Raw genomic sequence first — 227907 nt, 5'->3', positions numbered from 1 at the left:
CGCGGATAGTCCGCATACTCGACGATTCGGTGGAACACCGCATCGTCGGGCCCGTAGTAGTCACCTGAGGCGACGAGCAGGGGCACCGGTCTCCACTTCTGAACCTGCTCGGGCACGTCAGCAATGATGGCTGACGCGACGACGCCGGCTGCACAGGCCACTGACACAGTTCTCAGGGCCCATGCTCCGACCGCGAGCAAGGCACACAGTGCTCCGATGGCGATGGGCGCTAACATCACCTCGGCCATGTGCACGTAGCGCGACGGGTAGTACTCAAGTGCTCCTGTGAAGCCACCGCGCGCTGCGAACAGTGGCGCGCCCCCAATCACCACACCGGCGAGGGTGGTGGCTAGCACTGTCGCCGCGAGGGCGGCGCGCTTCCATAGAAGGGCAATCGCGGCGAGGACGAGGATCGTGAAGATTGCGAACACCCACCACGACATCGGCGCAGGGAGATATGTGTCCACTGAGACGGCTGCTTGGCGCCGGCCCTGGTCGGCGCCAGCCAGACCAATCAACTGACTGCTGGAGAAGAGGACGACGTTCCACAGTGCGAATCCGCCGACAATCACCAGTCGGGGCGAGAGCAGGTGATCTCGAGTCAGAATCGACGTGCGGTACCGAATGGCGAGCGCAATGCCGATCGCCCCCGGAACCGCAGCGAAGGGCGTCCACATCAGCACGATAAGGGTCGCTCCGATGACCTGGAGTTGGAATGCGGCCCGTGGGTTGCGCGCGGCTGCCATAGCGATGGCGATACACGCGAAGAGCAGCGTCATCGTCAGGCTCCCGTTGATTTGGCCGCGGAACAGGAAGAACCCTGTCGCGGGCCCCGCAAGAATGGCCAAAGAACCAAGCGCGGCTGCGATCCATACCGCAGGAGATTCATCCCGCACCACGCCCCGAACGAGATGTGACGCAATCAGCCCCGCCAGCACAGTGCCGACAACGATCGCGATCGCCCAGTTCGATGCATGCGCGATGAGCAGATCGCTCAGCGACTCTCCGCTTCCGTCGACGATGGTCCTCGAAGGCACGAAGGCGGTCGTCAACACGTGCTCGAGTGGCCGTGGATTGTCGATGTTCAGGGTGTCGAGACCGTCGTCTCTGAGATTCCGCATCGTCGCCCATATATCGAGACTGCTGTCGTCATGGACGGCCCAGGACACGGCTGAACCCGACGGGTTCATTGCGGCGACGACAAGGCCCGCCAACCACGCGACCGCCCCGGCGAACGAGGCACCTAGCGCACGGAGCGGAACGCGAGATCGTGGGTCCTGGCGCGGCTGCGTAGGAATGCGCAGCAGCGCGAACGCTGATGCGCCGCCGACCACCGCCAAGTACGAAGGCCGGAAGGGGATCGAGAGGTACGGAGCGAGCACTGCCACCAGGAAGGTGAGAGTGGCCCAGATCAGGACGCTTGCCCCGATGCCGGCTGCCGCGCCCCACCACTGGGCGAGCGATACTGAGGAAAGGACCAGGAGAACCGCGATCGCTACCGCTGGCGTTCCCCCGAGGGCGCCGAACACACCCGCTGCGAGAACGACAGCCAGGCCCCACCACGTCCGGGCTGGAAGATGGGAGAGGGGGCTTCGCCAACGCATCGTCGCAGTATATGGGCGCGTTCAGCGGCCAAACGAGGGCGCGCCATTAGCCTGGGAACCATGACGACCGTCCTGATCGCCAACGGCCCTAACCTCTCCCGGCTCGGCACACGCGAGCCCGAGAAGTACGGCACCACCACTCACGACGAGCTGGCCGCGCTGTGCATGCAGTGGGGGAGCGACCTGGGCCTTGAGCCAGTGGTGCGCCAGAGCGACGACGAGGCCACGATGGTGGGCTGGATGCACGAGGCCGTCGATAACGGCTGGTCCGTGGTGCTCAACCCCGCTGCCTTCACTCACTACTCGTACGCACTGCGGGACGCGTGCGCGCTCGTGTCCTCGGCTGGGCTGGCGCTCGTCGAGGTGCACCTGACCAACCCGCACGCGCGCGAGGACTTCCGCCAGACCTCGGTGGTCTCTGGGGTCGCGACTGGCACCATTGCGGGATTTGGCACCGACTCGTACCGCCTGGGTCTCGAGGCCGTCGCCGCACGTGTGCACTAGAATCGACGACGGCCTCCGCGCTCGGCGCGGAAACGTACCCAGATGACGCACCGAACTTAAGGACACCCCGTGGCGACCTCGAACGACATCAAGAACGGCTCCGTGCTGAACCTCGACGGCAACCTCTGGACCATCATCGACTTCCAGCACGTCAAGCCAGGCAAGGGCGGCGCATTCGTCCGCACCAAGATGAAGAACGTGATGACCGGCAAGACCGTCGACAAGACCTTCAACGCCGGCACCAAGGTCGAGTTCGAGACCGTCGACCGCCGCGACATGCAGTACCTCTACAGCGACGGAACGGGTTACGTCTTCATGGACCCCAACACGTTCGACCAGGTCACGGTCAGCGAGGCCGTGATGGGCGACGCCACCGACTACCTGCTTGAGAGCGAGAAGGCCACCATCGGCTCGCACAACGGCAATCCGATCTTCCTCGAGCTGCCCGCCTCCGTAGTTCTCGAGGTGACCTACACCGAGCCCGGGCTGCAGGGCGACCGCTCGTCGGGCGGCACCAAGCCCGCGACGCTCGAGACCGGCAAGGAGATCCAGGTGCCGCTGTTCCTCGAGCAGGGCACCCGCGTCAAGGTCAACACCAGCTCGGGCGACTACCTCGGACGCGTGACCGACTAGTGTCAGCCCGCACCAAGGCCCGCAAGCGCGCTCTCGACGTCCTCTTCGAGGCCGAGCAGCGCGGCATGAACGTGGGCGATGCGCTCACGTCGAGGCTCATGGAGTCCGGGCGCGAGACCCCGCTGCCCGACTACTCCGTGGAGATCGTCCGCGGGGTGGTGTCGCAGTGGCGCGAGCTCGAATCGATCATCGCGGACGCGAGCCCCGACTGGCCCATGAAGCGCATGCCGTCCGTGGACCGCAACCTGCTGCGCATCGCCGCCTGGGAGATCCTGAGCAACGACGACGTCTCCGTGGCGGTGGCCATCGACGAGGCCGTCGAGCTGGCGCGCGACCTCAGCACCGACGATTCGCCGCGGTTCATCAACGGCGTGCTCGGTCGGATTGCTCGTGAGGCGCCCGCGCTCGGCACCAACAGTGCGGAGGGGATGGCGACAGAGTGACCGCCCCGCACGGCGCCGCACCAGACGAGCCCCATGACGAGCGGGCTGAGCAGAGCGAGCCCTCGGCGCACCCGGCCTTCGAGGAACCCGCCGGAGACCTGAGCATCCGCGTGGGCCGCTTGCAGATCGATGTCGAGAGCCGCTGGGAGGCGGCGTCGATTCTCAACGACATCATGACGGGGCTGTGGTTCCTCGTGGGGTCGATCATGAACGTGCTCGACACCGGTGGTGACTGGCCGCTCTATCTCTACCTGGCCGGGTCGACGCAGCTGCTGGCGCGCGCGTTCTTCCGTCTTGAGCGGCGCATCCACGCGGGTGGCGGCTACATGAAGTCACGCCCCCGCATCTACCGACCCGACATCGACAAGTAGGAGCCGCGAGGCCCCTCACGCTGAGGTAGGCTCATCACCACTGTCACCATCCTTTAATGACCGTCCAGAGAGGCGGGGAAGGAGGTCGCCAGATGACTGGGACCGTTCTAGGCGCCCCCGACATCGGCCGGGCCCTCACGCGCATCGCCCACGAGATCCTCGAACGCAACGAGGGCCACGAATCCTTGGTGCTGCTGGGCATCCCCACGCGCGGAGTGCCGCTCGCGCACCGGCTCGCCGAGCGCATCGGCCAGGTAGAGGCCGGATTCGACGCAGCCGCCCGCACGGGTGCTCTCGACATCACCATGTATCGCGACGACCTTCACCGCCAGCCCACTCGCCCCATCGGCGAGACCACGCTGCCGTCCGAGGGGATCGACGACCGCACCGTGGTGCTGGTCGACGACGTGTTCCACACCGGCCGCACCATCCGCGCTGCCCTCGACGCCGTCAAGGACCTGGGCCGCCCCCGCGCCGTCCAGCTCGCGGTGCTGGTGGACCGTGGCCACCGCGAGCTCCCCATCCGCGCCGACTTTGTGGGCAAGAACCTGCCGACGTCCAAGTCCGAGCGCGTGCACGTCCACCTGAGCGAGATCGACGACGTCGACGAGGTCCTGATCTCCGGACAGCGTCTTCAAGGACAGGGAGCGACCGCGTGAGGCATCTGCTCGGCACCGGCTCCATGTCCCGCGAGGAGGCCATCCAGATCCTCGACACCTCCGCCCAGATGGCCGCGACGCAGGAGCGCGAGATGCGCAAGCTCCCCACGCTGCGCGGCAAGACCGTGGTCAACCTGTTCTTCGAGGACTCCACGCGCACGCGCATCAGCTTCGAGGCCGCCGCCAAGCGGCTGAGCGCGGACGTCATCAACTTCTCCGCAAAGGGCTCGAGCCTGTCCAAGGGCGAGTCGCTCAAGGACACCGCGCTCACCCTCCAGGCCATGGGGGCCGATGCGGTGGTGATCCGGCATTGGGCGTCCGGCGCCGCGGAGCGGCTCGCGCACTCGGGCTGGATGCACGGCCCGGTGCTGAACGCGGGCGACGGCACCCACCAGCACCCCACCCAGGCGCTGCTCGACACCTTCACCATGCGCCGCCACCTCGTCGACGACCCGACGGGCAAGGCGCTCGACGGGCTCACGGTCGCGATCGTGGGGGACATCCTGCACTCGCGCGTGGCCGGCTCCAATATCCCGTTGCTGAAGACCCTCGGAGCGAACGTCGTGGTGGTCGCCCCGCCCACGCTGCTGCCCTACGGCATGACCGACCGGGACGACATCTCGGTGCACTACACGCTCGACGACGCGCTGGACCATCACGAGCTCGACGCGATCATGATGCTGCGCGTCCAGCGTGAGAGGATGACCGGCGGAGGATCGGGGTTCTTCCCGAGCCCCGAGGAGTACACCAGGCTCTTTGGTCTCGACGGGGACCGGCTGCGGCGCATGCCCGACCACGCGATCGTGCTGCACCCGGGGCCGATGAACCGCGGGCTGGAGATCTCCGCGGAGGCCGCGGACTCGCCTCGCTCCGTCATCGTCGAACAGGTCAGCAACGGCGTCGCCGTGCGCATGGCCGCCCTGTATCTGCTGCTTGCCGGAGAGGAGGCGCACCAGTGACATCCACGACCGCACGCGCGCACGTCATCGAGAACGTGTCGCTGTATGGGGACACCACCGCCGACCTCGTCCTGTCCGGCGGCGTCATCGCGTCATTGTCTGCGGCCGATGCACCCGCCGGGGCGGTGCGCATCGACGGTTCGGGCCTGGTCGCCCTTCCCGGCCTGGTCGACCTGCACACTCACCTGCGCGAGCCCGGCCGCGAGGACGCGGAGACCATCGCGACCGGATCGCGCTCGGCGGCGACCGGTGGCTTCACCGCGGTGCACGCCATGGCCAACACCACCCCGACGGCGGACACCGCCGGCGTGGTCGAGCAGGTGTGGAGCCGCGGCCGCGAGGTGGGACTGGTGGACGTCTATCCCGTGGGCGCCGTGACCGTGGGTTTGGGCGGCACGCAGCTGTCCGAGATGGCGGCGATGGCCGGCAGCCGCGCGAAGGTGCGCGTGTTCTCCGACGACGGCAAGTGCGTGCACGACCCGCTGCTCATGCGCCGCGCCCTGGAATACGTGAAGACCTTCGGGGGAGTGGTCGCGCAGCATGCGCAGGATCCGCGCCTGACCGAGGGCGCCCAGATGAACGAGGGCCTGGTCTCCGCGGAGCTGGGGCTCGCGGGCTGGCCGCCGGTCGCCGAGGAGTCGATCATCGCCCGCGACGTGCTGCTCGCGGGCCACGTGGGCTCGCGCGTGCACATCTGCCACCTGTCGACCGCCGGATCGGTCGAGATCGTCCGGTGGGCGAAGGCCCGGGGGATCGACGTCACTGCTGAGGTGATGCCGCACCACCTGCTGCTGACCGACGAGAACGCCCGCACCTACGACCCGCGATTCAAGGTCAACCCGCCGCTGCGCACGCAGGCGGACGTGGACGCGCTGCGCGCGGGACTCGCGGACGGCACCATTGACATCGTGGCCACGGATCACGCCCCTCACCCGGACGAGGACAAGGACTGCGAGTGGGGCGCCGCAGCGATGGGCATGATCGGACTCGAGACCGCCCTGGGAATCGTGCAGAAGACCATGGTCGACACCGGCGCGCTGTCCTGGCGCGATGTCGCCCGCGTGCTGAGCGAAAGCCCCGCGCGCATCGGCCGCGATGAGGATGCCCACGGACGCCCGCTCGCCGCAGGCGAGCCGGCCAACGTCACCCTCGTGAACCCCTCAGACGCGTGGACCGTGAACCCCACCGCGACCGCGAGCCGGTCCAACAACTCACCGTTCGGCGGGATCGAGCTTCCCGGGCGTGCCGTCGCCACGTTCTTGCGCGGCACCCCCACGCACCTCGATGCACGCCTGATCGCCACCAGTACCGAAGGAGCACCCGCGTGACCCGCATCCCTGCGATCCTCGTCCTCGAGGATGGCCGCACGTTCGAGGGCGCCGCGTATGGCGCTCTTGGCCAGACCCTGGGCGAGATCGTCTTCAACACCGGCATGACCGGCTACCAGGAGACGCTCACGGACCCGAGCTACCACCGCCAGATCGTGGTGATGACGGCCCCGCACATCGGCAACACCGGCGTCAACGACGAGGACAACGAGTCCCGTCAGATCTGGGTCGCCGGCTATGTGGTGCGCGATCCCTCCCGCATGTCCTCCAACTGGCGCGCCAAGCGCACTCTCGACGACGACCTCGAGGCCCAGGGAATCGTGGGGATCTCGGGGATCGACACCCGCCAGCTGACCAGGATTCTGCGCGAGGGCGTGATGCGCGCGGGCATCTTCTCGGGCGATGCCCTCGCGCCCGGTGGCGTACAGGTCGGCACCGAGGAGCTGGTGGCGCGCGTGCGCGCAGGTGCCGAGATGACCGGCGCTCACCTCGCGGACGAGGTCACCATCCCCGAGAGCTACGCGGTGGAGCCGCCCGAGGGTGTCGAGACCATTGCGAACGTGGTGGCCGTGGACCTCGGCATCAAGGCCATGACGCCGGAGATGATGGCGCAGCGCGGCATCCGCGTCACGGTGGTGCCGTCCACGTGGACCGCGGACCAGGTGCTCGCCACGCAGCCGGACGGCGTGTTCTTCTCCAACGGCCCCGGCGACCCGGCGGCCGCCGAGCGCGCCGTGGGCGTGCTGCGCACGGTCCTGGACGCGAAGGTGCCGTTCTTCGGCATCTGCTTCGGCAACCAGATCCTGGGCCGCGCGCTCGGGTACGGCACCTACAAGCTGCCGTTCGGCCACCGCGGGATCAACCAGCCCGTCATGGACCGCACCACCGGCCGCGTGGAGATCTCGGCCCACAACCACGGCTTCGCCGTCGACGCCCCGCTGGACGGCGAGTCAGTGTCGCCCGCGGGCTACGGCCACGTGAAGGTGTCGCACGTGTGCCTCAACGACGACGTGGTCGAGGGCCTCGAGTGCCTCGACATCCCCGCCTTCTCTGTCCAGTACCACCCGGAGGCCGCCGCGGGTCCGCACGACGCCGCGCACCTGTTCGACAGATTCATCTCCGTCATGAAGGGAGCGCGCTGAGAATGCCCAAGCGCGACGACATTAAGTCGGTGCTGGTCATCGGCTCGGGTCCGATCGTCATCGGTCAGGCCTGCGAGTTCGACTACTCCGGCACGCAGGCGTGCCGCGTCCTCAAGGCGGAGGGCGTGCGAGTGGTGCTGTTGAACTCGAACCCGGCCACCATCATGACCGACCCCGAGTTCGCGGACGCCACGTACGTGGAGCCCATCACCACCGACGTGATCGAGGCGATCATCGAGAAGGAGCGCCCGGACGCCCTGCTGCCCACCCTGGGCGGACAGACGGCGCTCAACGCGGCGATCGACGCCCACGCCGCGGGCGTGCTCGACAAGTACGGCGTCGAGCTCATCGGTGCCAACCTCGAGGCGATCAACCTGGGGGAGAACCGCGAGCTGTTCAAGGGAGTCGTGGAGCGCTGCGGCGCCGAGTCCGCGCGGTCGCGGATCTGCCACACGATGGACGAGTGCCTCGCCGCTGCCGAGGACCTGAGCTACCCCGTGGTGGTGCGCCCGTCCTTCACCATGGGCGGACTGGGCTCCGGCTTCGCGTACACCCCGGAGGACCTGCGCCGCATCGCGGGCGCCGGCCTGCACTATTCGCCCACCACCGAGGTGCTCCTCGAGGAGTCCATCCTCGGCTGGAAGGAGTTCGAGCTCGAGCTCATGCGCGACAAGCACGACAACGTCGTGGTGGTGTGCTCGATCGAGAACGTGGACCCCGTGGGCGTCCACACCGGCGACTCCGTCACGGTGGCGCCCGCGCTGACCCTCACGGACCGCGAGTATCAGCACATGCGCGACGTCGGCATCGCGATCATCCGCGAGGTGGGCGTCGACACCGGCGGCTGCAACGTGCAGTTCGCGGTCGAGCCCGAGACCGGCCGGCTGATCGTCATCGAGATGAACCCGCGCGTGTCGCGGTCCTCGGCGCTGGCGTCCAAGGCGACGGGCTTCCCGATCGCCAAGATCGCCGCGCGCCTCGCCATCGGCTACACGCTGGACGAGATTCCGAACGACATCACCGGCTCGACCCCCGCGAGCTTCGAGCCCACGCTGGACTATGTGGTCGTGAAGGTGCCGCGCTTCGCGTTCGAGAAGTTCCCGGCCGCGGACCCGGTCCTCACCACCACCATGAAGTCGGTGGGCGAGGCGATGAGCATCGGCCGCAGCTTCACGGAGGCGCTCGGCAAGGCGCTCAGGTCCATCGACAAGCAGAGCATGAACTTCCACTGGGACGGCGGCGTCCCGTCGGGGGAGGCCGTCGACGAGCTGCTCGAGGCGGTGCGCACTCCCACGGAGAAGCGGTTCATCCAGGTCCAGCAGCTGCTGCGCGCGGTGCGCGCCGGCCACTGCGACGTCGAGCAGGTCTACCAGGCCTGCCGGATCGACCGGTGGTTCCTGGACCAGATGCTGCTGATGAACGAGGTGGCCCACGACGTCGCTCACGCGCCGGAGCTCACCGCCGAGGTGCTGCGCGACGCCAAGCGTCACGGGCTCGCCGACACCCAGATTGCGGCGCTGCGCGGGCTGAGTGTCGAGGACGTGTTCTCCGCGCGCGCCGAGCTGGGCGTGCAGCCCGTGTTCAAGACCGTCGACACGTGCGCGGCCGAGTTCGAGGCCCGCACCCCTTACCACTACAGCTCGTACGACTCCGAGGACGAGGTGTCGCCGCGCGAGCGCGAGGCCGTCATCATCCTCGGCTCCGGGCCGAACCGGATCGGTCAGGGCATCGAGTTCGACTACTCGTGCGTGCACGCCGCGATGAGCCTCAAGGACGAGTACGAGACCGTGATGGTCAACTGCAACCCGGAGACGGTCTCGACCGACTACGACACCGCGAACCGGCTGTACTTCGAGCCGCTCACGTTCGAGGACGTCATGGCGGTGTACGAGGCGGAGAAGGCCGCCGGCCCCATCAAGGGCATGATCGTGCAGCTCGGCGGGCAGACCCCGCTCAGCCTGGCCCAGCGCCTGTCCGATGCGGGGGTGCCGATCCTCGGCACGTCGCCTGAGGCGATCGACAACGCGGAGGACCGCGCGGCCTTTGGCCGCGTGCTCGACGCGGCCGATCTCCCCGCGCCCGCGTACGGCACGGCCCACGGCATCGAGCAGGCCGTCGAGATCGCCGAGCGGATCGGCTACCCCGTGCTGGTGCGCCCGTCCTACGTGCTGGGCGGACGCGGCATGGAGATCGTGTTCGACCGGGCCCAGCTCGAGGACTACGGCACGCGCATGGCGGGCGTGGGCGACCACGTCACGACGGCGCCGCTGCTGATCGACAAGTTCCTGGACGATGCGATCGAGATCGACGTCGACGCGCTGTTCGACGGCGAGGAGCTGTACCTCGGCGGCGTGATGGAGCACATCGAGGAGGCCGGCATCCACTCGGGCGACTCCGCGTGCGTGCTGCCTCCCGTGACGCTGTCGCTCGACGAGCTCGAGAGGATCCGCCGCTCGACCGAGGGCCTGGCCCGAGGCATCGGCGTGCACGGACTCATGAACGTGCAGTTCGCGCTCGTCTCGGACGTGCTCTACGTGCTCGAGGCGAATCCGCGCGCAAGCCGCACCGTGCCCTTCGTGGCGAAGGCGACCGGGGTGCCCCTCGCATCGGCCGCATCGCTGATCATGACCGGTGCGACCATCGCCGAGCTGAAGGCGGACGGAGTGCTGCCCGAGCAGGACGCGGCGCACATCGACATGACGCAGCGCATCGCGGTCAAGGAGGCGGTGCTGCCGTTCAAGCGGTTCCGCACGGATCACGGTCTGGTGGTCGACTCGGTGCTGGGCCCGGAGATGCGATCGACGGGCGAGGTGATGGGCTTCGACGCCACGTTCCCGCTGGCATTCGCGAAGTCGCAGGCGGCGGCCTTCGGCGGACTGCCCACCGGCGGCAAGGCCTTCGTGTCGGTCGCCGACCGCGACAAGCGCTCGATCGTGTTCCCTGTGGCGCGGCTGCACCAGCTGGGCTTCGAGATCCTCGCGACGGCCGGCACCGCGCAGGTCCTGGGGCGCCACGGCATCCCCGCCACGGTGGTCCGCAAGTACTTCGAGGGCCGTGGTCCCAACGGCGAGCCGACCATCGTGGACCTGGTGAACGAGGGCCAGGTGCCGCTCGTGATCAACACCCCGTCGGGTCAGGGCGCGCGTGCGGACGGCTACGAGATCCGGGCCGCCGCGACGGCGGCCGATGCCGCCATCGTCACCACCACGCAGCAGCTGGCGGCGGCGGTGCTCGCGATCGAGGCGCTTCGCCTGGGGCCGTTCGACGTCCTGAGCCTGCAGGATGCCGCCGGCGACCGTGCGCGAAACGTCATCGCAGGTAGCATGGCCTAGAGGTGCAAAATCGCTCAGAGGCGCGAATCGTTCGGAAGGAGCACCACATGCGGTTCGGGTACAGGCTTGCCGATGCGATGGAGCGGCTTGGCCCGCTCTGCGTCGGCATCGACCCCCACCCCGAACTGCTCGAGGCGTGGGGCCTGGACGATACTCCCGAGGGCCTGGTGGCCTTCGGCGAGACCGTCGTGGCCGCCGCTCACGACACCGCGGCGGCCGTGAAGCCGAACATCGCGTTCTTCGAGCGCCATGGCGCGCGCGGCATTGCGGCCCTCGAGGACGTGATGAGCCGGGCGCGGGAGCAGGACCTGCTCACGATCCTGGATGCGAAGCGGGGCGACATCGGCTCGACCATGGCCGGCTATGCGGACGCGTTCCTGCGTGCCGGCGCGCCGCTCGAGTGCGACGCGCTGACGCTGTCGCCGTACCTGGGATTTGGGGCGCTCGAGCCCGCGCTGGCGCTCGCGCAGGAGCACGGCAAAGGCGTGTTCGTGCTGGCGCTCACCTCGAACCCTGAGGGTGCCTCCGTGCAGCATGCGCGATCGGCCGACGGCGAGTCCGTCGCGGGCGCCATGGTGCGCGAGGCCGCCCAGCGCAACGCGGGCGTGAAGCCCATGGGAGATGTGGGACTCGTCGTCGGGGCGACGGTGGGTTCGGCGATGTCGGAGCTCGGCATCGACCTCGACGGGCTGAACGGCCCGATCCTCGCGCCAGGAGTGGGCGCGCAGGGTGCCGAACCGACGGATGTCGCGACCACCTTCGGGAACGCGTCACCGCTGGTACTCGTCAATCAATCCAGAGGGGTCCTGTCGGCGGGGCCCTTCGCAGAGAAGCTGCGCGGCGCCATCCAGGCAGCCGCCGGAGCAGCCCATGACGCGCTCAGGGCGTGAGCCTTAAGCGCGAGGAAGGAGGGGTCGTGGCGACACCTGAACTATCAGAAGAGCAGCGTGCGGCGGCCCTCGTGAAGGCGACGGCGGTGCGCAGTGCACGACGTGTCTTCAAGGAGGAGCTGGCCCGCGGAGAGATGACGCTTCAGGAGGCGATCACCCGCGCCAAGAGTGACGAGGCCCTCGCCGGGATCAGGGTGCGGGACCTGCTCCAGTGCCTCCCCGGCATCGGGCCCAAGCGTGCGGAGACCGCGATGGAGGAGATCGGGATCTCACAGGCCCGCCGCATCCGGGGCCTCGGAACGCACCAGATCGAGTCCCTCGTCGAACGCGAGCATCGGTGACGCGACTCGTCGTGCTGGCGGGCCCCACTGCCGTCGGCAAGGGCACGCTGGTGCGGGCGTTGCGTGAGCGGAGTCCCGACATCTGGGTCTCGGTGTCCGCGACCACCCGTCCGGCGCGCCCGGGCGAGGTCGACGGCGAGCACTATCACTTCGTGTCCGAGACGGAGTTCTCGGGCATGATCGAGCGAGGCGACCTGCTGGAGTGGGCGACGGTGCACGGCAAGCATCGATACGGGACGCCGCGCGGACCCGTCGACGAGCACCTGACGGCCGGAGTGCCGTCGTTGCTGGAGATCGACCTGCAGGGTGCGCGCCAGGTGCGTGCGGCGATGCCTGAGGCGCTGTACGTGTTCATCGAGCCGCCGTCGATGGAGGAGTTGGTGCGCCGGCTCGTGGGGCGCGGCACTGAGGACGACCTGGAGCGCGAGCGGCGCCTGCTCACCGCCAAGATCGAGATGGCGGCGTCCAAGGAGTTCGACCGGATCATCGTCAACGACGATCTCGACACGGCCGTGAGCCAGCTCGAGGAGCTGGTGCTGGACGCGGCCTGAGCGGGCCCGGCCTTGTGGCGCGGGCGTGTCGAGCCGGCCCGCGCATCGGCCGTATGAGAACTACCGTGACGGGTATCCACAAGCGCGCGACATCCGAAATCCCACCCAGGGCGGGTATCGAACGGTGCAGGGGCCGGCTGCCGGGCGCGGCCTGAGCCCCGCCCTTGCGCATGCGCGGTAGACTCGTAGCCGGACTTTCCCGTTAATCAATTCTTTGGAGTGATCGTGGCCGGAACTGTGGCACAGCCCGAGGGCATCACCAACCCGCCCATCGACGAGCTGCTGGAGAAGGTGGACTCGAAGTACGCCCTCGTGATCTACAGCTCCAAGCGCGCTCGTCAGATCAACGCGTACTACGAGGCTCTGGGCGAGGGCCACTTCGAGAACGTCGGCCCGCTGGTCGAGGCCGATTCGACCGACAAGCCGCTGTCCGTCGCGCTGCGCGAGATCAACGCCGGCACGCTGCTGGACCTCGGCCGCGACTCCGAGTAGCAGCACACCCATGCGCGTCCTCCTGGGCGTGACCGGCGGGATCGCGGCCTACAAGGTCGCGCTCGTGCTGCGTCGCCTGGTCGAGGACGGCCACTCCGTGAGGGTGGCGCCCACCGCCGCGTCCCTCAACTTCGTGGGGCGCGCGACGTGGGAGGCGCTGTCCGGCCACCCAGCGCCCACCGAGACGTTCGAGGACGTTCCGTCGGTGGCGCATGTGCGCCTGGGGCAGAGCGCCGATGTGGTGCTGGTCGCACCGGCGACCGCCGACTTCCTGTCGCAGATGGCTTCTGGCGCGGCGCGCGATCTGCTGGGGAACGCTCTGCTCGCGACCGAGGCCCCTGTGGTGGTCGCGCCCGCGATGCACACCGAGATGTGGAACGACCCCGCGACGCGGGCGAATGTGGCCGCTCTGCGGGAGCGAGGCATTCACGTGATCGAGCCCGCGGTGGGGCGGCTGACCGGTCCCGATTCCGGGCCCGGGCGGCTGCCCGAGCCTGACGACCTCGTGTCGGCGCTGTATGGCGTGGCGCGCGGCGAGGGGCTGTCGCTGACGGATGCGTCCTTGCCGTGGGGAGACCTGGCCGGCCGCCGCGTGCTCGTGACCGCCGGTGGCACGCGCGAGCCCATCGACGCCGTGCGATACCTGGGCAATCACTCGACTGGCCTGCAGGGCTTCGCCATCGCCGAGGCCGCGCGCGAGCGGGGCGCCGAGGTGACTGTGGTGGCCGCAAACGTGACGCTCCCGCTCGGCGAGGGGATCTCGCGCGTCGACGTGTCCTCGGCTGAGGAGTTGGAGCGGGCGGTGGGCGAGCTCGCTCCTGCGGCCGATGCGGTGGTCATGGCGGCCGCGGTCGCGGACTTCCGCCCGGCGTCGGCTTCTGCGAGCAAGCTCAAGAAGGACGGCTCCGCTGGGATGACCCTCGAGCTGGTGCAGACGCCCGATGTGCTGGCCGGCCTGGTGGCGTCGCGGGCGCCTGGGCAGGTCGTGGTGGGCTTCGCGGCCGAGACCGGCGACGATGCCGGCTCGGTGCTCGAGCACGGCGCGGCCAAGGCCCGGCGCAAGGGCGCGGACCTGCTGGTGGTGAACCAAGTGGGGGACGGCCTGGGCTTCGGTGCCTCCGACAACTCGGTGACGATGCTCGACGCTGCTGGTGCGCCCGTGGCCGAGGCGGGCGGGTCCAAGCTCGCCGTCGCCGGAGCGGTGCTGGACGCGATCGTAAAGCGCCTTCCTGCCCCGTAGCGCTGTCATATCCTGCCTGGTAAATGGGCGCTGGCGGCGATGTCAGACCCTGATGTTTGACTGTTCCTATGGCTGATGAGGCGGCCGTCGTGGAGGCGGCGCAGGTGGAGCGGGTGAGTGCCCTGGTGGGTGAGCTCGCGTCTCGCGATGTCTCGGGTCTGTCCAAGGATGAGCTGCTGGGGCTGAACGGTGCGATCGCGACGTTGGAGCGTCTGGTGCAGGCGCTCAGTTCCCGATGCGCGGGTGAGATCGCGCGGCGGTCGTCCCCGGATCTGCCTGGCGGGGGTCTGGCCAGGCGTGAGGGTCATGGGAACGCGAAGACGTTGTTGTCGAAGGTCCGTGGGGGCACGCAGGCCGGTGCGCAGAAGTCGATGGAGGCGGGGGAGGCCTTCGTTCCAGTGACGCCGCCGACCGATGGGCCGGTGGGCTTGCTTGATGAGCCAGCGCCGGCGCCGGCTCCGCGACCCAAGTATCCGGCGGTGGCGGCGGCGTCGGTGGCGGGGGAGTTGTCGGTGGACGCTGCCAGCCTGATTGTCGGTGGGTTGAAGAAGTTGGCGGGACGGCTTGACGACGCAGCGTTGGCTCAGTTGGAGGAGCGTTTGGTGTCGCGCGCGGTGTCGATGTCCGCTCACGATGTGCGGAAGATGGTGGTCCGCGCGGTCGCGAACGCGGACCAGGAGGGCTTGAAGGCGCGTGAGCGGCAGCACCATGAGGATCGGTATCTGTGGTGGAAGGAGGACCACGAGGGCAAGGTCGTGATCCATGGAGAGATGGACGCGGTCACGGCGGCGCCGATCATCAATGTGTTGGCGCAGATGACCACCAGGGATGTGCGCCGCAAGGGTCGCAAGAAGAGCTCTGATACCCGAACTGTGGGCCAGATGCGGGCTGATGCGTTGTTCGAGCTCGCCCGGCATTGTTTGGGTTGCACGAAGACGGAGAAGTCCGGGGTGCGGACGAGTCTCGTCGTGCGGATGAGCCAGTCGGGTCTGATGAGTGGCCAGGGGGTGGGCAGTATCGATGGGATCGATCAGCCCGTGTCTGTCGGTGAGCTCAGGCGTTTGTCGGGGGATGCGGGGATCATTCCGCAGGTACTCGGTAGCGATAGCGAGGTGTTGGATCAGGGGGTTGAGGAGCGGCTGTTCACCGACGAGCAACGGATCGCGTTGCTTCATCGGGATGGGGGGTGTGCGAAGTGTCATGCACCACCGCAGCACTGCGAAGCTCATCACATTCAGTGGTGGATGCACGGTGGCGTGACGGATCTGGATAACGGGGTGATGTTGTGCACGAGGTGTCATCACGATATTCACAACCAAGGCTGGGAGATCGTGGCGACCAGGTCGTCGGTGTCGTTCATCCCACCGCCGAGCATTGATCCGGGGAGAACTCCGTGCCCAGGCGGATCGGCGGCGCTGGACGTTCAGGTCCCGCCACCACCCGAACTCGACTGGCCACCCATCACCGCCCAGGACGAAGCCATGGTCCGACGGTGGGAACACGAACATCGGGAGTGGCTCGAGAGAGAGGGAAGCTCGGCCGATGACACGTTCCGCGCGCCGTTAGGCTTGCTCGCGTGAAGAATCTGCGACTGTTCACCTCCGAATCCGTGACCGAGGGCCACCCCGACAAGATCTGCGATCAGGTCTCCGACGCGATCCTCGACGAGATGCTCCGCCAGGACCCGCTCTCGCGCGTCGCGGTCGAGACCATGGTCACCACGGGTCTCGTGCACGTGGCCGGCGAGGTCACCACGGAGGCATACGTGGACATCCCCGGCACGATCCGCGAGGTCGTGACCGGGATCGGCTACACATCGTCGTCCTCGGGCTTCGATGGCGACTCGTGCGGCGTCTCGGTGTCGATCGGCGAGCAGAGTCCCGACATCTGGCAGGGCGTCGGCCGCGCCACGGACTCGGCGGACGCTGAGCTGGGCGCGGGCGACCAGGGCCTCATGTTCGGCTACGCATGCCGCGACACCCCCGAGCTCATGCCGCTGCCCATCGCGATCGCCCATCGGCTCACGCAGCGGCTCGCCCAGGTGCGCCGCGAGAACATCGTCGAGGGCTTGCGCCCGGACGGCAAGGCCCAGGTGACCATCGGCTACGACGGGGACATCGCACGCACGGTGGACACCGTGGTGGTGTCGACCCAGCACGCCGAGGGCATGGACATGACCGACCTCCGCGCGGCCGTCGAGGCCGAGGTGATCGCCCCGGTGCTGTCCGGCTTCGAACTCGACGCCACCGGACACCGCTCGCTCATCAACCCGACCGGCAAGTTCGAGATCGGTGGGCCCAAGGGAGACGCCGGTCTGACGGGCCGCAAGGTGATCGTCGACACGTACGGCGGCATGGCCCGCCACGGCGGCGGAGCCTTCTCCGGCAAGGACCCCTCGAAGGTGGACCGGTCCGCGACCTACGCGATGCGATGGGTGGCCAAGAACGTGGTCGCCGCCGGTCTCGCCGACCGCTGCGAGGTGCAGGTGGCCTACGCGATCGGCACGGCGAGCCCCGTGGGCCTCTACGTCGAGACGTTCGGCACCGAGACGGTCGCGCCCGACCGGATCGTCCAGGCGATCCGCGAGGTCTTCGACCTCCGTCCCACGGCCATCATCGACGCTCTCGACCTGCGCCGCCCCATCTATCGCCAGACCGCCGCCTACGGCCACTTCGGGCGCGAGCTCGCGGACTTCACGTGGGAGCGCACGGACAGGGCCCAGGCTCTCGCCGACGCGTGTGCGTGACCGTGTGCGCGTGAAGAACCCCGCGGTCGCATCGGTGCGGCTGGACAGCCCGCTCCCGCACCTGGACCGCCCGTTCGACTACTCCGTACCCGAGTCGCTCGCTGATGTGATCGCGGTCGGCTCGCGCGTCCGGGTGCCCTTCGCGGGCCGGCTCGTGAGCGCGGTCGTGACCCGTCTCGCGCGCACCTCGTCCTTCGAAGGCGACCTGAGCGCGATCCGCAGCTCCAGCGCGATCGCCAGCTTCACGCCGGCCGCACTCGGCCTGGCCGAACGGATCGCGCGCCGCTACGGAGGGTCCCTATGGGACGTCCTGCGGCTCATGGCGCCCCCGCGCGCGGCGTCCGTCGAGAAGCGCGAATGGTCGGATCCGCCCGAGTCGCTCACCTACGCCTACCAGGCCGCCGCCAAGCGCACCACGGCCGAGCCGCTCGCCGCGCCAGGGGAGCGCGTGGTGTGGGAGGCGCTTCCCGACGATGAGCCACGCACCACGGTCGCCTCGGCCCGCCTGATCGCCACGGCCGTGGCCACCGCCGCCACGGGAGCCTCCAGCATCGTCGTGGCGCCCGACGCGCGCGCCGTCGGCGCCCTGCTCGCGGAATGCGAGCGACTGGGTCTCACCCGCTGGACCGCGCGGTCCGGCGGCACTGTCGCGGTCCTCGACCACGACGATGGTCCAGCCGTGAGGTTCGGCAGCTACATCGCCGCCATGCGGGGCCACGCCCGCATCGTCATCGGCACCCGGCCCGCCGCCATGCAGCCGGTGCCGAAACTCGGCGTGATCGCCGTCTGGGACGAGGCGAACGGCGGCCTTGAGGACCTGCACGCCCCGTACCCGCACGCCCGCACGATCGCCGCGATGCGTGCCGAGGACGGCGCCGGAATGGTGCTCGGCGGATACGCCCTGAGCGCGGATGCCGTCGCACTCGTGGAGCACGGCTGGGCCCGGCTCGAGGCGCCGTCGCGCGACGAGGTTCGCGCCCGCGTGCCCGCCGTCGACGTGCTGACGGCCGAGCGCAGAGACGCCGAGGGCGGCGCCGGCTGGCACTGGATGCCCGGCAGCGTGTGGCGGGCCGTGCGGAAGGCCGTGGCGGAGGGCCCAGTCGCGATCGTGGTGCCCCGCGCCGGCTACGTCCGCGCCGCAGCCTGCGCCCGGTGCGAGCAGTGGGCCGAGTGCCGCGAGTGCGGATCGCTCCTCGGCCTGCCGAGCCACGACGCCGCACCCGTGTGCCTCGATCACGGACACGCGCAGACCGACTGGCACTGTCCCGAATGCCAGGGCTCTCACCTCAAGCACGTGCGCCAGGGCGCCGACCGCATCGCCGAGCAGCTCGCGCGCATGCTCGGCGACGTGCCGCTCACCGTCTCGACCGCATCGGCCGGAGTGGTGGAGGACCACACGGTGACGGAGGGCGTGGTGCTCGCGACCCCCGGCGCGATTCCCGCCGTCGCGGGCGGGTACCGGCACCTCGTCGTCACCGATGCCGGCGTGCCCGCGGGTTCCGGGCTCGGCGGCGAGCTCAAGGCCATCCGCTGGTGGTTGGGCGCCGCCGCGCTGGTGCGGGGCCGGCACGAGGGGGGCGCCGTCACCATCGTCGGCGAGGTCCCACCCGCGGTGCGCCGGGCGCTGTCGACCTGGTCTCCCGCCGAAGCGGCCCTGGACGAGTACCGCGAACGCAGCGCCCTCGGGCTGCCGCCCCACCGGCGATACGTGATCCTGCAGGGCGAGCGCGACCTCGTGGACGAGGCGCTGCTGCGCGCCGGCGCCGTGGACGACTTCTCGGGAGCGACCACCGTCATCGACATGCCGGATGGAGCGGGAGTGCTCGTGCCCCGCTCGCGCGCCCAGGACGTGGTCGACGCCGTCCGCGAGGTGCAGCGGGAGGCCTCGAAGGCCAAGCGCGAGCTCCGCGTGCGCGTCGACGGTCCGCTCGAGCTGCCGCGCTGAGTCACTCCACTGGCTCGCACCGCTGATCCACACCGCTGATCCACACCACTGAGTCACGCCATGGGGCGGCCATTGGCGGCGCCTGACTCCCGATCTCGCCGCCCTACGATGGATGCCATGCGTCTGATCTTCGCCGGGACCCCCGACATCGCCGTGCCCAGCCTCCGGGCCCTTGCCGAGCGCCACGAGATCGTCGCGGTCGTCACCCAGCCCGACGCGCGCGGCAAGCGCGGCCGCGATCTGCACCCGTCCCCGGTCAAGGCATACGCCGAGGAACACGGCTGGCCGGTGCTGACTCCCGCGCGGGCCTCCGACCCCGACTTCGTGGCACAGATTGCCGAACTCGATGCGGACGCCGCCGCCGTCGTCGCCTACGGCCAGATCCTGCGACGGGACCTGCTCGACGCGACTCGACTCGGCTGGGTCAACCTGCATTTCTCGCTGCTGCCCGCCTGGCGCGGAGCGGCGCCGGTCCAGCGCGCCATCATGGCCGGCGACGAGATCACCGGGGCCAGCGCCTTCCTGCTCGACGAGGGCATGGACACCGGCCCCGTCATCGGCACCATGTCCGAGAGGATCCGGTTCAACGACACCACCGGCACGCTGCTCGAACGCCTCGCAGACGCGGGCGCCCCGTTGCTGGTCCAGGCGATCGAGGCGCTCGGCGCCGGCGACGCGGCCCCCATCCCGCAGGTCGAGGACGGCGTGAGTCACGCCGCGAAGCTGTCGAGAGAGGACGCGTATGTGCGCTGGGACCGGCCCGCCCACGTCGTCGACCGCCAGATCCGCGGCTGCACTCCTGCGCCCGGCGCATGGACCACGCTGCCCGACGGCTCCGCCATGAAGCTCGGGCCCGTGCGGGAGCGTGCGAACCTGCCGACCACCGTCCCCGGCCAGGTCGCGCTCCACGACGGGGTCGTGACGGTCGGCACCGGGGGCAACCCGGTGGCCCTCGGCTGGGTGCAGCCCGCGGGCAAGGGCCAGGTCGACGCCGCCGCATGGTGGCGCGGCGCCCGGCTGGGCGAGACCGCCGTGCTGGGTGACGCATGAGCGCCGCGCGCGACGTCGCCTACCGCTGCGTAATGGCGGTGACCGATGACGACGCCTACGCGAACCTGGTGATGCCCGGGCTCATCGACCAGGCGCGGCTGGACGGCCGCGACGCCGCCTTCGCGACCGAGCTCGCCTATGGCGCGCTGCGCATGCGGGGGCTGTACGACGCGATCATCGGCAAGGCCTCCAAGCGCGACCCCGAGTCGCTCGACCCCGAGGTTCGTGCCGCGCTGTGGATCGGCGCGCATCAGGTGCTGGCGATGCGCGTCCCCCCGCACGCCGCGGTGTCCGAGACCGTCGACACTGTGCGCCGCGAGCGCGGCCAGGGCGCAGCGAAGTTCGCCAATGCCATCATGCGTCGCGTCACCGAGAAGACGGCCGATGCGTGGCTCGCCGTCGTCGCCCCCGGCACCTCGCGGGCGTCCGCGGCGATCCGGTTCTCTCACCCCGAGTGGGTCGTCGCCGAGCTCGAGAAGTCACTCGCCGCGGACGGGCGCGCGGGCGAGATCGGTGCGCTGCTCGAGGCCGACAACACCGCCGCGCGCGTCACCCTCGCCGCACGGCCCGGCCTCGCCGACCGCGATGAACTGGCCCGCGAAACCGGGGGCGAGCCCGGGCGCTGGTCGCCGTGGGCCGTCGGCTTGGCCTCGGGCCGGCCCGGCGACCTCGCGTCCGTGGCCGAGGGCCGTGCCGCAGTCCAGGACGAGGGCAGCCAGGTCGCCGCCGGCGCCCTCGCGACGGCACGGGACGTCGTCGCGGGCGAGCGCTGGCTGGACATGTGCGCGGGCCCAGGCGGCAAGGCCGCGCTGCTCGGCGCCATCGCCGCCCAGAGCGGTACCCACCTCGACGCGCTCGAACTGCACCCGCATCGGGCGGGTCTGGTCAAGAACTCGGTGCGCGCCGTCCCCGAGGGCGCAGTCAGCGTCCACGTGGGCGACGCCCGCGGGTGGGGACAGGACGGCGCATACCAGCGCATCGTGCTGGATGCGCCGTGCTCAGGGATCGGCGCCCTGCGCCGTCGCCCCGAGTCGCGCTGGCGGCGCGGGCCCGAGGACCTCACCGAGCTGGTGACGCTGCAGCGCGAGCTGCTCGCGAGCGCCGAGCGCCTGCTCGCCCCGGGCGGCCTCCTCGCCTACATCACGTGCTCGCCCGTGGTCGCGGAGACCCGCGACGTCGTCGCCGGCTCCACGCTGCGCCAGATCGACGCCCGCGCAGCCGTCGCGACGCTCACCGGCACCGAACCCTCGGACTGGGGCACGGGCCCCCACGTTCAGATGTGGCCGCACGCCCACGGCACCGACGCGATGTTCGTCGCGCTGCTCGAGCGTCCCTCCTGAGCACACAGTCCGCTTCGGCCGCCGGATCAGACGGCCTGGACCGCGCTCATCACCGGCGAGCCTCGGGAGTCCCGCCACGGCGCTAGGCTCGACGCATGGGCATTCAGATCTCTCCGTCCATCCTGGCCGCCGACTTCGCGAACCTGGAGCGTGACATCGCCTCAGTCGCGAACGCCGACTGGCTGCACGTGGACGTCATGGACGCACACTTCGTCCCCAACCTGACACTCGGCCTGCCGGTGCTCGAGCGCATCGCGCAGGTGTCGCCCATGCCCGTCGACGCTCACCTGATGATCGAGGACCCCGATCACTGGGCGCCCAAGTACGCGGAGGCCGGCGCCACCTCGGTGACGTTCCACTACGAGGCCGCGAAGGACCCCGTGGCGATCGCGAAGGACCTGCGGGCACTGGGCGCGCGCGCATCGGTCGCGCTCAAGCCGGGCACCGACGTGGATGTGGTCTTGGATCACTTGCGCGAGTTCGACATGGTGCTGGTCATGACGGTCGAGCCCGGCTTCGGCGGGCAGTCCTTCATGCCCGAGATGTTGCCCAAGTTCACGGCGCTGCGCGCGGCCGCCGAGGCCGCCGGCCATGACCTGTGGTTGCAGTCGGACGGCGGCGTGTCCCGCGACACGATCGAGGACATCGCCGCGGCGGGCTGCGACGTGTTCGTGGCCGGCTCCGCGGTCTTCGGCGCGGACGACAGAGAAGCGGAGATCTCCGCGCTGCGCGATCTCGCCGCCCGCGCGCGGCCCGCATGAGCGACGCCGACGCTGCACTCACCATCGCGCAGGCGATGGACCGCGCTGTCGACCTTGCGGCGCTGGGACCCGCGCACGGACCCAACCCGCGCGTCGGCTGCGTGATCCTCAATGCCGACGGAGCCGTGCTTGGCGAGGGCTGGCACCGCGGTGCCGGCACCGCCCACGCGGAGGTCGCGGCCATCGCCGATGCTCGGGCCCGCGGGACGGACATCACCGGTGGCACGGCGGTGGTCACCTTGGAGCCCTGCTCGCACACCGGTCGCACCGGACCATGCGTGGATGCGCTCACCGAGGCGGGCGTGGCGGCCGTGACCTATGCGGTCGCCGACCCCGGCCAGGCATCCAGCGGGGGAGCGGACGTGCTCACGTCGCGCGGCATCCCGGCGATCCACGCTCCGCACGAGGGTGCCACGGCGCTCACTCATCGGTGGCTGACGGCGATGCGGGCCGGCCGGCCCTACGTCATCGCCAAGTGGGCCGCGACCCTCGACGGCCGAATGGCGGCCGCCGACGGCACCTCGTTCTGGATCACTGGGCCGCAGGCGCGCGAGCACGCTCACGCAGTGCGCGCCCAGGTGGACGCGATCGCTGTCGGCACCGGCACGGTGCTCGCCGACGACCCGCAGCTGTCTGCGCGGCCCGGCGGCGAGGAATCGGAACACCAGCCGCTGCGCGTGGTGATCGGCCGCACGGACACCGCCGGCAGGCGAGTGTGGCGCGATCTCCACGCCCTCGCGGTGGCGTCTCACGACCCGCGCGACACGCTCGCCGCGCTGTGGGAGCGCGAGGTGCGGACGGTGGTGGTCGAGGGCGGTCCCACCGTGCTGTCCGCGTTCCTGCGCGAAGGCCTCGTGGACGAGGTCAACGCGTACATCGCCCCGGCGCTGCTGGGCGCGGGACCGAGCGTGGTCGAGGGCCTGGGAATCGAGACGATGGCGGACGCGTTGAGGGGGCAGGACGTGAACTTTCAACTATTGGGTGCGGATATCCTTGTCACCGCCCATCTCTCGAGAGGATTCTGATGTTCACCGGAATTGTGGAGGCGGTCGGAACCGTGGTGGACGTCGTCGACGAAGGCACGCGCTCGCGCCTGACGATCGAGTCCGCCGGATTCGGCTCCGACCTTCAGCATGGCGAGTCCATCGCGGTCGACGGCGTGTGCCTGACCGTGGCGGAGCACGGCGACGGCACCGGTCGGACCGGCGCGTGGCTCGCGGACGTCATGCGCGTCACGCGCGACACGACCACCCTGGGAGACGTCGCCGCCGGGCGCCGCGTCAACCTCGAGCGCGCACTGCGCGCCGACGGCCGCCTGGGCGGGCACATCATGCAGGGCCACGTCGACGGCGCCGCCGAACTGGTCGCCCGCGATTCGCAGTCCGAATGGGACGACTTCACCTTCGCACTCCCCGCGGACCTGGTGCGCTACGTGGTTCCCAAGGGCTCGATCGCCCTCAACGGGGTGTCGCTGACCGTCGCGGCGCTCGACGGCGACCGCGCCACCGTGTCGCTCATCCCGACCACCCTTGCGGACACCACCCTTGGCGATCTGAGCGTCGGCGACAGCGTGAACGTCGAGGTCGACGTGATGGGCAAATACGTGGAGTCGATGCTGGCGGCCCGCTCATGAGCGAGGACGTCGTCGCGCTGGTGGACCGTGCCCTCGCGGACCTGCGGGCGGGTAAGCCGGTGCTGGTCGCGGATTCGCGCCACCGCGAGAATGAGGCCGACTTCATCATGTCCGCGCAGACCACCACGGTCGAGTGGGTCGCGTGGGGCATCCGCCACTCCAGCGGCTACCTGTGCGCGCCCATGCCAGGGCCGCGCGCCGACGCCCTGAATCTGCCGCTCATGGTCCCCAACAGCCAGGACCCGCGGCGCACGGCGTACACCGTGTCCGTGGACGCGGCGGTGGGGGTCACCACGGGAATCTCCGCCGCGGACCGGCACCGCACCCTGCAGGTGCTCGCGAATCCCGAGGCCTGCACCGACGACGTGATCCGCCCCGGCCACGTGCTGCCGCTGCGCGCGGTCGCCGGGGGAGTGCTGCACCGTCCCGGTCACACCGAGGCGGCCGTCGACCTGTGCCGCCTGGCGGGCCTCGAGCCGGTGGGCGTGATCGCGGAGCTGGTGAACGACGACGGCACCATGATGCGCACCGGGGACGCGACCGAGGTCGCCGAGCGCGAGGACCTCGTGTTCATGACCATCGCGGACCTGATCGAGTACCGGCGTCGCAAGGACGACCAGCCGCCGCCGATCGAGCCCGCACCCCACCGCGTCACGGCATCGGGCGATGCCCGGCTGCCCACCCGCCATGGCGTGGTCACGGTCAAGGCGTACCGCGATGCCCGCACCGGCGACGAGCACGTGGCGCTCACCGCGCCCGTGCCTCCCGGCACGCTGCCCTTCGTGCGTGTGCACTCCGAGTGCCTGACGGGGGACGCCTTCGGGTCCCAGCGCTGCGACTGCGGTCCTCAGCTCGACGCTGCGATCGAGCGCGTGGCGAACGAGGGCGGCGCGGTCGTCTACCTGCGCGGTCACGAGGGGCGCGGCATCGGCATCCTCGGCAAGATCCAGGCCTACGCGCTGCAGGATCAGGGCCGCGACACGGTCGATGCCAACACGGACCTCGGGTTCCCGGTGGACCGGCGCGAGTACGGCGCCGCCGCGGCGATCCTGCAGGATCTCGGGCTCGACGAGGTGCGGCTCATGACGAACAACCCGGCGAAGGTCGAGGCCATGCGCGCCTCCGGCATCAACGTCGCGGAGCGGATCCCGCACCACTTCGGCGAGCACCCCGAGAACGCGGAGTATCTGCGCACCAAGATCGAACGCATGGGCCACCTGTTGGGAGACAACTCATGAGCGGCGACGGCGCACCGAAGATCGACATCGACGGCACGGGTCTGACGGTCGAGATCGTCGCGAGCCAGTGGCACACGGACGTGATGGACGGACTCGTCGCGGGTGCCGTGCGCGCGGCGGAGAAGAGCGGCGCCTCGTATCGCGTCACCCGCGTGGCGGGAGCCTTCGAGCTCACCGTCGTGGCGGAGCATCTCGCACGCCAGGGGGCCGACGCGGTCGTGGCGCTCGGCGTCGTCGTGAAGGGCGAGACGCCGCACTTCGAGTACGTGTGCGAGTCCGTGACCATGGGGCTCACCGAGGTGGCGCGCGCTCATGCCGTGCCGATCGGCTTTGGGGTCCTGACGGTCGATGAGGTGCAGCACGCATTGGATCGCGCCGGCCTCGAGGGCTCGAAGGAGGACAAGGGGGCCGAGTCCGTCGAGGCTGCCCTGTCGACCGCACTGATCCTTCGCGACCTCGCCTGAGGCGAGCCCCCGCATCGGCCGGGGGCCGTGAGGCCGCCCGTCTGCCCTAGGCTGGTCACGTGAAGACGTTCGACGAACTCTATGAGGAACTGTCCGCGCGCGCCGAGGAGCGCCCCGAGGGCTCCGGCACCGTCGCTCTGCTCGACAAGGGCGTCCATGCGATCGGCAAGAAGCTCGTCGAGGAGGCCGCGGAGTCCTGGATGGCCGCGGAGTTCCAGTCCGACGAGGAGACCGCCGAGGAGATCTCTCAGCTGCTCTATCACGCGCAGGTGATGATGATCGCGAAGGGGCTCACCCCCGCCGACGTCTACCGCTACCTGTAACGACCACCACCACCCGAGGAGAGTCGTGCTCCGCATCGCCGTCCCCAACAAGGGATCCCTGTCCGAACCCGCCGCGCAGCTGCTGCGCGAGGCGGGCTACAAGCAGCGTCGCGACCCCCGCGAGCTCGTGCTCGTGGACGCGCGCAACGAGGTCGAGTTCTTCTTCCTGCGCCCGCGGGACGTCGCGGTGTACGTGGGTTCCGGCACCGTGCACGCGGGCATCACGGGCCGCGACCTGCTGCTCGACTCGGGCGCTCCCGCGACCGAGCACCTCGAGCTCGGCTTCGGCGGCTCGACCTTCCGCTACGCGGCTCCGGCCGATGCGGTCGCGAGCATCGAGGGCATCGCCGGCAAGCGCGTGGCGACCAGCTACCCGCGCCTCGTCAAGCACCACCTCAAGTCCTTCGGCGTCGAGGCGAACGTGGTCCGCCTGGACGGCGCCGTGGAGTCCTCGGTGCGCCTCGGCGTCGCCGACGTCGTGGCGGACGTGGTCTCCACGGGCACGACCTTGAAGGCCGCGGGGCTCGAGATCTTCGGCGAGCCGATCCTCAAGTCCGAGGCCATCCTCATCAAGGGACCCGACGTCTCCGACGACGAGCTCGCGGTGCTGACCGGCCGCCTGCGCGGCGTGCTGATGGCGCGCCAGTTCGTGCTGGTGGACTACGACGTGCCGAACGACCGCCTGGACGAGGCCGTCGACGTCACCCCGGGCTTCGAGGCCCCCACGGTGACGCCGCTGCACGGCAAGGACTGGCACGCGGTGCGGGTGATGGTGCCCCGCTCCGAGATGAACCAGATCATGGACCGGCTGTACGCCGCGGGCGCGCGGGCCATCCTGACCACCGAGCTGCTGGCGGTGCGGGTGTAGATGTCCGAGATCTCCGCCGAGCAGCGCCGGCTCAACCTCATGCTCGCCCTGAGCGCGACGCGCCGGCGGCTCACGCGCGAGGAGATCCGGGCCCGCGTGGACGGGTACGAGCCCGTCCCCAAGGGCGTGTCCGCAGAGGAGCGCGAGCGTGCCGACGTCTCGTTCCAGCGCATGTTCGAGCGCGACAAGGACGAGCTGCGCCGCATGGGGCTGCCGCTGCGCACCGTCACGGACTCGCTGCACCACGACGACCTCGGCTATCGCATCGATGGGGACGCCTCCCTGCCCGACCTCGACCTCACCGTTCGGGATGCCGCGATTCTGGCCCTCGCCGTGGAGTACTGGCAGGGCTCCTCCTTGGCGGAGGACGCCCGCATGGGCTACGCCAAGGTGGTCTCCGCGATCGAGCACGGCGACTCCGACGCGCTCCCGTACGGGGGCATGTCGACCTCCGCGGGACAGGACGCGACGGCCGCGCTGGCGGAGGCGATCGTGGACCGGCAGGCCGTGCGATTCGACTACGCCTCCGCGAGCTCCGAGACCGCCCGCCGCACGGTCCAGCCGTGGGGAATCGTGATGCGCTCCGGAGTCGAGTACCTGGTGGGCTGGGATCTCGACCGCAAGGCGCAGCGCACGTTCCGCGTGGGCCGCATCTCCGGCCGGGTCCGCACCGTGGGCGAGGTCGAGGCCTTCGACCGCCCCGACACCCTCCCGCTCGGCGACCTGGACGACCACTCGGCCACGCGCAGCGCGATCATCGCGCTGCGCCCCGAGACCGGCCACGCGCTGCGCCGGCGCGGCGAGCCGGTGAGCGCAGAATCCGGCCACTCGGGTTCCGGGTCCAGCGTGGCCGCGACGGGGTCCTCGGGCCCCCCATCGGCCGGCCACGTGTCGACCGACACCGCTTCGGCTGATGCCGCCGACGGCTGGGACCTGGTCCGGGTGCCGTACCGCCACGAGGACCTGCTGCGCTCCGAGGTGCTCGCGCTGCGCGGCGCGGCCCGGGTGATCGAGCCCGAGTCGCTCCGAGAGTCCGTGCTCGCGCACGCGAACGCCGCCCTGGAGGTGGCCCGTGGCTGACACCTCGCGCGACCGGCTGGTCCGGCTGCTGGGAATGATCGCCTACCTCGAGGCGCACGGTTCCACGGGGTTCCCGGTGCTTGCCGAGCACTTCGGCGTCAGCGTCGAGCGCATCGAGCGCGACCTGTGGGCCCTCACCACGAGCGGAATCCCGCCGTACCTTCCCGACGAGTGCATCGAGTTCGACTTCGACGACCTGGACGAGGGCGTCGCCACGCTCGTGGCCTCCCAGGGCGTCTCGCAGGTCAAGCTGTCCGGCCGCGAGGCCGTGGCGCTCATCGGCGCGCTCGCCACCCTGGTCGCGGCGGGCACGGCCCCCGCGGGAGCCGACGACGTCCTCGCCAGGCTGCGAGAGGCCTATGGCGGCGGCGAGCCGGTGCGCGTGCTCGACGGCGCTCCTGAGGCCGATGCGGGCGTCACCGCGATCCTCGAACGCGGCATCAGCGAGGGCCGGGCGGTGAGCCTCGACTACATCGACGCTCAGGATCGCCGCAGCGTGCGCGTCATCGAGCCGCACCGGCTGGTGGCGATCGACGGCGTGGGCTACGTCGAGTGCTTCTGCCTCAAGGCCGACGATCACCGCACGCTGCGGCTCGGACGTGTCGCCTCCGTAAGCCTCACCGACGTCATGGTGACCCACCCGCCCAGCGAGGAGCGGGGCTTCGCCCTCGCCCCGCAGTTCGACGCTTCGGTGGTGCTGCGCCGCGGCGCGCGGTGGGCCTTCGAGGACCTCGCGGGGGTGGAGATCGAGGATGATGGCGACACCGCGACCGCACGGTTCGGCGTCGCGGACGTCGACTGGGCGGCGGGACGGCTGCTCTCCGTCGCGCCCGACCTGGTGAGCGTCGAGCCGGCCGCGCTGCGCGAGGCCGTGGCGGCCCACGCCCATGCCGTGGCGGCCGCGCACTCCGTCTAGACTGAACCATCCGCACAACCGTGGTGTCCGCACCCGATACAGGAGGCATTCATGGGTCCCCGCGAGATCATCATCATTGCGCTGATCGTCGTGCTGCTGTTCGGCGCCCCCAAGCTCCCTGAACTGGCGCGCAGCCTCGGCAAGTCGATGCGAATTCTCAAGGACGAGACCCGCTCGCTGGCCGACGACGACAAGTCCGAGAAGTCCGAGAAGTCCGGGGAGGATCCCAAGGCCGACACAGCGCCTCAAACAGGCGCGGAGCAGGCGCAGCAGGCCGGTGACGCCCCCGTCCCCGACAGCACCGTCGACCTCCCCGACAACGACGGGCGTGGCACGCGCTAAAGCGCGCAGGCGGGATGCCCGTGCGCGCATGCCGCTCAGCGCGCACCTGAAGGAGTTCCGCACCCGCCTGATCCTGGCCACCCTCGGCGTGGCCGTCGGAGCAGTGGCCGGCTGGTTCTTCTACACTCCCGTCTTCGAGGCTCTGCAGGAGCCCGTCATCGCCGCCGCGGACCGCGACGGTGCGGCGGTGTCGGTGAACTTCGCGGGCATCGCCACCGCCCTCGACATGCAGATCAAGGTGTCGCTGGTGCTCGGCGTCGTGGTGTCCGCGCCGTGGTGGCTGTACCAACTGTGGGCATTCGTGGGCCCTGGATTGAAGGCGGGGGAGAAGCGCTACGCGTTCGGCTTCCTCGGCACCGCGGTACCGCTGTTCTTCGCCGGGGTGGCGCTGGCGTGGTGGGTCTACCCCCGAGCCGTCGACATCCTCATCGGCTTCACCCCCGAGCTGGCCTCGAACTTCCTGGACGCCCAGCTGTTCATCTCCTTCGCGATGCGGCTCGTGCTGGTGTTCGGCATCGCGTTCGTGTTCCCGGTCGTGATGGTCGCGCTCACGTGGGCGCGCGTGGTCAAGGCTCGTACGTGGCTGAAGGGCTGGCGATGGGCGGTGCTGCTGATCTTCGTCGCCTCCGCCGTGCTGACGCCCACCCCCGACGTCGTGACGATGATGTTCATGGCCGTCCCGCTGTGTCTGCTGTACTTCGGTGCCGTCGGCATCGGCCTGCTACGCGAGCGCACGGCCGCCAAGAAGGAGGCGCGCCTCGCCGGACAGACGGGGCGTGACATCGAGTCATGACCACCGTCGGCGTGATCTCCAATCCGACATCGGGGTCGGGCAGGGGAGCGAGATCCGCGGCCGAGACGCTGTCGCTGCTCGCCGCCCGCGGCCACCGCGTGCGCGATCTGTCGATGGGCTCGTGGTCCGCATCGCTCGATCATGCTCGCGAGCGTCACCGCGACCTGGACGCCCTGATCGTGGTGGGCGGCGACGGCATGGCGCACTTGGGGATCCAGGCCTGCGCCGAGACCCGGCTGCCGCTCGGCATCGTGGCCGCCGGATCGGGCAACGACGTCGCACTGTCGCTCGGGCTGCCCGTGTACGACATCCCCGCATCCGTGGCGGCGATCGAGCGCGGCCTCGAGGGAGATGTGGTGCGCGTGGACCTGGGCCGGGTCGACGGCGCTGGCGTCGCCGAGCGCAAGGGCCGGCGCTACTTCGGCGCCGTGCTGTCCGCCGGCATCGACGCCGCGATCGCCGCGTACGCCAATCAGCTGACCTTCCCGCGCGGCCCCCTCAAGTACAAGATCGCGACGCTGCGCGAGGTGCCGCGCTTCAAGCCGTACGGCGTGAGCCTCGAGGTCGACGGCGAGCGCTGGGATCAGCGCTGCACCCTGGTGGCCGTCGCGAACGGACCTGTGTTCGGCGGGGGACTGGTGATCTCGCCCGACTCGTCGCTCGTGGACGGGCTGCTCGAGCTCGTCGTCGCGGATCCGATGGGCCCGCTGGCCATCGCCACGCTCTTCCCCAAGCTCAACGACGGTTCGCACCTGGCGGACGCCCGGGTGCGCGTGGTGCAGGCCAGGCGCGTGCGCATCGGCGCTGTGTCCGCTCTGGCGAGCGCCGAAGGCGCGCCGTCCCAGGTGAACGGCGCGCCGCTGCCGCCCGCCTTCGCGGACGGGGAGCTGATCGGCCCCGCTCCTCTCGACGTGCGCGTGGTGGCAGGAGCGTTGCGCGTGCTCGGCGGGAAGGCAGATAGCCTGAAGGCATGAGCTCTCCTGCGGAGCGCTTCGCCGCCGCGAAGGCTCGGTCCCGCTATCGCGACCTGACCGACTTCGAGCAGAGCCTGGCCTTTCCGCTCGACGACTTCCAGCGCGAGGCCTGCCAGGCGGTGGCCGAGGGCCACTCGGTGCTGGTCGCCGCGCCTACGGGAGCGGGCAAGACCATCGTCGGCGAGTACGCCGTGCGGCACGCCTACGAGCGCGGCGAGAAGGCGTTCTACACCACGCCCATCAAGGCGCTCAGCAACCAGAAGTTCCTCGAGCTCAAGGCCGTGTACGGCGAGGCCAACGTGGGCCTGCTGACGGGCGACACCTCCATCAACTCCGAGGCGCAGGTGGTCGTCATGACCACCGAGGTGCTGAGGAACATGATCTACGCGGACTCGCGCACCCTCGACACCCTGGGCACTGTGGTGCTCGACGAGGTCCACTATCTCGCTGACCGCTACCGCGGCTCGGTGTGGGAAGAGGTCATCGTGCACCTCGCGGCGCGCACGGCGATCGTCTCGCTGTCCGCCACGGTCTCCAACGCCGAGGAGTTCGGCGCGTGGCTCACCGAGGTCCGCGGCGACACCCGGGTGATCGTGTCCGAGCGGCGGCCGGTGCCGCTGTGGCCCCACGTGCTGGTGCGCGAGGGCATCTTCGACCTCTATGCGCCGGGCGTGGACCCGCTCGCCCCGGGCCCCAACCCCCGGCTCAACCCCGAGCTCGAGGCGATCTCCAAGCGCCAGCGCCACGAGGAGCAGGGCTTCCGCGGCGGCCGCGGCCCGCGCCGACCCACCCGCGGCGGCAGGCGCCCCCAGGGCCGCCGTGCCCCGCCTCGATTCGCGGTGGTCGACGTCATGGACCGCAACGGCCTGCTGCCGGCGATCGTGTTCGTGTTCTCTCGCGCAGGCTGCGAGGACGCCGTCGACCAGGTGCGAGGCGCCGGCATCGCGCTGACGACCGACGAGGAGCGCGCCGAGATCGCCCGGATCGTCGAGGAGCGCTGCGAGGGGCTGCCCACGGAGGACTTGGGCGCGCTGGGCTACCTGCGGTGGCGGGACAACCTCGAGGCCGGCGTCGCGGCCCACCACGCCGGCATGATCCCGCTGTTCAAGGAGGTCGTCGAGACGTTGTTCGCGGCCGGCCTCATCAAGGTGGTCTACGCCACCGAGACCCTCGCTCTCGGCGTCAACATGCCCGCCCGCTCCGTGGTGCTCGAAAAGCTAGTCAAGTGGAACGGCGAGGGACATCAGGACCTCACGGCGGGTGAATACACGCAGCTCACCGGCCGGGCCGGCAGGCGCGGCATCGACATCGAGGGCCACGCCGTCGTGGTCGAGCACCCCGGCTTCGACGCCGCTCAGCTCGGCAGGCTCGCGTCCAAGCGCACCTACCCGCTCATCAGCTCGTTCCAGCCCAGCTACAACATGACCATCAACCTGGTGGGGCAGTCCGGAGTGCACCAGGCCAGGGAGCTGCTCGAGCTGTCGTTCGCGCAGTATCAGGCGGACCAGTCCGTGGTGGGCAAGGCCCGCAAGGCGCGCGAGCTGGACCAGGCCATCGAGGGCCTGCGCGAGGCCACCGCGTGCGACAAGGGCGACTTCATGGAGTACGCGGCCATGCGCGAGCGGCTGAACCGGCTCCAGAAGGGCGCCTCGAAGGCCGTGTCACGCAAGCGGCGCGAGGCCACCGCGTCCATGCTGGCGGGACTCGGCCGCGGCGACGTGGTGCGCATCGGCGGCGGCAAGCGCGCGGGACTCGCGGTGGTGGTGCGTCCCGACGACGACGAGGCCGCGCCGCGGCCCACCGTCGTGTCCTCGCTCGGCCGCTCGTTCCGGCTGGCGGTGGCGGACCTGCACCACGGTCTCGAGCAGGTGGGCCGCATCAAGGTGCCGGCCAAGCACGACGACCGCGATCCTCGCCAGCGCAAGGAGCTGGCCCAGGTCATCGACTCCGCGAAGAACACCTTCGAGATGCCGTCGAACCGTCGCGAGCGGGCCCCCTCGGGCGAGGAGGATCAGATAGCGCAGCTGCGCAGGGAGCTCCAGAGCCACCCGTGCCACGGCTGCCCGGACCGCGAGGAGCACGCGCGCTGGGCGGAGCGGCACTTCCGGGCCAAGCGCGACCGCGACCGGGTGGTGGGCGAGATCTCGCGCGCCACCGGCTCCATCGCCCGGGTGTTCGACAAGCGCTGCGACGTGCTGCGCGAGCTCGGCTATCTCGAGGGCAAGGGCGAGGACACCACCGTCACCCCGGCCGGCACGAGCCTGCGCACCCTGTACTCAGAGAACGACCTGGTGATGGCGGAGTGCCTGCGCTCCGGCGCGTGGGACCGGCTGCACCCGCCCGCCCTCGCCGCGACGGTGTCATCCCTGCTCTACCGCGGGAGGCGTGAGGACGACACTCGCACGCCCCGCGTCCCCGGCGGATCCCGCGGGGTGCTCGGCCACGTGCTCGCGGACACTCAGCGCATCTGGTCCGTCATCGACGACCTGCAGACCGAGCGAGGCCTGCCGGAGCTGCCGGCGCCCCACTGGGGGATCGTGGGCCCCATCCACGGCTGGGCGCAGGGCAAGGGGCTCGACCAGGTGCTCCAGGACACCGACATCGCTCCGGGCGACATGGTGCGCTGGTGCAAGCAGGTCATCGACGTGCTCGACCAGGTGGCGCAGTCCGCGCCGTCGAGCGAGCTGCGCGGCCGCGCCCGCACGGCCATCGACGCGATGCGTCGCGGCGTAGTCGCCTACTGAACCAGCGCTGCCAGATCCCGAGCGGCCCCACCCAGCACTGCCCCACCCAGCACTGCCCCACCCAGCGCTGCCTGAACCAGCGCGGCGTGAATCAGCGCTGCGCGAACGCGACCGGTGCGCCGATGTGCGGGCGGGCCTCCGCGCGAGCCTAGGCTGGGTGCGTGCACGGAAAAGCCCTTCGCCTCAGTCTCGCGGTGCTGGGTGGTCTCGCCCTGGCCGCCTCGTTCCCCGACCTCGGCTGGTGGCCGCTGGCCTACGTCGCCCTGGGCGTGCTGTGGCTGAGCCTCGCGCGAGCGAACGCGTGGGGCGGGTTCTTCTACGGATGGGCGTTCGGCACCGCGTTCATGCTCCCGCACGTGTGGTGGGCGCACGAGGCGGTGGGCCCGATCCCGTGGGTCGCGCTGTCCGTCGCCTCCGGCGCCTTCTACGGCCTCTTCGGGGCCGGCTGGGTTCACGTTCACCGCTCCGGCATCACACGCGCCAACCCGTGGATCGGCGTGCTGGCCTTCGCACTGCTGTGGACCGGCATGGAGGGCCTGAGGTCCATGGTGCCGTTCGGCGGCTTCCCCTGGGGCCGGGTCGCGTTCTCTCAACTCGACTCCACGGTCTCCAATCTCGCGTGGATCGGCGGCGCGCCACTCACGACCTTCGCGGCCGCGCTGGCGGGCGCGCTGCTGGGCGCCGCGGCCGAGTCGATGCTCAAGCGCCGGCTCCTCGTCGCGGTCGCGGCCCCGCTGGCCGCCGTCGTGGTGGTGGGCAGCGGGCTGTTCGTGCCGCTGGACGGCCAGGCGACCACCGGCACGCTGCGCGTGGGGGTGGTGCAGGGCAACGTGCCGAACGCGGGCCTCGACGCGTTCGCCCAGGCCCGGGAGGTGACGCGCAATCACCGGGACGGCACGCTGGCTCTGATGGAGGACGACCCGGGCACCCTTGACCTGCTGCTGTGGCCGGAGAACTCCTCGGACTACGACCCGCGCACCGACGAGGAGTCGAGTGCGCTCGTCACCGAGGCGGCGCAGGCCGCAGGGGCGCCACTGCTGCTGGGCACCAACGACTACTCGCCGCCCGAGGGCCGCTACAACTCGATGCTGCTGTGGTCGACGGAAGGCGCCGTGATGGATTCGTACAACAAGCAGCGGCCCGCGCCGTTCGCCGAGTACATCCCCATCCGCGACATCGCCCGCAAGTTCTCGCCTGAGGTCGACCGCGTGCGGCACGACGTGCTCGCGGGCGAGAACTCGGCGACGATCGACCTGCCCGTGACCGAGCTGGGGCGCACCGTGACGCTCGGCGCCGTGATCTGCTTCGAGGTGGCCTACGACCGGATCGTCGCGGACGCCGTCGCGGACGGCGCCGAGGTGCTCCTGGTGCCCACCAACAACGCCTCATTCGGCGAGACAGCCGAGTCCACTCAACAGCTCGCGATGTCGCGCCTGCGGGCGATCGAGACTGGGCGCGCCACCGTGCAGGCGTCCACCGTCGGCGTGAGCGCGATCATCGACCCCCGAGGACGCATCCTTGAGGAGACCGGCCTGTTCACCGCCGAGCAGATGCACGCGGAGCTGCCGCTGCGCGACGGCATCACCCCGGCCGTGCGGTTCCGGCTGATCTGGGCGTGGGCGCCGCTGCTGGGCGCGCTCGCCCTGGTCGGCACCGCGATCACGCGGAGGCTGGGTCAGAGGTACGAATGGTGACCACGCTCGTCATCATCCCCACCTTCAACGAGCGCGAGTCCCTGCCACTGCAGGTCGACGGCGTGCGCCGCGAACGGCCGGACGTGGACATCCTCGTGGTCGACGACGCCTCACCGGACGGCACGGGGGAGTGGGCGGCGTCCCGCGCACTTGAGGACCCCCAGATGCACGTGCTCCACCGGCCGGGCAAGCAGGGCCTGGGGGCCGCGTATCGCGCGGGCTTCGCCTGGGGCCTCGAGCGCGGCTACGACGTGCTCGTGGAGATGGACGCGGACGGCTCCCATCGGGCCGAGGACTTGGCCCGCGTGCTGGACGCGCCGGGGGAGTGGGACCTCGCCATCGGATCACGCTGGGTGCCCGGCGGAGCCGTCGAGAACTGGCCCGCGCATCGGCGCCTGCTGTCCACCGGTGCGAACACCTACGTTCGATGGATGCTCGCGATCCCCGTACGCGACGCGACGGCCGGATTCCGGGCGTACCGCGCATCGGCCCTGCGGGCGCTGGACCTGGAGGCCGTCGAGTCCCAGGGCTACTGCTTCCAGGTCGACATGGCGTGGCGCGTGATCCGGTCCGGGGGCGCCGTGGTCGAGGTGCCCATCGTGTTCGTCGAGCGGGAGCACGGAGCGTCGAAGATGTCGGGGGAGATCATTCGCGAGGCACTCGTGAAGGTGACCGTGTGGGGAATGAAAGAACGCGCGGCGCATGTGCGCCGCGCGTTCTCCAAGTAGAGGTCTCGGGGCTGGAATCAGCCGATGCGGCCCGCCCGCAGGAGTTCGAGGCGCTCGTCGAGCAGCTCTTCGAGCTCGGGGATCGAGCGGCGCTCGAGCAGCATGTCCCAGTGGCTGCGCGCCACCTTCTGGTCCTTGACCTCGGAGCGGTCTCCGTCGCGCAGGAGTGCGAGTGCGCCGCAGTGGCACTCCCACGACAGCGGCACATCCGCCTCAGTCGAGAAGGGGAATGTCAGAATATGCCCGTTCGGGCAGTCGTAGTGAACGTCTTTCCGGTCCGCGAGTTCCGCGTTCGCCGGAGTCTCCATGCTCTGGGTTCCCAGACGCATTCCACGCAATGCTCGATCAGCCATGTCAGCCTCCCTCTCGTCGCAGACTGGGGTGGTGCCTGCGAGGATGGAACGTCCCTGTCACCGACGATGTTCCCGCCTTTGCCTTACCAGTGGTGAGAAGGCCGGTCCTGGATGGTGGCGGTCCGTCAGCTGGACGTGGTCGAGGGTTCCCGACGGTTGAGCTCCGAGGCCGGGACGTGGAACCAGCGCCGCCCTAGCCACAGCGACACGTAGACCAGTCCCACGAGCACGGGGACCTCGATGAGGGGGCCCACCACTCCCGCGAGCGCCTCTCCGGAGGCCGCGCCGAAGGTGCCGATGGATACGGCGATGGCCAGCTCGAAGTTGTTGCCGGCAGCGGTGAACGCGAGGGTCGTCGACCGGGCGTAGCCAAGTCCGAGCCCGCGGCCAAGCGCTAGCCCTACGAACCACATGACGGCGAAGTACACCAGCAGCGGTAGTGCTATGCGGACCACATCGAACGGGTTCGAGGTGACGGCTTCGCCCTGCAGCGCGAACAGCAGCACGATCGTGAACAGCAAGCCGTACAGCGCCCATGGCCCCACGGCGGGAACGAAGTTCGTCTCGTACCAGTCGCGCCCGCGGGTGCGCTCGCCGATCATGCGGGATGCAAAGCCGGCCACCAGTGGCACGCCGAGGAAGATCAGCACATTGACGGCGATCTCACCCATCGACACGTCCAGGCCCTGGGTATCGAGGCCCAGCCACCCGGGCAGTACCGCGAGGTAGAACCATCCGAGCACCGAGAACGCAACGACCTGGAAGACCGAGTTGATGGCCACGAGCACGGCGGCTGCCTCGCGATCCCCACACGCGAGGTCGTTCCAGATGACTACCATCGCGATGCACCGGGCGAGCCCCACGATGATCAGGCCGGTGCGGAACTCCGGCAGGTCGGGCAGGAAGATCCATGCGAGCGCGAACATCAGCGCCGGCCCGGCGATCCAGTTCAGCACCAGCGAGGACGCCAGCAGGCGCTTGTCGCCCGTGACAGCAGCGACCTTGTCGTAACGAACCTTGGCCAGCACCGGGTACATCATCACCAGCAGACCCAACGCGATCGGCAGCGAGATGCCGCCGATCTCCATGCGCGCGAGCAACTCACCTACCGCAGGCACCATGCGACCGAGCAGCAGTCCCGCGACCATCGCCACGCCGATCCACAGCGGCAGCAATCGGTCGAGCGAGGACAGCCGTGCCGGCCTGACCTCGAGTGTGGTCATGCGCCCAACTCGGCGAGCAGCGCCTCGACGCGGCCGCGGATGTCATCACGGATCGGCCGCACGGCCTCCACTCCCTGGCCGGCCGGGTCCTCGAGCTTCCAGTCCTCGTACCTCTTGCCCGGGTAGTACGGGCATGCGTCGCCGCAGCCCATGGTGATGACCGCATCGGACGCCTCGACCGCCTCAGGGGTGAGGACCTTGGGCTGCTCGGCACGGATGTCGATGCCCTCCTCGAGCATGGCCTCGACGGCAGCGGGGTTGATCTGGTCCGCGGGCATCGAGCCGGCGGAGCGCACCTCGACGCGGCCCTGGCTGAGGTGGGTCATGTATCCGGCGGCCATCTGCGACCGGCCGGCGTTGTGGACGCACACGAAGATGACGGAGGGCTTGCTTTCGCTCATGGGTCCAGGCTGTCGCACCCATAGATGGAAGTCAATATCGACAGATGTCGATGAGGTGAACTATCGTCGGGACCATGACAGTAGGGGAGAACCTGCTCGCCGACGGGGTGTGCATGCCCGGCACCGAGCTGACCGTGCCGACGGAGGATCTGGGGCCGCTCGCCGCCAAGGTGAAGGTGCTGGGGGACCCCACCCGCATGCGGATCGTGCAGATCCTGGCGGCCAACGGGTCGGTGTGCGCGTGCGACCTCGAGGGGCCGTTGGGGCTCAGCCAACCCACCGTGTCGCATCACCTTCGCCAGCTGACGGACGCGGGCCTCACCGTCCGCGACAAGCGCGGCACCTGGGCCTTCTTCCGATTGGCCGATGCGGAGGTCGCGGGCCTCGCGGCCGCGATCGGGGGGCTCGCGGCGCGTCCCTAGGCGGGCACAGTGTCCCGAAGCCAGCGCAGCGCCTCGGGCAGCGCCTGAACCGCCGACACGTGGCCGTCGCCCCCTCGCTTCCACAACTGGGCGCCGATCCGCTCGGCGACCCATGTCCCGTGGCTCACGGGAGCGATTCGATCCTCCGTGCCGTGGATGACGAGGGTGGCTGCCCCGATGGCGTCAAGGTCCACGTCCCAGTCGCGCACATAGGACAGGTCGTCGTCGATCGCGCCGTCGAGGTCGTCAGCCGTGAATGCTCCCGCGATGTCGCCCAGCCAGCTCCAGGGGCCGTCGAGCGCCTCGAGGTCCCGTGCGTTGAACTCCGGGTCGTAGCCGTCGTGCTCGGCCAGGCGGCGCGCCTCTTCGCCGTGCTCGGCCGCGCTGAGCACGTGCCGGCCCGAGGCGATCATGTCGGCATACCAATCGAGGCCGTCGGCGCTTCGCGGCGCCAGTCCCGCGACGACGATCGCCCCGACCACGCGAGGGTCGGCCGCGGCGCAGGCCAGCGCGTGCGGACCGCCGCCCGAATAGCCCATGACGGCGTAGCGAGTGATGCCCAGAGCATCGGCGATGTCGGCCACGTCTGCTGCCGCGTGACCGATGAGGCGACCGGCGAGGCGGTCGGAGCCGCCGTAGCCCGGGCGGTCGTGGCCGATCAAGCGCAGTCCGAGCTGATCGGCGAGCGCGAGCAGCGGCTGCGGCGGCAGTCCCAGGCCCGGCGTGCCGTGATGCCAGAACAGCGTCAGCGGCGAGTCGGATCCGAAGCTGCCGGCGTCGCGCACGCACAGTCGCCGGCCGTCCGAGGCCGTCACGATGCGAGTGCCGTCGCCCATGATCGGAGCCTAGCCACCTTGAAGGGTGCGTGCCGGGGGAGCGGGGCGCGCGGCACGCCGGTGATAGCATAGTTGAATGTTCAAGTATGAGCGCTAGGCGTGCGGCGGTCACAGAGCCGCTGCGCAGACGTAGCCGCCGAAGGGACCCGAAGTGAACTCCGACGACAGACTCGCACGTGACACCGGCATGGGTGCGGTCACGCTCAAAGTCAACGACCTCGACGCGATGATCGCGTATTACCGTGACGGCGTGCTGCTGGACGTGATCGCGGAGTCGGACGGAGCGGCGATCCTGGGGCGTCACGGCGTGCCGGTGGTGATCCTGGAGCACGCGCCCGATCTGCCGTGGGCCAGGCCAGGCTCGGCAGGGCTCTTTCACACGGCGATCGTGTTCGACACCCGCGCGGAACTCGCACGATCGCTGTATTCGATCGCGCGTCGCTACCCGGGCACCTACACGGGCAGCGCGGACCATCTGGTCAGTCTGGCGTTCTACATGACTGATCCTGAAGGCAACGGCGTCGAGCTGTACTGGGATCGGGATCGCACCACGTGGTCGTGGACACACGGCCGCGTCGAGATGGCAGTACTGAGCCTGGACCCGCAAGAGTTCCTGAACGAGCATCTGGTGCCCGATACGGCCGATGCGCGCGACGGCTTGGCCAAGGCACACGTGGGCCACGTGCACCTGTCCGTGGGCGACGTGGAGTCGGCTCGCGCTTTCTATGTCAACCAACTGGGTTTCGACGCCACAGCGGAACTCTCCGGCTCGGCGTTGTTCGTGTCGGCTGGCGGATATCACCACCACATGGCCATGAATGTCTGGGGCTCGCGTGGCGCGGGCCTGCGGGCACCGGCGTTGGGTCTGGGCTTGGTGCGCATCGACGTGCCGACGGCCGATGCGCTTGACGAGGCTTCAGAGAGGCTGCGGCACTACGGAGTGGGGCTGGCCGACGACGGGCGCACCGTGTCGTTCGATGACCCGTGGGCCAACCGAATCGAGCTGTCGGTCAGCGGCTGATCCGGTTCCGGTGCCGACGTACTGCCTAACGCCGATAATGCACATTATGTCAGTTAGGTGTGGGGAGGGTTCCGCGCGGGGTCATCGTTCCGGGGCCGTGCCTGCCGATGCGGTCCCCTGCAACGAGGCCGGCAATCCTGCGCCTGCGGAGACCAGGGCGTCACGGTCCGAGCCGAACGCCACCGCAACCGTTGACTCAACCCAATCGAGGCGCAGCCACACGGCGGCACCCGAAGGAAACTCCCTGAGGAGGAGTTCGCCTGGATTCGAGCCGTCGAGGCTCGTTCCGACTATCGGAAGGTTCAGGCTCTCTTGATCCGGTCCAAGTCGCACGACCTCCAGTTCGCTCTCCCTCTGGTCGATCTCGAGCTCCGGACTGGCACCACTCGCGATCCACCCGTGTTCACCGGTACGAGGCTGATACAGACTGCGAGGAATTGCCGCAGAGGACTCCAGGCCTGGGTCGGACACCGTCCCCGGACCATTCGGTGCCGACCAAGACACCAGTGCGAATCCGAGACGGACAGTCTCATGGTCACTGCTGCTCCCCCATCATTGGCGTGGTCGAGACACTCCCCTGTCCTGGCTCTGAAGTCGACTGCTGTCTGCTCACGAGCGCGGCATGGTCGCAGGGCGGTAGGGCAAAGCCACCATTCACAGTGGTGCGGCGTCGCCTCAGCGGACACCCACGCGTTCACTCGCGAATGGCCGGAACTTCGTCGGTGCGCATTGACGGGTCCACAGCGCCCCCATGACGCACACATACCTGGACGAATGGGGGCGCAAACCGAAGTGCCACGACTTTTCACTGCCGTCACCGTGGGCGCGGCCGTTGCTGCGAGGCTGGTCGCGGGCGTGAGCATCGCTTCGCAATCACAGCGCATATGTTCTGAGGCACCGCTCCCCCGTCGTGAGCTCGTGCGCGTAGGGCTGGCATCGACCCAGGCCGCGACGTGTCGTGGCGCGGCGCTGTCGTGCGCAGCCTCGTTGGCACGGTCGCGTAGTACGCGGTCCTGTTTTTCCCAGTGCAGTGCGCGCGGCGCCACCGATCGCCGTGTCGCGCGACGGCTGCGAGCCTGAGTCCGGGGCCCGCGGCGGTCGCCATAGGCGGCCGTCGCCCCTGATAATCGCGGCAGGGTGGAGTCGACACGCACCGGCGCTGCCCGGAACCGTGTCCGATGCGCGAGCACCGAGTCGAGTGCCGCGTCGAGCGACGGGCCGCCACTTACGCGCATGAACGGCAGCAAACGACCGCGCCGTGCCTGACTTTTGATTGGGGATCATCGCAAGTATGGTTGAGTTCTCTCAAGGTGAGTCTTCGGCCAACAGACGTCCGAACACTCGCCACGGGACGACATGATGGCCACAGAGTTTTGAAGGACTTGCCACCACGTGGCAGAGACCAAACCGGGAGTGTAACGATGCACCAATCCGATGGCGGAGCCAGCGAATCTGGCATGCCTGACCCCACGGCAACCCCCACGCCGAACCCCCTCCGGAAGTCGACGGGTCGCGTGGGCCTGTGGATGGTGGGGGCTCGCGGATCGGTCGCCACCACAGCGACCCTCGGCCTCGCAGCGATCGCGGGCGGACACACGGCGCCCACGGGCTGCGTCACCGCCAGCGAACCGTTCACAGAGGCGGCGCTGCCCGGCTTCGACGAGATCGTCGTCGGAGGTCACGATGTCACCGACGTGTCGATGGTCGCACGTGCCGAGACGTTGGTCAGGGACGGGATGGTCGCGCCGCAGCTCATGGAGGCAGCGCGGGAGGCGATCTCCCGCGCCGACGCGCAGGTGCGTCCCGGCTACACGACGATGATGCCGGCGGGAATGCCGGCGGAATCGCAGCAGGCCGCGGCGGAACGGCTCGCGCACGACATCACGAGCTTCCGTGATGCCCACGAGTTGGACCACGTGGTGGTGGTGGACCTCACCTCCACCGAGGCGGTGCCCGAGGCCGCGCCCGAGTTCTTTGATGCCCCCGCCCTGCGCGAGGCGCTTGCGGATCCGTCGCGGGCAGTGCTGCCCCCCAGCTCGGTGACCGCCTACGCTGCGATCCTCGCCGGATCCCCGTACGCGTGCTTCACCCCCTCGGCGGGGATGAACCTGCCGGTGCTGATGGAATGGGCCACGGAGGCGGGCATCCCCGTCGCCGGTCAGGACGGCAAGACCGGTCAGACGTGGCTGCGCACCATCCTCGCCCCCGCCTTCGCGGCGCGTGGGTTGAAGGTCCTCTCATGGGCCGGCGCGAACCTGCTTGGCGGCGGCGACGGCGCGACGCTGGCCGACCCCGTGGCGGTGCAGAGCAAGCTGGCATCCAAGACTCGGGGCCTGCAGTCGCTGACCGGCAGCGAGGTCACGCCGCTGCACATCGACAACGTCCCGGACCTCGGCAACACCAAGGTGGCCTGGGATCACGTGCACGTGGAAGGGTTCCTCGGCTCGCGGCTGACGTTGCAGACCACCTGGTCCGCATACGACTCCATGCTCGCCGCTCCCCTGGTGCTCGACCTTGCCCGGCTGCTGTCCCTCGCCGGAGGCGCCGGCCACGCTGGTCCCGTCGCCGCCCTCGGGTTCTTCTTCAAGGACCCGTGGAGCAGCGACACTCACGACTTCGCCGGGCAGACACGCGAGCTCACTGAGTGGGTCGAGGAGGCCTCTCAGCTCGTGAATTCGAACGCCCACCACTCGTGAGCGGCGCAGACACCGCACTGCACGACCACCTGGAGCTCGTCCGCGCGCCTGCGGTGCTGTCAGTGCTCGGCGACACCCTCGTGGGTCGAGCCGCAAGTGGAAGGCCGGTGACGTGGCGCACCGCGATGATGCCCCTCGCGTCCGCGTGCCTGTACGCGGGCGGGATGGCGCTCAACGACTACGCCGACCGTGAGCTCGACGCGCGCGAACGGCCCGAACGACCCATTCCCTCCGGGCGCATCACGGCCCGTCACGCTCTGGCCGTCGCCACCGGCCTCACGGGAGCCGGCCTCGCCATTGCGGCCGCGGCCGGCGGCGCGCGTGCGCTCGCCGTGGCGGTGCCGCTCGCCGGTTGCATCTGGGCCTACGACACCGTGGCCAAGGAGCATCCCAGCGGACCCGTCGTGATGGCCGCATGCCGCGGCCTCGATGTGCTCATGGGCGCCGGCGTCGGTCATCTGCGATCCGCGCTGCCACCTGCAGCGGGCATCGCCGCGCACACCGCCGCCATCACCATGGTGTCCCGAGGCGAGGTGCACGGCACGACTGTCGCGACGGCGGCGACGGCGAGCACCGTGACCGCCGGTGGCGCCGTCGCTCTGCTCGCGGGCGCCGTGCGGCGCCCCGCGCGACAGGCGACGACGACCGCACTCGCCAGCGCCGCGTACGTGTGGACGTGCCTGCCAGACCAGGTAGCCGCCGCGCGCGAGCCCACCGGCCCCCGCGCCCGCACCGCAACACGCCAGGGCGTCCGTGCCATGGTGCCGTTGCAGGCCGCGTGGGCTGCGCGTGCCGGCAGCGTCGGCAGCGCCGTGTTCCTGGCGGGCGTCGAGATCGCGGGGCGCGTGCTGCGCAGCCGGTCCAAGCGGAAGGTCAGTGAGACGTGACCCCCCGACCCTTCGCCTTGGGCTACGGCACGAACGGCTTCACGGATCACCCCCTCGAGGATGCCCTGGACGTTCTGGAGAACGAGGGCTACGACGCGGTCGCGCTCACGCTTGGATTCCCCCACCTCGATCCATTCGGCCCCGACTGGGCAACGCACGCCGCGCAGCTTCGCCAGCGCTTGGAGGGCATGCGCGGCGGCACCGGCATGGCGGTGGTGATCGAGACCGGCACCCGATTCCTGCTGGATCCGTACCGCAAGCACCGGCCGACGCTGGTCGACGTCGACGCGCAGGCCCGCATGGCATACATGGAGCGAGCGATCGAGATCGCAGCCGTGCTGAAGGCACGGTGCGTGTCGTTCTTCTCCGGAGTGCTGCCCGAGGGCGTGAGCCCGGACCACGGCCGCGCACTGCTCCTGGAGCGGCTGCCGCTGCTCGTCGAGCATGCACGCGCGCACGACGTCGCGCTGAGTCTCGAGCCTGAGCCCGGAATGCTCGTGGAGACCGTGAGCGACGCGCTCGACGTCCTGTCCTCCCTCGGCACACCGCCCGAACTCGGCATCACCGTCGATGTCGGTCACTGCCTCGTCGTCGAGCCCGAAGGCGTGGTCGGCGCCCTGCGGGCCGCCGCCGACCACCTCATGAACGTCCAGCTCGACGACATGCCGCACACCCACCACGAGCATCGCCCGTTCGGCGAGGGCGAGATCGACCTGCCATTGGTGATGCGCACACTCGCCGAGATCGACTACCGGGCGGTGGCGGCCGTGGAACTGCCACGCCACTCGTACGACGCGCCTGGACTGGCGCGCCGCAGCATGGGCGCCCTGCGCCAGGCATGGGATGACAGAGAACCTCGGGAGGGCCAAGCATGAGCGACAACGCAAGCGGCGACCAGTGGCTGGCACAAGCACAGCAAGACGTCCGGAGCGACCCGACCACCGTGACCCGCGCGTTCGCCCTGGCAGGCAGGAAGGTCGGCCGCGGCCCCGTCCAGCCCGAATCTGATCCGCTGGGCGTGGTGCATGGCGGGATCGAGGACGCGGCTCGGGCGCGACTCGTTCTCGCCCTGGTCGAGACGTCCGGCGACCGGGCCGCGCCGGTGCTGGATGACCTCTACCGACTGGGCGACAGCGCCGAGCGCCGCGGAGTGCTGCGGGGACTGGACGCCGTCGTGGACCACGGCGCCGAGATGCCGAAGGACGTGGCGAAGGTCGGCGTGGACCTGGTGGCCGAAGCCCTGCGCGCCAACGAGGAGGCCCTCGTGGCGGCCGCCGTGGGGCCGTTCGCCGCCGCGCACCTCGACCAGCACACGTGGCGACATGCAGTGCTGAAGCTGGTGTTCATGGGCGTGAGCTTGGACGCCGTCGCCCAGCTCGACGAACGACGGGACTCCGAAGTGGCGAGAATGGCGCGGGACTTTGCCTCCGAACGCCGCGCCGCGGGAAGACCGGTACCCGAGGACGTATCCCGTCTCACCAGCGAAAGGAGCGCATGATGCGCATCTTTGACCCACACATCCACATGACCAGCCGCACCACGAACGACTATGAGGCCATGTACGCCGCCGGCGTGCGCGCGCTCGTGGAGCCCGCGTTCTGGCTCGGACAGCCCCGCACCAACGTCGGCTCGTTCCTCGACTACTTCGACAGCCTCGTGGGATGGGAGCGGTTCCGTGCCGCTCAGTTCGGCATTCGCCACCACGCGACGATCGCCCTGAACCCCAAGGAGGCGAACGATCCTCGCTGCCGAGAGGTTCTGAGTGAGATTCCTCGCTATCTTCTCAAGGACGGAGTGGTCGCGGTGGGCGAGGTCGGCTACGACTCGATGACCCCCGAAGAGGACGAGGTCTTCGCACAGCAGATGCAGATGGCGCTCGACGCCGAGCTGCCCGTGCTGGTCCACACCCCGCACCGAGACAAGCTGGCGGGCACCCGCCGCACCCTGGATGTGGTGCGAGAGTCCGGTGTCCCCGCGGAGATGGTGCTCGTCGACCACCTCAACGAGACCAACGTGGAGCTGGTGCTCGAATCTGGTGCCTGGGCAGGGTTCTCCATCTATCCCGACACCAAGATGGATCCCGACCGCATGGTGTCGATCCTGTCCGAGTACGGACTCGACCGCATGATCGTCAACTCCGCCGCCGACTGGGGCCGATCCGACCCCTTGAAGACCTTGGCGGCGGGCAAGGCGATGCTGGCCGCCGGGTTCAGTGAGGACGACGTCGATCGCGTGCTGTGGCGCAATCCGGTCGAGTTCTACGCCCAGTCGAACAATCTCATTCTCGACCCGGTCCCGGGCTTTCAGCCGGGCGAACCACCGGCGGCGGGCGTCGAGTTCGAGGGCTCATCAGTGCTCCGCGGCCCGCGAAAGTAGGCCTCGGTGCTGCTGTCCTACTGCACGAATGTCCACCCCGCCGAGGATCTGGATGGAGTGATCGACCAGCTCGTCACCTACGCTGCGCCGGTCCGCGAGGCCGCCGGCCTGGAGACACTCGGGGTGGGGCTGTGGATGCCGGCCGCACTGGCACACCAACTGGACGCCAGCGCAGAGGACCGCGCGAGACTGCGCGCGGTCCTCGCTGAGCAGCGTCTGCAGGTCCACACCCTCAATGCCTTCCCGTACGGCGGCTTCCACCGCGACGTGGTCAAGCTGGACGTCTACACGCCCACGTGGGCAGAGCCCGAGCGGCTCGCCTACACGCAGGCGAGTGCTCGCGTCCTGGCGGACCTGCTTCCCGAGGGCGTCGCGGGGTCCATCTCGACGCTGCCGCTGGGCTGGCGGACGTCCTGGACGGCCGAGGACGATGACGCCGCAGCCCGCGCGCTCGCCACCCTGAGCCAGGACCTCAAGTCCCTCGCCGAACGGACGGGGCGCGTGGTGAGGCTCGCGATCGAGCCGGAGCCCGGGTGCACGCTCGACGACGTCGAGGACGTGGTCGCATGGCTCGAGGCCCGCACCGGCGGCTCTGCCGATGACGGCACGCACCGAGTGGATCCGGACTTCATCGGAGTCTGTCTGGACACCTGCCACCTGGCGGTGTCCTTCGCGGATCAGCGAGCGGGCACCGCCGCGACGGTGCGCCGCATTACCGATGCCGGGCTGCGTGTGGTGAAGGTTCAGGCCTCGGCGGCGCTTCACGTCGAGGATCCCGGCACCGCCGAGGCGCGACGTGCCGTCGACGCCTTCGCCGAGACGCGCTACGTGCACCAGGTGCGCGAACTCGACGCAGCTGGAGAGGTGCTGAAGCGCGACGACCTTCCCCAGGCGCTGGGCGGCGCCGCCTCCCCCGCTGACGCTCGGCTCGACGCATCACCCTTGCCCGCGCGCGGCCCGTGGCGCGTCCACTTTCATGTGCCCCTGCACCACGAGCCCGTCGCCCCGCTCGCCGCCACCACGGATGTGCTGCGAGATGCGGTGGCGGCCGTGCGCGCCGCGCCTCACGGCGACGAGGCTCACCTCGACATCGAGACCTACACGTGGTCTGTCCTTCCGGACGCCACGGAGTCACTGGCCCAGGGAATCGCGGCCGAGCTGCGGTGGGCCCGCGCGAACCTGCTCAGCGACCAGAAGGAGACCACTCCATGAGACCCGTCCTGCTGCTCGACGTCGTCGGACTGACCGCCGATGCTCTCGCCCACATGCCCCGGTTGTCCCGAATGGCGGCGGGCGGCTGGAGCAGCGAACTCGCGACCGTGCTTCCGGCCGTCACCTGCAGCGTGCAATCCACGATGCTGACGGGGGCATCTCCTGCTCAGCACGGCATCGTCGGCAACGGTTGGTACTTCCGCGAGCTGGGCGATGTGTACCTGTGGCGCCAGCACAACAAGCTCGTCTCCGGAGAGAAGCTGTGGGAGAGCGCGCGCGCGGCGCAGCCCGGCTACACCGCAGCGAATGTGTGCTGGTGGTACGCGATGGGGATGACGACCGACGCGACGGTCACGCCTCGCCCGATCTACCACGCCGACGGCCGCAAGTCGCCGGATGCCTACGTGCGCCCGCCCGAGCTGCACGACGAGCTGATGACGAACCTGGGCGATTTTCCGCTGTTCACCTACTGGGGTCCCACGGCATCGATCGCCTCGTCGCGATGGATCGTCTCCGCCACGCAGCACATCATCCGTACGAAGGCGCCCGATCTGACCATGGCCTACGTGCCGCACCTGGACTACGACCTGCAGCGCTTCGGCCCCACGTCGGCCCAGGCGCACGCCGCTGCGGCGGAACTCGACCAGGCACTGGCTCCGCTGCTGGATGAGTGCGAGGAGCGCGGGATCACCGTGCTCGCGGTCTCCGAGTACGGGATCGCCGACGCCTCGCAGCCGGTGCACGTCAACCGGGCGCTTCGCGACGCGGGCCTGCTCGAGGTGTACGTCCAGGACGGTAAGGAGCAGTTGGATCCATGGACGTCGCGCGCTTTCGCGGTCGCCGACCACCAGGTGGCGCATGTCTACCTCGGCGACGCGCACGACGACGCGCTGCGCCGGCGGGTGAGTGCGCTGCTGCGCGATCTGCCGGGTGTGGACGAGGTGCTGGACCGGGAGGCCCAGGCGCGCTACGGCCTGGATCACGAGCGCGCCGGCGACCTCGTGGTGGTCGCAGAACCTGGCGCGTGGTTCACCTACTACTTCTGGCAGGACGATGACCGGGCTCCCGAGTACGCGCGCGGGGTGGATATCCACCGCAAGCCTGGATACGACCCGGCCGAGCTGTTCTTCAATCCCGATGACCGGTTGGCCAAGGCGAAGGCGGCCGCGAACCTGCTGAAGAAGAAGGCGGGCCTGCGGTACGCCATGAGCACCGTGCCGCTGGACGCCACGTGGGTGCGCGGCACACACGGGCGGTTGCCGACCTCCTCGGCTGACACTCCCCTGGTGCTGTGCTCAGACCCGGACGTGCCCGTGTCCGTGGCCGGACAGGTCTCTTCCGATCACGACCAGGTGCCCGCGTCCGCGATCAAGAGCCTCGTCTTGGATTTGCAAGGCATACGTCGGTAGAGGGGATGCTTGCCCGCGCATGGTGTGATTGCCGTAGCCCCGCGGCCACAGGCAACTGAGGCTGCGACTGTGGCTTGGCGCCAATGATGAGCGCGATCGCAGACGACCTCGAGGCCTCTGGCGGGGTGAGGGGCCGAATGAGCCTCCTGTCACCCACGCACAGGCGGTCACGCTGGAAGTGTCCAGGAAGGCCCGTAGGCGCGTTGGCGGCGATGCAGTCGCTTTCGCACGTGAGGTGAACGGCGCTGGGCCGATCCATCCGGGAACGACGAAGGACGGGTGTGCTGCCATGTGCGCATGACGGGACCTGTCACGAGGATCGCGTTGACTGCCCTGGCTGAGCGTCCGCCACAGGTCGGAGAACGATCCGAGCTGCGGCGAGCATTTAGGCCGACACTCTCGACGCTCCTATGCGCTCTCACGCGTGGCGATGCTCGAGCTGATGAGTCGCACTCCGGGTTCGACCGTGCCGCTCATCATCTCGAAGAGCAACCGCGCCGCTTCGCGTCCAACCCTCTCGAAGTTCAAGTCAACGCTCGTCAGTTGTGGGCGGGGACCGGTCGTCAGGACCTCCCAATTGTCGAAGCCCAGCAGTGCCACACGCGAGGGCACATCCCACCCGGCCCGTTGAAGGGCGTCCAGCGCGCCACGCGAGATTTGGTCGTTTCCGCAGACGATCCCGTCTAGGTCGGGGTATCGGGCTATCAGGCGCTCCGTGACGGAGCGGCCCCAGTGTTCTGACCAGCTGCCAAAGTGCACAGTGTCGTCTATCAGGCCGAGGCCGCGCTCTGCGAGAGCCTCCCGCACGCCCTGGGCGCGCTCCTGCGCGGCGGTGTATCCCACGTCGCCCGAGATGTGCGCGATGCGGGTGCGGCCCTGGTTGAGCAGGTAGCGCGTGGCATCGGCTCCGGCGCCGACGTCGTCGGGCACGACCGACACATCGCGGGGGTCCGCGGACGGTGCATACGCGTACACCACGGGCACGGGAAACTCCATCGCGATAGGTTCCCGGGCATTCGTGAGAGCACCCACCACGATGATGCCGTCGACGTTGCGGCGCAAGAGTGCATTGAGGTGGAACTGCTCTCGGATCGCGTCACCGCGCGCGTCGCAGAGGAACACCGATACCCGGCCGGTTCCGAACGCGTCCTCGGCCCCCATCAGGATGGGCAAGGAGAAGCGGCCCTCGAGGTCACCCGTAATGAGGCCGACAGTGCCGGTCTGGCCCGCGAAGAGCCCACGAGCAAGTTCATTGGGATGAAATCGCAGGTGTTCGGCAGCGTCGACCACGCGCTGGCGTGTCGAGGCGCGCACGTGCGCGCGATCATTCAGTGCCTTCGAAGCAGTTCCGATGGATACACCGGCGAGCTGGGCCACGTCCCTCAGGGTCACCCTCGCCTTCCCGGGGTCGTCCGATGTGTCGGATGCATCTGATCGCGAGGTGACTGACACGTCGTTTCCTCTTCCTGACATCGGGATTGCCGGACAAACTGCCTGCGGACAGCGCCATTATGCCCGGAGTTTCGGATGTTTCGCAATCACCTGCGCGGCGTGGCAGTTGACGAGCCCCCAACCGGGTGTTACGTTTCAGAAACCCGTTGCGGACTGTTTCCGCTCCGGGTCGGTTCGGTATCGCTGCCTGGCCGAAGCACTGCACATCAACGACGATTAGAGGCAGGAAGGCACATGAGACATCATCACTCCTCACGCCGGCGCGGCACGGCCCTGGCAGGCGCAGCCATCGCGACAGGCGCCCTCGTCCTCGCCGGATGCACGCCTGACGGTGGCACCACCGACGAGAACGATGGGGCCAGCGACGGTGGCCCTGTGGAAGAGCAGAACCTCACGGTCTGGCACTACTTCAGCGCCGACAACCAGGTCCAGCTCATGGACGAGTACAAAGAACTATTCGAGAGCAACAATGAGGGCGTCACAGTCGAGAACGTGTTCGTCCCCTACGACCAGATGAACTCCCAACTGATCACGAGCGCGAGCACCGAATCCGGTCCGGACGTTGTGGTCTTCAACGGCGCAGAGGCGAGCACTCTCGTGCTCGGCGACGCGCTGGCCCCGCTCGACGACTACTGGGCCGGGTTCGAGGACGCGTCCGAGTTCCCTGAGTCCGTGGTCCACAGCCTCGACGACTCTGCCTATGCCGTGCAGGGCTACGTGAACCTCTTGGGTCTTTGGTACAACGCCGACATCCTGGCCGAGGTCGGGGTGGAGCCGCCCGAGACCATGGACGAGCTCAACACCGCCCTCGACGCAGTGGTTGAGGCTGGCTACGGCGGCATCACCCTGTCGGGACTTCCCAACTCGCAAGGCGAGTGGCAGGCATACCCGTGGCTGACGTCCTACGGCTTCTCCTATGAGGACCCGCAGGCACAGCCGCTCGCGGACGCCTTCACGATGATCCAGGACTGGACCGCCTCGGGCGCTCTCACCGCAGAGGCCGTGACGTGGGACCAGACAGTGCCCTTCCAGACCTGGGCCGCGGGCGATGTGGCATTCGCCGAGAACGGCAACTGGCAGATCGGCACCGCCGAGACCACGGCTGAATTCGAGTACGGCGTGGTTCCGCTCCCCGTGGGCGACACCGGAAAGGTCTACCTCGGTGGCGAGGGGCAAGGTGTCGGCGCATTCTCCGAGAACCCCGACCTCGCTTGGCAGTACCTGCAGGAGACGTACTACAGCCAGGAGGGTCAGCTGTTGGCCGCCGAATTGGTGGGGAGCATTCCTGCTCGTGCCGACGCAGCACAGGACGAGGTCGTCACCGGTAATCCCCTCCTTGAGGGCTTCGCCGCCACGATCGAGAACAGTGGTGCGAACTACCCGGCGCCGGCGGTTCCGCCAGAGGCAGTCGCAGACCAGCAGCTCGAGGTCGGTCAGGTATGGAGCGCCGTCATCGGCGGACAGATCACACCCGAAGAAGCAGCACAGAGTGTGATCGACACGCTCAGCGGACTGCTGTAGACCACCCCCCTGCTCGAGTTGATCCGTAGCCAAAGGAGGCTATTCCCCATGGTCACCACTGCTCCGCAGTCAACTCGACCCACCCGGCGCGGCTCCGGCCGCGCCGGGCCGGGAGGGGGAATCTCCCGCTTCCGTAGATCCACGCGCCGCAAGCAACTCATGTTCGCGGCCCCGGCGGCGCTGTTCCTCGCCTTGTTCTCCCTGTTCCCCCTGGTGCAGTTGCTCCGCATGAGCGTGAGCGACGTGAGCGTGTCCACGCTCAATGAGTCGTGGGAGTTCACCGGCACGCAGAACCTCGAGACAAACCTCGCAGGTGATGCGTTCGGGGATGCCACGCTCAACACCGTCGTCTTCGTCTCGATCGTGACAGTCCTAGGGCTGGCGATCGGTCTCGCCGCGGCGATCCTGCTCGCCAAGAGTGGACGTTGGACAGGGTTCATCCTTGCGATGCTCGTCTTCATCTGGGCGCTCCCTCCAGTCGTCAACGGGTCGGTGTGGAAGTTCCTGCTGGGCAGCACAGGGCTTTTCAATTCAGTGGCGTTGGACACCGGTCTACGTGACCAGGTGATCCCGTTCCTGTTCGATGACTCGATCGCCCTCTACTCGGTCGCGTTGGTCAATGCCTGGGCGGTGGTGCCATTCAACGCACTCGTGTTCAGAGCCGCCATCATGGGCATTCCCTCGGAGGTTTTCGAAGCCGCACGCATGGACGGTGCGAGCAGATGGGGCGAGATCCGCCACATCGTGGTGCCCATGGTCAAGCCCACCACCCTGGTGCTGACGGTCCTCACCGTGGTCTATGGATTCCGCTCATTCGACTTCATCTACGTCATGACCTTTGGGGGCCCCGGCACGGCCACCACCACGCTCCCGTTCTTGGGGTACGTCCAGGCATTCGTCAGGTTCGACTTCGGGCTGGGCGCCTCCACTGCAGTGGTTGCGGTGCTCATGGTGGTCATCCTGGCGGTGCTCTATGCCCGCAGCGTGCGACGAGAGGAGGCCCACTCATGAGCCGCACACCCGCTTCGCCCGTAGCAAGGGGCCTGGGCACCGCCCCCTCTGGCAACCCCGCGACACACCAGGAGAGTGGCCTGCGCGCACGGCTGCGCCTCAAGGAGCCCGTCGCCTCTCCGCTGCGCGTGGTGCTGTTCCTCATGTACGGGATCCCCTTGTTCTGGATCCTGCTCACGTCGCTGAAGTCGCCAAGCCAGGTGATCTCCTCGCAGTCCTCGTTGCTGTTCAGCCCCACGCTCGACGCCTACACCAAGGCACTGGGTGACTCGGGCCTCTACACCGCACTCCAGCAGTCTTTCGTGATCGCGGCGGGCACGACGGTGCTGTCTCTCGCGATTGCGATCCCTGCCGGCTACGGCCTGGCGCGCGTGGACTCGCGGGTCACGACTATCGGCTTGGGGACGTTGATCGTGCTGCAGATGCTGCCGCAGACGTCCAACGTGATCCCGCTGTATCAGATCTTCGCGAGCTGGGGACTGTTGGACCGCAACATCGGTGTCATCATCGCCGACACGGCGTTGCTCGTCCCGTTCGCGGTGCTGTTGATGCGCCCGTTCTTCCGGGCGGTACCTCCCGCGCTTGAGGAGGCCGCGTCGCTCGATGGAGCCAACACCTTCCGCACCTTCTGGTCGGTCATGCTGCCGATCTCGCGAAACGGCATCGCCACGACCGGCACTCTCGTCTTCCTCCTGGCATGGGGCGAGTTCCTGTATGCCATCAACTTCTTCCAGACCCCCGGCAACTACCCCCTCAGCGCGTTGCTGGCGCAGCAGGTCTCCGCATTCGGCATCGACTGGCCAGGACTGATGGCGCTCGCCGTCATCACGTCGATCCCGATCATGCTGCTGTTCGTGTTCACGTACCGCCTGCTGCGCGAGGGGCTCACCCTCGGAGCGGTGAAGTGAGGATCGGGACGAGCGTCGTCGACGCAAGACTGCCCCACCTGACAACACCCCCCATCGCATCTTGACCCACCCACTAGGAGAGATTCACCGTGACGAACGAGGTCCACACCACCGCCCTTCCCGTGCAGCCGAGCCGTGGCGCCCTGCGTCCCATTGGGATGGCCGATGCAGTCATTGCAGACGGCTTCTGGGCTCAGCTGCAGTCACTCAACGCGTCTGCGATGATTCGTCACTGCGAAGACTGGATGGAACGCCTGGGGTGGATCGGCAACTTCGACGCCGCCGTCGAGGGGAGACTTCCCGAGGCCCGTCGGGGGCGTGAGTTCTCCGACTCCGATGTCTTCAAGCTGATGGAGGCGATGGCATGGGAGATCGGCCGCACCGGCGACGAGGATCTCGACGCCCGCTTCGAGGCGCTCGTGGATCGCATCCTGCCGGTGCAGGAGGAGGACGGCTACCTCAACACCAGATTCGGCCGTCCGGGACAGCAGCCGCGCTACTCCAACTTCGAGTGGGGGCACGAGCTGTACTGCTTCGGCCACCTGTTCCAGGCCGCGGTCGCGCGCGCACGCACCACGGGCCACGACCGGTTCGTGGCCATGGCCTGTCGCGCGGCTGATCACGTGTGCGACACCTTCGGTGAGGGCGGCCTTCAGGCTGTGGGCGGGCATGCGGAGATCGAGCCCGCGCTGGTCGAGCTCGGTCGACTCACCGGCGAGCAGCGCTACCTGGATCAGGCCCGACTGTTCGTGCATCGTCGTGGCCACGGCCTGCTGGAGGACATCGAATTCGGGCGCGCCTACTACCAGGACGACGAGCCCATCCACGAGTCCACCGTGCTGCGCGGACACGCGGTGCGGGCCACCTACTTGGCGGCCGGGGCGGTCGACGTCGCGATCGAGAGCGGGGACGACCTCCTGCTCGGTGCCGTCCAGCAGCAGATGGCGACCACGCTCGCGCGTCGCACGTACATCACCGGCGGCATGGGGGCTCACCACGAGGGAGAGTCGTTCGGCTCCGATTTCGAGCTGCCTTCTGACCGGGCCTACGCCGAGACCTGTGCGGGCATCGGATCGATCATGGCGAACTACCGACTGCTTCTCGCGACCGGAGACGTCCGCTATGCCGATGTGATCGAGCGCACTCTCTTCAACGTGCTCGCCACATCACCTGGAGAGGACGGTCGCAGCTTCTTCTACGCAAACACGCTTCACCAGCGCGAGCCCGGCGTGGTGCCTGAGCCAGACGCCGTCTCGCCGCGCGCCGCCGCCAGCATGCGAGCGCCGTGGTTCGCAGTGAGCTGCTGCCCCACCAATGTGGCGCGGACCGTGGCGTCACTGTCCAGCTACTTCGCGGCATCCACGGTCGATGCGCTGCACATCTACCAGTACGCGACCGGGTCGGTGCGCGCTGAGCTTGACGCAGGGCCTGTGGCCGTGGACGTCGAGACCGACTACCCCGATGGCGGTGAGGTGGCCTTCACCGTGACCGAGACGCTCGATACGCCGTGGACGCTCGCGATGCGGGTGCCGGCATGGGCCGAGGGCGCGACGTTGACCGTCGCGGGAGCCGCGGAGCGGGTGAATCCCGGCCTGGCGACAGTCACCGAGTCGTTCGAGGTTGGAGACACCGTGGTGCTCAGCCTGCCGATGCGCACGCGCATGACCCTGCCCGATGTGCGGATGGATGCGCTGCGCGGTCAGGTCGCCTTCGAGCGCGGGCCACTGGTGTTGTGCGTCGAATCGGTCGACGTCCCGTCGATCGACGTCGTCGACCAGCTACGCGTCGCAGGCGGGATCCGCGACGAAGGTGCCACCCAGGTCACGGTCGGGATGAGGACGATAGCGCTTCCGGACCGAGCGTGGCCTTTCGAATCGGGCAATGCGGCCTCCGCGAGTGCTGACACGGTGGATGTGCCGTTGCGGCCCTATCACCAGTGGGGCAACAGGGGCTCGTCGACGATGCGGGTATGGATCCCCTTGGACGCCGACGTCGCCACAGAGGCGCCATAGGGGAAGGTGGAGCGGTCGCGGTCTCGACATAATCGGCACCGCGCCCTCCCCTGTCATGTGACGGGGCAAGTGTCGCGGCCACGGCCGTGCCCGCCCTCAGACGGCGGCGACCATCCTCAACTTGGCTCCGACACGCTGCGCCCAGTCGCGGATCTCCTCGAAGTCGCGGAAGTCTCCCTTGGGCGGGTTGAGGGCACGGATGATGGCCCTCTCCCCCACGTTCAGGCGGTCCCACTGGAGGCAACCCGGGAAGCGCACGTGCTCGTTCGCGTTGACGTCGCGCGCCAGCGCCTCGGCCTCGTCGAGTGGCTGCCCGGGACGCACGATGGGCTCCATGCCCACCGAGAACATGTATACCTCGCGCTCGTGCAGGTCGATCACGTGGTCGCGGACCAGTTCCGCGGCGTCGCGACGCCACATCCCGCCGTACACGGCGCTGCCGACTACGACCGCGTCGTAGAAGTGCACGCCAAGCACGTCGCAGGCGTCCTGAAAGTCCACCTCGAAGCCGAGCTCGATGAGCTCATCCGCGATGGCACGGCCCACCTCGCGGGTGGACCCGTACTTGGAACCGGTAGTGACGAGAACCTTCATGACGACCTCCTGACTGGGTGATACCAGTCTGAGCCCGCGCATCGGCCCTTGCCAGGGACCTATGTCCCCAGGCCCGAGGGCCTATGTCACCCTCCTGGCCTCGTCCGCCCGCTACTCGACGACCAGGATCAGGTCCCCACCAGTGAGAGTCTCATTGCCGTCGAGGGCAATGCGCTTCACGGTGCCCGCCACCGGCGTGGTGATCGCGGACTCCATCTTCATGGCCTCGATCAGCGCGACGGTCTGTCCCGCCTGGACCTCGTCGCCCTCGTCGACCGTGACGGCGACGGCACCGGAGAATGGCGACCCGATCTGCCCGGGCTTGGTGCCATCGGCCTTCTCGCGCTGGACCACGTCGACCGACGCGGCCTCGTCACGCACCTGCACCGGACGAATCGAGCCGTTGTAGGTGAAGATCGCCGTGCGCTCGCCGTGGTCGTCCGGCTCGCCGAGCGCCTCGAGGGAGACGATCATCCGCACGCCCTTGTCGAGCTCGATGTTCACCTCTTCCCCGCTGCCCACCGTGAGGCCGTACAAGTAGTGGAACGTGTCGATGACGGAGATGTCTCCGTAGTTGTCGACCGCGACGTCGAAGTCGTCGGCCGGCCCGGGGAACAGCAGGTGGTTGAGCGCACGCCTGCGCACCTGTCCGGGCTGCGCGAGCTTCTCGCGGTCCTCGTCGGACAGCGGAGCGAGTTCGCGCGACGACGAGCGACCCTCGAGGGCCTTGGTGCGGAACGGCTCGGGCCAGCCGCCAGGGGGATCGCCCAGTTCGCCCTGCAGGAAGCCGATGACGGAGTCCGGCAGGTCGTACTTGTCCGGGTTCTGCTCGAAGTCCTCGGGGTCGGCGCCCTTGGCCACCAGGTGGAGGGCGAGATCGCCGACGACCTTGGACGTGGGCGTCACCTTCACCAGCCGGCCTAGGATGCGGTCGGCCGCGGCGTAGGTGTCCTCGATCTGCTCGAACCTGTCCGCGAGGCCCAGGGAGATCGCCTGCTGGCGCAGGTTGGACAGCTGTCCGCCCGGGATCTCGTGGCGGTAGACGCGGCCTGTCGGCCCCGGCAGCCCCGATTCGAACGGCGCGTAGAGCTTGCGCACGGCCTCCCAGTAGGGCTCGAGGTCCTGGGCGGCGGCGAGCGAAACGCCCGTGTCGCGGGAGGTGTGCTCGAGAGCGGCGACCAGCGCGCTCATGGGCGGCTGGGACGTGGTCCCCGCCATCGCCGCGCTGGCGACGTCCACGGCGTCCACTCCCGCCTCGGCGGCGGCCAGCAGCGTGCCGATCTGTCCGCCCGCGGTGTCGTGGGTGTGCAGGTGCACCGGCAGGTCGAAGCGCTCGCGGAGCGCCGACACCAGCGTGAACGCCGCGGCCGGGCGGAGCAGGCCCGCCATGTCCTTGAGGGCGAGCACGTGCGCGCCCGCCTCCACCAGCTGGTCCGCGAGCTTCAGGTAGTAGTCGAGGGTGTAGAGGTCCTCGTCCGGCGAGATCATGTTGCCCGTGTAGCACAGCGTGGCCTCGGCCACCGACTGGCCGGTCGCGCGCACGGCCTCGATCGCGGGGCGCATCTGGTCCACGTCGTTGAGGGCGTCGAAGATCCGGAAGATGTCGATGCCGGTCTCGGTGGCCTCCTCGACGAACGCCTGCGCGACCTCGTCGGGGTACGGCGTGTACCCCACGGTGTTGCGCCCGCGCAGCAGCATCTGGAGCGCGATGTTCGGGACCTCTTCGCGAAGGTTCGCGAGCCGCAGCCACGGGTCCTCGGAGAGGAACCGCATGGCGACGTCGTAGGTCGCCCCGCCCCAGCATTCGATCGACAGCAGCTCGGGCGTCATGCGCGACACGTGACCCGCGGCCTTCAGCAGGTCGTACGTGCGCACGCGAGTCGCGAGGAGCGACTGGTGCGCGTCGCGCATGGTGGTGTCGGTCAGCTTCAGCTGCTTGGCCGCGCGCAGTTCGCGCGCGAAGCCCTCGGGGCCGAGGTCGAGCAGCTGCTGGCGCGTGCCGGCAGGCGGCTCGACGTCGAGGTCGATCGAGGGCAGCTTCACGGCCGGGTGCAGCGCCGTGTCCGCGGGCTCGCCGTTGGGACGGTTCACGGTCTGGTAGCCCAGGAAGCTCAGCAGCTTGGTGGAGCGCTCCTGGCTCTCGGGCACCTCGAGCAGGTGCGGGCGCTGGTCGATGAACGACGTAGTCACGCCCCCGGCGCGGAAGTCCGGGTCGTCGATCACGGCGCGCAGGAACCGAATGTTCGAGGTCACTCCGCGAATGCGGAACTCGGCGAGCGCACGCGAGGCCCGGCGGGTGGCGGTCTCGAAGTCGTGTCCGCGGCACGTGAGCTTGACCAGCATCGAGTCGAAGTGACCCGTGACGGAGTTGCCCGCCATGCCGGTCGCGCCGTCGAGGCGCACCCCAGCGCCACCCGGCGACCGGTAGGCGACGATGCGGCCCGTGTCGGGCAGGAACCCGTTGGTGGGGTCCTCCGTGGTGATGCGCGTCTGAACCGCGAACCCGTTGGTGCGCACGTTCTCCTGGCGGATCCCGATCTGCTCGAGGGTCTCGCCCGACGCGATGCGCATCTGCGCGCTGACAATGTCGAGGTCGGTGACCTCCTCGGTTACCGTGTGCTCGACCTGGATGCGCGGGTTCATCTCGATGAACACGTGCTGTCCGGCGCGCTCGCCCTCGGTCTCGAGCAGGAACTCGACGGTGCCGGCGTTGACGTATCCGAGCGACTCGGCGAACCTCACCGCGTCGCGGCAGAGCGCTTCGCGGATCGCGGGGTCGAGGTTGGGCGCGGGTGCGATCTCCACCACCTTCTGGTGGCGGCGCTGCACCGAGCAGTCGCGCTCGTACAGGTGGACGATGTTGCCCTCGTTGTCCGCGAGGATCTGCACCTCGATGTGGCGCGGGCCCAGCACCGCCTGCTCCAGGAACACCGTGGAGTCGCCGAAGGCGTTGTCCGCCTCGCGCATCGCTGCCGCGAGCGCATCGGGCAGCGCCTCGCGCTTCTCCACGCGGCGCATGCCGCGCCCGCCGCCACCGGCGACGGCCTTGACGAAGATCGGGAAGCCGATCTCGTCCGCGGCGGCGATGAGCTCGTCCTTGTCCTTGGACGGCTCGGAGGAGTTCAGGACCGGCACATCGGCGGCCTTCGCGGCCTTGAGCGCGGCCACCTTGTCCCCCGCCTGCGCGAGCACCTCGGGCGGCGGTCCGATGAACGTGACGCCCTCCTGCTCGCAGCGACGGGCGAGCTCCACGTTCTCCGACAGGAAGCCGTAGCCCGGGTAGATCGCGTCGGAGCCCGAGTGCTTGGCGATCCGAATCATCTCGTCAATGTCGAGGTACGCCTTGACCGGGTGCCCCTCCTCGCCGATCTCATACGCCTCGTCCGCCTTGACCCGGTGCTCGGACATCCGGTCCTCGTGTGGGAATACGGCGACTGTCTTGGCACCCAGTTCGTAGGCGGCGCGGAAGGCGCGCACGGCGATCTCTGCCCGGTTGGCGACGAGGACCTTGGAAAACATTGACTTCCCTTCGACGGTGGCTTTATCTTGCCAGGTTTGCGGGTGCGCGTCAGCAAGGCCGCCGATGCGGCGCAGGGCGCGGTGGTTCAGCTCGCTGTCGAGCGCTTGGCGCGGCGGTCGGCGAGGTCATCGACCGCAGCGGCGGCCGATGCGGGGGAATCGCCCCGGTCGGCAGGCAGGGAGGACAGCGAACCCTCGAGTTCGCGCCACACCTTTCCGAGGGCGATGCCGAACACTCCTTGTCCACCCTGGACCAGGTCGATCACCTCGTCGTCCGACGTGCACTCGTACACCGAGGCACCATCGGACATGAGGGTGATGCGGGACAGATCATCGACGCCGCGCTCGCGCAGCGCCGAGACTGCCGAGCGGATCTGCTGCAGCGACACTCCGGAGTCGAGGAGGCGCTTGACCACGCGCAGCACGAGGATGTCGCGGAAGCCGTAGAGGCGCTGGGTGCCGGAACCTGTCGCTGCCTTGACGCTGGGCTCGACGAGACCGGTGCGCGCCCAGTAGTCCAGCTGACGGTAGGTGATTCCGGCCGCCTTGCACGCGGTGGGACCGCGGTAGCCAGTGTTCTCGTCGAGGTGCGCGAGCCCGTCATCGAACAGGATCCCCTGGTCGGACACTGAGGTCAGGCCGGGGCCTTCCTGCTCTGCCATCGCTACTCCTCGCGCTCGATCCCTCTCCACCAAGGTAGGGCGGTGGACCCCGCCGGTCAACGACATCGCCCCTCCCCCGGTGGCGTGTCGCCCGCTGACCGTCTATCGGTCGATCTGCTCGTGCACACAAGCGCTGAACACCGCGACGGCCGCGTCGGCGCGTGCGCTCGTGATCGCATCGGCCGCGGCATCGTCACCCCTGCGCCGGTCGGGAGCGGAGGCGCCTGCGATGAGTTCCGCTTCGCGGCCGGCCGCTCGCACCAGGGCCTTGAGGGAACGGGGGTCTCCCCCGGCTCCCAGGTATGCACCGCCCGCGACGACCAGCGGCACGCATTCACGTTCGAATCGCCCTGGGACGCGCTGGTGGACGACGCCCTCCTCCTCGAGGGTCGAGACCACCGAGTCCGTGACGCCCGCCGCCTGCGCCAACTCGGCGTGCGTCAAGTACGTACCGGTGTCCTCCACCGAATACGGGGTGACCGCGAGATGCATGCGACCCGAGTCGAGTGACTCGAGGGTCTCCGCGATCACGCTCAACGGGCGAAAGTGGTCGCGCTGCTCGCGCAGCACGAAGCGCAGGCGCTCGAGATCGGCCGGAGAGTACTGGCGGTATCCCGCGGCCGTGCGATCCGGGGACACCAGGCCGTTGTTGTCCAGATAGCGCAGCTTCGACGGCGTGAGGGCGGGGAACTCGTTTCCCAGCTGCTGCAGCACGTCACTCACGCGCAGCATCGGCTCGTGCGACAGCGCGTGCGGCCACAGTCCCGTGCCGGGATCCGCCTCCGGCGCCTCGATCGCGAGGTCGGTGGCCTCGTCGCCGCGGGACGCGGCATGCACGGCCCTGAGCGCAGTCATCGAGTCAGCGGGCCGATCCCGGATAGAAGCTCATCCGGTACTTGCCGATCTGCACCTCGTCGCCGTCGTGCAGCTCCACCTCGGTGACCGGCTCGCGGTTGACGTAGGTGCCGTTCAAGGAACCGGCATCCTTCACGTAGAAGGTCTTGCCGTCCCGGATGAACTGCACGTGCTCCCGGCTCACCGTCACGTCGTCGAGGAAGATGTCACCCGACACCGATCGACCCGCGGTCGTGACATCCACGTCCAGCAGGAACCTCGCGCCCTGGTTCGGACCGTGGTGCACGATCAGCAGCGCGCAGTCCTCGTCGAGGGCGTCCACGGCGGTCTGGTCCTGCGGTGACAGGCGGTGCGGCGAGTGGTCGTCCACCGGTACCTGCGCGTCGAGCGACATCGTGCGCTCGACTGGGCTCTCGTCATATGTCATGGCGCCCCCTTTCTCACGTTGGCCGTCTCCATCATCCTAGGCGGTGTGGCGGAGCATCGGCGGACGCGCCGTTGGCAGTGGACCGGGCACGAGCCGCGACGTCGCGAACGTAGGCGATCCCCGAGATCCAATACAGTCCCGCGGCGGCGCACGCGCCGACTATCGCAGCGACGTGAACACCGTCCCAGCGTTCGAAGGCAAGGAACGCCAGCGGCAGGAACACGTACAGCGCAGCGGTCGCCGCCTTGCCCGTGAAAGTGACCTGAGGAGACGACACGCGGTGCGAGTGGCCCACCATCACCACGATTGCCACCATCGCGTCCCTGGCCAGCAGGATCGCGACGAGCCACCACGGCACGGCGCCTCGCAACGCGAGGGCGATCACGACCACGATCGTCAGCAGCCTGTCCGCCGCGGGATCCAACAGCCGGCCGAGCGCCGTGACCTGGCTCCAGCGGCGGGCAAGGAAGCCGTCGAGGAAGTCGCTCACGCCAGCAGCGGCAAGCGCGGCCACCGCCCACAGGTCGTGGCCGGCGACCAGCAGCCAGCCGAACACACCGATCAGCGCAATGCGCACCATCGAGATGACGTTGGGAACGGTCCACACCGCGCTGCTGAATTGATCGGCGCGGGGATTTGCCGTCGCGTCAGGATGCTCCATGCTCTCGAGATCGCGCGGCTCCTCCACGCCCGGGAGTCTACTTGGACTCTTCCTCCGAGGCGATGACCTTGTCGACGGTCTCCGTCGCGATGCGCGTGGCCTCGTCGTCAGACGCGCCCCGTGCGAGTTCCCTCGTCCTGATCTGCTCGAACCGCTGGTGACGGCTCTCCGATGGCTTCTGATCCGACATGGTCATCTCCCTTCACATTCGGCTTCGGGACTGCACTATCAGCCTAGGGCTCGGCGCCCAGGAGCGCGCGGTCAGGCGCGCTGCCATCACTCCGAGACGGCCTTCTCGAGCTGGGCCTTCGACATCGTCGACCGGCCCTTCACGCCTTTGCGCTTGGCCTCCGCGTACAACTGGTCCTTGGTCCGCCCCTGTGACCCGGAGTGGGACCGGAGGCCTCCTCGACGACCGCTCGAGATGTCGTCCGTCGACGACTTCGATGACTGGTCGGCCTCACCGGACCTCGCGCGCGCCTTGTTCACGGTGCGCGCCGCGATCTCCTTCGCCTCGTCCTCGGAGGCGCCGGCATCGAGCTTCGACTCCTTGACCTCTTCGTACTGGCGTTCGCGCTTGTCGCTCCACTCGCTGGGGGTCATCGATGCTCCTCCTGATCGCAGGTCGCTGGCTTCACCTCTGTGGCGTCAACGGGAGCGTCGCCAGGGATGTTCCACGCCGCAGCTCGCCCGCGATGCGCTCCGTGGGGTCGAATGGCGTCCCGTAGCGATGGGTGGTGAGCGACACCGCCTGCTCACGAACGAAAGGCAGCAGCTCGAGCTGCGGCGCCGATGTCACCGGGCCGTCGAAGACGGCGATGTCCGCGTGGCCCCGCCACGCGTCCGCGACATCCCCCACGTACCTCACGCGCGACTGGCCGCTGGCGCGGACCGCAGCGATCGCATCGTCCTCGGACTCTCGCATGACTGGCACTCCTGCCGATTCGAGCGCGTCGGCGAGACCCTCGGGCGGGTCCACGGCTGCGCTGACGCGTCCCTTCGCACCGGCCCGCACCATCGCGGCGCACACCCGCACGAGGTCCTCCGCACGAGCCCCGTCCCAGCGGATCACTGCCGGGACGGGCACGTAGCGCAGCACATTCGCCTCGCACGTGAGCCCAGTCGGGTCGTGACCCACCGAGAAGCGCCGAGCCCACTCCCGCTGGTCGGCCTCAGCGGCGACACGCACCCATGCGGCGTCGGCGACGCCGACCGTGGCCTCGACGGCCGGATCGAGGACCGTGCGTTCGCCGCCATCCGAGGGCAGTGGGGCGCGGGACCAGCCTGTGAGCGTGGAGACGTAATGCGGGCCTCCAGCCTTGACGGTGGGGCCCACGACCGAGCGCTTCCATCCGCCGAAGGGCTGACGCTGCACAATCGCGCCGGTGGTGCCCTTGTTGACGTAGAGGTTGCCCGCCTCCACGGCATCGATCCAGGAGCGAATCTCCCCCTCGTCAAGCGTGTGGATGCCCGATGTCAGGCCGTAGTCCACCTCGTTCACCAGCGCGATCGCGTGATCGAGGTCCCGGGCACGCACGATGCCGAGCACAGGGCCAAAGCACTCGACTCGGTGCATGAAGGATCCGGGCTCGACCCATCCGCGCACGCCGGGGCTCCACAGCCCCTCGGCGACGCGCTGCGGCTCGACCCACCAGGTCTCGGCATCGTCGAGTTGGGTGAGGCCGCGGTGCAGCTTGCCCGAGGGCTCCGCGATCACCGGGCCCATCTGCGTGCCCGGGTCCGTCGCCTGGCCCACGCGCAGCGATCGCACCGCGTCCCGCAGCTGGCGGTGGAGGCGCGGCGAGTCCGCCACCGAGCCCACCAGCACCGCGAGCGACGCTGCGGAGCACTTCTGCCCTGCGTGGCCGAACGCGGACGCCACCAGGTCGCGCACCGCGAGGTCCAGGTCTGCGCTGGGCGTGATGATCATCGCGTTCTTGCCCGAGGTCTCAGCGTGCAGCCGCAGCTCGGGCCTGGCGTCGAGGAAGCCCTGAGCCGTCTCGAACGCGCCGGTCAGGATCACCTGATCCACGCGGGGGTCGCCGATGAGCGCGTGGCCCAAGCGCCGTGGATCGAGGTCGATCAATCGCACGAGATCCCGGTCGACCCCGGCCCCACGCAGCACGTCGACGAGCACTGCGCTGCATCGGCGCGCCTCCTCGGCGGGCTTGAGGATCACTGCCGAACCCGCGGCGAGCGCCGCCAGGGTGGACCCCGCGGGGATCGCCACCGGGAAGTTCCATGGCGGCGTCACGACCGTCAGCGCCCGCGGCTCGGCGGCGGCACCGGACACCTCATCCAGGCGTCGCGCGCTGTTCGCGTAGTAGCGCGCGAAGTCGATCGCCTCCGACACCTCGGGGTCGGACTGATCGAGGGTCTTGCCGGTCTCGGAGGCCATCACCTCCACCAGGTCGTGGCGGCGCCGCTCGAGTTCGTCGGCGACGCGATCCAACAGCTCGGCGCGTGCAGACGCGGGGGTGAGACCCCAACGCCGCCCCCCGGCGTGCACCTCGCCGATCGCACGGGACAGGGTGTCGGCATCGTCGATGCGCGCCTCCGTGACCGCCTGCGCACCCGCCTGCCGCGAGGCCGCACGTGCGAGCACCCGCGCACCGTCGGCCCTGGTCGAGCCGACCGCGGGGTCGCTGTCGCTCGCGTTGCGGAACGCCCCGTGGTCCCGTGGCACAGCAGGAGAGGCGCGATGAGAGCGCGCCGGCGCCGGCTTGGCCGCGAGGGCGCACGCCTCGCGGAACGCGCGCTCCTCCCGCTCGAAGTCGGCCTGGCTGTGAGCGAGCGTGGGAAGGCGCGACAGGAAGTTCTGAGGGTTCGCGACCTCCTCGAGGCGGCGCACCAGGTATGCGAGAGCGACGTCGAAGTCCGCGGGGTCCACCACCGGCGTGTAGAGCCTCAAGGTGCCGACGTCACGGGCGACCGCGCTCGCGACCGGCTCCCCCATTCCCAGCAGCATCTCGAACTGCACGTCATCGGCCACCCCACGACGGTTGGCGAGGTCCCACGCGAGAGCGACATCGAAGAGGTTGTGGCCGGCGATCCCCACCTTGAGGCCACGCGTGGACTCGGGGGTCAGTGCCGCGTCGAGCATGCGCTTGTAGTGCGCATCGGTCTGCGCCTTGGAGCCCCACGGGGCGAGCGACCACCCGCGCAGCTCCGACTCCACGCGCTCCATCGACAGGTTGGCGCCCTTCACGATCCGCACGCGCAGCGGCGCTCCCCCGGCGTCGATGCGTTCCGCCGCCAGTCGCTGCACCCGGTCCAGGGCCGCGCTGGACTCCGGCAGGTACGCCTGGATCACGATGCCGGCCGACAGCCCGCGCAGTCGCTCGTCCCGCATCAGGTGCTCGAAGACGGCGAGCGTCACCTCGAGGTCCCGGTACTCCTCCATGTCCAGGTTGACGAACGTGCCCCCGGCGTCCCGCGCCGCCTCATAAAGCGGCAGCAGCGTCGCGGTGATCTCCGCGACCGCTCCATCCACGTCCCACGGAGAGTGCGGCGCGGTGGCGGCGGACACCTTGATCGACACGTAGTCCACGTCGGGGTGCACGATCAGCGCCCGCGTGCGCTCCACGCGTCGCGCCGCCTCCTCGCGGCCCAGCACCGCCTCCCCCAGCAGGTTGACGTTCAACTGCGCCCCGTCGGCCCGCAGGCGCCGCAGGGATCGCGACAGTCGGCGCGGTCGCGCATCCACCACCAGGTGCCCCACGAGCGCCCGCACGAACCGTCGTGCGATCGCGACTGTCAGATGCGGCGCGATCCGGCACGCGACGGCGCCCGCCCGGGACACCCATGCGAGGGTTGCGGGGAGGTGGGCGTCCGCACCGGCCGATGCGCGGCGCAGGGCCGCGGCCGCGACCAGGGGGTCTTCGGGCCGCACCAGGCCGTCGACCACCTCCGTGAGGTATCTCAGCCCTCCCTCCGAGCGCAGCGCGTGGCCCATGATCCGCGCACCGAGGCGCGGGCGGGAGCCTTCCGAGTCGTCGAGCCAGCGGCGCACCTGCTGGACCGCGCGGTCGGGGTCGGTGGGGACTGAGGTCAGGGCGGGGACGGCCATGGCCTCAGTGTGCGGCGGGGAGATAGTTCAGGTCTATCCAGGCTTCTTGAAGTTTATTGTGAAGCTGTGCTGAACTGTTGGCATGCTCAGCATCCAGCGCCTGCGGACCCTGCGCGAGTTCGCGATACGGGGCACCGTGGCCGGTGCCGCCGACAGCCTCGGGTACACCGCATCGGCCGTGTCGCAGCAGCTCTCCGCCTTGGAGAGGGAGACCGGGGCGAGACTGCTGCGCAAGTCGGGGCGTCGCCTGGTGCTGACCACGGCCGGGGAGCGCCTCGTGGCCGCCGCGGATACCGTGCTGAACGCCGTGGAGTCCGCCGAGTCGGACCTGCGCGCCACCCGCGGCGAGCCGGCGGGGTCGGTGCGCGCCGCGATGTTCCAATCCGCGGCGCTGTCGCTCCTGCCCAGTGCTCTTGGTCATCTGCGCGAGGCCGCTCCCAAGGTGCGCCTGCAGGTGACTCAGAGCGAGCCCGCCCAGGCGCTCCAGGACACGTGGGCCCGCGACTACGACGTCGTGATCGCGGAGGAGTATCCGCACCACTCCGCGCCGCACTACCCCGGTCTGCGTCGCGAGACGCTCATCAGCGATGAGATCTCCTTGGCCGCGCGCGCACGATCACGGACAGAGGACGGCCCGGGGGCTCGCTCCCTCGCCGATCACCGGGACAGCGTGTGGGTCATGGAGCCTCGCGGCACGGCATCGCGCCACTTCGCGGAGCAGACCTGCCGGCTCGCGGGATTCGAGCCGGACGTGCGCTACGAGACCGCGGACCTGCAGGCGCACATCGCCCTGGTCGCCGCAGGCGAGGCCGTGTCGCTGCTGCCGGGGCTCATGTGGATGGCGACCCCCGCCGACATCGTGCGCTCGACCCTGCCCGGAACGCCCCGACGCACCGTGTTCGCCGCCATGAGGGCGACCACGTCCGTGGACCCCGCCGTGTCTGCCGTCCTCAGCGCTCTGCGTCTGGCGGCTGCGCCGTTGGGTCGGGTGTGACCCCCTCCTGATGGGCACGCGTGGCGAAGCCCGGATCGTTGACCAACAGGGCCGCTCCCGCCACCGCCGCGGGCATGAACAGCGCTGCGCCGAGCGGTATGAGGAACAGCACGAACACTGCGGCCCCGAACCCCACCACCTTGGCGCGGTTCCGTCGCAGCACCGCGCGCCGCGCGACCAGCGAGACGTGGCCTCGTCTGGCAAGCGGGTACGCCGTGAGTTCAAGCGCGAGGAACCACCCGCCGATGCTTGCGCCCAGCACGAAGGCGGCGATCCCTCCCACCACGGGTACGAGCCCGATCAGGAACAGCCCCGCGGCCAGCGGCAGCGTGAGCAGCGCCAGTCTCACGGCCTCGCCGACGCCGCGCAGCAGCGAGCGGGCCCAATGCTCGTCGGGTTCGGCGCCGACGAAGCCCTGCCGGGCATCCACTGCCCGGCCGATCCGTTCGAAGAAGGGCTGGCCGATGGTGAGGGTGACCGCGGTGAACGCGTAGACGGCCACGAGGACGCTGCCCGCCACGACGGCAAGCGCCGCGATGACCTGCACCGCGCCGTGCGCCCAGCTGCCGTCGTCGACCACGAGCGACGCAAGCGACCGGGACCAACCCGCGAGCTGGGTCGCGATGACGATCGCCGCTCCTCCGAACAGCGCGGCGGTGATGGCGCCCGGGAGCAGTCCCCACGCCATCAGGCCAGGCGAGGTGCTCCAGGTCCGCAGTCCGCGCCAGGCCGTCGCCGCCCCGGAAGCGGCCTCGCGGACTGGCCTGACGCTGGCGGACGACGCGCGCGGTGACATGTGGCGATGCTAGCGGCCGCGCCATGGCTATCCTGGCCCAATCCCCGAGCCCTCCGACGTCCCTGGCGGTGCAAGACCTGTGACCGATCTGCTTCTGCGCAACGCGCGACTCCTCGGCGGCGACGCCCCCGTGGACATCGCCATCCGAGACGGGATGATCGCGAGCATCGTCGACTCCGCGGCACGCGGTTCGCACGCTCCCGCCGCCGAGGTGCTCGATCTCGAGGGCCGGTGGGTCGCACCAGGGTTGTGGGACCACCACGTGCACTTCACGCAGTGGGCCATCGTGCGCCGCAGACTCGATCTGTCCGCCGCACGCAGCGCCGCCGCGGCCGCCCACATCATCGCGGCCCGCATGGTCGCGGAGATCGAGATGTACGAGCCGATCATCGGCTATGGCTACCGCGACGCGATGTGGGAGGACGAGGCGACCGCCGAGGTGCTCGACCAGGTGGCGCCGCACCGGCCCGTCGTGGTGCTGTCCGGCGACATGCACGCGTGCTGGGTCAACACCGCCGCGCGAGACCGCTACGGCCTTCCCGATGCGGGGGTGCTGCGGGAGGACGATGCGTTCGCGCTGCAGATGCGCCTGGAGAAGGCGGCGCCCGGCGATGAGGATCTCGCGATCAGCGAGGCGGCCGTGGCGGCCGCGTCCCGAGGAGTCGTCGGCGTGGTCGACCTGGAGATGGCGCACAATCTCGCGGGCTGGACAGAACGCATGACACGCGGTCTGCACGCGCTGCGGGTCCACTCCGGCTTCTACCCCGCAGAGCTCGATGAACGGGTCGAGGCCGGCTGGCGCAGCGGCGATGAGGTGCCGGGCACCTCCGGGCTGCTCACCATCGGCCCACTTAAGATCATCACCGACGGCTCGCTCAACACCCGAACCGCCTACTGTCACGACCCCTACCCCGGTCGGGACACACGCGGCGTGCTCACGGTCTCGCCGGAGCAATCGGAGCGACTGCTGGCCCAGGCCGTGGAGCATGGCTTCACGGCGGCCGTGCACGCCATCGGTGACGCCGCCGTCACGCACGCGCTGGACTCGTTCGAGCGCACCGGGGCCACCGGCACGATCGAGCACGCCCAGCTCGTGCGCCACGAAGACCTCGCGCGCTTCGGTGCGCTCGGCGTCACGGCGTCGGTGCAGCCAGAGCACCTGTGGGATGACCGCGACCCGACCGAGCGGATCTGGCCCGACCGCGCCGACCGGGCGTTCCCGCTCGCCGCACTGCGCGACGCCGGCGCGCGACTGGTGCTCGGCTCCGACGCGCCCGTGGCACCGCTCGACCCGTGGCGCGCGATCGCCGCGGCCGTGCATCGCAGTGCGGACGAGCGAGCGCCGTGGCACCCCGAGCACGCCCTGACGCGCGAGCAGGCGCTGGTGGCCTCGGCCGGCTCGCTCCGGCTCAGCGAGGGAGCCGCCGCGGACCTGGTGGTGCTCGAGGCGGATCCGCTCCACTGCGTCGCTTCCGCGTTGGTGCGCATGCCGGTGGCCGCGACGCTGGTCGCGGGCCGTTTCACGCACCGCACGCTGTAGCGCTGCGGCGCGGTCGCGCTACAGCAGTGTGGCGCTCTCCAGTGCGATGTGGACGCCGGCGAGCGCCTGGGACACCGGGCAGCCGTCCTTCGCCTCTTCGGCCATCTCGCTGAATTTCATCTGGTCGATGCCGGGCACGCGCGCGCTCACCGTGATCACCGAGCTCCTGATGCCCTCGCCTGGCACGAAGGTCACCACGGCACTGGTCTCGATCTGCTCGGGCGGCGACCCGATCTCGCTGAGCGCGTTCGATAGCGCCATCGAATAGCAGGAGGCGTGAGCGGCAGCGAGCAGCTCTTCCGGGGTGGTCGTCGATTCCGAGCCCTCGGCGCGTGCCTTCCAGTCGACCGCGAGCGTCGCGGCGCCCGTGGCGAGAGTCGTCGTACCGGAACCGTCCGCGAGGGAGCCGTTCCACACCGTCGAGGCCTTGCTGTGCACTGTCATGTCGTTGCCTTCCTGTCGCTCCGGGCGCGCTCCGCGCCCTCTCCCGTCAGTCAAGCATGCGCGGGCGCCGCCCGCGCGCCACAGGCAGGGGCGACGGCGGCGCACGACCCGGCGCACTTCGCCTCGCCGATGCCCGTATCAGCGAGCAGCGGAGCTCGCGTCCACCCGCGCATCGGCCGGACCGCCCATCTCCGCGGGCGGCGAGACGCCGTTCCGCGTCGCCGCCCACCCCAGCGCGGCGCAGATCACCCCGGGCACGCACAGCACGAGACCCAACCACGACGGCGCCAGGTATCCCCAGCCGGCGGCGATCACGATTCCGCCGAGGAACGCCCCCAGCGCGTTGCCCATGTTGAGTGCCGAGTGGTTCAGCGCAGCGGCCATGGTCTGGCTGTCGCCCGCGACGTCCATCAGGCGGGTCTGGATCGCAGGAGACAGCGCGGCCGCCGCACCGCCGACCAGGAACAGACCCAGCAGCAATCCCGGGACGGATCCGGCGCCCCAGATGAGCACGAGCAGTGACACGACGAACGCGCCGAACAGCTGGAAGACCGCCCGCAGGGCGCCGCGATCGGCGAGCCTGCCCCCGAGGAAGTTGCCGGCGGTCATGCCCAGGCCGAGGACCACCAGTGCGATCGGCACCATGGACTCGGTGGTCCCGGTGACCTCGGTCGCGAGCGGTGAGACGTAGCTGTACACGGCGAAGAATCCGCCGAACCCCAGCGCGCCGGTGAGCAGCGCGAACCAGACCGCGGGGCGACCGAAGGCCCCAAGCTCACGGCGCATCGTGGCGCCGGGATCCCCCGCCGACCGAGGCACGAACGCGATGATCGCGAGCGTGCTGAGCGCGAACAGACCCGCGACCGCGAGGTAGGCCACTCGCCAGCCGGTCTGCTGTCCCAAGTAGGTGATCGCCGGAACGCCGATGACGTTCGCGATGGTCAGGCCCGCGAGCACGAAGGCGACCGCCTGTCCACGCTTGCCGGGACCCATCAGGCGGGCCGCGACCAGGGCGGCGATGCCGAAATAGGCGCCGTGCGGAAGGCCGGCGACGAACCGAGCGGCGACCACGGTCTCGAAGGTGGGTGCCAGCGCCGAGGCCATGGTGCCCGCGGTGAACGCCGCCGCGAGCACCGTCAGAACGGTCTTGCGGGGATAGCGTGCGACCAGCGCCGCGATGGTGGGCGCGCCCGCGACCACCCCGGCGGCGTAGGCGGTGATGATCCAGCCGGCGCGGCCGATCGCCTGCTCGGGACTCGCCTCCCATAGCGCGGGGTCCAGGTCGCGGGCCATGTCTGGGAGCAGTCCCATCGCCACGAACTCGGTGGTGCCGATCCCGAATCCGCCCAAGGCGAGAGCGAACAGCGCAAGCCGGGTGCGGGCAGGGGTCAGGGTCGTCATGGGGTCACCGATCACAATCAGGTCGAGGGGGCGCTCACCCTCGAGCACGCCCAGCATAGGTGCGCTCGTCTCCACCACGTTCCGCGCCGGGCAATACTGGGGCGCATGGAGATCATCACCGCAGTCCGCTCCCCTGGCTGGGAGGACGGGACTCGCCCCACCGGACCTGTGGCCCTGCTGCTGCACGGCTATGGCTCTCACGAGCGCGACCTGCCCGGTCTCGCGCCCTGGCTGCCATCAGGCATGCCGTGGGTGTCCCCGCGCGCCCCGTTGGCGATGGGCGTGGGTCACGCGTGGTTCCCGCTCTCGCTGCCCGACCCGCCGAGTGCCGACCACGTCGACCGGGCGACCACGGCGCTGTGGGAATGGCTCGACGTCACCCTCGGGGCCGAGGCGCAGGTCGTGCCGGTCGGCTTTTCACAGGGTGGTCTCATGGCCACTCAACTGCTGCGGACGCGCCCCGAGCGCGTGGCCGCGACCGTGGTCCTCGCGGGTTTCGTGGCAGGTACGGCGCAGCCGGCCGATGCCCTTCTCGCCGAGCGGCGACCTCCAGTGTTCTGGGGTCGGGGAGACGAGGACCCCGTCATTCCGCAGGAGGCAGTGAGTCGAGCGGCGGAGTTCCTTCCCCACCACAGCGTGCTCACCGAAAGGGTGTACCCCGGCCTGGGTCACTCGGTCGATCAGCGCGTGATGGACGACGTTCGCGACTTCCTCGAAGCTGCCGTCGACGCTCGCTGACGTTTGGCTCGGGGGTCAGCGGGGGTCAGCGCGGGTCGCGCGCGGCGCCGCCGGCGGTCGCCGAGTCGAGCGCATCGAGCAGGTCCAGCAGCCAGCGTGCACCGTGCACGGACGCGCCCTCCTGCTGGGCGCGGGACCGCAGTTCCGCATCGCTCGTCACCACCACCGGGCTGACTCCGCCCGCCGCGAGTTCGCGCACCCTGGCCACGATCGAATCGTCACCCGATCCGGGAGCGTCGATCACGCTCACGTGCTCTTGCGCGTCCAGCCCGCGGGCCTCGCCCTCGACCACCAGGTCGATCCCGGGGTGCCAGCGCAGCCCATCAAGCCCGAGCGCAGCCGCGCCGACTCCCCCGTGGCCGAGGTCCTCGAGCCGTTGCATCAGTCGCTCCGCCGCGCCCCGGCGGTCGCGCCACCAGCCGTCGGGCACGGACCCGACCACATTCGCCGCATCGACCACCAGGCGCGGCCTCACACGGATGCTGTGGCGCAGCGATGGCCAGGCCCGAGCGAACGCCGGGTGCAGCGGGAGCGCGTCGACCTGCTCTGCCGCCACCCAGAGCAGCTCGAGGCTCTCGGCGTCGCCGGCCACGGCATCGAAAGGCTTGACCACATCCACCATCAGCGTGGTGTAGGCCCACACCTGCCGGTCCACGCGCCACACGGCGCGCGTGCGGACCGCACTCCGGGGCACGCCGGCCTCCTCGAGGGCTTCCCGAAGGGCGCCGTCCTCGGCGGTCTCTCCTTGGTGCAGGGCTCCCCCGGGGATGCCCCAGGTGCCGCCGTGATGGCTCCACTCCGCGCGGTGCTGGAGCAGCACGCCGCGCGAAGGGTCGACGGCGAGGACCCCAGCGGCGCCGTACCGCCCCCAGTAGCGCTCGCCGCCAGGCGCCTCCACCCATGCGTCCCCAGGGTCACGCTCGCGACCTGGCGGGGGCGTCCCCCTCGCGGCGGAATCAGGACTCATGTCTCGAGACTGCCACAGCGATCTGGGGAGTCGGTTATCCCGCGTCGGCACGCGGGGCGACCACGATGCGCGAACGGCCCGCGTCCTTGGCGCCACGCAACGCCCAGTCCGCGTCCTCCAACGCCTCGGCCAGGGACTGACCGGGTCGAGCGTGCGCGACCCCAAAGCTCACGGACGGGGCGCTGGTGCCGACGCCAGTCCGCGCGGCGAACGCGTCGGTCAGCTCGTGGATCGCGCGGGTGGCGGCGTCGGGGTCGGTATCGGCCAGCATCACGACGAACTCGTCGCCTCCCCATCGGCACGCGACGTCGGCATCGGTCAGCGTCTCCCGCAGGGCGTCCGCCAGACACCGCAGCACTCGGTCGCCCTCGTCGTGCCCGTAGGTGTCGTTCACGGTCTTGAAGTCGTCGAGATCCGCCAGCACGAGGATGGGAGGCCGGTCCCGCCCGGCGCGTCGCGCCGTGTGCCGGACGTAGTGCTGCTCGAACGCGTGGCGTGCGAGAAGCTCCGTCAGGTCGTCACGGGACGCTCGCAGCTGCCACGCCGTGGTCGCCTCGAAGCGGCTGAGAGCCGTGATCGTGAACGTCACGACGACGAGCACCACGAGAATCACGAACGTGGTGGCGGTCGGGCCGGCCCACGTCGAGTAGAACGACGAGTCGGGTCCGAGGACGGCGAATGTGACGAGTCGACCGCCGTAGAAGGCCGCGAGGAATGTTGCGGTCACGACCATGGCGCGCAGCGAGGGCCGAGCGCGGATGATGGCCGAGTCGCTGTGCTGCAGGTGTGGCTCGAGCGTGAGGACCCAGAGCTCGCGTGCGGCAAGAGCGAACATGAGGGTCATTCCCGCGAGCAGCGCCGGCGTGCCGGGGAGGGTGCCGTCGGTGCGGCCATCCGCGACGGAGGCGACTGTTACGGCCACGCATGCCAGCACGATCGCCCACGGGCGGGGCGCGGCGGCTCGCAGTGCCCGTGCACTTGCCCACACCAGGCCAGCGCTGGCGACGGACAGGCCATTGCCCAGCGGGGCCGCCAAGGCCGCGAGGCCCGGCCCTTCCAACAGATAGACGACCGTGCTCCCACCGGATAGCACCACCACCCAGCTCCACCCCAGCGCGTACGGAGAGCGCGTGTGCCGATAGGTGCCGAATCGCACGAGCAGGAACACCACGAACGCCACCGATGCCTGGACCACCCGCAGAGTGTCGATATCGAGCATGACAGGCACCCTATTGCCCTGCCGGGCCACTTCCACACCCATGCGAGATGAACGTCGTCTTTCGGCGGCGAGAACGATCGGTCGCGTCGCCAATCTGGTGCCGGGCGCTCGAAGGCGGGCGAGTCTTGTTCACAGATCAGTCAAGGCCGAGTAAAGTCTTGAAGCGTGAGCAAGGTCGCCGCAGTCTCCATCGCCCGGCTCTGCGCTGCCCTCGTGATCGCGGCCGCGCTGGGCGTCCAGGCCTGGGCGGACCTCACCTACGGCACCTTCACGTGGGCCCAGCTGCCCGGCTACTTCACGCCGCTCGCGGCGCTCGCGGCCGTCGTCGCACTGGTCGCCGCGGCGGTGGCCGGCGCGGACGAGCCGCGTTGGGTGGCACTGCTGCGAGTGAACGCCGCCACGTATGGCGTGGTGACCGGCGCGGTGTACTGGTACATGCTCGCGGGGGTGGCGACGCCGGTGTACCCGTGGGCGAACATGGTGCTGCACGGCGGCGCGGGTGCCGTGCTGGTGGCCGATTGGCTGCTCGTGGGCAAGCCGGTGCGACTGCCGATGAGGACCCTCTGGACGGTGCTGGTGGTCCCCGCCGGCTGGATCGCGTACCTCTTGCTGCGTGCCACGCTCGACGGTTGGGTGCCCTATCCGTTCCTTGACCCCGCACGCGGGATCACCTCCGTCGCGATCACGATCTTGGCGATCGCCGGCACCGGACTGGGCGTGGCGGCGGTGCTGCATTCGGCGACCGGCCTCCGACTGCTGAGACTCGCCCAGGTCCCCAAGACGGGCAGCCTCAGGGTGAAGGCGCCCAGGCGCTGAACGGCCCGTTGGAACCCCTTGGGGTATCCACACGTTCACCCCCTGTCGCACCGTCTCCTGATCCTGGGTCGCGCGCTCGCCCGCGAGTCGCTCCCGTGGCGTGGAAACCCGCCCGGCGCATGTCCGGCGGGATCGATGAGTCGTCAGTGACAACGAGGCCCCGTGATCGCGCGCCATCGGCGCAAGGTCCCGGGGCTGAATGCCGTGCGGCGGCAGAACGTCGCCTCACGCTGTTCCCGTACCTACCCCTGGTGATCTCTCTATGCCCCGAATCGCACGCCCCACCCGCACGCTCGCCGGCGCCATCGTGCTGACCTCCTTTGGCATCGGGTTCACCGGTGCCTATGGAGCGCACGACCTGGACACCCGCATCGCGGTGGACGACGCCCGCGCAGCGGCGGAGTCCGTCGAGGCCAAGCGCGACGCGCTCGAGCTGTCCCTCACCGAGGCGCACAGCGCGGTCCACGCCGCGGGCGCGGTCGTCGACGAGGACCGCGTCGCCGCAGCCGCACAGGCGCTGAGCGACGCGACCCACGCGGCAACAGAGCAGGTCGCGCTCAGCGGTGTTCAGGTGTCAGTGGCGCCCGTGGACCCGGATGAGATCACGACGCTCGTCGCCGTGGCCGCGGCCCCGCCCTCCGCCGACGGCAGTGCGGAGGGTGCCGAGCCGGTGACGAACCGGGTGTCGCCCGGCGAACACGGCGACGACGAGCCGGCAGCCGAGCCCTCCGACTCCGCGCCCACTCCCTCACCCACGCCCTCCACGGCCCCCATCGACGATGCCCCGCACCCCGCACCCCGCTCGGACGAGCTGGTGGACCTCATCGAGGACCTCGAGGTGGCACGAGTCCTGGCCGGTGAGACCGACAGCGCGGATCAGGCACGCGAGGCCGCACAGCGACTCGAGCGCGCATCGGCCGCTCTCGATGAGGCCCTCGCCTCCGTGAACGGCGGCGCCACTGCCTTGACCGAGGCGGCGATCGAGGCCGGCCACGCCGATACCATCCTGCTGCTCGACGGCGCCGTCCGGGACGCGGACGTCGAGGCGGGCGCCGCGGTCGACGTCCTCGCCGCCGTCGCGGACAAGGTGAACGACGACTCCCGCCTGACCGAGGCCGAGGATGCGCTCACGAGCCTCATGAGCGCCTCCGCACGGGCGGCGCTGGTCGATCACGAACGGCCCCTGCGCGTGATCGCCGAGCTGGACCGGATCCTGGCCGCCCACACGGCCTTCGACGACGCGATGGCGGCCGTGCGGGTCACGCACGAGGAGTGGGTGACGGCCGAGAACGCCGACATCGAGACCCGCAACGACCGGCTGCGCGCCGACCACGAGCAAGAGGTCGCCGACGCCCGTCAGGCGCACGCCCAGCGGAACAGGGACGCCGTCGCGTCCCGCTCCAATGGCTGGTCCGGCCCTCCCGCGGGCGTCGCGGGCTCCAATGGCTCCCTCACCTACGACAGCCTGTGCGAGCTCGACTTCGCGCCAGGTCATCGGCTCCAGTGCGACGCCGCACGCTCTCTCGAGGCGGCCAACGCCGCATATCTCGCCCAGCACGGCACCAACCTCGCGATGACCGACTCCTACCGCTCGTACTCGCTGCAGGTGCGGACGCGCGCCGCCAAACCCGGCACCGCCGCGAAGCCGGGCTCGTCCAATCACGGGTGGGGAATGGCGGTCGACCTCGACGTGCCGTCCTCCGCGTGGCTCACTGCCAACGGCGCCGAGTACGGCTGGGTGCATCCCGCATGGGCGCGGCCCGGCGGCCCCCGGCCAGAGTCCTGGCACCTCGAGTACGTCGCGACCGACGTGGGCGCCTTCCAGGCTCCGGCCGCCCCCGAGCTGGAAAAACCGATCCAGAGCGTCTTCGACGGCGTCGCGCCGCGCGATGATTGACGCGTCCGCGCCGCCCGCCTTCCCCGCATCGGCCGCCATCTGGGTGTGCTCGTCCGTTCGTGACCCCCAGACGGGACTACCGTAGAGCCATGCCTGCTGACTCGAATCCGACTGACGACACGACTCCCGACCACGCCCCGGAGGACGAGTCCGTGCCCGGCGACACCGCTCCCGCCGATACCGCGGCGACCAGTGAGCCCGCGCCGCCCGACCGCCTGACCTTCGCCGACCTCGGCCTGGGCACCACCGTGCTCAAGGCGCTCAGCGCCGTCGGCTACGAGGAGCCCAGCGCCATCCAGGCGGCCACCATCCCCACGCTCCTGGACGGCCGCGACGTCGTGGGCCTCGCGCAGACCGGCACGGGAAAGACGGCCGCATTCGCTCTGCCCATCCTCGAGCGCCTCGACACGTCCAAGAAGAAGCCGCAGGCCCTCGTGCTCGCCCCCACCCGCGAGCTCGCGCTCCAGGTGTGCGAGGCCTTCGAGCAGTACGCCGGCCACAGCAAGTCGATGCACATCCTGCCGGTCTACGGCGGCCAGGGCTACGGCGTGCAGCTCTCCGCGCTGCGACGTGGCGTCCACATCGTGGTCGGCACGCCCGGCCGCATCATGGACCACCTCGACAAGGGCACGCTGGACCTGTCGGAGCTAGCGTTCCTGGTGCTCGACGAGGCCGACGAGATGCTCAAGATGGGCTTCGCCGAGGACGTGGAGACCATTCTCGCCAAGACCCCGGCCGAGAAGCAGGTCGCGATGTTCTCCGCGACCATGCCGCCCCAGATCCGCCGGCTGAGCGCCAAGTACCTGCGTGACCCCGAGGAGATCTCGGTCAAGAAGAAGACCACCACGTCGACCAACCTGACGCAGCGCTACCTGATCGTGTCGTACCCGCAGAAGGTCGACGCGCTCACGCGCATCCTCGAGGTCGAGAACTTCGAGGCCATGATCGTCTTCACGCGCACCAAGAACGAGACCGAGACCCTTGCCGAGAAGCTGCGGGCGCGCGGTTATGCCGCGGCCGCCATCAGCGGCGACGTGGTGCAGGCGCAGCGTGAGCGGACCGTCAAGCAGCTCAAGGACGGCAAGCTCGACATTCTCGTCGCGACCGACGTCGCGGCGCGCGGCCTCGACGTGGACCGCATCTCGCACGTGGTCAACTACGACCTGCCCATCGACACCGAGTCCTACGTGCACCGGGTGGGCCGCACCGGCCGCGCCGGCCGCACCGGCGACGCGATCAGCTTCGTGACCCCGCGTGAGCGGCGCACGCTGGGCGCGATCGAGCGCGCCACGCGGCAGCCGCTCACGCAGATGCACCTGCCGAGCGTGGACGACGTCAATGCGACCCGCCTCACGCGCTTCGACGAGGCCATCACTGAGGCGCTTGGGCAGACCGCGCGCATCGACACCTTCCGCGACATCATCGGTCACTACGTCGAGCATCACAACGTTCCCGAGGCGGACGTCGCGGCAGCCCTCGCGGTCGTCGCGCAGGGCGAGACTCCCCTGCTCCTCGACCCGGCCGCCGAGCCCAAGCGCGAGGAGTTCCGTGGCGGCAAGGACGGCGCGGCGCGCCCCGACCGCGGCGAGCGCAACCGGCGCGGCACCTCCGGTCCCCTGAGCACGTATCGCATCGCCGTCGGGAAGCGACACAAGGTGGAGCCCCGCCAGATCGTGGGTGCGATCGCGAACGAGGGCGGACTCAACCGCGACGACTTCGGCCAGATCCGCATCTTCCCCAACTTCTCGCTGGTCGATCTGCCGGCCGAGCTGCCCGCCGAGTCCCTGCGCAGGCTCGAGCGCACGCGCATCAGCGGCATCCTCATCGAGCTCAAGGCCGACGGCGGCGCCCCGGGTGGTCGCAAGTCGGCCCCTCGCAGCCAGGGCGGGCCGCGCGGTGGCAGTGGACCTCGCGGAGACCGGGACGACCGGCCGCCGCGCAAGCCTCGCTACTGACGTGCGGGGCCGGCCACCTCGAGCGCATGGGGCCCGGTCGGCGCTGGCGTGTGGCCGGTGAGCACTCCAGCGATCATCGCCCTCTCGAGCAAGGAACCGCGCTGACATGACCGATCGATCCACCGGATTCTCCCAGGCGGAACGCGACGCGATGAAGCAGCGGGCCGCGGAGCTGCGCGAGGAGTCTTCGCGGGGCCGCGGCAACAAGGCGGCTGCCCAGGAGGCGGACGTGCTCGCCACGATCGAGGGGATGTCCGAGCCCGACCGCGCGCTGGCCGGACGCATCCACGCGATCGTCACCGAGGCCGCCCCTGAACTGCGGCCCAAGCTCTGGTATGGCCAGCCCGCGTACGCCCGCGGCGGCAAGGTCGTGTGCTTCTTCCGCAGCGGCGCGGACGACGGGGAGCGCTTCTCGACGTTCGGATTCACGGCCGAGGCGGCGCTGGACCAGGAGGGATTCTGGCCCACGTCCTATGCCGTCACGGACCTGACGGCCGATGCGGTCGATCGCATCCGCGCTCTCGTCACCCAGGCGGTCGGCTGAGCGGTCGGCCGCCTAGGCCTCGGCGCCCACGCGCAGCGGTCCGACCTTCGCGAGGTAGCACCGCCCGCACAGCGACTCGTAGTCGGCGTGCTGACCGTCGATGGCGACCTGCGCGCCGTGGCTCACGAACTCGCCGCCCACGATCCTGGCATTGAAGATCGCCTTCGAGCCGCATCGACAGATGGTCTTGAGCTCCTCGATCGAGTGGGCGATCTCCAGCAGGCGCAGCGAACCGGGGAAGGACCGGGTGGTGAAGTCTCCGCGCAGGCCGTAGCACAGCACCGGCACTCCCCCGGTGACGGCGATGGTGAACGCCTCGTCCACCTGCGACGGCGTCAGGAACTGGGCCTCGTCGATGAAGATGGCGTCGATGTCGGTCAGCGGCGCGTGCGCCGCGACCGCGGCCTCGAGGGATTCGCCATCCTGCAGCAGCACGTCCACGGGGCGCTCGACGCCGATTCGCGACGACACCGCGCGGCCGGCCTTCGTGTCCACGCCGGGCTTGACGATGACCGGGCGCTGGTCGCGCTCCTCGTAGTTGTATGCGGCGGTGAGCAGCAGCGCGGACTTGGACGAGTTCATCGCCCCGTATCGGAAGTACAGCTTCGCCACGTGAAACCTCGTCGTCGTTCGGTCGTGGACCGGCACGGCGGCCGGGTCATCCGTCTAGGCAGAACGCTACCGGGCGCCGGCCCGCAGGCCGCCGCGCCTCACGCGGGTGTGCGCAGAATCGACGTCATCTTCTTGCCGCGCGCCACTTCATCCACCAGCTTGTCCATCCACCGGATCTGCTTCATGAGCGGGTCCTCGATGTGCTCGACTCGCACGCCGCAGATCACGCCGGTGATGAGCTCGGCCGAGGGGTTCATGGCGGGAGCCTCGGCGAAGAACGTGCGCATGTCGGCACCCGATTCGATCACCCGTTCGAGCCCCGCGCTGTCATAGCCCGTGAGCCAGGTGATCACCTGGTCCAGCTCGTCCTTGGTGTGCCCCTTGCGCTCCACCTTCGTCACGTAATGCGGATAGATGCTCGCGAAGCTCATCCCGTAGATGCGGTGCTCGGACATGCCGGCCTCCCTCCCTCACCTCGAGGATATCCCGGCCCGTCCGCCGCCGCGCCTAGCGGCGCGAGCGCCCGCTCAGCACCGCATGCAGCAGCGGAACGGCCGATGCGATCATCAGGGCGGTGCTCAGTCCGGGCTCCTCGGGCCTCACCACGGCGCCGCCCACCAGCAGACCGGCGAAGACCAGGGCGGACACGCCGCGGCGGGCCGTCTGTTCGAGACGCGTCACGGCCGATTCGAGCTTGGGGGCGGTGAGCGGCAGGTTGCCGTCCTCTGCCCTGGTCAGCACCCCGTCGATCCGCTTGGGCAGCCGCCATGCGAGCGCCAGCATCTCCATCCCCTCGCGGGCGAAGTCGCCCGCGAAGTTGGTGCCCTCGGCGCGCAGCAGAGTCTGCGCATAGGGCTCGACGGAGTCCCACAGGTTGTACTGGGGGTGGAGAGCGCTGCACACCCCTGACGTGAGAGACACGGCACGCATCACCAGCAGGAAGTCCTCGGGAAGCTGGAACGGCAGGGTGAGGATGACGTCGCTGAACTCGAGTGCGAAGTCCCGGAACTGCTTGGGATCGAGCTCGCGAAGCTCTGCGAAGCCCATGCCCCCGAACCTCTCGAAGACGTGACTCATGACGCGCTCGAGCTCGACGGTGTCGGCGTTCGGAAGCAGCACGCCCGCCTCGCTCATGGCGGCCACCATGCCCTTGCCGTCCCTCGATGCCGCCGCAATGATCAGCGCCCGCAGTGAGCCGCGCAGGTTCGGCGGGACGTGACCCATCATCCCGAAGTCCACGAAGGTGAGGCGCCAGTCCGGCCCGTCCCCCGCATCGGCCTTCGGGGCGATGAAGAGATTGCCCGGGTGCGGGTCGGCGTGGAAGAAGCTGTGGAGGAACAGCTGGTCGAACATCACCTCGGCGAAGACCGGCGCGACCTCCGCGGGATCGACGCCGGCCGCGCGCAGCGCCGCGTGATCCGTGATCTTGATGGCCGTGACGTCCTCGAGGGTCAGCACGCGCCTGGAGGTGCGCTCCCACACGACGTCGGGCACGCGGATGCGGGGGTCCTCCGCGAAGTTCTCGGCGAAGGTCTCTGCGCTCTGGCCCTCGTGGAGATAGTCGATCTCCTCGAGGCTGACCTCACCGAACTCCTCGACCAGCGCGGGCATGTCGACCCGCGTGTTGACCAGGCGAACGCGGCTCAACCAGCCGCCCACCTTGCGCAGGGCGGCGAGGTCCACCGCGACGATCGCGCCGATGCCGGGTCGCTGGACCTTGATGACCACGTCCGCGAAGCCGGCATCGGTGGCGTCGCGTTCCATGAGCCGCGCGCGGTGGGCCTGACCGAGCGAGGCGGAGGCCAGCGGGGCCTCCTCGACGTGCTCGAACACCCTCTCGAGCGGCACCCCGAGCTCCTCCTCGGCGAGCGCGCGGATGGCGGAGAACGGCACCGGCGGCACCTCGTCCTGCAGGTCCTCGAGCTCCTTGGTGATCTCGGGAGGCAGCACGTCCAACCGCGAGGACATGAACTGGCCGAGCTTGATCATCAGCCCGCCGAGCTCGACCGCGAGCACCCTGAAGCGCCGCGCGAAGCGCTGCATGCGCTTGGTGCGCGTGCGCTCGGCGACGCGAGACAGACCGATGAGTGGCAGGAGGATCTCGTACCACCACGTGACCATCAGGTTCCACGCGGCGAAGCGCAGGATCCGGCGGTAGCGCGCGCGGTCGAGTACGTCGTCGGGCATCAGCTCTCCTTGATCCCGACGGGCCGACGGCAACCCCGTCAGTCCTGCGCGAGGATCGAGTAGATCCTACGCCGAGCGTCCTGGAGCGCCTCCACGGCCTGGTCCTGCTGCGAGTGAGACCCGGTGCGGGCCACCTGTGAGACGGCCTGAGCGAGGTCCAGTCCAGCCTTGGAGACCTTGCCGAACCTGCTGTCCTCGCAGTCGGACTGCTCCTCCCACGGGGCCGATGCGGCGGCCGCGGCGGCCTCTTCCTGGCCGGCCTCGGTCAGCGAGTAGGTCTTGCGGTCCTGGGTGGTCTCGGCACGCACCACTCCCTCGTCGGCGAGAAGCTGGAGCGTGGGGTACACGGAGCCGGCGCTGGGCTTCCACCGCCCTCCGGTGCGTTCGGAGATCTCACGGATGATCTGGTAGCCGTGCATGGGCTGTTCGGTGAGGAGCGCGAGCACCGCGGCTCGCACGTCCCCGCGACCCATGCGGGTGCCCACCTTTCGTTCGACGGACGAGCGCATCTGCTCCATCGCGTCCCACATGGCGTCCGCCGCCTGTCCTGGGTTGAAGTTGGAGCGACTGTGTCGGTTGGTGCCGGTCATGCTGACCTCCTGTGTCGTTGACGCGCTAGCGATAGCGAGCGATATATCGCTATCTTCACACGAACGCCCGTGCGTGGCAAGCGCGTCCACACCGCATCCGTCACACCGCCGCGCCCTCCGCACGGTCCTCGCGCACTCTCCGCACCAGGGCATCGAGCTCCTGCGTGGTGCTCACCGGCGACTCGGCGGCCACGGGCCGGAACTCGCGCAGGTCCGCAGGCAGCGAGGCGAGCGAACGCGCGCAGCGAGCCCGCGCATCGGCGAGCGAGCCCTCGGCCTCGAGACGCCGGCCGTCGGCCATGACCCGCACCAGCAACGGCCTCCCGGGATGCCCCGCCTCGTGCTCGAGGCCCACGGCGTCGCCGACGAGAGTGCCGGCCCGCTCCTCGCGCCATACCTGCTTGCGTCCCGGCAGCGTCGCCTTGTCCGCCGACATCTTCACCACTGGTCGCGAGTCGTACTCGACCAGTTTGTACACCGCCCCCAACGACGGCGCGTCCGCGCTGACCCCCATCTGGGTTCCGACGCCGAACGAGTCGATCGGCGCACCCTGCGCGATCAGCTGAGCGATGCGGTGCTCGTCGAGATCGCCGCTCGCGATGATCTGGGCGTCCGCCAGCCCCCCGTCATCGAGGATCGTGCGCACGCGCATGGAGAGGTCGCCGAGATCGCCGGAGTCGAGCCGCACCCCCTTGATCGTGACGCCCTCGTCCGCAAGGTCGCGCGCCACCTCGACGGCCCGGCGCGCGCCCTCGATCGTGTCGTAGGTATCGATCAGCAGCACCGCCGAGGAGGGGAAGTCGCGTGCGAACGTTCGGAAGGCCTCACGCTCGTCGTCGAAAGCCATCACATAGGAATGCGCCATCGTGCCGCTGAGGGGGATGTCGTAGGTCTTTCCCGCCAGGACGTTGCTGGTCCCCGCCGCGCCGGCGAGATACGCCGCACGGGCGCCCCGCACCGCGGCGCTCGGCCCGTGAGCCCTGCGCGCCGCGAAGTCCACGAACGCGCGGCGCCCGCTCGCCAAGGCCACCCGGGCGGCCTTCGACGCGATCGCGGTCTGGTGCGCCACCGTCGTGAGCAGCGCCGTCTCGACCACCTGGGCCTCGATCAGCGGCGCCGATATCCGCAGCAGCGGTTCTCCCGGGAAGCACACCTCACCTTCCGGAATCGCCCACACTTCGCCTGTGAACGAGAACCCCTCCAGGTACTCGAGGAACGGCTCGTCGAAGGTGCCGAGCGACCGCAGGTAGGCACGATCGCTCTCGGTGAAGCGCACCTGTTCGAGGTAGGCGAGCACATCGGCGAGCCCGGCAGCCACGAGGAACCGGCGCTCGGGAGGCAGACTGCGCACGAACAGGTCGAAGGTCGCAGTCTCGGTCATCGATTGCGACAGATAGCTCGCGGCCATCGTCAACTCGTATTGATCCGTGAGCAGAGCGCTGGCGGCGGCGCCCTGCAGCGGGGTGTCACTCAACGCGGCCCCCGGCCTCGGCGATCTCCGCGAGAGCGCGCTCCCCGCCCTGCGCGTCAACGGCGGCGACCGCTCCCGACACGACGGTGGTGTCGTAGCCCAGCTTGACGGCATCCAGAGCCGTCGCGCGGACGCAGTAGTCGGTGGCCAGCCCCACCACCGCGACGCTCGTCACGCCCAGGCCCTTGAGGTGGCCGTCCAGGTCGGTCACCGACTCTTCGCCCGTGCCCGCGTCGCGTTCGCTGAAGCCCGAGTAGCCGTCCTCGCTGCCGGTGCCCTTGCGCACCTCGAACGCGCCGTCGACCAGCCGCAGCTCCGGATGGTACGCGGCGCCTGGAGTGTGCTGCACGCAGTGCACCGGCCACTCCCCGCCGTCCTTCGCGAAGTGCGGCGTCGATTCGGGGTGCCAGTCGCGGGTGTACACCACGGGGCGCCGGCCTCGACGGCGCTCGCGATCTCACGGTTCGCGGCGGCCACCACATCGACGCCTCCCGACACCGAGAGCGACCCCTCTGGAGATGCGAAGTCGTGCTGGATGTCGACCACGATGAGTGCAGTCGTCGGATCGTACTCAGTCATGCTGCCCACCTCCCGATCACGCGGCTGTTCTCTGTGTGTCACCACCATAGGCCGGTCGATCAGAGTCCACGGGCCGCATCCCTCCGCGCCCATCGTGCGGAACCCCGCTGTGGCACCATGAACGAGACGACTCGACGACGAGTCCCGAGGAGTGACCGTGACACAGTTCATCCGGCTCGACACCGACGACGGCGTCGCGCATCTCACCTTCGACCGGCCGTCGCGCCTGAACGCCTTCGACTTCGAGATGGGCAAGCAGTACCGCGACGCGTGCGTGACGGCGGTGTCCTCCCCTGAGACGCGCGCGATCCTCGTCACCGCGGAGGGCCCGGCATTCTGCGCGGGGGGCGACGTGCTCGCGATGGCGGGAGCCGGGGTCGCGGGCTCCGAGGTCACCGCCGGCGCCCGCGTGATCCACGAGGGGCTGGCTGCGCTCACGGGCTCCGCGATCCCCGTGGTGGTCGCGGCGCGAGGGGCGGTCGCCGGCGGCGGGATCGGGCTCATGCTCGCCGGGGACCACGTGGTCGCCGGCGAGGACCTGCGGGTCGCCGGCAGGTATGCCGACATCGGCCTCACCCCAGACCTGGGAGTGAGCACCCTGCTGGCGAGAGCGGTAGGCGAGCGCCGCGCGCTCACGCTGCTGCTCACACCGCGCGAGCTCGACGCCGACGAGGCGCTCTCATGGGGCGCGGTCGCCGAGGTGGCGGCGGACCCCGACGCCCGCGCCCTGGAGATCGCGCGGCAGTGGGCCGGCGCCGCCGCGGGTGCGCTGGGCCAAGCCAAGCGACTCGTACGAGCCTCTGCCCATCGCCCATTCGCCGACAGCCTGGACGATGAGGCCGGCAGCATCGGCCAGGCCTTCGATGGCGAGGAGGCGCGCCGACGCATCGCCGCCTTCGCCGCCGCCAGCGCTGCGCGAGGCGGCGCGCGATGACCGCGCGCAGCCTCGAGGGCATGACGGTCCTGATGTCCGGCGGCAGCCGCGGCATCGGCCTGGCGATCGCGCTTCGCGCGGCTCGCGACGGCGCCAACGTCGCGATGCTCGCCAAGACCGACAGCCCTCACCCCAAGCTGGAGGGAACGGTGCACACAGCGGCCGACGCCGTCCGCGCGGCGGGCGGACGAGCGCTGGCGGTCGTGGGCGACGTGCGCAGCGACGAGGACATCGCACGCGCGGTCGACGAGACCGTCCGGTCGTTCGGCGGCATCGACGTGGTGGTCAACAACGCGAGCGTCATCGACCTGTCCCGGTCCACGACGCTGCCCGCGAAGAGCTACGACCTCATGCAGGACGTCAACGTGCGTGGCACCCTCATGCTGTCGCGCGCCGCGGTCCCGCACCTCCTCGACTCCGTGAACCCGCACATCCTGTCGCTGTCTCCCCCGCTGAACCCGAGCCCGCGATGGCTGGGCGCCCACACGGGCTACACCCTCTCGAAGTACGGCATGACGATGGCGACGCTTGGGCTCGCGGCCGAGTTCGCCAAGCGTGGAGTGGCCGCCAACACCCTGTGGCCGCGCACCACGATCGCGACGGCGGCCGTGCAGAACCTGCTGGGCGGTGACAAGCTCATGCGCCGCAGCCGCACTCCTGAGATCTACGCCGACGCCGCATACGAGGTGATCACGTCACCGGCAGGCGAACTGTCCGGTCAGAGCCTGATCGTCGAGGACGTTCTCGAGGCGGCTGGCGTGACCGACTTCTCGGGCTACGCGGCGGTGCCGGGCACACCAGACGAGGACCTCTATCCCGACGTCTTCCTCGGCTGAGCCACCGGGCTGTGCTCCGACGCGCACGTCATCACCGGTCTCCCACCGCCTGCCAGACGCGCGCGCTGTCGAGTTCCGCTGACCGCGAGTGGGTGCGCTGCCAATTCAACCCACCGCGCGCGAAGGTGGCGAGGACGTCCGACGGAACCCGCGCATCGGCGATCGGTGATGTCAGCCACGCGCATGGCCTGACGTGCAGGAGGTCCACGCGAGCCGCGCCCTCACTCGAGTCGTAGCGCCAGTCACCCGCGAGACGGCCCATCCAGTACAGCCCATCGGCATCGCGAGTCCACACGAATGCCCCGTCGGGCGCATCTGCGAATCGGCGAATGCGCCTCGCCAGCCGGTCGTCGTGCTGAGAGACGGCCTTCTCGAGGGCGTCCTCGAGGTTCTCGGGAGGAGGGTCGAGGGCGCCGCCGAAGCCACACACGCGTGCGCTCAGCGCCCGTTCCACCCCAGCGCCCTCGGGCACGTCGACCCGGCGCGAGCGCATCGGAGCGCGATACACCGGGGCGGAGGCCGGCTCTTCTGGCATGCCGGTGACAACGCCCCGGCGCGGTCCCGCCTTCCCGGAGCGGGCGGCGCCGTCCCCCTTCGCCGGGGCGGCGGGGCTGCGCGCGTGCGGCAATCCGCCGGATGCGGAGAAATATCGAGCACCCACGCCGCGTTTCACCGTCATCGTCAGTGGGATCTCATCGTCCCGTGGCCTACGCATCGGAGAACGCCATGTCCACCACCGCCGTGTCCCGCACGAGCGCCGCCGAGGCCGTCAGCCTGCCGTTGGCCGAGCGCGGTCCCGTGAGCGACGCGGTGCTGCTCCACCTGGCGGGGTCAGACGCGTTCGACGACCACACGGATCTCGCGAGCAAGGCTGTCGAGGCAACCGCCGACGTCTTCCGTGACGATGACATCGCGCTCGCGCTCTTCGCCCTCTACGCCTCGTCGTATGGGTCGATCGAGCAGTTCTCCGCGGACCTGGAGTGGGACCCCCAGCTGCTCGCGACGCGGCGCGTCCTGGAAGCCGCCCTCGAATCGGCCCTGCGATCCGCGGTGACGGTTCCGGAACTCCCCGAGCCCACGCAGGATGCCGTCGCGAGGGCGCTCTTCGCCCTGACCGCACCCTCGCCTGGCCCGAGCCTGTCTCGCCATCTGGCCAAGCGGGCCACCGAGGAGCAGGCAAGGGAGTTCCTGGTGCAGCGATCGATCTATACCTTGCGCGAGGCAGACCCGCACTCATGGGCGATCCCGCGCCTGCACGGTCGCGCTCAGGCCGCTCTCGTCGAGATTCAGGCGGACGAGTACGGGGGCGGGCGGCCCGATCGCATGCACGCCGCCATGTTCGCCGGGACCATGCGCGCGATGGGGCTCGACGACTCCTACGGCGCCTACCTGGACCAGGTGCCCGCGCTGACGCTGACCTCCCACAACACGATGTCGATGTTCGGCATCAACAGGCGCCTGGTCGGGGCGATCGTCGGGCACTTGGCGGCCTTCGAGATGTCGTCGTCGATCCCCAGCCGACACTACGCCGACGGCTTTCGCCGACTCGGCCACGGGGACGAGGTCGCCGGGTACTTCGACGAGCACGTCGAGGCCGACGCGGTGCACGAGCAGATCGCGGGTCGAGACCTTGCCGGAGCCCTCGCCGAGGACAGACCGGAGCTGCTGGCGGACATCATGTTCGGTGCCGCCGCGTGCCTGGCCGTCGACGGCTGGCTCGAGCAGCACATGATGGACGCGTGGGGGCGCGGGGAGTCCTCGCTGTGCACGGGTGCGCGCCGATGAAGGACGACCGCCCCTCGATCACCGCCTATCCGGACGGCCCGCTCCTGGTGCGGGGTGCCGTGGACCTCAGGAACGCCGACGGGGAAGAGATCGTGGTCCGTCGCCAGACCGTGGCGCTGTGCCGGTGCGGACTGTCCGCGATCAAGCCGTTCTGCGACGGCACGCACAAGCTCTCCCACTTCCGCACTGATGAGTGACGCGCGCTCGGCCGCTGCTCGGGGCACCGGCCGTCGCTGCGCCGCACGGAGAAGCTGACGGCACGATGCGGGTCTCCCTTCTTGATCGCTCGCGCACGCGCGTGGGCGAGAGCGACGCGCGAGCGGTGACCACGACGGTAGAGCGCGCGGTGCGCGCCGATTCGCTGGGCCTCCACCGCTTCTGGACCGCCGAGCATCATGCCGTGCCGGGCATCGCCAGCGCGGCGCCCACGGTGCTCGCCTCCACGATCGCCGCCCGCACGGAGCGCATCCGCGTGGGCACGGGCGGAGTCATGGTGCCCCACCACAGCCCACTGGTGATCGCCGAGCAGGCGCTGCTGTTGGAGGCGCTCTACCCCGGCCGCATCGACCTCGGGCTCGGAGGCTCGCTGGGATTCACCGCGCCGGTGCGGCGCGCGCTCCGCCGCACGGAGCTCGCGCCCGGCGAGTACGCCGCGGATCTGGACGAGGTGCGTGCCTTTCTAGGTGGAGCGGCTGACGTCACGGCCCGGCCGCGCGTCGCGGCGCCCCCAGTGTTCGTACTCGCGGTCAAGGATGGGCTGGCACTCGCCGCCGCCCGCGGCCTCCCGGCCGTGATCGGCGGTCCAGCGCTGCACGACGCCGATGCGGTGAGCGCCTACGTCGAGAACTTCCGTCCGAGCGCGGAGCTCGCGGAGCCGTATCTGATCGCGAACGTCGACGTCTCCGTCGCCGACGATGAGGAGCACGCACGCGCACTCCTGCTGCCGGAGGCCTGGGCCTTCGCTGACACCCGGGACGTGGGCGAGTTCCGGCCGCTGCGCCCCGTGGGCGACGTGATAGCGCTGCTCGAGGCGGAACGCAGCAGCAGAAAGGTGCGCGCGGTGCGCTCGTGGGTCGACGCTGCCGCCGCAGGGACTCCCGAGCAGGTAGCGGCGGCCCTCACGGAGCTGTGCGATCGCACCGGAGCCTCGGAGATCCTCGCGAATGTCAGCACGTACGACAGATCCGACACCGAGCGGACGGACCGCTTGCTCGCGTCCCTGCACGCCGCGTCATCGACAAGCCCGTGAGGGCTGCGATCGCTCGCGGCACAGCCGTGACGAGTCAGCTCTCGAGGATCCCCCCGCCGGGCAGCACCTCGCGCAGCAGCGGCAGGAGTTCGTCGCCGTCGTCGCCACGTATCAGTGGCACGCCGTGCGCCAGTTCCCTATCCTCGCCCTCCCTCTTGAGACCCGCGCGGCGCAGCACGATGGCCGCGACGCGACCGGCGTGCTCCCTCGCGGCGTCGGCGTAGATCTCTGGGTCGTGCTCTCCATCGTCCCCGACGAGCACCCAGGTCACATGGGGAAGGTCCTCCATGAGGCGCGCGATCGACGTCTGCTTGTGCAGCTTCCCGTCGCGGAACCACCGCGTGGGGGTCACTCCCCAGTCGGTCATCAGCAGCGTCCCGGAGGGAAACCTCTGCAGCTCGAGGAAGTGCGACACCGGGCCGACGAAGTTCCAGGGGCCGTTGCTCACGTATGCGACGGCGGGATTCGGCTGGGTGCCGACGGCGGCCCGCACGAGTGCCGGCATGCCTGGCACCGACGTGCGCGAGGCCCCCGTCCCGCGCAGCGTCCGCCACGCCGCGCGAAACGGATGGGCCAGACCGGTGATCCACGCAGTGTCGTCGATGTCGCAGATCACGCCGCGGACCGGGTCCGCGCTGATCACGTGGACGCGGGCCGGAACCGGTGTGCGGCCGGGCACGTGCATCCGTGCCGTCGCCGTGCCGAGCGGAAGGGGCCGTTCCAACGCCATGTGGACATCAACGATCCCCGCCTCGTCACTCGTGGCGCTGACAGTGGTCTCGCCCAACGTGATCTCCACGTCGGTGCCGGGACGTTCCAGTGTGAACAGGTGCCTCCACGCCCGCACTCCTCGTCGCACGGCGGGATCGAACGACGGCGGGGCGGTGACCACCCGACCGAGCACCCGCGCGGAGTCGCCGCTCGAATAGCCGACGTACGGAATCACCGCCGGGCTCCAGCCCCGTCCTGCCGCTCGCCGCGACGTCCAATCGCGGATGCCCGTCTCCGCGCGGTAGGCGGCCGCGATCGCTCGGGCGTTCACGCGGCTCCTGGGCACGCTGTTCGACGACATTGGTACACGCTATGCGCCCGGTCGCGTCATCGGGGCATCGCGCCCAGAACTCGGGGGCGGAGTGCCTCCTGGAGCGGTCGGTAGAATTCGCCGGGTGTCAGCACCCTCCCCCCGCACTTCCACGCCCTCGACCATCGACCCCGAGGATCTCGCCACGACGCTGCGCGTGCTGGGCATGCTCGACGAACTCGACGAGGCTGATCCGGACTTCACGGCCGTGCGCAATGCCGCGGCGGGAATGATCAAATCGGTCAAGCAGGCCCGCCGCCGCGATCGGCGTGCAGCGATCTACTCCGCCGATTCCGCGGTCGTGGCCGCGACCGCGACGGGGGCGCCCGACCGGATCGACGACGAGACCCGCGGGCTCACGCTCTCGGCTCGCGCCGCCGCCCCGGTGGCCGGGACGTATGCGCGGCCACGGCCGTGCTACATCTGCAAGCAGAAGTACTCCACGGTCGACGCCTTCTACCACCAGCTGTGCCCGGACTGCGCTGAGACGAGCCACCGTAAGCGCCATGCGCGCACGGACCTGCACGGGCGCCGAGCGCTGCTCACCGGGGGCCGCGCCAAGATCGGCATGCACATCGCCCTGCGACTGCTGCGCGACGGTGCGGACCTCACCATCACCACCCGCTTTCCGCGCGACGCCGTGCGACGGTTCGCGGCGATGGACGATGCGGGCGACTGGCTCCATCGCCTCACCGTCGTGGGCATCGACCTGCGCGACCCTTCTCAGGTGGTGGCGCTGGCCGAGTCCACCGCCGCGGCCGGGCCGCTCGACATCCTCATCAACAATGCGGCGCAGACCGTGCGCCGCTCCCCCGGCGCGTACGCCCCGCTCGCCGAGGCCGAATCGGTCCCGCTGGACGAAGGGCTGTGGCCCGAGGGCCGCGGTCCTCGGCTGCTGACACTCGGACGCACCAGGGACGAGCACCCGTTGGGGATCGAATCGGCGGTCGCGCCGCACCCGCTGCTCGCCTCTGCGGAACTCGGCGAGAGCCCGGCCGCGACAGCGCAGCGCTTCACCGACGCCGCCTTGGCGCCCGGTTCCTCGTCGCTGACCAAGCTGGCTGACGGAAGCGCGATCGACGCGGGCGGCCTCGTGCCGGACCTGCACGAGTCCAACTCATGGATCCACGGCGTGGGCGACGTCGACCCCCGAGAGCTCATCGAGGTGCAGCTGTGCAACTCGACCGCTCCATTCATCCTCATCAACCAGCTGCGGCCGCTGCTGGCCGCTGCGGCCCAGCGCAATCCGGACGGCCGCAGCTACGTGGTCAACGTGTCGGCGATGGAGGGGGTGTTCGGGCGCGGATACAAGGGACCGGGCCCCCGCACACCAACATGGCCAAGGCCGCGCTGAACATGCTCACGCGCACCAGCGCGCGCGAGATGTTCGAGTCGGACCGGATCCTCATGACCAGCGTGGACACGGGCTGGATCACCGACGAGCGGCCCCACCCCACCAAGGTGCGGCTCGCCGAGGAGGGCTTCCACGCACCCCTCGATCTCGTCGACGGCGCCGCGCGGGTCTACGACCCGGTGGTGCGCGGCGAGCAGGGCGAGGACCTGTTCGGGGTGTTCCTGAAGGACTACGAGCCGTCACGCTGGTGACTCGCTAGTCCACGCCCCACTGGTGGAGCCTTCGAGCGTTCCGTAGATCGCCTTCGCGCGCTCCATCGCTGCGACATAGCTGCTCCGTTGCCAGGCGTTGCCCTCCACCTCGGGCGGAACGGCCAGGAGCCCGCGCAGGGCGTCCAGGTCAGCGAAATCCTTCCGTTCGAGGTACGCCTCGAGCTCGTCGAGCATGGTCCTCGCGTACCCGGCCCCATGCCGGATCAGTGCAGAGGTGGACATCACCACGTCCGCGCCCACCAGCAGGTTCTTCACCACGTCCGTGCCATCTGCGACCCCCGTGGTGGCGGCCAGCGACGCCGTGGTGTGGCGGCGCAGGGCGGCGATCCACGTGCGTGGCAGGCGACCCTCATCGGGCACGGAGAGCGCCCACGCGGTGCTGGCCTCCAGGGTCTCGACGTCCACGTCCGGCTGGAGGAACCGATTGAAGAGCACCAGCCCATCAGCGCCCGCGTCCACGAGCCGCAGCGCCACGTCGCCCACCGCACTGAAGTACGGGCTCATCTTCACCGCCACCGGGATCCCCACCGCTTCCGTGACCGCAGTGACGATCTCGAGGTGCTGTGCGATGACGCGACTTCCCGAGGTGGTGAGGTCCCCGGGGACGAAGTAGATGTTCAACTCGAGCGCGGCCGCCCCGGCGTCCTGCAGGTCGCGTCCGAAGGAGACCCACCCGCCCATGTCTGCCCCATTCAGCGAAGCGATCACGGGGATGTCGATCTCCCGCGCCGCGCGTTCCACGAGGGTGAGGTAGCTCTGGGCCAGATGGGGCGCACCGCCTGCGGGATCGGGCAGGTAGTCGAGCGCCTCGGCGAACGAGTGCGTATGAGCGTCGATGAGCCGGCTGTCGCGCGCGGCCTGCCGCCGCAGCTGCTCCTCGAACAACGAGAACATCACCACCGCGCCCACGCCGCCCTCCGCGAGAGACCTGATCCCGTCGAGGGTCTGGGACAGGGGTCCGGCCGATGCGACCAAGGGGTTGCTCAGCGTCAGGCCGAGGTACGGCGTCGTGAGGTCCATCGTCAGGTCCTCGCGTCTGCGGCGAACTCGGATGCGCTCCGTTCGGCCATACGCTCATACTCCGCCCACCGGCGGTGCACCTGCTCCTGCGCATGAGCGAGGAGCCGTTCCGCGGCTTCGGGATCGGAGTCGCGCAGCATCCGGAACCGCAGTTCCTTGTCGTGGTACGCCTTCAGGGGGATCCGAGGGCGCGAGGAGTCCAGGAGGAACGGGTTCTGATCCAGCTCCCGCAGCACGGGATTGTAGCGCATGAGCGGCCAGTGCCCCGAGGCGACCGCCGCGTACTGCTGGGCCAAGCCTGTGCGCATGTCGATCCCGTGCGCGATGCAGTGGCTGTAGGCCAGGATGAGGGACGGCCCGTCATAGGACTCCGCCTCCCGGAACGCCCGCAAGGTCTGCTGCTTGTCGGCGCCCATGGCCACGCGCGCGACGTACACGCTCCCGTACGCGATCGCCTGCATGGCGAGATCCTTCTTGTTCGTGAGCTTGCCACCCGAGGCGAACTTCGCGACCGCGCCCAGCGGGGTGGCCTTGGACGCCTGGCCGCCGGTGTTCGAGTAGACCTCCGTGTCGAGGACCAGCACGTTGATGTTCCGGCCTGACGCGAGCACGTGATCGAGGCCCGACGAGCCGATGTCGTACGCCCACCCATCCCCGCCCACGATCCACACCGAGCGACGCAAGAGGTGGTCGGCCACCGAGCGCAGGTCGGTCGCCATCGGGCCGGAGAGTCCGTCGAGCCGCTCCTTGAGGTCCTCCACACGGGCTCGCTGGCGTGACAGATCTGACTCGTAGAGCTGGGATGCGTCGCGGATCTCGTTCACGTACTCGTCCCCGAGCTCGCTCCTCAGATCGTGCAGACGCCTGCGTGCGAGATCGGTGTGGAGATCCGCAGCGAGCCGGAGCCCGAGACCGAACTCCGCGTTGTCCTCGAAAAGGGAGTTGGACCACGCCGGGCCGCGCCCGTACTTGTTGCGGGCCCACGGTGTCGTCGGCAGGTTCCCGCCATAGATGGACGAGCAACCCGTCGCATTCGCGATCATGGCGCGGCCACCGAACAGTTGAGAGAGCAACTTCAGGTACGGCGTCTCGCCACAGCCAGCGCACGCCCCCGAGAATTCGAACAGCGGCTCCAGGTACTGCACGCCGCGCACGGTGCCGAAGTCGACCCGCGAGCGGCGGTTCACCGGGATGGTCTCGAAGAAGGCGACGTTCTGCCGTTCGGCGGTGCGGTCCGCCTGGGGTTCCAGGTTGATCGCCTTGCGCCCGGCCCCGGCCTGGATGGGCTTCACGGGGCAGGCCTCTACGCACAGCCCGCATCCGGTGCAGTCCTCGGCGTAGACCTGAAGGGTGTACTGCGACCCGGGCAGCCCGACCGCGTTGAGCTCAGCGGTCTGGAAGGTCTCGGGTGCGCCGTCGAGCGCCGACGCGGGATAGTACTTGGCACGCAGGACAGCGTGCGGGCATACGAAGGCACAGTTCCCGCATTGAATGCACGCGTCCGGATCCCACACCGCGATCAGGTCGGAGATGTTCCGCTTCTCGTACTTCGTGGTGCCGGATGGATAGGTGCCGTCGACGGGCAACACGCTCACCGGGAGCGCGTCCCCCTCACCCGTGAGCATCTTCGCAGTGACGTCCCGCACGAACTCCGGAGCGGCCTCCGGGACGGGTCGGATCATGCCGACGTCACCCACGGCCGACGAGGGCACCGGCACCTGGTGCACGTTCGCGAGGGCCGCGTCGACCGCAGCCTCGTTGCGTGCCACCACTTCCGCGCCCTTGCGCGCGTACGTGGTGCGGATGGATTCCTTCACCGCCTCGATCGCCGCGTCGCGGGGCATGACCCGGCTGATGCCGAAGAAGCAGGTCTGCAGGACCGTGTTGATGCGGTTTCCCATGCCGGCGGAGCGGGCGACCTCACCGGCATCGATGGTCCACACCTCGATCCCGAGGTCGATGATGCGCCTCTGCATCGGCGCGGGGAGGTGGGCGAACAGCTCGTCCGGCGGGTGCGGACTGCTGAGCAGAAGCACGGTTCCCGGCCGGGCGCTGCGGAGCACGTCCACCCGCTCGAGGATCGACCAGTGGTGACAGGCGATGAACCCCGCCTTGCTCACAAGGTATGGCGCGCTGATGGGCATGGGCCCGAACCGCAGGTGCGACACCGTGCGCGAGCCCGACTTCTTGGAGTCGTAGACGAAGTACCCCTGAGCATACGTCCCCTCCCTGGCACCGAGGATCTTGATCGTGTCCTTGTTGGCACCGACCGTTCCGTCCGAGCCCAGCCCATAGAACACCGCGCGCACGGTCTCCGGGTCTTCTATGTCAAGGTCTGCGGGGTACGGGAGAGACAGTCCGGAGACGTCGTCCGTGATCCCTACCGTGAACCGGGGGCGCGGGACGGGCAACGAGAGCTCGTCGTAGATCCCTTGGACCATTGCGGGGGTGAATTCCTTGGACGACAGTCCGTACCGTCCGCCGATCACCAGCGGCATGCGCGCGCGCCGGCCGGTGCCCACCGCCTCACCGAGGGCAGAGGCGATGTCGAGGAAGAGCGGCTCGCCGCCCGCACCCGGCTCCTTGGTGCGGTCGAGGACCGCTAGGCGGGTGCAGCTGGTCGGGATGGCCGCCAGCACCTCGTCGACGGGGAACGGCCGGTACAGGTGGAGGTGGACCATGCCGACGCGTTCGCCTCGCCGGCGCAGGTGCTCCATGGTCTGCTCGACCGTCTGGGCGCCCGACCCCATGACGACGATGACGCGGTCGGCCTCGGGGTCGCCCGAGTACTCGGCGAGCCGATACCGCCGGCCGGTGACCGCCGCGAACTCGTCCATCGCGTCGCCCACCATCCCCGGGGTGGCCTGGTAGAACGGGTTGACCGTCTCCCTGGACTGGAAGTATGTGTCCGGGTTCTGCGCGGTGCCGCGAATGTACGGGTGTTCCGGGGAGAGGGCTCGCCGGCGGTGCCCCATCACGGCGGCCTCCGGCACGAGGCGGCGCAAGTCGTCGTCGGAAAGCGTGGAGAGCGAATTCAATTCGTGGCTGGTCCGGAACCCGTCGAAGAAGTGCACGAACGGCACCCGGGATCGCAGCGTCGCCATCTGGGCGATCGCGGCCATGTCATGGCACTCCTGCACGCTGGACGAGGCGAGGATCGCGAAACCGGTCTGCCGGACGGCCATGACGTCCTGGTGATCCCCGAAGATCGACAGGCCCTGGGCCGCCAGGGACCGCGCCGCGACGTGCAGCACAGTGGACGTCAGCTCTCCTGCAATCTTGTACATGTTGGGGATCATGAGGAGCAGGCCTTGCGAGGCGGTGAAGGTGGTGCTCAACACCCCGCCCTGCAGGGCGCCGTGGAGTGCCCCGGCCGCGCCGCCCTCAGACTGCATCTCGACCACGGTCGGCACCGTTCCGTAGATGTTGGTGCGGTGCTTCGCCGTCCACTCGTCGGCCAGCTCGGCCATCGTGGAGCTGGGGGTGATGGGATAGATCGAACACAACTCATTGAGCCGGTATGCGACGGAGGCCGCCGCCCCATTGCCGTCCAGAATCGCGTTCATGGCATCTCCTCACCGGTCCGCGATCATCTCGATGGCATGGACAGGGCATTGTTCAAAGCAGGTCGCGCACCCGGTGCACTTCTCGTAGTCGAACCGGTAGCGGCTTCCCTTGCCGAGCTTGATGATCGCGTCTTCAGGACATGCACCCAGGCAACCGTCACACTCGAAACAGTTGCCGCATGACAGGCAGCGTCCTGCCTCGATGTGCGCCTGTTCGGGCGTGAGCCCACCGACGATCTCGTCGAAGTCCGTCACCCGCGCGCTGGACTCGAGTTCAGGTTGGGTGGTCTTCATGTTGTCGCCGAAGTACCAGACGTGCAGCGTGTCGAAGGTGGCGACCGGGTGCTTGGTCGGCTCGACAGTGGGCCGGCTCGAGAGCCACCCGTCGATCTGGCGAGCGGCGCGCCGGCCGTGTCCGACCCCCACTGTGACGGTCCGTTCGGACGGCACGGCATCCCCGCCCGCGAAGATCCCGGGAACGGCCGTCATGAGCGTGCGCGGGTCCACCTCGAGGACGTCGTGGGCGAAGGACATGCCCGGGATCTTGCGCAGGAACGCGGAGTCCGACTCCTGGCCGAGCGCGAGAATCACTGTGTCAGCCTCGAGGTGCTCGTATCGCCCGGTGCCGTGGGGCACGCCCGCATCGTCGAGCTCCATGATCTCGACGGTGAGATCCGACTCGTCCATCGACGAGATGGTGCGCAGCCAGTTCATCTGCACGCCCTCCGCCATCGCCTCCTCGCGCTCGAGGGTGTGCGCGGGCATCTGCTCCGCCGTGCGGCGGTAGACGATGATCGACTCCTCCGCTCCGAGCCGGCGCGCGACGCGGGCCGCGTCCATGGCGGTGTCGCCACCGCCGTAGATGGCCACCTTGGAGCCGATCTCGGGGCGCGCTCCCGAGGCCACGTCCCGCAGAAACGAGACAGCGTCGAGAATCCGGGAGGCGTCCATCGCCGGTATGTCGACGCGGCGCGACAGATGGGCACCGATCGCCACGAAGACCGCGTCGAACCGGCCCTCCGCCTGCTCCTTCGCGAGGTCGGACACCTTGTGGTCGGTGATCATGCGGATGCCCAGGTTCGCCACCCTGGCGATCTCCGCATCGAGGACGTCGCGGGGCAGGCGGTACTCGGGAATGCCGTACCGCATCATGCCGCCGGGCTGAGGAGCGCCGTCGCGGACTTCGACTTCGTGGCCGAGCAACGCCAACTGGTAGGCCGCCGACAGCCCGGACGGGCCCGCGCCGACGATCAGCACGCGGTGTCCCGACGAACGCTCCGGTGGCGCGAACTGCCAACCCCGGTCGATCGCCAGGTCCCCGAGGTAGCGCTCGACCGCGTGAATTGACACCTCACCGTCCAGTTCCTTGCGATTGCAGGCGGTCTCGCACGGGTGGTAGCACACACGGCCGTGGATGGCGGGGAACGGGTTGTTGCGGACCAGTTCGCGCCACGCCGCCTCATCCTGGTCAGCCTTGACCAGGCGCAGCCATTCCTGGATGTTCTCCCCGGCGGGACAGGCCGCGTTGCACGGCGGGAGAAGATCGACGTAGATGGGCAGGCGAGTGCGGACCGGTCCGGCGCTGCCCACGGTGTGGGCAAGGTCGGGCAGTTCCGTCATGTCACGGCGGTTCAGATCCATGATCGTCCCTCACTGCAGCGCGGAGGCGCTTCTCTCAGCGTACGCCGGGCGTAGAGGGAGCGCCGGTTGGAGGAACGTCAGGCCACGAGCCGGAATGGTCGGGACCCTCTCAACCGCAGATGCATGTGCGGTCATGCGTGCGCCGTCGGCGCGCGTCAGCGCACGCACGCCCTCCGTCGCGCGGCCTCCTCTCGGGCGAAGGGGCGAAGGGGCGAAGGGGCGAACCCGAACCGCCCGGGCACGCACCCATGGCGTGGGCCAACGCTGCGAGCAGTCGGACGCTCACGCTGGCGCGATCAGCACCTCACCGACCGCAGCGTGGATCGCCTGGGTGAGCCAGGGCGGGGCCGGGGTGCCGTCACTCCGGTTGCTTGCCGTGGCCGTCGTCGGGTGCTGACCGCAGGGCGTCCGCGATCTCTTCCTCCGGACGTGGAGCGACAGTCTGGTCGTCCTCGATCTCGGGCACTTCCTGCTCATCGGGGCCGGAAGGTCGCTCTTGTGCAAAGTTCTCGTGATCGGGAGTCATCGTGAATCCTTTGGTCGGCAACAACCACAGCCTAAGTGTTGGCGACGCTGCGCGGGTGAGCCTCTCCGAGCAGCTTTCTTGTGGAGTACGGCTGCTGGCGACCTCCTTGGGCGACGCAGCGGCCGTCCGCTATCGGGAATGCGGGGAGAGCCCCCACGGTTCCTTGCATGACACGCGTGTCCCACGTCACGCGAGACTGGAGATCGAGGATGTCCCACGAGTCGGACCCGCTGCTCGATCATCCGCCCCTCAGCACGCCCTTTGGTTCGGAACCGGAAGTCCGGGCCGTCCCCAAGGCCGACGGTAGGGCGCCGCTGGTCTTGGTGCTCGGTGCGTCTGGGTACATCGGAGGACGGCTCGTGCCTCGCCTCCTTCAAGGCGGATACCGGGTACGCACCCTCTCCCGCTCCGCTGCCCGCATCGGCGCGATGCCGTGGGGGGACGACGTCGAAGTGGTCGAGGGCGACGCCGCCGACGCCGAAGCCATGGATCGCGCGATGGTCGATGTCGACACCGTGTATGTCCTGGTCCATTCGATGTCGAGTGGCAAGGACTACGGACGCCTGGACCGCGCGATCGCGATCAATGTGGCGTTGCACGGTGCCGCGCACAAGGTTGCTCGGTTCATCTACCTGAGCGGGCTGCACCCGGACGACGTCGAGCTGTCGCCACACCTCGCCTCTCGCAAGGAGGTGGGCGACATACTCCTCGCATCAGCGGTCCCCACCGTGGTGCTGGAGGCGGGGGTGGTGATCGGCGCAGGCTCCGCGTCGTTCGAGATGATCCGTCACCTCACGGAGGTGCTCCCCTACATGCCCGCGCCGCGATGGGTGCGAAACTCTATCCAACCCATCGCTGTCAGGGATGTGCTCTACTACTTGCTCGCAGCCGCTCGCGTCGACGAAAGCACCAACGGGACCTTCGACATCGGCGGTCCGGACGTCATGCTGTACTCGGAAATGATGAACGGCTACGCCGCCGAGGCAGGGCTGCCGCAGCGGCACATCGCGGCGCTGCCCGTGCTCACCCCTGGCCTCGCATCGCATTGGGTCGGTCTTGTCACCCCCGTTCCGCGCCAGATCGCCCGGCCTCTGGTGGAGTCACTGCTGCACTCGTGTGTGGTCGAGGACGACGCCATCGACGACCTGATCCCGCCGCCCCCGGAGGGGCTCACGGGCTACCGCGAAGCAGTGCGCTGGGCGCTCGGCCGCATGGAACTCGATCAGGTCGAAACCAGTTGGGTGGACGCGCGAGTGACTGGCGCCCCGAGCGATCCCATGCCCAGCGACCCCGACTGGACCGGGCGCACCGTGTTCGAGGACTCGCGACGCAAGGAATCGAGCGCGGATCCGGCAGCGGTCTGGAAGGTCATCTCGCAAGTGGGCGGTGCTACCGGTTGGTACTCCGCCTCCGTGCTGTGGGCCACGCGGGGTCTCATCGACCGGTTGTCTGGCGGCGTGGGTCAGCGCCGCGGGCGCCGCGGCTTCGGGAACGTCAAGGTGGGAGACGCGATCGACGTCTGGCGCGTGGAGCGCGTCGACCCTGGCCGGTTGTTGCGCCTGCGCGCGGAGATGCGCGTCCCAGGCGCTGCGTGGCTCGAGCTCGGAGTGAACCCCACCGACGAGGGCTCCGAGTACTGGCAGCGCGCCGTCTTCTTCCCCCGGGGACTGACGGGTCGCCTGTACTGGCTGTCGATGCTGCCGTTCCATGGGCTGATCTTCAGCGGGATGGTGAATCGCATCGTCGCGATCGCAGAAGACGAGGCCGACGACGAGGCGGCCGCAGCGGCCATGTAGGTCATCAGGAAGCAGGCTGACCGGAGGTGCGCCGACGACACCGGGTTTCACCGTCTCAGAATTGAGCGGAGCGACGCGACGGTGTCCTGCGGGGCGGCACCGCCTTGGCGGCAACGATGTCCCCTACCGCGATGCGTTCGACGCCACGAACGCCCTCGACGACCACCGTGTGGTCGTCGACGCTGAGCAGCTCTCCTAGCGCATCGGTGGCTTGTCCCGTCGAAATCAAGTAGCGAACCACTACACGTGCGCCGGGCGCAGGCAGAGCGATCTGGCCCTTTTCCTTTCTCGGCTCGGTCATGACCTCATCTTCGCAGCAGCGGCCGCGGGCAACGCACGAGCCCGCGTCCCCGGCACACGCGTCTAGGCTTTCGTCGTGATCGGAATCAACTGGGGGACGCTGGCCGCGGGCGTCAGTTCCCACGGATACGGCAGGGCCGAGCGGGCGTGGCCCCTAGACGAGGGTCGAAGGCAATGAGCGTGGTGCTCGACGGGCTGCGGCGTTGGCCTGACGTCGAAGCGCCCGGCCTCGTCGCCGTCGATGCCGCAGACCGCTTGATTCTGGATGAGTCCGCCGCGCTGCGCGCTGACGCCGATGCGAGTTCGATCGTCGTGATTGGCGACGCCTACGGCGCGCTGACCCTCGGCGCGGCACACGCGGGTGCGAGCGGCATCCGGGCACATTTCGACGCGCTGAACGGCGAGCGCGCCCTCGCCGCCAACGCCGAACGCGCCGGTCTTGAAGAGAGCTACCGCACGTACACGCTGGACGCGGACCTCGTGCGCGGCGCACAAGTAGTCCTGCTGCGACTACCGCGGTCCCTCGACGCGCTCCGAGACGTCGCCGGACTCGTTGCCGCGCATGCCGATCCAGACGTGGTCGTGGTCGCAGGCGGCCGGCTCAAGCACATGTCGCTGTCGATGAACGAGGTGCTGAGTGAGTTCTTCGGGCGGTTGGACGTGACCCACGCGCGACAGAAGTCCCGGGTGCTCGTGGCGCGTGAGCCGCACGATGGTCGCGACCCAGAGCCGGCGGCAGCGCACATCGAGGGTCTCGAGGTCAGGGCCTTCGGGGGCGCGTTCGCGGGAGCGCGTCTGGACATCGGCACTCGGTTGCTGCTGGAGAGCCTCCCCGCCGCACTGATGGGTGGGACAGCAGATGACCCGTTCATTGACCTCGCGTGCGGGACGGGAGTCGTGGGGGCATGGCTCGCAACGCGGCATCCTCATGCTCACGTCTACGCGTGCGACCAGTCGGCCGTCGCGGTCAGATCTGCACGCGCCACGATGCTCGCCAACGGCATCGACGATCGAGTGGACGTAGTCCGCGACGACGGGCTCTCCGCGAGGAACTCCGCCAGCGCGTCTCTGATCGCGTTGAACCCGCCGTTTCACTCAGGCGCGGCCGTCACCGATGTGCTCGCGCCCCGACTGTTCGCCGATGCGGCCCGGGTCTTGCGCCCCGGAGGACAGCTGTGGTGCGTGTGGAACTCGGCGCTGAAGTACCGACCGCTGCTGGAAGACGCGGTGGGGCCTACCCAGCAAGTCGCACGCAACGCCAAGTTCACTGTCACGGTCTCGACGCGTCGCTGAGCAAGAACGGCCCACACAAGCCCCGAAATCCCGCCTGATCTCCACGCCACCCGTGATGGCGCACGTGCCATGTCGAGTTCGGCAGATGCCCCCACCGCCCCATGTCGACAAAAAAGAGCCGCCCACCCGGGTTCCCCCAGGTAGACGGCTCCTATTTGTCGGGCTGACAGGATTTGAACCTGCGACCCCTTGACCCCCAGTCAAGTGCGCTACCAAGCTGCGCCACAGCCCGTGACAGCCTGATAATCGTACCGGATGCCTGACGGTGGTCTGCACCAGGTCTGATCCCGCCGCGCCATGCGCGCGTGGAGCGACACCCGGCCCCCGCATCGGCGCTCCTGAGGCGCCGCTAGCCGAAGTAGCGGCCCGGCCGGTGGTTGATCGCGAGCACCAGGTTCAGCAGCACGGCGCCCAGAATCGAGAACAGCAGGATGAGTGGCTCGACCAGTGCCAGCGACGCTCCGACCACCACGATGTCCAGCGCGCCCTGCACGTAGCCCGCGCGGACGCCGTGCCGCTCCTGCATGTACGCCGCGAGAATTCCGAAGCCTCCCGCCGAGGCGCCGTGACGGAAGATCATGATCATCCCCACACCGATGGCCAGACCCGCGAAGATCGCCGCATACAGCGGCGCCACCTCGCTCACGTCCAGGTACCGCGCGTGCACCCACGTGAACGCCGAGACCAGAGTCACTGTGAGCAGCGTCTTCACGGTGAAGGTCCAGCCCATCCGGCGCACCGCGAGCCAGTAGAACGGCAGGTTCACCAGGAAGAACAGCACTCCGAACGGCACACCCGTCCAGTAGCCGCCGAGGATCGCGACTCCTGCGAGTCCCCCGGACACTCCCCCGATCTGCTCGAGCAGGAACAGCCCGAAGGACATCAGGAAGGCTCCGCTGGGAAGCGCCAGCACGTCCTCCCACAGCGCGTGCCGCTCTGCGATGGGCGGGTCGACCACTGACATGCGCGCCCTCAGATCCTGTCTCGAGCGCGCGCCTCGGCCGCCGCGGCGACGATCAGCTGACGATCGCCGTCATCGGGCAGTCCGCCCACCGACCGCTGCTCGGCGCGCTCGGACGCGGTGCGCAGGGTCGCGGCCTGCCCCGGGTCCGAGATCGCGATGAGGTCGCCCAGCACACCCTGCACTCTGAGGCCCACCTCGACCAGCCCCGCGCCGTCGCGCGCCAGCGGCCGCACCGCGTCCTCGATGAGGTCCTCGAGGCTCACGGTCGGCACACGCAGGCTCGGGTACTTCACCTCCCTGTCGGGCTCCGTGGTCAGCAGGTCGGTCATGACTCGTTGGATCGCGTTGAGCGCCTCGACAGCCGTGCCGGGATCGTTCGTCGACGGAGACAGCGCGCGACTGCCGATCTCCGACAGCGCGACGAGGCCGAGCCGCGGGTCCTGCTCGAACGTCCGGTGCTTCTCGACGCGGAAGGCCTCACGCACTGCCGCCACCGTGTCGTCGTCGGCGAAGCCGTCCACACAGGCCAACGGCGTCCCCAGGCCCACGGCCACGCCGGGCAACGCGACGACGTGCACCGTGACTCCCGCGCGCTCCGCGGCCGCCGCCAGTGCGGACACCGCGATCCCGGTGACGCACCCGGGTCCTTGCGCCCTGATCGCACGTGCGCTCGCCGGCACATCCGTCGCCGGAGCACCGCCGAGGGTCGGAGCGGCCGCGTACGCGCACACGGTGCCACGAGCGGACCTCTCGACACGGTCCAGCACATCCGCCATGCGGCCGAAGTTCTGGAGGTGATGGATCCACCGCACCAAGGTGGCCACGACGATCGCGATGACCACGAGCGTGCCGAGGAACAGCAGCGTGCGGCCCTTCTCGCCGTAGTAGCTCGTGGACAGCGCGACGATGCCCACGATCGAGTACACGAACGACCCCAAGAAGCTCGCGAGTGCGTTCTGAGAGGTGTTGTCGGCGAGCAGCAGCTGGGTCGCGCGCGGGGTCGTCTGTGCCGCCGCGCTCGAATAGGCGGAGATCATCACCGTGAGCGAGAAGGTGGTCACCGCGAGCATCGACGATGCGAGGATCTGCAGGATGGTCGCGACGGAGTCCTGGCCGAACTCCAGGGCCCAGGCATCCGGCAGCGCGGGCCCGGCGAACCGGCCCAGCAGGGACACCATCAAGGCCAGCGCTGTGAACAGCATGAGCCTGAACCAGATCCGTTGAGCGAGGCGTGCGAAGAACGTGCGCCATCCGCTGGTCTGCATAGGCCCTCCTCCCCCTGTCTTCTCCCGATACTGCCGTGTGCGGGCGACCTGCGCCCGCATCGGCGCGCTCTACGCGCCGATGAGCCCGGCGGCCAGCAGTCCGGACGCGACTCCCCACGCAATGATGGAGAGCACCTGCCACCAGGCCACCGCCGTGCGGGATGCGCCGAACCCCACCATCGCGCCCGACGTGATCTGGCTGGGCAGCACAGTCTGGCCGAGCAGGGACACGCCCGGCACGCCGTAGCGGTCGAACATGGTGCGCAGCCGCGCGCGCCGCGGACTCAGCTGCTCGTCGCCCACCGTGCGGCGCCGCACCGCATGGGCGCCGAACACGACCGCGAGCATCGAGACGACATTGCCCACGACTGCGGCCGCGATGGCGATCGCGGGGTGCAGGCCCATCAGCACGCCCACGATCGAGCCACCGTAGGACTCGACGAACGGGATCGCGGAGATCAACGCGATGGCGAACCACTGCGCCCACGCGGGAAACGACGTGGCGAAATCCTGCAGGCCTTCGAGCATGGCGGGGTCTCCTGGCACGTCCGGGGAAAAGGCCCCTCAGGCTAGCCGATGCGCGAGCCCGTTCAGTGCGACCGGCACCTCAGTCCTTGAGCAGCGGCGCCCCGAGCCAGCCCTCCGGGATCCCCATCCCCTCGACCAGCGGCAACGCGTGCGGGCGCAGTTCGCGGCACAGGTCGTTGATCTGCGCACCGATGGCCTTGGACCTGCCCGCACTGATGCGGTTGTGCTCCATGAACCATGCGCGGTCGTCGTGGATGGATTGCAGCGCGAACAGGCTGCACAGGCGTTCGAGCACCTCGCGGGTCTCCCCTGGCTCGACGGCCTCGAGTCCGTCGATGAACGCGGACAGGATCCATTCGTCCATGTATGCCCGCGCCACGAACTGCACGTGATCGCCGAGCGCGTTGAACGCCTCGAATTCGTCGCCCTTGCCCTTGGCCGCCGCGCGCATGCGCATCGCCAGCGACTCGAGGGAGTGACGCGTGCGCTGCTCGAACATGAGAGCGTGCCAGCGGCGATCCACCAGGGTGGTCTCCTCGGGCCTGCGGCGGACGGCGTCCGCGAGCCTGCCCAGCACGATGCTCGCGGATGTCGCCTCAAGCACGGACTCTCCCGCCACGCGCGCCGTGGCCTGCACCACGCCGCTGCGGTCGAGCGCTCCCCATTCCTTGCGGTAGTCCGTCAGCAGCGCCTTGGTGACGAGCTGCATGAGCACGGTGTTGTCGCCCTCGAAGGTCGCGAAGATGTCCACGTCCCTGCGCATCTCCACCAGTTGGTTCTCGCTCATGTAGCCGGCGCCGCCGCAGGCCTCACGTGCCTCTTGGATGCTGTCGTTGGCGAACCATGTCTGCACCGCCTTCAGGCCCGCGGCATGCGTCTCGAGACTGCGCTGGTCCTCCTCGGTGGACTCGTCCCCGCCCTGGACATGGACGAGCGCCGCGATGAGCTCGTTCTGCGCGAACCCCAGCGCGTAGGAGCGCGCGATGCGCGGCATCAGGCGCTTCTGATGCACCAGGTAGTCAAGGAGCAGCACGCCGTCGGGTCGGCCAGCGGCCGGGAACTGCCGGCGCCGCAGCGCATGCCTCGTCGCGATCGACAGACCGCGCCGTGCGGCGATGCCTCCGCCCCCTCCCACGCACACACGACCCCGCACCAAGGTGCCGAGCATCGTGAAGAAGCGGCGATTCTGGTTCTGGATCGACGACACGTAGGTGCCGGACTCGTCCACGCCTCCGTAGCGGTCCAGCAGCATGCGTCGTGGCACTCGCACGTGGTCGAACCTGATGGTGCCGTTGTCGACTCCCAGCAGGCCGCCCTTGTGGCCGTGGTCGCCGGTGGTGACTCCCGGCAGGTCGTCGCCGTTGTCGTCGCGCAGCGGGACCAACGCCACGTGGACGCCGTGAGACTCGTCGCCCACGATGAGCTGCCCGAACACGGCCGCCATGGTGCCGTCCTTGGCGGCATTGCCGATGTAGGCCTTAGTCGAGCCCGGCGTGGGCGAGCGCACCTCGAACTCTCCGGTCTCGGGAACGTACGTGATCGTGGTCTCGAGACTCGCCACGTCGCTGCCGTGCCCCAACTCCGTCATGGCGAAGCCGCCCAGCAGCTTCATGGAGGTGATGTCCGGAAGGAAGGTCTCGTGGTGCCATGCGGTGCCGAGGTTGGTCACGGCGCCGCCGAACAGGCCGAACTGCACGCCGGACTTGATCGTGACGGACAGGTCGCCGTGCGAGAGCATCTCGAACGTCAGCACCGCCTGGCGCGGGTCGGAGCCCGCATCGGCGGTGGTGGGCACCCCCACGCTCCCGAAGCCGTGGGCGTTCAGCGCGAGCAGGCGGTTCAGCGTCCACTCTCGGGACGCCTCCACGTCGAGCTCCGGTTCACGCAACAGGTCGTCGACGGGGAAGGTGGCACGCATCATCGCGCGGTCCTCGGCGAAGTCGCCGTCGAGCGCGGTGCGCAGCTGCGCGCCCAGAGTGGTGAGGCGCTCAGAGTCGAGCGCCGCCGCCTGTGTGGGGCGCTCAGGGTGGGTCAACGTCATTGTCGGTCCTCCATGGGGGTGGCGGTCAGCGCGGACGCGCCGACCCGTGCGGATGCGAAGAAGTCGGAGATGTGAGCCACCACGTGCTCGCGGGGAGGGCGCGGGTCGGACGCCATCCAGTGGTCTGCGACGGCCTTGATGAACCCCACGAGGCCATGTCCCCAGGTGGGGGCGCTCGAGCCATCCATGCCCCGCGCCGTCAGGTTGGCCGAGATGGCCGCCGAGATCTCCTCGCCGATGAGACCGGGCAGGCCGCGCACCGGATCGGCGACCGCATCGGCGGCCGGAGCGGGCGGTGCCATGACGAACCGGTAGATCTCGGGATCGCGCTCGACGAGTTCGAGATACGCGTCCGCGAGATCGGCGGTGAGCCGGCCCAGGTCGGTCGGGTCGGACAGCCGGAAGGCCGCGGACAGACCCTCGTGGATGTACGAGTGCACCTGCTCGACGATCGCGTCGTACAGGCCCGCTCGGTCACCGAAGTGCCGGTAGATGACGGTCTTGGAGGTTCCCGCCCGCTGGGCGATGGCGTCCATGCCCACCGAGGCGCCGTGCACGCGGATGGCGCGCAGGGCGTCGGAGACGAGCTCCTTGCGCCGCGTTGCGCGATGTTCCTCCCAGCGGGAGTCCCTGCCGTCGATGGCCATGCCCCACACCGTACCCGATACTGGGGGTATCTGCTACTGTCGGTACCGGCTAGTTGCTGCCGAGGTATGAACCTTTCCAATGATGGAGGACGCATGACCCACAACGCCGTGGTCGTCGGGGGCAATCGCACCCCATTCGCGAAGGCGGGCGGACCGTTCGCCCAGGCCTCGAACCATGATCTCTTGACCGCCGCCCTCGATGGCCTGGTCGCACGCTACGGGCTCGCGGGCTCGCGCATCGGCGAGGTCGCCGCGGGGGCGGTGCTCAAGCACCCCAAGGATTTCAACCTGACCCGCGAGGCCGTGCTCAGCTCGGCGCTCGCGCCGGACACTCCCGCGTGCGACCTGCAGCAGGCGTGCGGCACCGGTCTCGAGACCACGGTCTACATCGCGAACAAGATCGCGCTGGGACAGATCGACTCAGGGATCTCTGGCGGTACGGACTCGACCTCCGATGCCCCCATCACCGTCTCGGACCCGCTGCGGCGAGCACTGCTCGCCGCGAACGCGGCGAAGACGGCCCCGCAGCGGCTCAAGGCCCTGTCGCGCATCCGCCCCGCGCACCTCAAGCCCCAGGCGCCCAGCGTCACCGAGCCCCGCACCGGCCTGTCGATGGGAGAGCATCAGGCGCTCACCACCGAGCGGTGGGGCATCACCCGCGAGAACCAGGACGAGATCGCCGCCGCCTCGCACCACAAGCTGGCGGCCGCATGGGACGCGGGGTTCTTCGACGACCTCGTGACGCCGTACCTGGGCGTCGCTAAGGACGCGATCCTGCGGGCCGACACCTCGGTCGAGAAGCTCGCGAAGCTCCGGCCCGTGTTCGGCGGGCCCGGCGGAACCATGACGGCCGGCAACTCGACGGCGCTGTCCGACGGCGCCGCGACCGCACTGCTCGCGAGTGAGGAGTGGGCGCGTCAGCATCACCTCCCGGTGCTCGCCAAGGTCGTTGACGCCGAGGTCGCCGCCGTCAACCATCCGGGCGGAGACGACCTGCTGCTCGGCCCCGTGGCGGCCGCCGGGCGCATGCTTGAGCGACGCGGGCTCACGCTCGACGACTTCGCCCTCATCGAGATCCACGAGGCCTTCGCCTCGACCGTGCTCACCACGCTCGAGGCATGGAAGTCCGAGGACTACTGCCGCTCGGTCGGCCTCGACGGGGCACTCGGCACCATCGACCTCGGCAAGCTCAACGTCACGGGCTCGTCGCTCGCCACCGGTCACCCGTTCGCCGCGACCGGAGCGCGGATCGTTCCCACCCTGGCGAAGCTCCTCCACGAGCGCGGACCCGGCTCCAAGGGGCTGATATCCATGTGTGCCGCCGGCGGTCAAGGCGTCGTCGCGATCCTGGAGGCAGTGTGATGGGCGCTCTCGAGAAGGCCTTCTACTCCCCCGCCGGCAAGGCGCTGTCCGCCAAGGCGGGACTCAAGGAGCCACCGCGGCTGCGGCGCGGGCGCGCGTGGCCCCAGGGTCCGATCGTGCTCGCGTCCCTCGGCGGCGGCACCATCGCGGCCGACGCGCTGAGTCTGCTCGGCCGCGCGACCGAGGCCCCCGTGTTCGACGACCAGCCCGACACGCCGGCCGGGTACGGCTCGCGCATCGGAGCCCTCGTCGTGGATGCCACCGCGTTGACCACCATTGCCGGCCTCGAGGACCTCCGTGCCGTGCTCCGCCCCGCCGTGCGCGCCATCGAACCCTCCGGGCGCATCGTCATTCTCGCTCGCGCCGAGGGCGACGGCTGGGAGGCGAAGGCCGTCACCCGCGCGCTCGACGGCATCAACCGCACCGTGGGCAAGGAGCTCCGCAAGGGCGCCACCGCGACCCTCCTGTACGTCGACGCCGGCGCCACGTCGGGTGACCTGGTGTCGACCCTCGGATTCGTGCTGCAGGGCCGCTCCGCCTTCGTGGACGGCCAGGCGTGGCGAGTCGGCAGCGCCGACCAGCCCGCCGGTTCGCTCGATGAGCGTCCGCTCGACGGTCGCACCATCGTGGTCACCGGCGCTGCTCGCGGCATCGGCGCGGCGATCGCCCGCACCCTCGCCCGCGATGGCGCCAGGATCGTCGCAGTGGACATCCCGCCCGCCGGCGAGTCGCTCGCGGCCGTCGCGAACGAGGTGGGCGGCACCGCGGTGCAGCTCGACATCACGGCGGCCGATGCGGGCGCCACCATTGCGGCGCACGTCGCCACTCGCGGTGAGCGCCTCTACGGCATCGTGCACAACGCCGGCATCACCCGCGACAAGATGCTGGTGAACACCGACGCCAAGCGCTGGGGCTCGGTGCTGGACGTCAACCTCGCCGCGCAGATCCGCATGAACGAGGTGCTGCTCGACCCCGCGACCGAGGGCGGGCTGATGGACGGCGGACGAATCGTCGGCATCGCCTCGACGTCGGGGCTCGCAGGCAACAAGGGCCAGACCAACTACGCCGCCTCGAAGGCCGGCGTGGCCGGACTCGTCGCGGCCATGGCGCCGGATCTGGCGCCGCGATCCATCACCGCCAACGCCGTGGCGCCGGGTTTCATCGAGACCGACATGACGGCACGCATCCCGTTCGTGCAGCGCGAGATCTTCCGCCGCTCCAACTCGCTGAGCCAGGGCGGGCAGCCCGAGGACGTGGCCGAGGCCATCGGCTACCTGCTCGACCCCCGCTCGCAGGGCGTCTCCGGGCAGGTGGTGCGCGTGTGCGGGCAGAACCTGGTGGGCGCCTGATGTCGGACGCAAGGAGCGACCGCACCGTGGAACACCTGGACTCCCCGCCCGGGATGGCGGGCGCCTTCGCCCGCGCGCTGGTCCCCAACCGCAGCGGTCAGGCCCGCATCCCCCACCGCGCGGTGACGCTCCACGGACAGCGGCAGAGCCTCGCCCGTCTTGCCCAGTACTCGCGAGTGTGCGGCTTCACGCTGCGCGACAGCGTGCCGGCGACCTGGATCCACGTGCTCACGTTCCCGCTGCACGTGCACCTGCTGAGCGACGCCGAGTCGTCGGTGAGGCTCGTGGGTGCCGTCCACGTCTCCAACCAGATGACCATGCACCGCGCCGTCGGCATGGACGAGGTCCTGGACCTCACCGTTCACCTCGAGGGGCTGCGTCCTCACCAGCGCGGCGCCCTGGTGGACCTCGTGGGCCAGGCGCACGTGGGCGACGAACTTGTGTGGCGGGGCGTCAGCACCTATCTGTCGACCAGCGTCTCTGTGCCTGGCGATCCGGTTCAGCGACAGCGCACCCCGTTCGAACCCGCCGCCCCCCATGGCCTCTGGCGCCTGCCCGCGGACCTCGGACGGCGCTACCGGAGCGTCTCGAAGGACCCCAATCCCATCCACACGAGTCGGCTCGGCGCGCGGGCCTTCGGGTTCCCCCGGCCCATCATCCACGGCATGTGGACCCATGCTCGGGCGCTCGCCGCACTCGGCGGTCAGCTCCCTGCCTCCTACACCGCACGCGTGGACTTCGTGAAGCCGATCATGCTGCCCGGCACCGTGGGCTTCCGGTCCGTCAGCACCGAGCGGGGCGTCGACTGCGCGGTGACGTCGCGCGACGGCAGCAAGCCGATGCTGCTGATGTCGGTGACGGACGGCGCGACGTGAACCTCTGGCTGAGGCTGCTGCGCGTGCGACTCGGGGCGTCCCGCGGACCACGCATCGGCCTCTGGGACACCGCGGTGACGACCTTTCGCGTGACGCCCACGGATCTCGACACCGTCGGTCACATGAACAACGGCCGCTATCTGACCCTGCTCGACCTGGGGCGCCTGGATCTCATGGTCCGTTCTGGGTTCTGGCAGCGCTGCCGTGATCGCGGATGGTTTCCCATCGTCGCGGGCCAGTCCATCACCTACTTCAAGGACCTCACCCTCGGCCAGTCGTTCGAGATCCACACCCGAGTGGCGGGCGTGGACGACCGCTGGGCGTACCTCGAGCAGTCCTTCATGCGCGGAGAGGTCGAGCACGCCCGCGCACTGATTCGCGCCTGCTACGTGGAACGCGGCCGCGGGCGCGTATCCTCGGCCGAACTCGAAGAAGAACTCGGCGGCTTCCCTTCCCACCTGAGCGTTCCCGATTGGGTACGATCCTGGACACACAACTCGGCGGCACGGAGCGCCTGAACTGTCCTCCCGTCAACTGCGGTCCCCCGACCCATCAGCATCAATGGAGATGAATGATGAACCACATCACCCTTCCCAGCCACGACCCCATCGGCGACGCCGAACGGCCCTGGTTCGCCTTCTACCCCGAGAGCGTGTCCCGCGTCATCGATGCTCCCGTCGAACGCTCCCTGGGCGAGATGGCCGCCCACGCGGCGCAGCGCTACGGCGACCGCACCGCGTTCTCGAATCTCGGCGGATCGGTCAGCTTCAGCGAGGTCGACGACATCGCCACCCGCATCGCCTCGTACCTGCAGAACGAGCTCGGCCTCAACAAGGGCGACCGCATCGTGCTGCAGATGCCCAACCTCATGCAGTACCCGGTGGCGCTGTACGGCGCCCTGCGCGCGGGACTGGTCGTCGTCAACGCGAACCCGCTCTACACGGCGAATGAGCTGTCCGCGGTCGTGAAGGACGCCGAGCCCCGCGCGATCATCGTGCTCGCCAACTTCGCGGACAAGCTCGAGAAGGTGCTGGCCAAGGGCACGACGATCGAGCACGTCATCGTCACTCAGGCCGGGGACATGCTCCACCAGCCCAAGCGCTCGATCGTGAACCTGGTCGCCAAGCGCGTCAAGAAGATGGTGCCCGAGTACTCGTTGCCGGGTGCGATCGACTTCCGCGCCCTCCTCACGGGCGACCCGGTCGAGTTCACGGATCCGGGCGTGGACCACGCCGACGTGGCGTTCCTCCAGTACACGGGTGGCACCACGGGCGGGACCAAGGCCGCGGTCCTGACGCACTGGAACCTGCTGGCCAATCAGGAGCAGTTCATCGGCCAGATCCGGGTGGTGCTCGAGGAAGGCAACACCTCCGTGATCGCCGCGCTGCCGCTTTATCACGTATTCGCGCTGACCGTGAACTGCATCGGATTCTTCCGGTTCGGCGGGCACAACGTGCTCATCACCAACCCGCGCGACACGGCCGCGTTCATCAAGACCCTGGACGCGGAGAAGCCCGATTGCCTGGTCCTGGTCAGCACGCTCGCCGGCGCGCTCATGGAGCGCCCGGAGTTCGCGAAGCTCGACCTGTCCAACGTCAAGGTCTCCGTGGCGGGCGGCATGGCGCTGCGCAGCGCCGTGGGCAAGCGCTGGCGCGAGCTCACGGACTCGGAGATCATCGAGGGCTACGGGCTCACCGAGGCCTCCCCCGTGGTGAGCGTCAACCCCACTCACCTGCCGCCCCGCGTGGGCACCATCGGCGTGCCGCTGCCCTCGACCGACGTGAAGATCCTCGCCGAGGACGGTTCCGAAGTTGCTCTCGGGGAGCCCGGCGAGCTCGCCGTCAAGGGCCCGCAGGTCATGCAGGGCTACTGGCGTCAGCCCGAGGCCTCCGCCGAGGTCCTCACCGACGACGGGTGGCTGCTCACGGGCGACATCGCGACCATGGACGACGACGGCTACCTCAGCATCGTCGACCGCAAGAAGGAGATCATCGTGGTCTCGGGGTTCAACGTGTACCCCGGCGACCTGGAGGACGCCGCCATGCAGCACCCCAAGGTGCTCGAGGCCGGCGCGATTCCCATCGAGGACGAGCGCGCGGGCGAGGTTCCGAAGCTGTTCGTCGTGCGTCGCGACGAGTCCCTCACCGAGGCGGAGCTGATGGCCTTCCTCAAGGACGAGCTCACGGGGTACAAGCGACCTCGTGCGATCGAGTTCCTCGACGAGCTGCCCAAGACGAACGTCGGCAAGGTGCTTCGTCGCGGACTCAGGGAGATCGAGGCGGCGAAGTCGAAGTAGCGCGGACCGCGCGCCCCAGGCCCGCGTCCCGCATGGCGCCGGTTGCCGTCATCACGGCATCGGCGCCTGCGGCGCGGTAGTCCTCGTAGTCCCCTGCGACGAGCACGCCGCCCACGCCGATGACGGCCCACTCGGTGCGCGTTCGCTCCCGGTGGCGCGCGAGCCGGCGCGTCATGTCGAGCCCCGCCCATCGGATGGCGGCGCCGCACACCCCCGCGGTGTCGCGACCGGGGCCGGGCAGCGCGGGGCGCCCCTCGGCATCGACCAGGCGGGCGGGAAGCGTGTTGACGGCCGCGATGGCGTCCACGACCGGCGCGATTGCGCGGACGAGCGCTGCGAGGGCGTCGTCGTCGCGGAAGTACGCGATCTTGACAGCAAGCGGCACATCGCCGATGCGCTCCCTCACCGCGCGGACGACCTTCGCCACGAGCGGCGTGTCGAAGCACAGCAGCGCGCCCGTGCCCTCGTTGGGGCAGCTCAGGTTGAGCTCGATCGCGCCCACGCCCGTCTCCGCGACGAGTCCCGCGGCCCGCGCGTAGTCGGCGACGAGGTGGTCGTCGCCGCCGTCGCGGGTGCCCTGACACGAGCCCACGAGCAGCTGTCCATCCCCCGCCGCAACCGCCGCCGCCGCCATGTCCGGCTGCCACTCGTCCGGATCGCGCGAGGGCACCCCGTAGGAGTTGGAGATGCTGGTCGCGGACGCCAGATCGTGGTCCGCCACCAGCGTCGTGCCCGGCTCCGCCGCGAGGTCGCCGTCCACGCGCACCGCGAGGGTGTTGGGGAACACATGGGCCGGCATGGCGCGGGATCGCACGGTCTTGTAGGCGCTGACGTCGAAGCCGTGGCGGAAGGCGGCGGCGCAGTGCCGGGACGTGGGCAGGGGCCCGGCCGCGATGCCGAAGGGACGGTGCACCGGGTGACCCAGGAACATCTCGCCAGGCGTGGCAGGGGTCTCTGGCGTCGCCCGTCCTTCCGCGAAGGCCCCGAAGGGACCGTCCTCCACGTTGGACGCGTAGCTCCGCGCGGGATCGAACCACCAGTCCATGGCAGCGACGCTACCCCGGCGCCGGGCCGCTCCCCCGTGACCTCGGACCCGGGGGGCCGCGAGCGGGACCCGACCCGCGCATCGGCCGCCTGCCGTGCTCCGCTCACACGGCGACCGCCGGGCCGGACCAGCTGAGCACCAAGGCCCCCGTCAGGCGGACGCGGCCCGCCGTGCTCTCCGTTCATCCGGCCGCCTTGTCACGAGAACGGCCGCGACTAGCGAGAAGCCGCGTCCGCAGCCGCCCACGGCACCGCGCGGCCCTCGGCCACCGAGGCGCGCGCATCGAGCACGCGCTGGTTCGCGGAGCCGCGGAAGGACAGTGACAGGTCGCGCCGAGCGTGATCGTATGGACCGTCCACGAGCACGTCCACGTGCGCGAGCAGTTCGCGCTTGTCGGGACTGTCGGCCAGCAGCTGCTCGATCGTGTAACCGGACCAGGCCCACACGTCCTTGGACGGGAGCTCGGTGCGCATGCGGCCCACCACCGCCAGGCACACCGCAGTGTTGAGGAACGGCTCGCCGCCGAGGAGGGAGATCCCCTGAACGGCGGGATGAGCGAGATCGGCGAGGATGCGGTCCTCGAGCGAACGCGAATACGGCTCGCCGCGGCGGAAGCTCCACGCCGCCTCGTTGAAGCAGCCGTCGCACTTGAAGAGGCATCCGGCCACGTACAGGCTGCACCGCACCCCCTCGCCGTCCACGAACTGGAACGGCTTGTAGTCGGCCACGTAGTCGTGGCTCACCTTGGAGGCGACCCACGTGCGCGGGATCGGTGCGCGGTGCATGCGGCTCAGCCCTCGGGCGCCGTCGCGGACTCGGGACCGACAGTGCGCTCGGGGCTGACCATCCGATCCACCAGCGCCGGCGCCACCCGCGTGTCGCCCGGCAGGTGCTTCACGCGCGCCGCGATCTCCTCGTGCCTGCCGTGCACCATCGGCCGCTGCTGGGGGTTGCCCAGATAGCCGCACGTGCGCTTGACGACGTCGCACAGGCGGGGATCGTCATTGCCGCAGGACGGGCACTCGAATCCGGTCGCCGTGGGCTCGAAGTCGCCCGCGTAACCGCACTCGTAGCAGCGGTCGATCGGCGTGTTCGTCCCCAGATAGCCGATGCGGTCGTAGGCGTAGTCCCACACGGCCTCCAGCGCGCGCGGGTTCTGCTGGAGCACGGGGTACTCGCAATAGTGAATGAACCCGCCCGACGTGAGCGGCGCGTACTCGGCCTCGAAGTCCAGCTTCTGGAACGGGGTGGGGCTCTTGCGCACGTCGTAGTGGAACGAGTTGGTGTAGTAGTCCTTGTCGGTGATGTCCTGCACGGACCCGAACCGCTCCTTGTCGAGCCGGCAGAACCGGTCCGTGAGGCTCTCGGACGGCGTCGAGTACACGCTCACGTGGTATCCGGACTCGGCCTTCCACGCCGCGGCCCGCTCCCCGAGCCGGCGCAGCACCGCGAGCGTGAGCTGCTTGGCCTCGGGGTCTGCCTCCCACTGCCCGCCGTAGAACGCCGTCGCCACCTCGTACAGCCCGATGTACCCGAGCGACACCGTCGCGCGACCGTCGCGGAACAGCGAATCCACCTCGTCGTCGGCGCCCAGCCGCTTGCCGAAGGCGCCGTGCACGTACAGGATCGGCGCGTTGCCGGGCACGGCCTCCTTGCACCGCGCGATGCGATACATCAGCGCGTCGCCCACGGTCTCGAGGCGCTCGTCGAGCAGGCGCCAGAACTTGTCCTGATCGCCCTCCGACTCGAGCGCGATGCGCGGCAGGTTCAGCGTGACCACGCCGAGGTTCATGCGCCCGTCCACCGTGTCGTTGCCGTCCTCGTCGGTCCACCCCTGCAGGAACGACCGGCACCCCATGGGCGCCTTGAACGAGCCCGTGAGCTCCACGATCTTGTCGTAGCTCAGCATGTCGGGGTACATCCGCTTGGTGGCGCACTCCACCGCCAGCTGCTTGATGTCGTAATTGCGGTCCCCCTCCGCCAGGTTCAGGCCGCGCTTGACGGTGAACAGCAGCTTGGGGAAGATCGCGGTGCGCTGCTCGCGGCCCAGGCCCCGGATCCGGATCTCGAGGATCGCCCGCTGGATCTCGCGCTCGTGCCAGCCGGTGCCCAGGCCGAACCCCACGGACGTGAACGGTGTCTGGCCGTTGGACGTGAAGAGCGTGTTGATCTCGTACTCGAGGCTCTGCATCGCGTCGTAGATGTCCTTGCGCGTCTTCTCCTGCGCGTACTCGTCGCGTGCCTGCGGGTCCGCGATCCACCGCTGCGCATCGGCGTCGTGCTTGGCGCGGTTCAGCGCGGCGTAGGGCGCCAGCAGCTCGTCGATCCTGTCCACCGTGCACCCGCCGTACTGGCTGGAGGACACGTTCGCGATGATCTGCGAGATCTGCGCCGTCGCGGTCTGGATCGAGCGAGGCGGGTCGACCTGCGCGTTGCCGATCCGGAAGCCGGTGGACAGCATGCCGTGGAAGTCGATCAGGCAGCAGTTGGTCATCGGCGAATACGGGTGGTAATCGAGGTCGTGGTAGTGGATGTCGCCCTTCTGGTGGGCATTCGCCACGTGCGGCGGGAGCATGCGCAGCCCCACGGCCTTGCCGACCATCCCGGCGGTGAGGTCGCGCTGCGTGTTGTAGACGTCGGCGTCCTTGTTCGCGTTCTCGTGCACCACCGACGACTCCTTGCCCAGCAGGCGGCCGATCGAGTGGTTGAGATCCGTCGACTCCGACCGCGCCAGGTCCCTCTCCACCCGGTAGTCGATGTAGGCGCGGGCGACGGCCCGCTCGCCCGCATCGAGCAGCTCGTGCTCGACGACGGCCTGGATCTCATAGATCTTGACGCGCGGATCGTGGCGGCGCGCGAGCTCCGCGACGATGCGGCCCACGAGAGAGTCGATGGCGCGCTCGTGCCCCGGCGTCACATCGCCGTGCACGGCCGCGAAGGCCTTGGTCAGCGCGACGCCGATGCGGCGCTCGTCGAAGGGCAGCGTGCGCCCGTCGCGCTTGACGACCTCGAGTGTGGGCGTGGCGGCCTCCGTCTGTGCCGCGGTGGCGACCATCCGGTCGTTCTCGATGATGCTCATGTGGGTCTCCATCATGTGTCCGCTCTTCACCTACCACTACATCTTGTGGTCCGGTCGATCTCGCCACACTAGATCTCGTGTTCCCGGTGCCCTAGGCCCTAGGTCCCGACTCGCGTTCAGGACCGGCACCGACACGCCTAGGCTGGTGCCATGCCGACAGTCCTGGTCACCGGCTTCGAGCCCTTCGCCGACGCCGCCGTCAACCCGTCGTCGGAGGCGGCGCGAGACGTCGCCAACCGCTGGCCGGGCGAGGCGACGGTCGTCGCCGAGCGGCTTCCCGTGGCCTTCGCCGGAGCCGGGGACGCGTTGGCCGCCGCTCTCGTCCGGCATCGCCCCGACATCGTGATCGCGCTGGGAGTGGCCGAAGGGCGCACGGCCATCACTCCCGAGCGCATCGCGATCAACATCGCCGACGCCCGGATCCCCGACAACACAGGTGCTCAGCCGGTGGACGTCCCCATCGTCGAGGGAGCACCCGACGGCCTGTTCTCGACGCTGCCGGTCAAGGCGATCGTGCGCGCCGTGCGCGAGGCGGGCATCCCCAGCGAGTTGTCCCACAGCGCGGGCACCTACGTGTGCAATCACGTGTTCTTCCGACTTCAGCACGCCCTGCAGCGGTCCGATGCGCGGGGCGGCTTCATCCACGTCCCGGCCACGCCGCAGATGCGGGCGGGGTTCGGCGGCGCCACGCTCGAGCAGTCCGCCATCACCGCGGGGGTGCGAGTCGCCGTCGAGACCGCGTTGTCACGCACGGCCGATGCGGTGATCCCCGGGGGCACGCTCCATTGACGGCCACGAGCAGCGACGTGGTGGTGATCGGCGCGGGACAGGCGGGCCTGTCCGTCGCGTATCACCTGCAACGCCGCGGACTCGAGACGCCTGGTGCGGTGACGATCGTCGACCGGGGCCCGGTCACCGGGGGTGCGTGGCAGCACCGATGGGAGGCGCTGCGGCTCGGTGACGCCCATCGGGTGCACGACCTTCCCGGGATGGATCAGGCCGGCATCAGCTTCGCGACTGCCCCGGGAGACGTGCCCGCGCGAGACGTGGTCGCGGACTACTACCGCAGGTACGAGAGCCACTTCGGCATCACGGTGCACCGTCCGGTGGATGTCGAGCGGGTCACGCGGCAGTCGGACGGCCGGCTGCGCGTCTCCGGCGCCGGGCTCGACGCCCCGCTCGTCGCGCCGGTGGTCGTCGCCGCCGTGGGGACGTGGGGATCCCCGCGCGAACCCGCCGTTCCCGGCACGGACCTGTTCCGCGGCACTCAGATCACGACCGCCGAGTATCGCTCAGCCCAAGACTTCGCGGGGCTCAGGGTCGCGGTCGTCGGCGGCGGCACCTCAGCGATCGGCTTCGTCCGGGAGCTCGCCGATGCGGGGGCCGAGACCTTCTGGTTCACGCGCCGACCCGTGCGCTTCCTGGAGGCCTCGGCCACGTTGGGCGAGGACCTCGGGCGCGAGTCGGTGCGGCTGCAGGACGACGCGGCCCGCGAAGGGCGCGAACTGCCGAGCATCGTGTCCACGACCGGCATCCCGCTCGCGCCGCGCATCCGACGGCTGCGCGAGCGAGGACTTCTCGAGAGGCGGCCGATGTTCGTGAGAGCGGTCTCCGACGGCGTGGTCGAGCAGGATGGGCGCACGCTGCCGGTGGACGCGATCATCTGGGCGATCGGCTTTCGTGCCGAGCTGTCTCCGTTCGCCCCGCTGGGGGTGGATGCGAGAGCAGGAGTGGAGGTCGAACAGGGCCACGCGGTTCGCGTCCCGGGACTGTTCCTCGCGGGGTACGGACCTCAGGCCTCGACGGTCAGCGCCAATCGCGGCGCGCGGCGGATCGCCAGGGACGTGTCCGCGTACCTGGACGACGGCAGGTGGCCGCCGACCCAGCCCAGGCGCGTGCCGGCGGACTACTCGTCAGCCTCGCCCCGGTAGGCGACCACCTGGTTGCGGCCCGCGTCCTTCGCGCGGTACAGGGCGAGATCCGCACGCTCGTACACGTCGGTCGGCATGCTCCCGTGCTCCAGGCCCGCGAGGCCATAGCTCACCGTGGGCAGGTCGAAATCGAACGAGCTCGACCGCGCCGCGAAGGCCTCGCTCATGGCATCCAGCCGGGCCGCCGCACCCTGCGCGTCCTCGCCGATCAGCACCAGCCCGAACTCCTCCCCGCCCAGGCGGCCGGCGATCTCGTCGGGACGGATCGTGTCCCTGACCGTCTGCGCGAACTCGACCAGCGCACGGTCCCCCGCGGCGTGACCGTGGACGTCGTTGACCACCTTGAAGTGATCCAGGTCCGCGACGGCAAGGTAGGCGCTGACTCCGGATCGCGCGGCGGCGGACAGCGCGTGCTCCGCGCGGAGCCTGAACTCGGTGCGGCCGAGCAGCCCGGTGAGGTCGTCCTCCATGGCGCGCCGGCGCAGTGCCTGAGTCTGCTGGTCCCAGCCGACGGCCGAGACGCTGAAGGTGACTGCCACCAGGCACACGAGCAGGATGCCGGTGGTCGGTGCCGTCCCCGCGATCAGCTCGAACAGCCCGTCCTCCGGACCGACCGCGTAGTACAGCACCGCACGCAGCACGTAGAACGCGCCGAGTGCGCTCGACGCGATCGCGCTGACGAGGAGCGCCACGACCGCCTCTCCGTTCAGCTCGTAGGCCGATCGCGACGCCCGCGCGCGCCACGCGAGCCACACCTCTGTCGCGGCGACCACGAACATCATGCCCATGTAGCTGAACAGCAGTCCGTTGCCGGCCCAGACGTTCTCCGCGGGGTTCTGAAGGAGCGTGGGCACCAGGATCACGGCGGGCGCGACGGCCAGGAGCCACAGGGGCAGCGCGCGGCCGCGGCGCAGTGAACGGGTGGCGAACCACACGCAGGTCACGCCGATCGCGGACAGCGCGGTCGACCCGGGATTCGCCAGCACCTGAAGGCCGGTGCCGTTGAACAGCAGCAGCGACGTGGACGAGCCGGCGCACAGCAGCGACACGGACCACCAGCCGGAGAAACTCGATCGCGTGGGGCGGTAGACGCCCAGGTAGAACAGGACCAGCACGGTCAACGACACGCCGCCCAGGGCGATCCGCATCGTCTCATCGTCTAGCACTCGCTTAACTTACCGTTCCGTAAGTGTTCGCGGGAACACCTGGTGACGTAGTTCACCCGACGGCATCACCCCTGGCGTGGGGCCGTCCTCGGCCATAGTCTCGGCACATGGCTCAGAACGTGACGCAGCCCACCGACCAGCCCGTCGAGGAGTTCCTCGAGGGCGTCGAGCCCGCGGTGCGCCGAGCGGACGGGTTCCGGCTGCTCGCGCTGATGTCGGAGGTCACGGGCGACGCCGCCACCATGTGGGGACGCAGCATCGTGGGATTCGGAACCGTGCACTACACGTACGCGAGCGGACATGAGGGCGACTGGATGCGCGTGGGCTTCTCGCCACGCAAGGCCCAGCTGTCCCTCTACGGACTCAAGGATCGGCCCGAGTCGGCGGCCGTCCTCGAGCGCCTCGGACCGCACACGGAGGGTGTGGGCTGCGTCTATATCAAGCGCCTGGACTCCGTCGACGAGGACGTCCTGCGCGACCTCATCCGCCTCGCGTACGGAGAGCAGGTCGCGGCGGACTAGCGACGCTTGCGCTTCTCCCGCACCCGCACCGAGATCTGGATGGGGGACCCCTCGAACCCGAAGTTCTCGCGCAGACGGCGCTCGATGAAGCGCCGGTACGTGGGGTCCAGGAAGCCGGAGGCGAAGATCACGAACCGTGGCGGACGGTTCGAGGCCTGAGTGGCGAACAGGATCTTGGGCTGCTTGCCCGAGCGCACCGGGTGAGGGTGCTCGGCGACCAGTTCGCCGAGGAACGAGTTGAGCTTGCCGGTCGAGACCCGCTGATCCCAGCTCGACAGCGCCAGGTCGATCGCGGGGACGAGGCGATTGGTGTGCCACGCGGTCTTCGCCGAGAGGTTCACTCGCGGGGCCCACGACAGTTGCACGAGGTCCTGTTCGATGGATCGCTCGAGCAGGAACCGCTCGTCCTCGCCCACGAGGTCCCACTTGTTGAAGACCAGCACGAGCGCACGACCCGAGTCGAGCACCTGGCCGATGACCCGGCTGTCCTGGTCCGTCAGCGGCACGGACGCGTCCAGCAGCACCAGCACGACCTCGGCACGCTCGATCGCCGTGGCGGTGCGCAGCGACGCGTAGAAGTCCGCGCCCTTGCTCATGTGCACGCGCCGCCGGATGCCTGCGGTGTCCACCAGAGTCCACGATCGGCCCGCGATCTCGACGCGCTCGTCCACCGGGTCGCGAGTGGTGCCGGCGACCTCGTCGACGACCACGCGGTTCTCCCCTGCCAACTGGTTCAGCAGCGAGCTCTTGCCCACGTTCGGGCGCCCCACCAGCGCGATGCGGCGCGGGGCGTCGGGATCGATGTCCACCTGCGGCATCTCTGTGGGGAGGGCGGCGACGGCCGCGTCGAGGAGGTCGCCGGTGCCGCGACCGTGCAGGGCGCTCACCGGGTACGGCTCTCCCAGTCCCAGGCTCCACAGCGAGGCCGCCTCGAGCTCTCCCTGCGGGCCGTCGACCTTGTTGGCGGCCAGCACCACCGGCTTGCCGGACCGGCGCAGCAGCTTCACGACCTTCTCGTCGGAGGCCGTGGGTCCCACCTTCGAGTCGACCACGAACACGACGGCATCGGCCATCTCCACCGCGACCTCGGCCTGATGCGCCACCGACAGGTCCAGGCCCGTCACCTTGGCCTCCCAGCCACCGGTGTCCATCAGCATGAAGTCCGTGCCCGCCCACTCCGCGGGATACAGCACGCGATCGCGGGTGACGCCAGGCTTGTCCTCGACCACGGCCAGCCGCTTGCCCAGGATGCGGTTCACCAGGGTGGACTTGCCCACGTTCGGGCGGCCGATGACGGCCAGCGTCGGCAGCGCCCGTTCGGTGAGCTGTTCCTCGTCGCCCTCCAGCGCGGCCAGATCCTCCGGGCTGAGCTCGTACTCCTCGAGTCCGGCGCGCAGCGCCGCCTCGCGGACCTCGTCCAGGCTCTCTTCCGGATCCGATGCCACGGGCATCGGCGGCGGAACCTCTCCCAGCCCCGGATAGTCCTGTTCGTCGCTCATGCGTTCTCCTCGATGCTTGCGGTGTCCCGGCCCCCATCATCCCCCGGGAGGCGGAGGTCGGTGTCGGCCAGTGCTGCCTCGACCTGTGATCGCAGGGCGGCGGCCACCGCCTGCTGCGCCCATTCCTGACGGCGCCGGCCCTTCAGTTCGGAGGGAGGCTCCACCGTGACGGGGGCACCGAACGCGGCCAGAATGTGCCGGCGCGGTCGCGGCCACACGCTCACCGGCTCCCCCGTGAGGCGGGTGCCGATCAGGGCCGTGGGGACGATCGGCGCCCCGGACTGGAGGGCGAGCCATGCCGCCCCGCCGTGGACCGCATCGGCCGTCCCCGCGCCGCGCGTGCCCTCCGGGAACATGCCCACGACCCCTCCCCTGCGGAGCACACCGAGCCCGTGGGCGAGCGCCGTGCGACCCGATCCCTCGACCCGTATCTGGCCCGCGGCACCGAGGATGGGGCCAAGCGCGCCACGGAACATGTGCGATCCGATGAGGAAGTGCGATGGCCGGGGGATGACGCCGTGCAGGACGGGCCCGTCGATGAAACCGGTGTGATTCGCGACCACGATCGCCGCGCCGCTGCGAGGCACGTGAGAGCGGCCGCGCACCTCTGTCGCCCACAGACCGCGCGCGAGAGCACGGCCGACCCACCGGGACCAGCGCGGACCCCAGGCGGGCGGGACTGTCGTATCGCTCACGGCGACGCGTCCGGCATCACAGCGCCGCCTCGTGTGCGAGGCCCATGACGGCTCGCACGGCCTCCTCGATGGTCAGATGGGTGGTGTCAAGCGTGTGGACCCCGTCGGTGGCCTCATGAAAGCTGACCACGGCGGAGTCGCGCCGATCGCGCCCGAGCACCGCCTCGCGAACCGTCGCGAGGTCCGCGCCCTCGTCTGAGCGGCGCGCCACGCGAACCTCGTCGTCGGCGGTCATCAGCACGCGCACCTCCGCCTCGGGGGCGATCACGGTGGTGATGTCGCGGCCCTCCACGCACACTCCCCGGCCCTTCGACATGCCGCCGTCACGCTCCATGCGAATGACCTCCCGCTGCATCTCCTGCAGGATCGGCCGAGCCTCGAGGTTGGTCGCCACCTTCGACACCGTGAGCGCCACCGTGTCGGTGCGGATCTGGCGGGACACATCCTCGCCGTCGAGCATCACTCGGGGGTTGCGGGGGTCGAGAACGAGCTCGACGTTCATCGTCGCCACGATCGCCGCGACGTCGCTGGTCACGGCGAAGTCCACCCCCTCCGTCAGACACGCGAGGGTCGCGACGCGGTACGTCGCACCCGTGTCGAAGTACGCGAGCCCCAGCCGGGTGGCGACCTCGCGCGACACGGTCGACTTGCCGGTGCCCGCGGGCCCGTCGATGGCGATGACAATTCCGGTCATGAGGCGGCGATCTCCCAATCGTGTGCGATGAGCGCGAGCGACAGCTCCTCCGCGCGCGCGGGCAGGACATGCAGCGTGGTGAGTCCCACGGGCTGGCGCGGCGAGTGCTCGATGGTGATGTCCTCGACGTTGACTCCCACCGACTCCACGTCGGACAGCAGCCGCAGCAGCTGCCCGGGGCGGTCAGGAACGATCACGGTCACCGGCACCCACTCGCGCTTGACGCCGCCGTGCTTGCCGGGGATCCGCGCGACCTCGACGCGACCGCGCTCGATGAGGTCGGTCAGCGCCTCTCCCACGTCGTCGGAGTCACGCACGTCCTCGAGGTCCCCGATGATGTGCGTGATCGTGGCGATGAGGGCGTGACGGTTCAGTCGTGCGATGTCCGCCCACATGCGAGGGTCGGAGGCGGCGATGCGCGTCACGTCGCGCAGGCCCTGGCCTGCGAGGGCCACGTCGTCGGGGCCGAGGGTGCCGAGCGCGGCCGCGACTGCGGAGGCCGCGACCTGCGGGGCGTGCGAGACACGCGCGACCGCCTCGTCGTGAGCGGTGGCGTCCATGGTGACCAGGTCGCACTGCAGCGCGCGCGGCACGCGTGCCACCAGGTCGACGGCGTGAGCGGTGGCCCCGTTCGGGCACAGCACCCAGGGGCGGGCCTTGAACAGGTCGCCCTGGGCGGCGATGGCGCCCGAGATCTCGCGTCCCGCCATGGGGTGCGAGCCCACGTAGCGATCCGCGTGGCCGGTCGCGTGCGCCGCCTGCGCGATCGGTGCCTTGACGCTCGCGACGTCGGTCACCACCGCGTGCGGCCAGCGATCCAACGCCTCGGCGACGATGCCGGCGGCAAGCGCCGGGGGCACCGCCACGATCACCAGTTCGGGCGAGGCGTCGCGCAGAGCCAAGCCGGCGCCGATCGCGTGCGCCAGGGTCTCGGCATCCGGGTCGGCGTCCTCGATCGTGACGGTCCAGCCCTCGGTGCTGAGCCCGATGCCGATCGATGCGCCGATGAGTCCCGCGCCGATGACGTGGGTGCGCGGCTGCGCGGCCTCCACGTCTACTGGGCCAGGTCGCGCCGCAGCGTCACCGCATCGTGGAGGTACACGTGGGTGATCTCCTCGCGGGTGCGCACGGTCTCGGCGTGGATCATCACCCTCACGACGAGCGGCAGCGCGCCGGGCACGGCCATCTCCTGCGCGCACATCAGGGGCACCGCCCCGAAGCCCAACTCGCGTGCGGCTGCCGCAGGGAAGTCGCTGACGATGTCGGGCGTGCACGTGAAGATGACGGACACGATGTCGTCGGTCTCCAGGGTGTTGGCGGACACGACGGCCTCGATCAGCTCCTGCGTGCGCTCGTGCAGGTGCTCGCGCTCGTCGCGCTCGAGCGTGGTCGCTCCGCGGATGGCTTTCAGGGACATGGTCATCATCGTATCGGTGCGGCCAGGGGTCAGAGCCCAGCGACCTTCATCAGCGCGCCGACCTCTTCGCGGCCCAGGCGGCGCACCTGACCGGGTTGCAAGGTCCCCAACGCGATGGGGCCGAAGTCGGTGCGCACGAGGTCGATCACGGGGTGGCCGGCCTTGTCGAGCATCCGGCGGACGATTCGGTTGCGGCCCTCGTGCAGCTCCACCTTGACCAGCGACTCGCCGTCGTGCGCGTCGAGGATCGTGCAGGCGCTCACGCGCACGGGGCCGTCGTCGAGATCGACCCCCGCGCGCAGCACGGTGCACAGCGACTTCGCGACGCGCCCCTCGACCTTCGCCACGTAGACCTTGGGCACGCCGTGCGACGGGTGTGCGAGCCTGTTCGCCAGCTCCCCGTCGTTGGTGAGCAACAGGACGCCGGTGGTCTCGGCGTCGAGCCTGCCGACGTGGAAGAGGCGCTCGTCGAACTCCGCGACGAACTCGTCGAGAGAGCGCCGCCCCTGCGGGTCGCTCATGGTCGACACCACGCCGGCGGGCTTGTTGAGCACCACGACGACCTTGGAGTCGTCCACGCTGATGCGCTGGCCCTTCACCTCGATGGTCACCTCGTCGGGGTTCACGCGAACGCCCAGCTGGTCGACCACCTCGCCGTTGACCTTGACCAGGCCGCGTTCGATCAGGATCTCGCACTTGCGCCGGGATCCGACCCCTGCGGAGGCCAGCACCTTCTGCAGTCGGATGCCTTCCGGCCTGTGGACCTCGAGCTCATCCATCAGCGGCCCTCCCCATCGATATCGGCCAGATCGGGCAGGTACGGAGCGAGCTCCGGCAGGTCGTCGAGCGATGACAGCCCCAGCCGCTCCAGGAACTCGGTGGTGGTGCCGTACTGCACGGCGCCGCCCACCTCGCCCACCTCGGTCACGAGTGAGCGTGCGCTCAGGGTCTTCATCACGGAGTCCACGCTCACGCCGCGCACCTGGGAGATCTGTCCCCGGGTGACGGGCTGCCGGTAGGCGACCACGGCGAGGGTCTCGAGCGCCGCCTGAGACAGCCGCGCGGACTGGCCCTCGACGATGAAGGTGCCCACCGCATCGGCGTACAGCCGGGACGAATAGATTCGCCAACGACCGTCGACCTCGCGCAGCTCGAAGCCGCGCGGCGCGTCGGGGTCGGCGTACTCGTCGCGCAGGGCGTGAAGAACAGCCACCACCTGGTCGAGCGGCACGTCGACCGCGGCGGCGAGATCGGCGGCGCCCACGGGCTCGTCGACCACCATGAGGATCGCCTCGAGTGCGCCCCTCGTGTGCACGTCAGTCATGCGTTCGCGTCCCTTGGCTCTGTGGTCGTGTCATCTGCACCGGTCTCTCCATTGTGCGCGCCTTCGTCGAACTCGTCCGAGACTGCGATCTCGACCTCGCCCTCCCCGCCCGTCCAGCGGACGGTGAGCTCGCCCAGCGATCTCATCTGCTCGAAGGCCACCACGGCCTCCTTGAAGAGCTCGAGAAGGGCGAGGAACCGGGCCACGACCACGTTGACGTGCTCCGCGTCCCTCACGAGCGCCCGGAACGTCACCACGTGCTCGCGCTGGAGCCTGCTGGACAGGAGGGCCGCCTGCTCACGCACGCTCACCGCGGGCGCATGCAGGTGGCCGATGCTGACCCCCGCCTGCTCCGGCTTGGGCTGCAGCGCGTGCGCCGCGAGGCGTGCGAGGTCGTCGGGAGTGACGGACCACACCAGCTCGGGCAGCAGCATCGCGAAGTGCGGCTCGAGCGCGACATCACGAGGCAGCCGTCGCGGAGCCAGCATCAACTGCCCGAACGTGCCGGCCACCTGTTTGAACGCACGGTATTGCAGCAGCCTGGCGAACAGCAGGTCGCGGGCCTCGAGGAGCTCGAGGTCCTCGGCGTCCTCGACCTGCCCCTGGGGCAGCAGGCGCGCCGCCTTGAGGTCGAGCAGCGTCGCTGCGACCACCAGGAACTCGCTGGCCTGCGACAGGTCCCACTCGGTCTCGTGCTCAGCCATGGTCGCGAGGAACTCGTCGGTGACCCGGGCAAGCGCGACGTCAGTGATCTCCATGTCGTGCTTGGAGATCAGCGACAGCAGCAGGTCGAAGGGTCCCTCGAAGTTGTCGAGGTGCACCGAGAAGCCTGGGCGCGGCTCCGCTGCGGGAGCCTCGGCGGGGACGGTCACGGGCGGGCGGTCGCGGTCAGGCCGCGACTCCCCCGGCGACGAGTTCGCGGGCGAGCGTGCGGTACTGCTCGGCGCCGGCGTGCTTGGGCGCGAACGTGGTGATCGGCACGGCTGCGACGGTCGCGTCCGGGAACTTCACGGTGCGATGGATCATCGTCTGGGTGACCTTGTCGCCGAACCGCTCCCGGACTCGTTCCACGACCTCCTGGGCGTGCAGGGTCCGGCCGTCGTACATCGTGGGGATGATCGAGTCGATGGTCAGGCGCGGGTTGAGCCGGTCCTGAACCTTGTCGATGGTCTCGACCAGCAGCGCCACTCCGCGCATCGCGAAGTACTCGCACGCGAGCGGAATGATCACGCCGTGGGCGGCGACCAGGGCATTCACCGTCAGCAGGCCCAGTGAGGGCTGGCAGTCGATGAGCACCACGTCATAGTCGTCGAGGACGGGACGCAGTCCGCGAGCGAGGGTCGACTCGCGTGCCACCTCACCCACGAGCTGCACCTCCGCCGCCGACAGGTCGATGTTGGCGGGCACCAGGTCGAGGCCGTCGACCGGAGTCTTGCGGACGATCTGGTCGATCCCCACCGAGGAGTTCATCAGCAGGTCGTAGACGGTGTTGTCGAGCTCGTTGGGGTTCACTCCTAGACCGGCAGAGGCGGCGCCCTGCGGGTCGAAATCCACCACCAGCACCTTGCGCCCGTACTCGGCCAGGGCCGCGGCCAGGTTCACCGTGGTCGTGGTCTTCCCCACGCCGCCCTTCTGGTTGCACAGGGCGATCACTCGGGCCGGGCCGTGCCCGCGCAGCGGGGTCGGTTCGGGGAAGTCTGTCACGCGGACCACACTACCGAACGCGGACGGGACTCATCCGCGGGCTCGCGGGTGCGTCGCGGCATAGACCTCGCGCAACGCATCCTGGGTGACGGCCGTGTAGATCTGCGTGGTGGTGACCGAGGCGTGGCCGAGCAGCTCCTGCACGACCCGCACATCAGCTCCCCCGGACAGCAGGTGCGTCGCGAACGAGTGCCGCAGCGTGTGGGGCGACACGTCGTCGATCCCCGCTCGCTCCGCGGCGACCTTGAGGATCGCCCACGCGCTCTGTCGCGACAGCCTCGAGCCCCGCGTGTTCAGGAACAGCGCGGCGGTGCCGCGACCGGACTGTGCCAGCGCGGACCGGGCGCGCACGAGGTAGGCGTCGAGCGCATCGGCCGCGTAGGCGCCGATGGGCACCACCCTCTCCTTGCGGCCCTTGCCGCGCAGCAGCACCGCCTGCTCCCCCTGCGCCAACGCGACGTCGTCGACGTCCAGGCCGATCGCCTCGGAGATGCGGGCACCGGAGGCGTACACGAGCTCGAGCAGCGCTCGGTCGCGCACGGGCGCGAGCCCATCGCCGGCGCCGGCCTGCTCGAGGATCCGCGCCACGTCGTCCGTGGAGATGGCCTTGGGCAGGCGCTTGGGGACGGAGCGGGGCTTGACGTCGAGTGACGGGTCGTCACGGGTCCAGCCTTCGGCGACGGCGAACCGGTGCCAGCCGCGCACCGCCACGACGGTGCGCGAGGCCGATGCTGGGGCGAGGGGGCGGCCGCCGTCCGAGCCCGTGCCGATCGCCTCGGCGAACGCGGCGACGTCGGCGCCCGTGGCATCGGCCAATCCCGTGTGGCCGCGGGTGCTCAGGAACTCCGCGTACCGCCCGATGTCGCGCCGATAGGCGGCGACGGTGTGTGCGCTCAGGCCCCGCTCGACGGTGACGTGGGCAAGGTATGCCTCACGCTCGTCCGCGAGCATGGTCACCCCTGCAGGACGTGAAGCGCATCGGGGAGGAATGGATCGACCAGGACGGCCGCGAACACGAGGCTCAGGTACGTGATCGAGTCGCGAAACAGGCGCATCTCGCGCAGCTTCGACTCGCCGCGCTCGGAGCGCCGGTACAGCTGGATGCACCCGCCCACGAACCACGCGCCGGATCCGGCGGCGATGACGGCGTAGACCCACGTCATGCCCGCCACCGGCACCAGCGCGAGGGTCACCGCGACCATGGCGACCGCGTAGGCGATCATCTCTATCGCCACCCGATGCGTGGACGCCACCACCGGCAGCATCGGCACCTCGGCATTGGCATAGTCCCGGCGGAACCGCATCGACAGCGGCCAGTAGTGCGGGGGCGTCCAGAAGAAGATCACCGCGAACAGCAGCACCGGGGTCCACGACAGGGACTCGGTGACCGCCGCCCAGCCGATGAGCACGGGCATGCAGCCGGCGAGGCCTCCCCACACGATGTTCTGCGACGTGCGGCGCTTCAGGATCAGCGTGTAGCCGACGGCGTAGCCGAGGATCGCCAGCACCGCCAGCAGCGTCGCGAGCGGCGAGTCCACGACCCAGTAGAACCAGGCCGTCGACGCGAAGCTGAGCACCCAGGCGAACACCAGGGCGGCGCGCGGGCTCACCGTCCCGGTCACCAGAGGCCGGTTCTGGGTGCGCTTCATGACGGCGTCGATGTCGCGGTCGATGTAGCTGTTGAACACGTTCGCTCCGCCGGCGGCCAAGGTGCCGCCGACCAGCGTGGCGAGCACCAGCCACCACGAGGGCCAGCCGTCCGCCGCGAGGACCATGGTGGGGATGGTCGTCACCAGCAGCAGTTCGATGATCCGGGGCTTGGTCAGCGCCACGTACGCTTTGATCCGTCGCGTGGCGAGAAGCCAGCGCGGCACGGCCGGCGCGGGCACCTCGTCGGTCACAGAGGCGGCTGAGGGCATGGCGTCCATCCTACCCGCGCGCGAGTACGCGCTGCCCCAGCACCCGGCGCGAAGTGACGGCCGCATGAACACCCGCTCACGCGCTCGCGTCCGCGCTCGTGAAGTGCGTCAGGCGTGCCCGGAATCGCAGTGCGCCCGCTAGGCTGGCGGGGAAACCTTGACCCGACTCTCTGGGAGATCTCTGTGACTGTCAACTGGACCGACGCGGACCGACGCGCCGTCGATACCCTCCGCGTTCTCGCCGCCGATGCCGTCGAGAAGGTCGGCAACGGCCACCCCGGCACCGCGATTTCGCTGGCCCCGGCCGCGTACCTGCTCTACCAGAACGTGATGCGCCACGACCCGTCCGACTCCCGCTGGCTGGGCCGCGACCGGTTCGTGCTGTCCGCCGGACACTCGTCGCTCACTCAGTACCTGCAGCTCTTCGCGAGCGGCTATGACCTGAACCTCGACGACATCAAGGCGCTGCGCACCTGGGGCTCGCGCACCCCCGGCCACCCCGAGTACCACCACACGGATGGCGTCGAGACCACGACCGGCCCGCTGGGCCAGGGCCTCGCGACCGCCGTCGGCATGGCCATGGCGGCCCGCCGCGAGCGCGGTCTGCTCGACCCGAACGCCGCTCCGGGCCAGAGCCCGTTCGACCACCACGTCTACGTCATCGCCTCTGACGGCGACCTGCAGGAGGGCGTCTCCGCGGAGGCCTCCTCGCTGGCCGGCACGCAGGAGCTCGGCAGCCTCATCGTCATCTGGGACGACAACAACATCTCGATCGAGGACGACACCGACGTCGCGTTCACCGAGGACGTCATCGCCCGCTACGCGGCGTACGGCTGGGACACGCACCACGTGCAGTGGAAGAAGGCCGGCGAGGATTACGTCGAGGACATCGACGCTCTCGCGGACGCTCTCGCCGCCTCCAAGGCGGAGACCGGCAAGCCCTCCTTCATCGCGCTCAGCACCATCATCGGCTGGCCGTCGCCCACCAAGCAGGACACGGGCGGCATCCACGGCTCGAAGCTGGGTGGCGACGAGGTCAAGGCCCTCAAGGAGGTGCTCGGCTTCGACCCCGAGAAGACCTTCGAGGTCGAGCCCGAGGTGCTCGAGCACGCGCTGAAGGTGCGCGAGCGTGGCCAGCAGGCCCACTCGGACTGGAACGCCGACCTGGCCCGCTGGGAGGCGGAGAACCCGGAGAACGCCGCGCTGCTCGAGCGTTTCAACTCCGAGCAGCTGCCCGAGGGCTGGACCGACGCCCTGCCCGTGTTCGAGGCAGGCAAGTCGATGGCGACGCGCGCCGCCTCGGGCGAGGTGCTGTCCGCCCTCGCACCCGTGCTGCCCGAGCTGTGGGGCGGCTCCGCCGACCTCGCCGGCTCGAACAACACGACCATGGCCGGCGAGCCGTCCTTCCTCCCGGAGCACCGCTCCACGGAGAAGTTCGCGGGTCACATCTACGGCCGCACGCTGCACTTCGGCATCCGCGAGCACGCCATGGGCGCGATCCTCAACGGCATCGCCCTGCACGGGCCCACGCGCGCCTACGGCGGCACCTTCCTCACGTTCTCCGACTACATGCGGCCCGCGGTGCGCCTGGGCGCCCTCATGAAGGCGCCGAGCATCTTCGTGTGGACGCACGACAGCATCGGCCTGGGCGAGGACGGCCCCACCCACCAGCCCATCGAGCACCTCGCGGCGTTGCGGGCGATTCCCGGCCTCGCGGTCGTGCGTCCGGCCGATGCCAACGAGACCTCCTATGCGTGGCGCGGCATCCTCGAGCGCGTCGAGGGCCCTGCCGGCATCATCCTGACGCGTCAGGGCGTGCCCACGTTCGACCGCGACGAGCTGGGCGGCGCCGAGGGCGTCCTCAAGGGTGGCTACGTGCTGGCCGACACGGAGGGCACTCCCGACGTGGTGCTGATCGGCACGGGCTCGGAGGTTCAGCACGCCATGGGCGCGAGGGACCTGCTGGCCAAGGAAGGCATCCACGCACGCGTGGTGTCCATGCCGTGCCGCGAGTGGTTCGACGCCCAGGATGAGGCCTACCGCGAGTCGGTCCTCCCCTCCGGCGTCAAGGCCCGAGTGGCCGTCGAGGCCGGCATCGCGCTGCCGTGGCACGACCTCGTGGGCGACGCCGGCCGCATCGTGTCGATCGAGCACTACGGTGCCTCTGCCGACGCCAACCTGCTGTTCGAGGAGTACGGCTTCACCGCCGACAACGTCGCAGCACACGCACGCGAGTCGATCGCCGCTGCCAAGTGATCGAAGGTGGCACGCGGGCGGCGATCGCCGCTCGCGTGCCACGCACCACTGAACTGAAGGGTCCTCCCACGTGAACAACCCCCTGCGTGATCCCCGGGATCGCAGGCTTCCCCGCATCGCCGGATCCTGTGGCCTGGTGATGTTCGGCGTCACCGGCGACCTGGCGCGCAAGAAGCTCATGCCCGCCGTCTACGATCTCGCCAACCGCGGTCTGCTGCCCCCCGCCTTCGCCCTCACCGGCTTCGCTCGACGCGACTGGGAGCGACAGGACTTCGAAGAGGTCGTGTACAATTCGGTCCGCGAGAACGCGCGCACCCCGTTCCGCGACGAGACCTGGAAGCAGCTCGCCGAGGGCATCCGGTTCGTGCAGGGGACGTTCGACGACCCCGATGCCTTCCAAGAGCTGCGGCGCACGGTCGAGGAGCTCGACGAGCGCCGCGGCACGGGTGGCAATCACGCGTTCTACCTGTCGATCCCTCCCTCGGCGTTCCCCCAGGTGCTCACGCAGCTGCGCGACTCAGGACTGTCCGACTCCCGCAATGGGGCGTGGCGCCGCGTCGTCATCGAGAAGCCCTTCGGTCACGACCTCGAGTCCGCCAACGAGCTCGACTCCGTGGTCTCCGAGGTGTTCCCGCCGGACTCGGTGTTCCGCATCGACCACTACCTCGGCAAGGAGACGGTGCAGAACCTGCTCGCCTTGCGATTCGCGAATCAGCTGTTCGAGCCGATCTGGAACAGCCAGTTCATCGACCACGTGCAGATCACGATGGCCGAGGACATCGGCATCGGGTCGCGCGCGGGCTACTACGACGGCATCGGCCAGGCGCGGGACGTCATCCAGAACCACCTCCTGCAGCTGTTCGCGCTCACCGCGATGGAGGAGCCGGCGACGTTCGACGCGGACGACCTTCGCGACGAGAAGGAGAAGGTGCTGCGGGCGGCCAAGCTCCCCAAGGACCTGGACGCCAACACCGCACGCGGCCAGTACTCGGCCGGGTGGCGTGGCGGCGAGCAGGTGGGTGGCTACCTCGACGAGGACGGCATCGACCCCGAATCGATCACCGAGACCTATGCGGCGATCCGTCTCGACGTTCCCAATCGCCGCTGGGCGGGAACCCCGTTCTATCTGCGCGCGGGCAAGCGCCTGGGCAGGCGCGTCACCGAGATCGCGCTGGTCTTCAAGAAGGCGCCGAGCCCGTACTTCCAGGAGATCGAGGGCGTCGAGGTCGGCAACAACGCGCTCGTCATCCGGGTGCAGCCCGACGAGGGCGTGACGCTCCGATTCGGCTCCAAGGTTCCCGGAACCCAGATGGAGGTGCGCGACGTCACCATGGACTTCGCGTACGGCAACTCCTTCGTGGAGTCCTCTCCTGAGGCGTATGAGCGGCTCATCCTCGACGTGCTCCTGGGAGACCCGCCGCTGTTCCCCCGGCACGAGGAGGTGGCGCTGTCCTGGAAGCTGCTGGACCCCATCACCTCGCACTGGGAGACTCAGGGACAGCCGCAGCAGTACCGCTCAGGCACATGGGGTCCGGCCAGCGCCGACGCCATGCTCGCCAAGGATGGCCGCGTCTGGAGGCGCCCATGATCATCGACATGCCGCGGACCACGACGTCCGAGATCAACAAGCAGCTGGTGAAGGCGCGCAAGGACTTTGGCGTCATCACCCTCGGCCGCGTCATGACGCTCGTCATCGACGCGACCACGGCCGATGTCGAGGCCGCGATCGAGACTGCGAACGTCGCCTCGCGCGAGCACCCGTGCCGGATCATCGTCGTGTCGCCGGAGGAATGCGGCGACGACTGCCTGAACGCCGAACTGCGCATGGGCGGTGACGCCGGCGCCTCCGAGGTCGTGGTGCTTCGCCCCTCGGGCGAGCAGGTCGCGCACGCCGACACCCTCGTGACTCCCCTGCTGCTGCCTGACGCGCCCATCGTCGCGTGGTGGCCGGCCGCGGTGCCGCAGGAGACCGCGGGCTCCGGCATCGGCCGCATGGCGGCTCGACGCATCACCGACACCAAGGGCGAGGACCACCCCGGCGACGTGCTGGTGAGGCTCGCCGAGGCGTACCAGCCTGGGGACACCGACCTGGCGTGGACGCGAGTCACGCGCTGGCGCGCGCTGCTCGCGGCGGCCCTCGAGCAGGTGGGTGACCGCGAGGTCACCAAGGCCCGCCTCCATGGGGACACCGGCAGTCCTTCGATCCTGCTGCTGGGCGCCTGGCTGCAGCACGCTCTGGGGTGCGAGTTCGAGGCCACCTATTCGGATCAGGTGCGCGGCCTTCAGTCGATCGTCCTCGAGACCCCCTCGGGCGACATCAGCATCCAGCGTCCGGACGGTCACAACGCGACTCTCAGCCAGCCCGGACAGCCGGACCACACGATCGCCCTGCCCGCGCGCACCCTGGGCGACTGCCTGTCGGAGGAGCTGCGCCGACTCGACGACGATCCCGTCTATGGAGAGGCGCTCGGCCAGTACGCGCGTCTGCGGGGCGAGTCGTGACGGCCCGCGAGGTCATCGTCTACGCCGACGCCGATGCGGTGGCGCAGGCGACGGCGGCGCGCGTGCTCCTGAAGATCGGCGACACCCTCGCCCACCGCGACCGCGTGGACGTGGTCGTGACGGGCGGCACCGTGGGAATCGCGACCCTGGCGGCCGCTGCATCGTCACCTCTGGCATCCGCCATCGACTGGACCGACGTCCACATCTGGTGGGGCGACGAGCGGTTCGTTGCGGCCGGCGACGCTGACCGCAACGAAGGTCAGGCGCAGTCCGCTCTGCTCGCCTCGCTGCCCCTGCCGGAAGAGAACATCCACCGGATGGGTGCCGCCGGCGAGTTCGAGTCCGCGGAGGACGCGGCACGAGCCTATGCGCGCGAGTACGCCGATGCGGGATCGCCCGCCTTCGATGTGCTGATGCTCGGTCTCGGTCCCGATGGCCACGTGGCCTCGCTGTTTCCCGGCCATCCCGGCTACGGCGACGCGAGTGCACCCGTGATCGCTGTGCACGACTCCCCCAAGCCGCCGCCCACCCGGGTGTCGCTGTCCCTCGAGACGATCAACGCCGCACTCGAGGTGTGGGTCGTGGCGGCCGGCGCCGCCAAGGCCGAGGTCGTCGCGCGCTGCGTCCACGGAGACACCGAGCTGCCCGGAGCGGCGGTCAGCGGCGCGGAGCGCACGCTGTGGCTGATCGATGCGGCCGCAGCCACCCGCATCTGAGCTCCTCGCGCGGCGTCAGAGCCGCGCCTTGACCGCCTCGACGATCGTGGTGATGTCGTAGGCGTCGGGCTTGGAGTAGATCACGTCGCCGTCCGCGCGGAACGTGAACACGCCCTTCTCGCCGGTCTTGAGGGTGACAGCGTCAAGACCCTGACCGAAGGTGCTGAGCAGCGTCCGCTGGGCGTCGATCGCCCGGTCCAGGTAGCCACAGGGGACGCAGTACTCGATCTCGATCTGCATGGTTCTCCTCGTCTCGATGGCGGCGGTTCCGCCTGCTGGTGACGACGCTACCCGCTGTGGGCGCGACCTCGGACCGCGGCCGATGCGCGTGTCCCGGAAGCACGAGACCGCCCGGCCCCACGGGGCTCGGGCGGTCTCGGTGACGTGACCAGCGCGGGTGGTGTCAGTCCGCGACCGTCACACGACGGGAACGCAGGCCGTCGAGCGCCTCGGCGAGAAGAGCCTCGCCCTCCTCCTCGGAACGACGCTCCTTCACGTACGCGAGGTGCGTCTTGAAGGGCTCGTTGCGAATCGGCTCGGGAGGGTTCTCGGCGTCGAGACCCGCGGGGAAGCCGCACTTGGGGCAGTCCCACTCGAGCGGAATCTCCGGCGCCTCACCCTCGTCACCCATCGCAAAACTGGGCGCGGTCACGTGACCGCGGGCGCAGTAGTACTGCACCATCTGGCGAGGCGCGGACTCGCCGCGCTCCTCCTCGCCCAGTGGTCCTGCTCCTACTCGCGACCCACGGATCGCACTTCCACCTGCCATGATTCCCCCTCGGAATTGGCGTTAGATCGAGAACCGGGTGATCAATCCCAGCAGGACGACGATCATGCCCCACACGACCGCAAGGATCCATGTGATGCGTGACAGGTTGCGCTCGCCGACCGCCGAGGACTGCACGCCCGAGGCGAACCCGCCGCCGAACATGTCGGTGATGCCGCCACCGCGCCCACGGTGGATCAGCACCAGGCCGATCAGGACGAAGCTGGTGATCACCAGCAGCACCCACAGCGAGGTCTCGAGAATCTCCACAGCTCTCCTTCAAATCCGAATCGAACGCCTATCAGGATACGCGACGACTCGCTCGGTGTGGACCGGTTACAGGCCCACTTGGTGTGAACGGAAGCGCGCAATCTTCGCGAACTCCTCAGGATCGAGGCTGGCACCGCCGACCAGGCCGCCGTCGACGTCCTTCTCGGCCATGAGCTGAGCGATCGATCCCGACTTCACCGACCCACCGTAGAGCACGCGGACGCCATCGGCGAGTTCCGCGTCGTAGAGTTCCGCGAGCCGTCCGCGAATCGCCGCGCACACCTCCTGTGCGTCGGCCGGGGTCGCGACCTCTCCGGTGCCGATCGCCCACACGGGCTCGTAGGCGATGACGACGTCCTTCGCCTTGTCGGCGGGCAGTCCGGCGAGCGCGCCGTCGAGCTGGGCGAGCGTGTACTCGACCTGACGGCCGTCCTTGCGCACATCCAGTCCCTCGCCCATGCACACGATCGGGACGATGCCGCTCTCGAAGGCCGCGGCGGTCTTCGCCGCCACGATCTCGTCGGTCTCCCCGTGGTACTCGCGGCGCTCGGAGTGGCCCACGGCGACATACGAGACGCCGAGCTTGGCCAGCTGCGAGCCTGCCACCTCGCCGGTGTAGGCGCCGGAGGCGTGCTGAGAGATGTCCTGAGCGCCGTACTTGATCTCGAGCTGGTCGGCGTCCACGAGCGTCTGCACGGAGCGAATCGACGTGAAGGACGCGAGGACCGCGACCTCCACGTCTTCGAAGTCGTGCTTCGCGTCACGAAGCAGCCATGCGAGCTTCTGGACGGTGTGCGTGGCCTCGAGGTGATCGAGGTTGAGCTTCCAGTTGCCAGCGATCAGCGGGGTGCGTGCCATGGTTCAGTCCTCCAGAACGGCGAGGCCCGGCAGGACCTTGCCCTCGAGCAGTTCGAGCGACGCGCCGCCGCCCGTGGAAATGTGGCTGAAGCCGTCCTCGTCGAAGCCGAGGCGGCGCACGGCGGCCGCCGAGTCACCGCCGCCAACGACGGAGAAGCCGTCAGAGTCGATCATGGCCTGCGCGACGGCCTTGGTGCCGCCCGCGAACGCCTCGAACTCGAACACGCCCATGGGGCCGTTCCAGACGATGGTCTTGGCGTCGGCGATCTTTGCGGAGAACGCCTCCGAGGCCCGGGGGCCGATGTCCAGGCCGATCCAGCCGTCGGGGATCTGGTCCGCGGGCACGCTCTTGTGCTCGGCGTCCGCCGCGAAGGCCGACGCCACCTCGATGTCCTCGGGCAGCACGATCTCGACGCCCGACTCCTCTGCGGTCTTGAGGTAGCCCTTGACGGCCTCGATCTGGTCCTCCTCCAGCAGCGACTTGCCCACGGAGTGGCCCTTGGCCGCCAGGAACGTGAACACCATGCCGCCGCCGATCAGCAGCCGGTCCGCCTTGCCGAGCAGGTTCGCGATGACGCCCAGCTTGTCGGAGACCTTCGAGCCGCCGAGCACCACCACGTAAGGACGCTCGGGATTCGTGGTTGCGCGCGACAACGACTCGACCTCGTTCTCGACGAGAGTGCCGGCCGCGGCCGGCAGCTGCTTGGCGATGTCGTACACCGATGCCTGCTTGCGGTGGACGACGCCGAACCCGTCGGACACGAACGCATCCGCAAGTCCGGCGAGTGCCGTGGCGAGCTCCTCACGCTCGGCGTCGACCTTCGACGTCTCACGGGCGTCGTAACGCACGTTCTCCAGCATGGCGACCTGGCCGGGCTCGAGTGCCGCCACGGTGGCGGCAGCCGACTCGCCGACGAGGTCGTCCGCGAGGGTCACGGGCTGGCCGAGCAGCTCGGACAGACGCGCGGCCGCGGGAGCGAGCGAGTACTCGGGCTTGGGCTCGCCACCAGGGCGGCCGAGGTGCGCCATCACGATGACGGCGGCGCCCGCGTCGAGGAGCGTCTGAATCGTGGGCACCGACGCGCGCACGCGGCCGTCGTCGGTGATCGTGGTGCCGTCGAGCGGCACGTTGAGGTCGGAGCGGACCAGCACCTTCTTGCCGGTGAGGTCGCCCAGGCTGTTGATCGTTTTCATCACAGTGTCCTTAGTGGTCCAGACATGACGACGTCCGCGCACGCTGTGCGTACGCGGACGTGGTCATGGTCGCGGGGTTGTTCAGAGCTTGTCGCCGACGAAGACCGTGAGGTCCACGAGGCGGTTCGAGTAGCCCCACTCGTTGTCGTACCAGGAGACGACCTTGACCTGGTCGCCAATCACCTTGGTGAGGCCCGAGTCGAAGATGGACGAGGCCGGGTCCGTCTCGATGTCCTTCGACACGATCGGGTCCTCGGTGTAGACGAGGAAGCCCTTCATGGCGCCATCGGCGGCCTTCTTCACGATCTCGTTGATCTCCTCGACGGAGGTCTCACGCGAGGCCGTGAAGGTGAGGTCGGTCGCGGAACCGGTGGCGACGGGCACGCGCAGGGCGTACCCGTCCAGCTTGCCCTTGAGCTCCGGCAGCACGAGTGCGACGGCCTTGGCGGCACCAGTCGACGTCGGCACGATGTTCAGTGCGGCGGCGCGGGCACGGCGCAGGTCCTTGTGAGGCGCGTCCTGCAGATTCTGGTCGGCCGTGTACGCGTGGATCGTCGTCATCAGGCCCTTCTCGATGCCGATGCCGTCGTTCAGCGCCTTCGCGAGCGGTGCGAGGCAGTTCGTGGTGCACGAAGCGTTCGAGATGATGTGGTGCGAGGCGGGGTCGTAGTCCTCGTGGTTCACGCCCATCACGAAGGTCGCGTCCTCGTTCTTGGCCGGAGCCGAGATGATGACCTTCTTCGCGCCGGCGTCGATGTGCGCCTGCGCCTTGGTGGCGTCCGTGAAGAAGCCGGTCGACTCGATGACGACGTCAGCGCCGAGGTCGGCCCACTTGAGGTTGGCCGGGTCGCGCTCGGCCGAGGCGGCGAAGGTGTGGCCGTCGACCGTGATGCTGTCCTCGGTGAACGACACGTCCTTGCCCAGGCGGCCGAGGATGGAGTCGTACTTGAGCAGGTGTGCGAGGGTCGCGTTGTCGGTGAGGTCGTTGATCCCCACCACCTCGATGTCCGCTCCCGATGCGAGCGCGGCGCGGAAGAAGTTGCGTCCGATGCGGCCGAAGCCGTTGATGCCGACCTTGATGGTCACTATTGATCTCCTCGACTTGCGCCGGACGAGACCGGCGCGGTTGTGGATGGATGCAGGTGCGCACCTCGACGTGCGCGGGGAGCCCGTTCGGAACAGGCCACTGATGTCAGCCTACTACCTTCACGCTAGCGCTCGCACGGTACGAAAGTCCTGCAAACCGTCACTCGAGTTCGAGAAGGTCCTGGCTGATTCCTGCCTCGGTGTCGGGAATGCCCAGCTCTTCGGCGCGCTTGTCCGCCGTTGCGAGCAGACGGCGGATCCGGCCCGCCACCGCGTCCTTGGTGAGTTGGGGCGAGGCGAGCTTGCCGAGCTCCTCGAGGGAGGCGTCGCGGTTCGCCAGCCTCAGCCGGCCGGCCTCCTGCAGGTGGTCGGGAACCTCGTCGCCCAGGATCTCGAAGGCGCGATGGACGCGCGCTCCGGCCGCGACCGCGGCCTGTGCGCTGCGCCGCAGGTTCGCATCGTCGAAGTTGGCCAGGCGGTTCGCGGTGCCGCGCACCTCACGACGCGTGCGCTTGTTCTCCCACTCGAGCACCGAGTCGTGCGCGCCGAGCCGCGTCAGCAGCTGGGAGATGGCCTCGCCGTCGCGGATGACCACGCGATCGATGCCCCTCACCTCGCGCGACTTCGCGCTCACGCCGAGCCGGCGGGCCGCACCGACGAGTGCCAGGGCGGCCTCCGGTCCGGGCGAGGTGACCTCGAGCGCCGACGACCGGCCGGGCTCGGTGAGCGATCCGTGAGCGAGGAAGGCGCCGCGCCATGCGGCGACCGTGTCCTCGGTGGAGCCTCCGACGACCTGAGGCGGCAGTCCTCGGACCGGGCGCCCGCGGTGGTCGAGCAGTCCGGTCTGGCGAGCCAGCGACTCGCCCTCCTTGACCACGCGCACCACGTAGCGGTTGCCCTTCCTGAGGCCGCCCCCGGACACCACGATGATCTCGCTGGCGAGTCCGTACACCTCGTGGATGAATCCGCGCAGACGACGAGCGGCGATTGCGGTGTCGAGCTCCGCCTCGATCACGATCCGCCCGGACACGATGTGCAGGCCGCCAGCGAACCTGAGCGTCGTCGCCACCTCTGCTCTGCGGGCCGATGTCTTCTCGACTGCGACGCGCGCGAGCTCGTCCTTCACCTGGGAGGTCAATGCCATGGCGCTATCCTGCCACTCCTCGCTCAGGGGCGCGGACCGGGAGAGCGAGGTCCGTGGCCACGGTCGACAGCGCGCGCCGGAGCGCATCCGTGTCGTGCGCCGCTGCGCCGCCGCCGGCACGCAGCGGTGCCGCGACCAGGCGCGCGCTCCAGCGACTCACCGCATCTGCCAGGCCAGGCTCGTCACAGTGCTCCGAGTCAACCAGCACCGTGCGCGGAGCGAACGTGGGCGCCATGCGCTGCAGCGCACGAACGTCGTCGGCGCGACTGGTGCCAGCGGTCTCCTCGTCGTCGTGACCGACGTTCAGCACCAGCACGCTGCGATCCGCCGCGCGCACGAGCGCCTCGGCCACCGGCTGCACCATGAAGTGCGTCAGCACGGAGGTGTACCAGCTGCCCGGACCCAGCACGACCATGTCAGCGTCATCGATCGCCTCGACGGTCTCGCGCGGGACGTGGGGTCGCTCGGGCGACAAGCGCAGCTCGTCGATCTCACCGTCGGCACTCGCCACGGCCGCCTGCCCCACCACCGTCCTGCTTCCGGCCGCGCTGTGCACGACCGCGGAGACTTCGAGCGGGTCGTCGGACAGCGGCAGCACGCGGCCGTGGGCCTGCAGCAGCCGCGCCACCCATGCGAGCCCGTCGACCACATCGCCATTGCGACCCCACAGCGCCGCGATCAGCAGGTTGCCCAGCGCGTGACCATCCAACGGTCCGTCCGTCGAGAAGCGGAACTGCAGCACGTCACGCCACGTCCGGCCCCAGTCGTTGTCGGCGCACAGCGCGCTGAGCGCCATGCGAAGGTCGCCGGGCGGCACGATCCCCAACTCCGAGCGCAGCCGCCCCGACGAACCGCCGTCGTCGGCGACGGTGACGATCGCTGTGAGGTCCGGGGTCAGGCCGCGCAGCGCGGTGAGGGTGGCGTACAGGCCGTGTCCACCGCCAAGGGCGACGATGCGCGCCTCACCCGTCATGACAGCGGCCGGTCTCGATGCGTGGTGCGCACCTGGTGGCCTCGTTCTCGCAACGCGGCTCCGAGCGCCTCCGCGATCGCCACCGACCGGTGTCTGCCACCGGTGCAGCCGACCGCGATGGTCACCGAGTGCTTGTCGTGGGCGCGGTAGTGCCGCAGTGCATCGTGGATCACGGACGAGTATCCATCGATGAACTCCGCCGCGCCGTCCGAGGCCAGCACATGGTCGCGCACCGCGGCGTCCAGCCCGGTGAGCGGGCGCAGCTCGGGCTGCCAATGCGGGTTGTCGAGGAACCGCACGTCCGCCACGAAGTCCGCGTCGGTCGGGAGCCCGTTCTTGAAACCGAACGACAGCACGTTGATCTGGAGTTCCGGCACCTCGTCGGCGACCTCGGCCGTGACGACGTCACGCAGCTGGTGGACGTTCAGGGCGGACGTGTCGATCACCAGATCCGCTCGATCCCTGACGGCGGCGACCTTGTCGCGCTCCCGCGCGATCCCCTCGAGGATGGTGCCCTCGCCCTGCAGCGGGTGGGGCCGGCGCGCCTCCTCGAAGCGGCGCACCAGCGACGCATCCGACGCATCGAGGAACAGGACGCGCACCGGCACGCCCTGAGTCTCCAACTCGTCGACCACGGGGTCCAGGTCCTGAAAGAACTCTCCCCCGCGCACGTCGACCACGGCCGCGAGCCGCCGCTGCGCATCCCCGGCGACGTGTGCGGAAACCAGTCCGGACAGGAGGTGCGGTGGGAGGTTGTCGACCACGTACCAGCCGAGGTCGGCGAGCACGGCCGCGACCTTGGTGCGGCCCGCGCCCGACATGCCGGTGAGCACGAGCAGTTCCGGCACCGAGGCAGGGGGCTCGAACACGGGTCGCGGGATCCCGGACGGGTACGTGACAGCGGGGACTTCGTCGGTCATGCGTCCAGCATGCCATCGCCGCCTCGAACCGCGGCATGAATCGTCTCGGCTGTGCGCGCGCCGATTCCCGGCACGAGTGCGATCTGCTCCACGGACGCCTCGCGCACCTTGGCGAGCGAACCGAAGTGCCGGATCAGCGCTGCGGCCCGCGTGGGGCCGACGCCCGCGACGTCGTCGAGCGCGGACGCCTTCATCGCCTTGCCCCGGCGGCGTCGGTGACGAGTGATCGCGAAACGGTGGGCCTCGTCCCTCAGCCGCTGCAGGAGGAACAGCGCCTCGGATCCGCGCGGCATGATGACGGGGAACTCCTCCCCCGGCACCCACACCTCCTCGAGTCGCTTCGCGAGGCCGATGACGGTGATGGTGCGCAGTCCCAGCGCGTCGAGCGAGTCCCGCGCCACGTTGACCTGCGGCAGCCCGCCGTCGACCAGCACGAGCTGCGGGGGGTAAGCGAAGCGGGCCGAGTCGCGCTCCTCGGGCGGCAGCGACGACTCCTCGAGATACCTCTTGAATCTGCGCGTCAGCACCTCGCGCATCGCCGCCGTGTCGTCGGTGCCGTCCGCGATGGAGAACTGCCGATACTCCGCCTTGCGGGGCAGCCCGTCCTCGAACACCACCATGGAGCCCACCTGGTTGGTGCCGCCCGTGTGCGAGATGTCGTAGCACTCGATGCGCAGGGGTGCGACATCCATGCCGATGGCCTCTTGCAGCTCTTGGAGCGCGGCGGAGCGGGTCGTGAGGTCCGACGCTCTCCGGAGCCGATGCTGCTCGAGCACCTGGCGGGCGTTCTGGTGCCCCGTCTGCGCCAGTTCCGCCTTCTTGCCGCGCGCCGGCACCCTGAGCGCCACCGCGGATCCCCGGACGCCCCGCAGCCACTCGCGCAGCGCGTCCGCCCCGTCGGGCATGGCGGGCACCAGCACCTCGCCCGGCACCTCCTCGCGGTCGGCCGCCGCATACGCCTCTTGGATCAGCTGCGCCACCATGCCCGGCACCTCGAGCGGCTCGGGCTTGTCGACCACCCAGCCCCGCTCGCCGGTGATCCGCCCGTCACGCACGTGGAAGACGTGCGCCGCCGCCTCCATCTCGTCGTCCTGCAGGCTGAAGATGTCGGCATCGGTTCCGGGCGACAGCACGATCGCGTTGCGGTCCAGCACGTCCCGCAGCGCGCGCAACCGGTCGCGCGCACGCGCCGCCGCCTCGAAGTCCTCGCGCTCGGCCGCCTCGGTCATTCCACGCGTCAGGTCGCGGATCATGCCCTTCGCGTCCCCACCGAGCACCGCGCACACCCGTTCCGCGAGCAGCCGGTGCTCCTCCTCCGAGATGCGGCCCACGCACGGCGCGGAGCACTTGTCGATGTATCCCAGCAGACACGGCCTGCCCTGACGTTCGGCCTTGCGGAACACGCCGGGTGCGCACGTGCGCACGGGGAGGGCCGTCAGCAGCGTGTCGACGGTGTCGCGGATGGCCCACGCACGCGCATAGGGCCCGAAGTAGCGCACGCCCTGCTTGCGCTCCCCGCGCATGACCTGCATCCGCGGGTACTTCTCGTTGAGAGTCACGGCAAGGTACGGATAGGACTTGTCGTCCTTGAAGCGCACATTGAAGCGCGGGTCGTACTGCTTGATCCAGGTGTGCTCGAGGATCAGCGCCTCGACCTCGTTGCGCACCACCGTCCATTCGACCGATGCCGCGGTGGTCACCATTCTCCGCGTCCGGGGGTGCAGCCCGCTGAGCGACTGGAAGTAGCTGGACAGGCGCGCGCGAAGGTTGTTGGCCTTGCCCACGTACACGACTCGTCCGTCCGGGTCGCGAAAGCGATAGACGCCCGGATCGGTGGGGATGGTGCCGGGCGCGGGCCGGTAGTCCGCGGGATTCGTCACGGGCGTCAGCCTACGCGGGAGCCCTGAGCCCCACGATCTCCTTGAGGAAGCGGCCGGTGTGGCTCGCCTCGACATCGGCGACCTGCTCGGGCGTGCCCTCGGCGACCACGAGCCCCCCACCGGAGCCGCCCTCGGGACCCATGTCGATCACCCAGTCCGCGGACTTGATGACGTCGAGGTTGTGCTCGATGACGATGACGGTGTTGCCCTTGTCCACGAGGTCCTGAAGGACCCCGAGCAGCTTGCTCACGTCCTCGAAGTGCAGACCCGTGGTGGGCTCGTCGAGCACGTAGATGGTGCGACCCGTCGAGCGGCGCTGGAGCTCGGAGGCGAGCTTGACGCGCTGCGCCTCTCCACCCGACAGGGTCGGGGCCGGCTGACCCAGTCGGACATAGCCCAGCCCCACGTCCACGAGCGTGCGGAGGTGCCGCGAGATCGTCGGGATGGCCTCGAAGAACTCCGCCGCCTGCTCGATCGGCATGTCCAGCACGTCGGCGACCGTCTTGCCCTTGAAGTGCACCTCGAGAGTCTCCCGGTTGTATCTCGCGCCCCGGCACACCTCGCACGGCACGTACACGTCGGGAAGGAAGTTCATCTCGATTCGCAGCGTCCCGTCTCCGGAGCACGATTCGCACCGGCCGCCCTTGACGTTGAACGAGAACCTGCCCGGCCCGTACCCGCGCACCTTCGCCTCATTGGTCTCAGCGAACAGCTTGCGCACCTTGTCCCACACACCCGTGTAGGTGGCGGGGTTGGAGCGCGGCGTGCGGCCGATGGGTCCCTGATCCACGTGCACGATCTTGTCGAGATGGTCCGTGCCCGTGATCCGCGTGTGGCGTCCCGCGACCTGACGCGCACCGTTGAGGGTGTTCGCGAGAGAGGTGTACAGGATCGCGTTCACGAGCGTGGACTTGCCGGACCCCGAGACGCCGGTCACTGCGGTGAGCACGCCCAGCGGGAAGCTGACGTCGATGCCCTGCAGGTTGTGCTCGCGCGCTCCCACCACCGTGAGCGCGCGGTCCGGCGCTCGGTCGCGACGCGTGGCGGGAAGCTCGATGCGGCGCCTGCCCGTGATGTAGGCGCCGGTGATCGAGCGCTCGTTGTCCAGCAGCTCGGCGTAGGTGCCGGAGTGGACCACCTCTCCCCCGTGCTCGCCCGCGCCGGGGCCGATGTCGACGATCCAGTCCGCGGCGCGGATCGTGTCCTCGTCGTGCTCGACCACGATGAGCGTGTTGCCGAGGTCACGCAGCCGCGTGAGGGTGTCGATGAGGCGGCGGTTGTCGCGCTGGTGAAGGCCGATGCTCGGCTCGTCCAGCACGTACAGCACGCCCACCAGTCCGCTGCCGATCTGGGTCGCGAGCCGGATCCGCTGGGCCTCACCTCCGGACAGCGTTCCAGCCGCGCGCGACAGCGTCAGGTAGTCGAGGCCGACGTCGAGCAGGAACCCGAGCCGCGCATCGATCTCCTTGAGGACCTGCACCGCGATCTGGCGACCGCGCTCGTCGAGCTCCGCGGTCAGCAGGAAGTCGCGGGCGTCGGCGATCGACATCTCGCACACCTGGGCGATCGAGTGGGCGCCGATCGTGACGGCGAGCACCTCTGGCTTGAGCCGGGCGCCGTCGCACACGGGGCACGGCACCTCGCGCATGTACGACTCGTACTTCTCGCGAGACCACTCGGACTCCGTCTGCGAGTGCAGCCGCTCGAGCCACGTGATCACGCCCTCGAAGCCGGTCGTGTACTGCCGCTCCCGGCCGAACCGGTTGCGGAACTTGACGTGCACCTCGTAGTCGTTGCCGTGCAGCACCGCAGCCTTGACATTCGCCGGAAGGTCCTCCCACGGCGTCTCCATGGAGAAGTCCAGGTCCTGCGAGAGCGCCGTCAGCATGCGGCCGAAGTACTCGGACGAGGTCGACGTGCTGGACCAGGGCGCGACAGCGCCGTCACGCAGGCTCAGCGCGGGGTCGGGAACGATCAGGTCCGCGTCGACCTCGAGCCGCACCCCGATGCCGGTGCATTCCGGGCACGCACCATAAGGGGCGTTGAAGGAGAACGTCCGGGGCTCGATCTCCTCGAGGGCGAGGACGTGGTCGTTGGGGCACGCGCGCTTCTCGCTGTAGCGGCGCGGCTCCATGTCGCCGTCCACGGGATCGATGAGCACCAGGCCCTCGGCGATGCGGAGCGCCGTCTCCACCGAGTCGGTGAGCCGCTGGCGCACGCCGTCACGCGCCACCAGCCTGTCGACCACCACCTCGATGGTGTGCTTGAGCTTCTTCTCGAGCTGGGGCACGTCGGTGAGCTGGACCGTCTCGCCGTCCACGCGCGCACGGGCGAAGCCCTGCTGCTGCAGCTCCTCGAAGAGGTCGGCATACTCTCCCTTGCGGCCCCGGACCACCGGCGCGAGCACCTGGTAGCGGGTGCCCTCGGGGAGCGCGAGCACGGAGTCGACGATCTGCTGCGGGGTCTGCGCCTGGATGAGCTCGCCGCACACCGGGCAATGGGGAGTGCCCACGCGAGCGAACAGCAGCCGCAGGTAGTCGTACACCTCGGTGATGGTGCCCACCGTCGAGCGCGGGTTGCGGTTGGTCGACTTCTGGTCGATCGACACCGCGGGCGACAGCCCCTCGATGAAGTCCACGTCGGGCTTGTCCATCTGCCCCAGGAACTGCCGCGCATAGGCGGACAGCGACTCGACGTAGCGTCGCTGTCCCTCCGCGAAGATCGTGTCGAATGCCAACGACGACTTGCCGGATCCGGACAGTCCGCTGAAGACGATCAGCGAGTCCCGAGGCAGGTCGATGTCGACGCCTTTGAGATTGTGTTCGCGTGCTCCGCGCACCATGAGTCGGTCATTCACACGGCAATGCTACGTCGTCACGCGTTCGAACGCATGTTCGATACGGTCGTGTCGGCCTGTCGCTGCTGGCAGGATGAGTGACATGGCCACCTGGATGATCGAATACACGTACGACGAGCGCGCAGACGCTCGCGACCTGCACCGCCCCGCGCACCGCGAGTATCTCGCGGCGCTGGCGGACGAGGGCACCATGCTCGCCTATGGGCGGTTCGACGACGAGGCCGCGCCAGGCGCCCTGCTGATATGCGAAGCGGACGCCGTCGACGATGTCGAGGCGATCATCGCGGGAGACCCGTTCACGGCCGCCGCGCTCGTGCCCGAGCACCGCATTCGCCGCTGGCCCGCGACATGGGCGAAGGCACTCGGCTCGCGCCTGGAGGCCTGACCGCCCACCGGGCGGGTGCTCTCGCGCGCACCGGGGAGTCCCTGCCCGCCTGACGGCGGCCTACGGCCCCGGGCCGATGCGGTCGGGGCTAGGGCCGCTCCTCCGGCTTGAGGCTCTCGCCGTGCTCCTCGGCCTCGATCTCGTCCTCAAGTTTGTCCGCGTTGCGCGTCGCCACGACGCTCGCGACTGTCGAGATGGTGAGGATCACGACGATCACCGTGAGCGACAGCCCCGTCGAGATCTCCGGCACCAGGATCGGGTCCCCGCCGTTGAGGAACGGCAGGTTGTTCTCGTGAAGCGCGTGAAGCACCAGCTTGACCCCGATGAAGCCCAGGATCGCGGCGAGCCCGTAGTGCAGGTACACCAGCCGTTGCAGCAGTCCCTCGACCAGGAAGTACAGCTGCCTCAGCCCCAGCAGCGCGAACGCGTTGGCCGTGAACACGATGAACGGATCCTGGGTCAGCCCGAAGATCGCCGGGATGGAGTCGAGGGCGAACAGCACGTCGGTCGAGCCGATCGCGACCATCACCAGCAGCATCGGCGTCACCATGCGCCTGCCGGCTTCGCGCACCACGATCTTGCCCTCGCGGTACCCGTCCGTCACCGGGAAGAACCGGCGGACGAGCCGCACCATGCGGCCCTCCTCATAGTCCGGGTGGCCGGCGTCGTCCTCGCTCTCGCGCGCGAGCCCCCACGCGGTGTAGATCAGGAATGCGCCGAACACATAGAACAGCGCCGAGAACGCGTCGAGGGCCGCGGCGCCTGCGGCGATGAACACGGCCCGCAGGATGAGCGCGATCGCGATCCCCACCAACAGCACACGGGAGCGGTACTTGGGGGGCACCGCGAATCGGGACATGATGACCAGGAAGACGAACAGGTTGTCGACCGACAGCGACTTCTCCGTCACGTAGCCCGCGAAGTACTCGACCGTGGGGAACTCGGGGTGCCAGAGGTGGAGCGCGAACCCGAACAGGACGGCGACCGTGATGTAGAAGATCGACCACAGCGCGGCCTCGCGAAAGCTCGGCTCGTGGGGCTTGCGGATCACGACCGCGAAGTCGAACACGAACAGGGCGATGATGAGCGCGATGGTCGCGGTCCACACGAACGGATCTGTCACCGTGCAATCCTAGGTGAGCGTGGGCGCGCTCGACGCTGGTCAGCCAGCATCGATCATCTGCCGGAGCTCCTTCTTGAGTTCCGCGATCTCGTCGCGCAGGCGCGCGGCGATCTCGAACTTGAGCTCGGACGCCGCGGTGCGCATCTGCGCCGACAGGTCCTCGATGAGCTGCGACAGCTCGTCGGCGGGGCGGCCCGCCATCGGCGACGCCTTGCCGGACGTGGACCCTCCTGAGGCGCGCTGGGCGCGTTCGAGGGTCTCCACAGTGTCCGCCTCCTCGCGCGCCAGCATCTCGGTGATGTCGCCGATCCGCTTGCGCAGCGGGGTGGGGTCGATCCCGTTCTCAGTGTTGAACGCCACCTGCTTCTCGCGACGCCGGTCCGTCTCGTCGATCGCAGCGGCCATCGAGTCCGTCACCCGGTCCGCGTACATGTGCACCTCGCCCGACACGTTGCGGGCGGCACGGCCGATGGTCTGGATCAGCGAGGTTCCCGATCGCAGGAACCCCTCCTTGTCCGCGTCGAGGATGGACACCAGCGACACCTCGGGCAGGTCCAAGCCCTCTCGAAGCAGGTTGATTCCCACGAGGACGTCGTACCGACCCATGCGCAGCTCCCGCAGCAGCTCGACGCGCCGCAGAGTGTCGACGTCGGAGTGGAGGTATTCCACCCGGACGTCGCGGTCGGCGAGGAACTCCGTGAGGTCCTCCGCCATCTTCTTGGTGAGGGTGGTGACGAGCACCCGCTCGTCCCGCTCCACGCGCAGCCGGATCTGTTCGAGGAGATCGTCGATCTGGCCGTCGGTCGGCTTCACGACGATCTTGGGGTCCACCAGACCGGTGGGCCGGATGATCTGCTCGACCGCGCCGTCGGAGCGCTGCAGCTCGTACTGGCCCGGTGTCGCGGACAGGTACACCGTCTGGCCCACGCGCTCCTGGAACTCGCTCCACTTCAAGGGGCGGTTGTCGAGCGCCGACGGCAGCCGGAAGCCGTGCTCGACGAGGGTGCGCTTGCGGGACGCGTCACCCTCGTACATCGCGCCGATCTGCGGCACCGTCACGTGCGACTCGTCGATCACCAGCAGGAAGTCGTCGGGAAAGTAGTCCAGCAAGGTGTGGGGCGGGGTCCCGGTGGCGCGCTGCTCGATGTGCCGGGAGTAGTTCTCGATGCCGGAGCACGTGCCGACCGAACGCATCATCTCGAGGTCGAACGTGGTGCGCATCTTGAGTCGCTGCGCCTCGAGCAGCTTGTTCTGGCGCTCGAGCTCCTCGAGCCGTTCGCCGAGTTCGATCTCGATCGTGGAGATCGCGGCGTTCATCCGCTGCTCGCTGGCGACGTAGTGAGACGCCGGGAAGATGTGGACCTGGGACTGGCGCTCGACCACCTCTCCCGTCAACGGGTGAAGAGAGTAGACCGCCTCGATCTCGTCCCCGAACAGTTCGATCCGGATCGCCAGCTCCTCGTACACGGGGATGATCTCCACCGTGTCCCCGCGCACTCGGAAGGTCCCCCGGGTGAATGCCAGGTCGTTGCGCGAATACTGCATGTGCACGAACTCGCGCAGCAGCGTGTCGCGGTCCACGGTGTCCCCGACCGCGAGGGTCACCATCCCCTGGATGTACTCCTCGGGCGTGCCGAGCCCGTAGATGCACGACACGGACGAGACCACCACCACGTCTCGGCGCGTGAGCAGCGAGTTGGTCGCGGAGTAGCGAAGCCGCTCCACCTCCTCGTTGATCGAGGAGTCCTTCTCGATGAAGGTGTCCGTCTGCGGGACGTAGGCCTCGGGCTGGTAGTAGTCGTAGTAGCTCACGAAGTACTCGACTGCGTTGTGCGGGAGCAGCTCGCGGAACTCGGTGGCGAGTTGAGCCGCAAGCGTCTTGTTGTGCGCCATCACGAGCGTGGGCCGCTGCAAGCGCTCCACGAGCCATGCCGTGGTGGCCGACTTGCCGGTGCCCGTGGCGCCGAGCAGCACGACGTCCTGCTCCCCTGCCTGAACCCGGCGGGCCAGTTCATCGATCGCCTTGGGCTGGTCCCCGGAAGGCTGGAAGTCGGATTCGACACGGAAGGGCGCCTGAGAGCGTCGCAGGTCTGCGGTCATGATGTCTACGGTACGCGCAGGGTCCGACGCCGCCGTCGTCAGGCGTCGGTGGGCACGCTCATCGACCAGAACTCGTCGACCTGCTCGCGCAGCTGATCGGCCGTGCCGTTCCCGTCCAGAACCGCGTCGGCGACCGCCGCGCGTTCAGCGTCGCTGGCCTGCGACGCGATCCTCGCGCGCGCATCGGCCTCCGCCATGCCCCGCGCGGCCATGAGCCGCTGGACCCTCAGCTCCTCGTCGGCCGCGATGGTCACCACCAGGTCGAAGTCCGCCGAGCTCTGCCCGCTTTCGACCAGCAGCGGGATGTCGTGGACCACCACCTTCGCGCGCTCAAGGCGAGCGCGCCGATCCGCCGCTCGTGACATCGCGAACACGTAGGGGTGGACGATCTCGTCGAGCTGCGCCCGCGCGGAAGGGTCATGGAACACGATGTTCGCCACGGCTGCGCGGTCCAGCTCCCCGTCGCGCACGGCGCGGTCCCCGAAGGCGCGCACGATCTCCACCAGTGCAGCCGAGCCGGGGGCCACGGCTCGCCTGGCCAGCTCGTCGTGGTCGACGACGGTGGCCCCACGCTCGCCGAACCGCGCCGAGGCGGTCGACTTGCCGGCGGCGATGCCACCGGTAAGTCCGATACGGATCATGGCGAGAGTCTCGCACTCGCCCGAGCCTCACGCCAAACGCAAACGCGCCGGACATGCGACAGGGCCGCGACCCATCCGGATCGCGGCCCTGTCGTCAAGCGGGTGCTAGTTGCCCGTCAGCTTCTCGCGAAGCGCGGCGAGGCGCTCATCCGAGGCGAGCGTGCCCGCGTCGGACGGCTCCTCGTGCGAGGTGTACGAAGGTCCGGCGTCGGCCTTGGGGCCGCGCTTGCGCGCCGCTCCTGCCGCGGGTGCCGGAGCCGACTCGGCCTCGATGGCCTGCTCCTCCTGCTTGGTGACGAACTGCTTGTGAGCTTCCCAGCGCTCGTGCGCCTTGGCGTACTCGGCCTCCCAGGCCTCGCGCTGCTCGTCGAAGCCCTCGCGCCATTCCTGAGTCTCGGAATCGAAGCCCTCGGGGTACTTGTAGTTGCCCTTGTCGTCGTACTCGGCCGTCATGCCGTACAGCGCGGGATCGAAGTCCTCGCCGTTCGGGTCCACGCCCTCGTTCGCCTGCTTGATCGACAGGGAGATGCGGCGACGCTCGAGGTCGATGTCGATGATCTTGACGAAGACCTCCTCGTCCGCCTGCACGACCTGCTCGGGCAGGTCGACGTGACGCACCGCGAGCTCGGAGATGTGCACCAGGCCCTCGATGCCCTCGAAGACGCGCACGAACGCGCCGAACGGGACGAGCTTGGTGACCTTGCCCGGGACGATCTGGCCGATCGCGTGCGTACGCGCGTAGACCTCCCACGGGTCCTCCTGCGTCGCCTTCAGCGACAGGGAGACACGCTCGCGGTCCATGTCGATGTCGAGAACCTCGACCTCGACCTCCTGGCCCACCGACACGACCTCGTTCGGGTGGTCGATGTGCTTCCACGACAGCTCCGACACGTGCACGAGGCCGTCGACGCCGCCGAGGTCCACGAACGCACCGAAGTTGACGATCGACGACACGGTGCCCTTGCGCACCTGACCCGGCTGCAGAGCGGTGAGGAAGCTCGAGCGCACCTCGGACTGGGTCTGCTCGAGGAAGGCACGGCGCGACAGGACCACGTTGTTGCGGTTCTTGTCGAGCTCGATGATCTTCGCCTCGATCTGCTGACCGATGTACGGGGCGAGGTCGCGGACGCGACGCATCTCGACCAGCGACGCGGGCAGGAAGCCGCGCAGGCCGATGTCCACGATCAGACCGCCCTTGACCACCTCGATGACGGAGCCGGTGACGACGCCGTCCTCTTCCTTGAGCTTCTCGATCGAGCCCCAGGCGCGTTCGTACTGCGCGCGCTTCTTGGACAGGATCAGGCGACCTTCCTTGTCCTCCTTCTGGAGGACGAGGGCCTCGACGGTGTCACCCACGGCGACGACGTCGTCGGGGTTCGCGTCGTGGCGGATCGACAGCTCGCGGACGGGGATGACGCCTTCGGTCTTGTAGCCGATGTCGAGGAGCACCTCGTCACGGTCGACCTTGACGATGGTGCCTTCGACGAGGTCTCCGTCGTCGAAATTCTTGATGGTCGCGTCGATGGCGGCGAGGAAGTCTTCGCTCGAGCCGATGTCGTTGAACGCGATGGCGGTGGACTCGGGGGTGGATACGGACATGTAGGGGATAGCTCCGTTGGACGGTGGATGTGTGGGAATCTTCATCAATCGATCGCCGCGCGCCGCAGGCGCACGAGACCAACGATCATCCTACCCTGCCAGGCGCCGTGAGCACAAAGGCCACGCGCGCATCGGCCCTCGAATGCGCCGCCTGGCGCAACCGTTCAGGCAAGGTCCTCGCGAATGCTCTGGATGATGTCCGTCGTGGACACCTCCGCCGTGCGCGGCAGGTAGACCACCTCGCACAGCTCGCGGTAATGGTCGAACTTCCCGGCCCAGTCGTCGCCCATCACCAGCACGTCGGCGCGGTGCTCGCGGATGTAGTCGCCCTTGAGGTCCAGAGACTCCTCGACGAACACGTCGTGGACGCAGGCGAGCGAGGCCACGATCGCCATCCGGTGCTCCTCGCGGTACACGGGATAGCGGCCCTTCTTCGAGAAGTTCAAGGCGTCCGACGAGACCCCCACCGTGAGGTGGTCGCCAAGCTCCGCGGCGCGCAGCAGCATGTTGACGTGACCGATGTGGAACAGGTCGAACGTCCCGAAGGTGAGCACGCGGCGCATGCCCCCAGGCTATCGGTTCGGGTTCACCGTTTGTTCACCTTTATACTCGCCGCGTGAAACTCAGACGACTCAAGCGCAAGGTGAGGCGTGCCCGGAACTATGCGGCTCGCGCGGTCCGTGGGGTCCAGGACAGGACTCTGGGCCAGTGGTACTACATGCGACTGCCTCTCAACCCCAACTTGGTCGCGTACACCGCGCTGTGGCACCGCGCCCCCCGCGGCAATCCGCTCGCCATTTATCGCAAGCAACTGGAGTTGGCACCACACCTGCGGGGCGTGTGGATTGTGCGCAAGCAGGACCTTCACTTGGTCCCCGACGGCATCGAGTACGTCACTCCTCGTACCCTCGCGTACCTGAGACTCATCGCCACCGCGACCTTCATCGTGGACGACGCCAACCCGCACTGGAGCCTCCCCGCGCGCAAGGGCCAGCGTTACGTGCAGACCCACCACGGCACCGCTCTCAAGTACATGGGCGCGGACCGGCACTATTCGGGCAAGCGGCCGACCGACGCGACCATCGTCACGATGCACCGGCGCTGCCAGCGGTGGACACACAGCCTGACGACGAGCCCGTATCTCACCGAGGTGTGGGAGCGGGCGTACAACAACGGCTGCGTTCAGCTCGAAGTGGGGTTTCCCCGCAATGACGTGCTGCTGGCCGCGACCGATGGCGACCGTGCCGCAGCACGCGCGCGCCTGGGCCTAGGCGAGCACGAGACCGCCGTGCTGTACATGCCCACGTGGCGCACGCGGCGCCGCCCTCGTGAGAAGGACTTCGACCTCGACGTCTTCGCACGATCACTCACGACTGGCACGCGGCTGCTGGTGCGCGATCACTATTACCACGACCGCCGCGGTCGCCGTCATATCCCCGAGCAGGTCATCGACGTCTCGACGGGCTGGGAAGTGGAGGAGTTGTATCTCGCCTCCGACGTCCTGCTCACGGACTACTCCTCGGCCATGTTCGACTACGCTCTTCTCGACCAGCCCATCGTGCTGCTGTGCGAGGACTGGGATGACTACCGCTGGTCACGTGGCGCTTACTTCGACATCACGGCCGATGCGCCCGGCCCGGTAGCGATGACCGCTCTCGAGCTCTCCGACATCTTCGCGGCTGGCAGCTATGCGTCGCCCGAGTTCGAGCAGCGCCGCGCCTCGTTCCGTGAGCGGTTCGCAACGTACGAGAACGGCAGGGCGTCTGAAACTGTGGTGCGCGTGGTTTTGCTCGGGGAGGACCCTGCGCCATACACGGGCGGCGGCTACGCGGAGGTTCACCCCGAGGGTTGGACCACGCATCCGCGCGTGTCACACCCCGAGAACCCCGGCATCGAGCCGCGGCTCGCACCGATCGGGATGCCGCGGGCCTCTGCAGCGGTCGCCTCTCCGGCGATCCAGGTGGAAGAGGACGACTTGGTCGAAGAGGAGGACGCCCCCACAGCGCCGTCGGCGCCCACGGAGGACGCAGTCTTAGGCAACGGCCGCGCCTAGACCGATGACCCGCCGCCGTCGGCGGCGGGTCATCCCGGGTCTGTCGTCCCTGAGCTACAGCCCCCAGGCAGTCTCGAGGAGCTCCGCGGGGACGTACTTGGTCTTGCCGGACATGACGGAGAAGTCCGTCATCTCGATCGACTCTCCCCGCAGCGCTGTGTAGGTCCCGTAGTCGTGGGCCGCGACGGCGTCGATCGCGGCGACGCCGAACCGCGTCGCGAGCAGTCGGTCCGCGGCGGTCGGCACGCCGCCGCGCTGGACGTAGCCGAGCACCGTGAGCCGCGACGGGAAGCCGGTGACCCGCTCGATCGCTCGGGTGACCTGCGCCCCGACCTGGCCCGCGATGGGGTTGCCCTTGAGGTCCAGGGTGTCCGACGCCTCCCACGCGCTTCCCTCGGCGGGCACGGCGCCCTCCGCGACGGCGACGATAGAGAAGTCCTTGTAGCGGTGACGGTGGCGGATCTTCTTGCCGATGGTGTCGATGTCGAACGGGGATTCCGGGGCGAGGATGATGTCCGCGCCACCGGCGATGCCCGCGGTGACCGCGATCCATCCGCAGTGCCTGCCCATGAGCTCCACGACCATGACGCGGTTGTGGGACTCCGCGGTCGAGTGGAGACGATCGATCGCCTCGGTCGCGATGGAGACCGCGGTGTCGAAGCCGATCGACGCGTCCGTCCCGACCACGTCGTTGTCGATGGTCTTGGGGATTCCGACGACCGGCACGCCCGACTTGTGCACCTTCGATGCGGCCTTGAGGGTGCCGTCGCCGCCGATGCAGATGAGCGCGTCGAGCTTCTCGTCCTCGACGGTCTGGTGCACCGCCTCGATCCCGCCCTCGACCTTGTGAGGGTGGCAGCGCGCGGTCCCCAGCATGGTGCCGCCGTGCACGAGGATTCCGCTCACGTCCTCCTTGGTCAGGGGCACGGCCTCGCCGTTGATCACACCCTCCCAGCCGTTGCGGAAGCCCACGATGGACATCCCGTGCTCCGCGGTGCCACGCTTCACCACGGCCCGAATCGCTGCGTTGAGGCCGGGGCAGTCCCCGCCTCCGGTCAGAATTCCTACGCGCATGTTCTCCAGCCTCGTGTTGTTCTAGCTTCGCTCGTCATCGTCGGGTCCAGGTCATGCCTTCACCGTGCGACCAACCTAGTGTCCGGCAGCCCGCCAGTCGGAACCCTTGCCGACGTTCACGTCCAAGGGCACGGAAAGATCGCCTGCGGCGTGCATCTGCTCGGTCAATATCGCTTCGACCGCATCCTGCTCCCCTGGCGCGACCTCGACCACGAGTTCATCGTGCACCTGCAGGAGCTGGCGGGACGCAAGACCTTGGTCCTTGAGAGCGCCCTCGACCCCGAGCATCGCCTTCTTGATGAGGTCGGCGGCGCTGCCCTGGATGGGGGCGTTCAGCGCGACCCGCTCGGCGATGTCCCGGCGCTGACGATTGGTCGAGGTGAGGTCCGGGATGTAGCGGCGCCGGCCGAGGATGGTCTCGGTGTACCCGACCTCCCGGGCCTGGTCTACGACGGTGCGCAGATAGTCGCGCACTCCCCCGAACCGCGAGAAGTAGTCGTCCATCATCGACTGCGCCTCGCCCACGGGCACGGACAGCTGCCGGGCGAGCCCGAACGAGGACAGCCCGTACGCGAGCCCGTAGCTCATCGCCTTCACCTTCGAGCGCATCTCCGCGCTGACGTCGGCCGGGTCGACGCCGAAGACGCGGGCCCCCACGAACCGGTGCAGGTCCTCGCCGGCCCGGAACGCCTCGATCAGGCCCTCGTCGCCGCTGAGGTGGGCCATGATGCGCATCTCGATCTGGCTGTAGTCGGCGGTGAGCAGCGTCTCGTAGCCCTCGCCGACCACGAACGCCTCGCGGAGGCGGTGGCCCTCCTCGGTGCGGATCGGGATGTTCTGCAGGTTCGGGTCCTTCGAGCTGAGCCGGCCCGTCGAGGCGACCACCTGCGAGAAGGTGGTGTGGATGCGTCCGTCGTCGCGCACGGCCTGGGCGAGGGTCTCGATGATCTGGCCGAGCTTCGCCGCGTCCCGGTACGCGAGGAGCGCCTCCAGGAACGGGTGCGGGCTCTTGGCCTGCAGGTCCGCCAGGGACGAGGCGTCCGTCGAGTAGCCCGTCTTGATCTTCTTGGTCTTGGGCATGCCGAGGCGCTCGAACAGCACTTCTTGCAGCTGCTTGGGAGAACCGAGGTTCACCTCGCCGCCGATGGACTCGTACGCCTGCGACGCGGCGAGGTCCGCGCGCGCCCGGGCCCCGTCGGCACGTTCGGACAGCCGCTCGCCATCCACCGCGATCCCCGCGTGCTCCATGCGCGCAAGAATCCCGATGAGGGGGATCTCGAGCTCGCGGTACAGGCTGGTCATCCCGCGGCGGTCGATCTCCGCGTCCAGCTCGGCGGCCAGGCGAGCCACGTGGGCCGCGGTCGTGCCCGCGGCGTGCGCCGCAGAGGAGTCGAGACCCAGGTCGAGCTCGTCGCCGGCGGATCCGCCCGTCGCCGTCACTCCCAAGTAGCGCTGGAGCACCGAGGCGAGATCGAAGCCGCGCTGGTCGGCGTTCACGAGGAACGCGCCCACCTGCGTGTCGCCCACGACGCCGCCCAGGTCGATGCCCCGGGACATGAGGGCGTGCCATGCGTCCTTGGCCCCGTGGAGGGTCTTGGCCGCGCCGTCACCCTCGAGCCAGGTGCGCAGCGTCTCCTCGTCGCCCGAGTCGAGCGCCGTCAGGTCGATTCCCCACGCCTGGCCCCCGGCGGACACGCCGAGCGCCCACGCGTCCGCATCGGCCCCGGTCCGACCCTCGACGTGCACCGCGACCGGCCCCGTCAGCGCCGCCACCGACGCCACGGCGTCGTCGATCGTGACCTCGACCTCGTCGGGCTGCTCGGGAACCTCGGCGTCGGCGACCGAGTCCGAGCTCGCAAGCGGCAGCAGCCGATCGCGCAGGGTGCGGAACTGCAGCGCGTCGCACACCTGGTGGACAGCCGCGGCGTCCGCACCGCGGTACTCGAGATCTGCGACGTCGAGCGGAACCTCGAGATCCGTGAGCAGATGGTTGAGCTCACGATTGAGTCGCACCTGGTCGACGTGATCGCGCAGGCTCTGGCCCGCTTTGCCCGGGACGTCCTCGGCGCTGTCGAGGATCCCCTGCAGACCGCCGTACACGCCGATCCACTTGGCCGCCGTCTTGGGACCCACTCCGGGCACCCCGGGGAGGTTGTCGCTCGTCTCCCCCACCAACGCGGCCAGGTCGGGGTACTGATCGGAGCGGACGCCGTACTTCTCGACCACGGCATCGGGAGTGAAGCGAACCAGGTCGGACACTCCCTTGCGCGGATACAGCAGCGTGACGTCGTCCGTGACGAGTTGAATCGTGTCGCGATCTCCCGACACCACGAGCACCCGCATGCCGGCCTCCCGGCCCTGCCGCGCATAGGTCGCCAGGAGGTCATCCGCCTCGTAGTTCTCCTTGTCGACGGCGGCCACGCCGAGCGCGTCGAGCACCTCGCGAATCAGTGGCACCTGCGGCTCGAACTCTGGCGGAGTGGCGTCCCTGGTCCCTTTGTACGAGGGCAGACGCTCGGTCCGGAAGGTGCCTCCGGGCAGGTCGAACGCGACCGCCACGTGGCTCGGCGAGTGCTCCTTCATCAGGGTCGCGAGCATCGATGCGAACCCGTAGACAGCGTTGGTCGGGACGCCGGAGGAGGTCGCGAAGTTCTCGACCGGGAGGGCGAAGAACGCCCGGAAGGCCATCGAGAGTCCGTCAATCAGCAGCAGTGTCGGTCGGTTCTTCTCGCTCACTGTGCCAACCTATCCCCTATGACTGACAACGATGACGTGTCATTCGCAGCCGTCCTCGACGGCACTCTCATGGAGCGCATGGGCATCACGGTCGACTCCGTGACCGCGGAGCGGGCCGAGGGCTCCATGCCCGTCGCCGGCAACACCCAGCCCTACGGGCTCCTGCACGGCGGCGCCTCCGCGGTGCTCGCCGAGACGCTCGGATCCTTCGCCGCCATGGCGCATGCGTCACCCGGGGGGATCGCCGTCGGCATCGAGCTCAGCATCAGCCATCACCGCTCCGCACGCGACGGCATCGTGCGTGGCGTCGCGACAGCGCTGCACCGAGGCCGTACTATCGCCACCTACGAGATCGGTGTCACCGACGAATCGGGCCAACCAGTCGCAACGGCGCGGCTTACCTGCTCCATTCGTCAGCAATCCGCCACATAGCGGAAACATCCATGGCGTATGTTGATGGAATCCTGACGAGGAGGGGATCCTTGACGAAGAGAATCGACCAACGCGCAATGGTGCGCGCTCTGATCGTGTTCGTCCTGGCGGTCGCCGCCTTCACCGCACTCTCGGCACTCGGCTCCACAGCCATGGCTGCCGAGGTCACGGACGTCGCCACGGCGACGGCACCGGCCGATGCGGGCGAGGCGGAAGCGGTCACGGCAGACGCGTTGCTCGACGATGAGGCGGCCGACGAAGGCGGGCCCACCGGCGACCGGGTGGCCCAGAACGTCTTCAACGGGGTGGTGTTCGGGCTGCTGCTCGCACTCGCCTCCGTGGGGCTCTCTCTGATCTACGGCACGACCGGCCTCAGCAACTTCGCTCACGGGGAGCAGGTGTCGCTCGGCGCAATGCTCGCCTACTTCTTCGCGACGCAGCAGCCCGTGACGGTGCCTCTCATCCCGGTGGAGTTCACGATCGGCTGGCCACTGTGGCTGGCCTCGATCGCGGCGATCGCGGTCGCGGGGCTGACCGGCTACCTGCAGGACCGGTTCATGTGGTCCAAGCTCCGCAAGCGGGGCGTCAAGATCGTCCAGCAGATGATCGTGTCGATCGGCTTCTCTCTCGCTCTCCTGAACTTCCTGCAGTGGTGGATCGGACCGGATCGCCTGCGGGTCAGCACCGCCATCGAGGAGCGCAACCAGATCGGGCCCATCCGCGTGGGAGACATCACCTCGGTCTCGATCGCCATCTCGGTCGCCGCACTGCTGGCCGTGGGCTACTTCCTCCTTCGCACCCGCCTCGGACGCGCCACTCGCGCCGTCTCGGACAACCCGGCCCTCGCGGCCGCGTCGGGAATCAAGGTCGACGGGATCATCCGCCTGGTGTGGATCATGGCGACCAGCCTCGCTGCTCTCGGCGGCATCCTCATGGCGCTCTACGACTCCGGAACCAAGTTCGACGTCGGAGCGAAGCTGCTGCTGCTGATGTTCGCGGCGGTCACGCTCGGCGGCCTGGGTCAGCCGTTCGGAGCGCTCGTGGGCTCGTTGGTCATCGGTGTGGTGGTCGAGACCTCCACACTGTGGCTCGGTCCCGACCTCAAGTACGCGACCGCGCTCGCCATCCTCATCCTGGTGCTGCTGGTGAGACCACAAGGAATACTTGGACGAGCGGAAAGGGTGGGTTAGCGCATGGACATCGTGTACAGCCTCCTGCGAGAGGCGATCGCGCCCACGACGGCGGCCTTCGCTCTTGCCGCCATCGGCCTCAACTTCCACTTCGGCATGACCGGGCTGCTCAACATGGGCCAGGCGGGCTTCATGCTGCTCGGCATGTACGGCTACGCCATCACCGCTCGCGAGGGCGGCCCGATCTGGCTGGGAATCCTCGTGGCGCTGGCGCTCGCGGTGGTGTTCGCCGTGGTGCTGGGCTGGCCCACGCTGAAGCTGCGCGGCGACTACCTGGCCATCGTCACCATCGCGGCCGCCGAGATGATCAGATACGTCGGCCGCTCCCAGAACCTCAATTCCCTCACCGGAGCGTCCACCGGAATCCGCGGCAACGAGTTCAAGGGCTCCTTCGAGATGCTCTCTCCGTTCCCGGACCGGATGGTGGAGTTCGGCCCGCTCGCGCTCCACGGCACGCGGTCCACCAGCTGGTGGCTCGCGCTCGTGGGGTGGGCGGTCGTCGCGCTGATGGCGCTGCTGTTCTGGCGCCTGTCGCGCTCGCCCTGGGGGCGCGTCCTCAAGGGGATCCGCGAGGACGAGGACGCCGTGCGCTCGCTCGGCAAGAACGTGTACTCCTACAAGATGCAGGCGCTGATCATCGGGGGCGCGATCGGCGCCCTCGGGGGGATCGTCTGGGCTCTCGGGGCCTCGGTGCAACCCGACTCCATGGGCCGGCCCACCACGTTCTGGATCTGGACGCTGCTGCTGCTCGGCGGCGCGGCGACCGTGTTCGGACCGGTGCTCGGCTCGATTCTGTTCTGGTGCTCCCTCGTGCTGGTGAAGGGCTTGGCGTCCGCGTTCATCCCGGACACGGTCCTGAACACGCAGCAGCTCGAGCCCTTCTCCCTCACCCTCGTGGGCGTGACGCTGATGTGCCTGGTGATCTTCAGACCCCAAGGAGTGCTGGGCGACAAGAAGGAGCTGGCTTTCCATGACTGACGACGTATTCGCCGATGTCGCGCGGGAGCCCGGGGCGCCCAAGCCCGACCCCATCGTGATCGCCGACAAGGTTCACCGACACTTCGGCGGGCTCACGGCCGTCGATGTGGACCATTTCGAGGTTCAGCGCGGCGCCATCACCGCGCTGATCGGCCCCAACGGGGCCGGCAAGTCGACCTTCTTCAATCTGCTCACCGGTTTCGACAAGCCGCAGAGGGGCGACTGGCTCTTCAACGGCAACTCGCTCAAGGGCGTATCTCCCGCCAAGGTCGCGCGCGCCGGCAAGGTGCGCACGTTCCAGCTCACCAAGGCGCTCAGCCGCATGACGGTGATCGAGAACATGCGCCTGGGGGCGGCGGATCAGAGCGGCGAGAACTTCTTCGTCGCCTTCGTGCCGGCGCTGTGGAAGAAGCGTGAGGACGAGATCACGGCCAAGGCGCACGTGCTCCTCAAGCGCTTCAAACTCTACGAGAAGAAGGACGAGTTCGCGGGCTCGCTGTCCGGCGGCCAGCGCAAGCTCCTCGAGATGGCGCGTGCGCTGATGTCCGACCCGGAGATGGTCATGCTCGACGAGCCGATGGCCGGCGTGAACCCGGCTCTCACCGAATCGCTGCTCGACCACATCGTCAAGCTCAAGAACGAGGGCGTCACCGTGCTGTTCGTCGAGCACGACATGCACATGGTGCGCCGCATCTCGGACTGGGTGGTGGTGATGGCCCAGGGCCAGATCATCGCCGAGGGCCCGCCCGACACCGTGATGCAGAACCCGCAGGTTCAAGAGGCCTACCTGGGTGCGCACATGGACGAGGACCTCTCGGACCTTCCCAGCATCGACGAGATCACCAAGGAGGGCTCCGAATGACCGACACAGCACCGCTGCTGATCGCCGATGACATCATCGCCGGCTACGTCCCGGGGGTCGACATCCTCAACGGCTGCTCGATGAGAGTCGACCAGGGCGAGCTGATCGGCATCATCGGACCCAACGGTGCCGGGAAGTCGACGTTCCTCAAGGCCCTGTTCGGCCTGGTGACCATCACGTCCGGCACCGCCACCCTCGGCGGCGAGGACATCTCCAACAAGCGTGCGGACCAGTTGGTGCAGATGGGCGTGGGATTCGTCCCCCAGTCCAACAACGTCTTTCCGTCGCTCACTATCCGCGAGAACCTCGAGATGGGCGCGTACCAGAACGCGAAGGGCTTCAAGGCCCAGTACACCCGCGTGATGGACCTGTTCCCCGACCTCGCCTCCCGCGACCACCAGCGCGCGGGGTCGCTGTCCGGCGGAGAGCGACAGATGGTGGCGATGGCCCGGGCCCTGATGATGGATCCCAAGGTGCTGCTCCTCGACGAGCCGTCCGCGGGGCTGTCCCCGGTCCGTCAGGACGAGACCTTCGTGCGCACCCGCGAGATCAACAAGTCGGGCGTGACCATCATCATGGTCGAGCAGAATGCGCGGCGCTGCCTGCAGATCTGCGACCGCGGTTACGTGCTCGACCAGGGCACGTCGGCCTACACCGCGACGGGCCAGGAGCTCCTCAAGGATCCCAAGGTGATCGAACTGTACCTGGGAACGCTGGGCGCCTAGCGGCGCCCCGCTCCCCCGCTTCAGGGCCCGTCAGCAGCGATGCTGACGGGCCCTTTCGCTTGGGGTGGTGAGGCGCACTGCGGCCGATGCGGGGGCCGGTCGATCCGCGTGGCGCCAACGTGGGGGCGTTCTTGGGGCACGCCCGCATCGACCGTCCGCACTCATGACCGTGGAAGTCGTGCGTGGCGAAGGTCAGGATCCGCCGCAGCGACGCACCGCTCCCACTGCGTACGTGACGAAGGAGGGCGACCCAGCGACCGCATCGGCCGCCCACACGCGAAGAGGGCCCCCGGCTGAAGCCGGGAGCCCTCTCGCTGCGTGTCAGTGAAGGCTTACGCCTCGCCGAACACCGCCTCGACCCAGGTCTGCACGTTGTCATCGCCGTACTCGTAGACGCCCACGTAGGCGCTCGAGGGGTCGTTGTCCGCGTTGAACGGACCCACACCGGACACGGCCTGGTAGATGATGTCCTCGCCAGCCTCGATCAGGTCCGCGCACTCGACCCAGCCGGTGCACTCCGTGCCACCGTCCGCGCCGGACACGGCGGGCAGGTTGTCGGCGACCGTCTGGCCGTCGCCTGCTCCACCCTTGAGGGCCGCGAGAGCGACCAGCATGGTGGCGTCGTACGACTCCGCACCGTAGGCGTAGGAGTCGAGCGGGCTGCCGTTCTCCTCGTCGAGCAGCGCCTTGAAGTCGTCCGCCGCGTTGGCACCGGGAATGGTGCCCTGAGCGCCGGTCATCGCGCCGTCTTCGAAGTCGGCCGAGTAGTCCGCGGTGTTGCCGTCCGTGAGGTACAGCTTGTCGGACGGGAAGCCCGCGCCGATCAGCGCCGGGATGATGGCCTTGGTCTGGTCGAAGGCGATCACCAGGATGCCGTCGGGATCCGTCGCGAGGACATCCTGAACGATGGACTCGAAGTTCGAGGCGTCCGTCTGGAACTCGTCGCCCGACGTTCCGTACGTGATGGTGCCACCGTTGTCTTCGATGACGCCCTGCACCACGTCGCGCAGCGAGGTGGCGTAGTCGTCGGCGAACAGCAGGATGCCGAGGTCTTCGATGCCGTCCTCGAGGATCAGGTTGCCGAGAGCGTCGCCCTGCACGGTGTCCGGCGGAGCGGTGCGGAAGAACAGCGGCGAATAGCCCGACAGCGCCGTCGAGGTGTTCGCGGGGGAGATCTGCACGATCCCGGCCGCGGTGACGTCGTCGACGACGTTCAGCGTCACTGCGGAAGAGGCGGCACCGACGATGGCGGCGACGTCCTCCGAGATGAGTTCGGTCACTGACTGCGAGGCGATCTGCGGGTTGTCGGTGTCGGACGAGTCGGTGTGGATGATCTCCACGTCCTCGCCCCAGACCCCGCCGGCCTCGTTGATCTCGGTCTGTGCGAGGTCGACGCCTGCGACCTCGGGCGGGCCGAGAAAGGCGAGGCTGCCGGTCAGCGGCAGCAGTGAGCCGATCTTCAGCGCCTCGCCGGAGCCTTCAGAGCCCCCGCCGCCATCGGTCGCCGAGGTCTCAGGGTCGGATTCGCTCGCGCAGGCCGCAAGGGCCAGAGAGGCTGCGGCGGCAAAGGCCGCGCCCCGCGCGATGGTGTTCCATCGAGCCATGTTGTGTTCCCTCCACACTGGCGGGGGTCCGCCAGAACATCCCGCCAGGGACGGTCCCTCGCGGCATTAACCTCACGGTAGCGCCAGGAGGTTTCAGATGGGGGTCCCATGCATCACGATTTTGTGACATAGGACGATTGACACGCCAGGTATTCGGCATCCGGTGGAGGGACCGCGCGACTTTCGTGCGCCGGCCGCCGGGGCGGGTCAGGCGGCGACTCTAGCCCTTGGAGTCGCCCATCTGATCGATGACGGCCTCTGCAACCTCGCGCATGGTGAGGCGACGGTCCATCGACGTCTTCTGGATCCAGCGGAAGGCCTCGGGCTCGTTGAGCCTCATCTTCTCCATGAGCAGCCCCTTGGCGCGCTCGACCTTCTTGCGCGTGTCCATGCGCTCGTTGATGTCCGCGATCTCGGACTCGAGCGCGCGGATCTCCACGAAGCGCGAGGCGGCGATCTCGACGGCCGGCAGCAGATCCGCCGGAGTGAAGGGCTTGACGACGTAGGCCATCGCGCCGGCGTCGCGGGCGCGCTCGACGAGCTCGGTCTGGCTGAAGGCGGTGAGGAGCACCACCGGCGCCACCCGCGCGGCGGCGATCTTCTCCGCTGCGGTGATGCCGTCCATCACGGGCATCTTGATGTCCATGACCACGACGTCGGGCTTGTGCTCGAGCGCGAGGGCGACCCCCTCTTCGCCGTTGGCGGCCTCGCCGACGACGTCGTATCCGCCCTCGGTGAGGGTCTCGACGATGTCCATGCGGATCAGCGCCTCGTCCTCTGCGACGACGGCGCGGCGCTTCTTGGCCTGCGCCTCGGGCTGGTCTGCGGTGTCATGGGTTTCAGTCACGGTGCCCAGCCTAATATCTGCGGGGTCCTTTGACCCAACCGGCGCGGCGTGACGGCCGGATTGGCGACGCGGACACGCGCCTCTGGACGGATCGTGCCGGCTCAGGCGCTAGCCTGTTATCCGCTGGCCCCGATAGCCCAACCGGCAGAGGCAAACGGCTCAAACCCGTTCCAGTGTGGGTTCGAATCCCACTCGGGGCACGCGGAGTGCTCTCGCACCGCGCGCAGGTCATCGCACCACTCGCGGGTCAGCCGTTGCGGGTCTCGAGAAGCTCCCGCACCCGAGACACGGTGGGGACGCGGCCGGCCATGACCACCTCATCGTCCACCACCAGCCCCGGAGTGGTCATCACTCCGTAGCCCGCGATGGCGGCGTAGTCGGTGACCTTCTCGATGTCAGCAGTCAGCCCCAGCTCGGCGACCGCCTCGCGCGTGACCTTCTCGAGGGCGAGGCAGTTCCGGCATCCCGGGCCGAGGATCTTGATGTTCATGGTGACCTCCGTTGGTGGTGGTTGGTGAGTGTGGATGAGGCGCCGCTAGAACACGGCGTTGATGAGGAAGCCGACGATCATGATGCCCGCGGCCACCGTGCCGAAGAACAGCCCGAGCAACGGCCCCTTGAGCACGCGCTTGAGCAGGATGAACTCGGGGATGGACAACGCGACGGTGCCCATCATGAAGGCCATCACGGTGCCCGTCGCCATCCCCTTGACCCACAGCGCCTCCGCGATCGGGATGACGCCCGCGGCATTCGAGTACAGCGGGATGCCGGCCAGCGTGGCGACGACCACGGCCAGCGGATTGCCCGGCCCTGCGTAGGTCGCGAAGAACTCCGCAGGCACCCACCCATGCACGGCGGCGCCGACCGCGACTCCGAGGATCACCCACTTCCACACGCGTCCCACGATGTCGCGGGTCTCCTCCCAGGCCGCCGCGACGCGTTCGGCCAGAACCGGACGGTGTCCGTCGGCGCCGAGCGTGGCCACGGGAGCGGCGAAGACGAAGTCCTCGACCCAGCGCTCGAGGTTCATGCGGGAGAAGACCCAGCCGGCCCCCACGGCGAGCCCCAGGCCTGCGGCGACGTACGCGCCGGTGACCTGCCAGCCGAACATGTCGGCAAGCATCACGACCGCCACCTCGTTCACCAGAGGCGAGGCGATCAGGAAGGCGAAGGTGACGCCGAGCGGCACGCCCGCCGCGACGAAACCGATGAAGATCGGAATCGACGAGCACGAGCAGAACGGCGTCAGTGCGCCGAGCACGGCGGCCATCGCGAGGGACAGTGCGAGCGGCTTGCCCTCGAGGAAGGCCCTCACCCGCTCGGGTCTGAGGGTCGTGCGGAGCAGGCCGATCAGGAAGATCATGCCGACCAGCAGGAGGAGGATCTTGGTGGTGTCGTACAGCAGGAAGTGCAGCGCGCCCTCCGCCCGTCGACCGAGATCCAGACCCAGCCAGTCCCCCAGCGCCACGTCCCACGCGACCTCGTTGAGGGCGAACACGGCCGCCCACAGCGCGGCCAGTCCCACGAGCACGAGCACGAGCCTCAGCGTCGCACCGCGGGTGCCGCTCGCGAGCCTGGCAGCGGCGTTCATGGCCCGTCTCGGCTCCCGCCACCCGGAAGGGCAGCGACCAGGCGGTCGAACGTGTCCGCCCTGACCGCGTAGTCGACCCATCGCCCTCGCCGCGTGGTCGTCACCAGCCCGGACTCCCGGAGCACCTTGAGGTGATAGCTCATCAGGTTGCCGGCCACGGGCACCAGCTCCTGCAGCTCGCACACGCATCGCGACCCCTGCGACAGCACATCGAGGACCGCCCACCGCACGGGGTCTGCGGCGGCCTCGAGCAGCCCCACGCGCTCATGCGTGCCGGGCTCCGACAGTTCAACGCCCATTGATGCAGTCACATTTGAAGCGTACGGCGCGGCTCAGCGCCGAATCCGGGACCAACGTCCATGTGCCACGCCTGGCCCGCCGCCCGAGTCGAAACGTCGGCGACGCGCCATACTGCAAGCATGGACACCACACCTGAACCTGCGGCGGCCCGCCATATCGCGCTCGTCGCTCACGACAACAAGAAGGCGGAGCTGCTCGAGTGGGCGAGCTTCAACGCCGGATCGCTGAAGAAGCACCACCTGTACGCCACCGGCACGACGGGGAACATGCTCGAGCACGAGCTCGGCATGCACGTGCAGCGGTTCCTCTCGGGGCCCGTCGGGGGCGACCAGCAGATCGGCGCACGCATCGCCGAGGGCGGCATCGACATGCTGATCTTCTTCTGGGATCCCCTGGAGTCGCAGCCCCACGACCCGGACGTGAGAGCGCTGCTGCGGCTGTGCACCGTGTGGAACATCCCCATGGCGAGCAACGTCGCCACCGCAGACTTCTTGATCTCCTCTCCCCTGTTCCATGAGGAGTATGAGCGCGCGGTGCCGCCGTTCGGCCCGCGCGACTACACGGAGTTCTCGGGCACCGCCTGAGACACCCCTGAACGCACTTCGGCCCGCCCTCCGTGGAGAGAGCGGGCCGAAGTCGCGTCTGAGCGCTGGGCGCTACTTGCGCACCTGTCCGACCTTGTGCACGAAGATCGAGTTCGTGGTGCCGGGGATGCCCACCGGCGTGCCGGACACGACCACGACGTAGTCCCCGTCGTTGGCCATCTCGTTGTCCTTGAGATAGCCGTCCACGAGGGCGACCATCTCGTCGGTCGAGTCCACTCGCTTGACGAGCGCGGCGCGCACTCCCCACGTGAGCGCGAGACGCTTCTGGGTCTTGGGCTCGGGAGTGAAGGCCAGCATCGGCACGCTCGGGCGCAGGCGCGCCATGCGCAGCGCCGAGTCACCCGACTGCGTGAAGGTCACGATGTACTTGATGTCGAGTACATCGGCGATCTCCGCCGCGGCGTGGGTCACCGCACCGCCGCGCGTCTTCGGGGTCGTGAGGAACGGCGCGATCCTCGTGAACCCCTTCTCCTCGGTGTTCTTGACGATGCGGGCCATCGTCTCGACAGTCACGATCGGGAAGTCGCCCACGGACGTCTCACCCGACAGCATGACCGCGTCGGTGCCGTCGAGGATGGCGTTCGCGCAGTCCGAGGTCTCGGCGCGGGTCGGCACGGGTGCGTGGGTCATCGACTCGAGCACCTGGGTGGCGACGATGACCGGCTTGGCGTGAGCGCGGCACAGCTCGATCGCGCGCTTCTGAACCAGCGGCACGTCCTCGAGCGGCAGCTCCACGCCCAGGTCGCCACGGGCGACCATGATGCCGTCGAAGGCGCCGACGATCTCCTCGAGGTTGTCGACGGCCTGCGGCTTCTCGACCTTGGCCACCACGGGAACCGTGATGCCCTCTTCGGCCATGATGCGTGCGACGTCGTCGTAGTCCTTGGCGGAGCGCACGAACGACAGCGCGATGAAGTCGGCGCCCAGCTTGAGGCCCCAGCGCAGGTCGTCCTCGTCCTTCTCGGACAGCGCGGGAACCGAGACGGCGACGCCAGGCAGGTTGATGCCCTTGTTGTTCGAGACCGGTCCCGGAACGACCACGGTGGTCACCACGTCGGTGTCCGTGACCTCAGTGACCTCCAGGCGGACCTTGCCGTCGTCGATGAGCAGCGAGTCGCCGACCGAGCAGTCGGCGGGGAGACCCTCGAAGGTCGTGCTGCAGATGTCCTTGGTTCCCTCGATGTCGCGCGTGGTGATCGTGAACGTGTCACCGACCTCGAGGTCGTGCGGTCCGTCGGAGAAGCGGCCCAGGCGGATCTTGGGACCCTGGAGGTCGACGAGCACGGCGACGTTGCGTCCCGCCTCCTCGGCGGCCTGGCGCACGTTCCTGTAGACCTGCTCGTGCTCCTCGGCACTGCCGTGGGAGCGGTTGATCCGGGCCACATCCATGCCGGCGCCCACCAACTCGCGCATGTCCTCGATGGCGGACGTGGCGGGGCCAATGGTGCAGACGATCTTCGCGTTTCGCATGTTCTCCAACCTCATAGTTCTTCAGGCCCGGATGGCGGCTGAATGGGCCGTCACCGGAGCAGGGAGCTCGGTGCTCCCCAGCAGGTATTGATCGATCTCGGCGGCCGCCGCGCGGCCCTCGGCGATGGCCCACACCACGAGCGAGGCGCCACGGCCCGCGTCGCCGGCGACGAACACGCCGTCGACGTTCGTGGAGTAGTCGTCGCCGCGCTGAATGGCGCCGCGATCCGTGGTCGCGATCCCGCCCTGTGCGGACAGGTCGGTGGTCTCGGGGCCGGTGAAGCCCATGGCGATCAGCACCAGGTCCGCGGGGATGTCCCGCTCGGTGCCCGCGATGGGCGTGCGCGATCCGTCCGCGTTGTACTGAGTCTCGGCCACCTTCAACGCCGTGACGTGCCCGCCTTCGCCGACGAACTCGACGGTCGACGCGAGGTACTCGCGCGATCCGCCTTCCTCGTGGCTCGAGGAGACCTCGAAGATGCGGGGGTCGGTGGGCCACGGCTCCGTCTCGGGACGGGTCTCCGGGGGCTTCTTGCCGATCGCGAGCGTCGTGACGGAGGCGGCCCCCTGGCGCAGGGCGGTGCCGATGCAGTCGGAACCGGTGTCGCCGCCGCCGATGACGATGACGTGCTTGCCCTCGGCGTGAATCTGGTCCGGGACCTCGTCGCCCGCCACCGCCTGGTTGCCCTGGTGCAGGTAGGGCATCGCGTAGTGGATGCCGTCGAGGTCGCGCCCGGGAATCGGCAGATCGCGCGGCTTGGGCGCCCCGGTCGCGACGAGCACGGCGTCGTAGCGCGCGCGCAGCTCGTCCCAGGCGATGTCGGTGCCGATCGCCGTGCCGGTGCGGAAACGCGTGCCCTCCGCCTCCATCTGCGCGATGCGTCGGTCGATGTGGACCTTGTCGAGCTTGAAGTCGGGAACGCCGTAACGGAGCAGTCCGCCCAGGCGATCATCCTTCTCGTACACGCGCACCGTGTGCCCCGCACGAGTCAGCTGCTGTGCGGCGGCGAGGCCGCCGGGTCCCGAGCCGACCACCGCGATGGTCCTCCCCGTCTGGCGCTGAGGCACGATGGGCGCGACGTTGCCGTCTTCGAACGCGTGGTCGATGATCTCGACCTCGATGTTCTTGATCGTCACCGCGGGCTGGTTGATGCCGAGCACGCACGAGGTCTCGCACGGCGCCGGGCAGATGCGACCCGTGAACTCGGGGAAGTTGTTGGTCGCATGGAGGCGATCGATCGCGTCCTTCCAGTGACCGTCACGCACCAGGTCGTTCCACTCGGGGATGATGTTGCCCAAAGGGCACCCTTGGTGACAGAACGGGATGCCGCAGTCCATGCAGCGCGACGCCTGGCGGCGCAGCGTCGGCTCGTCGCGCGACAGCTCGTCGCGCACCTCTTTCCAATCGAGCAGTCGCACGGGAACGGGGCGGGACGCCGGCAGCTCCCTCTCCCGAACCTTCAGAAATCCACGCGGATCAGCCACTGGTCACCTCCAAGAACTCGGCCCACGCGCCCGGAGCGCGCAGGTCACCCCCACTGGCCTCGAGCTCGGCAAGGGCGTCACGCACTCGAGCGTACTGAGCGGGCAGCACGCGAGTGAACCGGGGCGCATACTCGTCCCAATGGGTGAGAATGTCGCGCGCCCGCGGCGACTCGGTGAGCTCGAGGTGGCGCTCGATCATGGTCCTCACGATGGTCTCGTCCTCGGCGTCGAGCCCGCTCAGGGTGAGCTCGCCGGAGGCGAGCGCTTGGCGGTTGACGCGTTCGCGGCGCAGGTCGAGCACGTACGCCGTGCCTCCCGACATGCCCGCGCCGAGGTTGCGTCCGGTGCGACCGAGGATGACCGCGGTGCCGCCCGTCATGTATTCGAGGGCGTGGTCGCCCACGCCCGCGACGACGGCGGATGCCCCGGAGTTGCGCACCAGGAACCGCTCGCCCACCTGGCCACGCAGGAAGATCTCGCCGCCGGTGGCGCCATAGCCGATCACGTTGCCGGCGATCACGTCCTTCGAGTCGTCCATCATCGACTCGCGATGCGGCCTCACGATGACGCGGCCCCCGGACAGTCCCTTCGCGACATAGTCGTTGGCGTCTCCGAGCAGGCGCAGGGTGATGCCCTTGGGCACGAACGCTCCGAACGACTGGCCCGCGGAGCCGGTGAACGTGATGTCGATCGTGTCGTCCGGCAGGCCGGCGCCACGGTAGCGCTTCGTGACCTCGTGACCGAGCATGGTGCCGACGGTGCGGTTCACGTTGCGGATCGGCATGTCGATCGAGACCGGCTCTCCCCTCTCGAGGGCGGGCGCGGCCAGTTCGATGAGGCGACGATCCAGTGCGACATCGAGGCCGTGGTCCTGGGTGGTCGAGCTGGTGATGGCGCGGCCCGGCTCGGGGCGCGCGAGCACCGGCGACAGGTCCAGACCCTTGGCCTTCCAGTGGTCGATCGCCGTGCGCGTGTCGAGCGCCTCGACGTGGCCCACCGCCTCCGCGACGCTGCGGAATCCCAGCGCCGCGAGGTGCTCACGCACCTGCTCCGCGATGAACTCGAAGAAGGTGACCACGTACTCGGCCTTGCCCGTGAACCGCGAACGCAGCTCCGGGTTCTGCGTCGCGACGCCCACCGGGCAGGTGTCGAGGTGGCACACACGCATCATGATGCAGCCCTCGACCACCAGAGGTGCGGTCGCGAAGCCGAACTCCTCGGCGCCCAGCAGCGCTGCGACGACGACGTCGCGGCCCGTCTTCATCTGGCCGTCGACCTGGACCACGATCCGGTCGCGCAGGTCGTTCAGCACGAGCGTCTGCTGGGTGTCCGCAAGACCGATCTCCCACGGCGCACCCGCGTGCTTGAGGGAGTTCAGCGGGCTCGCACCGGTGCCGCCGTCCTGGCCCGAGATCAGCACCACGTCGGACTTGCACTTGGCCACTCCGGCCGCGATGGTCCCGACCCCCACCTCGGACACCAGCTTGGTGTGGATGCGGGCCTGCGGGTTGGCGTTCTTCAGATCGTGGATCAGCTGCTTGAGGTCCTCGATCGAGTAGATGTCGTGGTGCGGCGGAGGGGAGATGAGTCCCACTCCAGGCGTCGAATGACGGGTCTCCGCGACCCACGGGTAGACCTTCGTGCCGGGCAGCTGACCGCCCTCGCCTGGCTTGGCGCCCTGGGCGAGCTTGATCTGGATGTCGTCCGCGTTCACGAGGTACTCGCTCGTGACGCCGAAACGGCCCGATGCGACCTGCTTGATCGCGCTGCGACGCTCGGGGTCGTACAGGCGGTCCGGGGATTCGCCGCCTTCGCCGGTGTTCGACCGGCCGCCAAGGCGGTTCATCGCGATCGCGAGGGTCTCGTGCGCCTCGGAGGAGATCGACCCGTAGGACATCGCCCCCGTGTTGAAGCGCTTGACGATCTCGCTGGCGGGCTCCACCTCGTCGATCGGGATCGACGGGCGGTCCGACGCGAACTCGAACAGGCCACGCAGCGTCATCAGCCGCTTGGACTGGTCGTCCACGCGGTCCGTGTACTGACGGAAGACGTCGTACTTGCGGGTGCGCGTCGCGTGCTGGAGCGTGAAGACGGTGTGGGGATCGAACAGGTGGGCCTCGCCGTCGCGACGCCACTGGTATTCGCCCCCGGTGTTGAGGCGGCGGTGAGGCGGCAGCTCCCCCGAGGGCGGATACGCATCGGCGTGGCGACGCGCCACCTCCTCGGCGATCACGTCGATGCCGACGCCGTCGATCTGGCTGGGGGTGCCCACGAAGTGGCGGTCGACGAAGGCGCGCGCCAGCCCCACCGCCTCGAACACCTGGGCGCCCCGGTACGAGGCGATGGTCGAGATGCCCATCTTCGACATGATCTTCAGCACGCCCTTGCCGAGCGCCTTGATCAGGTTCGAGACGGCGACGGACGGTGCGGTGTCGCCCAGATAGCCCCGCCTCGCAAGGTCCTCGACGGTCTCCATGGCGAGGTACGGGTTGACGGCCGCTCCGCCGTATCCGACGAGCAGCGCGACGTGATGCACCTCGCGGACGTCGCCGGCCTCGATCACCAGCGAGGCGCGGGTGCGGGTGTGGTTGCGCACCAGGTGGTGATGCACCGCGGACGTGAGCAGCAGCGACGGGATCGGTGCGAAGTCCTGGTTGGAGTCGCGGTCCGAGAGCACGATGAACGACACTCCCTCACCGATCGCGGTGTCGACCTCGTCGAAGATGTCCGTGAGCCGGCGCTCGAGCGCCTCGTGGCCTCCGGCGACGCGATACAGGCCACGAATGCGGCGCGCGGAGAACACGCCCTCGAGGTTCGGGTCGGCATCGATGTGGAGGATCTTCGCCAGCTCGTCGTTGTCGATCACCGGGAAGTCGAGCAGCACCTTGCGGGCGTGCTCGGGAGTCGCCTCGAGGAGGTTCGGCTCGGGGCCGATCGCGCCGCCGATGGCGGTCACGATCTCTTCACGGATCGAGTCCAGCGGCGGGTTCGTCACCTGGGCGAACATCTGGGTGAAGTAGTCGAACAGCAGCCGGGGACGGTCCGACAGCACCGCGATGGGCGTGTCCGAGCCCATGGCTCCGATCGGCTCGAGCCCGGTGAGCGACATCGGGGTCAGCAGCCTCTTGAGCTCCTCCTCCGTGTAGCCGAACGCGCGCTGGCGGCGCTTCACCGACGCCCGAGAGTGCACCACGTGCTCACGGTCGGGCACGTCGGCGAGTCGCACCGCGTGGTCCCCTACCCACTGCTCGTAGGGGTGCTCCGCCGCGAGCTGAGACTTGATCTCCTCGTCCTCGATGATCCGCCCGGCGGCGGTGTCCACCAGCAGCATGCGACCCGGCTGCAGGCGGCCCTTGCGCACCACCTTGGCGGGGTCGATGTCCAGCAGACCGGCCTCGGAACCCGCGACCACCAGGCCGTCGTCGGTGACCCAGAAGCGGCCCGGACGCAGGCCGTTGCGGTCGAGCGTCGCGCCGATCAGGCTGCCATCGGTGAAGTGCAGAGCGGCGGGACCGTCCCACGGCTCCATCAGCGCTGAGTGGTACTCGTAGAACGCGCGCCGATCGGGCGCCATCTCGTCGTTGTTCTGCCACGCCTCGGGCATCATCATCAGCACGGCGTGCGGCATGGACCGGCCAGCCAGGTGGAGCAGCTCGAGCACCTCGTCGAACGAGGCGGTGTCGGACGAGGACGGGGTGCACACTGGCTTCAGGGCGTCCATCTCGCCCAGCAGCCCGGAGCTCATCGTGCCCTCGCGCGCCGTGATCCAGTTGCGGTTGCCCTGCACCGTGTTGATCTCGCCGTTGTGAGCGATGCCTCGCAGCGGCTGCGCGAGAGACCACGAGGGGAAGGTGTTAGTGGAGAACCGCGAGTGCACCAGCGCGAGCTGCGACGTGAAGAGTTCGTGCGTGACGTCGGGGAAGACCTGCTCGAGCTGGTACGTGGTGAGCATGCCCTTGTAGGTGAGCGTGCGGCTCGACAGCGACGCGAAGAACGGCCCACCCGACTTCTCCGCCCTCTTGCGCACGCGGTACGCACGGCGGTCGAGGTCGATGCCCTCGAGGCCGTCGGCGGCGACGTACACCTGACGGAAGACCGGCATCGCCGCGCGCGCTGACGGGCCGAGCGGCTCCGGGTTCGCCGGCACGTCCCGCCAGCCGAGCACGCTCACCCGCTCGGTGCGGGCCGCGTCCTCAAAGGCACGGACCTCGGCATCCTCGTCCCCTGGGGTGAGGAAGGCGATGCCCACGGCGTACTCGCCCTGTGCGGGAAGGTCGAAGTCGACCACGGACCGCAGGAAGGCGTCCGGGATCTGAGTGAGCAGGCCGGCTCCGTCACCGGTCTCCGTCTCGGCGCCCACGGCGCCGCGGTGCTCGAGGTTCTTGAGGGCCGTGAGGCCTGCGTCCACGATGTCGCGGCCGGGCGTGCCACGCAGCGTCGCCACGAAGGCGACACCGCACGCATCATGCTCGTATGCGGGGTCGTAGAGCCCAGTAGCGGGCTGGGTGACGCGGGTCGTCGCGGCCATCACACCGTCCTTAGCCGTCGTCGGCGCAGGCCGAGGACTTGATCGATTGCGGGGCGCCGTCGGCCCGGGGAACACACGGGTGAACAGCCTACCGCGAACATGGTCAAGGTAAAGACTCGTCTATGACTTCCCCTGGCTTGTGGCCGGGTCGTCGGGTTCGGGCTCGTCGGCCGGATCGGCCGATGCGTCCGAGGGGTCGTCTGCGGGTGCGGCCAGGCGGTGGCGCGGGACGCGCTCGGCCGGGCTCGGAGTGCGCCTGCCGAGGATCACGAACATGGCCACGGCCAGAGCCAGCACCACGATGGACACCCACACGTTGATGCGCAGTCCGCCGACCGTGACAGCAGTGTCGATCCGCACCATCTCGATCCACAGCCGGCCGCTCACGTACACCATCACGTAGAGCCAGAAGGCGCGCCCACCGCGCAGGTCGAACCGCCGGTCGAGCCAGATGATGAGGGCGGCTCCCGCGAGGTTCCACACCATCTCGTACAGGAAGGTCGGGTGGAAGGTGGCGAACTCCGCGTAGCCCTCAGGACGGAATGCGGGGTCGACCTCGAGGGCCCACGGCAGCGTCGTCGGAGCGCCGAACAGCTCCTGATTCAGGTAGTTTCCCAGCCTGCCGATGGCCTGGGCGATGAGCACCGCCGGAGCGGCCGCATCGGCGAAGGCGGTGAAGGACACGCCGTGTCGGCGAGCACCGATGAAGGCGCCGACGGCGCCCAGCGCGACCGCCCCCCAGATGCCGAGGCCGCCATTCCAGATCTCGAGGGCCGCCCACGGGTCCCCGTTCTCGCCGAAGTACGGCCCGGGAGTGGAGATCACGTGATAGATGCGACCGCCGATGATCCCGAAGGGGATCGCCCACAGCACGATGTCGCCGACCTTCTCTGCGTCGCCGCCGCGCTCGACCCAGCGCCGTGTCGTCAGCCACACGGCGACGAAGATGCCGGCGAGGATGCACAGCGCGTACGCGTGGATCGTCACGGGCCCGATGGCGAAGCTCTGCCAGCCGTCCGGCGGGGCGGGAATCGAGGTGGGGATCATCGCGCGCTCCTCACGCCGTCGGCCAGCTCGGCCACCTTGACGCGCAGGGCGGCGATTCCGTCGTCAGGGTCGGCGGCCTCGGCGAGGCACCGCACCAGCGCGGTTCCGACGATCACGCCATCCGCGAAGCCAGCGATCTGTGCGGCCTGCTCGCCGGTCGATACGCCCACTCCGACGCACACCCGCTCGGCGCCGGCCTCGCGCGCCTGGGACACCACGCGTTCCGCAGCGTCGCCCACCGATGCGCGCTCCCCGGTGACGCCCATGAGCGGGGTGGCGTAGACGAAGCCGCGCGACGCGGCCACGGTCATGTGCATACGCTCACGGGTAGTCGAGGGAGCCACGAGGAAGACGGTGTCGAGGTCGTGGGCGCGCGCGGCCGCGATCCACTCCTCGCCGACGTCCGGCGTCAGGTCGGGGGTGATCACGCCCGTGCCACCCGCCGCGACGAGGTCGGCGGCGAACCGCTCGAGCCCGTACTGCAGCATCGGATTGAAGTAGGACATCACGACCGGCTGCGCTCCGGCGTCCGCGATCGCGGTGACCGCGCGGAACACGTCCCTGAGCCTGACGCCGCGCTCGAGAGCCTGCGCGACCGCGAGCTGGATCACCGAGCCATCGAGCACGGGGTCCGAATAGGGCGGTCCCACCTCGACGATGTCGACCCCGGACTCGACCATCGCGACCATGGCGCGGATGGAGGTGTCGACGTCGGGGTACCCGACGGGGAGGTAGCCGATCAGCGCGGCGCGGCCCTCGCCCTTGATCTCGTCGAGGCGGTCGGTGAGCGCGCTCACTCGCCCTCTCCCGGCAGCATCTCGAACCAGCGTGCGGCCTGTTCCACGTCCTTGTCGCCGCGGCCGGAGAGGTTGACCAGCAGGGTGGCGTCGGGGCCCAGCTCCTGGCCGAGCCTCATGGCCCCTGCCAGCGCATGGGCCGATTCGATCGCAGGCATGATCCCCTCGGTGCGGCTCAGCAGTCGGAAGGCGTCCATCGCCTGAGCATCGGTCACGGGCCAGTACTCGGCGCGACCCAGGTCTGCGAGCCAGGAGTGCTGCGGCCCCACTCCCGGGTAGTCGAGGCCCGCCGAGATCGAGTGCGACGGGTTGGTCTGGCCGTCCTCGTCCTGAAGGATGTACGACTTCGAGCCGTGGAGAACGCCCGGCCGCCCGCCCGTGATGGTCGAGGCGTGGCGATCCGTGTCCACGCCGTCGCCGGCCGCCTCGCAGCCGATGAGCCGCACGCCTTCGTCATCCAGGAAGGCGTCGAAGGCGCCAATCGCATTGGAGCCGCCGCCCACGCAGGCGAGGACCGCATCGGGCAGGCCGCCTCGCTCGAGCATCTGGGCGCGGGCCTCGACTCCGATGACGCGCTGGAAGTCCCGCACCATCGCGGGGAACGGGTGCGGTCCCGCCGCCGTGCCGAACACGTAGTTGGTGGTCTCGACGTTCGCGACCCAGTCGCGGAAGGCCTCGTTGATGGCGTCCCGCAGCGTGCGGGTGCCGGTGGTGACCGGGATCACCTCCGCGCCGAGCAGCCGCATGCGAGCGACGTTGAGCGCCTGACGCTCGGTGTCCTCCTCGCCCATGTAGATCACGCACTCGAGGTCCATCAGCGCGGCTGCGGTGGCGGTGGCGACGCCGTGCTGTCCCGCGCCGGTCTCCGCGATCACGCGAGACTTGCCGATGCGCTTGGTGAGCAGCGCTTGGCCCAGCACGTTGTTGATCTTGTGCGAACCGGTGTGGTTCAGGTCCTCGCGCTTGAGGATCACCGTCGCGCCGCCCGCGTGGCGAGCGAACCGCGGCACCTCGGTGATGATCGAGGGCCGGCCCGTGTAGTCACGAGCGAGCCGCGTGAGCTCCTCCGTGAACTGGGGGTCGATGCGGGCCTTCTCGTAGGCGTCGGTCAGTTCGTCGAGAGCCGCGGTCAGCGCCTCGGGGACGTACCTGCCGCCGAAGTCGCCGAAGAACGGCCCGGGAGCCGACTGCAGGGATGGATTCACGGACGCACCGCTCGCAGCGCGGGGTGTGCGCCTGCGGCGACCATCTCGGCCACGGCGGTACGCGGGTCCTTGTCCTTGACGAGGGCCTCGCCCACCAGCACGGCGTCGGCCCCCATGCGGGCGTACTCGACCACGTCGTGCCCGTCGCGAATGCCGGACTCTGCCACGCGCACGATCCCCTCCGGGATGGCGGGAGCGAGCCGGGCGAACGTGTGGCGGTCCACCTCGAGCGTCTTGAGGTTGCGGGCGTTCACGCCGATCACGCGGGCGCCGGCGTCGACGGCGCGCGACAGCTCCTCCTCGTCGTGCACCTCCACCAGCGCGCACATGCCGAGAGAGTGCGCGCGCTCGACGAGGCTCTCGAGGGCCATCTGGTCGAGTGCCGCGACGATCAGGAGCACGAGGTCGGCTCCATGAGCGCGGGCCTCCCACACCTGATACGGCGTGACGATAAAGTCCTTGCGGAGAATGGGGATGTCCACCTTGGCGCGGACCGCGTCCAGATCGGCCAGCGAGCCGCCGAAGCGGCGCTGCTCGGTCAGCACCGAGATGACGGTCGCTCCCCCGGCCTCGTACTCGGTCGCGAGAGATGCGGGGTCGGCGATCGCGGCGAGATCGCCCTTCGAGGGGCTCGAGCGCTTGACCTCGGCGATGACCGAGACCTCATCCGACGCGAGCAGGGCACGCGCGTCGATCGCGCACGGCAGGCGCGCGGCGCGCTCCTTCAACTGGTCCATCGATGTGGCCGACTCTCGCTGCGCGAGGTCCTCCCTCACGCCTGCGACGATGCTCTCCAGCACGCTCATTCGCTTCCCCCTTTCCGTCGCCCCCATGCTACCGCCGGGCACGCCATTCCATGACCGTGCTGGGTCAGGTCGTGTTCAGGGCGCGAGGTAGGGCTCGAGAGCCGGGACGTTGCGAACGATCCAGAAGACGAACAGCAGCGCGGGGAGGCCGATGGCCAGCCAGGTCGGAACGGAAGGAACGGGCCTGCCGCGCCATGCGGCTTGCAGCCAGGCGAGGAGGAACGCGATGCCCAGCGGGATGATGAGCAGCACCACCAGGGGGTTCATACCCAGGGCGGCCCCAATGTCGCCGCGCGCCAACTCATGGACGGCGCGCAGCCCGCCACATCCCGGACACCAGTGGCCTGAGCTGGCAAGGAAGATGCACGAGGGGAAGAAGCCTGATCTGTAAGGATCGGCGAGCGCCGTGTACAGAGTGGCCGTCGCGAGCACGGCCGATGCCACCAGGGGTGTCGCCAACCGGCGGCGCCGCAGTGTCGCGGCGTCGTCGACGCGCGCATCGGCCGTGCTCACGGGGGTCAAACGGTGGTGGTCCAGTCGATCGCGTTGCCCGTGGCGATCAGGCCGCCCCAGACCAACAGGCCGATCACCGACAGCACGGTGGCGATGATGCCCAGGATGAAGCCGACCTGTCCGAGGTTGCCGTTGGTCGCGAGTCCCTGCTCCTGTGCCTTCTTGGAGTTCTTGCCGACGATGATCGCCGGGATGCCCGTGAACAGCCCACAGCACAGGATGCCGATGATGCCGAGCACGAGGGAGATCGTGCCGAGGTTGTTCTTCGACTCATTGCCGCCAGCGCCCGGCATCGGGGGCTGCCCGGCCGCGGGTGGTGGGGGCGGGGGGACGTCCGTCATGCTTCTCTCCTTTGATTAGCGCGATCGACGTACTCGAACGCTACTGCAGCGGCTGGCCGTGACCGAGAGCGCGCAGCGCGGCTCCGGCGGCGAGCGCGACTACTGCGAGGCCGACTCCGACCCACACCACGGGCCAAATGGGGAACGCGATCCCCACCGCAGCTACCAGCGCCGCCACGATCAGCCCGATGTTCGTCACCCACCCGGCAGTGGTCTTGCCGTGGTTGGGGTGGGCCTCCTCGGGGAGGTTCTCCGGGGCGATCTCAATGCTCGACATACCTTCTCCTTGCCAGTCGTGGGGCCAGTCTAGCCACGCCCTGCCGCGCCCAGGCGCGACGCGAGCGCGATGGCCCGCATCATCGCGGCGGCCTTGTCCTTGGTCTCCTGGTCCTCGCTCGCGGGCACCGAGTCGGCGACCACCCCGGCGCCCGCCTGCACGTGCGCGACGCCGGACTCGATCAGCGCGGTGCGGATCGCGATCGCCATATCCATGTCGCCCGCGAAGTCGAAGTACCCGACCGCGCCGCCGTAGAACGCGCGCCGCGCGGGCTCGATCTCGTCGATGAGCGCGATCGCCCGCGGCTTGGGCGCCCCGGACAGCGTTCCGGCTGGGAAGGTCGCCGCGAACACGTCCACGGGCCCGTACGCGGGCTCGAGGTCGCCCTCGACCGTCGAGCAGATGTGCATGATGTGCGAGTAGCGGTTCACGCGCATGAACTCCGCGACCTCCACCGAGGTGGGCTCGCACACCTTCACGAGATCGTTGCGGGCGAGGTCCACGAGCATCACGTGCTCGGCGCGTTCCTTCGGGTCCGCGAGCAGGTCCTCCTCGAGGCGACGGTCCTCCTCCACGGTCGCGCCGCGCCGGCGCGAACCCGCGATGGGGAACGTCGAGACTCGGCCGCGGTGGACGGCGGCCAGCGACTCGGGGCTCGCACCCACGACCGCGAACTCGCGCCCCGCATCGTCCTGAAGCTGGAAGTAGTACATGTACGGGCTGGGATTCAGCGTGCGCAGCACGCGGTACACGTCGAGGGCCGAGGCGTCGCAGTCGACGTCGAATCGCTGCGCGGGCACCATCTGGAACACCTCGCCGTCGCGAATGGCCTCCTTCGCGAACTTCACCATGTGCTCGTACTCGCCTGGGCCGCTGCGGTGGCTCACGCGCGGCTCGGCCGCATCGTCACTGAGCACCGACACCTCGCCCGCGGGCGCGTCCACCAGGGCGCGCTCCATGGCGTCCAGGCGCCTCAGAGCGTCGGCGTGCGCCTGCTCGATCCCGGCCTCCTGGGCGTTCGCGTTCACCGCGTTGGCGATCAGCCATACCGAGCCGTCGTGGTGGTCGATCGCGGCGACGTCGGTCGCGAGCAGCAGGTGGGCGTCGGGCACGTCGATGTCCCGGGGCGCCTTCTGCGGCAGGGTCGGCTCCCATTGGCGCACGATGTCCCAGCCCATCACGCCCACGAGACCGCCCGTGAGCGGCGGCAGGCCCGGGATCGCCTCGGAACGGAGCTCGCTCAGGGCGGCCCGGATCACCTCGAGCGGTGCGCCGTCCGCGAGGCCCACGGGCACGTCCCCGGACCAGCGCGCGTCGTCTCCGTCGACAGTGAGCGCAGCGCGGGAGTGGACGCCCACGAACGAGTAGCGGCCGCGGGTCCCATCCGGCTCCGCCGACTCCAGGATGAAGGTGTTCGGTCGTTCCGCGGCGAGAGCGCGATACACCGCCACCGGCGTGAGGCCATCCGCGAGCACGCGCCGCACCACGGGCACCACGCGATGAGTGGTGCCCAGCGAGACGAACTCGTCGAGCGACGGCCACGTCTCACCCCACTCGACGCGCACCGGAGCGCTCACAGCGACCCACCGTCAACAGCGCCGTCTCCATCGACAGCGCCGTGTCCATCCACAGCACCGAGGTCTCCCCCGGCGTCGAAGCAGCGGGTGGCGCCCGTATGGCATGCGGGCCCCTCCTGGGTCACCGTCACCAGCAGCGCATCACCGTCGCAGTCCAGCTCGACGCGGTGCACGACCTGGACGTGGCCCGAGGTGTCCCCCTTGCGCCACAGCTCTCCGCGCGAGCGGCTCCAATAGACGGCGCGGCCGGTCGTGAGGGTCTCGTGGAGGGCATCGTCGTTCATCCACGCGACCATGAGCACGTCGCGCGTGGATCGTTCCTGCACGACGGCGCAGACGAGCCCGTCGTCGGTGCGCTTGAGGCGCGAGGCGATGTCGACGTCGAGAGGCATGCGCCCATCCTTCCAGATCCCACCCAGCGCACCCTTCACTGCGAACCACTTTCGCGCGCGACACGCTGCCGTGAGGCGGCGCGCCTGCCCGGCGCGCCCGCGCATCGGGCACGAAGTGGTTCGTAGTGAAAGGCCAGGCGGCCGATGCGGGGGTTCAGTCGCGCGTCTGCGACACCCAGGCGCCGTAGAGGCTGGCATAGATGCCGCCCGCGTCGACGAGTTCGCGGTGCGGCCCCACCTCGACCAGCTCGCCCTGCTCCATCACCGCGACCACGTCCGCGCGCTCCGCGGTCGACAGCCGGTGCGCGATGACCACGGCGGTGCGCCCCTGCATCAGCCCCTCGAGCGCGCGCGAGATGCGCACCTCGGTGGCCGGGTCGACGGCGCTGGTGGCCTCGTCCAGGATCAGCAGGTCCGGATCGCGCAGGTAGGCCCGGGCGATCGACACGAGCTGCCGCTCGCCGGCGCTCAGCAGCTCGCCGCGCGGCCCCACCGGCGTGTCGAGACCGAGGGGAAGACCCGCCACCCAGGCGTCGAGGCCGAGAGACTCGAACGCGGCGAGCGCGCGGCGCTCGAGGTCAGCCTCGGAGGCCTCCGGCAGCGCATAGGCCAGATTCGAACGGACCGTTCCGTCGAACAGGAAGCCCTCCTGCGGGACGACCGCGACTGACCGGCGCAGCGACCGCATCGGCACCTCGCGCAGGTCGACTCCGCCCACCCGCACCACGCCGTCCGTGGGATCGAAGAACCGCGACATCAGCCTCGCCAGCGAGGTCTTGCCCGATCCGGTCTGACCCACCAGCGCGATGCGCCTTCCCGCGGGCACGTTGAGGTCGACGCCCTTGAGCACCTCGGGACCGTCGGAGTAGGTGAGGCGCACCCCCTCGACGGACAGGTCCCCGTGCCCGTGCGGGATCGGGGTGCCGTCCTCTCCCGGATCCGCCACCGTGACCTCCTGGTCGACGAGCTCGAGCACGCGCTTCCAGCCCACCACCGCGCGCTGCATCTCGGCGAGCATCTCGATGATCCACATGAGGGGTCCGGCGAACATGTAGACGAGGAAGGCGAACGCGACCACGGTGCCCACCGTGATTGCGCCGTCGATCGCGAGGACCGTGCCGCCGATGAGCGCCAATCCCGTCGCGAGCGACTGGCCCACGACCGTCGAGGAGAAGTTCGCGGAGGCCAGGATCGAGGCCTTGCGCTCGGCCGCGAGGATGTCGTCGATTTCGCCGTGGAGCTGGTCGCGCATGCGCTGCTGCACGCCGTAGGACCGGATCGTGGCGACGCCGACGATCTGCTCGGACGTGCGGCCCATCAGGTCCGCCATCTTGGAGCGCACCACCTGGAAGGCGCGCCGCACGCGCGGCTGAATCCACAACAGCGACCCCACCATGGGCAGGAACGCGACCAGCACCAGCAGCGACAGCTGCCACGAGTACGCGAGCATCACCATGAACACGACGGTCGCCTCGAGCGCGGAGATGATCATGGCGGCGCCGGTCCACTGCATGAGGTCGCGCATGGTCTCGACGTCTCCCGTGACGCGAGACACGTAGCGACCGCGCTGCTCCTCGTTCTGAGTGAGCACGGAGAGCTCGTGAACCTTGCCGAACGCCCGAATGCGCAGCGTGGCCAGACCCTGCTCCGCGGCGGTGACCATGCGCACGCGCACGCGCCACGCGAGCACCGCGGCGATCACCAGCACGACCGCTCCCCCGGACGCGTACATCACCACCGTCTCGACATCCACGCCGCCGTCGGCGAGCAGCCCCTCGTCCGTCACGCGCTGGGTCAGGAAGGGCACGGCCGCTCGGCCCATGGCCGCGAACGTGGCGAGCACCAACGTCACCACGAGACCCACGCGGAACTCGGGGCTCACCTGAAGGCCGCGCCGGAACATGTGGATGACGCTCGAGTTCTCGTTCATCCGACGTATCCCGCCTCTTCATCCGCCTGGCGCTTCGAGTCCTCCTCGTACGCCATCACCAGCTCGCGGTAGCCGGGGTCGCGCGCGACCAGCTCGAGGTGCGAGCCCGCGTCCACCACCCGGCCGGCGTCGACATGCACCACATGGTCCGCGAGCAGGATCGATGCGAGCCGGTACGCGATGATCAGCACCGTCGGTCCGGCGCCGTCGGCGCTGAGGCCCCTCAGGATCTCCTGCTCGACACGGGGGTCGACGGCGGACGTCGCGTCGTCGAGCACCAGCACCCGCGGGTGACGCACCAGGGCGCGTGCGAGGGCGAGCCGCTGGCGCTGTCCCCCGGACAGATTCATGCCGCGCTCCGCCAAGCGCGCGTCGAGCCCCGCGTGCTCTCCCGAGCCGAGCACTTCCATCACGTCCATGACGTTGGCACGGCGCAGCGCGTCCCATACCTGATCGTCGGTGAAGGGCTCGCCGAGGGTCACGTTGTCGCGCACCGTGCCCGCGAACACGAATGCGGTCTGCGGCGCGAGGGCGACGTGCTCGCCCAGGCCCTCGATCGTGCCGAGATCAACCTGGTCGAGCGTCACCGAGCCCGTGATCGGGCGCGCGAGCCGCGACGCGGCGAGCGCCACCGTCGACTTGCCCGAGCCGGTGGCGCCCACCAGCGCCGTGACGGTCCCGGGCGACAACTGGAGCGACACGTCGCGCAGAATCACCGCGAGGTTGCCGTCGCCGTCGTCGGCGCCGATGTCGGCGGCGTCGAACCGCATGGCTCCCGCGCCGTCCTTGGGAAGAGGGGCGTCGCCCGGATCGTCGACCTCGGTGGCGGCCTGCGCGATCTCCCCCACACGCCGGAACGCGACGAGCGCCTGCGGCATCTGGCCGAGCACCCAGCCGAGTCCGCGAATCGGCACCGCCATGAGCGTCACCAGGTAGATCGCGGACACGACGTTTCCGACCGAGACAGCCCCGGCATCGGCGCGGATGGCGCCCACGATCATCAGGGCGACTGAGCCCAGCGGCACAATGAGGTCCATCAGCGGCTCGAACCACGCGCTCGTCCGACCCACCTTGATGTCGGCGTCCTGCAGGCCGCGGGCGGCGGCCGCGAAGCGCTGCGTCTCACGCTCCTCGGCGCCCAGCGCCTTCACCACGGTGCCGCCCTCGAAGCTCTCGTGCGCGATGGTCGACACGTCCGCCCGGAGCGTCTGACCCAGGTCCCAGCGCGGAGTGATCACCTTCTCGTATGCGAGGTTGATCGCGAAGATGACGGGCACGACGGCGAGTCCGGTGACGGCCAGCCATGGGTCCATGCGCCACATCGAGAAGCCGGCCGCGAACATCATCACGAAGGACCCGACGGTGAACGCGAACGGGTGCAGCGTGTTGGTCGCGCTCTCGGAGTCGGAGGACATGGCCGACAGCATGCGGCCCGACGGGTTGGCGCGGTGCCAGCCGAGCGGCAGGCTCGCCAGCGCATCCGCGACCACGCGCCGGTGACGCGCACCCACGCCGGCGACCGCGATCCCCTGCACGCCGCGGCGCAGACCGACCAATACGGCGTTGACGACCCCGATCCCGAGGAACACCGCACCGGCGAGCAGGATCGCGTGGACGGGGTCCTGGGTGATCTCGCCCCACGGGCCGCCGATCGGCTCGCCCGCGACGCCGGGCACCACGATCTCGTCGGTGATCTGTCCCAGCAGCGTGCCGAACGCGACGGTCAGCAGCGAGAACAGGGCCGCCGCGGTGATGGCGAAGGCGAACCGCTTGGGCTCCGTGCGCACGCCGTGGCGCAGCAATTGCAGCGCCTTGCGGTTGAACGTTCCCGACAGGCGATAGTCGGCCGCGTGGCGGTTCGAGGGCGTCACCTCACCTCGATGCCGGCGTCGCGCATCGCGGCCTTCACCTGGGCGACCGACAGGGCGCCGAAGTGGAACACGCTGGCGGCCAGGACCGCATCGGCCCCCGCGCGGGCGGCCTGCACGAAGTGCTCCGCCGTTCCCGCTCCGCCGGAGGCGATGAGCGGCACGGTCACCACTGCCCGCACCTGAGCGATCAGCTCGAGGTCGAACCCCGAGGTGGTGCCGTCCGCGTCCATCGAGTTGAGCAGAATCTCGCCCGCGCCGAGCTCGGCGCCCCTGCGGGACCACTCGACGGCGTCGATGCCGGTGCCTCGCCTGCCGCCGTGAGTCGTGACCTCGAAGCCCGACGGGGTGGTGGTCTCGCCTTGGCAGCGCCGGGCGTCCACCGAGAGCACGAGCACCTGGCTGCCGAACCGCTCCGCGATCTCCGACACCAGCGCGGGACGGGCGATCGCGGCCGTGTTCACGCCGACCTTGTCGGCGCCTGCACGCAGCAGCCGGTCCACGTCGTCTGTCGAGCGCACTCCCCCGCCGACGGTCAGCGGCACGAACACCTGGTCGGCCGTCCGCCCCACGACGTCGAAGGTCGTGTCGCGGTTGGCGGAGGATGCGGTGACGTCGAGGAAGGTGACCTCGTCGGCTCCGGCAGCGCCGTAGGCGCGCGCCAGCTCCACGGGGTCGCCCGCGTCGCGCAGGTCCACGAAGTTCACGCCCTTGACCACCCGACCCGCGTCGACGTCCAGGCATGGGATGACGCGCACTGAAGTGCTCACAGATCCTCCGGATTCCACACGTCGAGGATGTCCACGACGATGATCATGCTGCCGCGCTCGGGGTAGCCAAGGGTCGGGGGCACGACCATCAGCACCCGCGAGCGCGCGGTCTGGTCGAGCAGCCCCTGCTGGAGGCCGGGCACCGCGGACACCTGGTCCATCTCGATCAGCAACGGTTCCCGCTCGTTCTCCCAGGACGAGTCGAAGACGTCGCCGGGCTCCCACTGCTCCTCGGAGTCCTCGGGGCTCGGGTCGTGGTGCACCATCGTGTAGTTGGCGAGCACGAGCGAGTTCGAGCGCACCTGCGTGCCCCCGCCGTTGATCAGGGTGGCCACCTCGAGGTCCGCACTGGCCTCGCGATCGGGGTCGACCTTGACCACGGGCTCGCCGTCGACTCCCAGCGACACCTCAGGCATTCCCTCGACCGGCTGCTGCTGCTCGCCCTGAGCGCTCGTGGGGAGCACGTCCACCACCAGCGCCACCGGCTCTCGGGCGTCGGCGCCGTTGCCAGGCGGCGACACCGCGAGCACGCGACCGCCGACGTTTACGTCCTGGAGGGCCTCGTAGATGCCCTCTCCCACGATCTCCGGTGCCATCAGGAAGGACTCAGGCAGGCCGTCGAACGTGTTCATCACCACCGAGCCGTCGACCAGCGACTCGCCATAGATGTCGAGCAGCAGCGGCTGTCCTTCGACGAGCGGATCGCCCTCGCCCTCCCACAGCACCTCGGTCTGTTCGTCGAGGTAGGTCTGGTCAGGCACGAACTCGATGTCGGGCGCGAGCGTCTCGGACTGCACCACCGTCACCTGCGAGATGTCGCCCGATGCCGAGGGACTCGCGTCAGCCTCGCCCTCCGTGGCCGAGCACGCCGTCAGCGACAGCACGAGGGCGCACGCCCCTGCGGTCAGGACGGTCGAGCGCATGGAAGGCCCCTTTCAGGACGAGGTGGGAGGACGTCATTCTACCGGCGCGGAGGCGGTGGCCAGCGCCTCGAGGAGAACGTCGACGCGCTCGTCCGTGTTCCGGAACGGGTCCTTCAGCAGCACAGTGCTCTTGGCGCCGCCGGCGATCTTGAGGTGGACCCAGTCGACCGTGAAGTCCTGCCGGGCCGCCAGCGCCGCGGTGACGAATCTGCCGCGCAGGTGGGCACGGGTGGTCTCCGGCGCCACCGCCTTGGCGCGCTCGATGCGCGCGTCGTCCACGACCGTCTGGGCGAGGCCGTCCCGGACCAGTTTTGGGAACAGCCCCCGCTCCGGGGAGACGTCGTGGTAGGCGAGTTCGAGTCGCGCCAGGCGGGGATCGTCCCACGCGCAGGAGAGGCGGTCGCGGTAGCGCTCGAGCAGGCGCCGCTTGATGGCCCAGTCGATCTCGGTGTCCACCAGCCCCGGGTCCTGATCCCGGACCGCGCGGATTCCGCGATCCCACAGGTCGAGGATCCTGTCCACCTCGGCCGTGGGCGTGATGACCGCGCCGAGCTGAGAGCGGACCGCGTCGAGGTACTCCTGCTGCACCTGCACCGCGGTGAGCCGGCGGCCGTCCGCGAGCTCGAAGGTCGCGGTGCCGCTCAGGTCGTGCGCCACGTCGCGGATCGCCTGCATCTCATTGGCGAGCGTCAGGTCCGGCAGCCGGACGTGCGCCTCCATGAGCCTCAAGAGCAGGTCGGTGGCGCCCATCTTGAGCAGCGTGGTGGTCTCGGACATGGACGAGTCGCCCACGATCACGTGCATGCGGCGATACAGCTCGGCATTCGCGTGGGGTTCGTCGCGGGTGTTGATCATGGGCCGGGACCTCGTGGTCGCCGAGCTCATGCCCTCCCACATGTGGTCGGCCCGCGGGGAGAAGCTGTAGGCGGCGCCCGCCTGGGTGCGCGTGATGGCGCCCGCCCCGGTCACGATCTGCCGCGTCACCAGGAAGGGCAGCAGCGCCGATGCGAAGGCTCGGAAGTCCGCGCGCCGCCTCACCAGGTAGTTCTCGTGGCATCCGTACGAGTTGCCGGCCGAATCGGTGTTGTTCTTGTACAGGTGGATCGTGCCCTCGACGCCCGCGTCGGCCAGCCGTCGCTCCCCGTCGGCGACGAGGTCGTGCACGATCCGCTCCCCCGCCTTGTCCGAGGCGATGAGGTCCGTCAGCGAGTCGCACTCGGCGGTCGCGTACTCCGGGTGCGCGCCCACGTCGATGTACAGGCGGGACGCGTTGGGCAGGAACACGTTGGACGAGCGCCCCCACTTGACCACCGAGTGAAACAGGTGGCCGGCGACCTCCTCGGGCGTGACGGCGCGAGCGTTCGGCGCGTCCAGGTGCAGTCCGAACTCGGTCTCCAGTCCGAAGATGCGGCGCTCGGCGGGAACCTCGAGCGGCGGCGGGACCTCGGCGGACACCCCGTCTGGGAACGCGGCCGCGGCTACTGCCCGCCCTTTTGCACGAAGGAGCGGACGAACTGCTCCGCGTTGGTCTGCAGCGAGCCGTCGATCTCGTCCAGGAGGCTGTCGACGGCGCTGGTGCTCTCCGCCTTGGCGGGAGCGGACGGCGGCGCCGGATCGGGCGCGTCGTCCTCGTAGGGCTGTCCGGAGGCATGGGTCTGAGGCATGACTCGATCCTATCCCCGCGCGAGCTCGTCGAGCATGGGGTGAGTGGTCGCGAACGGATCGTCCAGGTGGAGCACCTCGAGCTTGCCGTGGGCGTTCTCGCGGTCGAGCACGACCGATGCCCATCCCGCCGCGTCGACGAGCTGCGGATAGGTGCCCACGAACGCACCGCGCACCGCGGCGCGCGTCGATGCGGGGGGCGTGCGCATGGCCCGTTCCACCTCGGCTTCGTCCGCCAGGCGCGTGGCGGCGCCCGCATCGGCCAGTCGCCTCGCCCAGCCGTCGCCGAGCCGGCCCCACTGCAGGTCGAGCGCCGCGAGGCGCGCGTCCGACCAGGGCATCGGCACCGCGATGCCTTCCGTGTCGGGCTGCGCGTGCTTGTCGCGCAGCCTGCCCAGCAGCTGCAGCTTGGCGACCCATTCGACGTCCCGGGCGGCCTCGAAGATGTCGCGGCCGAGCGCGTCGAGCACGCTCTCCCAGCGCGCGATCACCTGGGCATCGTCGGCGTCGGCGACGTAGTCGCGGCAGATCTCGAGCAGCGCGCGCTGGATCTCCAGCGCGGTCGCGGACTCCCCCGAGGCCAAGGGCAGGGCGACGCCGAGCGACAGGTCGCGCGACACCGTGCGCACCGCGGCGACGGGCTCCGCGAGCAGCAGCGCCTCGAGCCGTTCGTCGTCCGCCTCGATCGCGGACAGCACCAGCGACGTCGCTCCCACCTTCAGGTACACGGGCACGTCGAAGCAGTTGGCGTCCCCCACGATCACGTGCAGGCGACGCCAGCGGCGACGGTCGGCGTGCGGCTCGTCGCGGGTGTTCACGATGGGGCGGCGCAGGGTGGTCTCGAGGCCGATCTCGGTCTCGATGTAGTCCGCGCGCTGGGAGATCTGGAACCCGGACTCCTCGCCCCGCTGGCCCAGTCCGACCCGTCCGGCTCCCACCACGATGGTCCGGGTCACCAGGTGGCTCGTGACGAGCTGAGCGAGCCGGTGAAAGTCGACGTCGCGCCTCACCAGGAAGTTCTCGTGCGTGCCGTAGCTCGCACCCTTGCCATCCACGTTGTTCTTGTACAGCGCGACCGTGGAGTCCTCCTCCTGCGCGTAGCGCGCGGCCGCCGCGAGGGCGATCGCGTCGCCGGCGCGATCCCACACCACGGCCTCGCGCGCGGTCGCCACCTCCGGCCCCGAGTACTCGGGGTGCGCGTGATCGACGTAGAAGCGCGCGCCATTGCCGAGCACCGCGTTCAGGTGGGCCGGATCCTCCCAGGTCCCGCGGCGCCGGCGCAGCGACACCAGGCCGTGCTGGGGGTTCCACTCGTGAGCGTCCGTCAGCATGTCGGCTCCGGCGGTCGCTCTGTCGCGCCGATGCCCGCGCTGGTCTTGCAGCGGATCCTCGCCTCCGTAGTCCCACGGGGCGCTGCGACCGTCCGCCCACAGCCGGCACGCGTTGACCAGGCGGGAGGACAGCAGAATGGGGTTGGCCGTCTCTCGCGCCGGATCCACGATCCCGTACTCGGTCTCGATTCCCGCGATGTGCACGCTCAGTCCTCGCGCAGCGAGCTCGAGGCGACCGCCTTGGCCTCGGCCAGTTCCTGCTCGCACGCCGCGTCCATGTGCTCTGCGGAGATGCCGCGATCGCCGCCGCCGATCACGGACTTGATCGCCCGCGTCTTCGCACGGTCAACGGCGTTGCGCACGAGTGCCCCGGACATGTACTTGCCGTTGGCGGGGTCCGCATAGAGGCGATCCACGCCGCGCTCGATCAGCGCCTCCACCGCGCGGTCGCGGTCGCCGCCGGCCGCGTCCACCGCCGAACCGGCGAGCGGCAGGTCGGTCGTGAGGTACTTGGAGAAGATGTCGCGAGCCGACACCGCGTCCGGCCTGCTGATCTCGATCTTCACGTCGAGCCGTCCGGGACGCAGGATCGCGGGGTCGAGCATGTCCTCGCGGTTCGAGGCGCCGATCACGATCACGTTCCCGAGCTGCTCGATGCCGTCGAGCTCCGTCAGCAGCTGCGGCACGATCGTCGTCTCCATGTCCGAGCTCACGCCGGAGCCGCGCGAGCGGAACAGCGCCTCCATCTCGTCGAAGAACACCACCACGGGTGAGCCCTCGGACGCCTTGGCCCGTGCGCGCTCGAAGATGGTGCGGATGTACCGCTCGGTCTCGCCCACGTACTTGTTGAGCAGCTCGGGGCCCTTGACGGACAGGAAGTACGAGCGGTCCGCTCCCACCGCATCGGCGAGGGAATGCGCGACCGCCTTCGCGATCAGGGTCTTCCCGCATCCGGGTGGGCCGTACAGCAGCAGCCCCCGCGGCGGGGTCAACGCGTGCTCGCGGTACAGGTCCGGGTGGCGCAGCGGCAGCTCGATCGCGTCGCGAATGCGCTCGATCTGCGCGGCGAGACCGCCGATCGACGCGTAGTCGACGTCCGGCACCTCCTCGAGCAGCAGGGCCTCGACGCCCGTGCGCTCGACGCGTTCCGTCGCGAAGCCGGTGCGCGGGTCGATGACGACCGTGTCCCCCTCGTGGAGCCGCTCGTAGGCGCTCCCACCCACGAGCACCACCACGCGCTCATCCTCTCCACGGGACACCACGAGTACCCTGTCGTCATCGAGGACCTCGCGCACGATCGCGGCCTGTCCCGAGCGCTCGGCGTCGGCGACCCCGACCACCACGCTCATGGCGTTCAGGAGCACCTCGTCACCGGCGGAGAGGTCCGGCCCCACCTCGGGAAGCATCGCGACGCGCATGCGGCGGCCGTTGCTCACCACGTCGGCCAACGACCCTTCGCGCTTCACGAACGTGGCGAAGGTGTGCGGCGGCTGCTGCGCCTCCGCGAGCTTGTCGCGCATCTCGCCCAGCGACTCCCGCGCGGCCTCCAGGAGACGCTGCAGCTCGGTGTTGCGCGCCTGCAGCGCGGCGATCTTGTCCTGTCCGTCGACGACCATCAGCGCCCTCCGTCCTCGGCGCCGGTGTCGGTGTCCGCACCGCCGCCGTTGTCGATGTCCTCGCCCGTGTCGAGGCCCACGCCCATCTCCACGTCGCGCGTGCGCTCGGCGTCGCGACGCACGCGGCGCACCTTCTTGTCGCTCACCGACCGTTCGCCCAGGTCCTCCGGCGTCCAGTCGGCGTCGGTGGGGTAGGCGCCCTTCGAGGGGCGCCGGGTCCGGATGGGCGCCGTCTGGCCAGGCGCCAGCCGGCGCGAGGTGATCAGGAACCCGGTGTGGCCGATCATGCGGTGATCGGGGCGCACGGCGAGGCCCTCGAGGTGCCACGTCCTCACCATCGACTCCCACGCCTGCGGCTCCGTGTAGCCGCCGTGAGAGCGCAGCTCCTCGGCGACCCGAGACAACTGCGTAGCCGTCGCGACGTAGGCGAGGAAGACGCCGCCCGGAGCCAGCGCATCGGCCGCCGCCTCGAGGTTCTCCCAGGGCGCGAGCATGTCGAGCACGACGCGGTCGACCGTGCCGGGCTCCAGCTCGCGCACGCGATCCGCGAAGTCGCCGATCTCCAGTCTCCACGCCGGGTGCGGGCCATGGAAGTGGCTCTCGACGTTCGCGCGGGCGATGTCGGCGAAGTCCTCGCGGCGCTCGACCGAGATCAGGCGACCGTGGTCGCCCACCGCGCGCAGCAGCGACATCGTGAGCGCGCCGGAACCCACCCCAGCCTCGACGACCGTGGCGCCGGGGTAGATGTCGGCCATCTGGATGATCTGCCCCGAGTCCTTGGGGTAGATCACCGCCGCACCGCGCGGCATCGACATCACGAAATCGCTCAGCAGCGGACGCAGCACCAGGTAGTCGTAGCCCGCGGTGTTGGTGACCACCACGCCCTCAGGGCGGCCGATGATCTCGTCGTGCTCGAACTGGCCGCGGTGGGTGTGGAACGTCTTCCCCGCCTCCAGCACGATCGTGTGGTGGCGGCCCTTCGCGTCGGTGAGCTGGATGCGGTCGCCTGCGCGGAGCGGGCCGCGACGCGCGTCGGCGCCTGCAGGAAGGGTGGGGGCAGTCATGCCTCCAGTCTAGGGCGCGCTATTAGAGCGCCTTCATGACGTCGCCCAGCCTCACGACTCCCACGATCCGCCCCTCCTCGGCGACCGTCCACACGTCCGTGCGGCCCCACCACTCCCGCAGCGCGGTCTCCAGATCCTCGCCCGTGAGCCCGGACGGGACCGCCGCGCCGCGCGGGAGCGGCATGGTGACGCTCTGCATGCTCGCGGTGGGCCGCTGCTCGGCCGGCACGGCGTCCGTGAGCGCCACCGGGAAGTGGCCGGCCGGGACTCCGTCGGAGGTGACCACCACGACCTCCTGGGCTGCCGCCGACTGCGCCTGCTCGCGAGCCGCGGCGACCGTCTCGTCGAACCGAACCGCCACCGCCGGCACCATGATGGTTCCCGCCGTCACTCCCTGGCGACGACCGAGCACCTGCGCGGTGCGCAGCGCGGCCGACGCGGCGGGCCAGAGGATCGCGAAGATGAGTCCCGCCCACGCGAGCTCGAACAGCCCGGGCGCCCTCCCCTGCGCGAGCGGATAGCCCAGCGCCACCAGCACGACGACGATCGCGATGACGCGTCCCGCCCAGGCGGCGACCCTGACGCCGCGGTACCTGTCCCCGGTCACGCCCCACACGACCGCCTCGAGCACTCTGCCCCCGTCCATGGGGATGCCCGGCAGGGCGTTGAACACCGCCAGGATCACGTTGGCGTAGACCAGGTAGCGGACGATGCCGGCCACAGTCAGGTCGCCCTCGAGCAGCGAGAACAGCGTGATGTCCAGCGCACCCGAGGCGAGCGCGACGCCGCCCAGCGCCGCCAACGCCACGTTGGCGAGCGGGCCCGCGAGCGCGGTGGCCCCGCTGACCATGGGCGTCATCGCTCGCGCGTCGAAGGTCGTGTGGCCGCCCCACAGGGTGAGGACCACCTCATGCACCTGCCGGCCGTAGGCGCGCGCCGCCGCGGCGTGGGCGATCTCGTGGACCAGCACGGATGCGAACAGCAGCAGCGCCAGCACCAGTCCGACGGTGAACGAGCGTCGGTCCAGATCCCCGCCGCCGTTCGTCGCGAACAGGAACGCCAGCAGCACGAGCATCAGCAGCGTGGACGGCTGGACGACGATCCGGCCTCCGAACGCACGGCCGAGGGACAGTCCCCGGGTGGGAGTGGGGGCGTCAGTCATGGCTCCACGGTAGTTGCTCGCCGCGGCGGGCCCGGCGCGACCGACCGTGTCGGTCGCCCCGCCTACCCTGGTGGGCATGGCCTCCGCCCCCGGCATCTCACCCTCGCGCGCATCAGACTTCCGCCAGTGCCCGCTGATGTTCCGCCTGCGCGTCGTGGACCGCATCCCCGAACCCCCGTCGCCCGCCGCGACGCTCGGGACGCTCGTGCACACGGTGCTCGAGCATCTCTACGACCTGCCGGCGATGGACCGCACCCCCAGCGCGGCCGCCGCCATGGTCGAGCCCGAGTGGCGCGCCATGCTCGACAAGGATCCCGAGCTCGCCGCGCTCCACGCGGATGCCACCGCGGAACGGATGTGGCTCGACGACGCTCGCGAACGGGTGGACCGCTACTTCAGGCTCGAGAACCCGCAGCGCCTCGAGCCCGCCGCCAGGGAGGAGTACGTCGAGCTCCAACTGGAGGATGGGCCGTCGCTGCGCGGGGTCATCGACCGCGTGGACGTCGCTCCGGACGGCTCGATCCGGATCGTGGACTACAAGTCGGGAAAGGCGCCACGCCCGCAGTACGGCCAGGCCGCGAAGTTCCAGATGCGGTTCTACGCGCTGCTGGTCGAGCGGCTGCGCGGGCGGCGGCCCGCGCTGCTGCAGCTGCTGTACCTGCGCGACGGGGGCACCGTGGTCATGCACCCCACGGCGCAGGACCTGGAGCAGGTCGAGCACGAGATTCGCGAACTGTGGGACGACATCCTGCACGCCGCACGGTCCGGGAGCTTTCGCCCGTCTCCCTCGAAGCTGTGCGGGTGGTGCAGCTTCCAGGCGTTGTGCCCCGAGTTCGACGGCGTGACTCCCCCGCTGGAGCCCGCCGCCGTGGAGCGCGCGTTCGGGGTCGCGCCGGGCGGGGCTCAGTCGCCGGCGGCGAGCTCGTCGATGTGACGTCCCGCGGCGATCTCGCGAAGGGTCTCCACGCTGACGCCATCCAGTGAGCGCACGCGCGACAGTCCCGGGCGTGGCTCGACCGGCACCAGACGCTCCACGGCGATGGTGTGGGCGCCCGACGCGAGAGCGGAGCCGATCCCGGCGGGCGAATCCTCGATCGCGACGCAGCGAGAGACGTCCACACCAAGGAGCGTGGCCGCCGTCAGGTATGCCTCCGGGTCGGGCTTGCCGCGCGCGACCTGGTCCCCGGTGACCACCGCGGCAAAGGCGTCGGGCACCTGCGCGAGGAACGCGTCCGCGAGCCGCGCGTAGGACATGGTCACCAGCGCGCAAGGGATGCCCGCCGCCAGCACCTTCTCCAGCAGCGACCGCGCGTCCGGCTGCCACGGGACGTGGCGGCGCACGCTCTGCGCGACCGCGGACACGAGGGTCGCGGCGATCTCATCGACCTCGAGCGCGACGCCCCGCTCCTGCAGGATCCGGCCGCTGTCGACGATGGGGCGCCCCACCAGCTCGAGCCCATCGGCGTGCGTCCAGTCGATGCCGAACCGCGCGGCGAGGGCCGTCTCGGCCCCGATCCAATCGGGCTCGGAGTCGATGAGCGTGCCGTCCATATCCCACAGGATCGCGGCCGGCAGGGGCGTATGTGCATTCACGTGGCATGAGTCTAGGCTGGCGTGATGGACATGGACCAGACCGACTCGGCGATCCCTGCCGACGAGACCGTCATGGTCGCGGCCTTCGAGGGCTGGAACGACGCCGGCTCGTCCGCTTCCGCCGCTCTCGACCACATCGCACAGACGTGGGGCTCGACCGAGCACACCACTCTCGATCCCGAGGAGTACCACGACTTCCAGGTCGCGCGCCCGTCGATCGCGCGCATGCCGTCGGGCGACCGCGTGGTGTCGTGGCCGGGCACCATCGTGTCGACGACCCCCGGGCCGCCGGAGGAGGCGGCACGGGTGGCGCTCGCACGCGGCATCGAGCCATCGATGAGGTGGAGGACCTTCTGCGCCGAGGTCCTCGATGCCGCCGAGGAGCTCGGCGTCACGACTCTCGTGACGTGCGGAGCGCTGCTGCTCGACGTTCCTCATACGCGGCCGCTGCCGACCTTCGTGACGAGCGACGACGAGGCGGCACGGGCACGCTACGGGCTCGAATCGTCCGAGTACGAGGGCCCCACCGGGATCGTGGGCGTGCTCGGGCACGAGGCCCAGCTGCGCGGGATCACGGTGCTGAGCCTGTGGGTCGGCGTGCCGCACTACATCGCACACCCGCCGAGCCCCAAGGCGACCGTGACGCTGCTGGGACAGCTCGAGCGACTGCTCGGCGCCCCGATCGACCTCGGCGACCTCCCCGACGAGGCGGAGGCCTGGCAGCGCGGCGCCGACGAGCTTACGGAGGACGACGAGGAGATCGCCGCGCACGTGGAGCAGCTCGAGTCGCTCATGGACGAGACCAGCCTGCCCGAGGCGTCGGGCGAGGCGATCGCCGAGGAGTTCGAGAAGTTCCTGCGCCGCCGAGACGGCGGGGGGCCCAAGCGGCCCGACTGATCGGCGTCCCGATTGATCAGCGCGTGAGGATCACTCCAGCGCGGGGATGACGCCAGCGACGACCAACACCACGATCGCAAGCGCGAGCGCGATGCGATACCAGACGAACGGCCAGTAGGTGTGGTGGGTGATGAGCCTCAGGAACCATACGATCACGACGTAGCCGACGGCGAAGGCGGCGATCGACGCGATGATGGTGTTGACGATGCCGGGACCGCCGACGGCCGTGAGCTCATCCGAGTTGGACAGTGCCTGGAACAGCCCCGATCCGAGCACGGCCGGGATCGCGAGCAGGAACGAGTAGCGCGCCGCGGCCTCTCGAGTGAGGCCCAGCAGGAGGCCCATCGAGATGGTGCCGCCCGAGCGCGACACGCCGGGGACGAGCGCCATGGCCTGCGCGAAGCCGAGCAGGATGGCGTCCTTGCCCCGGAGGGTGGTCAGCTCGCGCTTCTTCGCCCCCATCTTGTCGGCGAATCCCAGTACGAGCGCGAAGATCGCCAGCCCAGCGGCGGTGAGATACAGGTGTCGCAGTTGGTTCTCGATGAAGTCCTGGAACAGGAGTCCGAGGACCACGATCGGGATGGTGCCGATGATGACCCACCACCCCATGCGCGCATCGGCGTTGTGAGCGCCGAGCCGCGCCGCGCGGTCTGTCCCGTCCTTGCCCGCGAGCGCGCGGCCCCACGAGGACAGGATGCGCACGATGTCCTTCCAGAAGTACAGCAGCACCGCGGCCTCGGTGCCGATCTGAATGATCGCCGTGAATGCGGCTCCCGGGTCGCCCCCGCTGGGCAGCAGCGGACCCACCACACGCACGTGCGCGCTCGAGGAGATCGGCAGGAACTCCGTCAGTCCCTGCACCACGCCGAGAACAATCGCTTCCCACCAGTTCATGTCGGCAAGGCTAGCGTCAGCGCGTCGCGCCCACGGACGTCGCGCGTCGACGGGTAGCGTCGCGTGCATGCAGCGCAGACGGGTCGGCACGAGCGGTCTGACGGTGTCCTCGCTGGGCCTCGGCACCATGACGTGGAGCCGCGACACGAATCCGGACGAGGCCGGCGCTCAGCTCGACGCCTTCCTCGACGCCGGGGGCACTCTCGTCGACACGGCGGCCTCCTATGCCGGCGGCGGCGCCGAGTCGCTCATCGGCACGATGCTCGGCGGCACCATCTCCCGCTCCGACGTGCAGCTGTGCACCAAGGCGGGGATCCGGCGCACCGGCGATGGCGGCGTCATCGATGCCTCGCGCGACACGCTGCTCGACACTCTCGACGAGTCCCTCGCTCGCATGGGAACGGACCACGTGGACCTGTGGCTCGTGCACGCCTACGACCCGGTGGCGCCCGTCGAGGAGACGCTGCATGCGCTCGAGATCGCGGTGAACTCCGGGCGCGCGCGCTACGTGGGCGTCTCGAACTACCCCGGCTGGGCGACCGCGCAGATCTCCGCGCTCGCCTCCAGGCCCGCCATCACCGCCACGCAGGTCGAATACTCCCTGTTGCAGCGCGGGGTCGAGCGCGAGGTGCTTCCGGCGGCCGATGCGCTGGGCATGGGAGCGCTCGCGTGGTCGCCCCTCGGCAGGGGCGTCCTCACCGGAAAGTACCGCGAGGCCATCCCGGCCGATTCGCGGGCGGCCTCCGAGCATCTGGCGGGCTTCGTGTCGCCGTACCTGGACGACCGCGCCGCCGGCATCGTCGACGCGCTGCACACCGCCGCCCAAGGGCTGGACGAGCCGCCGCTCGCGGTCGCGCTCGCGTGGGTGCTGGGACGGCCAGGCATCAGCTCGGCGATCGTGGGGGCGCGGACCGCCGCACAGCTCACGCCCTCGTTGACGGCGTCCGCGCTCGACCTGCCCCCGACGATCGCCGATGCGCTCGACGAGGTCTCGGCCCCCGGCATCGGCTACCCCGAGCGCCGGTAGGGCGATGACGGTGCGGAGCGCGACGCGCTATCGCAGATCGAACTCGTCGATGTCGTCGTCCATGTCGTCGTCGTCCTCGACGGCGTGCGGGTCAAGGGGGTCGTCCCCGTCGCCCTCGCCCTCCGCCGACGGGTCGTCTTCGTCGTCGTACTCGTCGTCGCCCTCCGAGTCGTCGAGCACGATCGGGAGGGTCTCGCCGTACTCGGAGTCGAGCTTCTCCTCGTACCGCTCGAACTCCGTGGCGACCGCCTCGTACGCGTCGTCGACGGCGGCGTCCTCGTCGCCTCGTCGCATGGCCACCGCCTCGAGGTGCTCCTCAAGGGCGGCCATCAGCCGTCTCAGTGCCTCTGTCGCCTCTGCGCTCATGGTCACGACGGTACTCGCGGATCGTATTGAATGGGAGAGATGATGAAGGAAATCGCCCCCGACTCCGCCCACGTGGTCACGCCGTCGCGCGGCCGGGCTCCCGGTTCGAGTCGCGTCGAGTGGCGCGTGATCGACATCCCCCGCGGCGTGTCACGCTCGGACACGCGCTCCATGCTCACCGAGAAGGCCGAGTACGGGCGGTGGGAGCTCGCGCGCTCCCAGATCCTCTACGGGGGCGCTCGGCGGGTGTGGCTGCGCCGTCGCGTGATGCGCGTGCAGCGCACCGACGCCGCCTGACTCTCCCCCTGTCCGGCACTCAGCAGTCGCGCAGGAACCGCCCCAGCACCCTGGTGCCGAAGTGCAGGCTGTCGACGGGGATCCGCTCGTCGATCCCGTGGAACAGCGACGGGAAGTCGAGGTCCGGCGGGAGCTGCAGCGGAGCGAAGCCATAGCCGGTGATGCCCAGCGCGGCGAGGTGCTTGTTGTCGGTGCCGCCCATGAGCGAGTACGGGAGCACGGGCGCGCCGGGATCCTCGGACCCGAGCGCCGCGATCATCTTGTCGACCAGCGCCCCCTCGAAGGGCACCTCGAGACTGTTCTCCGTGATGTAGGGCTCGACCTTCACGTGGGTTCCGGCGAGCTCCTCGATCTGTCGAAGCGCCTGCTCCTGCTGTCCGTGCAGGTACCGGCTGTCGACGTAGCCCACGGCCGTGTCCGGAATCACGTTGGTCTTATACCCGGCCTCGAGCATGGTCGGATTCGACGTGTTGCGGACCGAGGCCTCGATCATGGGTGCCATGGCCCCCAGTCCCGCGACCAGTCGGTCGATGCACTCGGGAGTGGGCTCGTACTCGATCCCCTCGAGCTCGGCGACGCCCTGGAGCAGCCGCTCGGCCGTCGGTGTGAGCTCGACGGGCCACTCGTGAGCGCCGATGCGAGTGAGTGCGCCTGCGAGGTGGGCGACCGCGTTGTCACGGTGCACCAGCGATCCGTGGCCCTGCTTGCCGTGAGAGATCAGCTTGAGCCACTGGATGCCCTTCTCCGCCGTCTGGATCAGGTAGGCGCGCTGGCCGTTGATGTAGGCGCTGAACCCGCCGACCTCACTGATCGCCTCGGTGGCCCCGTGAAAGTCCTCCGGATGGTTCGCGACCATCCACTTCGCGCCGCGCGCGCCACCGTGCTCCTCGTCCGCGAAGAACGCGAGAACGATGTCGCGGGGCGGCTTGTCGCCGGCGTGGATCATGCTCGCGACCGTCGCGAGGATCATCGCGTCCATGTTCTTCATGTCGACCGCACCGCGGCCGTAGATCATGCCGTCCCGGATCTCTGCCGCGAACGGATCGACGGACCAGTCCTCCGCGAACGCGGGGACCACGTCCAGGTGCCCGTGCACGACCAGCGCGTCGCGATCGGGATCGGATCCCTCCCACAGGCACGTGACGCTCGCGCGCCCCGGCTCGGACTCCCGGATCACGGGATCGAGGCCCAGGTCCGAGAGGAACGCCGCCACGTACTCGGCGGCAGCACGTTCGCCTGGTCCCGGCTCGTCGCCGTAATTCGACGTATCGATGCGGATGAGGTCTTGGCAGATCTGGACGACGTCGACGGGTGCGTTCATGTCCTCAGGCTAGCCCCCGGACACGCCACCGCCCGCGTCGCCTCCTGCTCGTCGAAGAACAACGAGCGGGGCGCGCGGGCGGATCATCCGGTCACGACCGGATGTGCGGGCGGAAGTTGGTCAACCCCCCGAGAGGATGCCACCACCAGGACCGATCAACAGACCGACCACGAGCAGGATCGCACCCCACAGGAAATCCTTCTGAATAATTCGTACGATGCCCACGATGATGAGGACGACACCGATGATCCACAGAATGGTGCTCAACATGGCGGTCTCCTTTGATTCATGTCACTACTGCTTCTGACGCCATCGACAACCCCACGAAACGCCTGGACATTCCCGGATCGTGATCGTTTCGTGATCGGCGCCGGACCATGAGGCGAGAATCGGTGTTCAGGCGCGTTTATTCTCATTGTGGAGAACGACAAGAATGGGGTGCGGATCCCGTCGGAGCGCTCTCGGCAGGAACGACAAAGGGCCGGAAGCTTGTCGCTTCCGGCCCCGATGGTGTCCGAGAGGGGACTTGAACCCCTACGCCCTAATACGGGCACTAGCACCTCAAGCTAGCGCGTCTGCCATTTCCGCCACCCGGACAGGGTGTCTGAAGTGCCTCATCGGCCCTTCAGCGCGACGGCAATCGTAGCATGGGGCGCACCGCCGGTTGAAACGCTCCCGGACCATGCCGACCGGCGCTGTCACTGGAAGTCCCTGCTCTTGGCGGGCACCTTCAGCGACAGCGGGGAGATGTGCTCGGCGACCATGTTGGTCGCGCCGTCGGCCCTCTCGATGCGCCCACGGATCACCAGCGCCGCGGATCGCCTCGCCACCGCCTGGAAGCGCCGCCACACCCCCACCGAGCAGATGACGTTGAGAAAGCCGGTCTCGTCCTCGAGCGAAATGAAGGTCACCCCCTTGGCCGTGCCGGGGCGCTGACGATGAGTCACGACGCCGGCGACGGTGACCCGCCGCTCCGCCTCGTGTGCGAGCACGCCCGCCACCGTGAGCACGCCCTGCTCCGTCAGCCCGTCGCGCACGAACACCGTGGGGTAGCTGTCGGTCGAGACCCCCGAGGCCCAGACATCGGCGACGGCCTCTTCGACAGCGCTCATGCCCGGCAGCATGGGCGCGGTGACGTCGGTCGAGAGGTCGGGCAGCGTGTCGGGACCCTCGCGCGCCAGCGCGCCGGACGCCCACAGCCCCTCGCGCCGCGTCACGCCCAACGACTCGAGCGCACCGGCGGTCGCGAGCGCCTCCCACTGGGCGGTCGTCAGCCCCTTCTCGGGAGCCAGTCCCGACTCCCCCTTCACTCCCGCGGGCCGCACCCGCACGCGGCGCGCCATGTCCGTCACGGAGACGAAGGGCCCCGCGGCGCGCGCGTCGACGATCGCCTGTGCGGCGTCCTCGCCGAGACCGCGCACGGCCGCCAGTCCCATGCGCACCGCCAGGGTCCGGTCCACGTGCGTCAACACCGACATGTCCTCTCGCGCCTCGTCGGGAGTCGCGAACGCATCGTCGAGCCGCTCGACCCGAGCGAGAACCTCCGAGCGGCTCACGCACGGGCGCAGCACCACCTGTCCGTGCCTGCGGGCATCGGCGGTCAGCGACTGCGGACTGTAGAAGCCCATGGGCTGTGCCGCGAGCAGGCCCGCGTAGAACGCGGCGGGCTTGTGCACCTTGAGCCAGCTCGACGCGTACACCAGGTACGCGAACGAGAACGAGTGCGACTCCGGGAAGCCGAAGTCGGAGAAGGCCTTGAGCTTGTCGAAGATCTGATCGGCGACGTCAGCGGTGATTCCGCGTTCGTGGGCGCCCACCATGAAGCGTGCGCGCAGCGCCTCCATGCGCTCCGGCGACCGCTTGGAGCCCATCGCGCGGCGCAACTGGTCCGCGAGGGCACCGTCGAAGCCGGCGCAGTCCATCGCCATCTGCATCAGCTGCTCCTGAAACAGCGGCACCCCCAGGGTCTTGCCGAGCGACTTCTCCAGCAGCGGGTGGAGGAATGTCACGGGCTCCCGGCCCCGGGCGCGGCTGATGTACGGGTGCACCGACCCGCCCTGGATGGGGCCGGGGCGAATGAGCGCGACCTCGATCACGATGTCGTAGAAGCGGCGCGGCCGCAGCCGCGGCAGGGTCGCCATCTGTGCGCGCGACTCCACTTGGAACACCCCCACGGTGTCCGCGGCGCACAGCAGGTCGTATACCTCCGGGTCCTCTTGAGGGAGCGTATGCAGCCCGATCTCCTGGGATTCGACGTCGCGCACGAACCCGAACGCGTATCGCAGCGCCGAGAGCATGCCCAGCCCCAGCAGGTCGAACTTCACGAGCCCGGCATCGGCGCAGTCGTCCTTGTCCCACTGCAGCACCGTGCGCCCGGGCATGCGCGCCCACTCCACGGGACACACGTCGATGACTGGCCGGTCGCACAGCACCATGCCGCCCGGGTGGATGCCCAGATGTCGCGGCAGCCGCATGAACCGGTCCGCGAGGTCGAGCACCGGCTCCGGGATGTGGTCGAGGTCGTGCGTGGGCGCCGGCTCGGGCCACATCGCGTCGCGCTGCTTGGCGGCCCACTGCTCTTGGCTCTCGACCGGCACGCGCAGCGACCCCCACCGGTCGATGCTCTTGGACCACGCGTCCTGCTGTCCCACGTCGAAGCCGAGCGCCTTCGCGGCGTCGCGCACGGCCGAGCGCGGCCGGTACTGAATCACGTTCGCGACCATCGCGGCGTTGATGCGGCCGAACCTCTGAAAGACGTACTGGATGACCTCCTCGCGGCGATCCGACTCGATGTCCACGTCGATGTCGGGCGGCCCGTCGCGCTCGGGGGCGAGGAACCTCTCGAACAGCAGCCCGTGAGTGACGGCGTCGACCGCGGTCACGCCGAGCGCGAAGCACACGGCAGAATTCGCCGCCGAGCCGCGCCCCTGACACAGGATGTCCTGATCCCGGCAGAAGCTCACGATGTCGTGGACGATCAGGAAGTAGCCGGGGAAGTCGAGCGCCTCGATCACGTTCAACTCGTGCTCGATCTGCCTCCACGCGCCCGGCACCCGCTCGTCGTGAGGAGGTCCGTACCGGGCGTGAGCGCCGCGGAGCACCAGCTCGCGCAGCCACGAGGCCTCGGTGTGCCCCTGCGGCACCGGGTACGGCGGCAGATTGGGCGCCACGAGGTTCAGGTCGAAGGCGCATTCGGCGGCCAGCCGCGCGGCCGTCGTGACGGCCTGGGGATGACGCCGATGCCGGTGCAGCATTTCTGCCGCCGAGCGCAGGTGCCCTCCCGCACTTCCGGGCAGCCATCCGTCCATGTCGTCCAGGGAGGACCGCGCGCGCACCGCCGCGAGCGATCCCGCGAGGTCCGCGTCTCGCGGCCGCGCGTAGTGCGCGTTCGAGGTGGCGACCAGCGGCAGTGAGGCGTCGAAGGCCAAGTCGGCCAGGGCGGCGTTGCGCTCCGAGTCGAAGGGATCGCCGGTGTCCGTGAGCTCGACCGCCACGTTGTCGCGGCCGAACAGCGCCGTCAGCCTGTCGAGCTCCCGGCGCGCCGCGGCGAACCCCGCAGGAGTGACGCCACCGGAGAGCGCATTCGCCCCCGCGACCCCCACCCCGGACAGCGCGCGCCGCACGCTGCCCTTGCGGCAGCCCGTGAGGATCAGGAACTGCCCCGCGCCCGTCTCAGCCAGGTCCTCGAGCGTGTAGCGCGCCAGCCCCTTCTCCCCCGTCGCCAGGTGCGCCATGCCGATCGCGTGCGACAGCCGCGAGTACCCCTCGGGCCCGCGCGCCAACGCGAGCAGGTGGCTGCCGCGCGGGTCGGGCACCCCTGTGGGCGGGTCCAGCACGGGTGGGCCGCCGGGAGTCTCGGGCGCTCCCATGTGCAGCTCCGCGCCGAAGACCGTGGGCAGGTCGATCGCGCGGGCCGCGTTCGCGAACCTCACCGCTCCGTAGAGGCCGTCGTGGTCGGTGATCGCGAGCGCGCTGAGCCCCAGCCGCCCGGCCTCGGCGGCCATCTCCTCGGGGTGGCTGGCTCCGTCCAGGAAGCTGAAGGCGCTGTGGGCGTGCAGCTCCGCATATTCGACACAGTCAGTCATCGGGCACCGTCAGTCATAGACCGCCTCCAGCACCCATTCCCCTGCGGTGAAGGACGCCAGCACCGCCTGACCCGGGCTGCCGTCCGGCCGCCTCAACGCGATCTGCAGGCATGCGCGGCGCGAGGAGTCGGGGGACCACCACCGCTCGACCACGGGCCACGGTCCCGCCCACGCCTCGACCGGCTGCGCCAGCCCCCACGACGGCCCGTCCTCGCCACGGCCCACGTGACCGGAGGAGGGATGACGCCGGGCCGCGGCCGCGCGCTCGTCCCGTGGGTCCACCTGCAGTCGCACCCACGTGGGGGGCGCGCTCATCGCGAGCCGTCGGTCGATCCGCACGGGCGCTCCCCCGGCGTCCAGCACCTGCAGCGGCTCCGGCAGCGGCAGCACGGTCGCGGGCGCGGGGTCGGGAATGCGTCCCGGCCACGGGTGTTCGATGCGGCGAGCGGGCGTGACTTCTTGGCCCCACGGCAGCGCCAGCACCCGGTCCCGCGGGGACCTGCCGCCCTGCTCACGAACGGCGATCACGGCATCGGCCCCCAGCAGCGACTGCACCCGCTCGAGGGTGCGCTGGGCACGCGAGTCCGCGCCCGACACTCCTCCCCACAGATACGCCTGCTCGCTGCCGAGCGGCACCACGTCCTCGGCCGTCAGCCCCAAAGAGGTCAGCGGTGCGGGCTCGGGTCCCGTCGAGGTGTCCGACAGCCACCCCTCGAGCTGCCACCGCACCCGGTCCGTCATGTGCTGGGAGAACGCACCCGAGCGTGAGCCCACGTCGGTGCGCCACACCCGCTCAAGCGCATCCCCCCGCTCGGTGGTCGCCGAGATGCGCACCTTGCCGCATCTGACCCCCGCGTCTCTCAGGGCGGCGTCCAGCTGCTGGGCGATGTGACCGGCGACGAGGGCGAGCTGCTCCACGCGCTCCGCCGGCTCCTCGAAGGCGTAGGAGACGGCGATGTCCTCCTCGGAGCGGCGCAGCACCGGCGGGCGCACGTCCTCCCCACGGCCGATCCGGTGGGCCCACCTCCCCACGGGGCCGAACCGCGCGAGCACATCGCCCGCCGGCAGCGACGTGAAGTCGGACACCGAGGTGAGGCCGAGCCGCACCAGCACCCCCACGAGGTCCTCGACCTGCTCGCGCTGGCGCCGCTCCATGGCAGCCAGCGGCAGCACTCCCACGGGGGCGTCCGCCAGATACTCGCGCGACGTGCCAGGCGGCACCAGTTCGGAGGCGCGCGCAGCGAGGATGGCGGCGAGCAGCCCATCCGCGGCGCCCACGGCGCTCTCGCAGCCCGCGAGTTCCGCAACGGAGCCCACCAGCGCCTCCGCGAGCGCGGCCTCGGAGCCATGAAAGCGGGCGGCGCCGTCGGCCGGGATCATCAGCAGCCCCGGCCGCGAGATCTCCACGCCGGACACCACGTCCTCGGCCGCCGCCGCCACGGTCTCGAACACGCGCGAGTCCCGGCCCTCGTCGTGAGGCAGGATCACCAGGTCGGGGCACGCCCGTTGCGCGAGCCGCTTGCGCATGCCGCGCCTGACGCCCGCCGCCCGTGCCGCCGCCGAGACCGCCATCATGCCGCGGCCGTGCAGCACCGCCGCCGGGACGTCCGCACCGATCCCCGCCTGAGACATCGCGGCGACCACCGGCCAGTCCGGCACCCACAGCACCGCCCTGCGCACCGTCGCCACCGGACCCGACCGCGTCGAATCAGGCTGTGCCGCACCAGGCCGCGCCGAAGCACCCGACCCAGCCCGCGCATCGGCCCGCGGGGCGCCGTCGCCTGCCGCGCGTCGCGACACCATCTCGCTCATGCGACCTCCCCGTTTGTATTGACGCGGTCCACATCTACCCGGGCGCCCGGGCGCGCGAACCGCAGTCCGGGGGCGGCGTCGATGGTGAGGCGCACGCGCCGCAGCGGCCCCTGCCGGCGACCGCCGACCGCGACGGTGAGCTCACGCTCGATGAGCCTGCCGTCGCCCGCGCCCAGCCCGTCCCACGAGGAGCGTTCGACCGTGAGCGTCACGTGCGCGCCCGGCCACTGCCCCGCGGCCACGATCAGCCCGCCGCGCTCCTTGGCGCGCGAGGCCAGCCGGCGGCGATCGGCGTCGGACAGCGCGAGCCGTTCCCCCAGCAGCACCACGTCCATCCCATCCACACAGGCGCCCGCGGCCTGCGCCGCCTGCGCCCCGGGATGAGGAATGAGGGCGAATCTCTCGAGGGCGATGCCGCGCCGGGCCGCCGCCACCACCCCCACGGTGGGCATGCCGATCGCCGCGGTCCAGGACCCGGCCGCCGACGCCTGCGCAGCGAGCATCAGCATCAGCGAGGTGGCTCCCGTCACGGAGATCACCTGGCCGCGACCGAGCCCCTCCGGCAGCAGCGGCTCGAGCTCGGGGGCGAGCGGCAGCGCCGGCCTGTCCTCCGCGGGCCGTCCCGCGCCGATGCGCGCCTCGACGCCCTTGAGCGCCGCACGCGCGCGGCTCAGCCGCTGCTGCTGCGAGGCATCCGGGTCAGTCTCGGTCGACATGGCGCTCCTGCGATCACCGCGAGAAGTCCTCGCGTTCGAACATATGTTCGATTATCGCATTCAACGCCGACATCGGTGCCGCGTCAATCTGAGCTGCTGTCAATCCGGCCGATGCGCGGGCCGGCCTTCTCTCAGCGCTCAGTGCGCGAGGCTCAGGCGGGAGTGCGCAGCGCCCACAGCGCGACGGCCGATGCGGCGGCCACGTTGAGAGAGTCCACTCCCCCGGCCATGGGGATGGTGACGACGGCATCGGCCGCCTGCAGGGCCGCGCGGGACAACCCGTCGCCCTCGGCGCCCATGACGATCGCGACCCGCTCGTGACTCTCCGCCGCGAACTCGTCCAGGCCCACCGCATCGTCCGTGAGGGCGAGCGCCGCGACGGTGAATCCGTGGTCGCGCAGCTGATCCAGCGCGCCGGGCCATTCGTCGGCCCTGGTCCACGGCACCTGAAAGACGGTGCCCATCGACACCTTGACGCTGCGCCGGTACAGCGGGTCCGCGCACGTGGGGGCCACGACGATCGCGTCCGCGCCGATCCCGGCGGCCGAGCGGAAGATCGCGCCCACGTTCGTGTGGTCGACGATCCCCTCGAGCACGACGATGCGGCGGGCGTCGCGGGCGATCTCGTCCAGCGAGGGGAGGGTGGGACGCTCCATCGCGGCGAGGGCGCCGCGGTGCACCTGGTAGCCGGTGACGGACTCCATGACGGACTCGGGGGCGACGTGCACGGGGGCGTCGATGCCGGCGGCCGTCAGGGCGCTCTCGATGCCCGGCAGCCAGCGCTCGCTCGTGAGCACGGACCGCGGCCGATGCCCGGCGGCCAGGGCCCGCTCGATGACCTTGGCGCCCTCGGCCATGTAGAGGCCGCGCTCGGGCTCGATGCGGCGGCGCAGGGCCACGTCGGTCAGTCCCCGGTAGTCGTCGAGACGCGGGTCGGCGGGGTCGGTGATCACGGACCCATTGTGTCCGACACTGAGTGTCCGCCAGGATCACGCGACGGCTCTCGGGCGACACTGACGCTCCACTGGCGCGCTAAGGCGGGGAGCGGGGCGGGACGCGGCCCTCTGTCCGGCACTCATTGTCGCCTCCAGCACAGCAGAGCGCCCTGTCCGGCACCCCACGTCAATGAGTGCCGGACAGGGCGCTCGGACCGCCGCTAGGCGACCATGAGTGCCGGACAGGAGGGGGCTAGTTCTGGCCCTTCTCGGCGTCCGGGTTGAACGGGCGGCCCGAGGTGGTGCCGGCGTCGGTGGCGTCGGACGTGGCGTCCTCGACCTCCTGCTTGGCCAGGCGCAGCGCCTCGGCCGGGTCTGCGAGCGCCGACGTGATCTTGGACTTTCGCTCCGTGCTGCGGTTCGGGTCGCGGGTGAGCGGCTCGGAGGCCTGCTCCTCGCCGAAGGCGGCGGAGATCGACTTGAGCGCGCCGGTGAACTCGGTGGGCACGAACCACACTTTGTTCGACTCGTTCTTGGCGATCTCGGGAAGCATCTGCAGGTACTGGTACGCCAGCAGCTTCGAGTCGGCGTCGCCCTCGTGGATGGCGTCGAAGACCTGAAGGATGGCGCGCGCCTCACCCTCGGCCGTGAGGATCGCGGCCTGCGCGTCACCCTCGGCCTTCAGGATCGCCGACTGCTTCTGCCCCTCGGCGGTGAGGATCTGCGACTGCTTGACGCCCTCGGCCGTGAGGATCGCGGCGCGGCGGTCACGCTCGGCGCGCATCTGCTTCTCCATCGAGTCCTTGACCGAGGCGGGCGGGTCGATCGCCTTGAGCTCGACGCGGCCCACGCGAATGCCCCACTTGCCGGTCGCCTCATCGAGGACCGCACGGAGCTGGCCGTTGATCTGGTCACGGCTGGTCAGCGTCTGCTCGAGGTCCATCGTGCCGATGACGTTACGGATCGTCGTGACCGTGAGCTGCTGCATGCCGACGATGTAGTTGGCGATCTCGTAGACCGCCGCGCGGGCTTCGGTGACCTGGAAGTAGATGACGGTGTCGATCTCGACGACGAGGTTGTCGGAGGTGATGACGGACTGCGGCGGGAAGGACACGACCTGCTCGCGCATGTCGACCTTCTGGCGCACCTTGTCGATGAAGGGCACGAGCAGGTGCATGCCGGCCTGCATGGTGCGCGAATAGCGGCCGAGCCGCTCGACCACACGGGTCTCCGCCTGCGGGACGATCTGGATCGCACGGGCGATCGCCGAGATGACGAACACCGCGAGGACGATCGCCGCGATGGCGATCGCGATCTGGACTGGTTCCATGTCTACTTCTCCTCCTCGGGGGCGACGATGGCCGTCGCTCCTCTGATCTCGAGCACGACGACCTCGGCCCCCTCGGGGATCACGGGCGCATCGTCCCTGGTTCTCGCGGACCACACCTCTCCGGCCAGCTTGACGCGGCCGGTGAACTCGGTGATCTCGTCAAGGGTGCGCCCTGCGGCGCCCGCGAGGGCGGCAGCGTTGGTCTCGATGACGGAGCCCCTCGCACGGATGGACTTGAGCAGGTAGGGCCTGAGCGAGAACAGCAGCAGCGCGGACACCGCGCATGCGATGATCACGCACACCCACCACGGCAGACCCAGCAACGCCGCTGCGCCACCCGCGATCGCTCCGCCCGCGAGCATCGCGAAGGTCAGGTCAAGCGTGAAGACCTCGACGATGCCCAGCACCATCGCTCCTACGAACCACCACAGAGAATCCACGGCTCACCTCCTGATTGCGAAGGTAACAGGGACGGCTCGCACGCGGGATCGTCCTCCGGGATGAAATCCGCCGGCACAGAGATCGTTCGTGAGGACGGTCGATCGCAGCGTGCGGTTCAACCGCACCGGCCGTTCCACCGCACGGCCGGTTCAACCCCGTCGTGCGGTCCAGCGTCCTTCGTATGCGTGCAGGCGCACCGGCATGCCGTACGCCTCGGTGAGGTTCGCGGACGACAGCGTGTCTCGCAGCGGACCGCTCGCGACCACGGCGCCGTCGCGCAGCAGCATCGCGTGCGTGAAGTTCGTGGGAATCTCCTCGACGTGGTGCGTGACCATCACCATCGCGGGCGATCGGCGGTCCCCCGCGAGCTCCGACAGCGCGGCCAGCAGCTCCTCGCGGCCGGCCAGGTCGAGGCCCGCCGCCGGCTCGTCGAGCAGCAGCAGCTCGGGGTCGGTCATGAGCGCGCGGCCGATCTGCACGCGCTTGCGCTCGCCCTCGGACAGCGTCCAGAACTCGCGTTCCGCGAAGCCGCTCATACCGAAGGCCGCGAGCAGCGCATCGGCCCGCTCCTCGTCGATCGGGTCGTACTCCTCGCGCCAGCGACCCGTGACGCCGTGGGCGGCGGTCATCACCACGTCGCGGACCGTCTCGTCGTCCGGGATGCGGTCGGCCAGGGCGGCGCTCGACAGGCCCACGCGCGTGCGCAGGTCCTGGGTGTCGGCCTCGCCCAGCAGCTCCCCCAGCACGCGCACTGTTCCGTCGGTGGGGTGCATGCGGGCCGATGCGATGGTCACCAGCGACGTCTTGCCCGCACCGTTGGGGCCAAGCACGACCCAGCGCTCGTCGGCATTCACTGTCCAGTCGATCTGGGACAGGATCGCGTTGCCGTCGCGGCGCAGGCTCACACCCTCGAGAGTCAGCACCTCAGTCATGTCTCGACCCTATCTGAGGATGTCCTGATACAGCGCCAGGGTGCGCTCCCCGATGGTCCCCCACGAGAAGTGCTCGGCGGCCCGCTCCCGCCCCGCGGCGCCCATGCGTCGGGCACGGTCGGCGTCCGACACCATGTCCGCGAGCGCGGCCGACAGGTCGTCGATGAACGCCTCTGGATCGGTGGGTGTGCCCGTGCCGTCCTGCACCTGGTCGATGGGCACCAGCGTGCCGGTCTCGCCGGGCACGACCACCTCGGGGATGCCGCCGGTCGCGGTCGCCACCACGGGCAGCCCCACGGCCATGGCCTCCAGGTTCACGATGCCCAGCGGCTCGTAGACGCTGGGGCACGCGAATGCAGTGCACGCGTCGAGCACGGCGACCAGCTGCGGCCGCGGCAGGTGCTCCTCGATCCAGATGACGCCGTCGCGGCGCTCCTGGAGCTTCGACACCAGCCCCGAGACCTCGGCCGCGATGTCCTTGGTGTCGGGTGCGCCCGCACACAGCACGATCTGCACCTCGGGAGGGAGCTGCTCGACTGCGCGCAGGAAGTGCGGCAGCCCCTTCTGACGCGTGATCCGGCCCACGAACACGACGGCGGGCCGGGATCGGTCGATGCCCCACCGTGCCACCACCTCGTCCGCGGCCGCGCGCTCCTCGTCAGTGGACGGTGCCGCCCAGGCGTCCACGTCGATCCCGTTGTGGATGACCTGCACCTTGTCCGGGTCGATGCTCGGGTAGCACCGCAGGATGTCGTCGCGCATGCCTCCCGAGACGGCGATCACGGCGTCGGCGCCTTCGTAGGCCGTCTGCTCGATCCAGGACGACACGCGGTACCCGCCGCCCAGCTGCTCGGCCTTCCACGGCCGCAGCGGCTCGAGCGAGTGGGCGCTGAGGATGTGCGGGATGCCGTGCAGCTTCGCCGCGAGGTGACCGGCCATGTTGGCGTACCAGGTGTGCGAGTGCACCAGATCGGCGCCCTCGCAGTCCTTCGCCATGGGCAGGTTGTGCGCGAGCACGTCGAGCGACGAGTCCCCCACGCCTCCGCCCAGCGCGTCGTAGCCGGTCACGTTCGCGGCCTCGCGCGGGCCATCGAAGGCGCGCACCTCGACGTCGATGTGCTCGCGCAGCACCGCGGCCAGCTCGGTGACGTGCACGCCGGCGCCGCCGTAGATGTGGGGAGGGTACTCGCGGGTGAGGATGTCTGCTCTCATGCCCCCACGGTAGTCCGGGTCTCCCGGCCGCGCCGCCCCACCCTCCTCGTACTTGGCGATTATGCTGGACATATGTCAGCGCCGAAAGTACTTGCCATCGTCCTCGCTGGGGGTGAGGGCAAGCGGTTGATGCCCCTCACCGCAGCCCGCGCCAAGCCCGCCGTGCCGTTCGGCGGCACATATCGGCTTGTCGACTTCGCCTTGTCCAACCTGGTCAACTCGCGATACCTGCACATCGTCGTGCTCACGCAGTACAAGTCGCACTCCATGGACCGGCACATCGCCCGCACGTGGCGGATGTCCCCACTGCTCGGCAACTACGTGGCTCCCGTTCCTGCGCAGCAGCGCCGCGGCAAGCACTGGTACCTCGGCAGCGCCGACGCGATCTACCAGACCGTCAACATCATCGAGGACGAGCAGCCCGACATCGTGGTGATCGTGGGCGCGGACCACGTGTACCGCATGGACTTCTCGCAGATGGTCGACAAGCACATCGAGACCGGCGCGGACTTCTCCGTGGCCGGGATCCGCCAGCCCAAGGAGCTGGCGGACCAGTTCGGCGTGATCGACGTCGACAAGGACAACCCCGGCATGATCAAGGCCTTCCTCGAGAAGCCCACCGACCCCGAGGGCCTGCCGGACTCTCCCGGCGAGGTGCTCGCGTCGATGGGCAACTACGTCGCGTCCGTCGAGCCGCTGCTCGAGGCGCTCAAGGCGGATGCCGAGAACGAGGACTCGAAGCACGACATGGGCGGCGACATCGTGCCCTACTTCGTGGACAAGGGCACGTGCGGCTTCTACGACTTCGTCGAGAACGACGTGCCGGGCTCGACGGACCGCGACCGCGACTACTGGCGCGACGTGGGAACCGTCGACTCGTACTACGACGCGCACATGGACCTCATCGCGGTCCAGCCCATCTTCAACGTCTACAACCATGAGTGGCCGCTGCACCAGGGGCTCATCACCGAGCCGCCCGCCAAGTTCATCCACTCCGAGGAGGGCCGCCTGGGCCACGCCGCCGATTCGGTGGTCTCCCCGGGCGTGATCGTGTCCGGCGCGACGGTCACCGGTTCGGTGCTGTCCCCTGGCGTGCGCCTGCACTCGTGGTCCACCGTCTCGGACTCCGTCCTGCTCGACCACGTCATCGTGAACCGGCACGCTCAGGTCCACCGCGCGATCCTCGACAAGAACGTCATCGTGGAGGAGGGTGCGCGCGTGGGCATCGACCGCCAGGCCGACATCGAGCGCGGCTACACCGTCACCGAGACGGGCATCACCGTCGTGGCCAAGGGCACCGTGATCAAGGCGTGACGGCCACCGCATGACGGGTCGGCTCATCGTCCTGGACGTCGACTCCACCCTGATCACCGCCGAGGTCATCGAGCTCATCGCCAAGCGCGCGGGCACGGAGGCGGAGGTCGCCGCGGTCACGGAGGCGGCCATGCGCGGCGAGCTCGACTTCGCCGAGTCGCTGCGCCAACGAGTCGCGACCCTCGCGGGCGTGCCGGACACGGTGTTCGCGGAGGTGCTCGACGAGGTGGAATTCACCCCCGGCGCGGAGAACCTGGTGGGCACACTGCAGCGCGAGGGCTGGACGACCGCGCTCGTCTCCGGCGGATTCGTCGAGGTGGTCGCACCGCTCGCGGCGCGGCTGGGCATCGAGCGGTTCCGGGCGAACAGCCTGGAGGTGGCCGATGCGCGCCTCACCGGGCGCACGACGGGACCAGTGATCGACCGGGCGGCCAAGGCTCACGCGTTGCGCGAGTTCTGCGCCGATCTGGGCATCTCACCCGCCGATGCCGTCGCCGTCGGCGACGGCGCGAACGACCTGGACATGATGGCTGCGGCAGGCCTCGGCATCGCCTTCAACGCCAAGCCCGTGGTGCAGGAGCAGGCGGACGTCGCGATCAACGCCGAACGGCTCGACGCCGTGCTGGACGCCATCGAGCGCTGACGAGCGCGTCAGACGCGCTCGTGCGGCGCGAGTGCTGGCAGCCCGTCGAGGCTCGTGGCGTTCTTGCGCTCCCAGTAGTCGCGCAGGCCCTCGTCTCCCTTGCCGCGTGCCCACCGGTCGAGCTGGTCACGGTCGCGCTCGTAGTCCATGAGCGGAACTGACATGCCGCACGAGTCGCTGATCCGCTGCGCGGTCACCACCAAGATGGCTCGCGCGCCCGGCTTGGCAGGAAAGAGCGCCGCCATCTCGTCCCACTGCGGCTGATCGCGGGTCACGACCTGCGCCGTGCCATGCACGCGCGCGATCATGGGAGGCCCTTCGAAGGCGCACCACATCAACGTGATCCGGTTCTGCGCGCGGACGTGGGCGATGGTCTCGGATCCCGATCCGGTCAGGTCCAGGTAGGCGATGCGGCGGTCGTCCAACACCACAAGGGTCCCGTCGCCACCCTTCGGCGACACGTTCACCAGCCCGTCCGCTGCCGCCGTCGCCACGAAGAACATCGGCTGACGCGTGATGAAGTCGCCGATGAAGCCGTCGAGGGACGCGTGCTCAGTAGCCATGCGAGCAAAATACCGCAGGACGCGCGCGGGCCGCGGCGACTGCGCACGCCCGAGTCGTGAGGCGTGGCCTCAGACGTCCCGGCCGGACAGCACCACGGTGAGTCGCGCCTGACGCGACCCGAGCTCGGCCCACGACCCGTCGAACTCGAGGACGGCTGCGGTGCCGGTCGGCAGGCCATGCGCGATCCGCTTGAGAGCACCCGTGTCCGAGCCATGCCCCGCGAGGAAGGCACACGCCGCGGACGACGTGGGCTCGTGGCCCACGAGGATCGCGGTGTCCACTCCCTCGATCGAGTTCACGACTCCCACGAGGCCCTCGGTGTCCGTGTCGTACAGGTCGTCGACAGCGCGGCTCTCGCACCCTTCGAGCGACGCCGACATGAGCTTCCACGTCTGCTGGGTGCGCGTCGCGGGAGAGACCAGGGCGAGCTCGGGCTTGAGCCCGGCGGCGGCGATCTCCTCGCCCAGCTTCGTGGATGCCTTGCGACCGATGAGGGCCAGCGTGCGGTCCATGTCCTGGAGACCGGGCGCCGGGGCCTCGGCCTTCGCGTGGCGGGCAATGATCAGTGTGGGCATATCTCTACTGTCCCATCGCGTGGACGCCGCCGTCGACGTGGATCATCTCGCCGGTGGTGGCGGGGAACCAGTCGCTGAGCAGCGCGGTGACGGCGCGAGCCGTCGGTTCGGTGGCCTCGGAGTCCCATCCCAGGGGCGCGCGGTCGGACCACACGCCCTCCATCTGGTCGAATCCGGGGATGTTGCGGGCGGCCGTGGTCTTGAGCGGTCCCGCGGAGACCAGGTTGCAGCGGATCCCCTGCGGGCCGAGGTCGCGAGCGAGGTAGCGGCTCACTGCTTCGAAGGACGCCTTCGCGACGCCCATCCAGTCGTACACGGGCCACGCGAAGCGGCCGTCGAAGGTCAGCCCCACGATCGAGCCGCCCTGGGTCATGAGCGGCAGCGCCGCCTGCGCGAGAGCCTTGAGCGAGTACGCGGAGATGTGCATCGCGGTCGCGACGTCGTCCCACTCCCCCGACATGAAGTTGCCGCCCATGACGGACTGCGGTGCGAATCCGATCGAGTGCACCACGCCGTCGAGGTGCGGCACGTGCTCGCGCACCTGGTCCGCGAGGCTCGCGAGGTGCTCGGGGTCGGTGACGTCAAGCTCCACCACCTGCGCGGTGACGGGGAGCCGGCGCCCCATCGCCTGAGTGATCTTGAGGGTGCGGCCCATCCCGGACAGGACGACTGTCGCGCCCTGGTCCTGGCACAGCCGTGCCACCTCGAAGGCGATCGAGCCCTCGGTGAGGACGCCGGTCACCAGAATGTTCTTGCCATCGAGCATGCCCATGTATGTGTTTCCTCCTGGACAGGAAGCCTAGCGGCTGTGTCCCCGCGTCGGGTCGCGACTCAGCGGGTCGGACTAGTGACCCATCCCCAGGCCGCCGTCCACGGGGATCACGGCTCCGGAGACGTAGCCCGCGGCGTCGGACGCCAGGTACAGTGCCGCGGCCGCGACGTCCTCGGTGGTCCCGAACCGCTTGGCGGGGATGCTCGCCTCGTACTGCTTCACGAGATCCTCGCCCAGCTCGTCCGTCATGTCGGTGGTGATGAAGCCCGGGGCGATGACGTTCGCGGTGATGCCGCGCGCCCCGACCTCGCGGGTGATGGACCGCGCCATCCCCACGAGGGCGGACTTGGACGCCGAGTAGTTGACCTGGCCGGGGTTGCCCATGAGGCCCACCACGGAGCCGACGAGCACGATCCGGCCGAACCGCTGGCGCACCATCGACTGGGTCGCGCGGCGCACGCACCGGAAGGTGCCCGTGAGGTTGGTGTTCAGCACCGCCTCGAAGTCGTCGTCGGACATGCGCATCAGCAGTCCGTCGCGAGTGATGCCGGCGTTGGCGACCAGCACCTCGACGCGGCCGTGGCGCTCCTCGAGCGCGTCGAACGCGGCGTTCACGGCGTCCGTGTCGGTGATGTCCGCCTTTTCGCCGTCCACCCCGTCGGGCAGCTCGCCGCTGCGGTGGATCGAGCTCACCGTGTAGCCGGCGGAGACGAAGAATTCGGCGATCGCGCGGCCGATGCCGCGGTTCGCCCCGGTCACGAGGACGTGTCGAGTCATGGGCGCCACGGTAGCGCGAATGGCCCAGCCGGCGGGGCACCTGAGCGCGCGCCACGGGCGGTTAGCATCGTGGGGTGCCACCTGCCCGCCGTCCCAGCGCCCCGCGCATCGCCCTGACGATGGTCGTCGCGCTGGCCGTCGCGGGCGTGGCCGTGATACTGGGCTTCTGGCAGTACGACCGCCACGTGGAGCGGGCCGATGCGGTCGCGGAGTTCGAGGCGGCCGCGCACCTCGATCCGGTGCGGGTGAGCGAGGTGGCCCCCGCGGAGCGGGCCACCCTGCCGGAGGATGCGCAGTGGCGGATGGTCACCGCGACAGGCGCATTCGACCCCGACTCGCTGACGGTGCTGCGCACCCGGCCCGTCGACGGCACCCCGGCGTGGCAGTACCTCGCGTGGCTCGACGCCGACGACGGCGCCTCGTTTCTGATCGACCTGGGATGGATCCGCCAGCCGGGCCCCACGGAGGACCCGGCGGTGCCCTCCCTCGACGCCGGCGAGCAGGTGACCGTCACCGCGGTGCTGCGCGAGTGGGAACCCGACGACGGCAAGGGGGCCGGCGACAGCATCACCCGCATCACTCCCGAGCAGCTGCCCGCGCCCGCCGGCGATCCGGTCCCGGGCTACGGGATGCTGCGGGAGATCTGCGGAGACGACGGCTGCGCCGAGACGCCGGTGGGCGACCCCGTGCCGCTGCCCGGCCTGACCGTGGGCCCGCACCTGTCGTACGCATGGCAGTGGTGGCTGTTCGCGGCGATGGCGCCCGCCGGAGGGGTGCTGCTGCTGCGCCGGGACATGCAGGTCGGCGCCGGCGGAGACGAGCCCGGCCCCGCACCTCACGACGGGACTGCGCCGCCCGAGCCCGCCCGCGCATCGGCCGGTCGCAGGCGCCGCAAGGCGCCATCCGACGAGGAGATCGAGGACGCGCTGTAGCGCGCGGTCGGATCAGGCCAGCGCGATGAGGTCCCGGTAGGAGTCGTTCCACAGGTCCTCGTCCGCATCCGGAAGCAGCAGCACGCGCTCGGGCTCGAGCGCCTCCGCCGCGCCCTCGTCGTGCGTCACCAGCACCACGGCGCCCTCATAGGAGTGAAGGGCGTTGAGGATCTCCGCACGCGAGGCCGGATCGAGGTTGTTGGTGGGCTCGTCGAGCAGCAGCACGTTGGCCTGGCTGACCACGAGCGTCGCGAGCGCCAGGCGCGTCTTCTCACCGCCGGACAGCACCCGCGCGGGCTTGTCCGCGTCGTCGCCGCTGAACAGGAACGAGCCGAGCACCTTGCGCACCTCGGTCTCGCCGAGGTCGGGCGCCGCGTGCGCCATGTTCTGGCCCACGGTCGCGTCCATGTCGAGCATGTCGTGCTCCTGCGCGTAGTACCCGAGCTTGAGGCCGTGACCGGCCTCGATGTAGCCAGTGTCGGGCGTCTCGACGCCGCTCAGCAGCCGCAGCAGCGTGGTCTTGCCGGCGCCGTTCAGCCCGAGCACCACCACCTTGGAGCCGCGATCGATCGCGAGCTCGACGTCGGTGAAGACCTCGAGAGAGCCGTAGTACTTGGACAGCTCGTACGCGCGCAGCGGCGTCTTGCCGCACGGCGCGGGCGTGGGGAAGCGCAGCGAGGCGACCTTGTCGCTCTGGCGCGACTCCGAGGTCTCGGACAGCAGCCGCTCGGCTCGCTTGGCCATGTTCTGCGCGGCGACCGCCTTGGAGGCCTTGGCGCGCATCTTGTCCGCCTGCGCGAGCAGCTCCCCCGCCTTCTTCTCCGCGTTGCGGCGCTCGCGGTGACGGCGCTTCTCGTCGTCCTCGCGCTGCTGGAGGTAGAGGTCCCAGCCCATCGCGTACTGCTCGAGCAGTCCGCGGTTGGCGTCCATGTGGAACACCTTGTTCACGGTGGCCCGGACCAGGGTCACGTCGTGAGAGATCACGATCAGCCCGCCGGAGTACTGCACCAGGAAGTCGCGCAGCCAGGCGATGGAGTCCGCGTCGAGGTGGTTGGTGGGCTCGTCGAGCAGCAGGGTCTCCGCTCCGGAGAACAGCACGCGGGCGAGCTCGACGCGGCGGCGCTGGCCGCCTGACAGCACCCCCACCTCTTGAGCGAGCACGCGCTCGTCGAGCCCCAGGTTGGCGGCGATGCGGGACGCCTCGGCCTCTGCCGCGTAGCCGCCCGCAGCGCGGAACCGCTCCTCCAGCTTGGGATAGCGGTCCATCGCCTTGTCCCGCACGGCGTCATCCTCGCTGGCCATCGCCTGCTCGCCCTCGCGCATCTTGCCCGCGAGGCCCGCAAGGTCGCGCGCGGCGAGGATCCGGTCCATGGCGAGCTGCTCGAGGTCGCCGGTGCGGGGGTCCTGCGGCAGGTAGCCGATGAGCCCCTTGGTGACGACCTTGCCGGCGGACGGCAGGCCCTCCCCCGCCAGGATCTTGGTGAGGGTGGTCTTTCCGGCTCCGTTGCGGCCCACGAGGCCGATGCGGTCGCCGGCGTTCACATGGAACGACGTGGGGTGCAGCAGCACCCTGGCGCCGATGCGCATCTCGAGTTCCTGGGCGGCGATCAACGAATGTCCCTCCGGGTGGTGACGCGATTGTTGTGGGGTGTCCACAGAGATTCTGCACACGGCGAGACACGGATGTCCCCGCCAGTAGCGTGTGCGCTTGGAAACCATTGTCCCAGAGGAGGGGAACCTCATGCACCGCCACCTGAACGGCCCGACCATCGCGGTGGTCGCCGTCTTCGCCGCGTTCATCGCGGCGTCCACCGCAGTGCCCGAGGTCACGCTCGCCTTCGGCGTCCCGCTGTCGCTGCAGACGTTCGCGGTGGTGCTCGCCGCGCTGTCGCTCGGCCCATGGCGCGCGGCCGCCGCGATGTCCCTGTACCTCGTCGTGGGCCTGGCCGGCGCGCCCATCTTCGCCAACTTCCGGGGCGGCCCGAGTGTGTTCGCGGGGCCCACCGGTGGCTACCTGATCGGCATGCTCGTCGCGACCGTCGTCGTCGGCGCGCTGGTGGCGTGGCGCCGCCGTCGCGGACCCCTCACGTTCCTCTCGCTGCTCGGGCCCGGCCTCGTGTCGATCCCCGTCATCTACGCGATCGGCGTCCCGTGGCTCGCGGCGCGCACGGGGCTGCCCGTCCTGCCCCCGGCGGGCTGCACGAACCTCTGGACCGTCTCGGAGGAGTGCGTCAACGCGCTGACGGTGGGCGTGGTGCCGTTCCTGCCCGGGGACATCATCAAGGTGCTGCTCGCAGCGCTCGCCGCGGCCGTGATTCACCGCGCCTACCCTCAGCTGTTGCCGGCCCCGGCCCTGCGCGCCGATGCCGTGACGCGCGAATCGGCCGCGACCGCTTAGCCTTGACGCATGATCGAATTCAAGGGAGCGGCCGTCGTCGCCCCCGATTCCGGTGTGCCGATCCTCGCCCCCACGAATCTGACGCTCACTGAGCAGCACATCTCCATCGTCGGCGCCAACGGCGGCGGCAAGTCCACGCTGGTGCGGCTCATCAATGGGCTGGTGCTGCCGTCGGAGGGCTCGGTGGAGGTCGAGGGGCTCGATGTTGCGAAGGACGGCCCCCGCGTGCGCCGCATGGTCGGGTTCCTGTTCACCGACCCCTCCGCGCAACTCATCATGCCCACCGCGATCGAGGACGTGATGCTGTCGCTGCGGCGCACCATCAAGAACCGCCACGAGCGCACGGCGGCCGCCCTGGCCGCTCTCGAGGAGATCGGCCTCGGCGATCGCGCGGACGTGTCCGTCAGCGCGCTCTCGGGCGGCCAGCGTCAGCTGCTCGCGATGGCGGGGGTGCTCGCGGTCACGCCGCGCGTGCTCGTCGCCGACGAGCCGACCACTCTTCTGGATCTGCGCTGGCGCGCGCACATCGGCTCGCTGCTGCGCTCGCTGCCGGTGCAGCTCATCGAGGTCACTCACGACCTCGACTCCGCCGCCCGCGCCGAACGCACCCTGGTGATCGACGACGGCGCCGTCGCGTTCGACGGCTCGCCGGTGGAGGCCGTCGCGTACTACCGCGACCTGATGTTCGGCCGTGTGCGGAGGGACTCCGCGTGATCACGATGCTCGGCCTGTACCGGCCGCGCCGCACGCCACTCCACTCCGCACCGGCGTGGTTCAAGGTGCTGATGCTGATCACGTTCGCGGTCGTCACGATCGCGATCGGGGACCCGATCACGTCCGTGGGGATCATGTTCGCGTGCGTGCTGCTGCTGGTCAGCACCGAGCCGCCTCCGCGCGCCACGCTCCTGGCGCTGATGGGCACCGTGATCGTCGCCGGATTGAGCTCGTCGCTGCACCTGTGGCGGGGCGACTACACCCGGGCCATCGACATCTCCGCGGACCTCATCGGCATCGTGGCGCTCGCGCTCGCGGTGACCAGCTCCACCTCGATGGAGGCCATGCTCGACTTCGTGTCGTGGGCGGCGAGGCCCCTCCGGTTCCTGCTGCCGCCGGAGACCCTGGGGCTGATGTTCGCGCTGATGCTACGCGCGCTGCCCGAGGTGGCACGCATGTACCTGGAGTCCCGCCAGGCCGCCCGCGCGCGCGGTCTGGACCGGTCGATCCGGGCTGTCGTGTTCCCCACCACGACCCGCACGGTCGGATTCTCGCTGCAGCTGGGCCAGGCCCTGCACGCGCGCGGCATCGGCGAGGAGGCGCGGGAGTCCCGGCGCACTCGCAAGGACAAGCGAGCGCGCCGTCGCAACCGGGCCACCGCATCGGCCGCCGAGGAGCTCTCAAGCACTGAGGCCTTCGACCTGCTGTCGTCGTCGCACGACGACGCACACGCCGGCGAGACGCACACCAAGGGCCCCGCGCGTACGTGACGCGCAGGGCCCGAGGGGTGTGACGTGGTGCTTAGACGTTGAAGCCGAGAGCGCGGAGCTGCTCGCGGCCGTCGTCGGTGATCTTGTCGGGGCCCCACGGCGGCATCCACACCCAGTTGATGCGGTAGCCGTCGACGATCCCCTCGAGTGCCTGGCCGGTCTGGTCCTCGAGCACGTCCGTCAGCGGGCAGGCCGCCGAGGTGAGCGTCATGTCGATGACGGCGTGCTGGTTCTCGTCGAGCGAGACGCCGTAGACGAGGCCCAGATCGACGACGTTGATCCCCAGCTCGGGATCGATCACGTCGCGCATGGCCTCTTCGACGTCTGCCGCGTTCGCGGGAGTCTTGGTCTCGGTCATGATTCGTCCTTTCGTGCCTGGATCACGGCGTCCTTGAACGCCATCCATCCCAGCATGGCGCATTTGATGCGTGCCGGATACTTGCCCACTCCGACGAACGCCGTGGCGTCGCCGAGCAGGTCTTCCTTCTCGTCGTCCAGGGGCTCGCCCTTGGACTGCATGAGCTCCCGGAAGGCGTCCATGGTGAGGTCGGCCTCTGACAGGCTCTCCCCCTCGACGAGCTCGTGCAGCACGGAGACCGAGGCCTGGGAGATCGAGCAGCCCTGGCCCTCCCACGACAGCGAGGAGATGCGGTCGCCGTCGAGGCCCACGCGCAGCCGGATCTCGTCGCCGCAGGTGGTGTTGACCTGGTGGGACTCCCCCGTGGCCGGCAGGTCGAGGTCCACCAGCCCGCGGCCGTGCGGCGCGCGCGCGTGGTCCATGATGACCTGCTGGTACATCTGCTCCAGTCCACTGGAGCCGCTGGTGGTGCTCATGCTCTCACTCCAAAGAATGCGGGGACGGTCGCGAGCGCCTCGATGAAGGCGCGGGCGTCGTCCGGGGTCGTGTACACGTGGGCGCTGGCGCGGGTCGAGCCGGTGAGCCCGAACCGCCGGTGCAGGGGCTGACCGCAGTGGTGCCCCACGCGCACGGCGATGCCGGCGTCGTCGAGCACCTGGCCCACATCGTGGGTGTGCACGCCGTCGACCGCGACCGCCGCGACGGCGATGACGTCCCTGGCGTCGGCGTCGCCGACCGGGCCGAGCAGGCGCACGCCGGGGATGTCGGCGACCTCGCTGCGCAGAATGGCGGCGATCTCGCGCTCGTGCGCCTCGACCCGGTCCATGCCGATGTTCATCAGGTACCGGGCCGCTGCCCCCATGCCCACCGCCTGGGCGACGGGCTGCGTGCCCGCCTCGAAGCGCATCGGCGACTCGAGCCAGGAGGTCTCCTCCATGGTCACGGTCTTCACCGCCCCACCGCCGAAGATGCTCGGCGGCAGTGCGTCGAGCAGTTCCTTGCGGCCGTACAGGGCGCCGATGCCGGTGGGACCCAGCATCTTGTGGCTGCTCAGCGCCATGAAGTCCACGTCGAGCGCCGCGACGTCCACGGGAAGGTGCGGCACGGACTGGCAGGCGTCGAGCACCGTGAGCGCACCCACGGCCTTGGCGCGCGCCACCAGTGCGGAGACCGGCGAGATGACGCCCGTGATGTTCGACACGTGGGTGAACGCGAGCACCTTGGTGCGCTCGTTCACGACCTCGTCCAGAGAACCGAGGATCATCCGGCCGTCGTCGTCGACCGGAATCCACCTCAGGGTCGCGCCCGTGCGGGTCGCGAGAGCCTGCCACGGCACCAGGTTCGCGTGGTGCTCGGTCTCGGTGACGCAGATCTCGTCACCGGGTCCGATCCGGAACCTCTCGGCCTCCGCACCGCCGATGCCTACGGACGCGTTGCCGATCCCGCTGGCCACCAGGTTGAGAGCGGCGGTGGCGTTCTCCGCCCACACGATCTCGTCCGGGGAGGCGCCCACGAGAGTCGCGACGTCGGCGCGTGCGCCCTCGAAGAGGTCGGTCGCCTCCTCGGCCAGCAGGTGCGCCCCACGCGCCACCGCGCCGTTGTGGTTCTCGTAGAAGTCCCGCTCGGCGTCCAGCACCGCTCGCGGCTTCTGCGACGTCGCCCCCGAATCCAGGTACACGAGCGGCTTCCCGTTCCTGACCGTCCGGGTCAGGAGCGGGAAGTCGTCACGCAGATCGGGCAGCAGCATGGAGATGTCCTTAAGCGCTCGCCAGGAACCGGTCGTAGCCCTCGGCCTCGAGCTGGTCGGCGAGCTCGGGGCCGCCCTCCTCGGCGATGCGTCCGTCCACGAACACGTGCACGAAGTCGGGCTTGATGTAGCGCAGGATCCGCGTGTAGTGCGTGATCATCATGACGCCCAGGCCGGTGCTCTCCTTGACGCGGTTCACGCCCTCGGACACGATCCGCAGCGCGTCCACGTCCAGGCCGGAGTCCGTCTCGTCGAGGATCGCGATCTTGGGCTGCAGCAGCTCCATCTGGAGGATCTCGTGGCGCTTCTTCTCGCCGCCGGAGAAGCCCTCGTTGACGTTGCGCTCGGCGAACGCGGGGTCCATGCGCAGCGCCTCCATCGAGGACTTCACGTCCTTGACCCAGTGCCGCAGCTTGGGCGCCTCGCCGTCCAGCGCCGTCTTGGCGGTGCGCAGGAAGTTCGACACCGAGACGCCGGGCACCTCGACCGGGTACTGCATCGCGAGGAACAGGCCGGCCTTGGCGCGCTCATCGACGCTCATGTCGAGCACGTTGACGCCGTCGAGCAGCACTTCGCCCTCGGTGATGTCGTACTTGGGGTGTCCCGCGACCGAGTAGGCCAGCGTGGACTTGCCGGACCCGTTGGGGCCCATGATGGCGTGGGTCTCACCGGAGTTGATGGTGAGGTTCACGCCCTTGAGGATCTCCGTGGTGCCCTCAGGGGTGTCCACGCTCACGTGGAGGTTCTTGATTTCCAGGGTGCTCATGATTCTCCGAATCTTTAAGAAGTCAGGGGGTTGTCGACGTCGACGAGCACTCGCTCGCCGTCGATGCGGACGGGGTATGTCGGGACGGGCTCGGTCGCGGGCAGCTCATCCGGCACGCCCGTGCGGAGGTCGAAGCGGCTGCCGTGCGCCCAGCACTCGACGTGAGTGCCGTCGACGTCGCCCTCTCCGAGCGGCACCTCACCGTGCGTGCACATGCCGCCGATGGCGTAGTACTCGCCGTCGCTGGAGCGCGCGATCGCCACCGGCGTGTCCGTGCCGTCAGCAAGGGTGAGTTCGGTCTGCAGGGCCGCGCCCGGCTCGAGGTCGGTGACCGCGCATGCGAACTGCTCAGCCATTCGAGTCCTCCGACAGCTCCTCGTTGACGTGCTCGAGCTCGAGCTCGATCGCGTCCATGAGGCCCTGCTCGACCTCGGGGACGCCGATCTCCTGCACGAGGTCCGCGAAGAAGCCGCGCACCACGAGCTTGCGGGCGAGGTCCTCCGAGATTCCGCGCGAGCGCAGGTAGAACATCTGCTCGTCGTCGAACCGGCCGGTCGCGGAGGCGTGTCCCGCTCCCGCGATCTCACCCGTCTCGATCTCGAGGTTCGGCACCGAATCGGCGCGAGCGCCGTCGGAGAGCACCAGGTTGCGGTTGAGCTCGTAGGTGTCGGTGCCCTCGGCCTCCTTGCGGATCAGCACGTCGCCGATCCACACGGTGCGGGCCGTGGCTCCCGCCAGCGCACCCTTGTAGGTGACCCGCGAGGTGCAGTTCGGAACCGCGTGGTCCACGAACAGCTGGTGCTCCTGGTGCTGGCCCGAATCGGCGAAGTACAGGCCGAACAGGTCGACCCGTGCTCCCTCGCCGGCGAACGCCACCGAAGTGTTGAGGCGGACCACCTTGCCGCCCAGAGTGACGACGGATCCGCGCAGGCGCGAGTCGCGACCCAGGCGGGCGACGACCTCTCCGGCGTGGACCGCGTCGGCCTCCCACATCTGGAGAAGGACCAGGTTGAGTCCGGCGTTGGCCGCCAGGTCCACCGAGACGAACTCGGAGTATGTGGCGGTGCCCTTGCGCTCGATGACGACGGAGGCCTCGGAGTTGGTGCCGGCCTCGACCAGCAGGTGGCCGCGGGCGTCGGCGCCGTTCCCGGTCACCGTGATGGTGATGGGCGCCTCGACGACCGTGCCGGGCGCGATCGCCAGCACCTTCGCCCCACCGGAGTGGGCGGCGGCGACGGCCGATGCGCGGTCGCCCGGGGCGCGGACGGAGCGCTCGCGAGCGCTCGCCACGTCCAGGTCGGTCAGCGTG

Annotated in this window: 213 protein-coding genes, 3 tRNA genes and 1 pseudogene (1 of these 217 only partly in view); 93 read left to right on the top strand and 124 right to left on the bottom strand. The window is 69.6% G+C overall.

The genetic code is table 11. The features are described from left to right. Window positions 1-1604, bottom strand: the 5' portion of a protein-coding gene (locus ACNI14_RS09165; RefSeq protein WP_420519696.1) for a phosphatidylglycerol lysyltransferase domain-containing protein. It extends 298 nt beyond the left edge of the window; 1604 of the gene's 1902 nt are visible here — the first part of the coding sequence; the start codon lies at window positions 1602-1604; its stop codon lies beyond the left edge, outside the window. A gap of 60 nt (window positions 1605-1664) precedes the next feature. Here ACNI14_RS09165 and ACNI14_RS09160 point away from each other — a divergent pair, with 60 nt between their 5' ends. The 34 genes from ACNI14_RS09160 (at window position 1665) to ACNI14_RS08995 (ending at window position 36128) form a co-directional block, all read left to right on the top strand. Beyond that, window positions 1665-2108 carry a type II 3-dehydroquinate dehydratase gene (locus tag ACNI14_RS09160; protein WP_420519695.1) on the top strand — a complete coding sequence of 148 codons (444 nt, stop codon included), beginning with the start codon at window positions 1665-1667 and terminating at the stop codon, window positions 2106-2108. Between the two features lie 69 nt (window positions 2109-2177). Next, window positions 2178-2741, top strand: coding sequence for an elongation factor P (gene efp, locus ACNI14_RS09155; protein WP_420519694.1), 564 nt, complete (start codon window positions 2178-2180; stop codon window positions 2739-2741). After that, window positions 2741-3184: a transcription antitermination factor NusB gene (gene nusB / locus ACNI14_RS09150; RefSeq protein ID WP_420519693.1), complete on the top strand. Its 444-nt coding sequence runs from the start codon at window positions 2741-2743 to the stop codon at window positions 3182-3184. The genes efp and nusB overlap by 1 nt, the downstream gene beginning before the upstream one ends. After that, entirely contained in the window at window positions 3181-3555 is a 375-nt protein-coding gene (locus tag ACNI14_RS09145; protein WP_420519692.1) for a YrhK family protein, read from the top strand. The genes nusB and ACNI14_RS09145 overlap by 4 nt, the downstream gene beginning before the upstream one ends. 92 nt (window positions 3556-3647) lie before the next feature. Then, window positions 3648-4214, top strand: a complete 567-nt coding sequence (pyrR, locus tag ACNI14_RS09140) for a bifunctional pyr operon transcriptional regulator/uracil phosphoribosyltransferase PyrR (RefSeq protein WP_420519691.1) — start codon at window positions 3648-3650, stop codon at window positions 4212-4214. After that, window positions 4211-5173 carry an aspartate carbamoyltransferase catalytic subunit gene (locus ACNI14_RS09135; RefSeq protein ID WP_420519690.1) on the top strand — a complete coding sequence of 321 codons (963 nt, stop codon included), beginning with the start codon at window positions 4211-4213 and terminating at the stop codon, window positions 5171-5173. Before pyrR ends, ACNI14_RS09135 begins: the two co-directional genes overlap by 4 nt. A 26-nt stretch (window positions 5174-5199) precedes the next feature. Next, the gene (locus ACNI14_RS09130; protein WP_420519858.1) at window positions 5200-6501 is read left to right on the top strand and encodes a dihydroorotase; all 1302 of its coding nucleotides are present in this window, start codon (window positions 5200-5202) and stop codon (window positions 6499-6501) included. After that, window positions 6498-7643, top strand: coding sequence for a glutamine-hydrolyzing carbamoyl-phosphate synthase small subunit (gene carA, locus ACNI14_RS09125; protein ID WP_420519689.1), 1146 nt, complete (start codon window positions 6498-6500; stop codon window positions 7641-7643). The genes ACNI14_RS09130 and carA overlap by 4 nt, the downstream gene beginning before the upstream one ends. A 2-nt stretch (window positions 7644-7645) precedes the next feature. Further along, on the top strand, window positions 7646-10975 hold the full coding sequence (carB, locus tag ACNI14_RS09120) for a carbamoyl-phosphate synthase large subunit (protein ID WP_420519688.1): 3330 nt from the start codon (window positions 7646-7648) through the stop codon (window positions 10973-10975). A 47-nt stretch (window positions 10976-11022) separates the two neighbouring features. After that, a complete protein-coding gene (pyrF, locus tag ACNI14_RS09115) occupies window positions 11023-11865 on the top strand; it encodes an orotidine-5'-phosphate decarboxylase (protein WP_420519687.1) in 843 nt (280 codons plus the stop codon). 26 nt (window positions 11866-11891) lie between these two features. Next, window positions 11892-12206 carry an integration host factor, actinobacterial type gene (gene mihF / locus ACNI14_RS09110; RefSeq protein ID WP_420519685.1) on the top strand — a complete coding sequence of 105 codons (315 nt, stop codon included), beginning with the start codon at window positions 11892-11894 and terminating at the stop codon, window positions 12204-12206. Further along, on the top strand, window positions 12203-12757 hold the full coding sequence (gmk, locus tag ACNI14_RS09105; protein WP_420519684.1) for a guanylate kinase: 555 nt from the start codon (window positions 12203-12205) through the stop codon (window positions 12755-12757). Before mihF ends, gmk begins: the two co-directional genes overlap by 4 nt. Window positions 12758-12982: 225 nt before the next feature. After that, window positions 12983-13249, top strand: coding sequence for a DNA-directed RNA polymerase subunit omega (gene rpoZ, locus ACNI14_RS09100; protein ID WP_420519683.1), 267 nt, complete (start codon window positions 12983-12985; stop codon window positions 13247-13249). 10 nt (window positions 13250-13259) lie between these two features. After that, window positions 13260-14489 carry a bifunctional phosphopantothenoylcysteine decarboxylase/phosphopantothenate--cysteine ligase CoaBC gene (coaBC, locus tag ACNI14_RS09095; RefSeq protein WP_420519682.1) on the top strand — a complete coding sequence of 410 codons (1230 nt, stop codon included), beginning with the start codon at window positions 13260-13262 and terminating at the stop codon, window positions 14487-14489. A gap of 68 nt (window positions 14490-14557) precedes the next feature. After that, window positions 14558-16069 carry an HNH endonuclease signature motif containing protein gene (locus tag ACNI14_RS09090; RefSeq protein ID WP_420519681.1) on the top strand — a complete coding sequence of 504 codons (1512 nt, stop codon included), beginning with the start codon at window positions 14558-14560 and terminating at the stop codon, window positions 16067-16069. Beyond that, the gene (metK, locus tag ACNI14_RS09085; RefSeq protein WP_420519680.1) at window positions 16066-17235 is read left to right on the top strand and encodes a methionine adenosyltransferase; all 1170 of its coding nucleotides are present in this window, start codon (window positions 16066-16068) and stop codon (window positions 17233-17235) included. Before ACNI14_RS09090 ends, metK begins: the two co-directional genes overlap by 4 nt. Window positions 17236-17245: 10 nt before the next feature. After that, on the top strand, window positions 17246-19180 hold the full coding sequence (locus ACNI14_RS09080; RefSeq protein ID WP_420519679.1) for a primosomal protein N' family DNA-binding protein: 1935 nt from the start codon (window positions 17246-17248) through the stop codon (window positions 19178-19180). A 117-nt stretch (window positions 19181-19297) separates the two neighbouring features. Beyond that, complete coding sequence (fmt, locus tag ACNI14_RS09075) at window positions 19298-20230, top strand: methionyl-tRNA formyltransferase (RefSeq protein WP_420519678.1); 933 nt, start codon at window positions 19298-19300, stop codon at window positions 20228-20230. Further along, window positions 20227-21570 (top strand): RsmB/NOP family class I SAM-dependent RNA methyltransferase, encoded by a 1344-nt coding sequence (locus ACNI14_RS09070; protein ID WP_420519677.1) that lies wholly within the window; start codon window positions 20227-20229, stop codon window positions 21568-21570. Before fmt ends, ACNI14_RS09070 begins: the two co-directional genes overlap by 4 nt. Window positions 21571-21665: 95 nt before the next feature. After that, window positions 21666-22331, top strand: a complete 666-nt coding sequence (gene rpe, locus ACNI14_RS09065; protein WP_420519676.1) for a ribulose-phosphate 3-epimerase — start codon at window positions 21666-21668, stop codon at window positions 22329-22331. Continuing rightward, on the top strand, window positions 22328-23356 hold the full coding sequence (gene ribD / locus ACNI14_RS09060; RefSeq protein ID WP_420519675.1) for a bifunctional diaminohydroxyphosphoribosylaminopyrimidine deaminase/5-amino-6-(5-phosphoribosylamino)uracil reductase RibD: 1029 nt from the start codon (window positions 22328-22330) through the stop codon (window positions 23354-23356). The genes rpe and ribD overlap by 4 nt, the downstream gene beginning before the upstream one ends. Then, window positions 23356-23964, top strand: a complete 609-nt coding sequence (locus ACNI14_RS09055; protein ID WP_420519674.1) for a riboflavin synthase — start codon at window positions 23356-23358, stop codon at window positions 23962-23964. The genes ribD and ACNI14_RS09055 overlap by 1 nt, the downstream gene beginning before the upstream one ends. Then, window positions 23961-25202 carry a GTP cyclohydrolase II gene (gene ribA / locus ACNI14_RS09050; protein ID WP_420519673.1) on the top strand — a complete coding sequence of 414 codons (1242 nt, stop codon included), beginning with the start codon at window positions 23961-23963 and terminating at the stop codon, window positions 25200-25202. The genes ACNI14_RS09055 and ribA overlap by 4 nt, the downstream gene beginning before the upstream one ends. Continuing rightward, a complete protein-coding gene (gene ribH, locus ACNI14_RS09045; protein WP_420519672.1) occupies window positions 25199-25666 on the top strand; it encodes a 6,7-dimethyl-8-ribityllumazine synthase in 468 nt (155 codons plus the stop codon). The genes ribA and ribH overlap by 4 nt, the downstream gene beginning before the upstream one ends. A gap of 59 nt (window positions 25667-25725) precedes the next feature. Further along, complete coding sequence (locus ACNI14_RS09040) at window positions 25726-25989, top strand: phosphoribosyl-ATP diphosphatase (RefSeq protein ID WP_062133724.1); 264 nt, start codon at window positions 25726-25728, stop codon at window positions 25987-25989. A gap of 25 nt (window positions 25990-26014) precedes the next feature. Further along, entirely contained in the window at window positions 26015-26857 is an 843-nt protein-coding gene (hisG, locus tag ACNI14_RS09035; RefSeq protein WP_420519671.1) for an ATP phosphoribosyltransferase, read from the top strand. Then, window positions 26858-27937 (top strand): helix-turn-helix transcriptional regulator, encoded by a 1080-nt coding sequence (locus ACNI14_RS09030; RefSeq protein ID WP_420519670.1) that lies wholly within the window; start codon window positions 26858-26860, stop codon window positions 27935-27937. Continuing rightward, window positions 27930-28853: a helix-turn-helix transcriptional regulator gene (locus tag ACNI14_RS09025; protein ID WP_420519669.1), complete on the top strand. Its 924-nt coding sequence runs from the start codon at window positions 27930-27932 to the stop codon at window positions 28851-28853. Before ACNI14_RS09030 ends, ACNI14_RS09025 begins: the two co-directional genes overlap by 8 nt. A gap of 51 nt (window positions 28854-28904) precedes the next feature. Next, window positions 28905-29195 (top strand): Sec-independent protein translocase subunit TatA, encoded by a 291-nt coding sequence (gene tatA / locus ACNI14_RS09020; protein WP_420519668.1) that lies wholly within the window; start codon window positions 28905-28907, stop codon window positions 29193-29195. Continuing rightward, window positions 29182-29988: a twin-arginine translocase subunit TatC gene (tatC, locus tag ACNI14_RS09015; RefSeq protein WP_420519667.1), complete on the top strand. Its 807-nt coding sequence runs from the start codon at window positions 29182-29184 to the stop codon at window positions 29986-29988. Before tatA ends, tatC begins: the two co-directional genes overlap by 14 nt. Further along, entirely contained in the window at window positions 29985-30962 is a 978-nt protein-coding gene (locus tag ACNI14_RS09010) for a diacylglycerol/lipid kinase family protein (protein ID WP_420519666.1), read from the top strand. Before tatC ends, ACNI14_RS09010 begins: the two co-directional genes overlap by 4 nt. Next, window positions 30959-33706, top strand: coding sequence for a DEAD/DEAH box helicase (locus ACNI14_RS09005; protein ID WP_420519665.1), 2748 nt, complete (start codon window positions 30959-30961; stop codon window positions 33704-33706). Before ACNI14_RS09010 ends, ACNI14_RS09005 begins: the two co-directional genes overlap by 4 nt. 161 nt (window positions 33707-33867) lie before the next feature. Then, window positions 33868-35400, top strand: coding sequence for an apolipoprotein N-acyltransferase (gene lnt, locus ACNI14_RS09000; protein WP_420519664.1), 1533 nt, complete (start codon window positions 33868-33870; stop codon window positions 35398-35400). Then, the gene (locus tag ACNI14_RS08995) at window positions 35394-36128 is read left to right on the top strand and encodes a polyprenol monophosphomannose synthase (RefSeq protein ID WP_420519663.1); all 735 of its coding nucleotides are present in this window, start codon (window positions 35394-35396) and stop codon (window positions 36126-36128) included. Before lnt ends, ACNI14_RS08995 begins: the two co-directional genes overlap by 7 nt. A 17-nt stretch (window positions 36129-36145) precedes the next feature. Here the strand turns inward: ACNI14_RS08995 and ACNI14_RS08990 are convergent, their stop codons facing one another. The 3 genes from ACNI14_RS08990 to ACNI14_RS08980 form a co-directional block, all read right to left on the bottom strand. Beyond that, window positions 36146-36481, bottom strand: a complete 336-nt coding sequence (locus tag ACNI14_RS08990; protein WP_419391923.1) for an RNA polymerase-binding protein RbpA — start codon at window positions 36479-36481, stop codon at window positions 36146-36148. Between the two features lie 125 nt (window positions 36482-36606). After that, a complete protein-coding gene (gene arsB, locus ACNI14_RS08985) occupies window positions 36607-37704 on the bottom strand; it encodes an ACR3 family arsenite efflux transporter (protein ID WP_420519662.1) in 1098 nt (365 codons plus the stop codon). Further along, on the bottom strand, window positions 37701-38105 hold the full coding sequence (locus ACNI14_RS08980) for an arsenate reductase ArsC (protein WP_420519661.1): 405 nt from the start codon (window positions 38103-38105) through the stop codon (window positions 37701-37703). The genes arsB and ACNI14_RS08980 overlap by 4 nt, the downstream gene beginning before the upstream one ends. Window positions 38106-38179: 74 nt before the next feature. Between ACNI14_RS08980 and ACNI14_RS08975 the strand changes: the two genes are divergently transcribed. Next, the gene (locus ACNI14_RS08975; RefSeq protein WP_420519660.1) at window positions 38180-38527 is read left to right on the top strand and encodes an ArsR/SmtB family transcription factor; all 348 of its coding nucleotides are present in this window, start codon (window positions 38180-38182) and stop codon (window positions 38525-38527) included. Here ACNI14_RS08975 and ACNI14_RS08970 read toward each other — a convergent pair. Then, window positions 38524-39363: an alpha/beta fold hydrolase gene (locus ACNI14_RS08970; protein WP_420519659.1), complete on the bottom strand. Its 840-nt coding sequence runs from the start codon at window positions 39361-39363 to the stop codon at window positions 38524-38526. The genes ACNI14_RS08975 and ACNI14_RS08970 overlap by 4 nt on opposite strands. 187 nt (window positions 39364-39550) lie before the next feature. On the opposite strand from ACNI14_RS08970, the gene ACNI14_RS08965 reads away from it, so the two are divergent. The 8 genes from ACNI14_RS08965 to ACNI14_RS08930 all read left to right on the top strand — a co-directional run bounded on the left by ACNI14_RS08965 (window position 39551) and on the right by ACNI14_RS08930 (window position 48964). After that, on the top strand, window positions 39551-40384 hold the full coding sequence (locus ACNI14_RS08965) for a VOC family protein (RefSeq protein WP_420519857.1): 834 nt from the start codon (window positions 39551-39553) through the stop codon (window positions 40382-40384). 1457 nt (window positions 40385-41841) lie between these two features. Further along, window positions 41842-43080 carry an inositol-3-phosphate synthase gene (locus tag ACNI14_RS08960; RefSeq protein ID WP_420519658.1) on the top strand — a complete coding sequence of 413 codons (1239 nt, stop codon included), beginning with the start codon at window positions 41842-41844 and terminating at the stop codon, window positions 43078-43080. Then, entirely contained in the window at window positions 43077-43967 is an 891-nt protein-coding gene (locus ACNI14_RS08955) for an SCO3242 family prenyltransferase (protein ID WP_420519657.1), read from the top strand. The genes ACNI14_RS08960 and ACNI14_RS08955 overlap by 4 nt, the downstream gene beginning before the upstream one ends. Continuing rightward, window positions 43964-44842 carry a sugar phosphate isomerase/epimerase family protein gene (locus ACNI14_RS08950; RefSeq protein WP_420519656.1) on the top strand — a complete coding sequence of 293 codons (879 nt, stop codon included), beginning with the start codon at window positions 43964-43966 and terminating at the stop codon, window positions 44840-44842. The genes ACNI14_RS08955 and ACNI14_RS08950 overlap by 4 nt, the downstream gene beginning before the upstream one ends. Then, window positions 44839-45465 (top strand): EboA domain-containing protein, encoded by a 627-nt coding sequence (locus ACNI14_RS08945; RefSeq protein ID WP_420519655.1) that lies wholly within the window; start codon window positions 44839-44841, stop codon window positions 45463-45465. Before ACNI14_RS08950 ends, ACNI14_RS08945 begins: the two co-directional genes overlap by 4 nt. Beyond that, entirely contained in the window at window positions 45465-46343 is an 879-nt protein-coding gene (locus ACNI14_RS08940) for a TatD family hydrolase (RefSeq protein ID WP_420519654.1), read from the top strand. Before ACNI14_RS08945 ends, ACNI14_RS08940 begins: the two co-directional genes overlap by 1 nt. Before the next feature lie 6 nt (window positions 46344-46349). Beyond that, complete coding sequence (gene eboE, locus ACNI14_RS08935) at window positions 46350-47555, top strand: metabolite traffic protein EboE (RefSeq protein WP_420519653.1); 1206 nt, start codon at window positions 46350-46352, stop codon at window positions 47553-47555. Further along, window positions 47552-48964, top strand: a complete 1413-nt coding sequence (locus tag ACNI14_RS08930) for an alkaline phosphatase family protein (RefSeq protein ID WP_420519652.1) — start codon at window positions 47552-47554, stop codon at window positions 48962-48964. Before eboE ends, ACNI14_RS08930 begins: the two co-directional genes overlap by 4 nt. Before the next feature lie 408 nt (window positions 48965-49372). Here ACNI14_RS08930 and ACNI14_RS08925 read toward each other — a convergent pair whose 3' ends face one another. Next, on the bottom strand, window positions 49373-50341 hold the full coding sequence (locus tag ACNI14_RS08925; RefSeq protein ID WP_420519651.1) for a LacI family DNA-binding transcriptional regulator: 969 nt from the start codon (window positions 50339-50341) through the stop codon (window positions 49373-49375). A 309-nt stretch (window positions 50342-50650) separates the two neighbouring features. On the opposite strand from ACNI14_RS08925, the gene ACNI14_RS08920 reads away from it, so the two are divergent. From ACNI14_RS08920 to ACNI14_RS08905, 4 genes are all read left to right on the top strand, one after another. Then, on the top strand, window positions 50651-51937 hold the full coding sequence (locus ACNI14_RS08920; protein WP_420519650.1) for a sugar ABC transporter substrate-binding protein: 1287 nt from the start codon (window positions 50651-50653) through the stop codon (window positions 51935-51937). A gap of 159 nt (window positions 51938-52096) precedes the next feature. Then, window positions 52097-52948, top strand: a complete 852-nt coding sequence (locus ACNI14_RS08915) for a carbohydrate ABC transporter permease (protein ID WP_420519649.1) — start codon at window positions 52097-52099, stop codon at window positions 52946-52948. Then, on the top strand, window positions 52945-53856 hold the full coding sequence (locus ACNI14_RS08910) for a carbohydrate ABC transporter permease (protein WP_420519648.1): 912 nt from the start codon (window positions 52945-52947) through the stop codon (window positions 53854-53856). The genes ACNI14_RS08915 and ACNI14_RS08910 overlap by 4 nt, the downstream gene beginning before the upstream one ends. Before the next feature lie 89 nt (window positions 53857-53945). Next, on the top strand, window positions 53946-55868 hold the full coding sequence (locus ACNI14_RS08905; RefSeq protein ID WP_420519647.1) for a glycoside hydrolase family 127 protein: 1923 nt from the start codon (window positions 53946-53948) through the stop codon (window positions 55866-55868). Window positions 55869-55964: 96 nt separating this feature from the next. Here the strand turns inward: ACNI14_RS08905 and ACNI14_RS08900 are convergent, their stop codons facing one another. The 9 genes from ACNI14_RS08900 to ACNI14_RS08860 all read right to left on the bottom strand — a co-directional run bounded on the left by ACNI14_RS08900 (window position 55965) and on the right by ACNI14_RS08860 (window position 66655). Beyond that, complete coding sequence (locus tag ACNI14_RS08900) at window positions 55965-56462, bottom strand: flavodoxin domain-containing protein (protein WP_420519646.1); 498 nt, start codon at window positions 56460-56462, stop codon at window positions 55965-55967. A gap of 111 nt (window positions 56463-56573) precedes the next feature. Next, window positions 56574-59981, bottom strand: coding sequence for a pyruvate carboxylase (locus ACNI14_RS08895; RefSeq protein ID WP_420519645.1), 3408 nt, complete (start codon window positions 59979-59981; stop codon window positions 56574-56576). A gap of 86 nt (window positions 59982-60067) precedes the next feature. Beyond that, window positions 60068-60643, bottom strand: coding sequence for a MerR family transcriptional regulator (locus ACNI14_RS08890; protein WP_420519644.1), 576 nt, complete (start codon window positions 60641-60643; stop codon window positions 60068-60070). Window positions 60644-60745: 102 nt separating this feature from the next. Continuing rightward, window positions 60746-61498 (bottom strand): transcriptional regulator FtsR, encoded by a 753-nt coding sequence (gene ftsR, locus ACNI14_RS08885; protein WP_420519643.1) that lies wholly within the window; start codon window positions 61496-61498, stop codon window positions 60746-60748. Window positions 61499-61502: 4 nt separating this feature from the next. Next, window positions 61503-61925: an FHA domain-containing protein gene (locus tag ACNI14_RS08880; protein WP_420519642.1), complete on the bottom strand. Its 423-nt coding sequence runs from the start codon at window positions 61923-61925 to the stop codon at window positions 61503-61505. Between the two features lie 31 nt (window positions 61926-61956). Next, window positions 61957-62613: a CDP-alcohol phosphatidyltransferase family protein gene (locus ACNI14_RS08875; RefSeq protein WP_420519641.1), complete on the bottom strand. Its 657-nt coding sequence runs from the start codon at window positions 62611-62613 to the stop codon at window positions 61957-61959. 10 nt (window positions 62614-62623) lie between these two features. Next, complete coding sequence (locus tag ACNI14_RS08870) at window positions 62624-62776, bottom strand: hypothetical protein (protein WP_420519640.1); 153 nt, start codon at window positions 62774-62776, stop codon at window positions 62624-62626. Between the two features lie 86 nt (window positions 62777-62862). Further along, window positions 62863-63189: a plasmid stabilization protein gene (locus ACNI14_RS08865; protein WP_420519639.1), complete on the bottom strand. Its 327-nt coding sequence runs from the start codon at window positions 63187-63189 to the stop codon at window positions 62863-62865. Window positions 63190-63220: 31 nt separating this feature from the next. Further along, the gene (locus ACNI14_RS08860; protein WP_420519638.1) at window positions 63221-66655 is read right to left on the bottom strand and encodes a bifunctional proline dehydrogenase/L-glutamate gamma-semialdehyde dehydrogenase; all 3435 of its coding nucleotides are present in this window, start codon (window positions 66653-66655) and stop codon (window positions 63221-63223) included. 82 nt (window positions 66656-66737) lie between these two features. Here ACNI14_RS08860 and ACNI14_RS08855 point away from each other — a divergent pair, with 82 nt between their 5' ends. Then, window positions 66738-67649, top strand: coding sequence for a LysR family transcriptional regulator (locus tag ACNI14_RS08855; RefSeq protein WP_420519637.1), 912 nt, complete (start codon window positions 66738-66740; stop codon window positions 67647-67649). Here ACNI14_RS08855 and ACNI14_RS08850 read toward each other — a convergent pair. Continuing rightward, window positions 67606-68445 (bottom strand): EI24 domain-containing protein, encoded by an 840-nt coding sequence (locus ACNI14_RS08850; RefSeq protein WP_420519636.1) that lies wholly within the window; start codon window positions 68443-68445, stop codon window positions 67606-67608. The two genes, ACNI14_RS08855 and ACNI14_RS08850, sit on opposite strands and share 44 nt — an antisense overlap. 79 nt (window positions 68446-68524) lie before the next feature. Here ACNI14_RS08850 and ACNI14_RS08845 point away from each other — a divergent pair, with 79 nt between their 5' ends. After that, window positions 68525-69985: an amidohydrolase gene (locus tag ACNI14_RS08845; RefSeq protein ID WP_420519634.1), complete on the top strand. Its 1461-nt coding sequence runs from the start codon at window positions 68525-68527 to the stop codon at window positions 69983-69985. 18 nt (window positions 69986-70003) lie between these two features. Here the strand turns inward: ACNI14_RS08845 and ACNI14_RS08840 are convergent, their stop codons facing one another. Continuing rightward, window positions 70004-70429, bottom strand: a complete 426-nt coding sequence (locus tag ACNI14_RS08840; RefSeq protein WP_420519633.1) for an OsmC family peroxiredoxin — start codon at window positions 70427-70429, stop codon at window positions 70004-70006. Window positions 70430-70567: 138 nt separating this feature from the next. Then, on the bottom strand, window positions 70568-71830 hold the full coding sequence (locus tag ACNI14_RS08835; protein ID WP_420519856.1) for an MFS transporter: 1263 nt from the start codon (window positions 71828-71830) through the stop codon (window positions 70568-70570). A gap of 105 nt (window positions 71831-71935) precedes the next feature. Between ACNI14_RS08835 and ACNI14_RS08830 the strand changes: the two genes are divergently transcribed. Further along, a complete protein-coding gene (locus tag ACNI14_RS08830) occupies window positions 71936-72568 on the top strand; it encodes an alpha/beta hydrolase (protein WP_420519632.1) in 633 nt (210 codons plus the stop codon). Window positions 72569-72593: 25 nt separating this feature from the next. On the opposite strand, the gene ACNI14_RS08825 is transcribed toward ACNI14_RS08830, so the two are convergent. Together ACNI14_RS08825 and ACNI14_RS08820 are read right to left on the bottom strand one after the other, a co-directional pair. Further along, entirely contained in the window at window positions 72594-73535 is a 942-nt protein-coding gene (locus tag ACNI14_RS08825) for an NUDIX domain-containing protein (protein WP_420519630.1), read from the bottom strand. A 34-nt stretch (window positions 73536-73569) separates the two neighbouring features. Continuing rightward, window positions 73570-74754: a GGDEF domain-containing protein gene (locus ACNI14_RS08820; RefSeq protein WP_420519629.1), complete on the bottom strand. Its 1185-nt coding sequence runs from the start codon at window positions 74752-74754 to the stop codon at window positions 73570-73572. 165 nt (window positions 74755-74919) lie between these two features. On the opposite strand from ACNI14_RS08820, the gene ACNI14_RS08815 reads away from it, so the two are divergent. The 4 genes from ACNI14_RS08815 to ACNI14_RS08800 all read left to right on the top strand — a co-directional run bounded on the left by ACNI14_RS08815 (window position 74920) and on the right by ACNI14_RS08800 (window position 79966). Further along, entirely contained in the window at window positions 74920-75570 is a 651-nt protein-coding gene (locus tag ACNI14_RS08815) for a Pr6Pr family membrane protein (RefSeq protein WP_420519628.1), read from the top strand. Between the two features lie 262 nt (window positions 75571-75832). Next, window positions 75833-77467, top strand: a complete 1635-nt coding sequence (locus ACNI14_RS08810; RefSeq protein ID WP_420519627.1) for a hypothetical protein — start codon at window positions 75833-75835, stop codon at window positions 77465-77467. A gap of 89 nt (window positions 77468-77556) precedes the next feature. Next, on the top strand, window positions 77557-79422 hold the full coding sequence (locus ACNI14_RS08805) for a DEAD/DEAH box helicase (protein ID WP_420519626.1): 1866 nt from the start codon (window positions 77557-77559) through the stop codon (window positions 79420-79422). A gap of 106 nt (window positions 79423-79528) precedes the next feature. After that, window positions 79529-79966, top strand: a complete 438-nt coding sequence (locus tag ACNI14_RS08800) for a DUF1801 domain-containing protein (protein WP_420519625.1) — start codon at window positions 79529-79531, stop codon at window positions 79964-79966. A 12-nt stretch (window positions 79967-79978) separates the two neighbouring features. Here ACNI14_RS08800 and ACNI14_RS08795 read toward each other — a convergent pair whose 3' ends face one another. The 6 genes from ACNI14_RS08795 to ACNI14_RS08770 all read right to left on the bottom strand — a co-directional run bounded on the left by ACNI14_RS08795 (window position 79979) and on the right by ACNI14_RS08770 (window position 85253). After that, entirely contained in the window at window positions 79979-80578 is a 600-nt protein-coding gene (locus ACNI14_RS08795; protein ID WP_420519624.1) for a thymidine kinase, read from the bottom strand. A 98-nt stretch (window positions 80579-80676) separates the two neighbouring features. Then, entirely contained in the window at window positions 80677-81033 is a 357-nt protein-coding gene (locus ACNI14_RS08790) for a DUF2200 domain-containing protein (RefSeq protein WP_420519623.1), read from the bottom strand. A 52-nt stretch (window positions 81034-81085) separates the two neighbouring features. Continuing rightward, entirely contained in the window at window positions 81086-82765 is a 1680-nt protein-coding gene (locus ACNI14_RS08785; RefSeq protein WP_420519621.1) for an ABC1 kinase family protein, read from the bottom strand. A gap of 38 nt (window positions 82766-82803) precedes the next feature. Next, window positions 82804-83355 (bottom strand): PadR family transcriptional regulator, encoded by a 552-nt coding sequence (locus tag ACNI14_RS08780; RefSeq protein ID WP_420519620.1) that lies wholly within the window; start codon window positions 83353-83355, stop codon window positions 82804-82806. A gap of 100 nt (window positions 83356-83455) precedes the next feature. Continuing rightward, entirely contained in the window at window positions 83456-84829 is a 1374-nt protein-coding gene (locus tag ACNI14_RS08775; RefSeq protein ID WP_420519619.1) for a nicotinate phosphoribosyltransferase, read from the bottom strand. Then, entirely contained in the window at window positions 84822-85253 is a 432-nt protein-coding gene (locus ACNI14_RS08770) for an isochorismatase family protein (RefSeq protein WP_420519618.1), read from the bottom strand. Before ACNI14_RS08770 ends, ACNI14_RS08775 begins: the two co-directional genes overlap by 8 nt. A 309-nt stretch (window positions 85254-85562) precedes the next feature. On the opposite strand from ACNI14_RS08770, the gene ACNI14_RS08765 reads away from it, so the two are divergent. Next, window positions 85563-86339, top strand: a complete 777-nt coding sequence (locus tag ACNI14_RS08765; RefSeq protein WP_420519617.1) for an enoyl-CoA hydratase/isomerase family protein — start codon at window positions 85563-85565, stop codon at window positions 86337-86339. Further along, window positions 86336-87175 carry an SDR family oxidoreductase gene (locus tag ACNI14_RS08760; protein ID WP_420519616.1) on the top strand — a complete coding sequence of 280 codons (840 nt, stop codon included), beginning with the start codon at window positions 86336-86338 and terminating at the stop codon, window positions 87173-87175. Before ACNI14_RS08765 ends, ACNI14_RS08760 begins: the two co-directional genes overlap by 4 nt. Before the next feature lie 31 nt (window positions 87176-87206). Here the strand turns inward: ACNI14_RS08760 and ACNI14_RS08755 are convergent, their stop codons facing one another. Next, on the bottom strand, window positions 87207-87710 hold the full coding sequence (locus ACNI14_RS08755; RefSeq protein ID WP_420519615.1) for a GAF domain-containing protein: 504 nt from the start codon (window positions 87708-87710) through the stop codon (window positions 87207-87209). A gap of 191 nt (window positions 87711-87901) precedes the next feature. Here ACNI14_RS08755 and ACNI14_RS08750 point away from each other — a divergent pair, with 191 nt between their 5' ends. The 3 genes from ACNI14_RS08750 (at window position 87902) to ACNI14_RS08740 (ending at window position 90209) form a co-directional block, all read left to right on the top strand. Further along, a complete protein-coding gene (locus ACNI14_RS08750; RefSeq protein ID WP_420519614.1) occupies window positions 87902-88960 on the top strand; it encodes an iron-containing redox enzyme family protein in 1059 nt (352 codons plus the stop codon). Beyond that, window positions 88957-89157 (top strand): CDGSH iron-sulfur domain-containing protein, encoded by a 201-nt coding sequence (locus tag ACNI14_RS08745; protein ID WP_420519612.1) that lies wholly within the window; start codon window positions 88957-88959, stop codon window positions 89155-89157. The genes ACNI14_RS08750 and ACNI14_RS08745 overlap by 4 nt, the downstream gene beginning before the upstream one ends. 65 nt (window positions 89158-89222) lie before the next feature. Then, window positions 89223-90209, top strand: coding sequence for an MsnO8 family LLM class oxidoreductase (locus ACNI14_RS08740; protein ID WP_420519611.1), 987 nt, complete (start codon window positions 89223-89225; stop codon window positions 90207-90209). A 34-nt stretch (window positions 90210-90243) separates the two neighbouring features. Here the strand turns inward: ACNI14_RS08740 and ACNI14_RS08735 are convergent, their stop codons facing one another. After that, window positions 90244-91251: an App1 family protein phosphatidate phosphatase gene (locus ACNI14_RS08735; RefSeq protein ID WP_420519610.1), complete on the bottom strand. Its 1008-nt coding sequence runs from the start codon at window positions 91249-91251 to the stop codon at window positions 90244-90246. 205 nt (window positions 91252-91456) lie between these two features. Between ACNI14_RS08735 and ACNI14_RS08730 the strand changes: the two are divergent. Then, a pseudogene (locus ACNI14_RS08730) lies at window positions 91457-92895 on the top strand (SDR family NAD(P)-dependent oxidoreductase). Here the strand turns inward: ACNI14_RS08730 and ACNI14_RS08725 are convergent. The 4 genes from ACNI14_RS08725 to ACNI14_RS08710 form a co-directional block, all read right to left on the bottom strand. Continuing rightward, window positions 92884-93936, bottom strand: coding sequence for a dihydroorotate dehydrogenase-like protein (locus ACNI14_RS08725; protein ID WP_420519609.1), 1053 nt, complete (start codon window positions 93934-93936; stop codon window positions 92884-92886). The pseudogene ACNI14_RS08730 and the gene ACNI14_RS08725 sit on opposite strands and share 12 nt — an antisense overlap. Before the next feature lie 2 nt (window positions 93937-93938). Next, on the bottom strand, window positions 93939-97502 hold the full coding sequence (nifJ, locus tag ACNI14_RS08720; RefSeq protein WP_420519608.1) for a pyruvate:ferredoxin (flavodoxin) oxidoreductase: 3564 nt from the start codon (window positions 97500-97502) through the stop codon (window positions 93939-93941). A gap of 9 nt (window positions 97503-97511) precedes the next feature. Further along, window positions 97512-99143 carry an NAD(P)-binding protein gene (locus ACNI14_RS08715; RefSeq protein ID WP_420519606.1) on the bottom strand — a complete coding sequence of 544 codons (1632 nt, stop codon included), beginning with the start codon at window positions 99141-99143 and terminating at the stop codon, window positions 97512-97514. Window positions 99144-99501: 358 nt separating this feature from the next. Then, the gene (locus ACNI14_RS08710; RefSeq protein ID WP_420519605.1) at window positions 99502-99669 is read right to left on the bottom strand and encodes a hypothetical protein; all 168 of its coding nucleotides are present in this window, start codon (window positions 99667-99669) and stop codon (window positions 99502-99504) included. 209 nt (window positions 99670-99878) lie between these two features. Here ACNI14_RS08710 and ACNI14_RS08705 point away from each other — a divergent pair, with 209 nt between their 5' ends. After that, window positions 99879-101465 carry an SDR family oxidoreductase gene (locus ACNI14_RS08705; protein WP_420519855.1) on the top strand — a complete coding sequence of 529 codons (1587 nt, stop codon included), beginning with the start codon at window positions 99879-99881 and terminating at the stop codon, window positions 101463-101465. Between the two features lie 55 nt (window positions 101466-101520). On the opposite strand, the gene ACNI14_RS08700 is transcribed toward ACNI14_RS08705, so the two are convergent. Continuing rightward, window positions 101521-101766, bottom strand: a complete 246-nt coding sequence (locus tag ACNI14_RS08700) for a putative acetyltransferase (RefSeq protein WP_420519604.1) — start codon at window positions 101764-101766, stop codon at window positions 101521-101523. Window positions 101767-101939: 173 nt separating this feature from the next. Between ACNI14_RS08700 and ACNI14_RS08695 the strand changes: the two genes are divergently transcribed. Further along, entirely contained in the window at window positions 101940-103058 is a 1119-nt protein-coding gene (locus tag ACNI14_RS08695) for a class I SAM-dependent methyltransferase (protein WP_420519602.1), read from the top strand. Window positions 103059-103216: 158 nt separating this feature from the next. On the opposite strand, the gene ACNI14_RS08690 is transcribed toward ACNI14_RS08695, so the two are convergent. From ACNI14_RS08690 to ACNI14_RS08665, 6 genes are all read right to left on the bottom strand, one after another. Beyond that, a tRNA-Pro gene (locus tag ACNI14_RS08690) sits at window positions 103217-103290 on the bottom strand. Between the two features lie 117 nt (window positions 103291-103407). Then, window positions 103408-104022, bottom strand: a complete 615-nt coding sequence (locus ACNI14_RS08685) for a YitT family protein (RefSeq protein WP_420519601.1) — start codon at window positions 104020-104022, stop codon at window positions 103408-103410. An 8-nt stretch (window positions 104023-104030) separates the two neighbouring features. Next, complete coding sequence (locus tag ACNI14_RS08680) at window positions 104031-105287, bottom strand: DUF2254 domain-containing protein (RefSeq protein WP_420519600.1); 1257 nt, start codon at window positions 105285-105287, stop codon at window positions 104031-104033. A 69-nt stretch (window positions 105288-105356) separates the two neighbouring features. Continuing rightward, window positions 105357-105815 carry a hypothetical protein gene (locus ACNI14_RS08675; RefSeq protein WP_420519599.1) on the bottom strand — a complete coding sequence of 153 codons (459 nt, stop codon included), beginning with the start codon at window positions 105813-105815 and terminating at the stop codon, window positions 105357-105359. A 79-nt stretch (window positions 105816-105894) separates the two neighbouring features. Continuing rightward, a complete protein-coding gene (locus ACNI14_RS08670) occupies window positions 105895-107856 on the bottom strand; it encodes an acyl-CoA dehydrogenase family protein (protein WP_420519598.1) in 1962 nt (653 codons plus the stop codon). Next, complete coding sequence (locus ACNI14_RS08665; protein ID WP_420519597.1) at window positions 107853-108503, bottom strand: TetR family transcriptional regulator; 651 nt, start codon at window positions 108501-108503, stop codon at window positions 107853-107855. The genes ACNI14_RS08670 and ACNI14_RS08665 overlap by 4 nt, the downstream gene beginning before the upstream one ends. Before the next feature lie 93 nt (window positions 108504-108596). Here ACNI14_RS08665 and ACNI14_RS08660 point away from each other — a divergent pair, with 93 nt between their 5' ends. From ACNI14_RS08660 to ACNI14_RS08640, 5 genes are read left to right on the top strand one after another with little or no spacing between them, the layout of a single operon-like run. Then, complete coding sequence (locus ACNI14_RS08660) at window positions 108597-109865, top strand: acetyl-CoA C-acetyltransferase (protein WP_420519596.1); 1269 nt, start codon at window positions 108597-108599, stop codon at window positions 109863-109865. Beyond that, window positions 109865-111214 (top strand): 3-oxoacyl-ACP reductase, encoded by a 1350-nt coding sequence (locus ACNI14_RS08655; protein ID WP_420519595.1) that lies wholly within the window; start codon window positions 109865-109867, stop codon window positions 111212-111214. The genes ACNI14_RS08660 and ACNI14_RS08655 overlap by 1 nt, the downstream gene beginning before the upstream one ends. A gap of 26 nt (window positions 111215-111240) precedes the next feature. Continuing rightward, window positions 111241-112089 (top strand): MaoC family dehydratase, encoded by an 849-nt coding sequence (locus tag ACNI14_RS08650; protein WP_420519594.1) that lies wholly within the window; start codon window positions 111241-111243, stop codon window positions 112087-112089. Next, window positions 112086-112607, top strand: a complete 522-nt coding sequence (locus ACNI14_RS08645; protein ID WP_420519593.1) for an acyl-CoA thioesterase — start codon at window positions 112086-112088, stop codon at window positions 112605-112607. The genes ACNI14_RS08650 and ACNI14_RS08645 overlap by 4 nt, the downstream gene beginning before the upstream one ends. Before the next feature lie 53 nt (window positions 112608-112660). Next, window positions 112661-114385 carry an AMP-binding protein gene (locus ACNI14_RS08640; protein ID WP_420519592.1) on the top strand — a complete coding sequence of 575 codons (1725 nt, stop codon included), beginning with the start codon at window positions 112661-112663 and terminating at the stop codon, window positions 114383-114385. Here the strand turns inward: ACNI14_RS08640 and ACNI14_RS08635 are convergent. From ACNI14_RS08635 to nrdD, 3 genes are all read right to left on the bottom strand, one after another. Further along, entirely contained in the window at window positions 114354-115430 is a 1077-nt protein-coding gene (locus ACNI14_RS08635) for a tRNA-dihydrouridine synthase (protein ID WP_420519591.1), read from the bottom strand. The two genes, ACNI14_RS08640 and ACNI14_RS08635, sit on opposite strands and share 32 nt — an antisense overlap. A gap of 215 nt (window positions 115431-115645) precedes the next feature. Then, window positions 115646-116215, bottom strand: coding sequence for an anaerobic ribonucleoside-triphosphate reductase activating protein (nrdG, locus tag ACNI14_RS08630; protein ID WP_420519590.1), 570 nt, complete (start codon window positions 116213-116215; stop codon window positions 115646-115648). 5 nt (window positions 116216-116220) lie between these two features. Beyond that, the gene (gene nrdD, locus ACNI14_RS08625) at window positions 116221-118509 is read right to left on the bottom strand and encodes an anaerobic ribonucleoside-triphosphate reductase (RefSeq protein ID WP_420519589.1); all 2289 of its coding nucleotides are present in this window, start codon (window positions 118507-118509) and stop codon (window positions 116221-116223) included. A 150-nt stretch (window positions 118510-118659) separates the two neighbouring features. Here nrdD and pcp point away from each other — a divergent pair, with 150 nt between their 5' ends. Together pcp and ACNI14_RS08615 are read left to right on the top strand one after the other, a co-directional pair. Next, the gene (gene pcp, locus ACNI14_RS08620) at window positions 118660-119298 is read left to right on the top strand and encodes a pyroglutamyl-peptidase I (RefSeq protein WP_420519588.1); all 639 of its coding nucleotides are present in this window, start codon (window positions 118660-118662) and stop codon (window positions 119296-119298) included. Further along, entirely contained in the window at window positions 119295-120440 is a 1146-nt protein-coding gene (locus ACNI14_RS08615; protein ID WP_420519587.1) for an FAD-dependent oxidoreductase, read from the top strand. Before pcp ends, ACNI14_RS08615 begins: the two co-directional genes overlap by 4 nt. On the opposite strand, the gene ACNI14_RS08610 is transcribed toward ACNI14_RS08615, so the two are convergent. Beyond that, entirely contained in the window at window positions 120416-121606 is a 1191-nt protein-coding gene (locus tag ACNI14_RS08610) for a GGDEF domain-containing protein (RefSeq protein ID WP_420519586.1), read from the bottom strand. The genes ACNI14_RS08615 and ACNI14_RS08610 overlap by 25 nt on opposite strands. Before the next feature lie 107 nt (window positions 121607-121713). Between ACNI14_RS08610 and ACNI14_RS08605 the strand changes: the two genes are divergently transcribed. Further along, window positions 121714-122127, top strand: coding sequence for a DUF1801 domain-containing protein (locus tag ACNI14_RS08605; protein ID WP_420519585.1), 414 nt, complete (start codon window positions 121714-121716; stop codon window positions 122125-122127). On the opposite strand, the gene der is transcribed toward ACNI14_RS08605, so the two are convergent. Genes der through ACNI14_RS08550 form a run of 11 tightly spaced genes read right to left on the bottom strand, consistent with a single transcriptional unit; the run spans window position 122124 to window position 131379 of the window. Next, window positions 122124-123578: a ribosome biogenesis GTPase Der gene (gene der / locus ACNI14_RS08600; RefSeq protein WP_420519854.1), complete on the bottom strand. Its 1455-nt coding sequence runs from the start codon at window positions 123576-123578 to the stop codon at window positions 122124-122126. The genes ACNI14_RS08605 and der overlap by 4 nt on opposite strands. Window positions 123579-123622: 44 nt before the next feature. Then, window positions 123623-124321, bottom strand: coding sequence for a lysophospholipid acyltransferase family protein (locus ACNI14_RS08595; protein WP_420519583.1), 699 nt, complete (start codon window positions 124319-124321; stop codon window positions 123623-123625). Window positions 124322-124337: 16 nt separating this feature from the next. Then, window positions 124338-125015, bottom strand: a complete 678-nt coding sequence (gene cmk, locus ACNI14_RS08590) for a (d)CMP kinase (RefSeq protein ID WP_420519582.1) — start codon at window positions 125013-125015, stop codon at window positions 124338-124340. After that, entirely contained in the window at window positions 125012-126067 is a 1056-nt protein-coding gene (locus ACNI14_RS08585; RefSeq protein ID WP_420519581.1) for a prephenate dehydrogenase, read from the bottom strand. Before ACNI14_RS08585 ends, cmk begins: the two co-directional genes overlap by 4 nt. A 2-nt stretch (window positions 126068-126069) precedes the next feature. Further along, on the bottom strand, window positions 126070-126432 hold the full coding sequence (gene aroH / locus ACNI14_RS08580; RefSeq protein WP_420519580.1) for a chorismate mutase: 363 nt from the start codon (window positions 126430-126432) through the stop codon (window positions 126070-126072). 29 nt (window positions 126433-126461) lie between these two features. Then, window positions 126462-127211, bottom strand: coding sequence for a pseudouridine synthase (locus tag ACNI14_RS08575; RefSeq protein ID WP_420519579.1), 750 nt, complete (start codon window positions 127209-127211; stop codon window positions 126462-126464). Then, complete coding sequence (scpB, locus tag ACNI14_RS08570) at window positions 127211-127756, bottom strand: SMC-Scp complex subunit ScpB (protein WP_420519578.1); 546 nt, start codon at window positions 127754-127756, stop codon at window positions 127211-127213. Before scpB ends, ACNI14_RS08575 begins: the two co-directional genes overlap by 1 nt. Next, window positions 127753-128628 carry a segregation and condensation protein A gene (locus ACNI14_RS08565; protein ID WP_420519577.1) on the bottom strand — a complete coding sequence of 292 codons (876 nt, stop codon included), beginning with the start codon at window positions 128626-128628 and terminating at the stop codon, window positions 127753-127755. Before ACNI14_RS08565 ends, scpB begins: the two co-directional genes overlap by 4 nt. Window positions 128629-128644: 16 nt before the next feature. Further along, entirely contained in the window at window positions 128645-129469 is an 825-nt protein-coding gene (locus ACNI14_RS08560; protein ID WP_420519576.1) for a ParA family protein, read from the bottom strand. A 21-nt stretch (window positions 129470-129490) separates the two neighbouring features. Further along, window positions 129491-130411, bottom strand: a complete 921-nt coding sequence (locus ACNI14_RS08555; RefSeq protein ID WP_420519575.1) for a site-specific tyrosine recombinase XerD — start codon at window positions 130409-130411, stop codon at window positions 129491-129493. Between the two features lie 2 nt (window positions 130412-130413). After that, on the bottom strand, window positions 130414-131379 hold the full coding sequence (locus tag ACNI14_RS08550; RefSeq protein WP_420519574.1) for a heme o synthase: 966 nt from the start codon (window positions 131377-131379) through the stop codon (window positions 130414-130416). A 183-nt stretch (window positions 131380-131562) separates the two neighbouring features. Here ACNI14_RS08550 and tkt point away from each other — a divergent pair, with 183 nt between their 5' ends. The 4 genes from tkt to pgl all read left to right on the top strand — a co-directional run bounded on the left by tkt (window position 131563) and on the right by pgl (window position 136853). Continuing rightward, the gene (tkt, locus tag ACNI14_RS08545; protein WP_420519573.1) at window positions 131563-133635 is read left to right on the top strand and encodes a transketolase; all 2073 of its coding nucleotides are present in this window, start codon (window positions 131563-131565) and stop codon (window positions 133633-133635) included. A 70-nt stretch (window positions 133636-133705) separates the two neighbouring features. Beyond that, window positions 133706-135223: a glucose-6-phosphate dehydrogenase gene (gene zwf, locus ACNI14_RS08540; protein ID WP_420519572.1), complete on the top strand. Its 1518-nt coding sequence runs from the start codon at window positions 133706-133708 to the stop codon at window positions 135221-135223. After that, window positions 135220-136137: a glucose-6-phosphate dehydrogenase assembly protein OpcA gene (locus tag ACNI14_RS08535; protein ID WP_420519571.1), complete on the top strand. Its 918-nt coding sequence runs from the start codon at window positions 135220-135222 to the stop codon at window positions 136135-136137. Before zwf ends, ACNI14_RS08535 begins: the two co-directional genes overlap by 4 nt. Continuing rightward, window positions 136134-136853: a 6-phosphogluconolactonase gene (gene pgl / locus ACNI14_RS08530; protein WP_420519570.1), complete on the top strand. Its 720-nt coding sequence runs from the start codon at window positions 136134-136136 to the stop codon at window positions 136851-136853. The genes ACNI14_RS08535 and pgl overlap by 4 nt, the downstream gene beginning before the upstream one ends. Before the next feature lie 15 nt (window positions 136854-136868). Here the strand turns inward: pgl and ACNI14_RS08525 are convergent, their stop codons facing one another. The 11 genes from ACNI14_RS08525 to uvrA all read right to left on the bottom strand — a co-directional run bounded on the left by ACNI14_RS08525 (window position 136869) and on the right by uvrA (window position 148786). Further along, window positions 136869-137093 (bottom strand): Rdx family protein, encoded by a 225-nt coding sequence (locus ACNI14_RS08525; RefSeq protein ID WP_420519569.1) that lies wholly within the window; start codon window positions 137091-137093, stop codon window positions 136869-136871. A 163-nt stretch (window positions 137094-137256) separates the two neighbouring features. Beyond that, on the bottom strand, window positions 137257-137622 hold the full coding sequence (locus ACNI14_RS08520; RefSeq protein ID WP_420519568.1) for an RNA polymerase-binding protein RbpA: 366 nt from the start codon (window positions 137620-137622) through the stop codon (window positions 137257-137259). A gap of 21 nt (window positions 137623-137643) precedes the next feature. Further along, entirely contained in the window at window positions 137644-137889 is a 246-nt protein-coding gene (gene secG / locus ACNI14_RS08515; protein WP_420519567.1) for a preprotein translocase subunit SecG, read from the bottom strand. A 66-nt stretch (window positions 137890-137955) separates the two neighbouring features. Beyond that, on the bottom strand, window positions 137956-138747 hold the full coding sequence (gene tpiA, locus ACNI14_RS08510; protein ID WP_420519566.1) for a triose-phosphate isomerase: 792 nt from the start codon (window positions 138745-138747) through the stop codon (window positions 137956-137958). Between the two features lie 3 nt (window positions 138748-138750). Continuing rightward, a complete protein-coding gene (locus ACNI14_RS08505) occupies window positions 138751-139941 on the bottom strand; it encodes a phosphoglycerate kinase (protein ID WP_420519565.1) in 1191 nt (396 codons plus the stop codon). Window positions 139942-140022: 81 nt separating this feature from the next. Beyond that, a complete protein-coding gene (gap, locus tag ACNI14_RS08500; RefSeq protein WP_301143594.1) occupies window positions 140023-141027 on the bottom strand; it encodes a type I glyceraldehyde-3-phosphate dehydrogenase in 1005 nt (334 codons plus the stop codon). 160 nt (window positions 141028-141187) lie between these two features. Then, complete coding sequence (gene whiA, locus ACNI14_RS08495) at window positions 141188-142171, bottom strand: DNA-binding protein WhiA (protein ID WP_420519564.1); 984 nt, start codon at window positions 142169-142171, stop codon at window positions 141188-141190. 4 nt (window positions 142172-142175) lie between these two features. After that, window positions 142176-143144: a gluconeogenesis factor YvcK family protein gene (locus ACNI14_RS08490; RefSeq protein ID WP_420519562.1), complete on the bottom strand. Its 969-nt coding sequence runs from the start codon at window positions 143142-143144 to the stop codon at window positions 142176-142178. Further along, window positions 143141-144064: an RNase adapter RapZ gene (gene rapZ / locus ACNI14_RS08485; RefSeq protein WP_420519561.1), complete on the bottom strand. Its 924-nt coding sequence runs from the start codon at window positions 144062-144064 to the stop codon at window positions 143141-143143. Before rapZ ends, ACNI14_RS08490 begins: the two co-directional genes overlap by 4 nt. Next, window positions 144061-145944, bottom strand: a complete 1884-nt coding sequence (uvrC, locus tag ACNI14_RS08480) for an excinuclease ABC subunit UvrC (RefSeq protein ID WP_420519560.1) — start codon at window positions 145942-145944, stop codon at window positions 144061-144063. Before uvrC ends, rapZ begins: the two co-directional genes overlap by 4 nt. 10 nt (window positions 145945-145954) lie before the next feature. Beyond that, window positions 145955-148786: an excinuclease ABC subunit UvrA gene (uvrA, locus tag ACNI14_RS08475; protein ID WP_420519853.1), complete on the bottom strand. Its 2832-nt coding sequence runs from the start codon at window positions 148784-148786 to the stop codon at window positions 145955-145957. A gap of 97 nt (window positions 148787-148883) precedes the next feature. On the opposite strand from uvrA, the gene ACNI14_RS08470 reads away from it, so the two are divergent. Beyond that, a complete protein-coding gene (locus tag ACNI14_RS08470) occupies window positions 148884-149186 on the top strand; it encodes a YciI family protein (RefSeq protein ID WP_420519559.1) in 303 nt (100 codons plus the stop codon). A gap of 88 nt (window positions 149187-149274) precedes the next feature. On the opposite strand, the gene ACNI14_RS08465 is transcribed toward ACNI14_RS08470, so the two are convergent. The 5 genes from ACNI14_RS08465 to ACNI14_RS08445 all read right to left on the bottom strand — a co-directional run bounded on the left by ACNI14_RS08465 (window position 149275) and on the right by ACNI14_RS08445 (window position 155212). Further along, complete coding sequence (locus ACNI14_RS08465; protein WP_420519558.1) at window positions 149275-150309, bottom strand: TerC family protein; 1035 nt, start codon at window positions 150307-150309, stop codon at window positions 149275-149277. 39 nt (window positions 150310-150348) lie between these two features. Further along, window positions 150349-152409, bottom strand: coding sequence for an excinuclease ABC subunit UvrB (gene uvrB, locus ACNI14_RS08460; protein ID WP_420519557.1), 2061 nt, complete (start codon window positions 152407-152409; stop codon window positions 150349-150351). 38 nt (window positions 152410-152447) lie between these two features. After that, the gene (gene coaE, locus ACNI14_RS08455; protein ID WP_420519556.1) at window positions 152448-153050 is read right to left on the bottom strand and encodes a dephospho-CoA kinase; all 603 of its coding nucleotides are present in this window, start codon (window positions 153048-153050) and stop codon (window positions 152448-152450) included. 105 nt (window positions 153051-153155) lie between these two features. Then, the gene (gene rpsA / locus ACNI14_RS08450) at window positions 153156-154649 is read right to left on the bottom strand and encodes a 30S ribosomal protein S1 (protein ID WP_420519555.1); all 1494 of its coding nucleotides are present in this window, start codon (window positions 154647-154649) and stop codon (window positions 153156-153158) included. A gap of 164 nt (window positions 154650-154813) precedes the next feature. Further along, window positions 154814-155212 carry an FAD synthase family protein gene (locus ACNI14_RS08445; RefSeq protein ID WP_420519554.1) on the bottom strand — a complete coding sequence of 133 codons (399 nt, stop codon included), beginning with the start codon at window positions 155210-155212 and terminating at the stop codon, window positions 154814-154816. A gap of 53 nt (window positions 155213-155265) precedes the next feature. Between ACNI14_RS08445 and ACNI14_RS08440 the strand changes: the two genes are divergently transcribed. Then, entirely contained in the window at window positions 155266-156702 is a 1437-nt protein-coding gene (locus ACNI14_RS08440) for a CDP-glycerol glycerophosphotransferase family protein (RefSeq protein ID WP_420519553.1), read from the top strand. 54 nt (window positions 156703-156756) lie between these two features. On the opposite strand, the gene ACNI14_RS08435 is transcribed toward ACNI14_RS08440, so the two are convergent. Both ACNI14_RS08435 and polA read right to left on the bottom strand, forming a co-directional pair. Beyond that, window positions 156757-157776 carry a 6-phosphofructokinase gene (locus tag ACNI14_RS08435; protein ID WP_420519552.1) on the bottom strand — a complete coding sequence of 340 codons (1020 nt, stop codon included), beginning with the start codon at window positions 157774-157776 and terminating at the stop codon, window positions 156757-156759. 75 nt (window positions 157777-157851) lie between these two features. After that, window positions 157852-160512, bottom strand: a complete 2661-nt coding sequence (gene polA, locus ACNI14_RS08430) for a DNA polymerase I (protein WP_420519551.1) — start codon at window positions 160510-160512, stop codon at window positions 157852-157854. An 18-nt stretch (window positions 160513-160530) separates the two neighbouring features. Here polA and ACNI14_RS08425 point away from each other — a divergent pair, with 18 nt between their 5' ends. The 5 genes from ACNI14_RS08425 to ACNI14_RS08405 are packed head-to-tail and all read left to right on the top strand — an operon-like array spanning window position 160531 to window position 164699. After that, entirely contained in the window at window positions 160531-160944 is a 414-nt protein-coding gene (locus tag ACNI14_RS08425) for a PaaI family thioesterase (protein WP_420519550.1), read from the top strand. Window positions 160945-160994: 50 nt separating this feature from the next. Then, the gene (locus tag ACNI14_RS08420; RefSeq protein ID WP_420519549.1) at window positions 160995-162134 is read left to right on the top strand and encodes a branched-chain amino acid ABC transporter permease; all 1140 of its coding nucleotides are present in this window, start codon (window positions 160995-160997) and stop codon (window positions 162132-162134) included. A gap of 3 nt (window positions 162135-162137) precedes the next feature. Next, window positions 162138-163112, top strand: coding sequence for a branched-chain amino acid ABC transporter permease (locus tag ACNI14_RS08415; protein WP_420519548.1), 975 nt, complete (start codon window positions 162138-162140; stop codon window positions 163110-163112). After that, the gene (locus tag ACNI14_RS08410; RefSeq protein WP_420519547.1) at window positions 163105-163974 is read left to right on the top strand and encodes an ABC transporter ATP-binding protein; all 870 of its coding nucleotides are present in this window, start codon (window positions 163105-163107) and stop codon (window positions 163972-163974) included. Before ACNI14_RS08415 ends, ACNI14_RS08410 begins: the two co-directional genes overlap by 8 nt. Next, window positions 163971-164699, top strand: a complete 729-nt coding sequence (locus ACNI14_RS08405; protein WP_420519546.1) for an ABC transporter ATP-binding protein — start codon at window positions 163971-163973, stop codon at window positions 164697-164699. The genes ACNI14_RS08410 and ACNI14_RS08405 overlap by 4 nt, the downstream gene beginning before the upstream one ends. 332 nt (window positions 164700-165031) lie before the next feature. Here the strand turns inward: ACNI14_RS08405 and ACNI14_RS08400 are convergent, their stop codons facing one another. Next, complete coding sequence (locus ACNI14_RS08400) at window positions 165032-166303, bottom strand: ABC transporter substrate-binding protein (protein WP_420519545.1); 1272 nt, start codon at window positions 166301-166303, stop codon at window positions 165032-165034. Window positions 166304-166523: 220 nt separating this feature from the next. Continuing rightward, window positions 166524-167159: an ANTAR domain-containing response regulator gene (locus ACNI14_RS08395; RefSeq protein WP_420519852.1), complete on the bottom strand. Its 636-nt coding sequence runs from the start codon at window positions 167157-167159 to the stop codon at window positions 166524-166526. Between the two features lie 117 nt (window positions 167160-167276). On the opposite strand from ACNI14_RS08395, the gene ACNI14_RS08390 reads away from it, so the two are divergent. Further along, window positions 167277-167350 (top strand) — tRNA-Leu (locus ACNI14_RS08390). A 47-nt stretch (window positions 167351-167397) separates the two neighbouring features. On the opposite strand, the gene ACNI14_RS08385 is transcribed toward ACNI14_RS08390, so the two are convergent. The 3 genes from ACNI14_RS08385 to ACNI14_RS08375 are packed head-to-tail and all read right to left on the bottom strand — an operon-like array spanning window position 167398 to window position 169052. Then, window positions 167398-167640: a thioredoxin family protein gene (locus ACNI14_RS08385; RefSeq protein ID WP_420519544.1), complete on the bottom strand. Its 243-nt coding sequence runs from the start codon at window positions 167638-167640 to the stop codon at window positions 167398-167400. 45 nt (window positions 167641-167685) lie between these two features. Then, window positions 167686-168741 (bottom strand): permease, encoded by a 1056-nt coding sequence (locus ACNI14_RS08380; RefSeq protein WP_420519543.1) that lies wholly within the window; start codon window positions 168739-168741, stop codon window positions 167686-167688. Further along, window positions 168738-169052 (bottom strand): ArsR/SmtB family transcription factor, encoded by a 315-nt coding sequence (locus ACNI14_RS08375; RefSeq protein ID WP_420519542.1) that lies wholly within the window; start codon window positions 169050-169052, stop codon window positions 168738-168740. Before ACNI14_RS08375 ends, ACNI14_RS08380 begins: the two co-directional genes overlap by 4 nt. Before the next feature lie 108 nt (window positions 169053-169160). Here ACNI14_RS08375 and ACNI14_RS08370 point away from each other — a divergent pair, with 108 nt between their 5' ends. Beyond that, on the top strand, window positions 169161-169625 hold the full coding sequence (locus ACNI14_RS08370; RefSeq protein WP_420519541.1) for a methylglyoxal synthase: 465 nt from the start codon (window positions 169161-169163) through the stop codon (window positions 169623-169625). Window positions 169626-169697: 72 nt separating this feature from the next. Here ACNI14_RS08370 and pyk read toward each other — a convergent pair whose 3' ends face one another. From pyk to ACNI14_RS08260, 22 genes are all read right to left on the bottom strand, one after another. Then, complete coding sequence (gene pyk, locus ACNI14_RS08365; protein WP_420519540.1) at window positions 169698-171116, bottom strand: pyruvate kinase; 1419 nt, start codon at window positions 171114-171116, stop codon at window positions 169698-169700. 21 nt (window positions 171117-171137) lie between these two features. Beyond that, on the bottom strand, window positions 171138-172601 hold the full coding sequence (locus ACNI14_RS08360) for a glutamate synthase subunit beta (RefSeq protein ID WP_420519539.1): 1464 nt from the start codon (window positions 172599-172601) through the stop codon (window positions 171138-171140). Then, window positions 172594-177129, bottom strand: coding sequence for a glutamate synthase large subunit (gene gltB / locus ACNI14_RS08355; RefSeq protein WP_420519538.1), 4536 nt, complete (start codon window positions 177127-177129; stop codon window positions 172594-172596). The genes ACNI14_RS08360 and gltB overlap by 8 nt, the downstream gene beginning before the upstream one ends. A gap of 120 nt (window positions 177130-177249) precedes the next feature. Beyond that, entirely contained in the window at window positions 177250-178176 is a 927-nt protein-coding gene (gene lgt / locus ACNI14_RS08350; protein ID WP_420519537.1) for a prolipoprotein diacylglyceryl transferase, read from the bottom strand. Next, entirely contained in the window at window positions 178173-178973 is an 801-nt protein-coding gene (gene trpA / locus ACNI14_RS08345) for a tryptophan synthase subunit alpha (protein ID WP_420519536.1), read from the bottom strand. Before trpA ends, lgt begins: the two co-directional genes overlap by 4 nt. Beyond that, on the bottom strand, window positions 178970-180178 hold the full coding sequence (gene trpB / locus ACNI14_RS08340) for a tryptophan synthase subunit beta (RefSeq protein ID WP_420519535.1): 1209 nt from the start codon (window positions 180176-180178) through the stop codon (window positions 178970-178972). Before trpB ends, trpA begins: the two co-directional genes overlap by 4 nt. Then, on the bottom strand, window positions 180175-180984 hold the full coding sequence (gene trpC / locus ACNI14_RS08335) for an indole-3-glycerol phosphate synthase TrpC (RefSeq protein ID WP_420519534.1): 810 nt from the start codon (window positions 180982-180984) through the stop codon (window positions 180175-180177). Before trpC ends, trpB begins: the two co-directional genes overlap by 4 nt. Window positions 180985-181059: 75 nt before the next feature. After that, complete coding sequence (locus tag ACNI14_RS08330; protein ID WP_420519533.1) at window positions 181060-181497, bottom strand: DUF2752 domain-containing protein; 438 nt, start codon at window positions 181495-181497, stop codon at window positions 181060-181062. 5 nt (window positions 181498-181502) lie between these two features. Further along, a complete protein-coding gene (locus ACNI14_RS08325) occupies window positions 181503-181838 on the bottom strand; it encodes a DUF4190 domain-containing protein (RefSeq protein ID WP_420519532.1) in 336 nt (111 codons plus the stop codon). Window positions 181839-181878: 40 nt separating this feature from the next. Continuing rightward, window positions 181879-182115, bottom strand: coding sequence for an HGxxPAAW family protein (locus tag ACNI14_RS08320; RefSeq protein WP_420519531.1), 237 nt, complete (start codon window positions 182113-182115; stop codon window positions 181879-181881). Window positions 182116-182144: 29 nt separating this feature from the next. Next, complete coding sequence (locus ACNI14_RS08315; protein ID WP_420519530.1) at window positions 182145-183692, bottom strand: anthranilate synthase component I; 1548 nt, start codon at window positions 183690-183692, stop codon at window positions 182145-182147. Then, a complete protein-coding gene (gene hisI, locus ACNI14_RS08310) occupies window positions 183689-184084 on the bottom strand; it encodes a phosphoribosyl-AMP cyclohydrolase (RefSeq protein ID WP_420519529.1) in 396 nt (131 codons plus the stop codon). The genes ACNI14_RS08315 and hisI overlap by 4 nt, the downstream gene beginning before the upstream one ends. A 154-nt stretch (window positions 184085-184238) precedes the next feature. Further along, complete coding sequence (locus ACNI14_RS08305) at window positions 184239-186014, bottom strand: ABC transporter ATP-binding protein (RefSeq protein ID WP_420519528.1); 1776 nt, start codon at window positions 186012-186014, stop codon at window positions 184239-184241. After that, window positions 186011-187885, bottom strand: coding sequence for an ABC transporter ATP-binding protein (locus ACNI14_RS08300; protein ID WP_420519527.1), 1875 nt, complete (start codon window positions 187883-187885; stop codon window positions 186011-186013). The genes ACNI14_RS08305 and ACNI14_RS08300 overlap by 4 nt, the downstream gene beginning before the upstream one ends. Beyond that, on the bottom strand, window positions 187882-188652 hold the full coding sequence (hisF, locus tag ACNI14_RS08295; RefSeq protein ID WP_420519526.1) for an imidazole glycerol phosphate synthase subunit HisF: 771 nt from the start codon (window positions 188650-188652) through the stop codon (window positions 187882-187884). Before hisF ends, ACNI14_RS08300 begins: the two co-directional genes overlap by 4 nt. After that, window positions 188649-189575, bottom strand: a complete 927-nt coding sequence (locus ACNI14_RS08290) for an FKBP-type peptidyl-prolyl cis-trans isomerase (RefSeq protein WP_420519525.1) — start codon at window positions 189573-189575, stop codon at window positions 188649-188651. Before ACNI14_RS08290 ends, hisF begins: the two co-directional genes overlap by 4 nt. Window positions 189576-189608: 33 nt before the next feature. Next, entirely contained in the window at window positions 189609-191030 is a 1422-nt protein-coding gene (gene pafA, locus ACNI14_RS08285; RefSeq protein WP_420519523.1) for a Pup--protein ligase, read from the bottom strand. Between the two features lie 23 nt (window positions 191031-191053). Beyond that, window positions 191054-191239 carry a ubiquitin-like protein Pup gene (locus ACNI14_RS08280; RefSeq protein ID WP_420519522.1) on the bottom strand — a complete coding sequence of 62 codons (186 nt, stop codon included), beginning with the start codon at window positions 191237-191239 and terminating at the stop codon, window positions 191054-191056. 9 nt (window positions 191240-191248) lie between these two features. Further along, window positions 191249-192772 carry a depupylase/deamidase Dop gene (gene dop, locus ACNI14_RS08275; RefSeq protein WP_420519521.1) on the bottom strand — a complete coding sequence of 508 codons (1524 nt, stop codon included), beginning with the start codon at window positions 192770-192772 and terminating at the stop codon, window positions 191249-191251. A gap of 2 nt (window positions 192773-192774) precedes the next feature. After that, on the bottom strand, window positions 192775-194184 hold the full coding sequence (gene arc, locus ACNI14_RS08270) for a proteasome ATPase (protein ID WP_420519520.1): 1410 nt from the start codon (window positions 194182-194184) through the stop codon (window positions 192775-192777). Continuing rightward, window positions 194184-195248 carry a tRNA (adenine-N1)-methyltransferase gene (locus ACNI14_RS08265; protein WP_420519519.1) on the bottom strand — a complete coding sequence of 355 codons (1065 nt, stop codon included), beginning with the start codon at window positions 195246-195248 and terminating at the stop codon, window positions 194184-194186. Before ACNI14_RS08265 ends, arc begins: the two co-directional genes overlap by 1 nt. 22 nt (window positions 195249-195270) lie before the next feature. Continuing rightward, a complete protein-coding gene (locus ACNI14_RS08260; RefSeq protein ID WP_420519518.1) occupies window positions 195271-196410 on the bottom strand; it encodes a site-2 protease family protein in 1140 nt (379 codons plus the stop codon). Between the two features lie 76 nt (window positions 196411-196486). On the opposite strand from ACNI14_RS08260, the gene ACNI14_RS08255 reads away from it, so the two are divergent. Further along, a complete protein-coding gene (locus ACNI14_RS08255; RefSeq protein WP_420519517.1) occupies window positions 196487-197344 on the top strand; it encodes a RecB family exonuclease in 858 nt (285 codons plus the stop codon). Here ACNI14_RS08255 and ACNI14_RS08250 read toward each other — a convergent pair. Next, on the bottom strand, window positions 197314-198003 hold the full coding sequence (locus ACNI14_RS08250; RefSeq protein WP_420519516.1) for an HAD family hydrolase: 690 nt from the start codon (window positions 198001-198003) through the stop codon (window positions 197314-197316). The two genes, ACNI14_RS08255 and ACNI14_RS08250, sit on opposite strands and share 31 nt — an antisense overlap. 24 nt (window positions 198004-198027) lie before the next feature. On the opposite strand from ACNI14_RS08250, the gene ACNI14_RS08245 reads away from it, so the two are divergent. Further along, on the top strand, window positions 198028-198900 hold the full coding sequence (locus ACNI14_RS08245) for a PAC2 family protein (RefSeq protein ID WP_420519515.1): 873 nt from the start codon (window positions 198028-198030) through the stop codon (window positions 198898-198900). Between the two features lie 30 nt (window positions 198901-198930). Here the strand turns inward: ACNI14_RS08245 and ACNI14_RS08240 are convergent, their stop codons facing one another. Beyond that, window positions 198931-199794 carry an undecaprenyl-diphosphate phosphatase gene (locus ACNI14_RS08240; RefSeq protein WP_420519514.1) on the bottom strand — a complete coding sequence of 288 codons (864 nt, stop codon included), beginning with the start codon at window positions 199792-199794 and terminating at the stop codon, window positions 198931-198933. Between the two features lie 67 nt (window positions 199795-199861). On the opposite strand from ACNI14_RS08240, the gene ACNI14_RS08235 reads away from it, so the two are divergent. Next, on the top strand, window positions 199862-200821 hold the full coding sequence (locus tag ACNI14_RS08235) for an aldo/keto reductase (RefSeq protein WP_420519513.1): 960 nt from the start codon (window positions 199862-199864) through the stop codon (window positions 200819-200821). A gap of 27 nt (window positions 200822-200848) precedes the next feature. Here the strand turns inward: ACNI14_RS08235 and ACNI14_RS08230 are convergent, their stop codons facing one another. Next, window positions 200849-201187: a primosomal protein gene (locus ACNI14_RS08230; protein ID WP_420519512.1), complete on the bottom strand. Its 339-nt coding sequence runs from the start codon at window positions 201185-201187 to the stop codon at window positions 200849-200851. Window positions 201188-201226: 39 nt separating this feature from the next. On the opposite strand from ACNI14_RS08230, the gene ACNI14_RS08225 reads away from it, so the two are divergent. Next, window positions 201227-201484 (top strand): DUF5703 family protein, encoded by a 258-nt coding sequence (locus tag ACNI14_RS08225; protein ID WP_420519511.1) that lies wholly within the window; start codon window positions 201227-201229, stop codon window positions 201482-201484. Window positions 201485-201503: 19 nt separating this feature from the next. Here ACNI14_RS08225 and ACNI14_RS08220 read toward each other — a convergent pair whose 3' ends face one another. The 11 genes from ACNI14_RS08220 to glgA all read right to left on the bottom strand — a co-directional run bounded on the left by ACNI14_RS08220 (window position 201504) and on the right by glgA (window position 214268). Continuing rightward, window positions 201504-202805: a M20/M25/M40 family metallo-hydrolase gene (locus ACNI14_RS08220; RefSeq protein ID WP_420519510.1), complete on the bottom strand. Its 1302-nt coding sequence runs from the start codon at window positions 202803-202805 to the stop codon at window positions 201504-201506. A 120-nt stretch (window positions 202806-202925) separates the two neighbouring features. Continuing rightward, on the bottom strand, window positions 202926-203075 hold the full coding sequence (locus tag ACNI14_RS08215) for a GPGG-motif small membrane protein (RefSeq protein WP_420519509.1): 150 nt from the start codon (window positions 203073-203075) through the stop codon (window positions 202926-202928). Between the two features lie 238 nt (window positions 203076-203313). Continuing rightward, a tRNA-Leu gene (locus tag ACNI14_RS08210) sits at window positions 203314-203402 on the bottom strand. 101 nt (window positions 203403-203503) lie between these two features. Beyond that, on the bottom strand, window positions 203504-206890 hold the full coding sequence (locus ACNI14_RS08205) for an error-prone DNA polymerase (RefSeq protein WP_420519508.1): 3387 nt from the start codon (window positions 206888-206890) through the stop codon (window positions 203504-203506). Between the two features lie 9 nt (window positions 206891-206899). Continuing rightward, on the bottom strand, window positions 206900-208702 hold the full coding sequence (locus ACNI14_RS08200; RefSeq protein WP_420519507.1) for a Y-family DNA polymerase: 1803 nt from the start codon (window positions 208700-208702) through the stop codon (window positions 206900-206902). Continuing rightward, on the bottom strand, window positions 208699-209418 hold the full coding sequence (imuA', locus tag ACNI14_RS08195; RefSeq protein ID WP_420519506.1) for a DnaE2-dependent mutagenesis accessory factor ImuA': 720 nt from the start codon (window positions 209416-209418) through the stop codon (window positions 208699-208701). The genes ACNI14_RS08200 and imuA' overlap by 4 nt, the downstream gene beginning before the upstream one ends. A gap of 152 nt (window positions 209419-209570) precedes the next feature. Continuing rightward, window positions 209571-210371 carry a TrmH family RNA methyltransferase gene (locus ACNI14_RS08190; RefSeq protein WP_420519505.1) on the bottom strand — a complete coding sequence of 267 codons (801 nt, stop codon included), beginning with the start codon at window positions 210369-210371 and terminating at the stop codon, window positions 209571-209573. A 235-nt stretch (window positions 210372-210606) separates the two neighbouring features. After that, window positions 210607-211683 (bottom strand): SPFH domain-containing protein, encoded by a 1077-nt coding sequence (locus tag ACNI14_RS08185; RefSeq protein ID WP_420519504.1) that lies wholly within the window; start codon window positions 211681-211683, stop codon window positions 210607-210609. Window positions 211684-211685: 2 nt separating this feature from the next. Further along, window positions 211686-212123 carry an NfeD family protein gene (locus tag ACNI14_RS08180; RefSeq protein WP_420519503.1) on the bottom strand — a complete coding sequence of 146 codons (438 nt, stop codon included), beginning with the start codon at window positions 212121-212123 and terminating at the stop codon, window positions 211686-211688. 150 nt (window positions 212124-212273) lie between these two features. Beyond that, complete coding sequence (locus ACNI14_RS08175) at window positions 212274-213056, bottom strand: ABC transporter ATP-binding protein (RefSeq protein ID WP_420519502.1); 783 nt, start codon at window positions 213054-213056, stop codon at window positions 212274-212276. Window positions 213057-213065: 9 nt separating this feature from the next. Further along, window positions 213066-214268, bottom strand: a complete 1203-nt coding sequence (gene glgA / locus ACNI14_RS08170; RefSeq protein WP_420519501.1) for a glycogen synthase — start codon at window positions 214266-214268, stop codon at window positions 213066-213068. Window positions 214269-214340: 72 nt separating this feature from the next. Between glgA and glgC the strand changes: the two genes are divergently transcribed. Both glgC and serB read left to right on the top strand, forming a co-directional pair. After that, entirely contained in the window at window positions 214341-215582 is a 1242-nt protein-coding gene (gene glgC / locus ACNI14_RS08165; protein ID WP_420519500.1) for a glucose-1-phosphate adenylyltransferase, read from the top strand. 10 nt (window positions 215583-215592) lie between these two features. Beyond that, entirely contained in the window at window positions 215593-216225 is a 633-nt protein-coding gene (gene serB / locus ACNI14_RS08160) for a phosphoserine phosphatase SerB (RefSeq protein ID WP_420519499.1), read from the top strand. Window positions 216226-216233: 8 nt separating this feature from the next. Here serB and ACNI14_RS08155 read toward each other — a convergent pair whose 3' ends face one another. From ACNI14_RS08155 to fabG, 4 genes are all read right to left on the bottom strand, one after another. Further along, the gene (locus ACNI14_RS08155) at window positions 216234-216788 is read right to left on the bottom strand and encodes a pyridoxamine 5'-phosphate oxidase family protein (RefSeq protein ID WP_420519498.1); all 555 of its coding nucleotides are present in this window, start codon (window positions 216786-216788) and stop codon (window positions 216234-216236) included. A gap of 69 nt (window positions 216789-216857) precedes the next feature. Continuing rightward, the gene (locus ACNI14_RS08150) at window positions 216858-217364 is read right to left on the bottom strand and encodes a SixA phosphatase family protein (protein WP_420519497.1); all 507 of its coding nucleotides are present in this window, start codon (window positions 217362-217364) and stop codon (window positions 216858-216860) included. 4 nt (window positions 217365-217368) lie between these two features. Next, complete coding sequence (fabI, locus tag ACNI14_RS08145; protein WP_420519496.1) at window positions 217369-218136, bottom strand: enoyl-ACP reductase FabI; 768 nt, start codon at window positions 218134-218136, stop codon at window positions 217369-217371. Between the two features lie 72 nt (window positions 218137-218208). Next, window positions 218209-218913, bottom strand: coding sequence for a 3-oxoacyl-ACP reductase FabG (gene fabG, locus ACNI14_RS08140; protein WP_420519495.1), 705 nt, complete (start codon window positions 218911-218913; stop codon window positions 218209-218211). Between the two features lie 74 nt (window positions 218914-218987). On the opposite strand from fabG, the gene ACNI14_RS08135 reads away from it, so the two are divergent. Further along, a complete protein-coding gene (locus ACNI14_RS08135) occupies window positions 218988-219845 on the top strand; it encodes an SURF1 family protein (RefSeq protein ID WP_420519494.1) in 858 nt (285 codons plus the stop codon). A gap of 12 nt (window positions 219846-219857) precedes the next feature. Here the strand turns inward: ACNI14_RS08135 and ACNI14_RS08130 are convergent, their stop codons facing one another. Further along, a complete protein-coding gene (locus ACNI14_RS08130) occupies window positions 219858-221432 on the bottom strand; it encodes an ABC-F family ATP-binding cassette domain-containing protein (RefSeq protein ID WP_420519851.1) in 1575 nt (524 codons plus the stop codon). A gap of 121 nt (window positions 221433-221553) precedes the next feature. On the opposite strand from ACNI14_RS08130, the gene ACNI14_RS08125 reads away from it, so the two are divergent. The 3 genes from ACNI14_RS08125 to ACNI14_RS08115 are packed head-to-tail and all read left to right on the top strand — an operon-like array spanning window position 221554 to window position 223727. Further along, complete coding sequence (locus ACNI14_RS08125) at window positions 221554-222243, top strand: biotin transporter BioY (protein ID WP_420519493.1); 690 nt, start codon at window positions 221554-221556, stop codon at window positions 222241-222243. Window positions 222244-222252: 9 nt separating this feature from the next. Beyond that, complete coding sequence (locus ACNI14_RS08120; RefSeq protein ID WP_420519492.1) at window positions 222253-222957, top strand: energy-coupling factor ABC transporter ATP-binding protein; 705 nt, start codon at window positions 222253-222255, stop codon at window positions 222955-222957. Next, complete coding sequence (locus ACNI14_RS08115; protein WP_420519491.1) at window positions 222954-223727, top strand: energy-coupling factor transporter transmembrane component T family protein; 774 nt, start codon at window positions 222954-222956, stop codon at window positions 223725-223727. Before ACNI14_RS08120 ends, ACNI14_RS08115 begins: the two co-directional genes overlap by 4 nt. Before the next feature lie 31 nt (window positions 223728-223758). Here ACNI14_RS08115 and ACNI14_RS08110 read toward each other — a convergent pair whose 3' ends face one another. The 6 genes from ACNI14_RS08110 to sufD all read right to left on the bottom strand — a co-directional run. After that, on the bottom strand, window positions 223759-224085 hold the full coding sequence (locus tag ACNI14_RS08110; protein ID WP_420519490.1) for a metal-sulfur cluster assembly factor: 327 nt from the start codon (window positions 224083-224085) through the stop codon (window positions 223759-223761). After that, on the bottom strand, window positions 224082-224561 hold the full coding sequence (gene sufU, locus ACNI14_RS08105; RefSeq protein ID WP_420519489.1) for a Fe-S cluster assembly sulfur transfer protein SufU: 480 nt from the start codon (window positions 224559-224561) through the stop codon (window positions 224082-224084). Before sufU ends, ACNI14_RS08110 begins: the two co-directional genes overlap by 4 nt. Continuing rightward, complete coding sequence (locus tag ACNI14_RS08100) at window positions 224558-225832, bottom strand: SufS family cysteine desulfurase (RefSeq protein ID WP_420519488.1); 1275 nt, start codon at window positions 225830-225832, stop codon at window positions 224558-224560. The genes sufU and ACNI14_RS08100 overlap by 4 nt, the downstream gene beginning before the upstream one ends. 10 nt (window positions 225833-225842) lie before the next feature. Continuing rightward, a complete protein-coding gene (gene sufC / locus ACNI14_RS08095) occupies window positions 225843-226598 on the bottom strand; it encodes a Fe-S cluster assembly ATPase SufC (protein WP_420519487.1) in 756 nt (251 codons plus the stop codon). A 14-nt stretch (window positions 226599-226612) separates the two neighbouring features. Next, window positions 226613-226954 (bottom strand): Rieske (2Fe-2S) protein, encoded by a 342-nt coding sequence (locus tag ACNI14_RS08090; protein ID WP_420519486.1) that lies wholly within the window; start codon window positions 226952-226954, stop codon window positions 226613-226615. After that, window positions 226947-227907 (bottom strand): Fe-S cluster assembly protein SufD (gene sufD / locus ACNI14_RS08085; protein WP_420519485.1); only part of this gene is annotated, 961 nt, incomplete at its 5' end. The genes ACNI14_RS08090 and sufD, both read right to left, overlap by 8 nt.

Origin of the sequence: Demequina pilifera (assembly GCF_048814985.1) — a bacterium.
Lineage (GTDB): Bacteria > Actinomycetota > Actinomycetes > Actinomycetales > Demequinaceae > Demequina.
This window is presented reverse-complemented; position numbering and strand designations above follow the sequence as displayed.

What these genes read in the sequence shown, in the direction of transcription:
- ACNI14_RS08995 (WP_420519663.1), top strand. Translation starts at nt 35,394, where the DNA reads ATGGTGACCACGCTCGTCATCATCCCCACCTTCAACGAGCGCGAGTCC.
- ACNI14_RS08990 (WP_419391923.1), bottom strand. Translation starts at nt 36,481, where the DNA reads ATGGCTGATCGAGCATTGCGTGGAATGCGTCTGGGAACCCAGAGCATG.
- ACNI14_RS08860 (WP_420519638.1), bottom strand. Translation starts at nt 66,655, where the DNA reads ATGGCCGTCCCCGCCCTGACCTCAGTCCCCACCGACCCCGACCGCGCG.
- ACNI14_RS08205 (WP_420519508.1), bottom strand. Translation starts at nt 206,890, where the DNA reads ATGACTGACTGTGTCGAATATGCGGAGCTGCACGCCCACAGCGCCTTC.
- trpC (WP_420519534.1), bottom strand. Translation starts at nt 180,984, where the DNA reads ATGAGCGTGCTGGAGAGCATCGTCGCAGGCGTGAGGGAGGACCTCGCG.
- scpB (WP_420519578.1), bottom strand. Translation starts at nt 127,756, where the DNA reads ATGACTGACGTGCACACGAGGGGCGCACTCGAGGCGATCCTCATGGTG.
- ACNI14_RS08840 (WP_420519633.1), bottom strand. Translation starts at nt 70,429, where the DNA reads ATGACAGTGCACAGCAAGGCCTCGACGGTGTGGAACGGCTCCCTCGCG.
- ACNI14_RS08930 (WP_420519652.1), top strand. Translation starts at nt 47,552, where the DNA reads ATGAGACCCGTCCTGCTGCTCGACGTCGTCGGACTGACCGCCGATGCT.
- ACNI14_RS08425 (WP_420519550.1), top strand. Translation starts at nt 160,531, where the DNA reads ATGACTGACAACGATGACGTGTCATTCGCAGCCGTCCTCGACGGCACT.
- ACNI14_RS08240 (WP_420519514.1), bottom strand. Translation starts at nt 199,794, where the DNA reads ATGAACTGGTGGGAAGCGATTGTTCTCGGCGTGGTGCAGGGACTGACG.
- coaBC (WP_420519682.1), top strand. Translation starts at nt 13,260, where the DNA reads ATGCGCGTCCTCCTGGGCGTGACCGGCGGGATCGCGGCCTACAAGGTC.
- rpe (WP_420519676.1), top strand. Translation starts at nt 21,666, where the DNA reads ATGGGCATTCAGATCTCTCCGTCCATCCTGGCCGCCGACTTCGCGAAC.
- ACNI14_RS08380 (WP_420519543.1), bottom strand. Translation starts at nt 168,741, where the DNA reads ATGAACGCCGCTGCCAGGCTCGCGAGCGGCACCCGCGGTGCGACGCTG.
- cmk (WP_420519582.1), bottom strand. Translation starts at nt 125,015, where the DNA reads ATGACCGGAATTGTCATCGCCATCGACGGGCCCGCGGGCACCGGCAAG.
- fabG (WP_420519495.1), bottom strand. Translation starts at nt 218,913, where the DNA reads ATGACTCGACACGTCCTCGTGACCGGGGCGAACCGCGGCATCGGCCGC.
- ACNI14_RS08225 (WP_420519511.1), top strand. Translation starts at nt 201,227, where the DNA reads ATGATGAAGGAAATCGCCCCCGACTCCGCCCACGTGGTCACGCCGTCG.
- glgA (WP_420519501.1), bottom strand. Translation starts at nt 214,268, where the DNA reads ATGAGAGCAGACATCCTCACCCGCGAGTACCCTCCCCACATCTACGGC.
- ACNI14_RS08750 (WP_420519614.1), top strand. Translation starts at nt 87,902, where the DNA reads ATGTCCACCACCGCCGTGTCCCGCACGAGCGCCGCCGAGGCCGTCAGC.
- ACNI14_RS08640 (WP_420519592.1), top strand. Translation starts at nt 112,661, where the DNA reads ATGATGAACCACATCACCCTTCCCAGCCACGACCCCATCGGCGACGCC.
- ribH (WP_420519672.1), top strand. Translation starts at nt 25,199, where the DNA reads ATGAGCGGCGACGGCGCACCGAAGATCGACATCGACGGCACGGGTCTG.
- ACNI14_RS08695 (WP_420519602.1), top strand. Translation starts at nt 101,940, where the DNA reads ATGAGCGTGGTGCTCGACGGGCTGCGGCGTTGGCCTGACGTCGAAGCG.
- ACNI14_RS08680 (WP_420519600.1), bottom strand. Translation starts at nt 105,287, where the DNA reads ATGCAGACCAGCGGATGGCGCACGTTCTTCGCACGCCTCGCTCAACGG.
- ACNI14_RS08740 (WP_420519611.1), top strand. Translation starts at nt 89,223, where the DNA reads ATGCGGGTCTCCCTTCTTGATCGCTCGCGCACGCGCGTGGGCGAGAGC.
- ACNI14_RS08215 (WP_420519509.1), bottom strand. Translation starts at nt 203,075, where the DNA reads ATGTTGAGCACCATTCTGTGGATCATCGGTGTCGTCCTCATCATCGTG.
- hisI (WP_420519529.1), bottom strand. Translation starts at nt 184,084, where the DNA reads ATGCCTCTCGACGTCGACATCGCCTCGCGCCTCAAGCGCACCGACGAC.
- ACNI14_RS08100 (WP_420519488.1), bottom strand. Translation starts at nt 225,832, where the DNA reads ATGCTGCTGCCCGATCTGCGTGACGACTTCCCGCTCCTGACCCGGACG.
- ACNI14_RS08805 (WP_420519626.1), top strand. Translation starts at nt 77,557, where the DNA reads ATGCCTGCTGACTCGAATCCGACTGACGACACGACTCCCGACCACGCC.
- ACNI14_RS08130 (WP_420519851.1), bottom strand. Translation starts at nt 221,432, where the DNA reads ATGCGCATCGGCGCCAGGGTGCTGCTGCACCCCACGTCGTTCCATGTG.
- ACNI14_RS08945 (WP_420519655.1), top strand. Translation starts at nt 44,839, where the DNA reads ATGAGCGACAACGCAAGCGGCGACCAGTGGCTGGCACAAGCACAGCAA.
- ACNI14_RS08605 (WP_420519585.1), top strand. Translation starts at nt 121,714, where the DNA reads ATGGCTCAGAACGTGACGCAGCCCACCGACCAGCCCGTCGAGGAGTTC.
- sufC (WP_420519487.1), bottom strand. Translation starts at nt 226,598, where the DNA reads ATGAGCACCCTGGAAATCAAGAACCTCCACGTGAGCGTGGACACCCCT.
- ACNI14_RS08685 (WP_420519601.1), bottom strand. Translation starts at nt 104,022, where the DNA reads ATGTCAGTGGTCGACCCGCCCATCGCAGAGCGGCACGCGCTGTGGGAG.
- der (WP_420519854.1), bottom strand. Translation starts at nt 123,578, where the DNA reads ATGCCCGTGGCATCGGATCCGGAAGAGAGCCTGGACGAGGTCCGCGAG.
- ACNI14_RS08385 (WP_420519544.1), bottom strand. Translation starts at nt 167,640, where the DNA reads ATGAACATCAAGATCCTCGGCCCGGGATGCCGGAACTGCCTCGCCCTC.
- pyk (WP_420519540.1), bottom strand. Translation starts at nt 171,116, where the DNA reads ATGCGAAACGCGAAGATCGTCTGCACCATTGGCCCCGCCACGTCCGCC.
- carB (WP_420519688.1), top strand. Translation starts at nt 7,646, where the DNA reads ATGCCCAAGCGCGACGACATTAAGTCGGTGCTGGTCATCGGCTCGGGT.
- ribD (WP_420519675.1), top strand. Translation starts at nt 22,328, where the DNA reads ATGAGCGACGCCGACGCTGCACTCACCATCGCGCAGGCGATGGACCGC.
- ribA (WP_420519673.1), top strand. Translation starts at nt 23,961, where the DNA reads ATGAGCGAGGACGTCGTCGCGCTGGTGGACCGTGCCCTCGCGGACCTG.
- pyrR (WP_420519691.1), top strand. Translation starts at nt 3,648, where the DNA reads ATGACTGGGACCGTTCTAGGCGCCCCCGACATCGGCCGGGCCCTCACG.
- ACNI14_RS08525 (WP_420519569.1), bottom strand. Translation starts at nt 137,093, where the DNA reads ATGCAGATCGAGATCGAGTACTGCGTCCCCTGTGGCTACCTGGACCGG.
- ACNI14_RS08700 (WP_420519604.1), bottom strand. Translation starts at nt 101,766, where the DNA reads ATGACCGAGCCGAGAAAGGAAAAGGGCCAGATCGCTCTGCCTGCGCCC.
- tatA (WP_420519668.1), top strand. Translation starts at nt 28,905, where the DNA reads ATGGGTCCCCGCGAGATCATCATCATTGCGCTGATCGTCGTGCTGCTG.
- ACNI14_RS08665 (WP_420519597.1), bottom strand. Translation starts at nt 108,503, where the DNA reads ATGGCCATCGACGGCAGGGACTCCCGCTGGGAGGAACATCGCGCAACG.
- ACNI14_RS08705 (WP_420519855.1), top strand. Translation starts at nt 99,879, where the DNA reads ATGTCCCACGAGTCGGACCCGCTGCTCGATCATCCGCCCCTCAGCACG.
- ACNI14_RS08865 (WP_420519639.1), bottom strand. Translation starts at nt 63,189, where the DNA reads ATGACCCCCAGCGAGTGGAGCGACAAGCGCGAACGCCAGTACGAAGAG.
- ACNI14_RS08150 (WP_420519497.1), bottom strand. Translation starts at nt 217,364, where the DNA reads ATGCCCACACTGATCATTGCCCGCCACGCGAAGGCCGAGGCCCCGGCG.
- ACNI14_RS08220 (WP_420519510.1), bottom strand. Translation starts at nt 202,805, where the DNA reads ATGAACGCACCCGTCGACGTCGTCCAGATCTGCCAAGACCTCATCCGC.
- ACNI14_RS08655 (WP_420519595.1), top strand. Translation starts at nt 109,865, where the DNA reads ATGGGCGCTCTCGAGAAGGCCTTCTACTCCCCCGCCGGCAAGGCGCTG.
- ACNI14_RS09005 (WP_420519665.1), top strand. Translation starts at nt 30,959, where the DNA reads ATGAGCTCTCCTGCGGAGCGCTTCGCCGCCGCGAAGGCTCGGTCCCGC.
- ACNI14_RS08830 (WP_420519632.1), top strand. Translation starts at nt 71,936, where the DNA reads ATGGAGATCATCACCGCAGTCCGCTCCCCTGGCTGGGAGGACGGGACT.
- ACNI14_RS08260 (WP_420519518.1), bottom strand. Translation starts at nt 196,410, where the DNA reads ATGACTGACGCCCCCACTCCCACCCGGGGACTGTCCCTCGGCCGTGCG.
- ACNI14_RS08940 (WP_420519654.1), top strand. Translation starts at nt 45,465, where the DNA reads ATGCGCATCTTTGACCCACACATCCACATGACCAGCCGCACCACGAAC.
- ACNI14_RS08760 (WP_420519616.1), top strand. Translation starts at nt 86,336, where the DNA reads ATGACCGCGCGCAGCCTCGAGGGCATGACGGTCCTGATGTCCGGCGGC.
- ACNI14_RS08120 (WP_420519492.1), top strand. Translation starts at nt 222,253, where the DNA reads ATGATCGAATTCAAGGGAGCGGCCGTCGTCGCCCCCGATTCCGGTGTG.
- ACNI14_RS08900 (WP_420519646.1), bottom strand. Translation starts at nt 56,462, where the DNA reads ATGAAGGTTCTCGTCACTACCGGTTCCAAGTACGGGTCCACCCGCGAG.
- ACNI14_RS08320 (WP_420519531.1), bottom strand. Translation starts at nt 182,115, where the DNA reads ATGTCGAGCATTGAGATCGCCCCGGAGAACCTCCCCGAGGAGGCCCAC.
- ACNI14_RS09090 (WP_420519681.1), top strand. Translation starts at nt 14,558, where the DNA reads ATGGCTGATGAGGCGGCCGTCGTGGAGGCGGCGCAGGTGGAGCGGGTG.
- arc (WP_420519520.1), bottom strand. Translation starts at nt 194,184, where the DNA reads ATGGTCGTCGACGGACAGGACAAGATCGCCGCGCTGCAGGCGCGCAAC.
- uvrB (WP_420519557.1), bottom strand. Translation starts at nt 152,409, where the DNA reads ATGACCGCAGACCTGCGACGCTCTCAGGCGCCCTTCCGTGTCGAATCC.
- ACNI14_RS08470 (WP_420519559.1), top strand. Translation starts at nt 148,884, where the DNA reads ATGGCCACCTGGATGATCGAATACACGTACGACGAGCGCGCAGACGCT.
- ACNI14_RS08290 (WP_420519525.1), bottom strand. Translation starts at nt 189,575, where the DNA reads ATGCGCTCGACCGTCCTGACCGCAGGGGCGTGCGCCCTCGTGCTGTCG.
- ACNI14_RS09070 (WP_420519677.1), top strand. Translation starts at nt 20,227, where the DNA reads ATGAGCGCCGCGCGCGACGTCGCCTACCGCTGCGTAATGGCGGTGACC.
- fabI (WP_420519496.1), bottom strand. Translation starts at nt 218,136, where the DNA reads ATGGGCATGCTCGATGGCAAGAACATTCTGGTGACCGGCGTCCTCACC.
- ACNI14_RS08555 (WP_420519575.1), bottom strand. Translation starts at nt 130,411, where the DNA reads ATGCTCGCGGACGAGCGTGAGGCATACCTTGCCCACGTCACCGTCGAG.
- ACNI14_RS08575 (WP_420519579.1), bottom strand. Translation starts at nt 127,211, where the DNA reads ATGGATGAGCTCGAGGTCCACAGGCCGGAAGGCATCCGACTGCAGAAG.
- ACNI14_RS08920 (WP_420519650.1), top strand. Translation starts at nt 50,651, where the DNA reads ATGAGACATCATCACTCCTCACGCCGGCGCGGCACGGCCCTGGCAGGC.
- ACNI14_RS08175 (WP_420519502.1), bottom strand. Translation starts at nt 213,056, where the DNA reads ATGACTGAGGTGCTGACTCTCGAGGGTGTGAGCCTGCGCCGCGACGGC.
- ACNI14_RS08820 (WP_420519629.1), bottom strand. Translation starts at nt 74,754, where the DNA reads ATGCTCGATATCGACACTCTGCGGGTGGTCCAGGCATCGGTGGCGTTC.
- ACNI14_RS08790 (WP_420519623.1), bottom strand. Translation starts at nt 81,033, where the DNA reads ATGTCCGAGCACCGCATCTACGGGATGAGCTTCGCGAGCATCTATCCG.
- ACNI14_RS08725 (WP_420519609.1), bottom strand. Translation starts at nt 93,936, where the DNA reads ATGGACCTCACGACGCCGTACCTCGGCCTGACGCTGAGCAACCCCTTG.
- ACNI14_RS08850 (WP_420519636.1), bottom strand. Translation starts at nt 68,445, where the DNA reads ATGTCACCGCGCGCGTCGTCCGCCAGCGTCAGGCCAGTCCGCGAGGCC.
- ACNI14_RS08715 (WP_420519606.1), bottom strand. Translation starts at nt 99,143, where the DNA reads ATGGATCTGAACCGCCGTGACATGACGGAACTGCCCGACCTTGCCCAC.
- ACNI14_RS08445 (WP_420519554.1), bottom strand. Translation starts at nt 155,212, where the DNA reads ATGCGCCGCGTGCTCACCTTCGGGACGTTCGACCTGTTCCACATCGGT.
- nrdD (WP_420519589.1), bottom strand. Translation starts at nt 118,509, where the DNA reads ATGAGCATCATCGAGAACGACCGGATGGTCGCCACCGCGGCACAGACG.
- ACNI14_RS08965 (WP_420519857.1), top strand. Translation starts at nt 39,551, where the DNA reads ATGGGTGCGGTCACGCTCAAAGTCAACGACCTCGACGCGATGATCGCG.
- ACNI14_RS08255 (WP_420519517.1), top strand. Translation starts at nt 196,487, where the DNA reads ATGGCCTCCGCCCCCGGCATCTCACCCTCGCGCGCATCAGACTTCCGC.
- ACNI14_RS08405 (WP_420519546.1), top strand. Translation starts at nt 163,971, where the DNA reads ATGACCGACACAGCACCGCTGCTGATCGCCGATGACATCATCGCCGGC.
- imuA' (WP_420519506.1), bottom strand. Translation starts at nt 209,418, where the DNA reads ATGTCGACCGAGACTGACCCGGATGCCTCGCAGCAGCAGCGGCTGAGC.
- ACNI14_RS08710 (WP_420519605.1), bottom strand. Translation starts at nt 99,669, where the DNA reads ATGACTCCCGATCACGAGAACTTTGCACAAGAGCGACCTTCCGGCCCC.
- ACNI14_RS08890 (WP_420519644.1), bottom strand. Translation starts at nt 60,643, where the DNA reads ATGGCAGAGCAGGAAGGCCCCGGCCTGACCTCAGTGTCCGACCAGGGG.
- ACNI14_RS08415 (WP_420519548.1), top strand. Translation starts at nt 162,138, where the DNA reads ATGGACATCGTGTACAGCCTCCTGCGAGAGGCGATCGCGCCCACGACG.
- ACNI14_RS08660 (WP_420519596.1), top strand. Translation starts at nt 108,597, where the DNA reads ATGACCCACAACGCCGTGGTCGTCGGGGGCAATCGCACCCCATTCGCG.
- ACNI14_RS08755 (WP_420519615.1), bottom strand. Translation starts at nt 87,710, where the DNA reads ATGCCAGAAGAGCCGGCCTCCGCCCCGGTGTATCGCGCTCCGATGCGC.
- rapZ (WP_420519561.1), bottom strand. Translation starts at nt 144,064, where the DNA reads ATGACCGACGAAGTCCCCGCTGTCACGTACCCGTCCGGGATCCCGCGA.
- glgC (WP_420519500.1), top strand. Translation starts at nt 214,341, where the DNA reads ATGTCAGCGCCGAAAGTACTTGCCATCGTCCTCGCTGGGGGTGAGGGC.
- ftsR (WP_420519643.1), bottom strand. Translation starts at nt 61,498, where the DNA reads ATGACTGCGCTCAGGGCCGTGCATGCCGCGTCCCGCGGCGACGAGGCC.
- ACNI14_RS08960 (WP_420519658.1), top strand. Translation starts at nt 41,842, where the DNA reads ATGCCTGACCCCACGGCAACCCCCACGCCGAACCCCCTCCGGAAGTCG.
- gltB (WP_420519538.1), bottom strand. Translation starts at nt 177,129, where the DNA reads ATGGCCGCGACGACCCGCGTCACCCAGCCCGCTACTGGGCTCTACGAC.
- ACNI14_RS08980 (WP_420519661.1), bottom strand. Translation starts at nt 38,105, where the DNA reads ATGAGCGAAAGCAAGCCCTCCGTCATCTTCGTGTGCGTCCACAACGCC.
- uvrA (WP_420519853.1), bottom strand. Translation starts at nt 148,786, where the DNA reads ATGGTGCGCGGAGCACGCGAACACAATCTCAAAGGCGTCGACATCGAC.
- ACNI14_RS08810 (WP_420519627.1), top strand. Translation starts at nt 75,833, where the DNA reads ATGCCCCGAATCGCACGCCCCACCCGCACGCTCGCCGGCGCCATCGTG.
- pyrF (WP_420519687.1), top strand. Translation starts at nt 11,023, where the DNA reads ATGCGGTTCGGGTACAGGCTTGCCGATGCGATGGAGCGGCTTGGCCCG.
- ACNI14_RS09010 (WP_420519666.1), top strand. Translation starts at nt 29,985, where the DNA reads ATGACCACCGTCGGCGTGATCTCCAATCCGACATCGGGGTCGGGCAGG.
- serB (WP_420519499.1), top strand. Translation starts at nt 215,593, where the DNA reads ATGACGGGTCGGCTCATCGTCCTGGACGTCGACTCCACCCTGATCACC.
- pcp (WP_420519588.1), top strand. Translation starts at nt 118,660, where the DNA reads ATGCCGACAGTCCTGGTCACCGGCTTCGAGCCCTTCGCCGACGCCGCC.
- ACNI14_RS08535 (WP_420519571.1), top strand. Translation starts at nt 135,220, where the DNA reads ATGATCATCGACATGCCGCGGACCACGACGTCCGAGATCAACAAGCAG.
- ACNI14_RS08745 (WP_420519612.1), top strand. Translation starts at nt 88,957, where the DNA reads ATGAAGGACGACCGCCCCTCGATCACCGCCTATCCGGACGGCCCGCTC.
- ACNI14_RS08185 (WP_420519504.1), bottom strand. Translation starts at nt 211,683, where the DNA reads ATGGAACCAGTCCAGATCGCGATCGCCATCGCGGCGATCGTCCTCGCG.
- ACNI14_RS08490 (WP_420519562.1), bottom strand. Translation starts at nt 143,144, where the DNA reads ATGACGGGTGAGGCGCGCATCGTCGCCCTTGGCGGTGGACACGGCCTG.
- arsB (WP_420519662.1), bottom strand. Translation starts at nt 37,704, where the DNA reads ATGACCACACTCGAGGTCAGGCCGGCACGGCTGTCCTCGCTCGACCGA.
- ACNI14_RS08410 (WP_420519547.1), top strand. Translation starts at nt 163,105, where the DNA reads ATGACTGACGACGTATTCGCCGATGTCGCGCGGGAGCCCGGGGCGCCC.
- ACNI14_RS08635 (WP_420519591.1), bottom strand. Translation starts at nt 115,430, where the DNA reads ATGGACTGGTGGTTCGATCCCGCGCGGAGCTACGCGTCCAACGTGGAG.
- ACNI14_RS08970 (WP_420519659.1), bottom strand. Translation starts at nt 39,363, where the DNA reads ATGGGCGACGGCACTCGCATCGTGACGGCCTCGGACGGCCGGCGACTG.
- rpsA (WP_420519555.1), bottom strand. Translation starts at nt 154,649, where the DNA reads ATGTCCGTATCCACCCCCGAGTCCACCGCCATCGCGTTCAACGACATC.
- tpiA (WP_420519566.1), bottom strand. Translation starts at nt 138,747, where the DNA reads ATGGCACGCACCCCGCTGATCGCTGGCAACTGGAAGCTCAACCTCGAT.
- ACNI14_RS08910 (WP_420519648.1), top strand. Translation starts at nt 52,945, where the DNA reads ATGAGCCGCACACCCGCTTCGCCCGTAGCAAGGGGCCTGGGCACCGCC.
- ACNI14_RS09055 (WP_420519674.1), top strand. Translation starts at nt 23,356, where the DNA reads ATGTTCACCGGAATTGTGGAGGCGGTCGGAACCGTGGTGGACGTCGTC.
- ACNI14_RS08435 (WP_420519552.1), bottom strand. Translation starts at nt 157,776, where the DNA reads ATGCGCGTAGGAATTCTGACCGGAGGCGGGGACTGCCCCGGCCTCAAC.
- ACNI14_RS08915 (WP_420519649.1), top strand. Translation starts at nt 52,097, where the DNA reads ATGTTCGCGGCCCCGGCGGCGCTGTTCCTCGCCTTGTTCTCCCTGTTC.
- ACNI14_RS08110 (WP_420519490.1), bottom strand. Translation starts at nt 224,085, where the DNA reads ATGACCGAGACCAAGACTCCCGCGAACGCGGCAGACGTCGAAGAGGCC.
- ACNI14_RS08400 (WP_420519545.1), bottom strand. Translation starts at nt 166,303, where the DNA reads ATGGCTCGATGGAACACCATCGCGCGGGGCGCGGCCTTTGCCGCCGCA.
- ACNI14_RS09160 (WP_420519695.1), top strand. Translation starts at nt 1,665, where the DNA reads ATGACGACCGTCCTGATCGCCAACGGCCCTAACCTCTCCCGGCTCGGC.
- ACNI14_RS08675 (WP_420519599.1), bottom strand. Translation starts at nt 105,815, where the DNA reads ATGCTCGAAGGCCTGCAGGATTTCGCCACGTCGTTTCCCGCGTGGGCG.
- ACNI14_RS08325 (WP_420519532.1), bottom strand. Translation starts at nt 181,838, where the DNA reads ATGACGGACGTCCCCCCGCCCCCACCACCCGCGGCCGGGCAGCCCCCG.
- ACNI14_RS08785 (WP_420519621.1), bottom strand. Translation starts at nt 82,765, where the DNA reads ATGCCCGACGACGTACTCGACCGCGCGCGCTACCGCCGGATCCTGCGC.
- coaE (WP_420519556.1), bottom strand. Translation starts at nt 153,050, where the DNA reads ATGATCCGTATCGGACTTACCGGTGGCATCGCCGCCGGCAAGTCGACC.
- ACNI14_RS08670 (WP_420519598.1), bottom strand. Translation starts at nt 107,856, where the DNA reads ATGACGTTGACCCACCCTGAGCGCCCCACACAGGCGGCGGCGCTCGAC.
- ACNI14_RS08870 (WP_420519640.1), bottom strand. Translation starts at nt 62,776, where the DNA reads ATGTCGGATCAGAAGCCATCGGAGAGCCGTCACCAGCGGTTCGAGCAG.
- nifJ (WP_420519608.1), bottom strand. Translation starts at nt 97,502, where the DNA reads ATGAACGCGATTCTGGACGGCAATGGGGCGGCGGCCTCCGTCGCATAC.
- fmt (WP_420519678.1), top strand. Translation starts at nt 19,298, where the DNA reads ATGCGTCTGATCTTCGCCGGGACCCCCGACATCGCCGTGCCCAGCCTC.
- aroH (WP_420519580.1), bottom strand. Translation starts at nt 126,432, where the DNA reads ATGTCCCTGAAAGCCATCCGCGGAGCGACCACGCTCGAGCGCGACGAG.
- ACNI14_RS08520 (WP_420519568.1), bottom strand. Translation starts at nt 137,622, where the DNA reads ATGGCAGGTGGAAGTGCGATCCGTGGGTCGCGAGTAGGAGCAGGACCA.
- ACNI14_RS09030 (WP_420519670.1), top strand. Translation starts at nt 26,858, where the DNA reads ATGTCCGAGATCTCCGCCGAGCAGCGCCGGCTCAACCTCATGCTCGCC.
- ACNI14_RS08975 (WP_420519660.1), top strand. Translation starts at nt 38,180, where the DNA reads ATGACAGTAGGGGAGAACCTGCTCGCCGACGGGGTGTGCATGCCCGGC.
- ACNI14_RS08835 (WP_420519856.1), bottom strand. Translation starts at nt 71,830, where the DNA reads ATGACGACCCTGACCCCTGCCCGCACCCGGCTTGCGCTGTTCGCTCTC.
- ACNI14_RS08280 (WP_420519522.1), bottom strand. Translation starts at nt 191,239, where the DNA reads ATGCCTCAGACCCATGCCTCCGGACAGCCCTACGAGGACGACGCGCCC.
- nrdG (WP_420519590.1), bottom strand. Translation starts at nt 116,215, where the DNA reads ATGCACCGCGCACCGATCCCGCGCACGTGGGTCGCCTCCAAGGTGAGC.
- ACNI14_RS08370 (WP_420519541.1), top strand. Translation starts at nt 169,161, where the DNA reads ATGGACACCACACCTGAACCTGCGGCGGCCCGCCATATCGCGCTCGTC.
- ACNI14_RS08855 (WP_420519637.1), top strand. Translation starts at nt 66,738, where the DNA reads ATGCTCAGCATCCAGCGCCTGCGGACCCTGCGCGAGTTCGCGATACGG.
- ACNI14_RS08090 (WP_420519486.1), bottom strand. Translation starts at nt 226,954, where the DNA reads ATGGCTGAGCAGTTCGCATGCGCGGTCACCGACCTCGAGCCGGGCGCG.
- ACNI14_RS08880 (WP_420519642.1), bottom strand. Translation starts at nt 61,925, where the DNA reads ATGACATATGACGAGAGCCCAGTCGAGCGCACGATGTCGCTCGACGCG.
- ACNI14_RS08265 (WP_420519519.1), bottom strand. Translation starts at nt 195,248, where the DNA reads ATGACTGCCCCCACCCTTCCTGCAGGCGCCGACGCGCGTCGCGGCCCG.
- ACNI14_RS08305 (WP_420519528.1), bottom strand. Translation starts at nt 186,014, where the DNA reads ATGAACGAGAACTCGAGCGTCATCCACATGTTCCGGCGCGGCCTTCAG.
- ACNI14_RS08800 (WP_420519625.1), top strand. Translation starts at nt 79,529, where the DNA reads ATGACCGATCGATCCACCGGATTCTCCCAGGCGGAACGCGACGCGATG.
- ACNI14_RS08780 (WP_420519620.1), bottom strand. Translation starts at nt 83,355, where the DNA reads ATGACCGGCACCAACCGACACAGTCGCTCCAACTTCAACCCAGGACAG.
- lgt (WP_420519537.1), bottom strand. Translation starts at nt 178,176, where the DNA reads ATGATCCCCACCTCGATTCCCGCCCCGCCGGACGGCTGGCAGAGCTTC.
- ACNI14_RS08200 (WP_420519507.1), bottom strand. Translation starts at nt 208,702, where the DNA reads ATGAGCGAGATGGTGTCGCGACGCGCGGCAGGCGACGGCGCCCCGCGG.
- ACNI14_RS08895 (WP_420519645.1), bottom strand. Translation starts at nt 59,981, where the DNA reads ATGTTTTCCAAGGTCCTCGTCGCCAACCGGGCAGAGATCGCCGTGCGC.
- ACNI14_RS08245 (WP_420519515.1), top strand. Translation starts at nt 198,028, where the DNA reads ATGGACATGGACCAGACCGACTCGGCGATCCCTGCCGACGAGACCGTC.
- ACNI14_RS08550 (WP_420519574.1), bottom strand. Translation starts at nt 131,379, where the DNA reads ATGCCCTCAGCCGCCTCTGTGACCGACGAGGTGCCCGCGCCGGCCGTG.
- ACNI14_RS08505 (WP_420519565.1), bottom strand. Translation starts at nt 139,941, where the DNA reads ATGAAAACGATCAACAGCCTGGGCGACCTCACCGGCAAGAAGGTGCTG.
- ACNI14_RS08155 (WP_420519498.1), bottom strand. Translation starts at nt 216,788, where the DNA reads ATGGCTACTGAGCACGCGTCCCTCGACGGCTTCATCGGCGACTTCATC.
- ACNI14_RS08230 (WP_420519512.1), bottom strand. Translation starts at nt 201,187, where the DNA reads ATGAGCGCAGAGGCGACAGAGGCACTGAGACGGCTGATGGCCGCCCTT.
- ACNI14_RS08825 (WP_420519630.1), bottom strand. Translation starts at nt 73,535, where the DNA reads ATGAGTCCTGATTCCGCCGCGAGGGGGACGCCCCCGCCAGGTCGCGAG.
- whiA (WP_420519564.1), bottom strand. Translation starts at nt 142,171, where the DNA reads ATGGCATTGACCTCCCAGGTGAAGGACGAGCTCGCGCGCGTCGCAGTC.
- sufU (WP_420519489.1), bottom strand. Translation starts at nt 224,561, where the DNA reads ATGAGCACCACCAGCGGCTCCAGTGGACTGGAGCAGATGTACCAGCAG.
- ACNI14_RS08235 (WP_420519513.1), top strand. Translation starts at nt 199,862, where the DNA reads ATGCAGCGCAGACGGGTCGGCACGAGCGGTCTGACGGTGTCCTCGCTG.